Source organism: Haemophilus influenzae (genome assembly GCF_001457655.1).
Lineage (GTDB): Bacteria > Pseudomonadota > Gammaproteobacteria > Enterobacterales > Pasteurellaceae > Haemophilus > Haemophilus influenzae.
In genome coordinates, this window is the sequence record NZ_LN831035.1 from 1,727,402 (window position 1) to 1,890,645 (window position 163,244).

Below are 163,244 nucleotides of genomic sequence, written 5' to 3' on the forward strand. Positions count from 1 at the left end.
TGCAACAGAAGCAAAGGCAAATGCACCAACAATAACTGCTAATAAAGATTTTTTCATTGGATAACTCCTTTATTTATTGAATAAATTGGAAAAATATATCACAAAAATTATTCTTCATCATCGACAAAAACTAATTTTCCCTTACATTTTTTACACAAATATTCGATGTTTTCTTTCATTATTTTGTTATGCCGACGAATAGTTAGAAAATGGGTTTGGCAAGCACAACGATATTCAAAGGTTTTACCTTGCACGTTTTTTATATCAAATTGATGGCAAGTGTCTGCGGGAAGCTTAAAAATTTCATTCATTACAAGCTGCCACTCTTTCCCGTGTGGTTTTACGCGACCAAACATTTGATACACAATCAAATGCGCAAGCTCATGTGGCACGACTTGTCGAATAAATTCATCCGTATTTTCTTGCAATAAAGTGCGGTTAAATTTTATTTCATTTTTTTGTAGGTAAGCCACGCCTGCCTTTATACCTCGTAACTCATAATTTACCTCTGGCATTGTAAATTTTCGCTTAAAATAAGCCTCTGCAAGCAGCAAAGACTGATTCAATTTGCGTTGCACTTGCATTTTTAAATGACGGAATGGAATAAGTGATATTGATGTCATCGGTAAAAGCAAAAACCGCTAGATAAGCGGCTTTTATATGATAGAATAACCAGTGGTTGGTCAGGTACGTTATTGCCTGACTGGCGGGTCAGGCAGTAACTCAATCTCGATCAGCTTTGTTTAACAACTCTGAAAGGAGATAGCCTTATGATAAAAATCATCTTAATGATTATTATCGGGTTCTTGTTGCTGTCCTTTAGCTCCCCAGCTTGGTAGCAACCTAAACCAACTAAGGCAACAAGAAACCTTGTTGCCTTTTCAATATAAGCCTTTCAAACTAAAAATTCAAGCCTATTATTTTAAACCTGCCGCAATACGTAAATCTTCTGCGCGATCCACTTTTTCCCAAGGGAATTGCTCACGACCGAAATGGCCATAAGCCGCCGTTTCACGATAGATTGGTTGGATTAAATCTAACATTTTAATTAAGCCATAAGGACGTAAATCAAAAAACTCACGAACTAATGACACTAATAATTCATTTGCAACTTTTCCAGTTCCAAAGGTTTCGACCATGATAGATGTTGGATCAGCCACACCAATCGCATAAGAAAGTTGGATTTCACAACGATCTGCTAAACCTGCTGCCACAATATTTTTTGCGACATAACGTGCAGCATAAGCCGCTGAACGATCTACTTTAGATGGATCTTTTCCTGAGAATGCGCCACCACCGTGACGAGCAGCACCACCGTAAGTATCCACGATAATTTTACGACCAGTTAAACCACAATCCCCCATCGGTCCACCAATAACAAAACGACCAGTCGGGTTGATGAAGAATTTTGTTTCTTTAGAAAGCCATTCAGTTGGTAATACAGGTTTGATAATTTCTTCCATCACACCTTCGTGTAAATCTTTTTGGCTAACTTCTTCAGAATGTTGAGTAGAAAGTACAACCGCATCCACACCAACAATTTTATTATCTTCATATTTTAACGTGACTTGGCTTTTCGCATCTGGGCGTAACCATGCTAATTTACCGCTTTTACGCACTTCAGCTTGTTTTTCCATTAAACGATGTGCATAAGTAATAGCTGCAGGCATTAATACATCCGTTTCATTGGTGGCATAACCAAACATAATACCTTGGTCGCCTGCACCTTGATCTAATGGATTTTCACGATCAACGCCTTGATTAATATCTGCAGATTGTTTACCAATCGCATTAAGCACCGCACAAGAATGACCATCAAAACCCATTTCAGAATGTTCATAACCAATATCACAAATCACTTTACGGGTTAAATTCTCAATATCAACCCACGCAGAGGTTGTGATTTCCCCACCCACCAATGCCATACCGGTTTTTACGTAAGTTTCACAAGCTACTCGTGCTTTTGGATCTTGTTTTAGGATTTCATCAAGTACTGCATCAGAAATTTGATCGGCAATTTTATCTGGATGCCCTTCAGAGACAGATTCAGATGTAAATAAATAGCTAGACATATTTTCTCTCTTCTTCTTTTAAATTTGGATGTATTGACGTATAGACGGCTATAATACGCATTTTTGCTTAATAAGCAAGCGGTATTATGGGTTAGTTGAGGGAGGAATCGCCAACCAATTACGCAAAATTTTCTCGCCAAAGTCTGACATATAAGATTCTGGATGAAACTGGACACTATAAATTGGCAAAGATTTATGTTGCATTGCCATCACCACGCCTTCATCGCAAAGTGCGGTAACTTCTAGGCAATCAGGAAAATCTTCTTCCTGTACGCCCCAAGAATGATATAGCCCGATATTAAATTCAGTTGGAAGATCAAAAAACAATGGAGAATTTGACCGCACTTTTAATGTTCGTTTCTGCCCGTGACGAACATTCTCTAAGTTATACAATGTACCACCAAAAAATTCACATAAGGTTTGATGCCCTAAACACACACCTAAAATAGATTTTTGCTGATAATATTTTTCCAACATAGAAAAAAGTTGTGGATAAGCGCGTGGTATATCAGGCCCTGGCGAAATCAATATATGACTATATTTTTCCGCTGTACTTTCCTTTAAATCTTCCACGTTTAAAACATCATAAGGCACATTTAATTTTCGAATTAAATCCACCAAGTTAAAAGTAAAAGAATCGTGATTATTAATGATGAGTAATTTCATAACAGTTCGGTATTCGTTATAATCAGGTCATTTTACGCAAAATGGCACAAAGCACAATGCAACATTTTATTGAACAGGCTAATCATTATGGCAAACAACGCACGCCATTTTTCTTTCTTATTGATTTTGAAAAAGAAAAACCCTTGATTTGTCCTCTCGAAAATTCTGCACAACAAGGCATTTATTTTGATATTTTAGGCAAAAGAAATTGCACGATTTCTCCACAATCTCTCCCTCTTAATTTCACCAAACATCCAATGCCTTTCTCGCATTATCAACAAGGTTTTGAACTTGTTCAAAGTGAATTACAAAAAGGTAATTCTTATTTATTAAATCTCACCTACCCCACTGAAATTTCAGGTAATCTGTCACTTGAACAAATTTTTCATCAAACCAATGCACCTTATAAATTGTGGTTACAAGATCAATTCGTTTGCTTTTCGCCTGAATGTTTTGTCAATATTCATGACAACAATATTTTTACCTATCCCATGAAAGGGACAATTAATGCCACTCTGCCCGATGCAGAAAATCAGTTACTCACAAATGAAAAAGAACAACGCGAGCATTACACGATTGTTGATTTAATGCGTAATGATTTATCCATGGTGGCAGAACACATTCAAGTGAAAAAATTTCGTTATATCGATCGCATCAAAACACAAAAAGGCGAAATACTGCAAACCAGTTCTGAAATTTACGGAAAATTGAATGAAAACTGGCAAAATCAAATTGGTGATATTTTAGAGAAACTGTTGCCTGCTGGGTCTATTAGTGGTGCACCAAAAGAAAAAACCACACAAATTATTCAACAAGCAGAAAAACAAAAGCGCGGTTATTACACGGGAATTTTTGGCATATTTGATGGCAAAACACTACAAAGTGCGGTAGCAATTCGATTTATTTCTCAAGTAGATGAAAAATTTTATTTTCATAGTGGAGGCGGGATTACCATTCATAGCAATGCGCAAGATGAATATGAAGAATTATTAGAAAAAGTCTATTTACCGATTGAAGGTGCTGATTAATGTATCCTCTATTTGAAACCCTTTGTATTGAAAACGGGAAAATTCAAAATATCGATTTACACCAAGCGCGATATGAACGTAGTTTGCGTGAATATTATGGCAAAAGTGCGGTGAAAATTTTTAATCTTTTTTCCCTTATTCAACTGCCTGAAGATTTACAAAATCAATTAGTTCGCTGCCGCATTGATTACAATGCCGAAACCACACAAATTCAATATTTTGAATACCAACGAAAAATCTACCGCACTTTTCAACCTGTAATTTGTGATGACATTGAATATAGTTTGAAATATTTAGATCGCAGTTTAATTAATACATTATTTGCTCAACGTGGTGCTTGTGATGAAATTATGATTATCAAAAATGGAAAAGTGACAGATTGTTCCATCGGTAATTTAATTTTTCGCCAAGGAAAAAAATGGTACACGCCAGACACGCCATTGCTTTTAGGCACACAACGAGAAAAATTATTACAAGAAGGGAAAATTCAAGAACGCACAATATTCCAAGAAGATATTGTCAATTTTGATGAAATTAAAATCATTAACGCAATGAATAGCTTATAAAAAATAAGCCGACTGATTTAGTCGGCTCTAGTTATCCTATTATTTTTCAGCATTTTTCAATAATTCTGCGTGTGCTTTTTTCTGTTCTTTCATTTTCGTACTCGCTTCACGGCGTTGCTTAGAAAGTTCAGCATTGCGAATTGTATAATCATCCACACGGCTTTCATAATCATCACGCATACTTTCAATAATTCCGCGTACTTCTGCAATAGTCATATCATCACGAATATATTGATTTAAATTATCCAATAACAATATGCGTTTTTGGTTATCGCGAATCTTACGATTATTGTCTTCCATATCTCGTTTAATTCTATTTTTTAAACGATACATACGCACGTATTCCAACACTTCTTGAAAAGATTGTTTATTCACAATTTCCATAACAACTCCCTTTAAAATAAATAAAATGACTGTGCCGTAATTTAGCTTTTTTTTAATCAATCGTCAAAATTTACCCTCTATTTTATGAATGATAGAAAGAATTTTTTTGATTTCAGTAAAAAGCATTGATTATCGATTTTTGTAGTGATAAAAAAGACATCATTATTTTCATAAAAAGCAAGGAAATACAATGTCACAAGTCTTTAATTTTAGCGCAGGTCCTGCGATGATTTTCCCAGAAGTGTTGCAAAAAGCACAAAATGAACTTACAAACTGGCTCAATCAAGGTGTTTCTGTAATGGAAGTAAGCCATCGTGGAAAGTATTTTATGGAACTCGTTACCCAAGCGGAAAAAGATCTACGTGAGGTTTACAATATTCCTGATAACTATCGTGTACTTTTCTTACAAGGTGGCGCTCGCGGTCAATTTGCCGCAATTCCGATGAACTTAATCGGTAAAAAAGGCAAAGCCCTTTATTTAAATAGTGGGCATTGGTCAGCTACAGCGGCAAAAGAAGCAAGAAATTTTGCAGAAATTGATGAAATCACTATCGTAGAAAATGGCGAACAGACTCGAATTACCGATCTTGATTTTAGCCATATCGCTGATCAATATGACTACGTTCATTATTGCCCGAATGAAACTATTAGTGGTGTAGAGATTTTTGATGTGCCAAATGTGGGCAATGCCGTATTGGTCGCGGATATGTCTTCAAATATTCTTTCACGTCAAATCGATATCAGTAAATTTGGGATAATTTATGCAGGTGCGCAAAAAAATCTTGGCCCTGCGGGTATTACGTTAGTGATTATTCGCGATGATTTAATCGGTAATGCACGTAAAGAAACCCCCTCTATTTGGAATTATGCAACTCAACGTGATGCAGATTCAATGATCAACACGCCTCCAACTTTTGCGTGGTATTTATGTTCCCTCGTATTTAAACATCTTAAAGAAATAGGCGGCTTAGAAATAATCGAAAAACGTAATGCACTAAAAGCACAAACTCTTTATGATTATATTGATTCGAGCAAACTTTACCGCAATGTGGTAGCAAAAGAAAACCGTTCAACAATGAATGTCACTTTCATCACAGGTAATCCTGAATTAGATGCAAAATTTGTCGCAGAATCTACTGCTACGGGTTTGCAAGCCTTGAAAGGTCATAAGGTTTTAGGTGGAATGCGCGCATCTATTTATAATGCAATGTCGCAAAATGGTGTTGAGGCACTCATTTCATTTATGAAAAAATTTGAAGCTGAAAATCTTCCTCAATAGGAAAAATATTTCCAATGGGCGTATTTACTACGCCCAAATTTATTTAAAAATACATACTAACCCATATCAATATTTACAAATAACACTATGCAGTACATTAACATTGCCAATCGTGGCGTAAAATCCTTATCACCTTACCAAGCTGGTAAACCGATTGAAGAATTAGAACGAGAAATTGGTATTTCCAATATCGTTAAACTTGCCTCAAACGAAAACCCATTTGGTTTTCCAGAAAGTGCAAAAAAAGCAATTTTCGAACAATTAGATAAACTGACTCGTTATCCAGATGCGAATGGCTTTGAACTAAAACAAACTATCGCAAAAAAATTTGGCGTTCAACCAAATCAAATTACACTCGGTAATGGCTCAAATGATTTATTAGAACTTTTTGCTCACACTTTCGCAACGGAAGGCGATGAAATCATTTATTCACAATATGCTTTTATTGTTTATCCTTTAGTGACTAAAGCGATAAATGCAATTGCAAAAGAAATTCCAGCTAAAAATTGGGGACACGATTTACAAGGATTTTTAACCGCACTTTCTGATAAAACAAAGCTCATTTACATTGCTAATCCCAATAATCCAACGGGTAATTTTTTAACATCACAAGAAATTGAAGATTTTTTAGCAAAAGTCCCCGAAAATGTAATCGTGGTATTAGATGAAGCCTACACAGAATTTACTAGATCTGAAGAACGAGTGGACTCTTTCAGTTTATTAAAAAAATATTCAAATTTAATTATTTCACGCACTCTTTCTAAAGCCTATGGCTTGGCAGGCTTACGCATTGGTTATGCGGTATCTAATCCAGAAATCGCAGATTTATTAAATCGAGTTAGACAGCCATTTAACTGTAATTCTTTGGCATTAACCGCTGCAGTTGCCGTAATGAATGACGATGAATTTATTGAAAAAGTCGCTGAAAATAATCGAATAGAAATGCGACGTTATGAAGACTTTTGTCAAAAAAATCAATTGGATTATATTCCCTCTAAAGGAAATTTTATAACCATTGATTTCAAACAACCTGCCGCACCAATTTATGATGCGTTGTTACGAGAAGGCGTAATCGTTCGCCCAATTGCTGGTTATGGCATGCCAAATCATTTACGTATAAGTATTGGTTTACCTGAAGAAAACGATAAATTTTTCACCGCACTTTCTAAGGTATTAAAGTTTGCTTAATCTATTATTTAATAATGAAAGGGAAACTTATTATATAAAAAACCCGCTTATTGCGGGTTTTATTTTTCCACTGTGATTAAGCGTGCTTTGCTGCCACTTCAGCTAATAAAGTTTGCAATTCGCCTGCTTGATACATTTCTAAAATAATATCACAACCACCAATTAATTCTCCCTCAACCCATAATTGTGGGAAAGTTGGCCAATTTGCATATGTTGGTAATTCAGCGCGAATATCTGGATGTTGCAAAATATCCACATAACCAAAAGGCACTTTGCAGTGCATTAATGCCTCAGATGCACGAGCAGAAAAACCACAAGATGGTAATTTTGGCGAACCTTTCATATAAATAAGAATGGGATTTTCACTAATTTGCTTTTTGATTTTGTCTAAGGTTTCCATAATGTTCCCTATAAATAAACGAGGTAAGCATTTTATCACAAGTTAAAACTTGATTGAAATGCTTGGTTTTATATTCATTTAAAACAAAAGGCCTAAACCGAAGTTTAAGCCTTTTTCTGTATTTAATCTTTCGTTAAACAAATACTAAAATTATTTAGTACCGTTTACCGCGATTTCTACACGACGGTCTGGAGCAAGACAAGCGATAAGCGCTTTACGACCTTTAACTTGGTCACAAGTTGCACCAGTTACTGGGTTTGCTTTACCGTAGCCAGTTGCAGAGATTGCGTCTGCTGCAACACCTTTAGCAACAAAGTAGTTAGCTACTGAATCTGCACGTTCTTGAGAAAGTTTTACGTTGAACGCATCAGAACCAATACGGTCAGTGTAACCAGCAATAGCTACTTTTGCACTTTTAACTTGTGACATTTCGCCATAGATGCTGTCTAATGTTGCTTGTGCTTGAGGTTTTAAGTTTGCTTTACCAAATGCGAAAGTTACATCAGAGTTTAAGCTGAAAGTTTTGCTTACAACTTCAGGTGCTGCAACAACTGGCGCTTCGCCTTGACCAAAACGGTAAGAAATACCCGCATTGATAGAACCAATCCAAGGGTTGTAGTTAATTGCGGTATTTGGTTTATCTTGAGGGCGGTATTTACCTACGCGAGTTAGCCATTGGTATTCTAAACGAACTGCTAATTCTGGTAATACTGCGTATTCTGCACCTACTGCAAATAAACCAGAGGCACGTGCTCTGTGACTATCGATGAGTTTATTATCGTAGAATTTATAGTCAGAACGAACTAAAGCAACACCTGCTTTACCATAAACATCTAAACCTTCTAACACTTCATAGCTACCTTTTAAGCTTAAGTGAGTACCGTGGTTAGTGTGTTTAGCAACAGTTCTACCTTTTTCACGACCTTTGGCACGACCGAAATCGTCGTAACCTAATTCAACCGCTAAACCTAAGTTATTTTGATTTAAAATTTGATAACCACCGAATACACCATAAGTGAAAGAATTACGGTGATAACCTACTTTATGTTCACGAGCTAGAGCACGAAGTCCATCGTGAAAAGATGCTTGACCAGCTTTAACGCCAGCGTAGAAAGTGTTTTCTTGTGGAGCTGCTTGAGCTACTGAAGCTGCTGCTAAACCAGCAACTACTAATGCGATTGCAGTTTTTTTCATTTTGATGTCCTCTATTTAGTGATCGAATAGTAATAAAAAAGTGTCCTTGTTTATACTGAACTTTTAATTAAAGTTACATTCTAAACAGTCACTTAACTAGGGTTTTGAATTTGCCCTACTTTATTACCTTTTGACAAATTCAATTCCTTTGTTTACGCCAAAGGAACGTTCAAAAGTGCACTTATTATCCTATAAAAATTGAAAAGATCAAATTCTTTTGAATTTTTTGTTTATTTTTCATCCAAACAACACACTTTTCTTGACTCATTTACTCCATAAAACACTCCTTAAAAATGCTCAAAATCTAATTCGACATCATTAACGCCTTAAGATATTATCAATAACCTGCCATTTTTACCTTTAAATGAGTTAAATACTATGTTGCCAAGTCTAAATCGCATTCCTCAAATTGAACAATATGTACTTGATTATCTTGATGATCTTCAACACCAACATTTTGAGGGGGATATTGCGACAAATTATTCGGATAGATTAAGTCTGGCTACGGATAACAGCGTTTACCAACAGCTTCCACAGGCGATTCTTTTTCCGAAAACTATTGCTGATATAGTGCGTATAACCAAATTGGCAAATTTACCTGAATATCAATCAATCAGCTTTACGCCTCGCGGTGGAGGCACTGGCACTAATGGTCAATCCATCAATAACAATATAATAGTGGATCTTTCTCGTCATATGACTGCCATCTTAGAACTCAATGTAAAAGAACGTTGGGTTAAAGTACAAGCAGGTGTCGTAAAAGATCAACTTAATCAATTTTTAAAACCACATGGTTTATTCTTTGCCCCAGAGCTATCCACCAGCAATCGAGCGACTTTAGGCGGAATGATTAACACAGATGCCTCGGGGCAAGGTTCATTGCAATACGGTAAAACCTCTAATCATGTTTTGGCATTACGTGCCGTATTAATGAACGGTGAAATTTTAGATACAAGTGCGGTCAATTCTGTTGATGTTTTAGAAAACATTGATGCGCTTGAATTAAGTGAGAGCAGCAAAAGACTCCATCAAACAATCGCGCAACACTGTAAAGAAAAAAGAGCGGCAATCATTAAAGATTTACCACAACTTAACCGTTTTTTAACGGGATACGATCTCAAAAATGTATTCAATGAAGATGAAAGTGAATTTAATCTCACGAGAATTCTCACTGGTTCTGAAGGTTCTCTCGCATTTATTTGCGAAGCCAAACTCAATCTTCTGCCTATTCCGCAGTATCGCACGCTCATCAATATTAAATATCGTTCTTTTGACGCGGCATTACGCAATGCACCTTTTATGGTGAAAGCCAATGCGCTTTCTGTGGAAACCGTTGATTCCAAAGTCTTAAACCTCGCCAAACAAGATATTATTTGGCATTCTGTGAATGAACTTCTTACAGAAGATGAAAAAGATCCAATTCTCGGTTTAAATATTGTGGAATTTGCTGGTAATAATAAAGAAAAAATAGGCCGCCAAGTCACCGCACTTTGTCACTTACTTGATGAAAAAATCGAACATAACCAAGATCACATTATTGGCTATCAAGTTTGTTCTGATTTACCCTCTATCGAACGTATTTATGCAATGCGAAAAAAAGCAGTGGGCTTACTTGGTAATGCAAAAGGTGCAGCCAAACCGATTCCTTTCGTGGAAGATACTTGTGTCCCCCCAGAAAATCTTGCGGATTACATCAGTGAATTTCGCGCTTTATTAGACCAGCACCATTTACAATATGGCATGTTTGGTCACGTGGATGCTGGTGTGTTACACGTTCGCCCTGCACTTGATTTATGCGATAAAGAACAAGTGAAATTATTTAAACAAATTTCAGATGAAGTGGCAGAACTTACGATTAAATATGGTGGATTACTCTGGGGAGAACATGGAAAAGGCGTGCGATCCCATTACGGCGAAAAATTCTTTACCCCAGAACTCTGGTACGAACTTCGTTATATCAAAACCTTGTTTGATCCGAACAATCGCTTAAATCCCGGCAAAATCTGTACACCTTTGGATTCCCAAGAGGAACTTTATTCTATTCTTTCGCCAATGCGAGCTGATAAGGATCGCCAAATTCCTATCCAAGTGCGTGATGAATTTAAGGGTGCGATGAACTGCAATGGAAACGGATTATGTTTCAATTTTGATGAACACAGCATTATGTGCCCATCGATGAAAGTCAGTAAAAACCGTGTATTTTCGCCGAAAGGTCGCGCAGCAATGGTTCGAGAATGGCTTCGATTGATGGCGAATGAAAATGTTTCGCCCGCACAATTAGACTTCCGTAAAACAGAAATAAAACTAACCGCACTTGTGAAAAGACTAAGCAATACGGTTAAAAAATGGCGAGGCGATTATGATTTTTCTCACGAAGTAAAAGTCGCAATGGATACTTGCCTTGCTTGTAAAGCCTGTGCGAGCCAATGCCCGATTAAAATCGATGTACCAAGTTTCCGTGCGAAATTCTTTCATTTCTATCACAGCCGCTACTTACGCCCCGCAAAAGATCACATTGTGGCAAATTTAGAAATCGCTGCGCCTTATATGGCAAAACAGGCAAAATTCTTTAATTATTTTACCAAGCTAAAAGTCACGCAAACATTAGTGGAAAAAACGCTAGGCATGACCGATTTGCCCTTGCTTTCTGAACCCAATTTGCAACAACAGCTGGTAGAAATTCATTATCAAGGCAAATCCTTGGAAGAATTGGAAGGCCTAAGTGCGGTAGAAAAAAACGATATTTTATTTATTGTGCAAGATCCTTATACCTCTTACTATGATGCGAAAGTGGTACGAGATTTTGTTATGCTTACGCAGAAATTAGGCTTCACACCAATTCTGTTGCCATTTAAACCAAACGGCAAAGCAATGCACATTAAAGGTTTCTTAAAACGCTTTAGCAAAACAGCAGAAAACCAAGCCGAGTTTTTAAATCGAATGGCAAAATTAGGCATTCCTCTTGTGGGCGTTGATCCAGCCATCGTGCTGTCTTATCGAGATGAATACAAAGAAGCACTACAAGAAAAACGTGGCGATTTTCACGTTCTCACCGCACACGAATGGTTAAAACAAAGATTACAAAATGCGGATTTACAAGAGAAGTTAAAAAACATCGCCAAAACTGACCGCACTTTCGATTGGTATTTATTCCAGCATTGTACGGAATCTACCTTTATGCCAAACAGCCCAAAAGAATGGCAAGAAATTTTTGGAAGATTTGGACAACAACTTAATGTAGAAAAAGTAGGATGTTGCGGTATGGCTGGTGTATTTGGACATGAAGTGCAAAATCAAAAAATGAGCCGAGAAATCTACGATGTATCCTGGCACAAAAAACTGCATGAAAAAGATCCGCACTTTTGTTTAGCAACTGGTTATTCTTGCCGCAGTCAGGTAAAACGTTATGAACATGTGGTGTTAAAGCACCCTGTGCAGGCATTATTAGAAATTTTAGCGTAATGAAAGGAACATCATGATTTGGCAAAAAAACTTCACGCTCGAAAACTTAAATCAACTTTGCTCCAACAGTGCAGTTAGCCATCTTGGCATTGAAATTTCTGCTTTTGGCGAGGATTGGATTGAAGCGACAATGCCGGTGGATTATCGTACTATGCAGCCGTTTGGTGTATTGCATGGAGGGGTTTCTGTTGCTTTAGCTGAAACAATTGGTTCCCTTGCGGGTTCGCTTTGTTTAGAAGAAGGCAAAACTGCGGTGGGATTGGATATTAACGCCAATCATCTTCGCCCGGTTAGTTCAGGTAAAGTGACCGCGAGAGCCACGCCAATTAATTTGGGCAGAAATATCCAAGTTTGGCAAATTGACATCCGCACAGAAGAGAATAAACTTTGTTGTGTTTCTAGATTAACCCTTTCCGTAATCAATTTATGACAAAATCCGCAAAAATCGGCGTATTACTTGCCAATCTAGGCACGCCAGATAGCCCAACACCGAAGTCAATCAGCCGTTATTTATGGCAATTTTTAACGGATCCTCGCGTGGTAGATTTACCCCGTTGCAAATGGTATCCACTGCTTAAAGCCATTATTTTACCATTGCGTTCAAAACGTATCGCCAAAAATTATCAAGCAATCTGGACAGAACAAGGTTCGCCTTTACTTGCCATTTCACGACAACAAAAAGACGCATTACAAGCCTATTTAGATACGCAAAATATCAATGCTCAAGTAGAAATTGCCATGACGTACGGCAATCCATCAATACAAAGTACGGTAAAAAATTTGCTTAAAAATCAAGTTGAACGAATTATTGTTTTGCCACTTTATCCGCAATACTCTAGCTCAACCACGGGCGCAGTATTTGATGCTTTCGCTAATGCCCTTAAAGAAGAACGAGGATTAGTGCCTTTTGATTTCATCCATTCTTATCATATTGATGAAAATTACATTAACGCCTTAGCAAACTCCATAAAAGTGCGGTTAAAATCCGATGAATTTTTACTATTTTCTTATCACGGTATTCCTCTGCGTTATGAAAAAATGGGCGATTATTATCGTGAACATTGTAAACAAACGACTATTGCAGTTGTTAATAAGCTGGGCTTAACAGAAAACCAATGGGGAATGACGTTTCAATCGCGCTTTGGGCGTGAAGAATGGCTACAGCCTTACACCGATAAATTTTTAGAATCAGCTGCAACACAGAACATTCAAAAAATTGCCGTTATTTGCCCGGGTTTCTCCGTAGATTGTTTAGAAACCATTGAAGAAATTGATAAAGAAAATCGAGAAAATTTCTTAACCAATGGCGGGCAATCTTATCAATATATTCCCGCACTAAATGTAGAGCATACACATATTGAAATGATGGGAAAATTGATCCTAGAAAAACTTGCTTAATAATAGAAATGGTAAAACGTTTCTAAAATCTTCCGCACTTTGCTAAAATCAGCCATTATTTTTTCACAAGGATAAAACATGGCTGATTTTCCTTTTATCGTTGAGATCAACGAACAAAATCTTACTGAAATACTGCAACAATCCTTAGAAAAACCACTTGTCATCAATTTTTACGCGCCAACCCATAAAGAATCGGCGGATTTTTTGGTGCTACTTGAGCAAGTTGCAGAACAATATCAAGGACAATTTATTCTTGGAAAAGTAGATTGTGAAAAAGAGCAAATGATTGCCGCACAATTCCGCATCCAAGCATTGCCAACCACCTATTTGTTTAAAGAAGCACAGGCATTAGAGGCATTTCCAGGCATGCTTGATAAAGCATCATTAATCCAACGATTAAGCATTATTTTACCTAAAGAGGAAGATTTAAAATTCCAACAAGCATTAGATTTCTTGCAAGTAGAAAATTACGAAGCCGCATTGCCATTGTTGAAAGACGCATGGGAACTTTCCGATAAGAAAAACAGTGATGTTGCCCTGCTCTATGCGGAAACCTATATTGCAATGAAGAAAACGGAGCCAGCACAAGAAATTTTAAATCAAATTCCATTGCAAGATCGAGATAGCCGTTGGCACGGATTACAAGCACAAATTGAGCTACAAATTCAAGCAGCCGATACACCTGAAATCCAACAATTACAGGCTGATTATGCTAAAAACCCAACAGCTGAAATTGCAATAAAACTTGCCGTACAACTTCATCAAGCTGGACGAAATGAAGAAGCATTAACACTACTTTTCGGCATTTTAAAAACAGATTTAAGCGCGCAGAATGGCGAAGTTAAACAACAATTTTTATCTATTTTAAGCGCAATGGGCAATGCTGATCCGCTGACAAATAAATTTCGTCGATTGCTTTATTCGCTGCTTTATTAAGCAAAAAGTTTATAATCAGTAAAATGCAACTTATTGCATTATATTATTACTTAACTACAAACAAGGATTCTTTATGTCAGATATCAAACACGCAAAACTTTTAATTTTAGGCTCAGGCCCTGCTGGTTATACAGCAGCCATTTATGCGGCACGTGCAAACTTAAAACCCGTACTGGTGACTGGTTTACAACAAGGTGGGCAGCTGACTACCACAGATGAAATTGAGAACTGGCCGGGTGATTTTGAGATGACTACTGGTTCAGGTTTAATGCAACGTATGTTGCAACATGCAGAAAAATTTGAAACAGAAATCGTCTTCGATCATATCAATCGCGTAGATTTATCTTCTCGCCCATTCAAACTTTTTGGCGATGTGCAAAATTTCACTTGTGATGCATTAATTATCGCAACGGGTGCCTCTGCACGCTATATTGGCTTACCTTCAGAAGAAAACTACAAAGGTCGTGGGGTTTCTGCTTGTGCAACCTGTGATGGTTTCTTTTATCGTAATAAGCCTGTTGGTGTCATTGGTGGAGGAAATACAGCGGTGGAAGAAGCCCTTTACTTAGCCAATATTGCAAGTACAGTGCATTTAATCCACCGTCGCGATAGCTTCCGTGCGGAAAAAATCCTTATCGACCGTTTGTACAAAAAAGTGGAAGAAGGAAAAATCGTTCTTCATACTGACCGCACTTTAGATGAAGTGTTGGGTGACAACATGGGCGTAACCGGATTACGTTTAGCCAACACAAAAACTGGGGAGAAAGAAGAACTCAAATTAGATGGCTTATTCGTAGCGATTGGTCACTCGCCAAATACGAAAATTTTCCAAGGGCAACTAGAATTAAATAATGGCTATATCGTTGTAAAATCTGGTCTTGAAGGAAATGCAACCGCCACTTCTGTGGAAGGCGTGTTCGCAGCAGGCGATGTCATGGATCACAATTATCGCCAAGCCATCACCTCCGCGGGAACTGGTTGTATGGCAGCCTTGGATGCAGAACGCTATTTAGATGCTCAAGAAGCATAAATCTTCTAACCAATTCCCCTCTTTTAACTCTTTTAAAGAGGGGAACTTTTTCTATAATCACGACCAAAACAATGAATAAACTTCGCCAAAAATATTTACAAAAATGGCTTCGCGCACAACAAGAACCTATCAAAAAATTAATGCGTGCAAACATTGTCTTAGCTACGCTTTCTTCATTCATTTTAGTCGCACAAACTTATTTTCTTGCGACGTTGCTCGATAAACTGATTATGCAAAATGTGCCTCGTGATGAACTTATTCCTTATTTTCTCGGGCTAATTATCGGCTTCGGGATGCGTGCTATTATTTTATGGGCACGCGAAAAAATAGGTTTCCAAAGCGGACAATTATTACGCAACCATATTCGTCAAAAAATTCTGGATAAAATTCATCTTGTCGGCCCTGCGACAATCAATCAAAAACCAGCTGGAAGTTGGGCAAGCATTATGTTGGAACAAGTTGAAAACTTACATAATTTCTATGCCCGTTTTCTGCCTCAACAAAGTCTTTCAGCCATTGTTCCAGTGGTTATTTTCATTGCTGTATTTCCCTTGAACTGGGCTGCAGGCTTAATCTTAATGATTACCGCACCGCTTGTTCCTCTGTTTATGATCATTGTCGGTATTGCTGCGGCTGACAACAGCCAAAAAAATATGGATACCCTTTCTCGCCTCAGTGCCCAATTTTTAGATCGCTTACGCGGTTTGGAAACCTTGCGTCTTTTTAACCGCACTTCTGAACAAACTGAGCATATTGAAAATGCCACTGAAGATTTCCGTGAAACCACAATGGATGTGCTAAAACTCGCTTTTCTCTCTTCTGCAGTATTGGAATTTTTTACCTCTATTTCCATTGCACTGATGGCGGTCTATTTTGGTTTTAGCTACTTAGGTCAAATTGAATTTGGTACCTATAATGCACCGCTTACACTTTTCACAGGTTTCTTTTGTTTAATTCTTGCACCTGAATTTTATCAACCCTTACGCGATCTAGGCACCTATTACCACGACCGTGCAGCAGGTATTGGTGCAGCGGATGCCATTGTTGATTTTTTAGAATCTGATTATTTAACTGTACATCAAAATGAAAAAACAATTTCTTTAGAAAGTGCGGTTGAAATTTCTGCCGAAAATTTAGTGGTGCTTTCGACACAGGGTTCAGCATTAACCAAGCCGTTAAACTTCCAAATTCCAGCAAATCATAATGTTGCGCTTGTAGGACAAAGTGGCGCGGGAAAAACTTCATTAATAAATGCGATTCTGGGCTTTTTACCTTATGAGGGCTCGCTCAAAATTAATGGGCAAGAACTTCGCGAAAGTAATCTAGCTGACTGGCGCAAACATATTGCGTGGGTAGGACAAAATCCATTGTTATTACAAGGCACAATTAAAGAAAACTTACTACTTGGCAATATTCAAGCCAACGATGAAGAAATTAATCAAGCTTTAATGCGTTCTCAAGCGAAAGAATTTACCGATAAACTTGGACTTCATCACGAAATAAAAGATGGTGGATTAGGCATTTCTGTGGGACAAGCGCAACGCCTTGCCATTGCTCGGGCATTGTTACGCAAAGGCGATTTACTTCTGCTCGATGAGCCAACCGCAAGCCTAGATGCGCAATCAGAAAATCTTGTTTTACAAGCATTGAATGAAGCAAGTCAGCATCAAACTACACTGATGATTACACACCGAATTGAAGATTTGAAACAATGTGATCAAATTTTTGTGATGCAACGAGGAGAAATAGTACAGCAAGGTAAATTTACCGAATTACAACATCAAGGTTTCTTTGCTGAACTACTCGCTCAACGACAACAGGATATCCAATAATGCGCACATTACTTCCGTTTATACGTTTATTTAAATTCGCCAAATTCCCGCTTATTTTAGGCTTGGTGCTAATGATTCTAGGTTTGGGCTCTAGTATGGGCTTGCTTACCGTTTCAGGCTGGTTTTTAGCCGCTACAGCCATTGCAGGACTAGGCACGCTATTTAACTTTTTCTATCCTTCAGCCAGTGTGCGAGGTTTAGCTATCGGACGAACCGTCATGCGCTATTTTGAAAAAATAGTAACGCATGATGCAACATTCCGCATTTTGTCCAAATTACGCGTGCAAGTATTTGAAAAAATCATTCCTTTAAGCCCAGCGGTATTAAATCGTTATCGCAACAGCGATTTATTAAATCGTTTAGTTTCCGATGTGGATACCCTTGATAGCCTCTATTTACGTTTACTTGCGCCATTTTTCACTGCTGTATTTGTAATCATTGCCATAACGATTGGACTTAGCTTTATCAATATTCCACTCGCACTTGGTTTAGGCTTATTTTTGTTAATTTTATTAATAATTATCCCTACTGTTTTCTATCGACTAGGACAGCAATTTGGCGAACGCTTAATCCAAGCACGTGCGACCTATCGAACCCAGTTTTTAGAATTTATCCAAGCACAAGCCGAGCTTTTATTATTTAATGCGGAAGATAAATTAAAAGAAAAAATGTCAGTCACAGAAAAAACATGGCAGGAAGATCAAGCCAAAGAAGCAAAATTAAGCGGATTTTCTACCGCACTTGTTCTCTTTCTTAATGGTTTGTTGATTTCTGGAATGCTATGGTTTGCAAGTAACGCCAATTTTGGCACAGATGAATACCGCACGGCTTATATTGCACTTTTCACTTTTGCTGCACTTGCAGCCTTTGAGATCATCATGCCACTGGGTGCAGCATTTTTGCATATAGGTCAAGTGATTGCTGCAGCAGAACGTGTGACCGAAATCATTGAGCAAAAACCGCTTGTTGAGTTTAATGGTAACGAGGAATTTGAAACAAAAGTGCGGTTAATTTCTGCGAAGAATTTAAATTTTTCCTATCCCGAACAAGAAACACTCGTATTAAAAAATCTTACATTAGATTTAGAACAGGGCAAAAAAATTGCTATTTTAGGCAAAACTGGAAGTGGAAAATCTTCACTTCTTCAACTTTTAGTACGCAATTATGATGCGAATCAAGGTGAGCTTTTATTGGCAGAAAAACCCATTTCCACCTATTCAGAAGAGACATTACGCCGCCAAATTTGTTTTTTAACTCAACGTGTTCACGTATTCAGCGATACACTTCGTCAAAATTTACAATTTGCAAGTGCGGATAAAATTTCCGATGAAAAAATGATTGAAGTACTACATCAAGTTGGCTTAAGTAAATTACTTGAGCAAGAAGGAAAAGGTTTAAATCTTTGGCTTGGGGATGGCGGTCGTCCACTTTCTGGTGGGGAACAACGCCGTTTAGGTTTAGCGCGTATTTTACTCAATAATGCGCCAATTTTATTATTGGATGAACCAACAGAAGGCTTAGATCGCGAAACTGAACGTCAAATTTTACGTTTAATTCTGCAACATGCCGAAAATAAAACCCTAATTATAGTCACTCACCGTCTCAGTTCAATTGAACAATTCGATAAAATTTGTGTAATTGATAACGGAAGATTAATCGAAGAAGGCGATTACAATAGTTTAATCACCAAAGAAAATGGGTTCTTTAAAAGATTGATTGAGCGAGTATAAGAAAAAGAAAGTTGGGCGGAAACCTTCCCAGCTTCTTCTCGGCACACAGTAATTCCGACTTTGGCTGCTTCCTTCCGGACCTGACCGAGTAAACCAGACACCGTTGCGAGAGACCGAGAAAGTTTCCATTGATATCGCAAATGCGATTGCTCGCTATTATGCAGAATTTATTGCCCTATTGCAAAGACTAATTCAAAAGTGCGGTGAATTTGGCGAGAATTTAAGCCACATTTTCAGGATTGTTATGAAATGAACTACCTCCAATACTACCCGACCGATGTTATCAATGGCGAAGGTACAAGATGCACACTTTTCGTCAGTGGCTGTACGCACGCTTGCAAAGGTTGCTACAACCAAAAAAGTTGGTCATTTTCAGCGGGTGTATTATTTGATGACGTAATGGAACAACAAATCATCAATGATTTAAAAGACACACGCATTAAACGCCAAGGTCTGACGCTTTCAGGTGGTGATCCACTTCATCCCCGTAACGTAGAAACATTATTGCCCTTTGTGCAACGTGTAAAACGAGAATGCCCCGATAAAGACATCTGGGTTTGGACGGGTTATAAGCTAGATGAATTAGACAAACAACAACGTGCAATGTTGCCTTATATTGATGTGTTAATTGATGGGAAATTTATTCAAGAACAGGCAGACCCAAGTTTAGTTTGGCGAGGTTCCGCAAACCAAATTATTCATCGATTTAAGTTATAAAACACTGAAAAAAACCACCGCACTTTTTAGTCAAAAGTATTGAGCGATAAAAAATCTGCAACTGAATTCTCAACTGCAGATTTTTTTATTGATTTCCAGTTACTTATTTAGCAAGCGATCCGTAATCGTGCCTGCCACCATGGCACCGTTTACGTTAAGTGCGGTACGTCCCATATCGATGATCGGTTCGATGGAAATGAGTAAACCGACTAATTCCAGTGGTAAACCTAACGTAGATAGCACGACGATAGCGGCGAATGTGGCTCCGCCACCTACGCCTGCGATACCGAATGAAGAAATGGCGACCACGGAAATTAAGGTTAGAATGTAGCTGAAGCTAAAAGGGTCAATGCCGACCATTGGGGCGACCATCACAGCAAGCATCGCTGGATAAATGCCGCCACAGCCGTTTTGTCCGATAGTGGCACCGAATGTGGCAGCAAAGTTGGCGATGACATTGTTGTTACCTAATTTTGCGGTTTGCGTTTCAATATTTAACGGAATTGTCGCCGCACTTGAGCGAGATGTAAACGCAAAACTTAAGGTTGGCAACACTTTTTTGTAGTAATCCACAGGATTGACTTTAACGAAGAACAATAAAATGCCGTGAACCACAAACATTAAGGCAATAGCAGCGTAAGAAGCCACAATAAAATTGCCCAAATTGACAATATCCGCCCATTTTGAGGTGGCAGCCATTTTAATCATCAACGCAAACACGCCGTAAGGGGTTAAGCGAATCACAAAACGCACCAAACGCATCACTAATTTGTTTAAAGTTTCTACACCTTGTGCAATTCGTTCGCCAAGTGCTTGATCTTCTTTGCCTAAACTCAAAGCCGCCACGCCAAGTAATGCTGAGAAAATTACGACACTAATAATGGACGTTGGGTTGGCACCCGTGAGATCAGCAAAAGGATTTTTCGGAATAAAGGACACCAACATCGCAGGCACAGTTAAATTGGACACTTGCCCTGCTTTATCTAACACTTTGCCTTGAGCCGCTAATTCACGATCGCCCAAGATTAATCCTGCCGCCGACACATCAAATAAATGCACCATCGCAATCCCAATTGCAGCGGAAATGGCGGTGGTAATCAGCAAGGTGGATAACACGCCAACGCTGACTTTGCCCAATGATCTGGTTTGATTGATACGAGCGATAGCAGATAAAATCGACACGAACACCAACGGCATCACGATCATCTGCAATAAACGAACATAACCGTTACCGACCACATTGATCCAATCTAAAGTTTTGTCTAACAAAGGTTTTTCAAAAGCGGATTGCAATACCGCACCAAAAAGCAAACCGAGCAATAAACCGATAAATACCGTTTGCCCTAATTTTTCGGTTTTGCGATATAGCTGTGCTAACAGCAATAAAAAAGCAATAAATATCGCCAAATTGACTAATAACATAAAAAATCTCCAAAACTGATTAAAGTGTTTGGAGACTATCAACTTCAGCAAAAATAACAAGTTTTCTTTCGTTATATTTTATACGTTTTGGTAATTAAAATGCGGCTGCAGTGGCTAGCACGCCTGAATAAACTAAATAGCCGCCGAAAAATAAGAAAATTGCCCCTGCAAGATTATCAATATAACGGCTGTATTTGCTGTAAAAAGATTTAGCAAGTGATCGAAAAAATAACAATGAAATGAAATGAAATGAAATGAAATGAAATAATATAAAAAAGTTCGGCTAAAAATTCATTTAAAATTTCAACCGCACTTTTCAATAAAATCAAATTATTCTTCTAAAACAACTTTACCGATATAGCCTAAATTACGATGGCGTTGCGCGTAATCGATACCATACCCCACCACAAATTCATCAGGAATTTCAAAACCAACCCATTCAACAGGCACTTCCACTTCGCGGCGAGAAGGTTTATCAAGTAACGTACAAATTGTAAGGCTCGCAGGCTCACGTAAATTCAAAATATCACGCACTTTTTCCAAGGTATAACCCGTATCAATAATATCTTCCACAATTAAAACGTGTTTACCTTTTATATCGCCGTCCAAATCTTTGGTAATACGAACGTCGTGATTCGTGGTCATACCTGTGCCATAACTTGAAGTTGTCATAAATTCAATTTCCACAGGTAAATTTATCTGACGAACGATATCCGCCATAAACATAAAGGAACCACGTAAAAGCCCTACGACAACAAGGCTATCGATCTGTTTTTCTTGATAAAATTTTGTAATTTGAGCACCTAATTCAGCAATACGCGCATGAACATCATTCTCTGAGATTAAAACATCTACGTGGTGTTTTTTCATTGTGTTTCCTTATGAAATGATAGGGGATAAAATCGTTTGCTATTTTACAAAAAAAAGGCTGAAGTTTAAACCTTCAGCCTTTGTATTCCTGCCCTACATTAGCCCACGAGTTTGTTATATCCCGCGACACCACGTTTTTAATTAGTTGTAGGGTGGGCTAAAGCCCAGCCTATAAACTGAAAAACTTCCTTTGGCGAATAAAAAATCAAAAAATAAAAAAGACTGAAGTTTAAACCTTCAGCCTTTTTGAACCCTAACGAATTTACTTTCTACTCTACCTGTTGGAGCAACCTGCAATCGCTTAACAGATGTGTGTATAGTAACAGATATTTATTCATTGTCAATAAGAATTATTCTCAATTTCAAAAATATTCTTAATTTCCTGAAATTTTCATTTTATCTAACAAAATAGAACCCGTTTGAATGTTAGAACGATGCTCTATATCATCGGCTACAGCAACCATATTTTTCAGCATATCTTGTAGTTGCCCTGCAATGGTAATTTCAGCCACTGGATACTGAATTTCACCATTTTCCACCCAAAAACCTGATGCACCACGGGAATAATCGCCTGTAACGATATTGACACCTTGTCCCATCACATCTGTTACTAACAATCCCGTTCCCATTTGATGTAAAAGTGCGGTCAATCCTCCCGTTAAATTTGGCTTAACAAGCCAGTTGTGAATGCCTCCAGCATGCCCTGTACTTGGCATACCAAGTTTTTTACCACTGTAGCTTGTCACTAAATAAGTTTGTAATATCCCGCCTTCAACAATTTCACGATCTTGCGTACGAACACCTTCACTATCAAAAGGCGTTGAAGCCAAACGACGTAATAAATGTGGTCTCTCACTGATATTGAACCAATCTGGTAAGACCTGTTTGCCTAAATGATCGAGCAAGAAACTCGATTTTCTATATAAACTGCCACCACTTATTGCAGCGGCAAAGTGAGAAATAAGACCAGTTGCAACATCATTTAAGAAAATGACAGGCACTTCTCGTGTACTCAATTTTTGAGGATTTAAACGAGAAACGACTTTCTTTGCACAATTTTCTCCGACCCAAATTGGCGATTGGAGTTTGTCGAATTCACGAGAAATTGTATATTCGTAATCATTTTCTAAGGCAGCTTCTACGCCACCAATAACCGAACAAGATAAAGAATAACGGCTTGATAAATAACTTTGCAACATACCGTGACTATTACCATACACTTTCACGCCTGTATGTGAATTAAAACTTGCGCCATTACTATTTATAATACGTTCATCCGCCTCTAAAGCCGCCTTTTCAGCCTGAAGTGCAAGTTCTGTTGCTTTATCAACATCCACATCAGCAGCATGATAAAGCTCTAAATCAGGCGCATCAAAAGCCATTAGATCTTTATCAGCCAACCCTGTGCAATCATCAGGCGAGGTGTATTTTGCAATAGCAAGTGCGGCTTCCACTGCATTTTTAATTGCGCTTTCGCTTAAATCGGAAGTCGAGGCATTGCCTTTTTGTTGCCCCATATAAACAGAAATCCCCAATGCACCATCATTAGTAAATTCTACGTTTTCAATTTCTTGCAAACGAGCAGATACAGATAAACCGCTCACTTTAGTGACCGCGACTTCTGCACTCGCGCCAGCTTTCGTTGCTAACGCCACTGCAAAACTGACGGCTTGACGTAATTCTTGTTCTTGTGCTTTTAAAAGTGCGGTTGAATTTTCAGCTGTTTTCATTATTTTTTCCTATTAAAAATTTTCAACATTTTATCTTATTTTCAAAGTTTATGGTAAAATGTGCACCAATTTTTATAAAGGATAAAAAATGGCAAAACGTAAGAAAAAAGAAGTTTTCGATTGGGAAGATGAAGATCAAGAAGAAATTATTTGGGTGAGTAAAAGCGAAATCAAACGCGATGCGGAAGATTTAAAACAACTTGGCGAAAAGATTGTCAATTTAACCAAAGCTAATCTTGCCAAAATCCCACTTGATGAATCCTTACTTGATGCCATTGAACTTGCACAGCGTTTACAAAAAGAAGCTCGTCGCCGTCAATTACAGTATATCGGCAAATTATTTCGAGGAATTGATGTTGAACCCATTCGTGAAGCCTTAGATAAAATTGAAAATAAGCATAACCAACAACAAGCTATGCTACATAAAATCGAAAAAGTGCGCGATGAATTGGTGGAAAAAGGCGATGTGGCTTTAACAGATTTATTAAATGATTATCCTAATGGCGATCGTCAGCAACTACGCAATCTGATTCGTTCTGCACAAAAAGAACTGGAGCAAAATAAACCATCGAAAGCCTATCGAGAAATTTATCAAATGCTCAAGGTATTAATGTTGGAAGATTAAAAACATTGAAATTTTCATCCGCACTTTGTGGATAAGTGATTGAAATAAAAATGAATATTCGTTGGAATGTAATTTTGGGCGTTATCGCACTTTGTGCTTTGGCGTGGTTTTATTCCTTAAATCAGGAAACCGCAGATTTATCTGAACTGGTGAAAAAGCCAGATAGTCCTGATTATGTGGGTTATAAAATGGAAACTACGGTTTTTTTCCCTGATGGTAAAAAACAATATTTGGCTTTATCCGATAAAATTGAGCATTATACAGTCAATGAACAAACCCTTTTTACCGCGCCTTTAGTTTATTTATATCCCACAACATCAAATGAAAAGGAAGAGGAAAAAAATGCCAATCAAAATGTAGATTTTTTTAGCACACAAAGCTGGAAATTAAGTGCAAATCAAGCAAGATTGACAAAAGATCAAATATTGTATTTAGAGGGTAATGTCGTCGCGCAAAATTTAACATCAGATTCACGTTTGCAACGCATTGAAACAGAATCAGCGGTCGTCAATTTGAAAACACAGGATATGACTTCCGAAACACAGGTTAAAATTAAGGGTAAAAATTTTAGTTCTACAGGATTAAAATTAGTCGGAAATTTACGCCAACAAGTGGCGACATTAAAGGAACAGGTAAAAACATATTATGAAGTTAGTAAGCAATAAAATTCTTTTTCTTGCAACGATGGTATTAGCATCAAGTTCAGCTTTTGCATTGAAAGGTGATGTTAATCAGCCGATAAATATTGTTTCGGATAATCAATCCTTAGATATGGAAAAAAGTGTAGTGACATTCACAGATAATGTGGTAATTACACAGGGGTCTATTGTTATCAAAGCAAATAAAGTTGTCATCACTCGTCCTGCTGAAAAATCAGGGAAAAAAGAAACTGTAGAAGCATTCGGCACGCCAGTCACATTCCATCAACAGTTAGATAATGGTAAGCCAGTGGATGGAAAAGCAAATAAAGTTCATTATGATCTTGGTAACGAATTTTTAACATTAACTAACAATGCCGAATTAAAGCAGCTTGATAGTAAAATTAATGGCAGTGTTATTACCTATGATGTGAAAAAACAACAACTTAAAGCTAATGGTAATGGAAAATCACGGGTAACAACAGTTCTTATTCCATCTCAATTACAACAAGCTAAAGGGAAGTAATCTATGTCAATTTTGACTGCAGAGAATTTAGCTAAAAGCTACAAAAGTCGTAAAGTTGTTTCGGATGTCAGTTTAACTGTAAACTCTAATGAAATTGTTGGTTTACTCGGGCCAAACGGTGCAGGTAAAACAACAACTTTCTATATGGTCGTTGGGCTTGTTCGCCAAGATCAAGGTAAAATTGTTATTGATGGCGAAGATATTAGTTTGCTCCCAATGCATAATCGTGCGCAACGTGGCATTGGTTATTTACCGCAAGAAGCCTCGATTTTTCGCCGTTTGACTGTCTATGAAAATTTGATGGCGGTATTGGAAATTCGTAAAGATTTAACCCTACAACAACGTCGCGAAAAAGCAGATGAATTAATTGAAGAATTTAACATTAGTCATATTCGAGATAATTTAGGGCAAGCCTTATCAGGCGGAGAACGTCGCCGTGTAGAAATCGCACGAGCCTTAGCAGCAAATCCAAAATTTATTCTATTAGACGAACCTTTTGCTGGTGTAGATCCTATTTCTGTGAGCGATATTAAGAAAATTATTACTGATTTGCGCAATCGTGGATTAGGTGTATTAATTACTGACCATAATGTTCGTGAAACCCTTGATGTTTGCGAACGTGCTTATATTGTTGGCGCAGGTAAAATTATCGCAACAGGCACACCAGAACAAGTGATGAACGATGAACAGGTTAAACGCGTTTATCTTGGCGAACAATTCAAATTATAAAAATGAAAATAACTGAACTATTAAGCCCTGAAAATATTCGTCAGGGCGTTAGTTTTTCTAGCAAAAAACGATTATTTGAGTCTATTGCGCATTTTGTAGAAGAACAAATCCTTGCAGAACAAGGCGAACAAGCCTGTTTTGAATGCCTTTTTGAACGTGAAAAACTGGGGAATTCTGGTTTAGGAAATGGGATTGCAATGCCAAAAGCGAAAATCCCCGTAATAGTATCAGATAAAACAATTGCAGTGTTTATGCAACTCGATAATCCGATTGATTACGATGCTTTTGATGGTAAACCAGTGGATTTAATCTTTGCCTTGCTGATTCCAGAAAATCAATGTGAAACCTACATTCCAATTTTAGCATCATTAATAGAAAAACTGACTGATAAAAATGTGTTGAAACAATTACGATCAGCCAAAAGTGCGAATGAAATTTGGCAAGTTTTTGAAATTACCGATCAATCAGAAACGACACTTGAAGAAGTGAAAGAATAATTACAGTGGGGAAACTTATGGAAATTATCATTATTAGTGGACGTTCTGGCGCAGGAAAATCTGTAGCCTTACGAGCATTAGAAGATGCCGGATATTATTGTGTTGATAATATTCCTTTAGATTTGCTTCCTCAATTGACTGATATTCTATCTCAATCCCAATCATCTGTCGCCATCAGTCTTGATATTCGTAATATTCCAAACTCCGCTCATTCTCTTAAGCAAACCCTTTCAACATTACAAAAGCATCATCAGATTAAAATCATTTTCTTAGAGGCTGATCGTGCCACCCTGATTCGCCGATATAGCGATTCACGCCGTTTGCACCCGCTTTCATTAAAAGATTTATCTCTTGAAGCCGCAATTGATGAAGAATATTGCTATCTTGAACCATTGATTCAACACGCAAATCTTATTCTTGATACCACCCATCTTTCTACGCATAGTCTTGCAGAGCGATTACACGAATTTTTACGCGGTAATAGTGAAAAAGAATTAAAAATTATTGTTGAATCTTTTGGTTTTAAATATGGGATTCCTTTAGATGCGGATTATGTTTTCGATGTACGATTTTTACCTAACCCCCATTGGGATCCAACATTACGCCCAATGACTGGATTAGAAGCCCCTGTCGCAGAATTTCTAAATAGTCATACAGAAGTCAATGAATTTATTTATCTCACTCGTCATTACATTGATACTTGGTTGCCGATGTTAGAAAAAAATAACCGTAGCTATTTGACGATTGCCATCGGATGTACTGGGGGAAAACATCGCTCCGTTTATATTGCCCAGCAATTAGGCGAATATTTTCAAGCCAAAGGAAAAACGGTGAAAATTCAACATAAATCTTTAGAACGGAACAAAAAAATATAAAAAGTGAGGTCATAAAAACATTATTTTTATTGACCGCACTTTTTTATACACTCACAGGCTTTACAATCTCACTAGGATAACAGCCTAAAATCTTTAAGTAATTACTATAATTTTTTAGTTCTTCCAAAGCCTGTTTTGTATCTGGATGATGAATATTTGCTTCAATTTCTAGATAAAACATTTCTTCCCAAGGCTTACCATAAATCGGTCGAGATTCCAGTTTTGTCATATTGATTTGATGCTTTTTAAACACCAATAAAGCATCCACTAACGCACCAGCTTGCTGTGAAGTTGTCATTAATAATAAGGTCTTTGTGGGAATCTGTGATGAAACTTCGCGAGGCTCTTTAGCCACCACAATAAAACGCGTAATATTGTTCTCTTGATTAGCAATATTAGTTTTTAATACACTAAGTCCATACAATTTTCCACCGTCTTCATTGCCCAATGCTGCAATATTAGGTTTATTCAAACTTGCGACTAATTGCATTGCGTGTGAACTACTTTCGCAATATTCAATATGCACGCGATCAAGGCTATGAATAAATTGACTACATTGTTGAATCACTTGAGGATGACTATACAACGTATCAATTTGGTTCAAATCTGTCTTATCATTGACAAGTACGCAATGTTTGATTGGATATGCCAACTCTCCCACTAATGATAAATCAGTATGCTGAAGTAAATCATAAACTTCATTAATTGCACCCGATGTTGTATTTTCTAAAGGTAACACACCAAAGTCAGCTTCTTCAGTCTGAACTTTTTCAAATACTTGCTCAAAAGACTGACATCCTAGTTCTACAAATTGTTTTTGATAACGAGCAGCATAACTACGTGCAGCTAAATTAGAATAAGAACCTCGTTTACCTAAAAAAGCGATATGTAAATTTTGATTACGTTGTTCATTAAGTTTATTCTGCAAATAGACTTGCTGGGTCAATACCGAGTCTTCAATGATTTTTTGGAAAATTGAAGTGATATATTGTGCTTCAAGCTGATAATTTTCATTTTCTGCAAATTGCACTAGTTCTTGTAAAAGTTGCTGTTCTCGCTCTACATCACGTAAAGATTTTTGCGAGATCTCTTTACTTCTCACTACATCGAAAGCTAAACGATGACGCTCAGAAAGTAATTTTAATAAACTACGATCTATTTGCGTAATTTGTTGGCGAATGTCAGATAATTCTAATGCCATAATGCTTCCTTATAAAAAATCCCACGAAATTGACCGCACTTTTAGTACATTCGATATTTAAGCACGAGATGAAATAAAAAAGCTATACTTCCCACCAGAAATATAGCTTTTTCAACAATAAAACAATTAAATAAGCACTTGCACTGGAGCTACATACCCTTGTGGCACTTGCTCTTTATCTTCAAAGGTTACAAATTCCCACGCTTCTTGATTTGCTAAAACAGCACGAAGTAACTTGTTATTTAAACCGTGACCTGATTTATAGGCTTTAAAATCACCGATAATGTTATAACCAGCCATATAAAGATCACCAATTGCGTCTAACATTTTATGACGAACAAGTTCATCTTTAAAACGTAAACCATCTTCATTTAAAATTCTATAATCATCAAGAACAATCGCATTATCAAGGCTACCACCTAATACTAAACCTTGAGATTGAAGATATTCAATATCTTTCATAAAGCCAAAAGTTCTTGCTCGGCTAATTTGATGAACAAATGCTTGGGCAGAAAAATTCATTTCATAGTTACGTACATCTTTGCCAATCGCAGGATGGTCAAAATCAATAGTAAAATCTAAACGAAAACCATTGTAAGGCTTAAATTCAGCCCATTTATCGCCATCTTCAACTCGAACATATTCCTTAATACGAACAAATTTTTTCGCTGCATTTTGTTCTTCAATTCCCGCATCTAACAACAAATAGATAAACGGACTAGCACTACCATCCATAATTGGAATTTCAGGAGCATCAACTTCAATAATAATATTATCAATACCAAGCCCTGCCAAAGCTGCATTTAAATGCTCGACGGTAGAAATACGCACACCTTGTTCATTAATTAGTGCGGTACAAAGCATTGTATCACGCACTGAATTAGGATCAGCAGGGAATGCCACCGCAGGGTTTAAATCTGTACGATAATAAACAACACCAGTGTTTGGCATAGCTGGGCGCAAAGTTAATGTCACTTTTTCACCGCTATGCAAGCCAACGCCTGTAACTTTAATACTTTGTTTTAATGTTCTTTGTTTAATCATTCTACTACCTTCATTTACTAGGTATTTTCCGAAACTTATTAATTTTCTTCACGCTGTGCAGGATTAAAGAAATTATTTTTCTTAAATGCTTCCAAGCGATCTGTAATCGGTTTATCTAACGGCCGTTGATATTCTTCTGATGCAGCTCTTGACACTTCAACAGATTCACGACGATGAAGTTCAGGAACAATGTTTACACGTCCTTCACCTTCAATATTCTGCGTAGAAAGCCCTTGACGAACAACCTGAATTGGTTCATTTCCTGCAATTTCACCGAGACCAGTTGCCACAATAGTTACACGAATTTCATCGCTCATCTCAGGCACTAAACTCGTACCAACAACAACTGTAGCTTCTTCAGAAGCAAAACTACCTATTGTCTCACCTATAATGTTAAACTCTTCAAAAACTAAATCCATTCCAGCAGTAATATTAACTAAAATTCCTTGAGCGTTAGAAAGATCGATTTTTTCTAGAAGATCATTGCGTACTGCAAGACGAGCTGCCTCTTCTGCTCTACCTGCACCGGGTTCTCCCACAGCTGAACCAAAACCAATCATAGCTTGCCCTTGAACTGACATTACCGTTCTTACATCAGCGAAGTCCACGTTAATTAAACCAGGAGAGGTAATCATATCTGAAATTCCCATTACAGAATTACGCAATACGTCGTTTGCAGCAGCAAAAGCATCAATTAATTTAGCATTTTTAGGGAGAACTTTTTGGATTTGTTGATTCGGAATAATAATCATTGAATCAACATATTGGGATAAATCTTTAATACCAAGCTCTGCAAATTGCATACGTTTTTTGCCTTCAAAGGCAAAAGGTTTAGTCACTACAGCAACAGTCAAAATACCCAGTTCTTTAGCAATTTTAGCAACAACAGGTGCCGCACCCGTACCTGTGCCGCCGCCCATACCTGCTGCAATAAAGACCATATCGGCACCTTCAAGCATTTTGCGGATTTCATCCTGATCATCTTCAGCTGCCTTACGACCAATATTCGGATTTGCCCCAGCACCTAAACCTTTGGTTGTTTCTCCACCAATTTGTACGGTCTGTTGAACTTGACTTTTACGCAATGCTTGAGCATCAGTATTGACGGCATAAAATACTATGCGACCGTGTTCCTCTGATGTTAATGAACTTTCGCCAACAAAGGTTCCGCCCATTTCTTGTTTTACCATATTCATTACCATATGGTTTACGGCATTGCCACCGCCACCGCCTACACCTACGACTTTGATCAGTGCGCCGGATTCGTTAAAATTATCGTACTCAGGGTACTCTGGGTATAGCATTGATGTTCTCCGTTACTGCCAGATAAGCTGACTAAATATATAAAATATAAATTCCCTTTATTGTAGATGAAAAATTAAAATAATCAAAATTCTGACCGCACTTTATTGACAATTTTTTTTACTCCTTGCCAAATAGATTCAAAGAAAGTTCCTTCAGAATCATCACTTCCTGAAATTAAATCATCATCACTATTACTGTGATTATATTGCAATAATCCCACCACCGTTGAATATTGTGGACGATTCACGTAATCAGTCAAACCAGTAATATTTAATGGACTCGCAATACGCACCTGACAATGGAAAACATTTGAAGCACATTCTTTAAGATCTTCAATCTGCGCTCCACCACCAGTTATTACCACACCTGCAATTAATTCAAATTTAATATGTTTTGCTTCTAATTCAGCTTTTAACTTATCTAATTCATCTTTTACCACGCCTAAAAGCTCCGTATAACGAGCTGATGTAATTAAAGATAAATCACTTTTTGTTAATGAACGAGGCGCACGACCGCCAATACTTGCCACCTCAATTTTTTTATCTCCGTGCAAACGAGCTGGGTAAAATGCACTAGCATAGTTCACTTTGATCCGTTCTGCTTCTGCTCGCGAAATTGTACAAGCGTGCGCAATATCATTTGTCACAATATTTCCTGCGTAAGGAATTACCTTGCTAAAACGTAATGCGCCATTCGTATAAACCATCACGTTCATTGTGCCAGCACCAAAATCAATTAAACACACGCCGAGATCTTTTTCATCCTCAGTTAGCACAGAATGTGTTGCTGCAAAACCAGAGAAAACCACTTTATCCACTTGCAATCCACAACGTTCAACGGCTTTTTTTAAGTTATTTTGCCAATCTTGATGACAAGCGATCAAATGTACTTGTGCTTTTAAACGCACGCCTTGTAATCCCAATGGATTTTTAATGTTCATCTGACGATCAACAGCGTATTCTTGTGGAATAACATGCAATAAAGATAAGCCTTCTGGCAATTTTATTGAGCTTGCTGTATGAAGTGCGGAATCGATTTCCTCTTGTGTTACTTCACTTTCTGCTATCGGCACAAAACCACTTTCATTGAGGCTTTGAATATGCTCTCCAGTAATAGCTAAAGTCACACTCATAATCTGACAATCAGCCATAGATTCTGCCGCTTCAATAGCACGTTGAATCGAACCCACTACGGCATCAAGATCAGTGATGCTGCCACGATCAATCCCTTTTGAAGGACAACTGCCTACACCAAGCACATTCACTACACCATCAGGAAATACTTCGCCAACTACAGCGACCACTTTTGACGTGCCAACCTCTAAACCTACTATTGTTTTTGTTTCCACACCTTTAACCATTTTCGCACCCAGTTATTTTTATCTATCAACCATACCTACAGCTGCACCTGCCGTATATCTTAAATCTATATAATCTATTTTTTTGTTTTCTGGCACATCAATTTGCGGATAAATTGTGACAAATCGCTCAAGTTTTGATTTCCAATCGCCACGACCTAATTTTAGCACAATATCATTATCAAGCTGGATCTGCCACGCACCGCGATCATCAATATTAATTCCCTTTGCCATTATATTATTTGATTTTAAATTAATATAAATTTGGTTCCACGTCTCAATTACTTTCAAACTCTGATAATCGGGCCCGCCCAAATAGGGCAAATTTTTTGCAGTTAAACGTACAGAGGGAAGCTGAAAAACGATACCATCAAGGGTAACAAATTGATTTTGATTCCAAAACGCAACAGGTTGATATTCTGATACCCAAATACTTAAACGATTTGGCCACATTTTTCTTACGATTGCACCTTTAACCCAAGGTAAAGCCTCAATTTGCTCTTGAATCGGTGCCACATCTTGCCCCCAAAATCCTTTTAATTCGCCCATTTTTAATAGGCTTTCTTTAATATCATCAGCAGTAGTAAAGGTATTTTGTCCAACAAGTGCAAATGCACTAATCGGCTTATCATCCATTTTTTCTAAAATGCTTTGCCAATTAAAATAAACACCAAGTAAAAAAAAGACACCAAGCAATACCGCAAAAGCCCGAATATGAAAATAATATTTAGGCTTTTGTTCTCCAAAACGAATATTCTGTGGCGTTTTTCTTTTCAGAATGTTCATTACAGGCTCAACTCCAAAATTTTCACGACGAGTTGCTCAAAAGAAATACCTACTGTCGCTGCAGATTTTGGGAATAAACTATGGCTCGTCATTCCAGGATTAGTATTAACCTCAACCAAACGGAAATTACCTTTTGCATCACACATTACATCAATACGACTCCAACCACGACATCCCAGTGCATCATAAGCACGTTTTACTAATATTGCTAACTCTTGCTCGCGTTCAGGCGTTAAACCTGCTGGGCAGAAATATTGCGTATTATCAGAAATATACTTCGCTTCATAATCATAAAATTCGCCCTCTGGAACAATACGAATTGCGGGTAATACTTGATTGTCAAGCACAGGCACAGTTAATTCATCGCCAGCTAACCACTCTTCAATTAGAATGGTATTATCAAATTTAAGCGCATATTCCACCGCACTTTTTAACTCTTCTACCGCTTTTACTTTCGTTAAGCCAACGCTAGAGCCTTCTAAAGAGGGTTTAACCATTAATGGTAAGCCTAATTTTGCCACAACAGCCTGAGGATCTAATTCAGAAAAAGTTTCTCGGGTAACCACTTTCATATCTGCAACAGGTAAACCAAAAGCTTTCCACAACATTTTTGTACGCATTTTGTCCATCGTTAATGCAGAAGCCATCACGCCACACCCCGTATAAGGCAAACCAATTTGCTCTAATAAACCTTGCATTGTGCCATCTTCTCCACCACGACCGTGCAAAATATTAAATGCTCGATTAAAGCCATCCTTTTTAAGATTTGCAACATTATATTCTTTAGGATCAATAGGATGTGCATTATAACCTTGCTTTAATAATGCTTCTAATACCGCTTTGCCTGAATTGAAAGAAACTTCACGTTCAGCAGATGTGCCGCCTAATAACACCGCGATTTTTTCTTGTTTTAAGTTCATTTTCTATCCTGTTTTTCTTCTTACTGATGATACTTTTCTAATACTAAGATTTTCAATCAATCCATCTGGCATTAATTCTTCCAAGATTCAGCCAAGCCACGAGAAATTTTACTTACGCTACCAGCACCTTGTGCCAAAATCAAATCGCCATCTTGAATAATTTGATCGAGAACATCGCCTAGTTGCGAAGTATCTGATACCAAAATAGGATCAACTTTACCAAGATTACGAATGGAACGGCAAAGAGATTTACTGTCAGCGCCAACAATAGGGGCTTCTCCCGCTGCGTACACATCAAGCATAATCAAAGCGTCTACTAGCGAAAGCACTTGTACAAAATCATCAAACAAATCACGAGTGCGCGAATAACGATGCGGTTGGAAAATCATTACAATACGTTTATCTCCCCAGCCTTCTCGCGCTGCTTTAATGGTTACGTCTACTTCTGTTGGATGATGACCATAATCATCAACTAAACGCACTTTACCATTTGGACGAATAAATTCGCCTAGCTGATCAAAACGACGACCAGCCCCCTGAAAATCAGCCAGAGCCTCTAAAATTGCCTCGTTAGCAATACCCTCTTCTTTTGCTACAGCAAGTGCAGCCGTTGCATTTAATGCATTATGTTTTCCAGGAACATTGAGCAACACATTAATACGTTCATTATTTGGGCAAATCACTGTGTAATGACCTTGAAAACCTGTTTGTTCATAATCTTCAATGCGATAATCTGCCTGCTCACTAAAACCATATGTAATCACTTGGCGACCAACTTTTGGCACAAGTTCCATTAAAACAGGATCATCAGCGCACATCACGGCTAAACCATAGAATGGTAAATTATGCAGGAATTTCACATAAGTGGCTTTCATTTTTTCAAAATCGCCTTCGTAAGTATCCATATGGTCTGGCTCCATATTAGTTACAACAGATACCATTGGCTGTAAATGCAAAAACGACGCATCACTTTCATCGGCTTCGGCAATTAAATAACGACTTGCCCCTAAATGTGCATTCTTACCCGCCGATTTCACTAAACCACCATTTACAAAAGTCGGATCAAGTTTAGCTTGGGTGTAAATCATTGAAATCATTGCTGTTGTTGTCGTTTTCCCGTGTGTTCCTGCAACAGCAATACCGTGACGAAAACGCATAATCTCCGCCAACATTTGTGCGCGTTGAATCACTGGAATGCGTTTTTGTTTCGATGCAACTAATTCAGGGTTATCATCTTTTATCGCACTAGACACAACAACAACACTGGCACCTTTAATATGTTCTTCTGCATGACCAATGTAGATTTTTGCCCCAGCTTGAGCTAAACGTTGAGTGACTACGCCATCGGCAATATCTGAACCTGAAATTTGATAACCTTCATTTAATAAAATTTCTGCAATGCCGCTCATTCCCGCACCACCAATGCCAATGAAATGAATTTGCTGTACACGGCGCATTTCAGGGATAATTTTTCTAATTTCTTCGTGGGAATGTTTCATTTATTTTTCCTTTTCTCCCAATGACAAAACTCAACTAAAAGTGCGGTTAAAATTCGCAACGTTTTTATTTCTAATATTAGCACTTTTGGATATAAAAAATACTTATGACTGAGGCTATTTATAAAACGCCACAACCCCTAGTTTGAATATTGTTTAATTACTTCAGCTACACGTTGTGCCGCATTAGGCATCGACATTGTTTTCGCTTTCAATGCCATCTGCAATAAATTTTCACGAGTTAAATTTTTTAAATAATTCACTAGCATTTCAGGCGTTAAATCTGCCTGTTCTATAATTTTCGCCGCGTCAACATCTGATAAATATTTCGCATTTAAATATTGTTGGCGATCTTTATGTTGGAATGGTACAAAAATTGCTGCGACTCCCACTGCTGCAATTTCACATACGGTTAATGCGCCAGAACGGCAAATAACCACATCAGCCCAAGCATAAGCCTCTGCCATATTATCAATAAATTCTGTTATTTTAACTTGTTCTAAATTCTCGCCATAAAGTTGGCTGACTTCTTCTACCGCACCTTTACCTACTTGATGACGAAGCTCTAATTTATCTGCAAGCTGGGCGACTACTTTAGGTAAAGTATGATTAAGCACTCTCGCTCCTTGACTACCACCAACCACTAAGACACGTAATTTTTCCTCACGATCCGAAAAACGAATATCAGGATTTGGCATCTCAAATAAATCTTCTCGAACTGGGTTTCCTACTACTTCAGCATGAGGAAAAGCAGTTGGAAATGCCTGTAATACACAGGTTGCAATTTTACCTAATAACTTATTCGTTAAACCCGCTATCGCATTTTGTTCATGTAAAATGATTGGTACACCACAAAGTTTTGCCGCAACGCCAGCGGGGCCAGAAACATAGCCTCCCATACCAAGTACAGCGTCAGGCTTTTCTTCTTGAATAATTTTTTTTGCCTGCAACACGGCACGAAAAATGGCAAAAGGCGCATTTAACAAAGCTTTTATACCTTTACCACGCAAACCAGAAATTTGAATAAATCGAATAGGAATACCATATTTTGGTACAAGTTGAGCCTCCATTCTATCTTTCGTACCTAACCAGCAAATATCCCATTCTTGTTTTTGTAAAGTTTGAGCAACTGCAATGGCAGGAAAAACATGACCGCCAGTGCCACCCGCCATCACTAATAATTTTTTATTTTTCATCTTTTTTATCTCTAATCATCACGCAAGCGTGCTTGACCTATACGAAATAAACGATTTTCGTGATCAATTCGCAATAAAATACCAATAGTGGCGGACATAATGATAATACTCGAACCACCATAACTCACGAGTGGAAAGGTTAAACCTTTAGTTGGTAGCATTCCAAGAGCCATACCTAAATTCACAAAGCCTTGAAAGAAAATCCAAAAACCAATACCTAATGCAAAAAAACCTCGAAAACGTTGTTCTAACATTAAGGATTCTCGTCCAATTTTCATTGCACGAAAAATTAATAAACCTAATAAAAGAATAACAATCAATATACCGATAAATCCAAATTCTTCGCCGATAATCGCCATAATGAAATCGGTATGTGCTTCAGGCAGATAATCTAATTTTTGAATTGAATTACCTAATCCTTCGCCAGTAATTTCTCCCCGCCCAAATGCTATAAGAGAGTTTGTTAATTGGAAACCAGTGCCATAAGGATCTTTAAAGGGTTCTAAAAATCCTATAAATCGCTTTAACCGATAAGAGGCGGTCAATACTAGCCAAACGAATAAGATTCCACCTAATGCTATCAATCCTACAAACTGTAAAATTTTCGCCCCTACGATAAAAAGCATCCCAGACATAATAATAAATAGCACGACTGTACTACCTAAATCAGGTTGCAATAAAAGAAAACAACCCAATACAAGCATAACAATAAACGGTTTAAAAATACTAACATGTCGCGACCGCACTTCATCATAACGACGAGTGAAATAACTTGCTAAAAAACAAGTCAAAGCCAATTTTGCAAATTCTGCAGGTTGAAAGTTTAAGATCCCCAATGAAATCCAACGTTTTGCGCCATTAACCGATGTACCGATAAAAGGGACAAGCAATAATAATATGACAGAAAATAAAAAAATTTTAGCGTGCCATTTTTCCCATTGCGAAGAAGAAATTTGTAATGAAATATAACAAGTGAGCAAAGAAAGTAGCACATAAATAGCGTCGCGTTTTGCAAAGTAAAAAGGATCATTAAATAAACGAGAGCTATAAGGAATAGAAGCAGATGTTACTGCCACTAAACCAATTAAAAGCAAAATAACAAATAACCAAAATAGTGCGCGATCATACAACAAACCTTGAGGTGTGATGCGTGTCCATTCATCGTAATTTTTTTTGATGTTCTGTAAAAATTCCATCTTATTTTTATTAATGACTAAATTAGGCTGAATATTGCGCTAAATGCGTAAATTCTTCGCCGCGCTTTTCAAAAGAAGCAAACTGATCGAGACTTGCACAAGCAGGCGACAATAATACCATATCTCCGCTTTGCAATGTTGGGCGTAAAAATTCTATCGCTTGTTCCATTGTTTCAAACAAATAGCTTTGTGATGAAAATTTTGCAAGCTGCACACCATCTCGACCAAAACAATAACAAATAATGTGTGGTTGATTAATTAATTCAGCTAATTCTGAAAAATCAGCCCCTTTTCCGTCTCCGCCTAGCAACAAATGCAATTTACCCTCAATATAAAGCCCAGCTAATGCAGCAACTGTACTCCCCACATTTGTTGCTTTAGAGTCATTAATCCAACGAATACCATTAGCTTGATGCACTAATTGAAAACGATGATCTAACCCTTTGAAATGACGAAGTGCGGTACGAATTGAATCTAAATTAATACCGACAGCTTGTGCCAATGCTGTTGCTGCCAAAATGTTCATATAATTATGGCGACCGACTAATGTTACTTCTTCACAAGGCAAAATTACTTCATCTTTTACCATTAAGTATTGCTTGCCATTTTCAGTTTTTAGCCAATAATCCGCACTATTTTCCGCAAAAGAAACGGTTTGTCTCGCTTGATTTTCACCTTCACCAAAAGTCAGCTTATCCTCATTATTCAAAACTCCGACCTCAGCATTATGATAAATGCGTAATTTTGCTTGGCGATAATCTTCTAAATCCATATAGCGATCCATATGATCTTCAGTCACGTTCAAAACAGTCGCAGCCGCAGCTTTTAAGCTATAAGTTGTCTCAAGCTGAAAACTAGAAAGCTCTAGTACATAAAGTTCACAATCTTCATTCAACAATGACAAAGCGGGAATCCCAATATTTCCGCCCATACCAACTTTCACGCCAGCAGCTTTCGCCATTTCATAAACTAAAGTAGTAACAGTACTTTTTCCATTTGAACCTGTAATCCCCACAATTGGCTTTGTCGCTGCGCGGCAGAATAATTCAATATCGCCGATTACTTCCACTCCCGCTTTAAGTGCGGTTTGAATTTCTGGTGTTTTTACCGCAAGCCCTGGGCTAATAACAATCATATCGCTTTCAAGTAACCATTCCTGATTTAAACTACCAGTATGAAGAGGGATATTTTGAGGAAGTTTATCAATACCAGTAGGCTTTTTTCGGGTATCAATCACACGAATATTAGCCTGTTGGGATAAGAGATAATCCACACAAGAAAGACCTGTTTTGCCAAGCCCAATGATCGTAATATTTTTGTTTTGATAGGCATTCATTTTATTTCTTCTTAATTACTATAAGTTTTAAATTTTGCTGATGGGAATATCAATTTATAACGTAAAAGCTCGCTCTTTCAAAAACTGAAAGAGCGAACCTCACAACATTTATTAACGCAACTTCAAGGTGACTAATCCCATCAACACTAACATTAAGGAAATAATCCAAAACCGAATAATCACTCTTGGCTCAGGCCATCCCTTCAATTCAAAATGGTGGTGAATCGGTGCCATTCTAAAAATGCGTTGTTTGCGTAACTTATAAGACCCTACTTGCAAAATAACAGAGAGTGCTTCAACAACAAATACACCACCCATTATCACAAGCAAAAATTCCTGACGAACAAGAATTGCTACGACACCCAGCGCACCACCTAATGCTAGAGAACCCACGTCCCCCATAAATACTTGAGCTGGATAAGTATTAAACCATAAAAATCCTAAACTCGCGCCAACAATAGCTGTACAGAACACCACTACTTCAGAACTGTATTTAATATACGGAATGTGCAAATATTCTGCGAAATTCACGTTACCTGTAGCCCAAGCAATTAAAGCAAACGCACCTGCAACAAGCGCAGTAGGCATAATCGCTAATCCATCTAAACCGTCGGTTAAATTCACTGCATTACCGGTTCCAACAATCACAAAGTAAGATAACACAATATAGAACAAACCTAACTGAGGCATAATGTCTTTAAAGAATGGAATCACTAAACGGGTGGCATCAGTGTCGTGACCAAGCCAATAAAGCCAAAGGATTGCCACTAATGCCACCACAGACATCCAGAAATATTTCCAACGCGCAATCAATCCATCAGTATTTTTACGGGTAATTTTACGGAAATCATCCACAAAACCAATTGCGCCGTATCCAAATAAAACAAATAAACAAACCCAAATATAAGAATTAGCAAGATTTGCCCATAATAACGTACTTACGCCAATAGAGAATAAAATCATCACACCGCCCATAGTGGGTGTGCCTTTTTTTGCAAAGTGACTTTCAGGGCCATCATTTCGCACTTCTTGACCAAATTTTAAGATCTGTAAACGTTTGATCACTTTAGGGCCAATCCAAAGTGAGATAAAAAGTGCGGTTAATAATGCAAGAATTGCGCGGACGGTAATATAAGAAATCGCATTAAAGGCGGTTTCGTAACGAACAAGATATTCAGCAAGCCAGACTAACATTTAATTTTATCCTTTAATGAATAGATCACATCTTCCATTTTCATTGAGCGTGAGCCTTTTCCCAGCACCACAACTTTTTTATTTTGTTGTAATTGGTTTTCAATAAGTGGAACTAAGAAATCCACCATTTCAGTTTTATCCGTAAAATGCTTACCCAAAACAGCCTCAGAAATAACCGCACTTTCATTGCCATAAGAACACACCAAATCTAAATTTACCAAATTAACATATTGTCCAACTTCACGATGAATAGCGAGAGAATTTTCGCCCAATTCTTTCATATCTGCGACACATAGAATAAGGAAAGCATCATAACTTTTTAGGACATCAATAGCCGCACAGAGAGAATCTTTATTTGCGTTATAAGTATCATCTAATAACAATAAATTAGGCGTTACTTGAATAGGAAATAAACGCCCTTTCACTTGTGAACGTTGTTCTAATCCAGCTTTGACATCGGCAAGCGTAGCACCAACATTCATCGCTAGTGCGGTAGCAGCTAAAGCATTTTTTACATTATGCTCTCCAAGATAAGGTAAACTAATATCAATTTCGCCTTGCGGAGAAACTAACGTAAAGGTTGAACCTTGTTCGTTACCTTGAACATTTTTGACGGAATAGTCCTTGCCGTTGAAATATTGAATGGCGTGATTACTAATTTCTTTTTGCCAAATATCTAAGTGATTATGTTCAGCATTGATAATCGCCACACCATTTTTTGTTAAACCTCGATAAATCTCGCCTTTTGCTTGAACAACTCCCGCTAAAGAACCAAACCCCTCTAAATGTGCGGGCGCAATATTATTAATCAATGCGGCATTAGGTTGAACTAATTTTGTGGTGTAATTGATTTCATTTTGATGATTTGCACCAAGTTCAATCACAGCAAAACGATGTTTTTCTGTTAAGCGAAGCAGAGTTAAAGGCACACCTATATCGTTATTGAAGTTACCATTGGTAAAAAGTACCGCTTCTGAATCTGCTGCGGTATGCTGCAAAATACTTGCTGTCATTTCTTTTACTGTGGTTTTTCCAGAAGAGCCGGTCATCGCCACAGTACGCGGATTAATTTTCTCGCGTAACCATTTTGCAAGCTCGCCCAAAGCAATACGAGTGTCTTTAACCACAAGTTGAGGAACTAAAATAGACGAGTTTTCTTGCTGAACAACAAGCGCAAGCGCACCCTGTGACACCGCTTGATCAAGATATTGATGAGCATCAAATTTTTCGCCTTTTAAAGCAAAAAATAAGCTATTTGATACGCTTTTTCGAGTATCCGTATTAATTTCTTCAACTTGCACATTTTCATCGCCAATTAATTTAGCTTGAAGAATCTGTGCAAGTTGTACAGTAGAGAGTTTAATCATAATTGAGTGATTATTATTTTAAGAAATCAAGTGCAATTTCTTGGTCGGAAAAATGCACAACTTCCGAACCAATAATTTGATAATGCTCGTGACCCTTTCCAGCAATTAAAATCACGTCATTTTCTACCGCACTTTCAATCGCAAACTGGATCGCCTGTGCGCGATCAGGAATAATCCCCACTTTTTCCATATTTTTAAAGCCAGCGACAATATCTGCTTCAATTTGGCTTTGTGGTTCTGTTCGTGGATTATCTTTTGTCACAATAATCTTTTCAGCAAACTGCTCTGCAACCTGTGCCATTAACGGACGTTTGCCTCTATCACGGTCTCCGCCACAACCAAAGATGCACCATAATTCGCCTTGGCAATGTTCACGCGCAGCAATCAACGCTTTTTCCAACGCATCTGGTGTATGCGCATAATCTACAATAACGATTGGTTTATTTGGATATTGAATCATTTCCATTCTTCCACATACTCCTTTTAAAGATTTCGCCGTAGCGAGTAAATTTTCCAATGGGTAACCAAACGATAACAACGTGGTCATTACTAATAATAAATTACTTACATTAAAAGCACCAATTAATGGGCTATGCAAAACACCATTACCCCAGCTAGATTCAAAAGTAATATCTGCACCTTTAAAATGATAATGGATATTTATTGCTTTCATCCATTGGTGTGAACCTACTTTAAAATCCGCATTCATACTTACGGCAATAGCATCAGGTAGTTCAGTTAGCCATTGGTATCCAATTTCATCATCAGCATTAATCACTTTAATTTGGGTATCTAATTCAGTGAACAAGCGTTTCTTCGCCGCAGCATAATTTTCCATAGATTGATGATAATCTAGATGATCACGGGTTAAATTCGTGAAAATTGCCGCTTTAAAATGCAAGGCTTCTACACGATGCTGCGCCAAACCGTGTGATGAAACTTCAATAGAGGTAAAATCTGCACCTGCGTGTTTGAAAGTTGAAAGAGATGACTGAATTTCTACTGCTGAACCTGTCGTATTTTTAGCTTCTACAATTTGCCCCAAAAGTCCATTACCAATGGTTCCCATCACAGCCGCACGATGCCCCAATAATTCCGCCCATTGCGCTAATAATTGAGAAATAGTGGTTTTGCCATTTGTTCCTGTAACGCCAACAAGGGTTAAATTTTTAGAGGGCGAATCATAAAAAACATCAGCTAAGGACGAAAGATGACGTGCAAGTTGATAATATTTAACTACCGGCACATTCCTGATAAACGCCACAGTTAAATGCTCGCTAGATAATTCTGTCTCAGAAACCACCGCACTCGCACCAGAATGAAGAGCAGAATCAATAAATTGATTTCCATCCACCTGATGACCTTTTATCGCCACAAAAAGATCGCCAGCTTTAACCTTACGGCTATCTAACACCATATTATGGAGTTCTATATCATTCTTTAATTCAGGCAAATTAAAAAGTGCGGTGAGTTTTTTCATAATTTTTCCTTAATTCACTTTTTGATTCTTGTGTTCGCCAATATAAACAATTCGTTTTGCACTTTTCGTTGTTGTGTTTTCAGCTGCTTCAGCATCTTGCGGAATAGCATTTGCACGTAACGCATAGCCCATAATGTTAGAGAATACAGGGGCAGAAACCGCACCACCATAATATTCTCCTGCTTTTGGATCATTGATCAAAACCACTAATGCATAACGAGGATCACTAATTGGTGCAATACCCGCAGTAAATGCCACATATTTATTTACATAATGTCCATTTTCAATCTTACGTGCCGTACCTGTTTTTACGCCGACACGGTAGCCTTCCACCATTGCGCGTTTATTTTTAATTGCTACTTTCTCTAAAATTCCCACAATATCTTTAGTTATTTTTTCAGAGAAAACCCGTTTCCCAATAACTGGCGGATCAACTTTAGTGATAGAAAGCGGGCGATAAACACCGAAACTACCAAGGGTTGCATAGGCACGAGCAATTTGTAAAGGTGTCGCAGTAATACCATAACCATAAGCGACTGTTGCACGCTCAATATCTGCCCAGCGTTTACGATTTGCATTCAAAATCCCAACTTGTTCTCCGATCAAGCCTAAATCTGTCGGTTTACTTAAACCTGCATTTTGATAAGTTTCCATTAATGCGCTAGGTGGCATACGTAATGCAAGACGACTTACACCACGGTTACTAGAGTTCATTAAAATCTCGTCTAAAGTTTGCTGAGCACGTGGTGCAACGTCCACAATTTCTTTACCGCTTAATTTAAAGGACGTAGTATCAATAATTTCATCTCGTTTAACTACACCTCGTTGAAGTGCGGTTAAAACAACGAAAGGTTTTACCGTAGAACCTGGCTCAAAAGTATCGGTAATTGCACGGTTACGCATTAACTCTGATTTCACGCCAACACGGTTGTTTGGATTATAAGAGGGCGCAGTCGCCATAGCTAACACTTCCCCAGTACGAACATCAACTAACACCGCAGTACCAGATTCTGCATTATTCTCAGACACCGCCTTTTTAATCTCACGATACACCATAGATTGCAATTTTTCATCGATACTTAAGGTAACATCTTGTGCATCATATTTTTTCTCATCGGAGATATGTTCAACAATATTTCCTCGTTTATCTTTACGAACAGTACGTGAACCGTCTTTACCAACAAGCAGGGAATTAAAACTTTTCTCAATGCCTTCAATACCATTTCCATCAATATCCGTATAACCCACCACGTGTGCAGCTTCTTCTACACGAGGATAAAAACGGCGATGCTCTGTTTCTAAAATAATACCCTTAATTTTTAATTTACGAATATAGTTAGCTTTACTTAATTCAACTTGACGTGCTAAATACAAATAACCAGATTTAGAATTTTTCTCAATTTTTTTCACTAAATCATTTTTAGTCATACCTAATTCTTCGGCTAAAGCTGCAATTCGTTCTTTATCCGCAAGCGAATTTTCCTTCAACATCGTTTTTGGATCTGCCACAATCGCGCTCATCGGCACGCTTACAGATAAAAGCTGACCATTACGATCTAAAATAGAACCACGCACCGATAATACTTCATCTTTACGCAAAGAACGCTTATCCGCTTCATTTGATAACGTATCGGCATTAATAGATTGAACATAAGCTGCTCGTGCGACTAAAGCACACAGACCGAGTAAAATAAGAACCGTAGAAAGCATATAACGTCCACGCATAAAGCATTTTTCAAACACCTTTTGAGACTTGTTTTGCTTTACAGTTTCAGGTGCGGTCAATTTTCTAATTGTTTTTTTTGACTTACCTGATTTACGCGAGGAATTAAATTTCACCATTTTTTTACCTATTATTCTCTAATTTCAACTTCTTGCTCTGAAGAAACAACTTTCATTTTTAATGTACTAATCGCAATAGATTCTACACGCGTGCTATCCCCTTCCGTAGCTTCCTGCACTTGTAAATTACGGTATTCATTCTCAAGTGCTTGACGCTGTAAAATTAACATTCCATTTTCAGAAATTAATTGGCGAGTTTTATGGGTTATCCAAATCGTTCCCATTGCAGAAACTAAAATCCCTATTAACAGCAACACCACTAACTTATTTGAAGAAAATAAATCTTCGACTAAAATCTGCTGTAACGGATAACGAGGCTTATTATTTTCAGACATCGCTAAATTCTCTCTGCCACACGTAATATGGCACTTCTTGAACGAGGATTTGCTTGAATTTCTGCATCACTTGGCTGAATGGCTTTACCAATAATTCTTAATTTTTGATTACGCTGAATTTGATCTTCTCGCAATGGTAAACCTTTGGGAATATCCTCGCCCTTACTTTGTTTTTTCATAAAATGTTTCACCATTCTATCTTCTAAAGAATGGAAACTAATAATTGATAAACGACCTTCTGGTGCTAACATATCTAACGCAGAATTAAGCAGACTTTCTAATTCATCTAATTCCGAATTAATAAAAATACGAATAGCTTGGAAACTACGCGTCGCAGGATGTTTATGTTTATCTTTAAAAGGAACTGCCTGTGAAATAAGTTCCGCCAATTGACTGGTACGCGATAAAAATTCTGTGCTATTTTTTACCGCACTTTTATTGAAATCAACAATAGCAGTGGCAATACGTTTAGCGAAACGCTCTTCGCCAAAAGTTTTCAACACCCAAGTTAAATCCTCAATGGACACTTGTTTTAACCATTCTTCAGCAGATAAACCTTGAGTTGTATCCATACGCATATCAAGCGGGCCATCTTTCATAAAACTAAAACCACGTTCTGCTTCATCAAGCTGAGGGGAAGACACACCAAGATCAAGCAAAATACCGTCAATTTTGCCCACTAAATTTAATTTGTCACAAATTTCAGGAATATGCGAAAAGCTGTTATGTTCAATCTGAAAACGCGAGTCTTGGATTTTGTGTGCTTCTGCAATAGCACGAGGATCGCGATCTACAGCTATCAAACGACCATTAGAAGAAAGTTGAGAAAGGATAAACCGAGAATGCCCCCCACGCCCAAAAGTACCATCAATATAAATGCCATTCTCCTTCAATGCCAAGCCATTCACGGCTTCGTGAAGTAAAACTGTAATATGTTCAGATGAAGAAAAGGAATTTTCGCTATTCATAAATTTAAGATAAAAGTACTACATTATTTTCTATAATGAGAAATCATTTAACGCATCAGCAGCAAAATCTGTGCTGGAGCCAATTTCTATATCCTCTGCAATTTGAGTATGCCATTCTACATCGCTCCAAATTTCAAATTTATTAAGTTGCCCTACCAACATTAAACCTTTTTCTAATTTTGCGTGTTGGCGTAATGGCCCACTAAGCAAAATACGACCCTGAGCATCCATCTCACATTCAGTGGCATGGCCAAGCATTACTCGCTGCAAACGGCGTTGGGTAGGATCAAAGTTAGAAAGTGCGAGAAGTTTTTGTTCGATTTTTTCCCATTCATCAAGGGGATAAAGTAAAAGACAGGGTTGGCGAATATCTACAGTACAAACCATTTTCCCTTGGTTCTTTTCAAGAATTTCAGCGCGATAGCGAGTTGGAATCGCTACACGTCCCTTAGAATCTAAATTAACCGCCGTTGCACCACGAAACATATTACGCCTTAAAAATTGAACTTATTTTTAGAAAATCTCTAAAAATCTCCACAAAACACCACTTTTCTCCACTTCTGGCAAGTTTATAATTTGTTCGCTCAACTTGCAAGTAATTCCACATTAAAGCAACTGATTTTTATCAAAATAAAAAAGCCGTTTGAATAAACAATTCAAACGGCTTTTTTCATCAAATTTTATTGACTAATTATTTATATAAGCTTCTTCATCTCGCGTACCTAATGGTTTAAGCATTGTGAAGAACAATACGATACAAACGATGGTTGTTGCTAAACCAAGATACACAGAAAGCTGATAATCTAAGCCGAAACCAATTTTGTTGTAGAACAAATAAGTTGCACATACTGTTGTGATAAACCACGCAGGAAGAGACGCAACCCAGTGGAATTTATGATAACGATATAAATATCCCGCTGCAGTCCATAACATTACCATTGCTGTCATTTGGTTTGCCCAAGTGAAATAACGCCATAATACGCTGAAATCAATGGTTGAAATAAAATAACCTAATACAAACAACGGCACAGCAATTAATAAACGTTTAGGTAATGAACGTTGATCAACATTAAAAATTTCGGCTATCTGTAAACGCGCAGCACGGAATGCAGTATCGCCAGAAGTAATAGGAAGAACAATCACGCCTAATATGGCAAAAATACCACCAATAAAACCTAAGAAATGTAACGAACTATCATACACAACTTTAGATGGAGAACCTGCTGAAATTGCATCTTGTAACGCTTGTGGATTTTCATAGAATGCAAGACCAACCATACACCATACTAATGCAATTACCCCCTCAGTAATCATTGCACCGTAGAAAATGAAGCGACCTTCACTTTCATTTTCTGTACAACGCGCCATTAATGGAGTTTGCGTTGCGTGGAAACCTGATAATGCGCCACAAGAGATAGTTAAGAATAAAAGTGGCCAAATTGGAACATCACCTTTCACTTGGAAATTTTGTGTAAATTTCGCCCAAGTTAAACCCTCGCCATCAGCATTGATTGTACGGAAAAACTCAATTGGATCTGTTGCACTAAAATGTGAAACAACTAATCCGTATACCATACCAACTGACATAAAGAGTAATAACGCACCAAAGAGTGGATAAATTCGACCAATAATCTTATCAACTGGAAGTAAGGTTGCAAGAATATAATAAGCAAAAATAATTGCTGTCCACAGAGCAACCACTGTTGCTTTATCCATTCCCCATACTTTAATCCCACCAGCTTCAACAGAATGATGAACTGCCTCTGCATCACCAAGCACTAACGCACTTTGCGAAGCACCAAATACATCCATTGTAATGGTACCCATTAATTGAGCTGGGCTTGCCACAAACACAACACCGACAAGTAAAAGCAACACAAGTGCTAATGTATTGATAAAGACTTTAACGGGACGACCTAAAAACTTACCCGCCAAATATGGCATTGTTGCGCCACCGTGACGAATACTTAACATACCACAGAAATAATCGTGTACTGCGCCCGCAAAAATACAACCAATAACAATCCAAAGCATTGCAACAGGTCCATATAATGCACCAAGAATAGGGCCAAAAATAGGGCCTGTTCCCGCAATATTTAACAATTGAATTAGCCAAATTTTCGTTTTAGACATTGGCATATAGTCCACACCATCATTTACTTGGTAAGCAGGTGTTTGACGTTTTGGATTAATCACAAAAATTTTTTCGATAATTTTTCCATAAATAAAGTAACCGATAATCAACACGGCTACACAAAAGAAAAACCATAACATAGGAAGGCTCCTCAAAAAATAAAGTAAAAGTATTTATATGCCCTAAACAAGCGGCTGTATTCTATTTCAAATTACGTCAAATCAAAATTGAATTTAAAGATTTTTATAAGATTTGTGACTTGTATCACATTTGTAAAATCTAAAACATCCATTAAAATGCTAATAAATAAGTAATTGAATAGGTATAAAAGCAAATATGTCCTTAACAAGATGCCCTGAATGCAGAAAAAAGATTAGTGAAAATGCAGAAAATTGCCCTAATTGCGGCTTCTCTTTCAAACAAAAAGATCTAGAGATGTACAAACAAAGATTAGAAGCTCGACGCTTACATAATGAAGAAGTCAATCGTAAAAGCACAAAACTCCACATAATTTGGTTTTGCATCTTTGCTATTTTTATCGCAGTCACAAGCTGGATGGTAAATTAATCTATCAATGATAAATTTATTAAGGAGTTACTATTAACTCAAAAAGCTGATAAAAATTATAATTCTATTTATAACTTACAATGGCTTGATGAAAATACATCGAAAAAAAGATGCTTCTCTTGAAGAATGGTAGATAAAAATGCAAAATCTAATATAACCTCTTTTTTCGACAACCATCTTTATACCTGATGTGAACTTATCTATTGGTAATTTTGATCAATTCTTTGAGGAAAGAAAAATTATCTTAATTAAGAAATTAAGTGATTTATTAAGCTAATTTATAATCATATATCAAATGGTAGTCATTCTGGAATGTATAAAATCTTAAGAGAACTACCACTTTTATCTGATTATCGCAAGTTAAAATTCTAACTACTAATTTAGTATAAATTAAAAATATAATTTATCTTTATTAAAATATTTTTATAATAAATTTCATCTATTTTGTTATGAAAATGTATTACTTAATAATATTTCTGTAACCATTATCTATTGCCGCTAGGAGTAAATAAACAAAAATACACCGAATTTTTACCGCACTTTTATATCTTAATAAATAAAAAATCTGCACTCAAATTAGTTAAATATTTTCTTTAACTAATTCAAGAGCAGATTGAAGTGCGGTTATTTTTTATATTGAATTATAGATTAAAGTTTTGCTGAAAGCATGGTTTCCAATTTTTCTTGGTCAATAGCAAATTTACGAATACCCTCTGCTAATTTTTCAACAGCCATAGCATCGCTGTTATGTTGCCAGTAGAACTCAGCTTCTGTTAATGGTTGTGGTTTCGCTTTTACTTCGCCTTTGTATTCTAGTTTGCGTATAAGTGCGGTTGAATTTTCTTGTAATTCTTTCAGTAATGCTGGTGCAATGGTTAAGCGATCGCAACCTGCAAGTTCAGTAATTTCGCCTACATTACGGAAACTTGCGCCCATCACAACTGTATTGTAGCCATATTCTTTGTAGTAATTGTAGATTTTGGTGACAGAAATAACGCCTGGATCTTCTGCTGGCGCATATTCTTTTTTGTCGGAGTTTGCTTTGTACCAGTCTAAAATACGACCTACAAATGGAGAAATTAAGTAAACGCCTGCTTCTGCACAAGCACGAGCTTGAGCTTCAGAGAATAATAAGGTTAAGTTACAGTTAATGCCTTCTTTTTCAAGGATTTCTGCAGCTCGGATACCTTGCCATGTGGAAGCGATTTTAATCAAAATACGATCATTTGAGATGCCTGCTGCATTATAAAGTGCGATTAATTTACGCGCTTTTTCAACCGTTGCTTGTGTGTTGTAAGAAAGACGCGCATCCACTTCAGTAGAAATACGCCCTGGAACGATTTTTAAAATTTCTAAACCAATATTTACCGCTAATTTATCTTCTGCATCAATAAGTTGCTGTGCTTTATCATTGCTTTGAGCTTTTGCATAAGCAACCGCTTCATCAATTAATGGGGCGTATTGTGGTAATGCTGAAGCACTTAAAATTAAAGATGGGTTTGTTGTTGCATCTTGTGGTTGGTATTTTTTGATTGCATCAATATCGCCAGTATCAGCTACGACGACGGTCATATTACGAAGTGAATCTAACTGTGTTGTCATTGTATTCTCCTTGAATGGACTTGTTTAAATCTAATCAGGTTACGATAGCACAATTAGCATTAAAAGGGTAATTTATGTAGGAAAATATTTACAATAGGAAAAATCAATACATCCTAGATTCCCCCCTCTCATATCATCACTTTTAGCAATTTTTTTAGCGATTTATTAGACACAACTCACAAAACTCAATTTTTCTTCAAATAATTTCCTGACAAATCTTTACAAAAATGAATTTTTGAGCTAATAAGTAGAAGACTTTTTATAAAAATATCGCCTAATAACAAGGAGGTTCAAATGCAACACAAACTACTCTTCTCTGCAATCGCTCTTGCTCTTTCCTATTCTGTGCAAGCAGTTATAGTGCCTGAAGGAACACAATTAGATGAAAAACAACATATCGTCATCAATAACGGGGCTGAACCGCAAAGTTTTGACCCACACAAAACCGAAGGTGTGCCAGAATCTAACGTTGCTTATCAATTACTTGAAGGCTTAGTCACCTCAGACTCTGAAGGTAAACTTCAACCGGGTGCGGCTGAAAGCTGGGAAAATACACCTGACTTCAAAACCTGGACATTCCATTTACGTAAAGATGCTAAATGGTCAAACGGAGATCCTGTTACTGCACACGATTTCGTGTTTGCGTGGCGTCGTTTAGTGGATCCTGCAACTGCTGCACCTTATGCGAGTTACTTAAGTTATTTACAAGTTGAAAATGCGCAAGACATTATTGACGGTAAGAAAAAACCGGCTGAATTAGGCGTGGAAGCAAAAGATGATTACACCTTTGTGGTTCATGCAACCAATCCTGTGCCTTATGCAGTCAGTTTAACGACTCACCAATCCTTATTGCCATTACCACAAAAAGTAGTCGAAAAATTGGGTGATGCATGGGTGAAAAAAGAAAACTACGTGGGTAACGGTGCGTATAAGCTGGCTAACCACATCATTAACGAAAAAATCGAATTTGAACGTAACCCACTTTATTGGAACGATAAAGAAACCGTAATCAATAGTGCGACATTCCTCGCCATTGAAAACCCAAGTACCGATGTAGCACGTTATCGTGCGGGCGATTTAGACATGACCAGTTATGGTTTACCGCCAGAACAATTCGCTAAATTAAAAAAAGAATTGCTAGGCGAAGTATACGTTACTCGTACCCTAGGAACTTATTCTTATGAATTAAACAATAAGAAAGCACCTTTTGATAACGTGAATATTCGTAAAGCCTTGAACTTATCCCTTGATCGTAATGTGATCACCGATAAAGTATTGGGCCAAGGTCAAACACCAACCTATGTGTTTACCCCAACTTACATCGAAGAAGGTCATCTCATTCAACAACCTGCTTATTCAAAAGAACCGATGGCACAACGTAATGAAGAAGCCATTAAACTCTTAGAAGAAGCTGGTTACAGTAAAGCGAATCCGTTGAAATTCAGCATTCTTTATAATACCAATGAAAACCACAAAAAAGTGGCTATTGCTGCAGCTTCTATGTGGAAAGCTAACACCAAAGGTTTGATTGATGTGAAATTAGAAAACCAAGAGTGGAAAACTTACATTGATAGCCGTCGTGCAGGTCGTTACGATGTGGCGCGTACTGGATGGCATGCGGATTACAACCAAGCAACAACATTCGGCAACTATTTCTTATCTAATTCTAGTAACAATACCGCGAAATATGCGAATCCAGAATATGATAAAGCGATGGCAGAATCTTACGCAGCAACTGATGCAGAAGGTCGTGCAAAAGCTTATGCGAAAGCCGAAGAAATTCTTGGAAAAGATTACGGTATCGTACCAATCTTTAACTATGTGAATCCACGCTTAGTGAAACCTTACGTAAAAGGTTATTCAGGCAAAGATCCACAAGATCATATTTACTTACGCAATCTTTATATTATTAAACATTAATTCGTTGCTCGTATTTAAGTGCGGTTAAAAATCGTCGTATTTTTTGACCGCACTTTTCGCCCATTTTGGTTGGAGTTGTTATGCTCAAGTTTATTTTTAAACGGCTGTTGGAAGCCTTACCGACGCTGTTTATTTTGATTACTTTTTCTTTCTTTTTGATGCGTCTTGCCCCTGGCAGCCCCTTCACTTCTGAACGCGCTTATCCGCCAGAAGTCATGGCTAATATCGAAGCGAAGTATCATTTAAATGAACCATTATATAAACAATATTTCCTTTATTTAGAAAATCTTTCCAAAGGAGATTTTGGTCCCTCTTTTAAATATAAAGACCAATCAGTCAATGATTTAATCGCGTCAGCTTTCCCTGTTTCCATAAAATTGGGAATGGTGGCCTTCGCCTTTGCAGTCGTGCTAGGAGTAACAGCAGGTACGCTCGCCGCTCTCAATCAAAATAGCCGTTGGGATTATATTTTGATGAGTTTCTCGATGCTTGGGGTCATTATGCCAAGCTTCGTATTTGCACCTGTTTTAGTGCTAATTTTCGCCATTTATCTAGGATGGCTGCCAGCTGGCGGTTGGAACGGCGGTACCGCCATGTACATGATCTTACCTGTAGCCTCCTTAACTATCGCTTATGTTGCAGGGATTGCGCGTATCATGCGTGGTTCGATGATTGAAGTGTTACATTCCAACTTTATTCGAACCGCCAAAGCTAAAGGACTTTCCATGTCGAGAATCATTTTAAAACATGCTTTGCGTCCCGCACTTTTACCCGTGATAACCTATTTAGGACCTGCTTTCGTAGGGATTATTACTGGCTCAATGGTCATCGAAAGCGTATTTGGTTTACCTGGCATGGGGTTATTATTTGTAAACGGCGCATTGAACCGCGATTACTCTTTAGTTTTGAGCCTCACCATTTTAGTGGGGGCATTAACCATTTTATTTAATGCGATTGTGGATATTTTATACGCCATCATCGATCCAAAAATTCGTTATTAAGGATAAGTTATGACAGATTATCGTACTCAGCCGATTAATCAGAAAAATGCGGATTTTGTGGAACAAGTGGCTGACCGTATTGAAGAAATGCAACTGGAAGGCCGCAGCCTATGGCAAGATGCGAAACGCCGTTTTTTCCGCAACAAAGCGGCCGTTGTCAGTCTGATTATTTTGGCGTTTATTATTATATTTATCACCGTAGCGCCTTGGTTCTTCCCATTTACCTATGAAGATACCGATTGGAATATGATGAGCGCCGCACCAACAATGGAAGGCTATCACTTCTTCGGTACCGATGCCTCAGGTCGAGACTTGTTGGTACGTACTGCTATCGGTGGACGTATTTCATTATTGGTCGGTATTGCTGGTGCTTTCATTTCCGTGACTATCGGCACAATTTATGGGGCTATTTCCGGTTATGTAGGCGGTAAAACAGATATGCTGATGATGCGCTTTTTGGAAATTCTTAGCTCATTTCCATTTATGTTTTTCGTGATTTTGTTGGTGACCCTTTTTGGCCAAAACATTTTCTTAATTTTTATCGCTATCGGGGCCATTGCCTGGCTTGGTCTTGCACGTATTGTACGCGGACAAACCCTCAGCCTAAAAAATAAAGAATTCGTCGAAGCCGCCATCGTTTGTGGCGTACCTCGTCGCCAAATCATTTTGAAACACATTATTCCGAATGTATTAGGCTTAGTGGCAGTTTATGCCTCGCTTGAAGTGCCTGGGCTCATTCTATTTGAATCATTCTTAAGCTTCTTAGGATTAGGTACACAAGAGCCGATGAGTAGTTGGGGCGCACTCTTAAGTGATGGTGCTGCACAAATGGAAGTGTCGCCTTGGTTATTAATTTTCCCGGCATTTTTCCTTTGCCTTACCCTATTTTGTTTTAACTTTATCGGTGACGGGTTGCGTGATGCGCTCGATCCGAAAGATAGATAGGAGCGAATAATGAATCCTTTATTAGATGTAAAAAATCTCTACGTTCGCTTCAAAACACCAGATGGCGTCGTTACAGCAGTGAATGACTTAAACTTCACGCTGAATGCAGGAAGCACGCTGGGCATTGTAGGCGAAAGTGGATCAGGCAAGTCACAAACAGCCTTTGCTTTAATGGGTTTATTGGCAGCCAACGGTGAAGTGGAAGGCTCTGCCATTTTTGAAGGGAAAGAATTAGTTAATTTACCGAATGCTGAATTGAATAAAATCCGCGCCGAGCAAATTTCCATGATTTTCCAAGATCCAATGACGTCACTCAACCCATACATGAAAATCGGTGAACAACTCATGGAAGTGCTGCAATTGCACAAGGGCTATGATAAACAAACTGCCTTTGCCGAATCCGTGAAAATGTTAGACGCAGTTAAAATGCCAGAAGCTAAAAAACGCATGGGCATGTATCCGCACGAGTTTTCTGGCGGTATGCGTCAACGGGTGATGATTGCGATGGCCCTATTATGCCGTCCCAAACTACTCATTGCAGATGAACCAACAACCGCTTTGGATGTGACCGTTCAAGCACAAATCATGACCTTGTTAAATGAGTTAAAACACGAATTTAATACTGCGATTATTATGATTACCCATGATCTTGGGGTAGTGGCTGGTATCTGCGATCAAGTCATGGTGATGTATGCTGGACGAACCATGGAATACGGCACAGCGGAACAAATTTTCTATCATCCAACCCATCCCTATTCCATAGGCTTAATGGATGCGATTCCTCGCTTAGACGGCAATGAAGAACACTTGGTCACCATTCCTGGCAATCCACCGAATTTATTGCATTTGCCAAAAGGTTGTCCATTCTCACCTCGTTGCCAATTTGCTACCGAACAATGCCAAATTGCGCCAAAACTGACTACATTTAATCACGGTCAATTACGTAATTGTTGGTTATCAGCGGAGAAATTTAACCTATGACAGTCTCAAACAACAAAGAATTACTCCTTGAAGTCAATCACTTAGGCGTCAGTTTTAAAATTAAAAATGATAAATCCCTTTTCTTCGCCAAACCGCAAACCTTAAAAGCGGTGAAGGATGTGTCTTTTAAACTTTACGCAGGTGAAACTCTCGGCGTAGTAGGTGAATCTGGTTGTGGTAAATCCACACTTGCACGCGCTATTATCGGTTTAGTCGAAGCGAGTGAAGGGGAAATCTTGTGGCTTGGTAAACATTTACGAAAACAATCAGCGAAACAATGGAAAGAAACGCGTAAAGATATTCAAATGATTTTCCAAGATCCGCTCGCCTCTCTCAATCCGCGAATGAATATTGGCGAAATCATTGCTGAGCCATTAAAGATCTACCAACCGCACTTAAGTGCCGCCGAAGTGAAAGAAAAAGTGCAAGCTATGATGTTGAAAGTTGGGCTTTTACCGAACTTGATTAACCGCTACCCACATGAATTTTCTGGTGGTCAATGTCAGCGTATCGGTATTGCTCGTGCGTTAATCATTGAGCCCAAAATGATCATTTGTGATGAGCCCGTTTCAGCGTTAGATGTGTCGATTCAGGCTCAAGTGGTGAATTTATTGAAATCCCTGCAAAAAGAAATGGGGCTTTCCTTAATTTTTATCGCCCATGATTTAGCGGTGGTAAAACATATTTCTGACCGCGTATTAGTGATGTATTTAGGCAATGCAATGGAATTAGGCAGCGATGTGGAAGTATATAACGATACCAAACATCCTTATACCAAAGCCTTAATGTCTGCTGTTCCGATCCCCGATCCAAAATTGGAACGCAATAAATCCATCGAATTACTTGAAGGTGATTTGCCTTCGCCAATTAATCCACCGTCTGGTTGCGTATTTCGTACTCGCTGTCTAAAGGCTGATGAGAATTGTGCGAAACAAAAACCACCTTTCACCAGCCAAAACAACAGCCATTTTGTGGCTTGCTTGAAAGTCTTATAAAACAAAAAGTGCGGTTAAAATTCACCGCACTTTTTACTTTTACAATCCTAACTTTTCTTCAATTACCTTAGCCAAATCATCTAGCATCGCATAACGTTTACGATACATGGAACGTTTTTTACTTGGAATATCATCCAGATTTCTATCCATTTCTAAAGGCAATTCCCAGTAATCTTTTAATTCTCCGCCTGATTCGCCAAAAATTGCATCATAGTCCACTGTGTATTGTTTACTTTGAATGAAGCGAGATTTATTTTGGTATTTTTGCGGAATGCCAAGCAATTTATCGTAGTCTAGTATTTTTGTGAGTGATTTCATGGTTTCAACCATTAAATAGGCAGGGCGTAAACCGTGGCATAATTTGGTTAGTTGTTTCACCATTTCCTTTGAGCCTTCAAAATTTGGCCCTTGTACAACAGCAATAAGCAACGCATCGCCTAATTTGGCAAAAGTAAGCAAATAAACTAATTCATTTCTTGGTTTATGCCATAGCTCCAATACCCAATACCCCTCCATCGGTTGATGGGTTGTCATGCTTAATGTCATTTCAAAATCAGGAATGACTTCGCCAAAACTTAGAGGTTTTTCCCATAACGGCGTAGAAAGTGCGGTAAGTTTTTCGGGTAAAAATAAAAGATTCTCACAAACGGCATGAAAACGTTGTGATGCGTTAAAACGCTTATCTAAAAAACGACAAGCAACAGGATAACTATAATCCAAGTGCGTATTAAAAATATCGACGAGAAAAGGATGTTGATTGATAAATTGTTCAAAGCGACGAATTGAACCACGATTTAAAAAGCTACGTAAGTTATAACGCCAATGTTTTGGTGCATCAAAACGCCCTGGTCGATATGGATAAATATCCTTAGATTGAGGCCATTGGTAAGTTGTTTTTGTTGTCATCTGGATTGCCATTAATTGATTATAATTTCAGAGAGAATTTTGACATAATTTCAGGAAATTTTCCATTTATGCTATTCTAAACACAATTTTTAAAAGGAATACTTATGTCTGAAATTAAACTTAATTACCACAAAACCCACTTTTTAACGAGCGCGCCGAATATTCGTTCCATTCCTGAAGATACGGGCATTGAAATTGCGTTTGCGGGTCGTTCAAATGCAGGAAAATCGACCGCACTTAATGCACTAACCAATCAAAAAAATTTAGCGCGCACCTCAAAAACACCGGGGCGCACGCAATTGATTAACTTATTTGAAGTGGAACCAAATTATAAATTGGTGGATTTACCAGGCTATGGTTATGCTGCCGTGCCAGAGCAAATGAAAATCCAATGGCAAAAATCCTTGGGCGAATATTTGCAAAAACGAGAATGTTTGTCGGGATTGGTTGTGTTGATGGATATTCGCCATCCGCTTAAGGATCTTGACCAACAAATGATTGAATGGGCGGTTTCAGCAGATTTACCGATACTTTTATTGCTTACTAAAGCCGATAAATTGAGCCAAAGTGCACGTAGTAAACAAGTAAAAATGGTGCGTGAAGCAATTCTTCCATTTCAAGGCGATATACAAGTTGAGGCTTTTTCTGCACAAAATAAAATTGGTATTGATAAATTGGCGGCGAAATTAGATTTTTGGTTTTCGCCACTTTTTGCGAAATAAAATATGAATTTTGCGATCTAGATCGCAAAAAAAGCACGGAATGAATGATTTCATTACGTGCTTTTTTTATAGTGCAAAAACTATCTTCATTTTTACCGCACTTTAAGGATTATCATGTCCCTTGCTATTGTTTACAGCCGTGCTTCTATGGGTGTGCAAGCACCGCTAGTCACCATTGAGGTGCATTTAAGCAACGGAAAACCAGGATTTACACTTGTTGGTTTGCCAGAAAAAACCGTGAAAGAGGCACAAGATCGGGTGCGTAGTGCGTTGATGAATGCACAATTTAAATACCCAGCCAAGCGTATCACAGTGAATCTCGCCCCTGCGGATTTACCGAAAGAAGGCGGAAGATTTGATTTGCCTATTGCTATCGGGATTTTAGCTGCATCAGATCAGCTTGATGCAAGCCGTTTAAAGCAATTTGAATTTGTGGCAGAGCTTGCGCTGACGGGCCAATTGCGTGGCGTACATGGTGTGATTCCCGCTATTCTTGCAGCGCAAAAGTCAAAGCGAGAGTTAATTATCGCGAAACAAAATGCTAATGAAGCCTCGCTCGTGTCTGATCAAAATACTTATTTTGCTCAAACGCTTTTAGATGTAGTGCAATTTCTCAATGGTCAGGAAAAATTACCCCTCGCCACTGAAATTGTGAAAGAAAGTGCGGTAAATTTTTCAGGTAAAAATACGTTAGATTTAACGGATATTATCGGACAACAGCACGCTAAACGAGCATTGACCATTGCCGCAGCGGGGCAGCATAATTTGCTCTTTCTTGGCCCACCGGGTACAGGGAAAACCATGTTAGCCAGCCGTTTGACAGGGCTTTTACCTGAAATGACAGATTTAGAAGCGATAGAAACAGCATCTGTAACGAGTTTAGTTCAAAACGAGTTAAATTTTCATAATTGGAAGCAACGTCCTTTTCGCGCACCACACCATAGTGCATCAATGCCGGCTTTAGTTGGTGGCGGAACGATCCCTAAACCTGGCGAAATATCCTTAGCAACAAATGGGGTGCTTTTTCTTGATGAACTTCCAGAATTTGAGCGAAAAGTGTTAGATGCACTACGCCAGCCTTTGGAAAGTGGTGAGATTATTATTTCTCGTGCCAATGCAAAAATTCAATTCCCAGCTCGTTTTCAATTAGTGGCAGCGATGAATCCAAGCCCTACAGGCCATTATACTGGGACACATAACCGCACTTCACCACAGCAAATTATGCGTTATTTGAATCGACTTTCAGGGCCATTTTTAGATCGTTTTGATTTATCTATTGAAGTGCCTTTACTGCCACAAGGTAGCTTGCAAAATACGGGCGATCGTGGCGAAACCAGCGTGCAAGTTCGTGAAAAAGTGTTAAAAGTACGTGAGATTCAAATGGAAAGAGCGGGGAAAATCAACGCTTATTTGAACAGTAAAGAGATTGAGCGTGATTGCAAGTTAAATGATAAAGATGCCTTTTTCCTTGAAAAAGCACTGAATAAACTTGGGCTTTCTGTACGGGCTTATCATCGTATTTTGAAAGTTTCTCGAACCATTGCCGATCTACAAGGAGAACAACAAATTTCTCAACCGCACTTGGCGGAGGCCTTGGGCTATCGAGCAATGGATCGTTTGCTGCAGAAATTGTCGAATATGTAAAAACGCGTGGAAAGAATACCACGCGTGAAAGGATTAGTAAGTGCTTTGAGTGTCTTGCGTACCGCTAATAATTGCAATGCCAGCGCTTGCACCAATGCGAGTCGCACCCGCCTTAATCATTGCAAGTGCAGTTTCAGTATCACGCACACCACCTGATGCTTTAACACCAATATTGCCGACCGTTTGTTTCATCAATGCAACATCTTCTACAGTTGCGCCGCCTTTATTGAAACCCGTTGATGTTTTAACAAAAGCTACACCGATTTCTTTACAAATTTCGCAGGCTTTCACTATTTCATCTTTAGTGAGCAAACAAGTTTCTAAAATTACTTTTAATGGCGTGCCATTACAAGCATTAAATACAGCTTGAATATCTTGTTTTACTGCATCCCATTTTTGCGATTTTATCCAACCTACATTAATTACCATATCAATCTCATTTGCACCCGCTTTAATAGCTTCTTGCGTTTCAAATGCTTTGACAGAGGTTAAATTCGCCCCCAAAGGGAAGCCAACTACGGTACAAATTTTTACATTTGAGCCAGCAAGTTTTTCTTTAGCGAGTGGAATATAACCAGAATTGATACATACAGAATAAAATCCATGTTCAATCGCTTCATTACAGAGTGTCGAAATATCTTGTTCATTTTTTTCTGCGGTAAGTGCGGTGTGGTCGATATATTGAGCAAGTTGATTTGATGTCATTATTTTCCTCCTTTTATTTATGTTTTACCTATTGTAGCAAAAATTCTTTATTTTTGACTATGGTTGTACGCTCAATTACAATCATCTCAACAAGATAAGGAATAAATAAAATGAAGATTAAAAAATTACTCAAGAATGGATTATCCCTCTTTTTAACTTTTATTGTGATAACTAGCATACTGGATTTTGTTCGTCGCCCTGTAGTGCCAAAGGAAATAAATAAAATCACGTTACAAGATCTTCAAGGGAGTACGTTCTCTCTTGATAGTCTTGATCAAAACAAACCCACATTACTTTATTTTTGGGGAACTTGGTGTGGTTATTGTCGTTATACTTCGCCAGCAATTAATTCTTTAGCAAACGAAGGCTATCAAGTTGTATCGGTGGCATTACGCTCAGGCAATGAGGCGGACGTAAATGATTATTTAAGTAAGCATGACTACCACTTCACTACGGTTAATGATCCTAAAGGGGAATTTGCAGAACGATGGCAAATTAATGTGACACCCACAATTGTGTTGTTGAGTAAAGGCAAAATGGATCTTGTTACGACAGGCCTTACGAGTTATTGGGGATTAAAAGTGCGGTTGTTTTTCGCAGAGTTTTTTGGCTAAGCGGTAGAAAATCTATTACAATACGCAAACTTATTTTAAAGAGGACAGAATTATGATTATTGTAACAGGCGGCGCTGGTTTTATTGGCAGTAATATTGTCAAAGCATTGAATGATTTAGGGCGCAAAGATATTTTAGTGGTGGATAACTTAAAAGATGGCACGAAATTTGCAAATTTAGTTGATTTAGACATCGCAGATTATTGCGATAAAGAAGATTTCATTGCTTCTATTATTGCGGGCGATGAATTTGGCGATATTGATGCGGTATTCCACGAGGGGGCATGTTCTGCGACTACGGAATGGGATGGTAAATACATTATGCACAACAACTACGAATATTCTAAAGAGTTGTTGCATTATTGCCTTGACCGTGAAATTCCTTTTTTCTATGCCTCAAGCGCAGCAACTTATGGAGACACCAAAGTATTCCGTGAAGAACGTGAATTTGAAGGCCCATTAAATGTGTATGGCTATTCTAAATTCTTGTTCGATCAATATGTGCGTAACATTTTGCCAGAAGCAAAATCGCCAGTATGTGGTTTCCGTTATTTCAATGTTTACGGGCCGCGTGAAAATCATAAAGGTTCAATGGCGAGTGTGGCATTCCACTTGAATAACCAAATCTTAAAAGGCGAAAATCCAAAATTATTTGCAGGCAGCGAAGGATTCCGCCGTGATTTTGTTTATGTAGGCGATGTGGCTGCAGTGAATATTTGGTGTTGGCAAAATGGTATTTCGGGTATTTACAACCTTGGTACAGGAAATGCAGAAAGTTTCCGTGCGGTGGCTGATGCGGTAGTGAAATTCCACGGAAAAGGCGAGATTGAAACCATTCCATTCCCAGAGCATTTGAAATCTCGTTATCAAGAATATACTCAAGCAGATTTAACTAAACTTCGCTCAACAGGCTACGATAAACCATTCAAAACAGTCGCGGAAGGCGTGACTGAATATATGGCGTGGTTGAATAGAAAATAAATTATTAATGTAGTAAATCCCCTATAGCTTATCGGCATAGGGGATTTTATTTAATATAATTGTGATAAATGTATTAAATAACGCTCATAAGCACTTTGATAATTTTTCACCTGTGATAAGTTGGGATAAGCTTTTGAGTTTTCATCTAAGTGAATGAAGGTTTCGCATAAAAATTCCAGTTCTCCTTCTCCATTTGCCCACATAGCTTGAATTGCTCCTCCTAATGCAGCAGCTTCTTCTTCCTGCAAACATACCACTTCAGAATTCATCACATCAGCAATCATTTGCCGCCAAAATGAGCTTTTCGCGCCACCTCCAATTAGGCGAATTTGTGAGGTTTCGAGGCCAGCTTGACGAAATAAATCTAAGCCATAGCGAAGCGTAAAAGTAGCACTTTCCATCATTGCTCGACAAAGATTTTCTCGTGTGAAATTACTTGAATCTAATCCTAAAATGCTCGCTTTTGCATTGGGTAAAGGTGGAACTCTTTCACCATTAAAGAATGGCAAAATAGTGATGCCATTCGCGCCAATAGGTGCTTGTTGAGCAAGTTGATTTAATTCTTCAATATCAATATTGAGCAAATTCATTAGCTGTTTATTTGAGGAGGTTATATTCATTACACAAACCAGTGGTAACCAGCCATTATTACTTGAACAAAAATTTGCGATCATTGGTGGTAAATTAAGCAATGGCTTTTGCGTATAAGCATACAAGGTACCAGAAGTACCGAGACTCATCGTAGCAATCCCTTCTCGAATATTTCCTGTACCAATTGCTCCCATCATATTATCGCCTCCACCTGTGGAGACGATGACATTCTCATTAAAACCAAATAAAGTCGCAATTTCAGGTTTAATCACACCGATTTTTTGTTCAGCAGAAAGTAATTTTGGTAACACTTCATCCATATTTAATTCTGGTGCAAGATATTTGAAGACTTCTCTTTTCCATTCTCTTTTCACAACATCGAAATAACCACTACCAGAAGCATCACCAAATTCAGTGCAGAATTTTCCTGTTAGCCAATAATTTAGATAATCGTGTGGCAGCATGATTTTGCGAATATTGGCAAATTTGTCAGGATAATTTTGACGAAACCAACTTAGTTTTGAAGCTGTGTAACCAGTTTGGCAAATGATGCCTAATTTTTCAAATACGGCTGTTTGTCCGCCTAATTTTTCGATCAGTATATCATTTTCCGTAGCGGTTTCTGTATCACACCAAAGCTTAGCCTTATATAGAGGACGATCGTTTTTATCTAACATTACCAGTCCATGTTGTTGTCCTGAAATGCCTATTCCCTTCACTAAATTAGGTGAAAAGTGCGGTGAATTTTTTGCTTGTTTCAATGCAATTTGTAATGCTTGTTGTAATGCCTCAATCCACCAATTTGGTTGTTGTTCACGTCTTCCATTGGATTGTGTAATTAATTCATGTTTTGCGTAACCAACTCCAATCACTTTTTTTTGGACAGAATCAAGCACTATTGCCTTTGTTCCTTGTGTGCCACAATCAATTCCTATATACATAATGTCTCCTAAAATAAAAAAGTGCGGTGAAATACAACCGCACTTTTGCTTCATTTTTAGCTATAAATAACTTGGTTTACCAAATTTTCCAAATATTCTTGCTGACCTGAAACTGGTTTTGGTGCTAAATCTTTTTGTTGGACAAGTTGCGCAAGTGTTTCAAGTGAAGTTTTACCTTGCAAAATATGCTGACCAAGTTCACTATTCCAACCTGCATAGCGTGCATTAACAATTTTTTGTAAGGTTTTCTCTTGTAACATTTTTGCTGCACGTTTTAAGGATAATGCCAATACATCAATTGCACCGATATGAGCGTAAAATAAATCATAAGGATCAATACTTTGTCGGCGAATTTTCGCATCAAAATTAAAGCCTCCAGTAGTAAAACCGCCATGTTTTAAAATTTCATACATAACTAACGTATTTTCTTCAACACTATTTGGGAATTGGTCGGTATCCCAGCCTAATTGTGGATCGCCACGATTAGCATCAATTGAGCCAAAAATATCTAATGCACAAGCTGTTGCAATTTCATGTTGAAAGGTATGGCCAGCAAGCGTCGCGTGGTTAGCTTCAATATTAACTTTAATTTCTTTTTCTAAACCAAATTGTTTTAGGAAACCATACACTGTTGCCACATCATAATCATATTGATGTTTAGTTGGTTCTTGCGGTTTTGGCTCAATTAATAATGTACCTTTAAACCCAATTTTATGCTTATGTTCTACCACCATTTGCATAAAACGACCAATTTGTTCACGTTCACGTTTCAAATCGGTATTCAATAAAGTTTCATACCCCTCACGTCCACCCCATAATACGTAATTTTCTCCACCTAAACGTTGAGTGGCATTCATCGCATTAAACACTTGTGTTGCAGCCCAAGCAAAAACCTCAGGATTAGGATTGGTTGCTGCACCAGACATATAACGAGGATTAGTAAAACAATTTGCAGTTCCCCATAAGAGTTTTACACCCGTTTCTACTTGTTTGCGTTCTAAAATATCAACAATATGATGAAAATTTTGTACATATTCCCGCACTGAATTACCTTCAGGTGCAATATCAACATCATGAAAACAATAATAAGGCACGCCTAACTTATTCAAAAACTCAAAAGCAATATCGGCTTTTTGTTCTGCGCCAGCAAGCACATTTGGATTTTTCTGCCAACTTCGCTCCAAAGAACCTAGCCCAAACATATCATTCCCATTCCAGCAAAAGGTATGCCAATAACACACCGCCAAGCGTAAATGTTCAGCCATAGTTTTACCTAAAATTACTTGATTAGCATCATAATGTTTGAAAGCAAAAGGATTTGTGGATTTTTCTCCCTCAAAGGAGATTTTTTCAATTTTATCGAAATAGGTTGTCATAACATTTTCCTCTCTAGGTGATGAAATTTTTCGCATTTTTGTGAAAAACTAACTTTTCATCAATTATGTTATTTAATTTTTCTATGTTGATTATTTGCAACTGTGGCGTGGATCACAGTTGTGAAAAAACGTAATAGATAAAGTAGTTTTAGTAATTTTAATTCTTTTCTTCTTTGACTAAAGTAAATTTGCCTTATACATCAGGAGGAATAATGAATAATTTTTATAATTTTGATGTGATTATTGATCGTCTAAATACATTTAGTGCTAAATGGAATGTAGATAATGATATTATTCCAATGTCTGTTGCGGATATGGATATTCCAGCCCCTCAGATAATGATAGATGAATTAGAAAAATTTAATCGTTTAGGAATTTATGGTTATACTGAATTACCAGCCGACTATTACAAGATAATCAGTGATTATATTTTCGAACAATATCATTATTCTGTTCTCTCTGAAAAAATTGTATTTTGCCCAAGAATAATCCAAGCCGTATCTATTTATATACGAGCATTTACAAAAGAAAATGATGGAATATGTATTCTATCACCTTCATATAGTCCAATATTAAACACGATAAAATTAAATGACAGAAAATTATATCAATGTCCTTTGGTTTATGAAAATAGAAAGTATCATATTGATTTTCATTTATTAGAGGAATGTTTTAAACATTCTAAAGTATTTGTTTTAATTTCTCCTCATAATCCAACTGGAACGATTTGGAATAAAGAAGTCCTTATTAAAATTATAAACTTAGCTAAAAAACATAATGTATTTATCATTTCCGATGATGTCCACGCAGACTTTACACTAACAAATGACTCCCACTATTTAATATCATCATTAGATGAATGGGTAGCAAATCACTCAATGATCTGTTTATCCCCAGCAAAAACTTTTAATATTCCTGGATTGGAAATAGCTAACCTAATTATTGAGAATAAAGAAATTCGAGAAAAATTTATAAAAGAAATGATGGCATTAGGTATACATAATCCAAATTATTTCTCTATACCAGCTATTATTTCGTTATATAAATATTGTACTGATTGGGTAATCTATCTAAAAGAATACATAAAGAATAATAAGAAGATAGTAAAAGAATTTTTCAATGAGTATATTCCATTATTAGATATTACTGAAAGTGATGGAACTTATTTACTTTGGATAAACTATAAAAAGCTAAGTATAAATGAAAATGAATTAGCTTATTGGATTAATAATTTATCAAGAGTAAAAGTATCTTTGGGGAGTGAATTTGGCAAAGAGGGAGATGGTTTCTTTCGTATGAATGTCGCTATGCCTAGAAAAAAATTATTAGAAGCATTGAATCGAATCAAAAATGGGTTTTGTTTATTAAACAATAGGGAGATTTAATATGAAAACCACTCATCGCACAAGAATGCCAACAACATTAGAAGCTTTTTCACCAATCATTGTGATGCTATTACTGTTAGGGCTTGGGTATGCTTTATTTGATTTGCCAGCAGAGCCATTAATGATTATTTCAACGGTATTTGCTGGTTTTTTAGTTATTAAATTAGGTCATTGCTATTTAGATATTTTAGACGCCATTTCAGAAAAAATAGCTAAAACAATGCCTGCGCTATTAATTTTAATTACTGTAGGATTATTAATTGGAACTTGGATTAGTGGAGGAACAATTCCTATGATGATCTACTACGGACTAAAAGCAATATCACCAGAATATCTTTATGTGACAGCCTTATTCCTTACTGCTATTGTTTCCATTTGTACTGGAACCTCTTGGGGGTCAGCAGGGACTGTCGGTGTGGCATTTATGGGAGTTGCGATTGGATTAGACGCCAATTTGGCTGCTACGGCAGGTGCTGTGGTCGCTGGTGCGTATTTTGGAGATAAATTATCGCCATTATCTGATACAACCAATATTGCATCCGCAGCTGCTGGCGTAGATTTATATGAGCATATAGTTCACTTACTTTATACAACATTACCATCTTTTATTCTTTCGGCTACTGTCTATGTGGTATATGGTTTAAACTACGATTTTTCTAATGTAGCGACTCCAGAAAAAGTAAATACAATGATTCATGAGTTAGAGCAAGTTTATCATTTTAACTTTCTATTACTTATTCCAGTCGCTATTGTATTATGGGGATCTATTACTAAGAAACCGACTATTCCAGTGATGTTATTATCAGCATTTATCGCAATTATTAATGCTATCTTAATTCAAAAATTCTCTCTATCTGATGTGATTAATAGCGCAGTTAATGGATTTGATACCTCAATGATTCACCATACTTCAGTTAGCTCTGATTTAAGTCGTTTGTTGAATCGTGGTGGAATGAACTCAATGATGGGAACACTATTAATTTGTTTCTGTGCATTATCATTTGCAGGTGTATTACAATTGAGCGGTGCATTAACCGTGATTATTCAAAAATTACTCACCTTTGTTCATTCAACTCTTTCTTTGATTATTACAACGATTCTTTGCGGTCTAACAATGATTGGGGTTACTTGTAATGGGCAAATTTCTATTCTAATTCCAGGAGAAATGCTTAAAAATGCGTATGTAGAAAAAGGATTACATCCAAAAAATCTAAGTCGAACAGCAGAAGACTCCGCAACAATTATTGAACCTATTTTGCCATGGACTGCCGCAGGTGCATATATGGCAGGCACATTAGGTGTTGCAACATTGTCTTATTTACCTTGGGCAATTTTATGTTGGAGCGGTATTATCTTTGCTATTATTTATGGTGCAAGTGGAATAGGTATTGCGAAGCTAAAAAAATAAATGTGGTATTGGATATAAAAATGGCCAGTTATTCTGGCTATTTTTATCTTGAAGCTAAATATCTTTTCTATTATAACTTAAATAGCAATTTCCCATAGATAAGGATATAAAATGACGGAACAATACTACAAAATTGCCCTCTTATTTAATGCAAACAAAGTATATGATCGGCAGGTGGTGGAGGGTATTGGACAATATATTCAGGCATCGCAATGTATGTGGGATATTTTTGTAGAAGATGAATTTATCTATCATACTGATACTATTAATCAACTTTCTATTGATGGCATTATTGCAGACTTTGATGATCCAAAAACTGTTGAATTATTGCAACACACTCTTATTCCTACTATAGCAGTTGGTGGATCTTATAAACAAGCTGATTTTTATCCGCACTTTCCTTATGTAGCAACAGATAATATGGCATTGGTTGAAATGGCTTTATCTCATTTACAGGAGAAAGGACTGTCACAGTTTGCATTTTATGGTTTGCAAGTAAATACTCATAAGCATTGGTCTATAGAACGAAGAGATGCTTTTGTAGAGTTGATGGAGAAAAATCATTACCCTATTTACCTATATGAGGGTGTGCAGGTTCATGCTCAAAATTGGTTGGAAGAGCAACAAAAGCTAATTGTCTGGTTAAAATCTCTTCCTTCTCATACTGGTATTATTGCTGTTACGGATGCGCGTGCTCGTCATTTATTGCAGGCTTGTGAATACAGTAAAATTGCTGTACCTGAAGAGCTTTGTGTGGTTGGTATTGATAATGAAGAATTGATCCAATATTTATCGCGTATGTCCCTTTCCTCCGTAGAACAAGGCACGAGAGAGATTGGTTATCAAGCTGCGAAATTATTACACAAATTACTCAATGGTCAAAAAGTTTCACATACCCCTATTTTAATTCCACCGATTACCGTTCACTCTCGAAATTCTACAGATTATCGATCATTAACAGATCCGCTTGTCATTCAAGCAATGCATTATATTCGTCATCGTGCCTGTCATCGAATTAAAGTAGAACAAGTTTTAGATCATCTTGAAACCTCACGTTCTAATCTTGAACAACGTTTTAAGAATGAAATGAATAAAACAATTCACCAAGTCATCCACGAAGAAAAAATTTCCCGAGCAAAGAATTTATTACAACAAACAGATATTTCTATTCAAGAAATTGCTGAGATTTGCGGCTATCCATCAATTCAATATTTTTACTCTGTTTTTAAGAAAGAATTTGAAATGACTCCTAAAGAGTTTCGACTAAATTGTTAAAGGAGCATATTTTTATTCAACTCTGTGCCATAATAACAAGTATTTTTGACCGCACTTTTATCTGAAAGACAGAAAATGAATATTCTAATTATTGGCCCATCTTGGGTTGGCGATATGATGATGTCGCACAGTTTGTACCAGCAACTGAAAATTCAATATCCAAACTGCAATATTGATGTGATGGCACCGAATTGGTGTAAGCCTTTGCTTGCGCGTATGCCAGAAGTGCGTAAGGCGATTGAAATGCCATTAGGGCACGGAGCCTTTGAATTGGGAACGCGTTATCGTTTAGGTAAGGCATTGCGCAATCAATATGATATGGCGATCGTATTACCAAACTCCTTGAAGTCAGCTTTTATTCCCGCTTTTGCAAAAATTGCGGTGCGTCGTGGCTGGAAAGGGGAAAGCCGTTATTTCTTGCTTAACGATTTACGCAATAATAAACGTGATTATCCTATGATGGTGCAACGTTATGTCGCGTTAGCTTTTGAGCAAAATGCGGTACCGAAAGCGGCTGATATTCCTGTTCTAAAACCTTATTTAACCGTTGATCCCACTCAACAAGCTGAAACCTTAAAAAACTTTAAAAAACAAACCGCACTTTTAGGCGAGCGTCCAATTATTGGTTTTTGTCCTGGTGCGGAATTTGGCCCGGCAAAACGTTGGCCACATTATCATTATGCAAAATTAGCAGAAATGTTAATTACCCAAGGCTATGCTGTGGCGCTATTTGGTTCAGCTAAAGATGAACCAGTGGGAGAAGAAATTCGTCAAGCACTGCCAGAAGCGTTGCGTGAGTTTTGTGTCAATTTAGCAGGAAAAACCAACTTAAATGAAGCAGTGGATTTAATTGCAAATTGTACGGCGGTCGTGACCAATGACAGTGGTTTAATGCATATTGCGGCAGCAGTAAATCGTCCATTGATTGCACTTTATGGACCAACTAGCCCACAATATACGCCGCCGCTTTCAGATAAAGCAACGATTATTCGTTTAATTGAAGGTGGATTGATTAAAGTCCGTAAAGGCGACAAAGAGGGGGGGTATCATCAAAGTTTGATTGATATTACGCCAGAAATGGCATTAGAAAAATTGAACGAACTGTTGGCAAAATAATGAAAGTTTGCTTAGTGAAAAGAAAACTTATAAAGATATTACTTATAAGATGACTTGTTTCATAAAAAATGCTCGCACTTGGCGAGCATTTTTATCTTTTATATTTTCTTAGTCTAAGGCTTTACCTTTTAATTCAGGGATTAAGAAAATTGTCGCTAACATATCAATTACGTAGATAATCGCAAGTAGAGCGATGGCCGTTTGGAAAGAGTAAGCAAGTACAACTGCGCCCACAACTACAGGTCCAAATCCCCCTACGGCACGACCAATATTGAAAAGTACGTTTTGTGCCGTTGCTCGAGCTTCTGTTGGGTAGGCTTCCGCCATCAATGCACCGTAACCGCCCAGCATTCCGTTCACAAACATACCTAAAAATGCCCCAGCAAGAAGCATGATGTCAGGATCGGTAAGTTGTGAGTAAACCACGATACTTATCACTGCGCCTAATTGGAAAAGTAAGAAACTTGGTTTGCGTCCGATTCGGTCGGCGAGTTGTCCGAAAATCCAAATGCCAGCCATCATGCCGCAGACGGTAACGGCGGTCCAAAGCCCAGATTTAGTTAAACTGAATCCAAGTTGTTTTGATAAGAAATTAGGTAACCAAATCATAATGCCGTAATAACCGAAGTTTTGTACAGAAGTGAGTACGACGATACCAAGACTAATTTTGCTCGTGGCTTTGTCTTTAATCAGAAGCTGGAATGAACGTAATTTATCAGTAAAGCTGGATTGCGTTGAAAGTGCGGTTTGTTTTTGAGTGAAAATTTCAGGTTCGTGCAGATGAGAACGTAAGAACCAAGCGACAAATGCAGGGAAGATACCCACTAAGAACATTCCACGCCAGCCAATATGCGGGAGCAATAATGGTGTAAGCAACGCAGCACCTAACACACCAACTTGCCAACCCAATGCAACATAAGATGCTGCTTTCGCTCGGTGGCGTGCAGGCCATGCTTCTGCTGCTAGAGCCATCCCAATTCCAAATTCACCGCCTAAGCCAATACCAGCAATTGTGCGATAAATCAGTAAATCCCAATAACCTTGTGCAATCGCACATAAACCAGTAAACACCGCAAAAAGAAGAATAGTCCAAGTCAGTACGCGTACACGACCGTATTTATCGCTTAATGCACCAAATAAAATGCCGCCAAATACGGCACCAATCAGAGTCCAAGTTACGAGAGATCCACCTTGGGCGGGTGTTAGATTTAAGTCTGCGGAAATTGCACTAAGCATGAAACCTAAAATGAGAAGATCGAAACCGTCCATTGCATAGCCGACGGCAGAGCCAATTAAGGCTTTCCAGCCATAACTGTTTACTTTGTTTGTCATGATGTGTCCTTTTGTTACTCGCGGGTAACATTTAAAGTGAAAAGAAAGATGATTAAAAATCGGTGGCTAGTTTACTGCATTAATAAAAAAATTCAATGAACAGAATATGAAAAGAAGAAAAAATTGATTTTGAATAAGAAGGAAAGGATAAAATAAGGGGATTAAACAATCTGATGTCATTCAGATTGAACTACTCTAGTCTTAATAAAAGTGCGGTAAAAATTCACCGCACTTTATTCTTTTTTGTTTATCCCTCAATCCCTTCAAACAGTGCTGTGCTTAAGTAGCGTTCAGAAGCTGAAGGCAAAATAACAACAATGAGTTTATCGGCAAATTCTGGTAATTTAGCTAAGCGATCTGCAGCCGCGACAGCTGCACCAGATGAAATACCTGCAAGAATGCCTTCTTCCGCCATTAAGCGACGAGCTGTGGCAAGTGCGGTATCACTATCAACAGTTTCTACGCGATCAATAATAGATAAATCTAAATTTTTGGGAATGAAACCCGCACCGATACCTTGAATTTTGTGTGGACCTGGTTTTACTTCTTCACCCGCTAAAGTTTGACTAATGACCGGAGATTCCACTGGCTCAACGGCAACAGAAGTGATTTGTTTACCAAAATCTAATTTAATCGCGCGAGAAATACCCGTAATCGAACCACCTGTTCCTACGCCAGCAACAACAACATCGACTTTGCCATCCGTATCTTTCCAAATTTCAGGCCCTGTTGTTTCTCGATGAATTTGTGGGTTGGCTGGATTTTCAAATTGTTTAAGCATGACATAGCGGCTTGGATCAGAAGCAACAATTTCTTCTGCTTTCGCAATAGCACCTTTCATTCCTTTTGCACCTTCGGTAAGCACTAAATTTACACCCAATCCGCACAATAAGCGTTTTCTTTCAAGACTCATTGTTTCTGGCATAGTGAGCGTGATTTTATAACCTCTAGCCGCCGCAACATAAGCCAAAGCAATGCCCGTGTTACCACTCGTTGCATCTACAATCTCTTTCCCTTTTGTGAGCGTGCCATCTTTTTCTGCTTGCCACACCATATTCGCCCCAATACGGCATTTTACGCTGTAGCTTGGGTTACGACCTTCAATTTTTACCACCACATTGCCGTTATGGCCAAAGTGTTTTAAACGCACAAGCGGCGTATTTCCGATAGAATAAGAATTGTCTGCATAAATTGTCATAATATTTCCCTTTCGTTGGACTTCGTTAATGTTGGTTTATTTATAGTACCGCACTTTTGATTAAAAAAATAGTTATTTGATCTATTTATAACTGTAGGCTATTTAACAATCCCTGTATTTTCTGAACGAACATCAAGCCCCGTTTGAGAGGAAAAAGATCTATTCATATTAAAACCTAAGTCATTACGATAATTTTCCACCCACATCAGCGTCGCACCACATACTGCAACAGGCATAATTAATAAATTAATCACTGGCACAAATGTGCAACAAGTAACCAATCCACCAAAAGTTAAACTTTGAGTTCGTTGATTGCCAAGTGCATTTTTCATGATATCAAAAGAGACTTTGTGATTATCAAAAGGATAATCACAATATTGAATTGCCATCATCCAACAAGTGAACAAGAAAGTAAGTACTGGCACGATGGTTTGCCCAACCAGAGGAATAAAACTCAGTAAAAATAAGGCGATAATTTTGGGTAGGCTATAACGTAATTTTTGCCACTCTCGAGCAAGCATACGAGGCACATCCCTCATTATATCCACGAGACTATCATCATTAATATTTTCCTCCGTCAGCATTTTTTCTACTTTTTCCGCCAACAAACCATTAAAGGGGGCTGCGATAAAGCCAGAAAACGTGGTAAAAGTAAAATAAAAGAGCAATAAAATCGTTAAAATCGAAAGTGTCAGTAAAATGACACTGAGAAAACTAAGCCAATCTGGAATAAAATTCATCACCCAATCAATAGCACTGCTGATTTGGCTAATAAAAAGCCAAAATAAACCACAAAGCAAAATGGTATTGAGCAAAATTGGAATAATAACAAACCGACGCAAACCTTTTTGTGTGATGAAATGCCAGCCCATCACAAAATAGTGGAAACCAGATTTTAATTCATTAAGATTTAACATTTTTCTTTCCTTTCAATAAAAATATGCTTAAAACAGACCGCACTTTTCCTTTAAAATTCCACACTTTGAAGTATTTTTTCACCTACTGAAATATGGTAGCATTAGCACCATTTATAGCACTCTCGCCGAACTATCGCGCGTAAGGAATAAAAATGGATTTAAATACAATTTTGATTATTGTGGGTATCGTAGCACTTGTCGCCTTAATCGTACACGGATTATGGTCAAATCGTCGTGAGAAATCAAAATATTTTGATAAAGCCAATAAATTTGACCGCACTTCTCCAACATCTAGATCCCATACGCAAGAAGAAATGGTACAGCCAAACAATATTTCGCCGAATACCTATGTGGAAAATGGGCATACACCAATTTCTCAACCGACCACAGAAAAATTACCATCAGAAGCTGAATTGATCGATTATCGCCAAAGCGATAAAAGTGTGGATGACATCAAAATTTCTATTCCTAACACGCAACCTATTTATGATATGGGGAATCATCGTTCCGAGCCAATACAACCAACGCAACCTCAATACGATATGCCAACCGCAAATAATGTCGCAAGTATGACCTTAGAACAACTTGAAGCACAAAGTCAAAATGTTGGTTTTAATGGCATTAATTCATCATCGCCAGAATTAAGAGTGCAGCTTGCAGAATTATCTCACGAAGAACATCAAGTAGACTACAACCTCTCGTTCAATGAACCAAAAGCAGAAACGACAGCTCAGCCAAAACAAACAACTGGCTATATTCAACTTTATCTTATTCCAAAATCTAGCGAAGAATTTAATGGTGCTAAATTGGTGCAGGCTCTTGAAAACTTGGGTTTTATCTTGGGTAAAGATGAAATGTATCATCGTCACTTAGATTTAAGTGTGGCAAGTCCCGTGCTTTTTAGTGTGGCAAATTTAGAACAACCCGGCACATTCAATGCTTATAACTTAGCGGAATTTAACACCATAGGAATTGTATTATTTATGCAATTGCCCTCTCCAGGTAATAATCTTGCTAATTTACGTATGATGATGCGTGCTGCCCATACATTAGCCGAAGATTTACAAGGTGTTATACTGACTGAAGAACAAGAAATTTTTGATGCAAATGCAGAGCAAGCCTATCTTGCTCGAGTGTAAATTCATACCTTAAATTTACCGCACTTTTATATTCATTTAGACAGGCTTTGTACCTGTCTATTTTCACGCTAAATACATAGAAAAGTGCGGTCATTTTTCTCCGAGAATTTTATGACAAATATTCAAACTCAACTAGACAATCTACGCAAAACCTTGCGCCAATATGAATACGAATACCACGTTTTAGATAATCCGAGCGTGCCTGATAGCGAATACGATCGTTTATTTCATCAGCTCAAAGCCCTAGAATTAGAGCATCCTGAATTTCTGACGTCAGATTCGCCCACTCAACGTGTTGGTGCAAAACCACTTTCTGGGTTTAGCCAAATTCGTCACGAAATTCCTATGCTCTCTTTGGATAATGCTTTTTCCGATGCAGAATTTAATGCTTTTGTAAAACGCATTGAAGATCGTTTAATCCTATTACCGAAACCACTTACTTTCTGTTGCGAACCTAAACTTGATGGCTTGGCTGTGAGTATTTTGTATGTTAATGGTGAACTTACACAAGCCGCCACTCGTGGTGATGGCACCACAGGCGAAGATATTACAGCCAATATCCGCACGATTCGTAATGTTCCATTACAACTTTTAACAGATAATCCTCCAGCACGTTTAGAAGTGCGGGGCGAAGTTTTTATGCCGCACGCAGGCTTTGAGCGTTTAAATAAATATGCGTTAGAACATAATGAAAAAACCTTTGCTAATCCTCGCAATGCAGCGGCAGGCTCTTTACGCCAGCTTGATCCTAATATTACCAGCAAACGTCCGCTGGTATTAAATGCTTATGGTATTGGAATTGCTGAGGGGATTGATCTGCCGACTACGCATTATGATCGTTTGCAATGGCTAAAATCTATCGGGATTCCAGTAAATCCTGAAATTCGTTTATGCAATGGTGCAGATGAAGTTTTAGGTTTTTATCGAGATATTCAAAACAAACGTAGCTCGTTAGGTTATGATATTGACGGAACGGTATTAAAAATCAATGATATAGCCTTACAAAATGAACTAGGATTTATTTCTAAAGCACCTCGCTGGGCGATTGCTTATAAATTCCCCGCCCAAGAAGAATTAACCCTGTTGAATGATGTTGAATTCCAAGTGGGTCGAACTGGCGCAATCACACCAGTTGCCAAATTAGAGCCAGTGTTTGTTGCAGGCGTTACAGTAAGTAATGCCACCTTACATAATGGCGATGAAATTGAACGTTTAAATATCGCTATTGGCGATACTGTTGTTATTCGTCGAGCAGGCGATGTAATTCCACAAATTATTGGCGTATTACACGAACGTCGCCCTGATAATGCTAAACCAATCATTTTCCCAACAAATTGCCCTGTGTGCGATTCTCAAATTATTCGTATTGAAGGCGAAGCAGTAGCACGTTGCACGGGAGGATTATTCTGTGCGGCACAGCGTAAAGAGGCGTTAAAACATTTCGTCTCTCGTAAAGCAATGGATATTGATGGTGTAGGCGGAAAATTAATAGAGCAATTAGTCGATCGAGAGCTAATTCATACACCTGCGGACTTATTTAAACTTGATTTAACCACGCTCACACGCTTAGAAAGAATGGGTGCAAAATCTGCAGAAAACGCACTCAATAGTCTTGAAAATGCAAAAAGCACGACGCTTGATCGCTTTATTTTTGCTTTAGGCATTCGTGAAGTGGGCGAAGCCACTGCATTAAATCTTGCTAATCATTTCAAAACTTTAGATGCGCTTAAAGACGCAAATCTTGAAGAACTTCAACAAGTGCCTGATGTAGGGGAAGTTGTAGCGAACCGAATTTTTATATTTTGGCGTGAAGCGCATAATGTTGCAGTCGTGGAGGATTTAATCGCACAAGGTGTGCATTGGGAAACTGTAGAAGTGAAAGAAGCGAGTGAAAACTTGTTCAAAGATAAAACTGTAGTACTGACAGGCACTCTTACACAAATGGGGCGTAATGAAGCAAAAGCCTTATTACAACAGCTTGGTGCAAAAGTAAGTGGTTCGGTATCCAGTAAAACAGATTTCGTTATCGCAGGTGATGGGGCAGGCTCTAAACTTGCAAAAGCTCAAGAACTAAATATTACAGTATTAACAGAAGAAGAATTTTTAGCACAGATAACAAGATAATTTTTTATCTAAAATAGTGATAATTATAATGATACCCGACGCTTGGTGTAACTGGAAGAACAGGCAATACACGTCTTGTTCTCGTTTTAACTTTATTGTCACTTTGGTTTAATTTTAAACTTGTATCAATTTGTTGCGTTATTTTATCCTTTTGAGTTTGTGTAACAGTATTACCACTAATAACTCGAGCATTATATTCTTGCACAGTTTTCATATCGTAAACACCGCCACCAATTTGTTCTGGTTGAGATGAACATGCTGCTAAACCTAAAATTACACAACTAACAAAAACTATTTTTCTCATTAAATACATCCTATTTACAAATTACGTCAGTTAATACAGCCCTACCTTCTGATACATAATTCGCTGCTTTTTCCTTTAATTTTTTATTTTCTTGTGCCTGAATACACTTAGACAAATCTTTGTCTGTAATTGAATAAACAGGCACATAACTTAAATTTTGAGGATCTTTTTGGTTATAAATAGTTGCACCAACCACACTGCCATAGAATTCTCCTCTATTGTCTGGATAAAGATAATGGTAAGTCGAATTTGTGTAATCTACACCTCTTGTAATCTTAAATCCCTGACAAATTCCAGCTGGAGATTCATAAATACTTTCTGATGAAGTGGTTTCATCTATTTTATAAACTTTAAATTCAATACTTTGAGCTAGTTTTTGAGCATCATTATTTGAAACATCGGAATTAAATGCTTTTTTATCTTCAGAATCAACTGCACTAGAATCATTTTCTGCAATCGAAAATTGTGAAGTAAATAAACTTCCAATAATGACGCAGAACAAAGAAAAAAGTGCAATTTTTATTATTCATTTCTCGTTCCTTTAGTACTTTATTAAATGCTAATCTGTTCGACTACGAATAATTTTTTCGCACTATATCAAAAAGTCTTATAACGTACTAGGTTATTTTTCGGGAGTGATACTTTTTGATTTTTCTTCATTTTGCGCTTCTAAAGCATCACGCGCGGTACGAATACTTTTTTCAATTAATGGAACTCGCTCATCATCTTTCGGCATTAAGCGTAGCATCATCGCCCAAGTCACTGCCGCCATTTTATAATCTTCTGTTTCAAAATAACGGAATGCGAGTAAACTCAATGCTTCAATGTTAGTGTGTTCTTGACGAATCACTTCACGCAATAAATTGCCACCTTTAAGTTTATCAGTCGCATCTTCAGAAAACATCAATATACGAGCATAGCCTAATTTATATTGCACATTATCTGGTTCAAGTTTATTAGCCTTTTGATAGCTATCGAATGCCAAACGTGCATCACCTAAATTCATCCCAATTTGACCGAGCATCCACCATTTTTTAGCATCAGTTGGATTTTTTTGCAAATCGATTCGAAGTGCGGTAGAAAATTGCTGCATTTCTGCATCAGAAAATGGATTTTTATCTTCATCTTTCATTCGGTCAAAGAAATAGGGCAATTTCGCATAAGTTTGCTCTAACATTGATTCGGCTTGCCAAGATCCCACCATAAAATAAGAAGAACCTGCGATAATTCCTAACGCTAATACACCAGAGACAAACCAAATTTTTCCATAAGATTTGCCAGAATAATCCACATTCTCTTGAACCTTGCTCGGTACATCATCAAGCAAGGTTTTCTGTAATTCTTGTTTGAGTTGCTCAACATTTTCAACTAAACCTTGGGAATTATCTTGCTCAATTTCTTCCAAGCGTGAGAAATATAACGCCTTATTTAAATCATCACGTTTTTGCCCATGTTTCGCTTTAAATTGACGTAATAAAGGATAAAAACAAATTAACGCCACAACTAAAGTGGTTAAGATAAAAATTAATGTAAAATTCATCTATTTATCCTTGTTTAATAATTCTGCCAAACGCGCATTATCTTCATCCGTTAAAACCTCTTGGGATTTCACCGCACTTTGGGTTTTAGGTTTGCGTCTTAATAAAAACACCACGCCTAACAACACAAGCAATAATGGCGCAATCCATAGCACTAATGTACTCGCTGTTATAGGAGGATCATAGGTTACAAAATTGCCGTAACGTGCCACCATATAATCCACTACGTCATTTTTCGATTTGCCTTCTTGTAAAAGCTCAAATACTTTGCCACGCATATCCACAGCGATAGTCGCATTGGAATCCGCAATATTGTTATTTTGACATTGAGGACAACGCAAAGATTGTGTTAATTGGTGGTAATCACTCTCTTGCTGTGGAGAACTAAAATTTAATGCGTCAATAGCTGAAAACGCCACTGAGCTAAACAAAAATGCGGTCAAAAATAACCATGTTTTTTTCATTATTGTTGCTCCGAAAGTTTGTCATAAATTGGTTTTAAAGTCTGAGTCCAAAATTTTTCGTTTACATCTCCAGCATAACGATAATGAATCACGCCTTTTCCATCTACAATGAACGTTTCTGGCGCACCATATACCCCTAAATCCAAACCGAAAGAACCTTTTTCATCTTTTAAAACAACTTGATAAGGATTGCCAAGATCTTTTAACCACTTCATTGCTTTAGGTGATTCATCTTTATAATCTAAACCGATAATTCTCACACCCTCTTTAGCAAGTTTGTTTAAATATTGATGTTCGGCATAACAAGTCGGACACCAAGTCGCCCATACGTTAAGCAAAACTGGCTTACCTTGTTGAAACAATTCGTTCGTGTAAGCTTTATTTTCAAACAACTCCGTCAAATTTTTTTCTGGCACAGGCTTTCCAACCAAAGCTGACTCTAATGCTTTAATATCTTCGCCTTGTGCATTACGTTTTAATTGCACTAAAAAGGCAATTGTTATCGATAAAAAGAGAATAAGAGGAACGAGTAATTTTTTTTTCATTTTTTACCGCACTTTAAAATTAGTGCCTAGGGTAAGTATACCCTAGGCTAGTAAAAGTATAGCCTCTTTGAGGCTAGTTGAAATTCCCCAAAGGGGAACCATTTCAATTAGCCATGGGTATACCTACCCATGGCAGTATAAACTATTTCTTCAACAACACATTAAACCGATAGCGTCGATCGAACATGCACAACAATCCACCTAACGCCATAAATAAGCCGCCAATCCAAATCCAGCGAATAAATGGCTTGTAATATAAGCGTAACGCCCAAGAATTGTCCTCAAGTTTTTCGCCAAGTGCCACATAAAGGTCACGAGTTAAACCACCAGCAATTGCGGCTTCTGTCATAGACATCCGACTTACTGTGTAAAAACGTTTTTCTGCGAATAAACTTGTCTCTGGTTGCCCATCTTTCGAAATATCAATTTGAGCTTTTCCACCAATATAGTTTGGACCATTTTCATCCGTCACACCAGCGAATTTAAAATCGTAACGACCAATTTGTGCGTTCTCGCCAACTTTCATTCTCACATCACGTTCTACGCTAAAGTTTTGGCTAAATGCGATCCCCCAAACAGTCATAGCTACGCCTAAGTGAGCTAACATCATTCCCCAATGAGAACGAGATAGTTTGCGTACGCCAACAAAGAATGATTCACGATGCGTCGCACGTTGTTGCAATTCATAAAGCACAAGTAACACAATAATCACAGTCATCATTGAACCAAGCACTGAACTCACGGTAATTTTATCTTGCAAGAAATAAGGTAACGCAAAACCTGCAATCAGCATAACAAATACGCTGATAACAACAGGCGTACGAATTGCAGAAAATTGGTCTCTACGCCATTTCACTAAAGGTCCAATACCAAGCAATAATGCAAATGGTGTCATAATAATTAAGAACATTTGATCAAAGAACGGCGCACCAATAGAAATAGAGCCTAAACCAAGTTGTTTGTGAACGAGTGGTAACAACGTTCCTAAGAATACAACGCAAAGTGCGGTCATTAATAAGATATTATTCAATAACAACATACTTTCACGTGAATAGCGTTCTGCATTATCACGAGAACGAATTTGACTGCCTTTATACGCATAGAGTGCAAGCGAACCGCCAATTACCACAACGAGGTAAGCCAAAATATACAAACCACGAGTTGGATCCGATGCAAATGCGTGAACTGAAACTAAGATACCAGAACGAACTAAGAAGGTGCCGAGCAGACAAAGTGAAAAGGCTAAAATCGCAAGTAATACCGTCCAAGCTTTGAAAGAACCTCGTTTTTCTGTCACAGAAAGAGAGTGAATCAATGCAGTACCAGCAAGCCACGGCATAAACGATGAGTTTTCTACTGGATCCCAGAACCACCAGCCCCCCCAGCCAAGCTCATAATAAGCCCACCAAGAACCGAGTACGATACCTAAAGTTAAAAACACCCAAGCAGCAAGCGTCCAAGGACGTGACCAACGCGCCCAAGCTGAATCTAATTTTCCAGTCATTAAGGATGCTATCGCAAACGCAAATGCCACCGAAAAACCCACATAGCCCATATAAAGTAATGGAGGGTGGAAAATCAAGCCTACATCTTGCAACATTGGATTAAGTTCTTTTCCATCTACTGGGAAATCAGGGAAAGTACGCGTGAAAGGATTTGAGGTAAACAAGACGAACAATACAAAACCGACGCTAATAATCCCCATAATACCAAGCACGCGAGCAACCGCTTCTTGGGGTAAATGTTTACTCAATAAAGCAACGGCAAATGACCAAACCGCCAGTAACCAAATCCACAGTAACAAAGAGCCTTCATGGGAACCCCATACCGCAGATAAACGATAATAAATGGGTAAAGTAGTATTAGAATTATTTACAATATATTGCACGCTAAAATCATTGACTGCGAATAAATAAAATAGCGCAGCAAAAGCAATGCTTAGGCTTGCAAATAAACCATAAGTCATTGGGCGAGCTAATGCCATTAATTGTACATTGCCCTTTTCCGCCCCCCACAAAGGGAAAATCGCCAACATAAGCGATACAGCTAAACTTAAAGCCAGCGCATAATTTCCTAATTCAGCAATCATTTTGCGCCTTCTTTTTCTTGACGATCACGCTCACTTTCGCCTTTTAAATCTGCTGCCTTAATCCCCATTGGTTTATGTACTTTTTGCATTTTTTCGCCTAATTCTGGCGGCACATAATTTTCATCGTGTTTAGCCAATACTTCTGTCGCGCTTAAAACCGCTGACTGAGTTAATACGCCTTGAGCCACAATCCCCTGCCCTTCACGGAAAAGATCTGGCAAAATGCCTTCATATTCAACAGTGATCGCAGGACCAATATCATTTAAATCGAACCGCACTTTTAAGCTTTTTGGATCACGCACTACCGTGCCTTCAACCACCATACCGCCAACACGAATACGCTGCCCCACTTCAGGTTTTTGATTCGGATTATTATCCTTACCTTGAATCACTTCAGATGGCGTATAAAACAAGTCGATATTTTGACGTAATGCATACAGCATCAATCCACTTGCAATAGCAATGCCGAGCACAACAAAAATGACTAATTTAAATCTGGATTTACGTCTTGGATTCATAGTGTGTTCCCCTTATTTGCTTGTTGTAAACGTTCTTCGCGTTGTTGCTCACGCAATACATTTTGTAACACTGTCTTGCGTTGTTTTACACTTTGAACAATTAAGGCAATAACTGCCACTAAACTTACTGCATAGGATAACCATACGTAAAAACCGTAGCCACCCATATTAAAAAAATCACTCCAAGTTTGGAAAAACATAAAATATTCCTTATAAAAAATCGCTAAAAAACTAACCGCACTTTATTTCAGTGTTTGAGCTAATGCTTTAACCCAAGGACGTTTTGCATCTTCTTTCAATAATTCCACGCGATAACGAACTAAAGTAAGCCAAATATACAAGGTCAAAAAACCGAAGATACATAAAATTAATGGAACCAACATTGGAATTGCAATGGATGGTTTTTCAAATTTGGTAATACTCGCCCCTTGATGTAATGTGTTCCACCACTCCACCGAAAAATGAATAATCGGTAAAATCACGACCGTTGTAATGCATAAAATCCCCGCCGCTTTTGCACCTATGTTACGATCTGAAAAAGCAGAATAAAGGGCTAAGATACCAAGATAAAGAAAGAATAAAATCAATTCTGCAGTTAAGCGAGCATCCCACACCCACCAAGTACCCCACATTGGTTTCCCCCAAATTGCCCCCGTAACAAGCGATAAGAAAGTAAACAATGCACCAATTGGCGCCATTGCAATCATTGCGAGATGAGCTTGCTTAATTTGCCACACTAGGGCAACCACAGCTGCAATCGCCATTGAACCGTACACACCCATTGACCAAATCGCTGTCGGCACATGTACATACATAATTCGGAAACTATTGCCCTGTTGGTAATCTGCTGGGGCGAATGCTAAGCCCCATACAATGCCAATACCGAGTAAGATAAGCGTTAAAAATGCAAATAACGGACTCAATTTACCGCAGATACGATATTGAGTTTCAGGTTTTGCATAAGGATGTAACCACTTCCACATAAAAAAGATCCTTAAAAATTAAAGAGAAAAACCACCGCACTTTTATACAATGAAATAAAATTAATTATCTAAACTAATTCGCAACGCTGCAGCAATGGCAAAAGGCGAAAGCGTTACTGCACCAACCATCATGGCACCTAAAATCGCCAGTTGTCCCCCATAAGGCACATTTAATCCTGCTGCTTCTAGTATTGATGAAGCAAAAATTAAAACAGGAATAAACAACGGAACAACAAGCAAACTCAACAACACGCCACCTTTTCGCAATCCCACCGTTAAAGCCACGCCAATAGCACCGATACAGCTCAATACAGGAGTGCCCAGTAACAATGTCAAAACCAATGCCCACCAAATATTGACCTCAAGAGAAAGCAACAAAGCGGCAATAGGTGATAGCAAAATAAGCGGCAAACCAGTGAGCAACCAATGTGCAACGACTTTAGCCAAAGCTGTCATTGGCAAAGGCTGTGCGGTTAGCATTAATTGTTCAAGAGAGCCATCAATAAAATCATCACGGAATAAACGTTCAAAAGAAAGCAATGCTGAAAGTAATGCAGCTACCCATGCGATACCCGGTGCGATACGGGAAAGTAATTTAGGCTCTGGCCCAATAACAAGCGGAAACAAAGTAATCACAAGCAAAAAGAACCATAGCGGATTTAAAATCTCCGCATTTTTGCGCATTGCAATTTGAAGTTCTCGTTTAATTATCTCTAAAAAAATCATTAAGTTATTCCGCTTTATAAGCCGCTAAATTCAATTTTTGCAGATGAGAACTTGGCACTTCTTGGTGGCTGGTCAATAACACAATACCTCCACGTTGAGCATGCTCATCAAAAAGTGCGGTTAGAATTTCCACGCCTTTTTTATCAATCGCAGTAAAGGGCTCATCTAAAATCCATAAGGGCGCTTGAGACAGCCATAAGCGACCTAACGCGATACGTTTTTGTTGTCCTGCAGAAAGTTGTGCGGCAGGCAAATCTTCACGCCCTAATAATCCCACTTTCTCAAGCAAATCCCACAACATATCGGTGTTTTGTTCAGCTTGACTAATTCGTTGATAAAACTGCAAATTTTCCCACGCCGTTAGCTCTGGTTTAACGCCTAAAAGATGTCCTAAATAAAGCAAATTCTGATGATACTGTTCACGTTGTTTAGAAATTGCTTCAGCATCCCACCGCACTTCGCCTTCTAAAGGTTGGGCTAAACCAGCAAGAATACGTAACAAGCTCGTTTTACCTATGCCGTTATGCCCTTCAATTTGTACAAAATCACCGCTATTAAAATCGCAAGTCAAAGCACGAAAAAGTACGCGCTCACCACGTTGGCAGGATAAATTTTGCAGAGATAACTTGTGTTGCTCAAACATAATTACAGAGGGAAAATAGAAAGTGGTGGTATTCTAATATTTGATGAAATTTTCGCAACTCAAACACATAACTCTTTAGAAGTAGATCGATAGGTTTATTGATTTAAAACAAAATTTAATAAATTCACTTTTTAAAAAAGGAAAAACATTTAATGATCTAAATCAATTTTTTTGCTATTATTTGCTCAATTTTGGTTATAGACCAAAACCTCAACGAAATCTGTTTTTAACAATAGAAGGAATACATTATGTCTTACACTCTCCCTGAATTAGGCTATGCCTACAATGCGTTAGAACCACATTTTGATGCGCAAACAATGGAAATCCATCATAGTAAACACCACCAAGCTTACGTAAACAATGCAAATGCTGCATTAGAAGGTTTACCTGCTGAATTAGTAGAAATGTATCCGGGTCATTTAATTTCTAACCTTGATAAAATTCCTGCAGAAAAACGTGGAGCATTACGTAATAATGCTGGAGGCCACACAAACCACAGTTTATTTTGGAAAAGTTTGAAAAAAGGCACTACTTTACAAGGCGCATTAAAAGATGCGATTGAACGCGATTTCGGTTCTGTAGATGCATTTAAAGCAGAGTTTGAAAAAGCAGCAGCAACTCGTTTCGGTTCAGGTTGGGCATGGTTAGTATTAACCGCTGAAGGTAAATTAGCCGTTGTATCAACAGCAAACCAAGATAACCCATTAATGGGTAAAGAAGTGGCAGGTTGTGAGGGTTTCCCACTTTTAGGTTTAGACGTTTGGGAACACGCTTACTACTTAAAATTCCAAAACCGCCGTCCAGACTACATTAAAGAATTCTGGAATGTGGTAAACTGGGATTTCGTTGCAGAACGTTTTGAACAAAAAACAGCACACTGTAACTGTGCAAAATAATAAACATAGGAAAACCTAGCAAAAGTTAGGTTTTTCTGCTTTCCTCTCTATAACTTTTCTTTTGCAATCTTTTTTATCAAATCTGTATCTTTTACAGGCTTATTATTTATAGGCATTTATCAATGTTTATTTTCCATAAACAAAGTATTATTAAAATTCAATAAATAATGAAGAAATGTAAAGCTTCTTTAGTGAGGTCAAAAAGAATGTTACTATGGCAAAATTTTAAGTTATTAAAAATAGAATTTATCACTATTTTTTATAACTATTTTTATGACCACATTAAAGTTAAGCCAAAAAAATGTGTTGCTATAAATAACAAAACTTAATCTTTAAATTAAACGAATCTAACTTTTTAAGGTCATATAAAACTGATTGAACTTTTTATTTATAAACGAGATTTTAATGAATCAAAATCTAATTGAAGTTAAGAATCTCACCTTTAAACGCGGTGATCGCGTGATTTACGATAACCTGAATTTGCAAGTAAAAAAGGGAAAAATCACTGCGATCATGGGGCCGTCGGGGATTGGTAAAACCACCTTACTTAAATTGATAGGTGGGCAACTAATGCCAGAGCAAGGTGAAATTTTGTTTGATGGACAAGATATTTGTCGTCTATCTAATCGTGAACTGTACGAAGTACGCAAGCGGATGGGGATGTTATTCCAATCAGGTGCGCTTTTTACGGATATTTCTACTTTTGATAATGTCGCCTTTCCAATTCGTGAACATACGCATTTGCCTGAAAGTTTAATTCGTCAAATCGTGTTGATGAAATTGGAGGCGGTTGGGTTGCGAGGTGCTGCCGCATTGATGCCTTCAGAACTTTCCGGTGGTATGGCTCGTCGAGCTGCATTAGCGCGCGCTATTGCGCTTGACCCTGATTTAATTATGTTTGATGAGCCATTTACGGGGCAAGATCCGATTAGTATGGGCGTAATTTTAAGCCTGATTAAACGATTAAATGAAGCGTTAAATTTGACTTCTATCGTAGTGTCACACGATGTGGAGGAAGTATTGAGTATTGCAGATTATGCCTATATTATTGCAGACCAAAAAGTCATCGCAGAAGGAACATCTGAGCAGCTTTTACAAAGCCAAGATCCGCGCGTGGTGCAATTCTTAAAAGGTGAATCTGATGGTCCTGTGCGCTTTAAGTACCCAGCGCAAGATTATATGAAGGAATTGTTTGAATGATCGTCAATTTTATTTCTGCTTTAGGAAAACAGGTGATCGACTTTTTCCGTGCATTGGGGCGAGCAGGCTTTATGTTATTTGGTGCATTGATCGGCAAGCCACAAATTCGTAAGCATTTTCCTTTGCTTGTGAAGCAAATGCATGTTTTAGGTGTCCAATCGTTACTCATTATTTTGTTGTCCGGTTTATTTATTGGAATGGTATTAGGACTACAAGGTTATGTCGTATTAGTTGATTTTTCTGCTGAAACAAGTTTAGGTCAGTTGGTGGCACTTTCTCTTTTGCGAGAATTAGGGCCTGTTGTTACCGCACTTTTATTTGCTGGTCGAGCAGGTTCTGCATTGACGGCTGAAATAGGCTTAATGAAAGCCACTGAACAACTTTCTAGTCTTGAAATGATGGCTGTTGATCCTTTACGTCGAGTGATTGCACCTCGTTTTTGGGCAGGGGTTATTTCCATGCCAATTTTGTCAATCTTGTTTATCGCGATTGGTATTTGGGGCAGTTCCTTAGTAGGTGTGGATTGGAAAGGTGTTGATTCAGGCAGCTTTTGGTCTGTTATGCAAAATTCCGTGAGTTGGAGCTATGATATTTTAAATGGCTTTATTAAAGCGGTTTTCTTTGCTGTAGCCGTAACTTGGATTGCACTTTTTAATGGTTATGATTGTATGCCAACATCAGAAGGTATCAGCCAAGCTACAACACGAACAGTTGTGCACGCTTCACTTGTTGTTCTAGGATTAGATTTTATTTTGACTGCTATTATGTTTGGCGCAAGTTAAGGATTTTTTATGAGACAAACAATTAAATATGAATTTTGGGTCGGGTTATTTTTATTACTTGGTATTGGTGCCTTAGTTTTTTTAGGTTTACGCGTAGCTAATGTACAAGGTTTTGCTGAGACGAAATCTTATACCGTGACGGCAATTTTTAATAATATTGGCGGACTTAAAGTGCGCGCACCACTAAAAATTGGAGGCGTAGTAATTGGGCGTGTGAGTGCTATTACGCTTGATGAAAAAAGCTATTTACCAAAAGTAAGTATTGCGATTAATCAAGAATATAATGAAATCCCAGAAAACAGTTCTTTATCAATTAAAACATCAGGTTTATTAGGTGAGCAATATATTGCCTTGACAATAGGTTTTGATGATGGAGATACAGCAATGCTTAAAAATGGTAGTCAAATTCAAGACACTACATCAGCTATAGTATTGGAAGATTTAATTGGGCAATTCTTATACGGAAGTAAAAAATCAGACGGCAATGAAAAATCAGAATCCGCAGAATAATAGGTTAAATTTTATAAATTAGGAGATTGACAATGTACCTTACTCAACTAAAAAAATGGTTTACTATTTTAACTTTCGTATTAACCGCACTTTTGGTTACACGAACAGCTATTGCAGAAACAAGTCCTTATGTTTTAATGCAGCAAGCGTCAGATAAACTATTTTCTGATATACAAGCTAATCAAAGTAAAATTAAACAAGATCCAAATTATTTACGTACTATTGTTCGTAATGATTTATTGCCTTACGTAAACTTAGAATATGCAGGTTCTAAAGTATTAGGTTCATACTACAAATCAACCTCTACAGAACAACGAGAAAAATTTTTCAAGACTTTTGGTGAGTTGATTGAGCAAAAGTACGCACAAACATTAACAAATTATTCTAATCAAAAAATTCAAATTGAATCAGAAAAAGAATTAGGCGATAACAATTTTGTAAATATTCGCGTAAGTATTATTCAAACTAATGGCGTTGCTCCGATCCTATTAGATTTTAAATGGCGTAAAGGCAATAAAAGTGGGGAATGGAAAGCCTACGATATGGCAGCAGCAGGCGTAAGTATGCTGGAAGATACGATAAAAAATTGGGTTGGTATTTTAAACAAACAAGGTATTGATACATTAATCACAAAGATGCAGCAATCTGCCTCACAACCTATAATTTTCAATCAATAAATGAATAACTATGCTAAATTGGGATTTGCAAAAAAATAATGATAAAATAACGCTCTTTTTGTTTGGGGAACTATCTCGCAGCACCTTGTTACCAATGTGGCAGCAACGTGGCGTTTTTTTGTCAGAAAGTACACTTGATAAAACTATTGTTGAATGGAATTTATCTGGTCTTCAGCATATTGATTCAGCTGGTTTTACAGCTCTTTGTGATTTTTTACGAGAGTGTCAAAAGATTAACAAAACAGTACGATTAGTTTATCCACCAAAACAATTATTAACCCTAGCAGATCTTGTTGGTTTATCTGATTGGATCGCAAATTTTACATAGCTTACTTAAACGGAAATCCAATGGAACTTCAAAAAATTGAACAAATTTTAAAAGACACGCTAAATATCGTAGAAGTCTATGCACAAGGTGAAAATGCACATTTTGGTGTAATTGTAGTGAGTGATGAAATTGCTGCACTATCTCGTGTAAAACAACAACAAACGATTTATGCCCCTTTAATGCCTTATTTTAGCACTGGTGAAATTCACGCTCTAACCATCAAAACTTATACCGTAGAAAAATGGAAACGCGATCGTGCATTAAACCAGTTTAATTAAGGATTTAAAAATGGATAAATTTCGTGTTTATGGGCAATCTCGTTTAAGTGGAAGTGTGAATATTTCAGGCGCAAAAAACGCCGCACTTCCAATTCTTTTTGCGGCTATTTTAGCTACAGAACCTGTTAAATTGACAAATGTTCCCGAACTTAAAGATATTGAAACAACTTTAAATATTTTGCGTCAATTAGGCGTAATTGCAAATCGTGATGAAACTGGTGCAGTTTTATTAGATGCCTCTAATATCAATCATTTCACTGCACCTTATGAATTGGTTAAAACTATGCGTGCTTCAATTTGGGCATTGGCACCTTTAGTCGCTCGTTTCCATCAAGCTCAAGTCTCATTACCTGGAGGTTGTTCTATCGGAGCTAGACCTGTTGATCTCCACATTAGCGGTTTAGAAAAATTAGGTGCGGACATCGTTCTTGAAGAAGGATATGTAAAAGCACAAGTATCAGATCGTCTTGTTGGAACTCGAATTGTAATAGAAAAAGTAAGTGTAGGCGCAACTTTATCTATTATGATGGCAGCAACCCTTGCGAAAGGTACGACTGTTATTGAAAACGCCGCTCGTGAACCTGAAATTGTAGATACTGCAGATTTCCTTAATAAAATGGGTGCGAAAATAACAGGTGCAGGTTCTGATCACATTACGATTGAAGGTGTTGAACGTTTAACTGGTTGTGAGCACAGTATTGTGCCAGATCGCATTGAAACGGGTACATTCTTAATTGCTGCAGCAATTTCGGGCGGTCGTGTTGTTTGTCAAAATACTAAAGCGGATACTTTAGATGCCGTAATTGATAAACTCCGTGAAGCTGGTGCGCAAGTTGATGTAACTGAAAATAGCATTACTTTAGATATGCTTGGTAATCGCCCTAAAGCAGTGAATATTCGTACTGCACCACATCCAGGGTTCCCAACTGATATGCAGGCTCAATTTACTTTATTAAATATGGTGGCAGAAGGTACAAGCATTATCACTGAAACGATTTTTGAAAATCGTTTTATGCATATTCCTGAATTAATTCGTATGGGTGGTAAAGCTGAAATTGAAGGGAATACAGCGGTATGTCACGGGGTTGAACAATTGTCTGGCACAGAGGTAATAGCGACAGATTTACGCGCTTCAATCAGTTTAGTGCTTGCAGGTTGTATCGCAACGGGTGAAACCATTGTAGATCGTATTTATCATATCGATCGTGGTTATGAACATATCGAAGATAAATTACGTGCTCTAGGTGCGAAAATTGAACGTTTTTCTAGAAGTGATGAAGCGTAATTAGGTACGCGACTTTTCTATAATAAATTACAAGTTTATTTATAATCTTAAATTTCTATTAATGCCTTTCTTTAGAAAGGCATTTTTTTACTGAAATTTTATAAGAGTAGATTGATTGCATTGTTTAGAAACGTATTTTTCTACAAGAAAGTGCGGTAGATTATTTTCTTATTTTGATAGTAATCACTTATATCAATTTTTTATAACTAAAATTTATAAACCATAAATAAATAATCTTTTTTTTTCATAAGTTTGGTTTTTATAATCACGCTTAGACAAACACAACACAAGGAAGAAAAAATGAAAAAATTACTTTTTACGACCGCACTTTTAACTGGAGCTATTGCTTTCTCAACGTTTTCTCACGCAGGCGAAATTGCCGATCGTGTTGAAAAAACGAAAACTTTATTAGTTGGAACAGAAGGGACTTATGCACCATTTACTTTCCATGATAAAAGTGGAAAATTAACAGGCTTTGATGTAGAGGTTATTCGTAAAGTTGCTGAAAAGCTCGGTTTGAAAGTGGAATTTAAAGAAACACAATGGGATGCAATGTATGCGGGGTTAAATGCAAAACGTTTTGATGTGATTGCAAACCAAACTAACCCAAGCCCAGAGCGTTTAAAAAAATACAGTTTCACAACGCCTTATAATTATTCTGGTGGGGTGATTGTAACAAAATCATCGGATAACAGTATTAAATCATTTGAAGATTTGAAAGGTCGTAAATCTGCGCAATCTGCAACAAGTAACTGGGGTAAAGATGCAAAAGCTGCAGGTGCGCAGATTCTTGTAGTGGATGGTTTAGCACAGAGCTTAGAGCTTATTAAACAAGGCCGTGCAGAAGCAACAATTAATGATAAATTGGCTGTATTAGATTATTTTAAAAAACACCCAAATTCTGGTTTAAAAATTGCTTATGATCGTGGGGATAAAACTCCGACTGCCTTTGCTTTTTTACAAGGTGAAGATGCATTGATTACAAAATTTAATCAAGTACTTGAAGCACTTCGCCAAGATGGTACATTAAAACAGATTTCAATTGAATGGTTTGGTTATGATATTACTCAATAATTGGTTGGCGAGTCTTCCATTTATGAGTGCAGAACGAGCTGATTATGTAATCAGCTCGTTTTGGCCTATGTTGGAAGCAGCAATTTTATACACATTGCCATTGGCAGTCATTTCCTTCTTCTGTGGTTTGCTTATTGCAGTGATTGTTGCAGTTATTCGTACTTTGCCTAGCCCTAATTTACCCTTAAAATTGTTACAGGCTTTATGTCGAGTGTATATCTCTATAATTAGAGGTACACCGATGTTAGTACAAATTTTTATTATTTTTTATGGGTTACCTGAAGTCGGTATTACTTTAGAGCCTTTTCCGACAGCGATTATTGCATTTTCTATTAATATAGGTGCTTATGCAGCAGAAACTGTTCGTGCTTCAATTATTGCTATACCTAAAGGGCAGTGGGAAGCCTCTTATGCGATAGGTATGAATTATCGACAAGCATTTATTCGTACAATTATGCCACAGGCTTTACGTATTTCAGTACCATCGCTTTCTAATACTTTTATTAGTACAGTGAAAGACACTTCATTGGCTTCTCTTGTTTTAGTGACAGAATTATTCCGTGTCGCACAGAATATTACGGCAGCAAACTATGAATTTATTTTAATTTATAGTGAGGCAGCTTTGATTTATTGGATTTTCTGTTTTGTTTTATCTTTCTTACAAGATCGTCTTGAAATTCGCTTATCTCGCCATTTATAAGGAATGTCTATGTTAAAAGTAAGTAATATTCAGAAAAACTTTAATGGCAATCATGTGTTAAAAGGCATTGATTTTGAAATTAATAAAGGTGAAGTGGTCGCAATTTTAGGCCCTTCTGGTTCTGGAAAAACCACCTTTTTACGTTGTTTAAACTTGCTTGAACGACCAGAGCAAGGCATTTTGGAATTTACTGATGGCAGTCTAAAAATTGATTTTAGCCAGAAAATTAGTAAAGCAGATGAATTGAAGTTACGCCGACGTTCATCAATGGTCTTTCAGCAATACAATTTATTCCCTCATCGTTCTGCCCTTGAAAATGTTATGGAGGGAATGGTTGTTGTGCAAAAACAAGATAAAGCTCAAGCTCGTGAAAAAGCACTTAGTTTGCTAGAAAAAGTAGGGCTTAAAAATAAAGCGGATTTATTTCCATCCCAACTTTCTGGCGGTCAGCAACAGCGAGTGGGGATTGCTCGAGCCCTTGCGGTAAAACCTGATATTATTTTATTAGATGAACCTACATCGGCATTAGATCCTGAATTGGTGGGCGAAGTGTTACAAACACTAAAAATGCTCGCCCAAGAAGGCTGGACAATGATTATTGTTACTCACGAAATGCAGTTTGCGCAAGATGTCGCGGATCGTGTGATTTTAATGGCGGATGGATATATTGTAGAACAAAATACAGCAGATAAATTCTTCACTTGCCCACAACACGAGCGCACTAAACAGTTCTTGTTACAAGCAAAAATACCACTTGAGCTTGATTATTATATTTAAAGTGCGGTCAATTTTTAGAGCGTTTTTTGAAACAAACTCAATAATGGATAATGTAGGCTTTAATTAAAACGTGATGGATTTCACAACTTTAGAATTAAATGCTTCTACACCTTTACATTACCAATTCACTATGCAAGAATGCTCACGTTAAAATTTAAGTCAATAGGAGTAAATAATGACTTTGGCAGCACGTTTAAAACAAGAATTTGTTTCTGGTTGGAAACCTTTTGAGGTGGTTTGGCTTGTGCTTTTTATCATTGCGCAAATTTGGGCTTATGTACAAACACCTGATTCTTGGTTAGCAATGATTTCTGGTATTTCGGGTATTTTGTGTGTGGTATTGGTAAGTAAAGGTAAAATTAGTAATTATTTCTTTGGATTGATTTTTGCCTATACTTATTTTTATGTTGCTTGGGGATCGAATTTCTTAGGCGAAATGAACACCGTACTTTACGTATATTTGCCCTCTCAATTTATTGGTTACTTTATGTGGAAAGCCAATATGCAAAATAGCGATGGTGGAGAAAGCGTGATTGCCAAAGCGTTAACTGTTAAAGGATGGATAACATTAATTGTTATGACTACGGTTGGTACTTTGCTTTTTGTTCAAGCATTACAAGCTGCTGGTGGTAGTTCAACAGGTTTAGATGGTCTAACTACAATTATTACGGTTGCGGCACAGATTTTAATGATTTTGCGTTATCGTGAACAATGGTTGTTATGGATTGGATTAAATATTCTTTCTATTTTCCTTTGGGCAGAGACACCTGCAATATACTTAATGTATTCAGCCTACTTACTTAACTCATTGTATGGTTATTATAACTGGACGAAATTAGTTAAGCGTACTAACTAAATATAAAAACAGTAAATAGTTTATAAAAAATCCCCGTTAAATGATAAATTTAACGGGGATTTTTTTACCGCACTTATTGCAGAACCAAGAATTACTTCACAGATTTTTTGTGATTTTCATAGGCTGCTTTTACAAAGCCTGCAAACAACGGATGACCATCACGAGGCGTAGAAGTAAATTCTGGATGGAATTGGCAAGCGACAAACCAAGGATGATTTGGCACTTCGATAATTTCTACCAATTTTTTATCTGCAGATAATCCAGTTACTTTCAATCCTGCTTTTTCAATTTGTGGAAGCAAGGTATTGTTCACTTCATAGCGATGACGATGACGCTCTTCAATGGTTTCTTTGCCATAAAGCTCGCGAGCACGGCTACCTGATACCAAATGACATTGTTGTGCACCTAAACGCATTGTTCCGCCAAGATCTGATTCATCGGTACGCACTTCAGTATTACCCTCCGCATCTTGCCATTCTGTGATTAATGCCACCACAGGTTGTTCACAATCTTTATCAAATTCAGATGAATTGGCTTTAGTTAAACCCGCTACATTACGTGCATATTCAATCAACGCTATCTGCATACCTAAGCAAATACCCAAGTAAGGAATTTTGTTTTCTCGTGCATATTGTGCGGTACGAATTTTACCCTCTACACCACGATAACCAAATCCCCCTGGAACAAGAATGCCATCAACGCCCTTTAATACTTCAACACCTTTGGTTTCAACATCTTGGGAATCAATATATTTAATGTTTACACTTAAACGGTTCGTTAAACCTGCGTGTTTTAAGGCTTCATTTACTGATTTATAGGCATCGGGTAACTCAGTGTATTTACCTACCATACCGATGGTTACTTCTCCCACTGGATTGGCTTGCTTGTAAAGCACTTGCTCCCATTCAGTAAGATCTGCTTCAGGGCAAGTTAAACGGAAACGATCACAGACGAAATCATCTAAACCTTGAGATTTTAACAATGCGGGGATTTGATAAATTGAATTCACATCTTTTAATGAAATGACTGCTCGTTCTGCAACATTACAAAATAAAGCAATTTTTGCGCGTTCATTTGGTGGAATCATACGATCTGAACGGCAAATCAACACATCAGGTTGAATACCAATAGAAAGCAATTCTTTTACCGAATGTTGGGTTGGTTTAGTTTTTACTTCGCCCGCCGTTGGAATGTAAGGCACCAAGGTTAAATGCATAAATAACGTATGTTCACGACCAACTTGAACGGCTAATTGACGTAATGCTTCTAAGAATGGAAGTGATTCAATATCCCCAACAGTGCCGCCCACTTCAACAATCACAACGTCGTGACCTTGAGCACCAGCAATGACGCGATCTTTAATTTCATTAGTGATATGTGGAATCACTTGAATTGTTGCACCAAGATAATCGCCACGACGCTCTTTACGTAATACTTCAGAATAAATTTTACCTGTAGTGAAGTTATTACGTTTGGTCATTTTCGTGCGGATGAAACGCTCATAATGACCTAAATCTAAATCTGTTTCTGCGCCATCTTGAGTAACGAAAACTTCCCCGTGTTGGGTTGGGCTCATCGTACCAGGATCCACATTAATATATGGATCTAACTTCATAATGGTTACGTTTAAACCACGTGCTTCTAAAATTGCCGCCAATGATGCTGCCGCAATGCCTTTACCTAACGATGAAACCACACCGCCAGTGACGAAAATATAATTTGTAGCCATAGGGAACCTAATCTGTATTGGGATATAAATGATTATAGCTAATCATCCTACAGACAAAATCAACCAAAAGTGCGGTCAAAAATCGAAGATAATTAGCTATCAAAGACGGGACGGTAGTTTACCTGATTTGTGCAATGAACTCAATGCTAGTTTTGTCTTAATCCTTTTTATCCTTGGAAAGGATCAACAATTACATTACAAATGTTGAATGATAAATTAAGTATTAAATGCCACTACATACTTATTCAAGCAGTTAAAAACATCAAGAGATGTGTTGGTTGAGACAAATATTAAAATATGCTCTTACACAATGAAATTAATCATCTTTAAAACAAAAATTATTGCAAAAATTTCAATTTGATCTAAGTCAATTAAATGAAATATAACAAATAAGCCCTATTTTTGTATTTATATCAAAAATGTGATCTATATAGCATCTTTTACTATTTTTTATCCTTATGTTTAGTAGTAGAATAGCCGCCAATTTGGATTATCTCTATAATAACTGGTGTTTTTTTAACCTTTAAAAATAATTATGTAGATAAGTCAATTTAAACTTAGCTGATTGGAGTTGAGTAATTAGGGATTATTTAAGGCATCGCCTTGTTAATCATTGTTGGAACTAATGTTGTTTATACAAAGGAGTTGAGAATGTTAGACGTTGTTGATCTTTCTCGCTTGCAGTTTGCTTTAACTGCGTTGTATCACTTCATTTTCGTGCCGCTAACATTAGGTTTATCCTTTATTCTTGTAATTATGGAAACTATTTATGTGGCGACAGGTAAAGAAGTTTATAAAGATATGACAAAATTTTGGGGAAAGTTATTTGGTATTAACTTTGCCCTTGGGGTGACCACCGGTATTATTATGGAATTCCAATTTGGTACTAACTGGTCTTATTATTCTCATTACGTAGGGGATATTTTTGGTGCGCCACTTGCTATTGAAGCGTTACTTGCCTTCTTCTTAGAATCCACTTTTGTGGGGTTATTTTTCTTCGGTTGGGATCGTTTATCAAAAGGAAAACACTTATTAGCAACTTATTGTGTGGCTTTCGGTTCTAATTTATCTGCTATGTGGATTTTGGTTGCAAATGGCTGGATGCAAGCACCAACAGGTTCAGAATTTAATTTTGAAACTGTACGTATGGAAATGACTAACTTCTTAGATCTTTGGTTAAACCCTGTTGCACAAAGTAAATTCTTACATACTCTTTCTGCAGGTTATGTGACAGGCGCATTTTTTGTTTTAGCCATTAGCTCATACTTTTTACTAAAAGGTCGTGATTTTGAATTTGCAAAACGTTCTTTCTCCGTAGCTGCTACTTTTGGATTTATCGCCTCTATTTCAGTGCTAATTCTTGGTGATGAATCTGGTTATGATATTGGTAAAGCACAACCAGTAAAATTAGCCGCAATGGAAGCTGAATTTGAAACTCACGCAGCACCTGCTCCATTCCTTCCAGTAGCAATTCCAAATACGGCTGAAATGAAAAATGATTTTGCGATTGAAATTCCTTATCTTGGCGGTGTAATAGCAACTCGTTCAATTGATAAAGAAATTATAGGTCTAAAAGATCTTCAAGCATTAAATGAAACTCGTGTACGTAGTGGTATCCGTGCTTATGAATTATTTACTCAACTACGCGCTGAGAAAAAAGCAAATGGTCAAGTAAATGAAGAAACCAAAGCACAATTTAATGAAGTTAAAAAAGATCTTGGTTTCGGTTTATTATTAAAACGCTATACAAACAATGTTGTTGATGCAACAGAAGAACAAATTAAACAAGCCGCTCGTGATACTATTCCAAATGTAGGCCCTAATTTTTGGGCATTTCGTGCAATGATTGCAGCTGGTGGTTTAATTGCTTTACTTACATTCGGCGCATTTGTTCAAAATTTACGTAATAAAGTCACTCAAATTCCATTATTGTTAAAAGTTCTTTTATGGGGATTGCCATTACCTTGGATTGCCATTGAGTGCGGTTGGTTCTTAGCAGAATATGGTCGTCAGCCTTGGGCTATTTACGAGATCTTACCTGTTGGCGTATCCGCTTCTAATTTAAGTACAGGCGATTTATGGTTCTCTATTGGTTTAATTTGTGCGCTTTATCTTGCGTTCATTATTGTTGAGATGTATTTGATGTTTAAATATGCGCGTTTGGGTCCAAGTGCGTTAAAAACCGGCAAATACTACTTTGAACAATCAGCTAAATAAGTAGGAGATAAATTATGATTGATTATGAATTTCTACGTTTTATTTGGTGGGTGTTAGTTATTGTATTATTGATTGGCTTCTCTGTAACTGATGGATTTGATATGGGCGTGACCGCACTTTTACCTGTAACAGGTAAAAAAGAAGTGGAACGCCGTATTATGATCAACACTATTGCTCCCCATTGGGATGGTAACCAAGTTTGGTTATTAACTGCAGGTGGTGCAATATTTGCAGCTTGGCCAATTGTATATGCAGTATCTTTCTCAGGTTTTTACATTGCATTAGTATTAGTCTTGGCAGCGTTATTCTTACGTCCATTGGGTTTTGAATATCGTGCAAAAATTGATAATCCAACTTGGCGTTCTGTTTGGGACTGGGGATTATTCGCAGGTGGTTTTGTACCAGCATTAGTATTTGGCGTGGCTTTTGGTAATTTATTACAAGGCGTTCCATTCCATTTTAACGAATTAACTCAAGTGACTTATACAGGTTCATTTTTTGAGCTATTAAATCCATTCGCATTATTATGTGGTGTTATTAGCTTATCAATGCTTGTCACTCACGGCGCAAACTGGTTACAAATGAAAACCACTGAAGTCTTACGTGATCGTGCTCGTTCAGTAAGTCAAATTGGTTCTATTGTGACTTTAATTACATTCGTATTAGCTGGCGTATGGTTATATTCTAAAGATGGTTATGTAGTTACTAGCACTATCGATCATTTCGCTCCATCGTCTCCAATGAATAAAGAAGTTGCTGTAGAAACTGGCGCGTGGTTTAGAAATTTCAATGAAATGCCAATTCTTTGGATTTTCCCTGCTTTAGCTGTAGTTGCTGCATTATTAAATGCTGCATTTTCTAAAGCGAATCGTTGTGGTTTTGCATTTTTCTTCTCTGCATTAACAATGGCTGGTGTGATTATTACTGCAGCAGTATCAATGTTCCCATTTGTGATGCCTTCAAGTTCACATCCTGAACAAAGTTTATTAATGTGGGATTCGACTTCAAGTGAATTAACATTAACATTAATGCTGATTTTTGCAGTTGTTTTTGTGGTCATTGCTTTAGCTTATACTATTTGGTCTTACTCAAAAATGTTTGGTCGTTTAGATGCTAATTTCATTGATAAAAATAAACACTCATTATACTAAGGAGAAATAGAATGTTATATGCGATTTGGGTAGTGGGTGTATTGTTTGCAATTTGGGCTAGTGCAAAATGCACCATCAATAAAGAAAAAAAAGGTAAATTTGAAGAATAAATGATTTAAGAATTTTACCGACTAAATAAAAGGGTTCATAATGAACCCTTTTTAACTTTTCTCATTTATCTTTTTCTCAACAACAATGGAAAATAATTTTACGAATTTCTATGCTAGAATATTTACCAAAATTTCCATTTTTTTAACCGCACTTTATGACATTACAACTCAATACCATTGCTCTATTACTAGTGATACTTCTTATTCTTGGCGTATTAAGCAACAACAGCGCAATTACCATTTCTGCTGCCGTATTACTTATCATGCAGCAAACTTTTTTATCTTCTCATATTCCTTTGCTCGAAAAATATGGCGTTAAAATTGGTATCATTATTTTAACCATTGGGGTTTTAAGCCCCTTAGTTTCAGGAAAAATTCAGTTGCCTGATTTATCAGGTTTTCTTAGTTGGAAAATGGCTCTTTCTATTGCAGTTGGAGTGCTTGTGGCATGGCTTGCAGGTAAAGGTGTGCCTTTAATGGGCGAACAACCGATTTTAGTCACTGGCTTGCTTATCGGCACAATTATTGGTGTAGCATTTTTAGGTGGAATTCCCGTTGGCCCACTTATTGCTGCAGGTATATTAGCTTTACTTTTAGGGAAAATTTAAATGAAAAACAAATACCTTACTATTGCCACTTTAAGCGGATTCTTCTGTGTCGCACTAGGCGCATTTGCAGCTCATGGCCTAAGCCATATATTAGAAGCCAAAGCATTATCATGGATTGATACGGGGTTAGAATATCAAATGTTCCATACCATTGCAGTACTTGCCGTTGCATTATCTGCTTTACGTGACAATAAATTCGCCCGATTATCTATGTCTTCTTGGTTAATTGGAATCTTATTATTTAGTGGAAGTTTATACGCACTTGCTTTCGAAGCAAGCAATGTAATTGTATGGATTACGCCTATTGGCGGCACTTTATTTTTAATCGGATGGATTAGCTTAGCTTACGGAAGTTTCAAAAGTAAATCGCTATGAAAAACAGCTCGGTAAAACACACATTAACTCCCTTACAACAATCTCTTTTTTCTCAATTAAATGACATCATGCGGGTGGATCAACGTCGCTTATCCGCCCGCATTCATGGTATTGGAAAAATTAAAAGCCAAGAGGCTCAACAAGCCGTTGCCGCTGAAATCCAACAGCAAATTGAACAAGCTAGATTACGTGTAGAACAACGGAAAAGTGCGGTACAAAATCCGATTGTTTTTCCAGAGAGTTTGCCCGTTAGCCAACGCAAAGTCGAAATTCAAAAACTGATTTCTGAACATCAGGTCATCGTGGTGGCAGGGGAAACTGGTTCAGGTAAAACCACCCAATTGCCGAAAATGTGTTTGGAATTAGGTTTCGGCAATTTAGGCATGATTGGTCATACTCAACCACGCCGTATTGCTGCTCGTTCGGTGGCGGCGCGTATTGCGGAAGAACTGGAAACGGAGCTTGGCGGTTTAGTTGGTTATAAGGTTCGTTTTAACGATCAAATCAGCGATAACACCCAAATCAAATTGATGACTGACGGGATTCTGCTAGCAGAAATTCAAAACGATCGTTTTCTCAATCAATATTCTTGTTTGATTATCGATGAAGCCCACGAACGTAGCCTAAATAACGATTTTATTCTCGGTTATCTGAAACAGTTGTTGCCACGTCGTCGTGATTTAAAACTTATTATCACTTCTGCAACCATTGATGTGGAACGCTTTTCTAAACATTTTAATAATGCACCGATCATTGAAGTCTCAGGCAGAACCTATCCTGTTGAAGTGCGTTATCGTCCCGTAGTGGAGGAAGACGATCAAGATCAGCTACAAGGTATTCTTAATGCGGTGGATGAATTGCAAGCAGAAAGTCGAGGCGATATCTTGATCTTTATGAATGGAGAGCGTGAAATTCGTGATACTGCCGAAGCCTTGCAAAAGCAAAATCTAAAACACACGGAAATTCTACCGCTCTTTGCACGCTTGTCTGCGCAAGAACAAAATAAAATTTTCCATCCAAGTGGCTTAAATCGCATTGTATTAGCGACCAACGTCGCAGAAACCTCATTGACCGTGCCGGGCATTAAATATGTGATTGACCCAGGTACTGCGCGCATTTCCCGTTATAGCTATCGCACCAAAGTACAACGTTTACCGATTGAACCTATTTCACAGGCATCTGCAAATCAGCGTAAAGGTCGATGTGGTCGTGTAAGTGAAGGGATTTGTATTCGTTTATATTCGGAAGAGGATTTTAATTCTCGTCCAGAGTTTACCGATCCTGAAATTCTACGCACCAATTTAGCCTCCGTTATTTTGCAAATGACGGCATTGGGTTTGGATGATATTGAAGCGTTCCCATTTGTTGATGCGCCAGATAAACGCCATATTCAAGATGGGATAAAACTGTTGGAAGAATTGGGCGCGTTTGAAATGGTTCGCACCAAAGCGGGTGAAAAACGCCTATTAACTAGAGTTGGTCGCCAACTCGCTCAACTTCCAGTCGATCCGCGCCTTGCCAAAATGATCCTAAGTGCGGTCAATTTTGGCTGCGTTTATGAAATGATGATCATCGTCTCTGCGTTATCCATTCAAGATCCGCGCGAACGACCACAAGAAAAACAGCAAGCTTCTGATGAAAAACATCGTCGTTTTGCCGATAAAAAATCAGATTTCTTGGCTTTCCTCAATCTTTGGTATTATCTACAAGAACAACAAAAAGCATTGAGTAAAAACCAATTCCGTCGTCAGTGCCAAAAGGATTTCTTAAATTATTTACGCATTCGTGAATGGCAGGATATTTATCATCAAATTCGTTTAACCGTGCGTGAAATGGGCTTACCGATTAATTCCGAAAAAGCAGAATATCAGCAAATTCATACCGCACTTTTAAGCGGTTTGCTTTCTCATATCGGTTTAAAAGAAGCGGAGAAACAACAATATCTTGGCGCACGTAATGCCCATTTTGCAATTTTCCCCAATTCTGTGCTTTTCAAAAAACAACCGAAATGGGTGATGGCGGCAGAGTTAGTGGAAACCTCCAAACTTTGGGGGCGCATGGTGGCAGAAATCGAGCCAGAATGGATTGAGCCACTTGCCGAGCATCTCATTAAAAAATCCTATTCAGAACCGCGTTGGTCGAAATCCCGTGGCGCTGTGATTGCAGATGAGAAAGTCACGCTTTACGGTGTGCCGATTGTGGCTGCGAGACCAGTGAATTACGGAGCTATTGATCCAACGGTAAGCCGTGAGATTTTTATTCAATCTGCCTTGGTGGAAGGGGGTTGGAATACCAAGCATAAATTCTTCAAAGAAAATCAAAGGCTCGTTCAAGAAGTAGAAGAATTGGAACACAAAAGCCGCCGCCGCGATATTTTGGTGGATGATCGCACATTGTTTGAATTTTACGATCAGCGTATTGGCACAGAAGTTGTCTCTCAAAAACATTTTGATACCTGGTGGAAAAAGGCACAGCAAAAAGATCCTGAATTGCTTAATTTTGAACGTTCATTTTTGATCAATGATGATGCGGAACAAGTGAGCAAGCTGGATTTCCCGAATTTCTGGCATCAAGGTAATTTAAAACTCAAATTGACTTATCAATTTGAACCAGGTACCGATGCGGACGGCGTGACAGTACATATTCCATTGCCATTGCTCAACCAAGTGGAAATGACAGGCTTTGACTGGCAGATTCCAGGCTTGCGTGAAGAATTGGTGATTGCGCTGATTAAATCTCTGCCGAAATCTTATCGCCGTAACTTCGTGCCTGCACCTAATTATGCTCAAGCTTTTTTAAGTCGTGCGGTGCCGTTGGAAAAGCCATTATTAGATACGCTGATTTATGAATTGCGTCGTATGACTGGCGTCACCGTAGAAGCGGAACATTGGAATTGGGAACAAATTCCAAGCCATCTGAAAATGACGTTCCGTGTGGTGGATGAAAACGGTAAGAAAATCGCAGAATCCATGAATTTGGATGAGCTGAAATTCAACTTAAAAGATCGTGTGCAGGAAAGTATTTCTGCTGTGGCAGATGATGGCATTGAGCAAAGCAGGCTGCATATTTGGAGCTTTGCAGATTTACCACAATGTTATGAACAAAAACAACGTGGTTTCAGCGTCAAAGCGTTCCCAGCTATTGTAGATGAAAAAGATGCGGTGGGTATCAAACTGTTTGAAACAGAGTTTGAGCAATCGGTGGCGATGCAACAAGGTTTACGTCGTTTGTTATTGCTCAATGTGCCATCACCAATTAAATATCTTCATGAAAAATTGCCGAATAAGGCTAAATTGGGTCTGTATTTTACTCCGTTCGGTCGCGTATTGGATTTGATCGATGACTGTATTGCTTGTGCCGTAGATAAGCTAATTGCCGATTTTGGCGGTTTTGTGTGGGATGAAGCAGGCTTTGAAAAATTGCGTGATTTCGTTCGAGAAAATCTTAACGAAGTGACCGTGGATATTGCGCAGAAAGTGGAGCAGATTCTTACTCTCACTTACCAACTTAACCAACGCCTTAAAGGCAAAATGGATTTCACGATGGCATTTGCATTATCCGACATCAAATCGCAACTTGCAAGTTTGGTGTATCAAGGTTTTGTGCAAAAGAGCGGTTATGATCGCCTACCAGATTTACAACGTTATCTGCAAGCCATTGATAAACGTATTGATAAGTTGGCTCAAGATGTAAACCGTGATCGTGCCGCGATGCTACGCGTGGAACAAGTGCAACAGGCTTACCAACAATTGCTCGCTAAACTGCCAAAATCTAAACCGATTTCGGATGAGGTGGCGGAGATTCGATATATGATCGAGGAATTGCGTGTGAGTTTGTTTGCCCAGCAGTTGGGGACGAAATATCAAATATCAGATAAAAGAATAGCAAATATTATTAGTCAATACTAATGATAATAATACTCAAAATTAAGGCGGTTTTATACCGCCTTAATTTATTTAAAACAACAATATACCTCTTTTTGAGTATTTTAAAAGATAAGCTTGATCAAGCTCAAACTTTAGCATTCTGCGAGTAGAAAAACTTTTTTCTTTTGGTATCTTACGCTTGAATGAAAATATATCTACGTTTTGTATGGATATTAATAATAATTCTCAACTTTCTACTTAACCTTTTTATTACAACAAATGGAGTAATTATCGTGAACGCATTCAAAAAAAGCCTTATTGTGGCAGCGTCTTTCGCGAGTTTAAGCTTATTTAACTCAGCTACTGCTGAGCTTGTATATAAGCCATTAGAACAACCTGTTGAACCCGCAAAACCTGATTTGAAAATTGAATCTGTAAATGAAAAATTTGCAGAAAAATATCCAAATCAATATAACAGCTGGCGTTCTACAGCAAACGGCGATGGCGAAAACATTATTTATGCTGATGAAGAAAATCCGCGCCTAATCGTACTTTGGGGTGGTTATGCATTTGCAAAAGAATATAACGCACCACGCGGTCACTTTTATGCGGTAACAGATGTGCGTAATATTTTACGTACAGGTGCGCCAAAAACTGCAAATGATGGCCCTCAAGCTATGGCATGTTGGACATGTAAAGGTCCTGATGTTCCACGTTTAATCGCGGAATGGGGTGAGAAAGATTATTTCAATGCGAAATGGGCAAAGGGAGGGCCTGAAATCGTGAACTCAATTGGCTGTGCTGACTGTCACGACACAACCTCTAAAGATTTTGCAGAAGGCAAACCTGCATTACGTATTGCTCGTCCACACGTATTACGCGCCCTTGATGCTTTAGAAAAAGCCACTGCTGAAAAAGATAAAGCAGAAGGTCGCCCACACAACAATTTAAGCTTCAACACGGCAGCGCGTACTGAAAAACGTGCAGAAATTTGCGCAAACTGCCACGTTGAATACTATTTTGCAGGGGACATCAAGCAAGTAACTTTCCCTTGGGATAATGGTCAAACCGTAGATGATATTGAAAAATATTATGATGATATTGGTTTCACTGACTGGACTCACTCACTTTCTAAAGCACCAATGTTAAAAGCACAACACCCTGACTTTGAAATTTGGTCTTTAGGTATGCACGGTAAAAATGGGGTAACTTGTGTAGATTGCCATATGCCAAAAGTACAAGGCGCAGACGGTAAAGTTTATACTGACCACCAAATCCAAAATCCATTCGATGCATTTGACCACACTTGTGCAAATTGTCACGATCAAAGCAAAGAAAAATTACGCGATATTGTTACTTCACGTAAAAAAGAAGTGAAAGATGTAATGGGTCGTTTAGAAGACCAAGTTGTTAAAGCTCACTTTGAAGCAAAAGCGGCTTGGGACGCAGGTGCAACTAAAGAAGAAATGGAAGCAGCATTAATGGATATTCGTCATGCTCAATGGCGTTGGGATTACACTGCTGCAAGCCATGGTGGTCATATGCATGCGCCTGAAGTAGTACTTCGTGTATTAGCTTCTGGCTTAGATAAAGTAGCAGACGCGCGCACTAAACTTGCTGTAATCTTAACTAAACACGGTGTGAAAACTCCAGTTCAAATCCCAGATATTTCAACAGCTGATAAAGCGTGGAAAGTAATGGGTATTGATATTGAAAAAGAACGTAAAGCGAAAGAAGAATTCTTAAAAACTGTGGTACCGCAATGGGAGCAACAAGCTAGAGAAAAAGGCTTATTAGTTGATCCACCAACACAAAAATAAATGAAAAATCTACCGCACTTTTAACTGCAACTAGAAAGTGCGGTAATTTTCAAGGTCAAATTTGAGGTAACCCAAATGAATTTAACTTCTTTAATCAACAAATCTGCAAAAGCGTTAGCGTTAAGTGTGGCATTTGTCGCATTGCCGTTTTTGGCTTATGCCGATGATGCACAAAAACCTGCGGATCATTTTACTTATGAACCGCAATTAGATAACCAACGCGATCCAAATCAATATTGTGCTAAATGCCATAAATTCGACAAGGTAGATAAGAACCAAACGCTAGAACAGTCTGGTGGCGAACTCCACTTTGGTAAATTTCACGGCGCACATTTAGATAAGAAAAATCCAAATAACGGTAAAGCAATTACTTGTGTAAGCTGTCACGGTAACATTTCTGAAAATCACCGTCGTGGTGCTAAAGATGTTATGCGTTTTGAAGGGGATATTTTCGGTAATAAAAAACCGATGTATTCAGTTCAAGAACAAAACCAAGTTTGCTTTGCTTGTCACCAACCTGACAAACTTCGTGAAAAACTATGGGCGCATGATGTTCACGCAATGAAATTGCCTTGTGCAAGTTGCCATACTCTTCATCCTAAAGAAGACGCAATGAAAGGTATTCAACCAAAACAACGCGTTAAACTTTGCGTAGATTGCCATGGTAAACAACAAAAACGTAAAGCTGAACAAGATAAACTAACCAAACAAAAGGATAAACAATGACAGTCTGCTCACGCCGAAACTTTGTTTCTGGCATGGGGGCAGTGATCCTTATGACGGGAACATCTTTACCTTCTTTTGCAAAAGAAGACAAGGCGGATAAACCTAAACGTTACGCAATGATACATGATGAAAATGCGTGTATCGGTTGTACAGCCTGTATGGACTCATGTCGTGATGTAAACCAAGTGCCAGAAGGCGTTTCTCGCTTAGAGATTCTACGTAGTGAACCTTATGGGGAATTTCCAAATCAAGAATACGAGTTCTTTCGTCAATCTTGCCAACATTGTACAAATGCACCTTGTGTAGCAGTTTGTCCAACTGGTGCATCTTTTATTGATAAAGAGACTGGCATTGTAGATGTACATAAAGATTTATGCGTAGGCTGCCAATACTGTATAGCAGTTTGCCCATATCGTGTACGTTTTATTCATCCAGTACATCGTACCGCAGATAAATGTAACTTCTGCCGCGATACAAATTTAGCCAATGGTAAACAACCTGCTTGCGTAGAGGCTTGCCCAACCAAAGCATTAACCTTTGGGGATATGAATGATCCAACAAGTGCAGTTTCACGTAAAGTGAAAGAAAAATCAGTTTATCGCACTAAAGTGGAATTAGGTACACAACCAAACTTATATCACATTCCATTCCAACATGGGGAGCCTAGAAGATGACGTTAGATTATCCAGTTCCATTTCATACGCCTAATCTAGTGTGGGATTATACCATTGCGATCTACTTGTTTTTATTGGGGATCTCATCTGGTGCAGTACAGTTAGCAATTGCCTATAAACGCAGTAATAAACTAGAAAATCTAAGCCAAAACTGGATTATTCGATCTGGGGTAATTTTAGGATCTGTGCCAACATTAATTGGTTTAACGCTATTAATTTTCCACTTGACTCGACCTTGGACATTCTGGAAATTGATGTTTAACTATCAATTCAACTCCGTAATGTCGATGGGGGTCATGCTATTCCAAATCTATATGTTATTTTTAGTAATTTGGGGTGTAGTGATTTTTAAAAAAGAAATCGAAGCATTAATTAATCGCTTTATACCAAAACTGCAATTTGTGATGAAACTCATCGGTATTGCAGAACGTATTGCAAGTCCAGTCGAAGTTATTCTTTTCATATTGGCTGCAGTGCTTGGTGCATACACAGGGTTCTTACTTTCTGCATTGATTAGCTATCCAATGTTGAATAACCCAGTATTACCCGCATTATTCTTAGCCTCTGGCACATCATCTGGTATTGCTGCAACCTTCTTAATTATCTTAATTGCAGGAAAACTAAAAGGTGATTCTCACGAATCGCACTTTATCCACAAATTTGAAGTGCCAATTATGGTGACAGAACTTGGTTTGCTTGTGTGTTTCTTCGTTGGCTTACATTTTGGTGGCGGACAAAAAACAGTTGCCTTACATAATGCCTTATCTGGTTTTTGGGGAGCGATATTCTGGGTTGGAGTATTGATTATCGGTATCTTGATCCCATTAATCGCCAATATGTTTGTTAATGACCGTTTAAAATACAATCGTAACTTTATTATCTTGGTGTCAATTTTTGACTTAATTGGGGTATTCTGTTTACGTTTCTTTGTTTTATATGCGGGACAACTCACTGTAGCCTAAACTGACTTTTTATAAAAAATTAATCTGCATTCTAAAAGTTTGATTAACTTTCTCACTTATTAGCGTGCAGATTTTTATATCTAAATAATCCAACTATGAAGACTAAACAGAATTTACGAAAACTTTCATTCCTGCCGTAATGCTTTATTTAAATTAAAAAGACTAAACTCAATGAATTAAAAGTTTAGTCCTTAATTTAATTATGTATTTTCTTTAATATTATTCTTTTCAACATTCACTAACAAATAGTGGTGCCTTCTTCAGTACCAGTCACTACTTGACGTAATGCCCCAGGTTTACCCATATTGAACACTCTAATCGGCATGCCATGATCGCGAGCTAAAGTAAACGCCGATAAGTCCATCACTTTTAATTCTTTATCGATCACTTCTGCATAAGTTAAATTTTTATAAAGTTTTGCATCAGGATTTTTCGCTGGATCACAATCATACACACCATCAACTTTAGTCGCTTTCAACACAACATCAGCTTCAATTTCAATACCACGCAAACAAGCGGTAGAATCAGTGGTAAAGAATGGATTTCCCGTTCCCGCAGAGAAAATGACTATGCGTTTTTCGCGTAACATTTTGATTGCTTCAGACCAGTTATAAGTATCGCAAATACCATTTAATTGGAAAGCGGACATTAATTTTGCGTTCACATCAGCACGGAATAAAGAATCACGCATTGCCAAACCATTCATCACCGTAGCAAGCATTCCCATATGATCGCCCACCACGCGATTCATCCCCGCTTTTGCTAGTTTTGCACCACGGAATAAGTTGCCGCCACCAAGAACGACGCCAACTTCCACACCCATCTCCACTAATTCTTTAATTTCAACAGCCATACGATCGAGAATCGCAGGATCGATACCAAAACCATCTTCTCCTTGTAATGCTTCACCGCTTAATTTCAATAAAATACGTTTATAAATTGGTTGGCTCATTGTTTTTTCCTTCTGGCTTAAAAAAATTGGCTTATTCTATAAAATAACCGCTCAAGAGTGAAGAAGTTAAATATGGAAATTCTGAGTGAAAGGTGGATAATAGCGATATTTTCTTTTCAGGGAAGACAATGATGAACACGAAAAAAACAAGCCAAATTTTGCCCGCACTTTTTGCGGTGATTTGTGCCGCATTCGCGGGTTATTTTATTTTAATCGGTTCTGGGATGTTTACAGAACCAACTGTAGATCTTATTCTGCTTGCGACAATAACTATTCTCTTATTAAGCAGCAGTAAAAAATCCTTCTATTTTATTTTGCTACCTCTTACGTTACTGCATGCTTTTTATACACCTACGGGGCTAAATTTTGGCCCTCCAAGCTATCAATATATCGCCTCGCTTTTCGCAACAGATATATTGGAAACGAAGGAATTTCTATTGCAAATTCCAGTGAGTAGTTACTTAATTGCTTTCGCCATTCCTATTTTGATTTTTCTTCAGTACAAAAGTGCGGTGAAATTTGGCATAAAATTTTATCGTAATAAAACATTTATTGCCTTGGCGACATTGCTTTTTGCTTACAACATGCCGCTTGCTGAACCGATTAAAGAAACGGTAAGTTCCACATTAAAAATTGTAGATGAAGTACAAAAACTAAAACAAATCTCTCAATCTGATAACTGGGGAAAATCAACATTAGAAAATTCACGCTATGATGATTATGTAATTGTACTCGGAGAAAGTGCGCGGAAAGATTACCACCATGCCTACGGTTATCCAATAGAAAACACCCCCTTTATGTCTAACGCTAAAGGCACGTTGATTGATGGTTTTCGTTCAGCAGGAACAAATACCGTCGCCTCACTTCGTCTAATGCTAACCCTTCCTAACAAAGAAAAATGGGAACCAAATTACAGCTTGAGTTTAGTGGATCTAATCAAATCTGCAGGCGTGAAAACTTATTGGCTTTCTAATCAAGGTATGCTCGGTAAATTCGATACGCCCGTTTCATCCCTCGCTTCAAAATCTGATGAAACCTTTTTCTTGAAAAAAGGCGGAAGCTTTAATTCGACTAACTTTAGTGACTTTGATTTATTACCCAAATTCGCCCAAGTATTAGAAAATTCTGTTCAAGGAAAACGTTTTATTGTGTTGCATATTTATGGTTCACACCCAATGGCTTGCGATCGTATCGAAGATTATCCAAAAATTTTTGATGATAAAGATCTTAATCCGAAATATGGTTATTTAAATTGCTATGTGTCGTCTATTAAGAAAACCGATGAATTTTTAAAACGTGTATATGATCAGCTTGAAGAAAATGCGAAGAAAAATCACCGCACTTTCTCAATGATTTATTTCTCAGATCACGGTTTGTGCCACCAACAAGATGAAAAAAACAATATACTTTTGTTCAATCAAAACTGTTTCAGCCGAGAGCACCATAATATTCCGCTATTCAAAATTTCATCAGATGATATGGAACGCAAAGAATATAAGGTGTTTAAATCAGGTTTAAATTTCTTAGAAGGGATTGCAAATTGGATAGGAATTCAAAATCCTCAATTAACGCAAACAGAAGATTTATTTTCTAACGAATCGGATAAAAATGACTTTGGATTGCAAAAACGAATTGATGAAAAATATCGTAAAGATGACGATCCAGCCATTGATATTCGTCCTAAACACGGAGCATATTGAGTACGTTTTATTTTTAGCTATAAATATCGTATAATCCGACAGATTTTATTTGTTTATTTTTTGTAAGGTATCAACGTGTCAGAACAACAACCAAGAGTGATCGAATCAAAAGAAATTATGACTTTATTGCCACATCGCTACCCATTTTTGTTAGTGGATCGCGTATTGGATTTTAAAGAAGGCGAATGGTTAAAAGCGATTAAAAATATCAGCGTGAATGAGCCTTGTTTCACAGGTCACTTCCCAGGCGAACCCATTTTACCGGGCGTTTTAATTTTAGAAGCTTTGGCACAAGCAATGGGCATTTTAGCCTTTAAAACTCTCGAATTAAAAGGCGGCGAACTATTCTACTTTGCAGGTATTGATGAAGCGCGCTTTAAACGCCCGGTGTTACCTGGAGATCAAATGGAATTAAACGTTCAAGTGATTAAAGAACGCCGTGGTATCACTTCATTTACTGGCGTTGCTACCGTAAATGGCGAAATCGCTTGTGAAGCAAAACTAATGTGTGCTCGTCGTTAATTAAGGGGTAAATATGATCCACCCAAGTGCAAAAATTCATCCAACTGCCCTCGTTGAAGAAGGGGCGGTAATTGGCGAAGACGTTTTTATTGGGCCTTTCTGTATTATTGAGGGCAGTGTTGAAATCAAAGCTCGCACTGTATTGAAATCTCACGTTGTGGTACGTGGCGATACCGTGATTGGCGAAGATAACGAAATCTATCAATTTGCGAGCATTGGCGAAGTAAACCAAGATTTGAAATATAAAGGCGAAGCTACAAAAACCATTATTGGTAATAGCAACCGAATTCGTGAACACGTGACAATTCATCGTGGCACGATTCAAGGCTGTGGCGTAACCTCTATTGGCAATAACAATTTATTAATGGTGAATGTTCACGTTGCACACGATTGCCAAATTAAAAATAACTGTATTCTGGCAAACAATGCAACGCTTGCAGGTCACGTAGAATTAGATGATTTCGTGATTGTTGGCGGTATGTCAGCGATTCATCAATTTGTGATTGTTGGTGCACACGTTATGTTAGGCGGTGGTTCTATGGTAAGCCAAGATGTACCACCTTATGTTATGGCGCAAGGCAACCACGCCCGTCCATTTGGCGTAAACTTAGAGGGTTTGAAACGTCGTGGTTTTGATAAACCAACCATGCACACAATCCGTAACATTTATAAAATGCTCTATCGTGGCGGTAAAACACTTGAAGAAGTGTTACCAGAAATTGAGCAAATTGCGGAAACCGATTCAGCGATCAGTTTTTTTGTTGAATTTTTCAAACGTTCAACTCGCGGAATTATTCGTTAATAAAACTTCTTCATTTTCAACCGCACTTTGCACACCAAAGTGCGGTTATTTTTTAGGATAAATTTGATGAACAAAACAAATCCAACCATTGCTCTTGTTGCAGGAGAAGTATCTGGTGATATTCTCGGTGCTGGTTTAATTCGCCAGCTCAAAGCACATTATCCTAATGCTCGCTTTATTGGTATTGCAGGCACAAGAATGTTGGCTGAAGGCTGTAAAACGCTCGTCGATATGGAAGAGCTTTCTGTTATGGGTTTGGCTGAAATCTTGAAACATCTTCCTCGTTTGCTGAAAATTCGTAAAAATGTCATTCAAACTATGTTGCAAGAAAAACCTGATGTTTACATCGGCATTGATGCGCCTGATTTTAATTTGGATGTAGAACTCAAGCTCAAAGCTAACGGAATTAAAACCATTCATTACGTGAGCCCCTCTGTATGGGCATGGCGTCAAAATCGTATCCATAAAATTGCCAAAGCGACCCATCAAGTTCTTGCCTTTTTGCCTTTTGAGAAAGCCTTTTACGATAAATTTAATGTCCCTTGCCGTTTTATTGGACACACAATGGCAGATGCTATTCCGCTCAAACCAAACCGTGCCGAAGCATGCCAAATGCTACAGATTGATCCCGCACAACGCTATTTAGCTATCCTAGTTGGAAGCCGTGGTTCAGAGGTGGAATTTCTGGCTGAGCCTTTCTTAAAAACAGCTTTATTGTTAAAAGAACAATTTCCTGATTTACAATTCCTTGTTCCTTTGGTGAACGAAAAACGACGAATTCAATTTGAAGCCATTAAAGCTAAAATTGCGCCAAATCTAGACCTGCATTTAATTGACGGCAATGCACGACAAGCAATGATTGCAGCTGATGCAACACTTCTTGCTTCAGGAACAGCAGCACTTGAAGCAATGCTTTGTAAATCCCCAATGGTGGTAGGCTATCGAATGAAACCACTGACCTATTTCTTAGCAAAACGTTTAGTGAAAACCGATTATATTTCTTTACCAAATTTGCTTGCGAATGAAATGCTCGTGCCTGAAATGATTCAAGAAGAATGCACGCCAGAATTGCTCGCTGAAAAATTATCTGCTTATCTTTCTGATGATGAAAGTGCGGTAAAAAATCGCCATATTTTAATTCAGCACTTCACGGATTTACACCAAAAGATTCAATGCAATGCCGATAAGCAAGCGGCTCAAGCAGTCATTGATTTATTAGAAGGAACAGAAAATGTTTGAATATCCACAAGGCTATGAATTGATCGCTGGTGTTGATGAAGTTGGGCGAGGCCCTTTAGTTGGGGCTGTTGTCACGGCTGCCGTTATTTTGGATCCGAATAATCCAATTGAAGGACTCGCTGATTCTAAAAAACTTTCTGAGAAAAAACGTTTAGCCCTTGCTGAAGAAATCAAAGAAAAAGCCCTTGCTTGGGCATTAGGTCGAGCTGAAGCTAACGAAATTGACGAGATAAATATCCTGCAAGCCTCCTTGCTGGCAATGACTCGAGCAGTAAAATCTTTAAAAATTCAACCGCACTTTGTGTTGGTTGATGGCAATAAGATCCCAAAAGATTTAGCTATTCCAGCGCAAGCCGTCGTCAAAGGCGATAACCTTGTGGCAGAAATCAGTGCAGCCTCTATTTTGGCGAAAGTGGCACGAGACCAAGAAATGGAAGAATTAGACAAGCAATATCCAGAATACGCTTTTGCCCAGCATAAAGGCTATCCGACCAAATTACATTTGGAAAAATTAGCTGAACTTGGTGCGTTACCGCAACATCGTCGTAGCTTTGCCCCAGTGAAAAAAGCACTAGAACAGTTTTAGAATGCTAATTTGGTTTAACAAAGGCTGTGTTTTAATACTGTGTTAATGCTTTCACTAAAATTTGATGCACATAAACAAAATTTTTTGACTTCTGTGAGTCAAAGAAAACAGGTTAAGAGAGTAATTAAACCTGTACGGTCGATAAATATACCTAAACACTCTGCTATTCCTTTGTAATAGCACATTAAAATAATGACTTATGAGGATTTATAACGATGAAGACAGACATTCAAACCGAATTAACCCAAGCCCTACTATCACACGAAAAAGTATGGGCGAACGAAGAAAAAACCATTTTAGCCAAAAACATTCTGTTGGATTTGGTAGAAAAAACCGACCCGACTATTATCGGGTTGTTATTGGGGAATGATGAGTTAAAACGCCATTTTTTTGTGGAAGTGAATGGTGTTTTGGTGTTTAAATTGCAGGATTTTCGTTTTTTCTTGGACAAACACAGAATCAATAATTCCTACACAAAATACGCCAATCGCATTGGCTTGACGGACGGCAACCGCTTTTTGAAAGACAGTTCGGATATTGTGTTGGATTTTCCGTTTAAAGATTGTGTGCTAAATGGCGGACAAAGCACCGAAGAAGGCGAAGAAATTTATTTTAAACGCAATAACAGCCAGCCAGCCAGCCAGCCAGCCAATTATACACTAAATTAACCCGAAAAAGACAAGAAATCTTTTTTAATCAAACCCTTGCTTTTGATGAAATTGACCGACTTTTTGACGCAAAAGCATTCTCAAAATTCTCTCGCTATACCGCAGATGGCAAGCAACCCGTTGGCGAAATCAAACGCCATTTTGACGGCACGCCAGCCGAAAATCTCATTATCAAAGGCAATAATCTGATAGCCCTGCATTCGCTTGCCAAGCAGTTTAAAGGCAAAATCAAGCTGATTTATATTGATCCGCCATATAACACGGGCAATGACGGTTTCAAATACAACGACAAATTTAATCATTCCACTTGGCTCACTTTTATGAAAAATCGGCTGGAAATTGCGAAAACATTGTTGGCTGATGATGGCGTGATTTTTGTTCAATGTGATGACAATGAACAAGCCTATTTGAAAATTTTAATGGACGAAGTTTTTGGTCGTGAAAATTTTGTTACAACCATTCATTGCCAAATGTCCACAACGCAAGGAATGAAAGTTAAAGCGGCACAAGATGGAAATATTGTTAAAAATGCTGAATATATTATAGTTTTTTCAAAAAATGGACATAAAAATATTGCAATAAATCCCTTGTATGATTTGCGTTCAGAATATGATGAACACTATTCGCTATATTTAAAAAACGATGGGGCTATTGGGCAACTTAAAGAATTATATGATTATAGATTTCCAAAAGATTTAAAAAATACAACCGCACTTTCTTTAAAAGAAGCATTTAAGAAAAGTAATGAATTTGCCGAGATTGTGAAAACACATCTTTCCAAGATTGTAAGAAGCGATAAAGTTACTGGATTTGATTTATCCGTTGAATTAGAAAATAGCAAATGGAAAGAAGTTGAGAGAAATGGAAGAAAATATATTCTTACATTAGATAAAAATGGCAAAGTTTGCCAATTATTAAGACTACAAGATTCTTGGGGAAAAACTGATAATTACAATAATGATGAGGGACTTCGTAAAATTCGTGGTAATTGGTGGGAAGGTTTTTACCTTGATATGGGAAATGTTGGAAAAGAAGGGAGCGTAGATTTTAAAAATGGCAAAAAAGGAGAGCGTTTAATTTCACAAATTATTAAAACAGCAACCAACGAAAACGACATCGTCCTAGACTACCATTTAGGCAGTGGCACAACCGCCGCCGTCGCTCATAAAATGAACCGCCAATACATCGGTATTGAACAAATGGATTATATTGAAACGCTTGCCGTTGAACGCTTGAAAAAAGTGATTGAAGGCGAGCAAGGCGGTATTTCCAAAGCCGTGAATTGGCAAGGCGGTGGCGAGTTTGTTTATGCCGAACTTGCTCCATTTAACGAAACAGCAAAACAACAAATTTTGGCGTGCGAAAATTCAAACGACATCAAAACGCTGTTTAATGAATTATGCGAACGCTATTTCTTGAAATACAATGTAAGCGTGAATGAATTTAGTCAAATCATTGAAGAACCTGAATTTCAAACCTTACCACTTGACGAACAAAAACAAATGATGCTTGAAATGTTGGATTTAAATCAAATGTATGTTTCATTATCCGAAATGGACGATGAACAATTTGCAGGTTGCTTAAACGATGACGATAAAGCGTTAAGCCGTGCGTTCTATCAATCAGTAAAAAATCAAGCGGAGAAAAAAGATGGCGAATAATAAAACGTTGTTTGATTGGGTGGAAGACCGCAAATCAATGCTGGAAGAAATGGAACAGACAGATTTTTTCGCACTGCCTGAATTTGTTTCAAATAATTTGAAATATCCGTTTTTTGAATGGCAGAAATCGGCTTTAGAAAACTTTGTAATTTTTGACCGCACTCCAAAATTAAAGGACTTCCCCGATATCAAAAACCGCCCTACCCATTTGCTATTTAATATGGCAACAGGTGCAGGCAAAACGATGATGATGGCAGCGTTGATTTTGTATTATTTTGAAAAAGGGTATCGGCATTTTCTGTTTTTTGTGAATCAAAACAATATCGTGGATAAAACGGAAAATAATTTTACCGATCCGACGCACGCAAAATTTTTATTTACCGAGAAGATTTTGCAGGGCGATACGGTAATTCCTATTCGCAAAGTGGAGACATTTAGCCCACATTCAGACGGCATTGAAATTAAATTTACCAGCATTCAAAAGCTGTATAACGATATTCGCACCCGGCGGGAAAATCAAACCACATTGGCGGATTTGCACAAATTGAACCTTGTGATGCTGGGTGATGAAGCGCACCATTTAAACGCGCAAACCAAAGGCAAAAAACAAGGCGAATTAGATTTAGAAAAGGAAATGAACGACCGCACCAGCAATGCCGAAATTGAACGTAAAGGCTGGGAGCATATGGTTTTGGAATTGTTACTCAATAAAAATGGCAATCATAGCCAAAATGTGCTGTTGGAATTTACCGCCACGCTGCCTGAAAATGCTGACGTGCAACAAAAGTACGCTGATAAAATCATCACAAAATTTGGCTTAAAAGAATTTTTGCAAAAAGGTTATACCAAAGAAATCAATTTGGTATCCAGTACGCTGGGTAAGAAAGAGCGAGTGTTACACGCTTTATTGTTTGCTTGGTATCGACATCGAATTGCGTTGAAATATGGCATTGCCAATTTCAAGCCTGTGATGTTGTTTAGAAGTAAGACGATTGATGAATCAAAAGCGGATTATCTGGCATTTTTAAATTGGGCAGAAAATGTGCAGGCGGTTGATTTTTCGTTTTTAACTACATTTTCAACAAGCTTGAACGATAGCGATAGCGATAGCGATAACGCCAACGAACAAGGCAAAACCCGCACTGAACAAGCCCTAAAATTTATGCAGGAAAAAGGCGTTGAGTTTGCACATTTGGCAGATTGGGTAAAACAAAATTATCAAAAACACAATGTGATTATTACCAACTCCGAGAGCAACAAAACCAAAACCGAAAAAACCGACAGCGAAACCGAAAAATTGCTAAATAATTTGGAAGCGGCCGATAATCCGATCCGTGCCATTTTTACGGTGGACAGATTAACCGAAGGTTGGGACGTTCTGAATTTGTTTGATATTGTGCGTTTATATGAAGGGCAAAACGGCGGCGGTTCAAATAAAAAATCAGGCAAAACGGCTGCCGCCACCGTATCGGAAAAGCAGTTGATTGGTCGTGGCGTGCGTTATTTTCCATTTGCGTTTGAAGATAAACAGCCGAATAAACGCAAATTTGACAATGACATGCAACACGAATTGCGTATTTTGGAAGAATTGTTTTATTACACGCACGATGAGCAATCTCGCTATATTTCAGAATTAAAAGCAGAACTTCGCAAAGATGGCTTTATTCCCGAAAACGATAAAGACAAGGTTTTAACCACCTTCAAACTAAAATCTGAATTTGCAGATGATGAAACTTTTAAAAACCTATTGATTTGGGCAAATCAAAAAGTAAAAAATCCCAATGCTAAAGCCAATAATGCAGACAGCCTAAAAGCCAATCCGCAAACGCTTTCATTCCAAATTCACGGCAATCAATTGTTGCAGGAAACGCAATTTACAGCCGATGAAAATGATGAAACCGCCCGACAAATCGGCACACAAAATAATTTTACTCAAACCATAAAAATGAGTGAAATGGAGCGGCACATTTTTAATAAAGCCTTGCATATCAAAGGAAAAAATAGTCAATCTTTATTTCATTTCGATCGCTTGCAAAGCAAACTCAACATTCAAAATCGCAATGAATTGCAAAATAACTTGTTAAAAGATTGGCAAATTGAATTTTTGGGATTAGGGCAAGATAAACAGATTAGCCCAGATGACAAACTTGCAGGCTGCCTAAAAATCTTGGAAATGGTTGAAAAACGTCTCAATGAAAGTGATATGCCATTTATCGGTACAAAAGAATTTACGCCTAAAAAATTGTGGGAAATTTTTGGCACACCAAAACAAAAATGGGTCAAAAAAGATGATGTAAAAACTGCTATTGCCATGCAAAATGATTGGTATGTGATGGATAATTTTGCTGGAACGAGTTTGGAAGAAGCGTTAATTCAATTTATTTCAGAGCGTTTGGGCGATTTGAAATCTAAATATGACGTTCATTTAATCCGCAATGAAGAAGTGTTTAAATTGAATAACTTTGCCGATGGTGAAGGATTTATGCCGGACTTTGTTTTATTGCTGAAAGATAAACAAAAATCTTCTTCCAATGGTGTGAACGACTTTTTGCATTACCAAATTTTCATTGAACCCAAAGGCGAACATTTAGTGGAAACTGATAGGTGGAAAGAAGCTTTTTTAAAATCAATCACAGTGGAATATGGGAAGGATAAGATCCTGCAAAAAGATACACCGCATTATCGTTTGATCGGTTTGCCGTTTTTTACTGATCATCAGAAAAATGGACAATTTACGGAGTTATTCCCTTTAGGAGAGACATAGCTTGAAAAATAGAGTGGTGTATTATTAAAACACAGCCTTAACAAAACAAGGGAGCATTAAAAAATGCTCCCTTTCTCTTAATCAACTTAACTTTATGGAATGACGAGTAATTAACCTTTCTGTACGCTATATGCTTCTAATGCACGTAAAGAATAAGTATAAGCTGCACCTGCATTTAATGCGATAGCTGTTGCTAATGCAGCAGCAACCTCAGCTTCACTTGCACCAGCTTTTACTGCTTCTTCTGCGTGTACGCTAATGCAGCTTTCACAACGAGTTGTTACAGCAACTGCTAATGCGATAAGTTCGCGAGTTTTAGCGTCAAGCACATTGCCCTCTTCCGCGGCTGAGCCTAATGCTTGGTAAGCTTGTAACATTTTAGGGTGTTGTTTACCCAATGCGCCAAATGATTTTTTAACGTGAGATGTGTGTTCTTTCCAATCTGCAAACATAATGTTCTCCTAAATATATTGAATTAATAACCAACTGGTGTGGCAAATTATAGGCGGATTAGATTATGATACTTGCTTATTTATCTCAATTTTTATCGCTAACATCTCATTATGGACTATTTAGATAAACTTACCCATTTAGCACAAGTGCGTGGAGAAATTAATATTCGCTGTGAATTTCAAGGCGAATGGCAAATATCTCATCAAGAAAAGGATGCAGGAAAAGGCATATTCCATCTTATTGAACAAGGCGAGTGCCAGCTTACACTAAATGAAAAACAATTTCATTTAAAAGAGGGAGATATTTTTTTTCTTCCTCAAAATCAACCGCACTTTATGCATTATTCAGTAAATAAAAGGGCAGATATTCCTACAAAAAAAAGTCATCAAGGATTATTTGAGTTACATCAGATTGGACGAGGTACACCAGATTTAAAAATGTTCTGCGGTAATTTTTATTATCAACAAGATGCACTTCTTACGGCATCAATGCCTGAATATTTACATATAAATTTATGCGACACGCCCATTCATCCTTTAGTGCAGCTTTTTTTGCAAGAAGCACAAAAAAATGATGCGGGTACGAAATCGGTCGTTGATGCACTTTCAAATGTACTTTTAATTTATATTTTACGTCACGCCATTCAACAAAATTTAATTGAACAAGGCATCTTATTCGCCTTACAAGATAAGCGATTAAATACTGCACTGATAGCAATATTACAACAACCTCAAAATGATTGGCATATTGAACAATTAGCTGAACTTGCAACAATGTCTCGTGCAAACTTTATTCGTGTTTTTCAACAACAACTTGGTATGTCGCCAGGACGTTTTCTCACGAAAGTGCGGTTACAATCTGCGGCGTTTTTATTAAAACAATCACAACAATCTGTGCTTGCCATTGCTTTAGAAGTGGGGTATCAATCAGAAGCGCATTTTTGTAAAGTTTTTAAAAATTACTACCAACTTTCTCCAAGCCAATACAGAAAATCTGTCAGCCTATAAATTGATTTGTTTTTGTGCTATAATAATATGCACTTCTAAAAGGCAACCCGCGTTGCCTTTTCTTTTTAAGGAAAAGATATGTTTAACAAAATTTTTTCGTGGTTTGAAAATCGTTTGAATCCCTATCCAGAAAGCAATCCAACAACACCTAAAAAAGGTTTGTTCCGTTTTATTTGGTCTAGTATTACAGGAATGAAAGGCTGGATTTTTTTGCTCGCAATTTTAACCGTAGGTACAGGTGTAATGGAAGCTGTATTATTCCAATTTATGGGAACGCTTGTAGATTGGTTAGGCACATTTACACCTGAAAGATTATGGCAAGAAAAAAGTCATTTATTAATTGGAATGGCTGCTCTATTACTTATTAGTATTGTGTGGGGATTTTTAGCTTCGGCCGTGCATTTACAAACCTTACAAGGCGTATTTCCAATGCGATTACGTTGGAATTTCCATCGTTTAATGCTTGGACAAAGTTTAAGTTTTTATCAAGACGAATTTGCAGGTAGAGTATCCGCAAAAGTAATGCAAACCGCCCTTGCAGTACGTGACACAGTACTTACACTTGCAGATATGTTCGTTTATGTATTGGTATATTTTATTACCTCTGGCGTAGTGCTAGTGGCATTAGATTCTTGGTTCTTATTACCATTTATTACTTGGATTATACTCTTCGGTTTGATCCTACGAACCCTAATTCCTAAACTATCAAAAACCGCACAACGACAAGCTGATGCTCGTTCTTTAATGACAGGACGCATTACAGATGCTTATTCTAATATTGCTACAGTAAAATTATTTTCTCACGGCTCACGCGAAGCTACTTATGCCAAGCGTTCTATGCAAGATTTTATGGTAACAGTACACGCCCAAATGCGCTTAGCAACATCACTAGATACACTCACTTACGCTACAAATATTCTACTTACGTTAAGTACTGCAATACTTGGTATTATTTTATGGAAAAATGGTCAAGTTGGCGTGGGTGCAATAGCAACGGCAACGGCCATGGCATTACGCGTAAATGGGCTTTCTCGCTGGATTATGTGGGAATCTGCCCGTTTGTTTGAGAATATCGGAACCGTAAACGACGGAATGAATACTTTAACTAAACCCCACACCATTGTGGACAAACCACAAGCGTCACCGTTACAAGTGAAACAAGGGGAAATTAAGTTTAACGATATTACCTTTGCTTACGATCCGACAAAACCATTACTCAATCATTTCAATCTCACTATCAAACCAGGGGAAAAGGTTGGGTTAATCGGTCGTTCTGGTGCAGGAAAATCTACGATTGTGAACTTATTACTTCGCTTTTATGAAGCACAACAAGGCGAAATTACCATTGATGGACAAAATGTACTCAATGTGCAACAAGAAAGCTTACGTCGCCAAATCGGTTTAGTCACTCAAGACACTTCGTTGCTACATCGCTCTGTACGTGACAATATTATTTATGGTCGCCCGAATGCTACTGATGAAGAAATGGTTTTAGCTGCTGAACGAGCGGAAGCCGCTGATTTCATCCCATTTCTCAGTGATTCTCAAGGTAGAAAAGGCTATGATGCCCATGTGGGAGAACGCGGGGTAAAACTTTCTGGTGGTCAGCGTCAGAGAATTGCCATTGCTCGTGTAATGTTAAAAGACGCACCAATTCTATTGTTAGATGAAGCCACAAGTGCATTGGATTCAGAAGTGGAAGTGGCAATACAAGAAAGTCTAGATAAGATGATGGAAAATAAAACTGTGATTGCCATTGCCCATCGTTTATCCACCATCGCAGCGATGGATCGCCTGATTGTGCTTGATAAAGGACAAATTGTCGAACAAGGTACGCACGCCGAATTACTAGAGCTCAATGGTCTGTACGCTAAACTTTGGAATCATCAAAGTGGCGGATTTTTAAGCGGAAGTGCTGAATAATATTGCGTTTATCATATTTAATTAATTGTACTGTAATCAAGCTAATTAAAAAATTAGTCTAATTTAATAGCTAAAGAAAAGTGCGGTGAATTTTCACCGCACTTTTTTGCTAGATATTTAGCGTTTAATTCACGACTTCAGCAGTATATTTCAGCTTGTGAATTGCATCGAATAATTGTTGGTTTGTGACTTTTGGATCTTCCACAACCGTCACTAAACCATCTTTAATAGATGCTTTTGTTGAAATAACGCCATCAATATTACGCAGTTCTTTATTGACTAAGTAAGCACAAAGCTGGCAATTCATTTCCTTTACTTTTAGCACAATTTGTTTGGTTTCATTCGCATGAGCGAAAGAAATTGCAAACAGCGAAAGCAAAAGTGCGGTACATAATTTCTTCATTTTTATTCCTAATTAGCTAATTCTAAAATCCAAGGTAAAATTGTTGGATAGGTTAAGAAAAAAATCATCACGATAAATACAATCCAATATAAAACGATAAGTTTTTTACGGGAAATATATTTGCTACAAATGATTTTTTTGGAAAACATCAACAGCCAAAATCCATAGGCAAAGGCACATAATGAAATGATAAGCATAGGAATACGCAAATAATCATATTCGCCTAAGCCAATCAACCAAGTGGACGACACACCAAATACTAAATAAATTAATGGTGCGATGCAGCACAAGGTTGATGCCACCGCAGCACTTAGTGCGGCGGCTATGGCAACCCAAAAGGATTTATTAGAGTTTTTTAGATACGTAGTCATATTTAAATTCTTTTGGGTCAAAGGAATTTAACGGATCGCCACCTACTTCTGCATATGGATAGCCGAAGTTATTGATTGGAGCCAGTTCTGGTTGTGGATATAAATCGAAGTCACGGGCATGATTAAATCCCACCCAGTTTGCTTCCCAGTTACCAAACAAATATTTTGCTACGGCTTGTGTATCTTTATCTTCAACAGATTTTTTCTCTGCTAAACGCATTTTGGCAACGTCTGCGGAATCAACTGGTACCCATCCAAATCCTGCAAGGTAGAATTCAGCGCGGCAGTGCTGACCGCCACTTACGTTTACGATGCCTTGTTCATTTGCACTACCGAAGGCACCTTTTGAATATTTGCCCATTTTCTCTGCCGTACCTAAGCGAATACCAAAAATTTCACGAGCAGGGATGCCTGCAGCACGAGCAAGTGCCACAAATACAGAGTTAATATCGGTACATTTACCTTTTAACACGCCAGTGGTAAGAATTTTTTCTACATCGCCGTCACCACAACCTAATACAGAATTATCACGTTCCATATTTTTTACGATCCAGTGGTGAATAAGTTCTGCTTTCTTCAATGGATTAGTTTCTTTACCTAGGATTTTGTCAGCAAATTCTTTCACAATGCCATCAGTTTTAATATGTGGAGTAGCTTTTAAGTATTCTTGTACATCCACGGAATACTGAATATCTTTTGGCGGAGTATAATTCTCTAAAGCACCTTTCACCATCGGTTCACGGTCTTTTGTTTCAATGACCATCGTGACTTTTAAATCACGTTTTTGTGCATCTTTATCCCAAGTGGCAAATAAGGTTTTCGCTCCGTATTTATTGTTTTCTGTTACATAGGCATTCATGTAATTACCTTCAAAGTGAATCGATTTCACTTGTTGGTATTCCCCATTAAATGGTAATGGAACCCATAAATTGGTTTGTCCTTGCGAGCCTTTTGGCACAACTAAATCATAGGTTTGCGTGAATTCGTAAAGATGGGCGTCTGTATTGTAGTTTGGAATAATGGTGTTTGCATGAGCTAACGAGCCACACGCAGAAAACACCGCAACCGCGATAAGTTTCTTCATGAAAAGATCCTCTAGTTAATAATAGTTAAACTTAACATATTAGATAAACTAATACGCCACTATGCTAACGGATTTTTAAATCTATAGTCAATTTGTTATTCCAAAATTTATAAAAACATCAACCTACTAAAATACCCTATAAATAATGTACCTATTAATAATTAGTTGATTTGGCTCAAGTAAAACTTCTATACAAAGATTATAATTAACTCGTTTTAGTTATTACTCGATCTTACTGTGGGGGACGATATTATGAGTAACTTTAATCAAATAAGTCGCCGAGATTTTGTCAAGGCGTCATCTGCGGGAGCTGCACTGGCAGTTTCAAATCTTACTTTACCTTTCAATGTAATGGCTAAAGAGACACAACACCTCAATGAAAATAGTCAGGAACGTATTGTTTGGAGTGCTTGTACAGTAAACTGTGGTAGCCGTTGTCCATTACGAATGCACGTAAAAGATAACCGAATCACTTATGTGGAAACCGATAATACGGGGACAGAAACATATAATCTTGATCATCAGGTTCGTGCTTGTCTACGTGGACGTTCTATGCGTCGTCGAGTGTATAACCCAGACCGTTTAAAATATCCAATGAAACGTATAGGTAAACGCGGAGAAGGTAAATTCAAACGAATCAGTTGGGATGAGGCTTTAACTGAAATTGCAGACGCATTGAAACGCAATATCAAAAAATATGGCAATGAATCAATTTATTTAAACTATGGTACGGGAACACTCGGTGGCACAATGGCTAAATCTTGGCCTCCTGCATCCACTATGATCGCTCGTTTTATGAATTGTATTGGTGGATATTTAAACCATTATGGTGATTACAGCACCGCACAAATTGCAGTCGGTTTAGATTATACCTATGGTGGTGGTTGGGCATTGGGAAATGGAATGGCTGACATTGAAAACACCAAATTAATAGTGTTATTCGGTAATAATCCTGCAGAAACTCGTATGAGTGGAGGTGGTTTAACTTATTGTATTGAACAAGCCAAAGCTCGTTCCAATGCCAAAATGATTATTATTGATCCTCGTTATAATGATACTGGTGCAGGGCGTGAAGATGAGTGGATCCCAATTCGTCCGGGTACTGATGCAGCCCTTGTTGCTGCCCTTGCTTATGTAATGATTAAAGAAAATCTCGTGGATCAACCTTTCTTAGATAAATATTGTGTTGGTTATGATGAAAAAACATTACCCGCTGACGCCCCTAAAAATGGTCATTATAAAGCCTATATTTTAGGTTATGGTGATGATGATGGTATCGCTAAAACCCCTGAATGGGCGGCTAAAATCACTGGTATTCCAGCGGAGAGAATTATTAAACTCGCACGTGAAATTGGTAGTACAAAACCTGCCTTTATTTCCCAAGGCTGGGGGCCTCAACGTCGTAGTAATGGAGAATTAATCTCTCGTGCCATCGCGATGTTACCAATCTTAACGGGTAATGTTGGAATTCACGGTGGTAACACTGGTGCTCGTGAAAGTGCGTACAGCATTCCATTTGTGCGGATGCCAACGCTGAAAAATCCCGTGAAAGCAAGCATTCCAATGTTTTTATGGACAGATGCAATTATTCGCGGCACAGAAATGACCGCACTTACAGATGGTATTCGTGGTGTTGATAAATTATCTTCCCCCATTAAAGTAATTTGGAATTACGCAAGTAACTGTTTGATTAATCAGCATGCACAAATCAATCGTACCCACGATATTTTACAAGATGATACCCAATGTGAAATGATCATTACTATTGATAATCATATGACATCTACTGCCAAATACAGTGATATTTTATTACCAGATTGTACAACTTCAGAACAAATGGATTTCGCTTTAGATGCCTTTGTATCCAATATGGCCTATGTCATTTTTGCAGATCAAGTGATCAAACCATCTTTTGAATGCAGACCTATTTACGATATGTTGAGTGATTTAGCTGAGAAAATGGGCGTAAAAGAAAAATTTACTGAAGGAAGAACACAAGAGGAATGGTTACGCCATATTTATGAGCAATCTCGAGAAAAATTACCTGAATTACCTACTTTTGAAGAATTTAGACAACAAGGTATTTTTAAAAAGGTTGATCCTAATGGCTTTAAAGTTGCATACAAAGATTTCCGTGATAATCCAGAAGCCCATCCACTTAAAACGCCATCTGGCAAAATTGAAATTTATTCTTCTCGTCTAGCTGAAATAGCAAAAACTTGGAAATTAGCAGAAGATGAAGTAATTCATCCTTTACCAATTCACGCCCAAAGTTTTGAGCATTACGGCGATCCATTAATGGAAAAATATCCGTTACAACTAAGTGGTTTTCACTACAAAGCAAGAACCCATTCAACTTATGGCAATGTGGATGTATTAAAAGCAGCTAATCCACAAGAAGTTTGGATGAATCCTATTGATGCAGAACCTCGTAATATTAAAAATGGCGATATGATTCGTATCTTTAATGATCGAGGCGAAGTACGTATTAATGTAAAAATTACCCCCCGTATTATTCCAGGGGTTGTGGCATTAAGCGAGGGGGCTTGGTATGCACCAGATAAAGATCGTATCGATCATTCAGGTTGCATTAATGTACTTACGACACAACGCCCATCACCGCTTGCGAAAGGTAATCCGCAACATTCTAATTTAGTTCAAGTGGAACGTTTGTAGGGGGATAATTATGGAACAATATGGTTTTTATTTTGATTCTGAACGCTGCACAGGCTGTAAAACTTGTGAATTAGCCTGTAAGGATTACAAAGATCTTGGCACAGAAGTCAATTTTCGTCGTATTTATGAATATACAGGTGGTCAGTGGAATCAACAAGCAGATGGATGCTGGCATCAAAATATATTTGCTTATTATATGTCTATTTCTTGTAATCATTGTGCAGATCCTGCTTGTACAAAAGTTTGCCCAACTGGTGCAATGCACAAAAATGCAGATGGTTTCGTGATCGTCAATGAAGAAATTTGTATCGGTTGTCGTTATTGCCATATGGCATGTCCTTATGATGCACCGCAATATGATGCACAAAAAGGTCATATGACAAAATGTGATGGATGTTATTCTCGCGTAAAATCAGGTCAAAAACCGATTTGTGTTGATGCCTGCCCACTACGCGCATTGGATTTCGCTCCTATTGATGAACTTCGAGCAAAATATGGCACACAAGCCTCCATCGCACCACTACCACCGGCTGATATCACTCAACCAAATTTAGTGGTAAAACCCAATAAACACGCTCGTTTAAGTGGCGATACAAGTGGGTTCTTAGGAAACCCAAGAGAGGTGTAAGATGAATACAGGATTATATGAACTGCCACTAGTATTTTTTACAGTTTTGGCACAAAGTGCGGTCGGTGCTTGGCTTGTTTTCACATTTGTACTATTAAATGAGAAAAATACAAAAAGTCGCACTTATATTCATAAAGTAATGTTTGTGATTTTGGCTTTGCTAGGTATTGGATTTATTGCTTCCATTATGCATCTTGGCTTACCTATACGTGCATTTAATTCACTTAATCGAGTCGGCTCATCAATGATGAGTAATGAAATTGCCGCTGGTGCAATATTTTTCGCATTAGCAGGTTTCTACTGGCTGATTGCAATTTTAGGTAAAATGCCAGTTTCACTTGGAAATGTATGGCGAATTGTGACCGCCCTTATCGGCATACTATTTATGTATGTAATGAATCAGGTTTACCATATTACAAGCATACCAACTTGGAATAATGCATTAACCTCTTGGTCATTCTATCTTACCGTTGTATTAGGTGGATTAACATTGAGCTATGCGTTATTAATCCCTAATAAACAACGTGAATATCAGCTTCAGCATCTGCCAAGTTTATTTGCCATTGGAGTATTATTGGTCGCAATAGTAGCCATATATCAAGGCTTCAATTTACACAATATTCACAGTGCTATTCAAAATGCCGCTGACCTCGTACCAAATTATGCCATAATGACCGTAACTCGCTTATGTTTACTTTCCATTGTAGCTTTCCTCTTATTCCGAGTGAAAAACATAGGACTATTAGGTATTTCCGTTCTATTAACGTTAGTAGCTGAAGGCATCGGTCGCGTATTATTTTATGGATTACATATGACTTACGGTATGGCGATTGGTGGTTAAATTATGTTGAGGCGTATAGCATACGCCTCAATTTTTAAAAACGTTAATTAGTAATATTTAACCAACCCTCATATCCCCATTCACTAATGACAAATTGTTTTCGGAGATACTATGCAAAATACTCTTCAACAAATTTCTATTTATGGACGTTTACTCGGTGCAGTATTTTACTATGAGCCTAATGATGCACGACTTACTGATATTTTGACATTCTTTCGCCAACCAAATTGGATGCAAGAATGGGAAATTTCATTTGATGTAAAAACACATAAAAAAATTACCGCACTTATTGAAAAAGGGCTGCAACAAAATATCAATGAACAATATCAGTATTTATTTATTGGTCCAAATGAATTACCTACGCCACCTTGGGGATCCGTATATCTTGATCCTGAATGTGTTATTTTTGGTAATTCTCTCTTAGCATTACGAGATTTCTTACAACAACATCAAATCGCATTTCAAACACAACAAGATGAACCAGAAGATCATATTGGCTTAATGCTAATGCTTGCTGCATATTTAGCAGAAAATCGACCGCACTTATTAATCGAATTTCTACGTGAACACTTCTTAACTTGGGCGTATCATTTCCTTGAACAACTAAGCAAAATAGAAAATTCTGATTTTTATCAAGCTCTTGCATTACTTACCCTAAAAACTTTACAACAATGGCAAGTAGATTTACATATTAATATACCGACAGTAAGATTTTATCGATAATGAAAAACGAAGCCTATTATCAGGCTTATTTAAGCCACCATCACATTTCTCGTAGAGGACTATTGCGTCATATATTTCCAGCTACAAAATCAACAATAGAAAAAACGCAGTTTCGTCCTCCCTTTTCAGCACGAGAAGATTTATTTTCCGCCGTCTGCAATGGTTGTGGGAAATGTGCTTCAGCTTGCCCTAATGGTTTAATTCAACTAAAACAGCAACAAGCCACCCTTGAAATTAACTACGCACCTTGTGATTTGTGTGGTAAATGCGCAGAAGTTTGTCCGACAAATGCATTGCACCTTAATTTCCCAGCAGATACATTACTTCGTCCACAATTTTCCTCAGCCTGTTTAATTCAAAAGAATCAAACTTGTCTAGACTGTCAAACCGCTTGCCCACAACAAGCAATCTCCAGCACTTTAGAGATTGATAATGAACGTTGCAATGGGTGCGGAGAATGTAAAATTACCTGTTTTGTCGCAGCCATTACACTTAAATAAAAAACCTTAATTTTCCACCGCACTTTCCTTCTAACATTTGACACCCCTAGCCCTTACACCTATTATTCCGTAGTTATTTATTTAAGATTTACGGAACAAAATAATTATGGTGAATAAAACCGCTCAACTTAAACAAGCTCTAGAAAATCGCATTCTCATTTTAGACGGTGCGATGGGGACGATGATCCAAAAATATAAACTGACCTAAGCCGATTTTAGAGGCGAGAAGTTTAAGAAAAGTGCGGTCGATTCTGTCGCAGAATGGTGCACTTGGCCAGTGGGAGAACTTTTAAAACACGCCCTTGTGAAAGGGATTACCACTTGCCAAACATTACCAAGCCCACTAGATGTGATTGAAGGCCCGTTGATGGCTGGCATGGACGTAGTCGGCGATTTATTCGGCGATGGTAAAATGTTCCTGCCGCAAGTGGTGAAATCCGCACGCGTGATGAAACAATCCGTGGCGTATTTAGAGCCGTTTATTAACGCCACCAAACAAAAAGGTTCCAGCAACGCTAAAGTGGTGATTGCAACCGTAAAAGGCGACGTGCACGATATCGGTAAAAACATCGTAAGCGTGGTAATGCAATGTAATAACTTTGAAGTCATTGACTTAGGCGTGATGGTGCCGGCGGACAAGATCATTCAAACTGCTATTGATGAAAAAGCGGATATCATCGCATTAAGTGGCTTTAGTGGTGAATGGGCAGATTACGTGCCACCAACGCCAAAACAAACGGGCATTGTGGAATTTAAAAACGTACCAATTGCCGAGTTGCGCAAATTTATCGACTGGTCGCCATTCTTCCGTATTTGGGGCTTGATGGGCGGCTATCCGGATGCCTTTGATTATCCTGAAGGTGGCAAAGAAGCACGTAAAGTATGGAATGATGCGCAAGTGGTTTTAGATGAATTAGAGCAAAACCACAAACTCAACCCAAGCGGTATTTTAGGCATTTTCCCTGCAGAACGTGTGGACGATGATGTTGTGCTATTCTCTGATGAAGAACGCACGAAAACAATTGGCACCGCTTACGGCTTACGCCAACAAACGGAACGTGGTAAAAACAGCAAGAGCCCATTTAACTTCTGCTTAAGCGACTTTATCGCCGATCGCGAAAGCGGTAAAAAAGACTGGTTCGGCATGTTCGCCGTCTGTGCGGGTGTTGAAGAAATGGATTTAGTAGAAGGCTATAAAGCTGCAGGCGATGACTACAATGCTATCTTACTACAAGCTGTGGGCGACCGCTTAGCTGAAGCAATGGCGGAATACCTACACTTTGAGCTTCGCACCCGCATTTGGGGCTACACGCAAGAAGAATTTGACAACCAAGGGTTAATTAATGAAAATTATGTTGGCATCCGACCTGCACCGGGTTATCCAAGCTGCCCGGAACACACGGAAAAAGCCCTGATTTGGGATTTATTAGAAGTCGAACAATGCATCGGCATGAAACTCACCGAAAGCTACGCCATGTGGCCGGCAGCTTCCGTCTGCGGTTGGTACTTCACCCACCCGGTAAGCAATTATTTCACCTTAGGTCGCATTGATGAAGACCAAGCTCAAGGTTATGCCAAACGTAAAGGTTGGGATGAGAGAGAGATGATGAAATGGTTGGGTGTGGCGATGAAGTAAAATTTATCTAAATGGAAATAATAAAAATGGATTCATCAAGCATTTTAGAATTAGAGCATCATGATGCCAAAGCGTTTTTCTTAAAACATGAAAGTTATTGTAATATTGATTTACCTAGATATTTTTCATTTACAAACTTATTACAAAAAATCTCAGAAGAATTATCAGATAAGAGCCTATTAAACTTTGATCGTAACACGCATAACAATGCTAACCAAAGACCTGATATTGCAAATAATGAGATGGTAAATCATCTCATATATGCCAATAAAGATGGAAAACTCTCTTGGAGACCACTACAAATTATCCATCCATTAGTTTACGTAGATTTAGTTCATAAAATCACAAAAAAAGATAACTGGGAGAAGTTAAAAAAGCGCTTCAAAGAATACCAAAACAATCCCCAAATTGAATGTCTTAGTATCCCTGTGAAGTCCAATAGTCAATTAAAGGATAAAGCTAAACAAATCCTGAAATGGTGGGAGTCAGTGGAACAAGAGTCTATTTGCCTTTCACTTGAATATGAATATGTTTTTGATACTGATGTGGCTGATTGTTACAGCTCTATATATACTCATTCCATAGCATGGGCTATAGAAGGTAAAGACATAGCAAAAAAGAATCATAGATTAACGCTATTAGGAAACTCTATAGATAAAAAAATTCAGAACTGCCAATATGGGCAAACTAATGGAATCCCACAGGGCTCTATCTTGATGGATTTTATTGCTGAAATGATATTAGGCTATATCGATATACTATTAAGTGAAGAGTTAAAAAATAAAGGGATTTCAGAATATAAAATATTACGCTATAGAGATGATTATAAAATTTTTGTTAAAAATCATAGCGATGGAGAAAATATATTAAAGTATCTATCAGAAATAATGATGTCTTTTGGATTAAAATTAAACTCTAGTAAAACTAAAGGTAGTCAAGATATAGTTACTCAATCAATAAAAAAAGATAAACTAGCTTGGTTAAAAATTGCTAATAATACAAAAAACTTACAAAAGAAAAGCTTAATTATTAGACAGCATAGTATTGAATACCCTAATTCAGGAAGTCTTAATTCAGCACTAAATGAATTTGATCAAGCTATAGAAAAAGAAAATAAGCAGAAAATTTATTTAAGTTTAGAAGAACTTATTAATTCATTAAACACTTCTAATAATAGTATAGAAAAACTATCATCAAATACAAAACAAGTAATAAGTATTATTGCTGATATTGCATATTGTAATCCTAAAGTAATACCTGTTTGTTGTTCTATTATTAGTAAATTATTTACTAAGTTGGAAGACTCAGAGCCTATAAAGAGGCTCGTTTATAATAAACTAATAAGAATGCCAAATTCTGGCTTTGCCCAAATATGGATGCAAAGAATGCTAAAATCTGATCTAAATAATTTTAATTTCTCAGAAAAAATGTGTAATCTGTATAAGGGAGAAATTTCTTTATGGAATAATGATTGGATAATTTGTTCAAATATGTTAAGTATCTTAAAAGACACTCCCGTATTTCAACAGGATGAATTTTCTCAATTAAGTAATACTATGTCTAATGACGAAGTCTATATTTTTGATTATTAATATTCTTCTATGATGGCACAAGCGTCCTCGCTTGTGCCTATCAACTGAAAGTGCGGTCAAAAAAGCTAAAGAATTTTGAATATTGGTTCTGCCTACGATTATGCGTAGAATTCACAATGTTTTTATTAAACAGCACCAGCGTGGATGCTGGCGCTATCTTTCTTTATTAGCACAATCTGTTGGTGCACGCTTCCTAGCGTGTGCCTAATTTCACTAAAAAACACCTGAAAAACTAACCGCACTTTATTTACTTTCTAGGGCACCGTTAGGAAACGCGTGCCAGCATAAACATTAATCACTAAAAGTGCGGTGAAAATTTTCAACGTTTTTAGACTTATTGCAACAACCAATCCACCACATAAATCACTTCAATCCCATCAATTTCTGTTTGTTCATAATATTTCCCCGTAATTAAAATCTTTTTATAGTTATCTTTAATATGCAAAAGATTATCTGTTTCGTGGGTATTTTCAGGGATTTCAAAGGCGACTTGTACATATAAAATTTCATCAGCTTTTCGGGCGATAAAATCAATTTCTTTGCTGTCGAGTTTACCCACATCAACGGTATAACCTCGTCTAAGCAATTCAATAAAGACAATATTTTCTAGGCGATTGGCATAATTCGCGCCTTTTTTGCCGATAGCGTGTCGTCTTAAACCGTTATCCACAATAAAATATTTCGCATTGGTTTTTAAATAGCCTTTTCCGCGAATATCGTATTGTTTTGCTTTATAAAAAAGAAAGGCATTTTCTAACAAATCAAGATATTTGCTTATGGTGTGATTTGAAGTGGGAACACGTTCGGACGTGAGCGTGTTGCTAATTTTGCTTGGATTCACCAACTGCCCTACGTTATCCGCTAAAAAGAGAATTACACTTTTAAGAATATGCGTGTCTTTCACTCCAGCTCGGTGGGCAATATCATTTAGCACGATGGAATCAAAAATACCCGATAAAATCGTTTCTTTTAAAGGCTCATCAGCCATCACAACGCTGGGGAAACCGCCATATTTTTCATATTCCGAATAGAGTTTATCGACCAATCTTGATTGGCTATCCACATTTTTGGCGTGCAAAAATTCTTTGAAAGAAAGCGGGTAAATTTTGATTTCTACATACCGACCGCTTAACAACGTCGCAAGCTCACCGGAAAGCAAGTTGGCATTGGAACCTGTAATCACTATATCGGTGTTAAAACTTACGCGAAGCGCATTGACGATTTTTTGCCAACCTTCCACAAACTGAATTTCATCAATCAGAAAATAGATTTTCTCTTGAGAAGACGGCATTTTTTCTTGAATAAGCTGTTGGAAGTCTTGAGCGTCTTTCACCCATTGATATTCAAAAGATTCAAAATTGAGGTAAAGAATATTTTCAGGGGAAATTCCTTGTTGTTGAAGGTAATCACGGTATTGCATGAGTAGCACTGATTTACCAGAACGACGAACACCAGAGATGACTTTGATAAAATCAGTATCTTTAAATTGAATCAGTTGCTGTAAATAATTTTCACGAGAGATCATAGTTTTACTCATTGGAAGTTAATTTCATATTTGTAAAAAGTGTACAAAAATTGGAAGTTAATTTCCATATTTTATTTTTTTGTGTGTGTTTGGAATTACATTTCCAGTTTTTATTGCATTTTTTAGTCTCATTCCAATCCCTTGCACAGTCCCCAATTTTCGCTATCATACGCGCTTTCTTATTTTTCGGAATTTTGTATTTATGAATAAATTAAAGATGGCATTGCTTGTTGTTTTCCTTGTGAGTTTATTTGCTTGTACTACAACACATCAGTCGAAGAAGACTGTTAAATCTCGATTTTTAAAGAATAATAGATTAAATAAGATTTCTATCATTAATATCTATACAACATAAAAATTCATTAAATCTCTCTTGATATTCTCCCTATAATGGTGTTAAATCGCTCACATATTGTGAGGTTATATCTAATTAAAGTTATGTGTCAATTACTCGGAATGAATTGCAATACGCCAACGGATATTGTTTTTTCTTTTGAAGGTTTCCGTCGTCGTGCAGGTTTAACAGATTGCCATTCAGATGGCTTTGGAATCGCGTTTTTTGAAGGACGTGGTGTACGTATTTTTCGTGATAATCAAGCAGCCAGTCTTTCCCCCATCGCAGATTGTATAAAACAATATAATATTAAATCTCTTAATGTTATTGCGCATATTCGTAAAGCAACACAAGGCGAAGTCAATATTGAAAACACCCATCCGTTCATTCGTGAAATTTGGGGACAAAACTGGGTTTTTGCGCATAATGGTAATTTAAAAAACTTACCAGATATGACAGATCATTTTTTACAGCCAATAGGTTCTACAGATTCTGAAGCTGCTTTCTGTTATATGGCTGAATATCTTAAAAATACTTTCCGCAAAAAACCAAGTGAAATGGAAATTTTTGAAGCAATTCAAAAAGTAACAAAAGAACTTGCTCAACACGGTACGTTTAATTTCATTCTTTCTAATGGCGAGTGGATGATTGCACATTGCTCAACAAACTTACATTATGTTATGCGAAAAGCACCTTTTGGCAAAGCTCACCGTATTGATGATGATGGAGTAATTGATTTTAGCTATTATGCAAAAGCAGGAGATAAGGTCAATATCATCACAACATTTCCTTTAACCAAAAATGAATCTTGGACAAAAATGGAAAATGGTGGATTTGTGTTTTTTAAAAATGGAGAGAAAATCGCCGAAGTTATTGGGACGCCAAAAGAAGCGATTGATGATGGTACTTTAGGTAATAGGACAATAAATTCTGCTATTTAAATGTCAATGTAAATAAACTTCCCCTTATTTTTATAAAAGAATTTTATATCTTTTATAAGAATTATAAAAATCAAAAACCTCTAAAAATGAAATAAAAAGGTAAGAATAGAAAATACTATTCTTACCAACTAAATCTTCAATATTTTTATAAAGCAATATTCAAATAAGGAATATGAATATCTAACCAGCGATAATCCAAAGTCCACCTAGAAGATCAAGCATAAAATTGTTTAAAAACAATAAGATAAACATAACGACCATCGGAGAAAAATCAATCATTCCTAATGTAGGTAATAATCGACGGATTGGTTTTAAAAGTGGTTCGGAGAGTTGATAAAAGGCATAACTTATAGAATTATTACCTCGATTAAACCAACTTAAAACAGCCCCAATAAAAAGCACATAGAAAATAGCTAAACCAATGCTTTTCAATACAGTTAATACGCCCAATACTAAGAGTACATTTACTGATAAGCCAAAATAAATAATACCTTTTAACATACCAATAATAAATACAAGCAGTAATGCGGAAGTATCGATATTTTTCACAGTAGGCGCAATTTTACGCAGAGGTTTTAATATTGGATCAGTCATTTTGACTGCAAATGTTGAAACAGGACTGTAATAATCCACACGAGCAAACTGCAACCAAGCTCGTAAGATTACTACAAGTGCGTAAAGATTAATAATTGATCCGATAAATAATGCGGTTTGGGATAATTCCATCATAACCATCCTTTTCTTCTAAAATAAATATATGGTGTCAGTGCGGCTGCGATCATTAATCCAATTGCCATTGGATAGCCATATTTAAAATGTAATTCAGGCATAAAATCAAAGTTCATACCATAAGTGGATGCAACTAATGTTGCAGGAAGGAACATCACAGAAACAACTGAGAAAAATTTCATAATTTTGTTCTGTTCAATATTGATGTAACCCATTGCAGCTTGCATTAAAAAGTTTACTTTTTGGAATAATGATTCATTATGCGGTTGCAAAGATTCAATATCTCGTAAGATTTCTCGTGCTTGTTCTAACTGATTAGTTGGTAAGCGAGTTTTGCGAACCAAGAAACCTAATGCACGTTGAGTATCCATCAAGCACAAACGAACTTTTGAGCTGGTGTCTTCTTGTTCCGTGAGTGTATTTAATGCTTCATCAAAGGCTTCATCTTGTTTTCCGTTTAAAATAACGCGACTTAACTCTTCCAAATCTGCATAAATATTTTCAATCACGTCCGCTAATTGCTCAATTTTCGTTTCAAATAAATCCAGTAAAACTTCATAGGAATTGCATTCTAACAAACGCTGGCTACGTGAACGCATACGGTATAAACGGAATGCGGGTAGCTCGCGATCACGCAACGTAAATAAACGACCATCACGAATAGTAAAAGCAACGCTCGCTAAATCAGCATAATTGTCTTCATCTTCGCAATAAAAAAATGAGTGAAGGTGTAAACCATCTTCATCTTCAAAGAAACGGGCGGAAGCTTCGATATCTTCCAGTTCTAGAAAAGATGCTAGGCTCTGACCTAAGCCTTCTTGTAGTATTTCACGTTCTTCGCCTGTCGGCTCAAGTAAATCAAGCCAAATGGCAGTATTGAGATCAGTTTGGTCTTCGTCAATACGAACCAAGCGGGAATCATTGATAGCAAACGCATTGATCATTTCATACTCCTTATAGGATTATGAACAGCTAACAGTGAACAAATTAAAGAAGAAACGAAAGTGCGGTAAAAAATCGCAAAGTTTTCGTTAAGAGATGCCGAAACAACGGTAAATTTACCGGCGAACGCACGCCGATAATAAAAGGCGAGCGTCTAGAGCGATATTCGGTATCGACTATGACTGTCCAAAGTGTGTGTCCTTCTCGTTAAAAAATCGGGCGAATGTTACGCTTGAAAGCGGTGTTCGTCAAGTTTTATCAAAAAACTATGGCAACATTTCGCCCTTATTTGAAAAACTAATCTCTAAAATTATTAAATTGGAATGGCTGACCTAATTCAGCACTTTTTACAAGTTGAATCACTGCTTGTAAGTCATCGCGTGACTTACCTGTCACACGCACTTGTTCGCCCTGAATTTGAGTTTGAACTTTGATTTTAGAATCTTTTACTAATTTAGTAATTTTCTTCGCCATCTCTGTTTCAATACCCTGTTTAAGCTTGATTTCTTTACTGTAAAGTTTACCGTGGTGTTCGCTTTCTGCTGGAATATCTAAAGAACTGTGCTCAATACCACGTTTAATGCAAGATCCAATTAAAATCTCAATTAATTGTTCAAGTTGGAAATCAGATTCTGTGGTGATTTTAATCGTTTCATTTTTTTCATTTAATTCAATTACCGCTTCGACACCACGAAAATCATAACGCGTGCTAAGCACACGGTTTGCATTTTCCACTGCATTACGAACTTCGTGTAAAGTAATTTCAGAAACAATATCAAAAGATGGCATAGTCTTCTCCCATTTTATTAAATTCGATCATTGGCACTTAGAAGGCATAAAAGTGCGGTTAAGTCGGCGAAGTTTACCACAATTTGCGCTTGTTGTTGCACTTTAGGTTTAGCATGGAACGCAACACCTAGTCCCGCCACATTCATCATTGCCAAGTCATTTGCACCGTCGCCGATAGCAATAGAATGTTGGGAATAAATACCGTATTCCTCTAACAAATGTTGCAATGTTTTAGCTTTATATTGGGCATCAACCACATCGCCTTTAACTAAGCCTGTGAGTTTTCCATCTTCAATATCAAATTGATTTGATGCAGCAAAATCAAGTTGCAATAAGGCTTTCAAATAATCCGCAAAATAAGTAAATCCGCCTGAAGCAATTGCAGTTTTCCAGCCATATTTTTGTAAGGTTTGGATCGTTTCAACTAATCCAGACATTAGCGGTAAATTCTCTCTAACTTGCTGCAAAATGCTTTCTGGCGCACCTTTTAATGTACCCACTCGACAACGCAAACTTTGCTCGAAATCTAATTCCCCCCTCATTGCACTTTCCGTAATCGCAGAAACAAGTTCGCCAACACCCGCTAGTTTCGCAATTTCATCAATACACTCAATTTGAATAGCGGTAGAATCCATATCCATCACCAACAACCCTGCTTGAGACAATTTAGGGCTGAAATCTAATTTAGCAATATCCACTTCAACATCGTGAGCAAATTTAATGAAATCAGAAAACCATTGACCTTTCAATAAGACGATAATATTTTTCGCTACCATCCAAACATCAAAAATCTGAAAATTTTGACCGCACTTTTGTTGAAATTTTTCTAGCTTAGTTATGTCCAACTTTGTGCCGTATAAGATAAAAGGCTCTCCGTTCTGTATAGGCTCCTCATTAGCCAAAAGTGCGGTAGGAAATTGTGGATATTTTTGTGTAATACTTTCGAAACATTGAATTTGCATAAAAATCCTGTAAGTTGTGGCGACTAAAAAGATTTTAACCGATGTGAATTGAAAAAGTGAAAATAATTAAAGAAAAACTACTCAATGATACTTGCAACGATTATTTCGCTAAGCCTAGCGATATTTGGCGTTATCTTATTTGGTGTAAAACAAGTATTTTTTAAGTCATTATCGCTGTTCTTATCATAAACTCAAAGAGAAAAAAGTGCGGTAAATTTGACAATAAAATCTAGTAGTATGCGTTTTCATCAATGTCGTCGTAGAATTTGATTATTGTCACAAACTATTAAATTGAGTGCGGATTTTTGCTAAATTTCCTTCAGAAATAAGGTAGAATGTGCAAGATTATTTTTCAAAACGAATTATCACAGGAGAACAAAATGGCAACTCGTAGACAATTAGCCAATGCAATTCGTGTCTTAGCAATGGATTCTGTACAAAAAGCGAAATCTGGTCACCCTGGTGCACCAATGGGGATGGCGGATATTGCTGAAGTATTATGGCGCGACTTTTTAAAACACAATCCAACCAATCCTAAATGGGCTGATCGTGACCGTTTTGTGCTTTCAAATGGACACGGTTCTATGTTGATTTATAGTCTTTTACATTTAACTGGCTATGATCTTTCTATCGAAGATTTAAAACAATTCCGTCAATTACATTCTAAAACCCCAGGTCACCCAGAATATGGTTATGCACCTGGTGTTGAAACCACGACTGGCCCGTTAGGTCAAGGTATCACTAATGCGGTGGGTATGGCAATTGCTGAGAAAACCTTAGCTGGACAATTTAACCGTGAAGGCCATGAAATTGTCGATCACCACACTTATGTGTTCTTAGGCGATGGCTGTTTAATGGAAGGGATTTCTCACGAGGCTTGCTCTTTAGCAGGAACATTAGGTCTGGGTAAACTAATCGCATTCTACGATGACAACAATATTTCCATTGATGGTCATGTTGATGGCTGGTTCAGTGATGACACCGCCGAGCGTTTTGAAGCTTATGGCTGGCAAGTAATCCGTAATGTAAATGGTCACAATGCAGAGCAAATTCGCGCTGCTGCCGTTCTTGCTCAAGCAGAAAAAGAAAAACCAACGTTAATTATTTGTAAAACCATCATTGGTTTTGGTTCTCCAAATAAATCAGGTTCTCATGATTGCCACGGTGCGCCATTAGGCGATGAAGAAATCGCTTTAACCCGCAAAGCACTTGGTTGGGAATATGCGCCATTTGAAATTCCAGCTGAATACTATGCTGAATGGTCGGCAAAAGAGAAAGGTGCTGCAGCAGAAAAATCTTGGGAAGAAAAATTTGCCGCTTATGCAAAAGCCTATCCTGAATTGGCAGCAGAATTTAAACGTCGTGTTTCTGGCGAATTACCAACAAACTGGGCGGCAGAATCTAAAGCGTTCATCGAAAAATTACAAGCAAATCCAGCGAGTATTGCAAGCCGTAAAGCATCACAAAATGCCATTGAAGCCTATGCACACCTATTGCCAGAATTTTTAGGTGGTTCTGCAGACTTAGCAAGCTCCAACTTAACCTTATGGAGTGGTTCAAAACCGATTCGTGCCCACGAAAACGTAAGTGGTAACTACATTAACTACGGTGTTCGTGAATTTGGTATGTCTGCCATTATGAACGGCATTGCCTTACACGGCGGTTTCATTCCTTACGGCGCAACCTTCTTAATGTTCTACGAGTATGCTCACAACGCAGTACGTATGGCAGCATTAATGAAACAACGCACATTATTCGTTTATACCCACGATTCCATCGGTTTAGGCGAAGATGGACCTACACACCAACCAGTAGAACAAACGGCTTCACTACGCTTAATTCCAAACCTTGAAACATGGCGTCCATGTGACCAAGTTGAATCAGCCATCGCATGGCAACAAGCGGTTGAACGTCAAGATGGCCCAAGTGCGTTAATTTTCACTCGTCAAAATCTTGCTCAAATGAACCGCACTTCTGCACAATTAGATGCGGTTAAACGTGGTGCTTATGTATTAAAAGACTGTGATGGCACACCTGAGTTAATTTTCATTGCGACAGGTTCTGAAGTGGAATTAGCAGTGCAAGCAGCCGAAGCATTAAGTGCTGAAGGTAAAAAAGTACGCGTTGTTTCTATGCCAAGTACTAACCGTTTCGATAAACAAGACGAAGCATACCGTGAAAGTGTATTACCTGCAGCGGTAACCAAACGTGTTGCGATTGAAGCGGGTATTGCTGACTTCTGGTATAAATACGTTGGATTCAATGGTCGTGTTGTCGGTATGAATAGCTTTGGCGAATCCGCACCAGCAGATCAATTATTTAAACTCTTTGGTTTCACTGTTGAAAACGTGGTAGCAAAAGCGAAAGAAATTCTTTAAGATTAAACTAAACTAGCTCCTTGATATTCAAGGAGCTTTTTTATTGGCTATTGAAAATTATTGTGAGATATGAAATAAAGAAAGGAATAGATTTATACTTAATTTCTCAGCTTTCTAACGCAAACTACAACTTTTTATTTTCTGCAGTTTCTGGCTCTAAATCTAATTTTGCCATCAATAACTGATCGCCATCTTCTTCTGGATTATCTGTAACAAGTAATTTATCGCCATAGAAAATCGAATTTGCCCCCGCCATAAAACACATCGCTTGCATTTCTTCAGTCATACCACTACGACCTGCAGAAAGGCGAACATAACTTTTTGGCATAGTAATACGTGCAACAGCAATCGTTCGCACAAACTCCGTCCAATCTAATTCTTCCGCATCGGCTAACGGTGTACCTTCAACCTTAACGAGTTGATTAATCGGCACTGACTCAGGTTGCGGATCAAGATTTGCAAGGCTCGCGATTAATCCAGCCCGTTCTTTACGGGTTTCATTCATCCCCACAATGCCACCACAACACACTTTTAATCCAGCTTTGCGCACTTTTCCTAAGGTACTAAGACGATCATCAAAACGGCGAGTACCAATCACTTCTGCATAATGTTCTGGTGCGGTATCAAGATTATGATTGTAATAATCTAATCCAGCTTCTTTTAAATCTTCCGCCATACCGTCTTGCAATAAACCAAAGGTACCGCAAGTTTCTAAACCAAGTGATTTCACGGCTTTAATAATTTCTGTGACTTTCTCAATATCTTTTGGCTTAGGGCCTCGCCAAGCAGCCCCCATACAGAAACGTCCCGCACCACGTGCTTTCGCAATTTTTGCTTTAGCGACGATCTCATCAACATCTAATAACTGCTGATTTTGTACGCCAGTATGATAACGGGCTGATTGAGGGCAATAACTACAATCTTCTGGGCATCCCCCCGTTTTGATAGACATTAACGTGGATAACTGAATCGCGCGAGGATTAAAATGCTTACGATGAACTTGCGTTGCTCGGTAAACTAATTCCAAAAATGGCGTTTCAAATAACGCCTCAACTTTGCAAACAGACCAATATTCTACACTTGGATGAGGTGTAATAGAGTTAATTTGTAATTTTTCCGCTAACATGTTTTTCCTTTGAAAGTGCGGTTAAAAACACCACGCTTTTTATACTTTCTTAATTGATGAATTAGTGTATATGGTAGAAACAATCAATTCAACGTTATGAATGAAACTAATTTTACACCCCTTTTTGCAATTGACTTATCTGACCATTTTCCACCACTAACACTTGATCTATCGAACCGATTAATTCCGATGGTTGGTGGGTAACAAGTAGCAATGTTAAATCTTTCTCGTCACAAAGTTTAGCGATTAAAGCCAGCATTTCTACCCGAAGTTTCTGATCTAATGCAGAAAAAGGCTCATCTAATAACAAAATTGGCTTATCTCGCAACAAACAACGCGCCAATGCCACTCGTTGTTTTTGCCCCCCCGAAAGAGAATTCGGTAAACGCTCTAAATAATCGCCCAATCCTACGGAGCAAGCGGCCTGTTCAATTTTTTCCTGCTCAAGTGCGGTTAATTTTAAAGAGGGTTTTATTCCTAAGGCAAGATTTTGTTGTACAGTCAAATGGGGAAATAAGTTATTTTCTTGAAATAGCATGGAAACAGGACGCTCGTAAGGCGCACTACGCGTATGATTTTTATCGTTTAACCAAATTTCTCCTTGAGCAGGAAATTCAAACCCAGCAATTAAATTCAATAAGGTACTTTTCCCCGCCCCACTTTCGCCAATAATTGCGACACGTTCGCCAGCCTTAACGTTCAAATTAAAGCACATTGGTAAGGTTTTATCATTCAAAATCACATTATTTAGATAAATCATCAGCATCCCTATATGTGTGAATAAAGGCAAACAATATGCCACAAAGCAATAATAAAATCCCTGCGGTTACAGCGGCATCTTGATTACGATAATTACCTAACTGCTGATATAACAAATGCGGTAAAGAAGTAAACTCTTGATTGCCAAATAACGCAATAGCCGTAAAATCGCCGAGAGATAACGCCAAACCTAAAGCAAAAGCATAACGCAACGGTGCGCGCAAGGTTTTCCACTCAATCAGATAAAAACGTTGCCAACCCACAATTCCCAAACTGTTACACAGATTTTCGTAATAACGCATATTATTATGAAAAGGTGCGCTCAAAATACGTAAAACAAAAGGCATTGCACTTAACGCATTGCAAAATACAACGATAATAAACAAATCAATATTCGAAAAATCACGCTCTTGTAATAATAAAAATAACCCCATTGCGAGTACTAAAATCGGGATTGCCAAAATTACCATTCCTGCATTAATAATAAATTGAGCGATTTTCTGATAATGTAACCATTCTAAACGGCGTGATAAAAGCAATAAGGCAATCGCCATCGTTAATGCAAGTAATGCGGACAAGGGTGCGATAGAAAGTGAATAACCTAACGCACGCCAAAGTTGAGAATTATGCCAAACCTTGAGTAAACTTGATGAACTCAATGCGCTAATAAGAATATTCAAAACTGGCGAAAAAAGGAAAAAGACAAAAACAATTAAAACAAAAACATAGAAAATTTTGACCGCACTTTTAGGTTTCACAAACCAAATATTACTATTGCTCAAGCCATTTTGATTAGAAGGCGAAAAACGAGATGTTAAACTAAATAAAAGCAAGCAAAATACAAATTGCAACATAGCAAAGAGTGCCGCTTTCGGCAGATCAAATTCAAATAAAATCGCTTGGTAAATTGCTGTTTCTAATGTTGTATATTGAGGCCCACCACCTAACGTAAGAACAACGGTAAAACTGGTAAAGCACAGCATAAAAATCAAGCTAAATGTGGGCAAACATTGCTGACGAAAAACAGGCCATTCCACCAATTTAACGAATTGCCAACCTTGCAAATTGAGCTGTGCTGCAAGCTGACGTTGCTGATAAGGGATACTTTGCAAACTTTGTAAGAAAAGCTGTGCTGCCAGTGGGATATTGAAAAAAAGATGGGCAATTAAAATACCCGACAGTCCGTAAATATGCCCCTGCCACGACATTCCAAAAAGATTAGCAAACCAAGCTAACCAACCGCTTGAACCATAAATACCGATCAAACCAAAAATTGCCACTAAAGCAGGTAAGACAAAAGTTAGCGACATTAATTTTAACAACCACTTTTTTCCAAAAAATGGCTTATAAAATAATGCCCGAGCGAGAAGTAAACCAAAGAAAATAGATAAAACGGTAGAAAGTAAAGCTTGCCCAAAACTGAAAAGAATCAGATGCTGTAGGTAATCATCAGTAAACCAAGCTCGCCATTGCAATTCATCGCCCAATGTAAAGATCGAACTTAAGGCACTACCATAAAAAAGAATAATGAAACTAATGACAACAACCCCGCCCGCATAATGACGAGGGCGAAGTTGTGGATGATGAAATAACGACAACATCAAATTATTTTGTTAATGTAGTTTGCCAAGTGCTGATCCAATTTTTTAACTGCTCAGCATTCACTGTTGGATTAATTGGCGTTTGAGTTTTTTGTTGAACTTTCAGTGCATCAAAGTGCGGTTCAATTTCGCCTTGAATAACTGGCAACATAATATTGGCTGTCACAATATGTTTTTGTGCTGTAGGCGAAATTAAAAATGCCATAAAATCATCCGCACATTGATTTGGATGGTTGGCAACTCGCGCCGCTAATTCCACTTGAGTAATATGCCCTTCCGCAAAATCTGTCGCCGCATAATTATCTTTTTTCTCAAAAAGTTGATGATAAAGTGGCGATGTGCTGTAACTTAATACTAAATCCGCTTCGCCTTTTAAGAATGCACCGTAAGTATCTGACCAGCCTTTACCCACTGTTACCGTATGCTTATCTAAATTTTTCCAAGCAGATTGAATTTTATCTTCAGGATAAATTACATTCATCCAAACCAATAAACCACGTCCCACACTGCTGGTGCGAGGATCTTGATAAATCACACGAAGATCTTGGCGTTCAACTAATTCTTTCAAACTTTTCGGCGGATTTTGTAATTTGGTTTTATCGTACACAAAAGCATAATTACCGAAATCGAAAGGTAAGAAGGTCTTATTTGTCCATTTTGTTGGTAAATCAAGCTGAGTTAAATCCACGTTATTTGGTGCAAAAATACCTGTTTTTTCAGCTTGTTCCAAAAAAAAGTTATCTAAACCTAGCACAATATCCGCTTTTGTTTTCTTTCCTTCCAAGCGAACACGGTTGAGCAACACTCCAACGCTTTCAAAAGGCGTAAAATTAATAGTGCATTGTGGGTGTGCTTTTTCAAAATCTTGTTTTACTTTTGGCCCAGCACCCCATTCAGAAGTGAAAGAATCGTAGCTATATACGTTCACACTTTGCTGTGATTGTGCTAATGCAGCAGTGGAAAAAAGTGCGGTAGAAATTAAGGTTAATTTAAGAAGTTTCATTATTACATCCTTATTTATGATTAAAAGGCAGCAATAATGACGAAAAGGAGATAAGGTTATATTCCTAGTTTCCTACGTCAGTATTAACTGTTTCAGGTTCACGGGTATGATCTCAGCGTATTGCACCCCGACTAGGCTTGCTAGTGTATTAAAATTTACTCAAGTTGCCAACGGCTTTTTAATGTATTCTGTGTGTAAAGAATAAAAAAGCCCTGTAAAACAGGGCATTCATTGGAGGTTAGAAAATTAAAAGATTATACGATCACGATTTTTCTCTAGTGTTGCTTTGCCAATTCCTTGTACTTCTAAAAGCTGTTCTACATTAGTAAAATTACCGTGTTTTTCACGATATTGCACAATAGCTTCCGCTTTTTTCGCACCAATGCCAGTTAGGGATTTTTGAATTTCACTGGCAGTTGCTATGTTAATATTCAATTTATCTCCCATCATAGCTGGTGCTACTTGTGAATCCGTTTGAGTGGTCACAACAGCTTGAGTTGTTTGCTCAACCACCTTGTCTTCAGCAAAAGTGGAACCAGCTGCAAGTGACCCACACAATACAAACGAAGTGAATAATGTTTTCATTAATTTCATAGAGGTTTCCTTATAATATGAACCGTTGATCAACAATCAACACACACATTTTTTCCTGCCTTGCAAAAAACCTCAAGAACCTGACCGCACTTTTGCGATCTCGATCTCAAAAATTCTTAATTTGAATGAAAAAAACAAAGGACTTATCATTGACGATAAGCCCTTAGTATTAATTAACTTCTTTTATTCTCAACTCTTTTGGCACTTCAAAGAACATATTTTCTTCTAAACCTTGCAGTTCTTCTATAGTATCCGCGCCAAACTCTTTTAAGCGAGAAATAATCGATTGGACTAATTCTTCTGGTGCAGAAGCACCAGCTGTAATCCCAATGGTTTTTACATCATTAAACCAATCATCTTGAATATCGGAAGGATCATCAAGAAGCTGTGATTTAATCCCCATTCGAGACGCCAATTCAGCTAAACGATTTGAATTTGATGAGTTTTTAGACCCCACAACCAACACTAAATCTGATAATTTAGCCAATTCTCGCACCGCTTCTTGACGATTGGTTGTCGCATAACAAATATCGTTTTTATGTGGCCCTTGAATAGCGGGATATTTTTCTTTTAATGCAGCAATAGTTTCTGCTGTATCATCTAGCGATAAAGTGGTTTGCGTCATAAAGGTTAAATCATCATTGTCTTGCATTGGCAAACGTGCAATATCTTCTACTTTTTCAATCAAGAAAATTCCGCCATCTTCATTACTATACTGCCCCATTGTGCCTTCAACTTCAGGGTGTCCTTTATGTCCAATCAAAATCGCTTTTGTTCCCTTTCGACTTGCACGAGCAACTTGCATATGTACTTTGGTCACCAAAGGACAGGTTGCATCAAATACTTTGAGATTGCGGTCTTTCGCTTCTTGTCGAACGGCTTGAGATACGCCGTGCGCAGAAAAAATCACGATCGCACCATCAGGTACCTCGCTTAATTCTTCCACGAAGATCGCACCACGATCACGCAATCCGTTCACAACAAATCGGTTATGCACCACTTCATGACGAACATAAATCGGTGCGCCATGAATTTCTAAGGCAAGTTCAACAATACTAATAGCACGGTCTACACCGGCACAGAATCCTCGTGGATTGGCTAAAATTATCTTCATTTCTGACCGCACTTTTCTACTTGTTTATCTTGTACTTTTTTCTTTTCGCTCTTAAACGCATCCAATGCTAACAACCCTGCGCCAATACAAATGGCAATATCAGCGATATTAAACACTGGATAATGATAAATATCCCAATAGAAATCAAAGAAATCCACGACGAAACCATTGTAAGCTCGATCTACCATATTCGCTAATGCACCACCAATAATCAGTGCATAAGCAGAATTTTGGATTTTTTGTTCAGCATTATTTTTTACTAAAAAATAAACCAACATGCCTGAAATAGCCAACGCTAACAAAATAAAGAAATATTGTTGCCAGCCACTATGATCCGCTAAGAAACTAAATGCCGCACCATAATTGCGGACATAGGTAAGATTGAAAACAGGCAGCACATTAACACTTTCATACAAATCAAATTTTTGTACCACAATGTATTTAGTGAGCAAATCAACCACGAAAGCGACCGTACTTAACCATAAAAACGAAAGCCCTGATTTTTTGGACATACTATTTCCCTTTTAAAAAAATTCCGCTCATTCTAGCACAAGCCGATAAATGATAAAGCACGATCTCATTTACTGAACGGTTTCTGGTAATTTTGCTGGATCATCAGCCAACTCTTTAACATTTACAACGTTATTCCAATCAAATACCTTAATTTCCTGTTTTTCAGGATGGAAGAAATCCACGCCTTGTAAATGTTTTTCCTTAATTCCCATCCAATCAGCAAAACCATAAACAAAATTAAATGCCGATTGTGGCGTTTTTATTTTTTCTACCTTTTGACTATCACTCGAAAACATGACGAAAGGAATTTCATAATCTTGTTTATAAAGATTATTTGGATGCAATGATAAACCTTCAGAATCCTCATAATGAGCAAGCCCATGATCAGAAAAGTAAATCACCGAATAGGGTTCATTTTGCGATACTAACTGCGAATTTAATTTTTCTAAAAACTGATCCGTATATTTAATCGATTCTAAATAACAAGACATAGATTGATTAATAAAATAATTTTTAACCTCGTACGGAAGACGCTCACAAAAGGCTGGATGTGAGCCCATTAAATGAATCACAATTAATTTTGGATTCGTAATATTTTCTTTTAAGGCTTTATCTAATACAGGCAACATTTCATCGTCATAAACTTTTTTAGAATTGTAACCTAACGGCTTCATAAAAATCGTTTCATCTGCACTTTGACCAATACGAGATGCTATCGTATCAAATTCCCCAATTTTGCCTTGATTAGAAATCCAATAGGTTTTCACACCCGCTTTTTTGGCTAAAGAAATAATATTATCCGTATAGACCGTTTCCCCTTTATCTGCTCGATATAGGGTGAGTTGTAAAGACGGTTGCGTATTCGGTGCCGCAGAATAATAATTTTCAAAAACTGTGCCTTTCACACGCTCTAAAAATGGTGTGGTTTTCAATGGAAAACCATATAACGACATATAATCTTTTCGCATGCTTTCACCGATAATCAAAATATAATTTTTATATTTTGGCATAAAAGATTGAATATCCCATTGAGAAGGCGCATTAGCGGATTGATTTAGAAAATCACGTTGTTCTAAATACAGATCATTCATTCGATCAAATTCAGAATAAAAAAGAACGGGATAAAAACGGAATTTATACGCATAGTTCCAATCAGAAAATTGATTATAAGAAAAAACTAATAATAGGCTAATAACAGCCGTATTTAGCCACTTAAATGCTTGCCGTTTAAAATAAAAACTTAATTTCATTAAAGCAACAAACAGGATGAAATAACTAGCTTGAAATAAAAATATCCAAAAAGGAATGGTTGTGTAATATTCTAAGGTTTCATTAATATTCGTTTCATAAACAGAAGCGATAATCCCCAAAGATGGAATTCCATAGAAAAAACCAGCAGAGCAATAAAATAACGCGCTGAGGAATAATACAGTGATTAATATTCGCCCAACCCAAGGGGTAAAATAAAAAGAAATCGCCGTGATAACAAATAAAATTGCGTAATCTGAAACAGGAATATTCTCACTTAATACATTGCCTAATCCCATATTGGTAAATATGGAAAAGAGAAACAATAAAAAATAAAACCATATTGTTTTAGAATGAATTATTTTTTTCCCGAACATCATTAACTTCCTTTCGCACAAAAGTAAAAAAGTGCGGTGAAATTTACCGCACTTTTGAGCAAAATTTATCTCAAATTATCATTTAACCTGTTATTGTTGCACTTCATCATCTTGATTGATGAAAGAGTCATTTACCTCAATTTTCGCTCTCTCACGTAATCCTTGTATTAACTGAACTTGTAATTCAGATTGATGACTACGCAATAATTGCATACCAAATTGCGACAATTCTTTTTCACTTAAACTGCCTTGTTCAACCTTATTCAAGGCAACAACAACCACATCGCCATTTGAATTATGCACCACTTGATAAAGAGCTTCATTTGATTTTGGTTTGGCAATTGAAAATATACCATTTGTTAAAATAGGATCTTTATTTTCACTTAACGTAAAAGTCTGCTCACTTGAGAAATTAATGCCATCTATTTTTGATTCAGGGTTTTCACTTAATTTTTTCACTGCTTGTTGTGCTTTTTCATTAAGCACATTCTCAGCTTTCTGACGTTTTAAGAAAGTTTCAATATCGATTTTAGCCTCTTCTAAACTTTTTACGCCCTCTGCTTTGCGATCCAACACACGTACAATAATTGTGTGATAATCGCCTACATTAATTGGTTCAGAATTCATACCAATATTCGTGCTATCTGATTCAAATATTGTGTAAATAACATTAGGGAAATTTAATCCAGCTGGCACATTTTGACGAGAAAAATATCCGCTCTCTTGAACCTTAACACCTGCTGCTTGTGCTGCAGTATTAAGAGACTTACTGTCTTCAAAAGCCTTATCACTCGCTTGTTTTTCTAAAGAAAAATAACGACTCTCCATCAAAGATTTACGAACTAAATCTGCAATTTGAGCTTTCACATTCTCTAAACTTTGCGCTTTACGTTCTTGCACTAACACAATATGGTAATTGCCGTCCACATTGATTGGTTGGCTATATTGCCCTACCTGCAATGCAGCTGCGGCATCTTCAAAGGCTTTTGGTAATTCATTCGCATTTACCCAGCCTAAATCCCCGCCATTCTCGCCAGAAATTTTATCCAAAGATTTCGTTTTAGCGACATCAGCGAAATTTGCCCCTTTCTGTAATTCCTCATAAACCACTTTCGCATCTTGTTCATTTGCAAATTGAATATGTGCTAAACGCTGAGTCATAAATTGTGCTTTATTATCTTGATAATATTGTGCAATTTCTATATCTGTAACTTGAAGATTTTTACTTATGTTATCTGCAGAAAGATCAATATACTGAACTTTAACCTGCTCTGGCTGAACAAAAGATTTTTGATTAGCTTCATAATAAGTTTTGATTTCATCATCAGATACTGATTGTTTTGCCATTTCATCTGCAAGAGATAAAGTTGCTAAACGAGCTAAACGCTTTTGAAAGAAAATTTCTGCACTATTTTTTACTTGAGCAGGAACAATAAATTCACTGTTAGCAACGCCATTTTGTATTTGTTCAAGAGGTAACGAAGCACGTAAAATTGAAGCGTAACCATCTGACGTTAAATGATTTTGTTGTAATATTCGTTGATAAACAGAATTATCAAATTTACCCTTTACTTGAAAATTAGGATCAGTCACGATTGCACGTTTAATCATTTCATCACTCACGCCTAATTTTAATTCTTTAACATATTGGCGAAGTAATTCTTGATCAATCATTAGATTAACGATGTTTTGACGAAGTGCGGTAACAAATTCAGGAGAATCTGACTGACCCATAAACGCCTCTCCCTCACGTTGTGCGCGTATTTCAAATTCTTGATTATAGCGATTTAAAAAATCTTGTTGAGAAATCACTTCGCCGTTCACTTTTGCCGCATAAGTATCATTTGAGCTAAAAAGATAGCCAGACATTCCACCAACTAAAAACGATACAGTAATCAAACCTAAGATAAATTTAGAAATCTTTGAGTTTGTTAAATTGTGCATTTTTTCAATTAACATTCTATAACCCTTGTTATAAATATAAAAATTTTCCCGATTATAATCTAAACGTAAAAAATTAGCATCTTAAAAAGTGAAAACACCTAGTTCGTAAAGCAAGCTAATACTAATTTCTGTCAACAAGACCCTACCAAATATTGCCGCTTTTGATTTGAATTTTTGCCCAAGAAAATGACCGCACTTTATCCTTCCTATTTTCCAATGCAGAAAGAACTAAAAATACTGCCGAGTAAATCATCGGATGTGAATTGACCCGTAATTTCACTTAAATAGCTTTGAACTAAGCGTAATTCTTCCGCTAAAAGTTCTCCTGCGTGAAATTCTGTAAGTTGAACCAAACCGATTTGTAAATGCTCTGCGGCTTTATCCAACGCATCTAAATGACGGCGGCGAGCTAAAAAGCCTCCTTCCATGCCTGTTTGGAAACCCATTGCTTGTTTCAAATGTTCACGTAAAAGTTTTACGCCATCATGCGTTTGAGCGGAAAGACTAATCATTTGATAACCGCCCTGTTCGCTTTCACTTGCTTGTTCGCCATTTAAATCAATTTTGTTTCGAACAATAGTAACTGGCAAGGTTGAGGGTAATTTTGCTAAAAATTCTGACCGCACTTTGCTTAAATCTACACTTTCAGGATCGCTACTATCTAACATTAAAATAATACGATCGGCTTGTTCAATCTCTGTCCAAGCACGAGAAATCCCAATACGCTCTACTTCATCGGTTGCATCTCGAAGACCTGCGGTATCAATAATATGCAATGGCATACCGTCAATATGAATATGCTCACGCAATACATCACGGGTTGTACCTGCAATATCCGTGACGATAGCCGCTTCGCGACCAGCAAGCGCATTAAGCAAGCTCGATTTACCTGCATTCGGACGACCAGCAATCACGACTTTCATCCCCTCACGTAAAATAGAACCTTGTTTAGCTTCAGCACGAACATCTTCCAACTGATTAATAATACCGCGTAAGTTTGCTTCAATTTTTCCATCTGCCAAGAAATCAATTTCCTCATCAGGAAAGTCAATGCTTGCTTCTACATAAGTACGTAAATAAATCACAGAATCAACCAATTCATTTACTTTTTTAGAAAACTCGCCTTGTAAGGATTTCAATGCTGAGCGTGCCGCTTGTTCTGATGTTGCATCAATTAAATCTGCAATGGCCTCTGCTTGAGCAAGATCCAATTTATCATTCAAAAAAGCTTGTTCAGAAAACTCGCCTGGTCTCGCCAAACGTATTCCGTCAATTTGTAAAATACGTTTGAGTAATAAATCTAATACAACCTGCCCACCGTGACCTTGCAATTCCAACACATCCTCACCAGTAAATGAATTTGGCGATTTGAAATAAAGCGCAATCCCTTGATCTAAAATAGTGCCATCAGCATCTTTAAAAGGAAGATAATCTGCCATTCTTGGCTTAGGGCATTTACCTAATATAGCTTGAGCAACTTTTGTTGCTAAAGGCCCTGAGACCCTTAAAATCCCAATACCACCACGACCTGGCGCAGTAGCTTGAGCAACGATTGTTTCTTTCATATAAAACCTATTATTGTCTGGGGAACTACTACCTAGGGTAGGTATACCCTAGGTTTATCCCAGTGCTACCCTTTGGGGTAGAGCTTGACGTTCCCCAAAGGGGAACTATTATTACTATAATCAACCGTGGGTATACTTACCCACGGTTGATTGCCTAGGGTAGGTATACTACTACCTAGGGTAAGTATACCCTAGGTTTATCCCAGTGCTACCCCTTTGGGGTAGAGCTTGACGTTCCCCAGAGGGGAACTATTATTACTATAATTAACCGTGGGTATACTTACCCACGGTTGATTGCCTAGGGTAGGTACACACTACCTAGGGTAGGTATACCCACGGCAGTAAAATAAAGAAAAGGCACATTCCGTGCCTTTCTTTTTGCCTGTTCGTGACTATTTCTTACGAGAATGCAACCCTTTTTTCTCTAATCCACGATAAATTAATTGCTGTTGGGCGATAGTGATCAAGTTAGATACTAACCAGTATAATACCAAGCCTGATGGGAACCACAAGAAAAAGAACATAAAAACTAATGGCATAAAATTCATTACTTTTTGTTGTGTTGGGTCAGTTACTGGTGTTGGAGACATTTTTTGCAACAAGAACATTGAGATACCCATTAAAATAGGGAGAATGTAATAAGGATCTTGTGCCGATAAGTCTTGGATCCAACCAAAGAATGGTGCATGACGTAATTCAACGGCTTCTAAGAACGTCCAGTATAATGCGATAAAAATTGGCATTTGAAGAAGAATTGGCAAACAACCACCAAGTGGATTTACTTTTTCCTCTTTATAAAGTTTCATCATTTCTTGGCTCATACGTTGGCGATCATCTCCAAAACGTTCACGCATTTCTTGCATTTTCGGTTGCAAAATACGCATTTTAGCCATTGAAGTATATTGTGCTTTTGTAAGAGGATATAAAATTGCTTTCACTACAATTGTTACACAGATAATCGCTAAACCCCAGTTAGACACAATCCCTTGAATAAAGGTTAATAACCAGAATAACGGTTTAGCAATAAACCAAGCCCAGCCATAATCAACGGTTAAATCTAAATTATTTGCGACAGTTGCCATTTGATTTTGAAGTTTCGGGCCAGTCCACAATGAACTTGTAATCGTCTCTTGGCTACCACTAGGAATAGTGACAACAGGACCACGATAACCAATTGATGCAACATTATTTTTACTATCTGTAATTGTGTAAAGTTGATTATTTACATCTTGATTTGGGATCCACGCAGAAACGAAATAATGTTGTAACACTGCAACCCAACCAGCTTTAGTATCAATAGAAAGATTATTATCTTGCATATCAGCAAAACTATATTTTTTATAGTTAGTTTCTGAAGAAGAATATGCACCGCCAGTATAAGTAGGCATTGCAACATTACCAGAGCTTTCAATAATAGAATGCTTCAATTGACCATAAGGCTCCACTTCAATGGCTTGACCACTTTGGTTATCAATCTTGTAATCTACGCCTAAATCGTAGCTACCACGTTTTAATACGAAGATTTTTTGATAAGTTACGCCATCTTTTTCAAAAAGAAGCGGTACAGAAAGAGATTCTTGACCCTCTGCTAATTTAAAATTATCGCCTTCAATTTGATATTGCGCACGACCAGAACGAGTATCAATACCGTTTTTACCAATTAAACCACTTTGCGCAATATAAATATGCTCTTTAGTATCTTTTAATAATTCAAACGGTGTTTTTGAATCCAATTCTGCATCATATTTTAATAATTCAGAGCTAATTACATCGCCACCCAATGTATCAATTTTCAAACGGAACACATCGTTTTCAAGAGTAATAATACGACCACGAGTTTGAGAATCAGCTATGGCTTGTGAATTAGAAGGGGAACTTGCCGGAACGTCAGAAGTGGCAGTTATTGAAGTTGTTTGTTCAGTTTGCACAGGTGGATTTTTATCCAACTGCCATTGCTGATAAACAAGGAAAGAAATAAAAATCAGTGCAAGCACTAATAGGCTACGTCTTGAGTCCATTATTTTTTCTCATCATTATTATTGGTTTTTGGTGGAACAGGATCGAATCCACCTGCGTTTAAAGGATGGCATTTTAATACACGTTTCAGCGTAAGCCAACCACCTTTTAATAATCCGTGTGTTTTTAATGCTTCAATACCATAGCAAGAACAAGTAGGCACAAACCGACAACGAGCCCCAATAAACGGACTAATCATAATTTGATAAAGACGGATAATCTTAATTAAGATTTTTGTGCCAAGCGAATGTGTCTCTGCCATAATTTTTCGAGTATTTGTGCAAATGCACTATTGTCGAGTTTTCCAATACCATTTTTAGCTACAAAAACAAAATCATAAGCAGGCAAGCGATGCTGTGATAAACGAAAACTTTCTCGTACTAAGCGTTTAATTCGATTACGCTCGTGGGCGCGTTTTAAATGTTTTTTAGCAACGGTCAAACCTAAACGCGGATGTTCAAGATTATTTTTTCTAGCAAGGATTGTAATTTCGGGAGTACTAGCTCTGAATGGCTGTTCGAAAACATTTTTGAATTGAATGGGAGTTAATAAACGTAACTCCCTTGAAAAGTTCAGCTTAACCACTAAGAATTGTGATTACGCAGATAAACTTTTACGACCTTTAGCACGGCGACGTGCTAAAACTTGACGGCCATTTTTAGTTGCCATACGAGCACGGAAACCGTGAGTACGACTACGTTTTAATACAGAAGGTTGAAATGTACGTTTCATTTTAATTTACCTAAATACAATTAAGAGTGAATAAAATAGGGTGCAATTCTAGTCATAAAATGCGCGTTCGTCAAATAAGAAACGGAAATTTTTTAAAAAATTTCAAACTAATATTAAAAATATAGTGTATGCACTTTGACAATGTTAGAGATAACTCAACAGTTAGTTTACAACCTTAAAATATTTTTCCAATTTCGAGATAAATTCTATTTTTATCATAACGATAAAAAGCATGATTACTAGTGGATTTTTGATAATCCCACGATAATTTAGGTGTTAGTCCCATAAAATGTATATTTCGATGCCATAAAGTAATTGTGGTTGTGTATTCACGATTTTTTTGCTGTATCCCAATCAAATCTTTCTCTCTATACACTCGATTGGCATAACTAAAAGTAAGACGTGATGAAATACCATAAGACCAATCCTGCCCCCAACCAAGTCTCAATGTCTTTTGTTGATAAGCATTATCTAATGCTTGTGTATTTTCTCGATGAAAATCCATTCCAACAAACCAAAATTGAGTACTTTTAGGCAAATAAAATAATGTTGATGAAATGAAATAATAATTACCATCTAAATGTTTTCGGATTTTATAACGAGATTCTCCATACTCAAGTGCGGTAGAAATTTGCCAAGTTTTACTTAGCCAATCTACGTTTTCTAAACGAATACCCAATTTATCCGCATATTGCTTCATTGTATTCGTTCCAGAGCTACCGCCTGCATACCAACGCTTTTCTTGAAAAGGAAACAACGAGACTTCAACTAAGGCAGTTTGATAACCTAAACCACCACCTATACGAAAAGTAGCCTCATTGTATTTTTTATTATCCCAATAATATTTTCCATTCCCATTAAACATAGTTTTACTAAAAAAATGATCTGCCCATGGCCATTTTTTTTCTACTGATAAAGAATACCCTACCCCCTTCCCACTTTCTTTTTCCCAAGCGGTCCAATTACCAATTTTTGTGCCACTTTTTGGAGCGTTATTCAAATTATCATCATTTAAAAAATTTAAGCCTACTTGCCATATCCATTGATTCCGCTGATTTAGTGTTAAAAGATACTGATCAATAACACCTAAAAATTTTTCATCATCTACCTCTGTACGTAATTTTTCAAATTGAATTTTGGCAGATTCATTTTCATAGTTAAAAAATAGGGCTTGAGCTAATTGATAACGCAAAGGTAGTAAAGATGCCTCTAGAGCGAATAATTCACGATAATAAGCAATAGATTGAGTTAAATCACCTTGTTCACGAGCTTCAATAGCCTTTGCCCAAGTGAGTAAGAAATTATCTTGCTGAGGAAATTGTTTATATAGTGGTAATAACAGTTGAACTGCCTGAGTGTTATTTTGATATAAAGCAAGAATTAACCCACGCAAAACAAGTCTTGGATGTTGTGCTAATTCGCTTTTGGAAAGAGAAATAATATGCCTATTTGGTATTTCTTTCTTAGGCATAGAGGAAAAAGAGGAGGTTTTTAATTCCGCACTTTGAATCGTATTTGTCAATGTATCATTTTTAGGACGTGCAACATCTGCCCAAGCTATATTCGTTAATGATAAGCCTATTAATGATAAGCCTATTAATGATAAGAAAGAAATTTGTTTTACGCCATTTTTCATATTTTATCCATATTCTTAAAAAACTCTAACTTGACATTATTACAAAAAAAGAACAATAATGCGAATTATTATCAATTTTGTATAAGTATTAATTCTATGAAATCTGTTTCTCTTATCACTGGTGGACTTTCCTTTTTACTAAGTGCTTGTAGCGGGGGAGGTGGCTCTTTTGATGTAGATGACGTCTCTAATCCCTCCTCTTCTAAACCGCGTTATCAAGACGATACTTCAAGTTCAAGAACAAAATCTAAATTGGAAAATTTGTCCATTCCTTCTTTAGGGGGAGGGATGAAGTTAGTTGCGCAAAATATACATCCTCACTCAAACAAAGAACCAAGCTTATTGAATGATTATAGTGTCTTAACTGACCTCTCTTTGATTATGAATGATGTTGAAAAGAACAATAAAAACGGGGGCCCCCCCCCTATTGGCTCAATTAAGGAACCTAATGCAAAATCAAAAGATCCTAATTCACAAAAATACGTTTATTCTGGTTTGTACTATATTGAGAATTGGAGATACTTTTCCAAACCCCAAGAAAAAGAAAAAAAAGCTTATTCTGGCTATTATGGTTATGCGTTTTATTATGGTAATAAAACTGCAACAAACTTGCCAGTAAGCGGGGTAGCTGAATACAAAGGAACTTGGGATTTCATCACTGCAACTAAAAATGGCCAAAAGTATTCTTTGTTCAGTAATTCTAGCGGTCTAGCTTATTCTAAACGTAGTGCTACTCGAGGAGATATTGATTTAGAAAACGGTGACGCGGGATTAACTAGTGAATTTACTGTCAATTTTGGTACGAAAGAGCTCACAGGTGGACTTTATTACCATTTACGTAAAACAAATGCTAATACATCACAAAATACAACACATAAACTCTACAATCTAAAAGCTAAAGTGTATAGCAACCGATTCAGGGGTAACGTTATTCCTGAAGAACCCACATCTACGGATCATCCCTTTACCAGCGAGGGAACATTAGAAGGTGGTTTTTATGGGCCTAACGGTGAAGAATTAGGAGGGAAGTTTTTAGCTGGCGATAACCGAGTTTTTGGGGTATTTAGTGCCAAAGAAACGGAAGAAACGTCAAAAAACCAAACATTATCCAGAGAAACCTTAATTGATGGCAAGCTAACCACTTTTAAAACAACCGATGCAACAACCAGTACAACAACCAATACAGCAGCCAGTACAATAACTGATGCAGAAAACTTTAAGACGGAAGATATATCAAGTTTTGGTGAAGCTGATTACCTTTTAATTGACAATCAGCCTATTCCTCTTTTACCTGAAAATACTGATGATTTCATAACTAGTAAGCACCATGAGGTAGGAGGTAAACACTATAAAGTGGAAGCATGTTGCAAGAATCTAAGCTATGTGAAATTTGGTATGTATTATGAGGATAAAGATAAGAACAACAACAATGAAACAGGACAATACCACCAATTTTTGTTAGGTCACCGTACTGCCAGTTCTCAAATTCCTACAATGGGAAACGTGAAATATCGCGGTAGTTGGTTTGGTTATCTGAGCGATGGCGAGACATCTTACTCCACTACAGGAAATAAACGACAAGATAAAAGTGGTGTTTCTGTTTTTGATGTTGATTTTAACAAGAAAACATTAACAGGCGAATTAAAACGAGACGATACTCAAAATACCGTATTTAGAATTAATGCAACCTTTCAAAGTGGTAAGAATGACTTCACTGGTACAGCAACCGCAAAAGATTTAGTAATAGATGGTAAAAATACACAAGACACATCTAAAGTCAATTTCACGGCAACAGTAAACGGGGCATTTTATGGACCTGATGCTTCTGAATTAGGCGGTTATTTCACCTATAACGGAAAAAATCCTGCAGATAAAAATTCTGAAAGTTCCTCAGCCGTATCTTCACCATCCAATTCACCAAATGCAAGAGCTGCAGTTGTCTTTGGAGCTAAAAGACAAGTAGAAACAAACAAAAAGTAAAAACAACCAAATAATGGAATACTAAAAATGACTAAAAAACCCTATTTTCGCCTAAGTATTATTTCTTGTCTTTTAATTTCATGCTATGTAAAAGCAGAAACTCAAAGTATAAAAGATACAAAAGAAGCTATATCATCTGAAGTGGACACTCAAAGTACAGAAGATTCAGAATTAGAAACTATCTCAGTCACTGCAGAAAAAGTAAGAGATCGTAAAGATAATGAAGTAACTGGACTTGGCAAAATTATCAAAACTAGTGAAAGTATCAGCCGAGAACAAGTATTAAATATTCGAGATCTAACACGCTATGATCCAGGGATTTCAGTTGTAGAACAAGGTCGCGGTGCAAGTTCTGGATATTCTATTCGTGGTATGGACAGAAATAGAGTTGCTTTATTAGTAGATGGTTTACCTCAAACGCAATCTTATGTAGTGCAAAGCCCTTTAGTTGCTCGTTCAGGATATTCTGGCACTGGTGCAATTAATGAAATTGAATATGAAAATGTAAAGGCCGTCGAAATAAGCAAGGGGGGGAGTTCTTCTGAGTATGGTAATGGAGCACTAGCTGGTTCTGTAACATTTCAAAGCAAATCCGCAGCCGATATCTTAGAAGGAGACAAATCATGGGGAATTCAAACTAAAAATGCTTATTCAAGCAAAAATAAAGGTTTTACCCATTCTTTAGCTGTAGCAGGAAAACAAGGTGGATTTGAAGGGCTAGCCATTTATACTCAACGAAATTCAATTGAAACCCAAGTCCATAAAGATGCATTAAAAGGCGTACAAAGTTATGATCGCTTAATCGCCACAACAGATGGATCTGCAGCACACTTTGTGATGCAAGATGAGTGTCCAAATGGTTATGACAAGTGTATACCTTCAGCCAAGCCACCTGCGAAGTTATCCTCCCAAAGCGAAACCGTAAGCGTTTCAGATTATACTGGGGCTAACCGTATCAAACCTAATCCAATGAAATATGAAAGCCAGTCTTGGTTTTTAAGAGGAGGGTATCATTTTTCTGAACAACATTATATTGGTGGTATTTTTGAATTCACACAACAAAAATTTGATATCCGTGATATGACATTTCCCGCTTATTTAAGCCCAACAGAAAAAGGGGATTTAGCAAATCGCCCTTTTTATCCAAAGCAAGATTATGGCGCATATCAACATATTGAGGATGGCCGAGGCGTTAAATATGCAAGTGGGCTTTATTTCGATGAACACCATAGAAAACAGCGTGTAGGTATTGAATATATTTACGAAAATAAGAACAAAGCGGGAATCATTGACAAAGCAGTGTTAAGTGCTAATCAACAAAACATCATACTTGACAGTTATATGCGACATACGCATTGCAGTCTTTATCCTAATCCAAGTAAGAATTGCCGCCCAACACTTGATAAACCTTATTCATTCTATCGTTCTGATAGAAATGTTTATAAAGAAAAACATAATATGTTGCAATTGAATTTAGAGAAAAAAATTCAACAAAATTGGCTTACTCATCAAATTGTCTTCAATCTTGGTTTTGATGACTTTACTTCCGCACTTCAGCATAAAGATTATTTAACTCGACGTGTTACCGCTACGGCAGATAGTATTCCAGGGAAAGTTAGTGAAACTGGTAAACTAAGAAATGGTTTACCCAAACAACCTTACTTCTACCCAAAACCAAAAGTAGGTTTTGCAGGACGAGATCATTGTAATTATCAAGGTAACTCCTCTAATTATAGTGACTGTAAAGTGCGGTTAATTAAAGGGAAAAATTATTATTTCGCAGCACGCAATAATATGGCATTAGGGAAATACGTTGATTTAGGTTTAGGTATTCGGTATGACGTATCTCGTACAAAAGCTAATGAATCAACTATTAGTGTTGGTAAATTTAAAAATTTCTCTTGGAATACTGGTATTGTCATAAAACCAACGGAATGGCTTGATCTTTCTTATCGCCTTTCTACTGGATTTAGAAATCCTAGTTTTGCTGAAATGTATGGTTGGCGGTATGGTGGCAAGAATGACGAGGTTTATGTAGGTAAATTTAAGCCTGAAACATCTCGTAACCAAGAGTTTGGTCTCGCTCTAAAAGGGGATTTTGGTAATATTGAGATCAGTCATTTTAGTAATGCTTATCGAAATCTTATCGCCTTTGCTGAAGAACTTAAAAATGGAAGGGGCAAGGGCAATTATGGATATCATAATGCACAAAATGCAAAATTAGTTGGCGTAAATATAACTGCGCAATTAGATTTTAATGGTTTATGGAAACGTATTCCCTACGGTTGGTATGCAACATTTGCTTATAACCGAGTAAAAGTTAAAGATCAAAAAATCAATGCTGGTTTGGCCTCCGTAAGCAGTTATTTATTTGATGCCATTCAGCCCAGCCGTTATATCATTGGTTTAGGCTATGATCATCCAAGTAATACTTGGGGAATTAATACAATGTTTACTCAATCAAAAGCAAAATCTCAAAATGAATTGCTAGGACAACGTGCATTGGGTAGCAATTCAAGGAATGTAAAATCAACAAGAAAACTTACTCGGGCATGGCATATCTTAGATGTATCGGGTTATTACATGGTGAATAGAAGTATTTTGTTCCGATTAGGAGTATATAATTTATTAAACTATCGCTATGTCACTTGGGAAGCGGTGCGTCAAACAGCACAAGGTGCGGTCAATCAACATCAAAATGTTGGTAACTATACTCGCTACGCAGCATCAGGACGAAACTATACCTTAACATTAGAAATGAAATTCTAAATTAAAATGCGCCAGATGGACTAGACATGCTATATCTATACCTTACTGGCGCATCTTTTTCTGTTCTATAATCTGCTTAAGTGAAAAACCAAACTTGGATTTTTTACAAGATCTTTCCACGCATTTATTGTAAAATCTCCGACAATTTTTACCGCACTTTTCTCTATTACAAAAATAACAAGGATCCTTTT

Annotated in this window: 149 protein-coding genes, 1 other RNA gene, 2 pseudogenes and 1 riboswitch (1 of these 153 cut by a window edge); of the genes and pseudogenes, 77 read left to right on the forward strand and 75 right to left on the reverse strand. The window is 37.5% G+C overall.

Going from position 1 to position 163,244, the window contains the following annotated elements:
- The 4 genes from AT683_RS08540 to AT683_RS08555 all read right to left on the reverse strand — a co-directional run.
- Positions 1-57: the 5' portion of an opacity family porin gene (locus AT683_RS08540; RefSeq protein WP_005647500.1), read on the reverse strand. 456 nt of this gene lie to the left of the window's left edge; 57 of the gene's 513 nt are visible here — the first part of the coding sequence; the start codon lies at positions 55-57; its stop codon lies off the left edge, out of view.
- 50 nt (positions 58-107) lie between these two features.
- Positions 108-623, reverse strand: a complete 516-nt coding sequence (locus tag AT683_RS08545) for a SprT family zinc-dependent metalloprotease (protein WP_005667437.1) — start codon at positions 621-623, stop codon at positions 108-110.
- 294 nt (positions 624-917) lie between these two features.
- Positions 918-2,072, reverse strand: coding sequence for a methionine adenosyltransferase (gene metK / locus AT683_RS08550; RefSeq protein WP_005660404.1), 1,155 nt, complete (start codon positions 2,070-2,072; stop codon positions 918-920).
- A gap of 84 nt (positions 2,073-2,156) precedes the next feature.
- Complete coding sequence (locus AT683_RS08555; protein WP_011272424.1) at positions 2,157-2,738, reverse strand: anthranilate synthase component II; 582 nt, start codon at positions 2,736-2,738, stop codon at positions 2,157-2,159.
- A 41-nt stretch (positions 2,739-2,779) separates the two neighbouring features.
- Here AT683_RS08555 and AT683_RS08560 point away from each other — a divergent pair, with 41 nt between their 5' ends.
- Positions 2,780-3,766, forward strand: a complete 987-nt coding sequence (locus AT683_RS08560; protein WP_038441346.1) for an aminodeoxychorismate synthase component I — start codon at positions 2,780-2,782, stop codon at positions 3,764-3,766.
- On the forward strand, positions 3,766-4,332 hold the full coding sequence (locus AT683_RS08565; protein WP_011272422.1) for an aminotransferase class IV family protein: 567 nt from the start codon (positions 3,766-3,768) through the stop codon (positions 4,330-4,332). Before AT683_RS08560 ends, AT683_RS08565 begins: the two co-directional genes overlap by 1 nt.
- A gap of 39 nt (positions 4,333-4,371) precedes the next feature.
- On the opposite strand, the gene AT683_RS08570 is transcribed toward AT683_RS08565, so the two are convergent.
- Complete coding sequence (locus AT683_RS08570; protein ID WP_005647511.1) at positions 4,372-4,716, reverse strand: DUF496 family protein; 345 nt, start codon at positions 4,714-4,716, stop codon at positions 4,372-4,374.
- Between the two features lie 190 nt (positions 4,717-4,906).
- Here AT683_RS08570 and serC point away from each other — a divergent pair, with 190 nt between their 5' ends.
- Both serC and hisC read left to right on the forward strand, forming a co-directional pair.
- The gene (gene serC / locus AT683_RS08575; RefSeq protein ID WP_011272421.1) at positions 4,907-5,995 is read left to right on the forward strand and encodes a 3-phosphoserine/phosphohydroxythreonine transaminase; all 1,089 of its coding nucleotides are present in this window, start codon (positions 4,907-4,909) and stop codon (positions 5,993-5,995) included.
- Between the two features lie 87 nt (positions 5,996-6,082).
- Entirely contained in the window at positions 6,083-7,183 is a 1,101-nt protein-coding gene (gene hisC, locus AT683_RS08580; protein ID WP_011272420.1) for a histidinol-phosphate transaminase, read from the forward strand.
- A gap of 76 nt (positions 7,184-7,259) precedes the next feature.
- Here hisC and grxD read toward each other — a convergent pair whose 3' ends face one another.
- Together grxD and ompA are read right to left on the reverse strand one after the other, a co-directional pair.
- The gene (gene grxD / locus AT683_RS08585; protein WP_005653629.1) at positions 7,260-7,583 is read right to left on the reverse strand and encodes a Grx4 family monothiol glutaredoxin; all 324 of its coding nucleotides are present in this window, start codon (positions 7,581-7,583) and stop codon (positions 7,260-7,262) included.
- Between the two features lie 150 nt (positions 7,584-7,733).
- Positions 7,734-8,777 carry a porin OmpA gene (gene ompA, locus AT683_RS08590; RefSeq protein ID WP_038441355.1) on the reverse strand — a complete coding sequence of 348 codons (1,044 nt, stop codon included), beginning with the start codon at positions 8,775-8,777 and terminating at the stop codon, positions 7,734-7,736.
- Positions 8,778-9,155: 378 nt separating this feature from the next.
- On the opposite strand from ompA, the gene ydiJ reads away from it, so the two are divergent.
- From ydiJ to cydC, 7 genes are all read left to right on the forward strand, one after another.
- Positions 9,156-12,239 (forward strand): D-2-hydroxyglutarate dehydrogenase YdiJ, encoded by a 3,084-nt coding sequence (gene ydiJ, locus AT683_RS08595; RefSeq protein WP_038441356.1) that lies wholly within the window; start codon positions 9,156-9,158, stop codon positions 12,237-12,239.
- A 13-nt stretch (positions 12,240-12,252) separates the two neighbouring features.
- A complete protein-coding gene (locus AT683_RS08600) occupies positions 12,253-12,669 on the forward strand; it encodes a hotdog fold thioesterase (protein WP_011272416.1) in 417 nt (138 codons plus the stop codon).
- The gene (hemH, locus tag AT683_RS08605; RefSeq protein ID WP_011272415.1) at positions 12,666-13,637 is read left to right on the forward strand and encodes a ferrochelatase; all 972 of its coding nucleotides are present in this window, start codon (positions 12,666-12,668) and stop codon (positions 13,635-13,637) included. Before AT683_RS08600 ends, hemH begins: the two co-directional genes overlap by 4 nt.
- A gap of 78 nt (positions 13,638-13,715) precedes the next feature.
- Entirely contained in the window at positions 13,716-14,573 is an 858-nt protein-coding gene (locus AT683_RS08610) for a co-chaperone YbbN (RefSeq protein WP_011272414.1), read from the forward strand.
- Between the two features lie 73 nt (positions 14,574-14,646).
- Positions 14,647-15,603 carry a thioredoxin-disulfide reductase gene (trxB, locus tag AT683_RS08615; protein ID WP_011272413.1) on the forward strand — a complete coding sequence of 319 codons (957 nt, stop codon included), beginning with the start codon at positions 14,647-14,649 and terminating at the stop codon, positions 15,601-15,603.
- A 71-nt stretch (positions 15,604-15,674) separates the two neighbouring features.
- Entirely contained in the window at positions 15,675-17,435 is a 1,761-nt protein-coding gene (gene cydD, locus AT683_RS08620; RefSeq protein ID WP_011272412.1) for a heme ABC transporter permease/ATP-binding protein CydD, read from the forward strand.
- Entirely contained in the window at positions 17,435-19,165 is a 1,731-nt protein-coding gene (cydC, locus tag AT683_RS08625) for a heme ABC transporter ATP-binding protein/permease CydC (protein WP_012054471.1), read from the forward strand. The genes cydD and cydC overlap by 1 nt, the downstream gene beginning before the upstream one ends.
- 21 nt (positions 19,166-19,186) lie before the next feature.
- On the opposite strand, the gene ffs is transcribed toward cydC, so the two are convergent.
- An RNA gene (ffs, locus tag AT683_RS09565) (signal recognition particle sRNA small type) lies at positions 19,187-19,285 on the reverse strand.
- Positions 19,286-19,414: 129 nt separating this feature from the next.
- Between ffs and nrdG the strand changes: the two genes are divergently transcribed.
- Positions 19,415-19,882 carry an anaerobic ribonucleoside-triphosphate reductase-activating protein gene (gene nrdG, locus AT683_RS08630; RefSeq protein WP_005667477.1) on the forward strand — a complete coding sequence of 156 codons (468 nt, stop codon included), beginning with the start codon at positions 19,415-19,417 and terminating at the stop codon, positions 19,880-19,882.
- 99 nt (positions 19,883-19,981) lie between these two features.
- Here the strand turns inward: nrdG and AT683_RS08635 are convergent, their stop codons facing one another.
- The 3 genes from AT683_RS08635 to pmbA all read right to left on the reverse strand — a co-directional run bounded on the left by AT683_RS08635 (position 19,982) and on the right by pmbA (position 23,904).
- Positions 19,982-21,304, reverse strand: a complete 1,323-nt coding sequence (locus AT683_RS08635; protein ID WP_005686463.1) for an L-cystine transporter — start codon at positions 21,302-21,304, stop codon at positions 19,982-19,984.
- Between the two features lie 330 nt (positions 21,305-21,634).
- Positions 21,635-22,174 (reverse strand): hypoxanthine phosphoribosyltransferase, encoded by a 540-nt coding sequence (hpt, locus tag AT683_RS08640; protein ID WP_005686459.1) that lies wholly within the window; start codon positions 22,172-22,174, stop codon positions 21,635-21,637.
- Between the two features lie 374 nt (positions 22,175-22,548).
- Positions 22,549-23,904, reverse strand: coding sequence for a metalloprotease PmbA (gene pmbA, locus AT683_RS08645; RefSeq protein WP_005686457.1), 1,356 nt, complete (start codon positions 23,902-23,904; stop codon positions 22,549-22,551).
- Positions 23,905-23,992: 88 nt separating this feature from the next.
- On the opposite strand from pmbA, the gene yjgA reads away from it, so the two are divergent.
- The 6 genes from yjgA to rapZ are packed head-to-tail and all read left to right on the forward strand — an operon-like array spanning position 23,993 to position 27,794.
- The gene (gene yjgA / locus AT683_RS08650; protein ID WP_005651852.1) at positions 23,993-24,529 is read left to right on the forward strand and encodes a ribosome biogenesis factor YjgA; all 537 of its coding nucleotides are present in this window, start codon (positions 23,993-23,995) and stop codon (positions 24,527-24,529) included.
- A gap of 50 nt (positions 24,530-24,579) precedes the next feature.
- Positions 24,580-25,194, forward strand: a complete 615-nt coding sequence (gene lptC / locus AT683_RS08655; protein ID WP_005647563.1) for an LPS export ABC transporter periplasmic protein LptC — start codon at positions 24,580-24,582, stop codon at positions 25,192-25,194.
- Positions 25,175-25,693, forward strand: coding sequence for a lipopolysaccharide transport periplasmic protein LptA (gene lptA / locus AT683_RS08660; RefSeq protein ID WP_005661318.1), 519 nt, complete (start codon positions 25,175-25,177; stop codon positions 25,691-25,693). The genes lptC and lptA overlap by 20 nt, the downstream gene beginning before the upstream one ends.
- A 3-nt stretch (positions 25,694-25,696) precedes the next feature.
- On the forward strand, positions 25,697-26,422 hold the full coding sequence (gene lptB, locus AT683_RS08665) for an LPS export ABC transporter ATP-binding protein (protein WP_005686454.1): 726 nt from the start codon (positions 25,697-25,699) through the stop codon (positions 26,420-26,422).
- A gap of 2 nt (positions 26,423-26,424) precedes the next feature.
- Positions 26,425-26,919 carry a PTS IIA-like nitrogen regulatory protein PtsN gene (gene ptsN / locus AT683_RS08670; protein ID WP_014550926.1) on the forward strand — a complete coding sequence of 165 codons (495 nt, stop codon included), beginning with the start codon at positions 26,425-26,427 and terminating at the stop codon, positions 26,917-26,919.
- A gap of 17 nt (positions 26,920-26,936) precedes the next feature.
- On the forward strand, positions 26,937-27,794 hold the full coding sequence (rapZ, locus tag AT683_RS08675; protein ID WP_005686449.1) for an RNase adapter RapZ: 858 nt from the start codon (positions 26,937-26,939) through the stop codon (positions 27,792-27,794).
- A gap of 43 nt (positions 27,795-27,837) precedes the next feature.
- Here the strand turns inward: rapZ and pheA are convergent, their stop codons facing one another.
- From pheA to AT683_RS08765, 18 genes are all read right to left on the reverse strand, one after another.
- A complete protein-coding gene (gene pheA, locus AT683_RS08680; RefSeq protein ID WP_014550927.1) occupies positions 27,838-28,995 on the reverse strand; it encodes a prephenate dehydratase in 1,158 nt (385 codons plus the stop codon).
- A gap of 126 nt (positions 28,996-29,121) precedes the next feature.
- Entirely contained in the window at positions 29,122-30,039 is a 918-nt protein-coding gene (gene lpxC / locus AT683_RS08685; RefSeq protein WP_014550928.1) for a UDP-3-O-acyl-N-acetylglucosamine deacetylase, read from the reverse strand.
- A 38-nt stretch (positions 30,040-30,077) separates the two neighbouring features.
- Positions 30,078-31,343, reverse strand: a complete 1,266-nt coding sequence (gene ftsZ / locus AT683_RS08690; protein ID WP_005686445.1) for a cell division protein FtsZ — start codon at positions 31,341-31,343, stop codon at positions 30,078-30,080.
- Positions 31,344-31,426: 83 nt separating this feature from the next.
- Positions 31,427-32,704 (reverse strand): cell division protein FtsA, encoded by a 1,278-nt coding sequence (gene ftsA, locus AT683_RS08695; protein WP_005667496.1) that lies wholly within the window; start codon positions 32,702-32,704, stop codon positions 31,427-31,429.
- Positions 32,705-32,722: 18 nt separating this feature from the next.
- The gene (locus AT683_RS08700) at positions 32,723-33,487 is read right to left on the reverse strand and encodes a cell division protein FtsQ/DivIB (RefSeq protein WP_005651833.1); all 765 of its coding nucleotides are present in this window, start codon (positions 33,485-33,487) and stop codon (positions 32,723-32,725) included.
- A complete protein-coding gene (locus AT683_RS08705; protein ID WP_005651831.1) occupies positions 33,487-34,407 on the reverse strand; it encodes a D-alanine--D-alanine ligase in 921 nt (306 codons plus the stop codon). Before AT683_RS08705 ends, AT683_RS08700 begins: the two co-directional genes overlap by 1 nt.
- A 71-nt stretch (positions 34,408-34,478) precedes the next feature.
- Entirely contained in the window at positions 34,479-35,906 is a 1,428-nt protein-coding gene (gene murC / locus AT683_RS08710; RefSeq protein WP_005690680.1) for a UDP-N-acetylmuramate--L-alanine ligase, read from the reverse strand.
- Positions 35,907-36,043: 137 nt separating this feature from the next.
- Complete coding sequence (murG, locus tag AT683_RS08715) at positions 36,044-37,099, reverse strand: undecaprenyldiphospho-muramoylpentapeptide beta-N-acetylglucosaminyltransferase (protein ID WP_005690682.1); 1,056 nt, start codon at positions 37,097-37,099, stop codon at positions 36,044-36,046.
- 11 nt (positions 37,100-37,110) lie between these two features.
- Complete coding sequence (gene ftsW, locus AT683_RS08720; RefSeq protein WP_005661306.1) at positions 37,111-38,295, reverse strand: putative lipid II flippase FtsW; 1,185 nt, start codon at positions 38,293-38,295, stop codon at positions 37,111-37,113.
- A gap of 22 nt (positions 38,296-38,317) precedes the next feature.
- Complete coding sequence (gene murD / locus AT683_RS08725; RefSeq protein WP_005690684.1) at positions 38,318-39,631, reverse strand: UDP-N-acetylmuramoyl-L-alanine--D-glutamate ligase; 1,314 nt, start codon at positions 39,629-39,631, stop codon at positions 38,318-38,320.
- A gap of 111 nt (positions 39,632-39,742) precedes the next feature.
- Entirely contained in the window at positions 39,743-40,825 is a 1,083-nt protein-coding gene (gene mraY, locus AT683_RS08730) for a phospho-N-acetylmuramoyl-pentapeptide-transferase (protein ID WP_005690686.1), read from the reverse strand.
- Complete coding sequence (gene murF / locus AT683_RS08735) at positions 40,819-42,192, reverse strand: UDP-N-acetylmuramoyl-tripeptide--D-alanyl-D-alanine ligase (protein WP_005686434.1); 1,374 nt, start codon at positions 42,190-42,192, stop codon at positions 40,819-40,821. The genes mraY and murF overlap by 7 nt, the downstream gene beginning before the upstream one ends.
- 13 nt (positions 42,193-42,205) lie before the next feature.
- The gene (gene murE / locus AT683_RS08740) at positions 42,206-43,672 is read right to left on the reverse strand and encodes a UDP-N-acetylmuramoyl-L-alanyl-D-glutamate--2,6-diaminopimelate ligase (RefSeq protein ID WP_011272398.1); all 1,467 of its coding nucleotides are present in this window, start codon (positions 43,670-43,672) and stop codon (positions 42,206-42,208) included.
- A gap of 9 nt (positions 43,673-43,681) precedes the next feature.
- Positions 43,682-45,514, reverse strand: a complete 1,833-nt coding sequence (locus tag AT683_RS08745; RefSeq protein ID WP_014550929.1) for a penicillin-binding transpeptidase domain-containing protein — start codon at positions 45,512-45,514, stop codon at positions 43,682-43,684.
- 11 nt (positions 45,515-45,525) lie between these two features.
- Positions 45,526-45,849, reverse strand: a complete 324-nt coding sequence (ftsL, locus tag AT683_RS08750) for a cell division protein FtsL (RefSeq protein WP_005647600.1) — start codon at positions 45,847-45,849, stop codon at positions 45,526-45,528.
- A 2-nt stretch (positions 45,850-45,851) separates the two neighbouring features.
- The gene (gene rsmH / locus AT683_RS08755) at positions 45,852-46,817 is read right to left on the reverse strand and encodes a 16S rRNA (cytosine(1402)-N(4))-methyltransferase RsmH (protein WP_014550930.1); all 966 of its coding nucleotides are present in this window, start codon (positions 46,815-46,817) and stop codon (positions 45,852-45,854) included.
- Between the two features lie 30 nt (positions 46,818-46,847).
- The gene (mraZ, locus tag AT683_RS08760) at positions 46,848-47,303 is read right to left on the reverse strand and encodes a division/cell wall cluster transcriptional repressor MraZ (protein ID WP_014550931.1); all 456 of its coding nucleotides are present in this window, start codon (positions 47,301-47,303) and stop codon (positions 46,848-46,850) included.
- A gap of 201 nt (positions 47,304-47,504) precedes the next feature.
- Positions 47,505-49,091 carry a carbon starvation CstA family protein gene (locus AT683_RS08765; protein ID WP_005690693.1) on the reverse strand — a complete coding sequence of 529 codons (1,587 nt, stop codon included), beginning with the start codon at positions 49,089-49,091 and terminating at the stop codon, positions 47,505-47,507.
- Positions 49,092-49,287: 196 nt separating this feature from the next.
- Between AT683_RS08765 and AT683_RS09575 the strand changes: the two genes are divergently transcribed.
- Entirely contained in the window at positions 49,288-49,518 is a 231-nt protein-coding gene (locus AT683_RS09575) for a zinc ribbon domain-containing protein (protein ID WP_005663910.1), read from the forward strand.
- A 648-nt stretch (positions 49,519-50,166) separates the two neighbouring features.
- Here AT683_RS09575 and tal read toward each other — a convergent pair.
- Positions 50,167-51,120 carry a transaldolase gene (gene tal / locus AT683_RS08770; RefSeq protein WP_011272395.1) on the reverse strand — a complete coding sequence of 318 codons (954 nt, stop codon included), beginning with the start codon at positions 51,118-51,120 and terminating at the stop codon, positions 50,167-50,169.
- A gap of 294 nt (positions 51,121-51,414) precedes the next feature.
- On the opposite strand from tal, the gene AT683_RS08775 reads away from it, so the two are divergent.
- From AT683_RS08775 to oppF, 5 genes are all read left to right on the forward strand, one after another.
- Positions 51,415-53,040 carry an ABC transporter substrate-binding protein gene (locus tag AT683_RS08775; protein ID WP_014550932.1) on the forward strand — a complete coding sequence of 542 codons (1,626 nt, stop codon included), beginning with the start codon at positions 51,415-51,417 and terminating at the stop codon, positions 53,038-53,040.
- 80 nt (positions 53,041-53,120) lie between these two features.
- A complete protein-coding gene (gene oppB, locus AT683_RS08780) occupies positions 53,121-54,041 on the forward strand; it encodes an oligopeptide ABC transporter permease OppB (protein ID WP_005690699.1) in 921 nt (306 codons plus the stop codon).
- Positions 54,042-54,050: 9 nt separating this feature from the next.
- Positions 54,051-54,986 (forward strand): oligopeptide ABC transporter permease OppC, encoded by a 936-nt coding sequence (oppC, locus tag AT683_RS08785; RefSeq protein ID WP_005661282.1) that lies wholly within the window; start codon positions 54,051-54,053, stop codon positions 54,984-54,986.
- A gap of 9 nt (positions 54,987-54,995) precedes the next feature.
- A complete protein-coding gene (gene oppD / locus AT683_RS08790) occupies positions 54,996-55,967 on the forward strand; it encodes an ABC transporter ATP-binding protein (protein ID WP_005647625.1) in 972 nt (323 codons plus the stop codon).
- Complete coding sequence (oppF, locus tag AT683_RS08795; protein WP_005657282.1) at positions 55,964-56,962, forward strand: murein tripeptide/oligopeptide ABC transporter ATP binding protein OppF; 999 nt, start codon at positions 55,964-55,966, stop codon at positions 56,960-56,962. Before oppD ends, oppF begins: the two co-directional genes overlap by 4 nt.
- Before the next feature lie 39 nt (positions 56,963-57,001).
- Here the strand turns inward: oppF and AT683_RS08800 are convergent, their stop codons facing one another.
- A complete protein-coding gene (locus AT683_RS08800; RefSeq protein WP_021034921.1) occupies positions 57,002-57,868 on the reverse strand; it encodes a VirK/YbjX family protein in 867 nt (288 codons plus the stop codon).
- 104 nt (positions 57,869-57,972) lie between these two features.
- Between AT683_RS08800 and yihA the strand changes: the two genes are divergently transcribed.
- Both yihA and AT683_RS08810 read left to right on the forward strand, forming a co-directional pair.
- Entirely contained in the window at positions 57,973-58,590 is a 618-nt protein-coding gene (yihA, locus tag AT683_RS08805) for a ribosome biogenesis GTP-binding protein YihA/YsxC (RefSeq protein ID WP_005690705.1), read from the forward strand.
- A 114-nt stretch (positions 58,591-58,704) separates the two neighbouring features.
- Positions 58,705-60,234, forward strand: a complete 1,530-nt coding sequence (locus AT683_RS08810; protein WP_005647634.1) for a YifB family Mg chelatase-like AAA ATPase — start codon at positions 58,705-58,707, stop codon at positions 60,232-60,234.
- 33 nt (positions 60,235-60,267) lie between these two features.
- On the opposite strand, the gene deoC is transcribed toward AT683_RS08810, so the two are convergent.
- Complete coding sequence (gene deoC, locus AT683_RS08815; protein WP_005690707.1) at positions 60,268-60,939, reverse strand: deoxyribose-phosphate aldolase; 672 nt, start codon at positions 60,937-60,939, stop codon at positions 60,268-60,270.
- A gap of 110 nt (positions 60,940-61,049) precedes the next feature.
- On the opposite strand from deoC, the gene AT683_RS08820 reads away from it, so the two are divergent.
- Together AT683_RS08820 and rfaD are read left to right on the forward strand one after the other, a co-directional pair.
- The gene (locus AT683_RS08820; RefSeq protein ID WP_005686413.1) at positions 61,050-61,553 is read left to right on the forward strand and encodes a protein disulfide oxidoreductase; all 504 of its coding nucleotides are present in this window, start codon (positions 61,050-61,052) and stop codon (positions 61,551-61,553) included.
- A gap of 52 nt (positions 61,554-61,605) precedes the next feature.
- Positions 61,606-62,532, forward strand: coding sequence for an ADP-glyceromanno-heptose 6-epimerase (gene rfaD / locus AT683_RS08825; protein ID WP_005690709.1), 927 nt, complete (start codon positions 61,606-61,608; stop codon positions 62,530-62,532).
- A gap of 50 nt (positions 62,533-62,582) precedes the next feature.
- Here the strand turns inward: rfaD and xylB are convergent, their stop codons facing one another.
- On the reverse strand, positions 62,583-64,064 hold the full coding sequence (gene xylB, locus AT683_RS08830) for a xylulokinase (RefSeq protein ID WP_032826718.1): 1,482 nt from the start codon (positions 64,062-64,064) through the stop codon (positions 62,583-62,585).
- 56 nt (positions 64,065-64,120) lie between these two features.
- A complete protein-coding gene (gene xylA, locus AT683_RS08835; RefSeq protein ID WP_005690713.1) occupies positions 64,121-65,440 on the reverse strand; it encodes a xylose isomerase in 1,320 nt (439 codons plus the stop codon).
- A 212-nt stretch (positions 65,441-65,652) separates the two neighbouring features.
- On the opposite strand from xylA, the gene AT683_RS08840 reads away from it, so the two are divergent.
- From AT683_RS08840 to waaF, 4 genes are all read left to right on the forward strand, one after another.
- A complete protein-coding gene (locus tag AT683_RS08840; RefSeq protein ID WP_011272389.1) occupies positions 65,653-66,825 on the forward strand; it encodes a MalY/PatB family protein in 1,173 nt (390 codons plus the stop codon).
- A gap of 1 nt (position 66,826) precedes the next feature.
- The gene (gene nhaC, locus AT683_RS08845) at positions 66,827-68,233 is read left to right on the forward strand and encodes a Na+/H+ antiporter NhaC (protein WP_005651758.1); all 1,407 of its coding nucleotides are present in this window, start codon (positions 66,827-66,829) and stop codon (positions 68,231-68,233) included.
- A gap of 111 nt (positions 68,234-68,344) precedes the next feature.
- On the forward strand, positions 68,345-69,508 hold the full coding sequence (locus AT683_RS08850; RefSeq protein WP_011272388.1) for a XylR family transcriptional regulator: 1,164 nt from the start codon (positions 68,345-68,347) through the stop codon (positions 69,506-69,508).
- A gap of 75 nt (positions 69,509-69,583) precedes the next feature.
- Entirely contained in the window at positions 69,584-70,624 is a 1,041-nt protein-coding gene (waaF, locus tag AT683_RS08855; protein WP_011272387.1) for a lipopolysaccharide heptosyltransferase II, read from the forward strand.
- 108 nt (positions 70,625-70,732) lie between these two features.
- Here the strand turns inward: waaF and AT683_RS08860 are convergent, their stop codons facing one another.
- The 3 genes from AT683_RS08860 to cysZ form a co-directional block, all read right to left on the reverse strand.
- Positions 70,733-71,956 carry an MFS transporter gene (locus AT683_RS08860; RefSeq protein WP_005632805.1) on the reverse strand — a complete coding sequence of 408 codons (1,224 nt, stop codon included), beginning with the start codon at positions 71,954-71,956 and terminating at the stop codon, positions 70,733-70,735.
- Positions 71,957-72,203: 247 nt separating this feature from the next.
- The gene (gene cysK / locus AT683_RS08865) at positions 72,204-73,154 is read right to left on the reverse strand and encodes a cysteine synthase A (RefSeq protein ID WP_005690723.1); all 951 of its coding nucleotides are present in this window, start codon (positions 73,152-73,154) and stop codon (positions 72,204-72,206) included.
- 98 nt (positions 73,155-73,252) lie between these two features.
- Positions 73,253-74,071 carry a sulfate transporter CysZ gene (gene cysZ / locus AT683_RS08870; RefSeq protein ID WP_005690724.1) on the reverse strand — a complete coding sequence of 273 codons (819 nt, stop codon included), beginning with the start codon at positions 74,069-74,071 and terminating at the stop codon, positions 73,253-73,255.
- A gap of 152 nt (positions 74,072-74,223) precedes the next feature.
- Between cysZ and zipA the strand changes: the two genes are divergently transcribed.
- Together zipA and ligA are read left to right on the forward strand one after the other, a co-directional pair.
- Positions 74,224-75,210: a cell division protein ZipA gene (gene zipA / locus AT683_RS08875; protein ID WP_005690727.1), complete on the forward strand. Its 987-nt coding sequence runs from the start codon at positions 74,224-74,226 to the stop codon at positions 75,208-75,210.
- Positions 75,211-75,321: 111 nt separating this feature from the next.
- Entirely contained in the window at positions 75,322-77,334 is a 2,013-nt protein-coding gene (gene ligA, locus AT683_RS08880; RefSeq protein WP_011272385.1) for an NAD-dependent DNA ligase LigA, read from the forward strand.
- A gap of 4 nt (positions 77,335-77,338) precedes the next feature.
- Here ligA and AT683_RS08885 read toward each other — a convergent pair whose 3' ends face one another.
- The 11 genes from AT683_RS08885 to ccmA form a co-directional block, all read right to left on the reverse strand.
- Positions 77,339-77,638: a hypothetical protein gene (locus AT683_RS08885; protein WP_005647674.1), complete on the reverse strand. Its 300-nt coding sequence runs from the start codon at positions 77,636-77,638 to the stop codon at positions 77,339-77,341.
- Positions 77,639-77,648: 10 nt separating this feature from the next.
- Positions 77,649-78,140, reverse strand: a complete 492-nt coding sequence (locus AT683_RS08890) for a DUF8095 domain-containing protein (RefSeq protein ID WP_011272384.1) — start codon at positions 78,138-78,140, stop codon at positions 77,649-77,651.
- A gap of 120 nt (positions 78,141-78,260) precedes the next feature.
- The gene (gene ccmI / locus AT683_RS08895; RefSeq protein WP_014550933.1) at positions 78,261-79,178 is read right to left on the reverse strand and encodes a c-type cytochrome biogenesis protein CcmI; all 918 of its coding nucleotides are present in this window, start codon (positions 79,176-79,178) and stop codon (positions 78,261-78,263) included.
- The gene (locus AT683_RS08900) at positions 79,179-79,640 is read right to left on the reverse strand and encodes a cytochrome c-type biogenesis protein (RefSeq protein ID WP_014550934.1); all 462 of its coding nucleotides are present in this window, start codon (positions 79,638-79,640) and stop codon (positions 79,179-79,181) included.
- Positions 79,640-80,185 carry a DsbE family thiol:disulfide interchange protein gene (locus tag AT683_RS08905; RefSeq protein ID WP_014550935.1) on the reverse strand — a complete coding sequence of 182 codons (546 nt, stop codon included), beginning with the start codon at positions 80,183-80,185 and terminating at the stop codon, positions 79,640-79,642. The genes AT683_RS08900 and AT683_RS08905 overlap by 1 nt, the downstream gene beginning before the upstream one ends.
- Positions 80,186-80,327: 142 nt before the next feature.
- On the reverse strand, positions 80,328-82,274 hold the full coding sequence (locus AT683_RS08910; protein ID WP_014550936.1) for a heme lyase CcmF/NrfE family subunit: 1,947 nt from the start codon (positions 82,272-82,274) through the stop codon (positions 80,328-80,330).
- Positions 82,271-82,792, reverse strand: a complete 522-nt coding sequence (gene ccmE, locus AT683_RS08915; RefSeq protein ID WP_005651737.1) for a cytochrome c maturation protein CcmE — start codon at positions 82,790-82,792, stop codon at positions 82,271-82,273. Before ccmE ends, AT683_RS08910 begins: the two co-directional genes overlap by 4 nt.
- On the reverse strand, positions 82,789-82,992 hold the full coding sequence (gene ccmD / locus AT683_RS08920) for a heme exporter protein CcmD (RefSeq protein WP_005634314.1): 204 nt from the start codon (positions 82,990-82,992) through the stop codon (positions 82,789-82,791). Before ccmD ends, ccmE begins: the two co-directional genes overlap by 4 nt.
- 42 nt (positions 82,993-83,034) lie before the next feature.
- On the reverse strand, positions 83,035-83,775 hold the full coding sequence (locus tag AT683_RS08925) for a heme ABC transporter permease (RefSeq protein ID WP_011272382.1): 741 nt from the start codon (positions 83,773-83,775) through the stop codon (positions 83,035-83,037).
- A gap of 60 nt (positions 83,776-83,835) precedes the next feature.
- A complete protein-coding gene (gene ccmB, locus AT683_RS08930) occupies positions 83,836-84,501 on the reverse strand; it encodes a heme exporter protein CcmB (protein WP_005651732.1) in 666 nt (221 codons plus the stop codon).
- A gap of 4 nt (positions 84,502-84,505) precedes the next feature.
- The gene (gene ccmA, locus AT683_RS08935; RefSeq protein WP_005656085.1) at positions 84,506-85,144 is read right to left on the reverse strand and encodes a cytochrome c biogenesis heme-transporting ATPase CcmA; all 639 of its coding nucleotides are present in this window, start codon (positions 85,142-85,144) and stop codon (positions 84,506-84,508) included.
- 248 nt (positions 85,145-85,392) lie between these two features.
- Here ccmA and sodA point away from each other — a divergent pair, with 248 nt between their 5' ends.
- The 12 genes from sodA (at position 85,393) to pnuC (ending at position 94,507) form a co-directional block, all read left to right on the forward strand.
- Complete coding sequence (gene sodA, locus AT683_RS08940) at positions 85,393-86,040, forward strand: superoxide dismutase [Mn] (RefSeq protein ID WP_011272381.1); 648 nt, start codon at positions 85,393-85,395, stop codon at positions 86,038-86,040.
- Between the two features lie 405 nt (positions 86,041-86,445).
- Positions 86,446-87,240, forward strand: a complete 795-nt coding sequence (mlaF, locus tag AT683_RS08945) for a phospholipid ABC transporter ATP-binding protein MlaF (protein WP_005651729.1) — start codon at positions 86,446-86,448, stop codon at positions 87,238-87,240.
- Positions 87,237-88,022, forward strand: coding sequence for a lipid asymmetry maintenance ABC transporter permease subunit MlaE (mlaE, locus tag AT683_RS08950; RefSeq protein ID WP_011272380.1), 786 nt, complete (start codon positions 87,237-87,239; stop codon positions 88,020-88,022). Before mlaF ends, mlaE begins: the two co-directional genes overlap by 4 nt.
- Positions 88,023-88,031: 9 nt before the next feature.
- Positions 88,032-88,532 carry an outer membrane lipid asymmetry maintenance protein MlaD gene (gene mlaD, locus AT683_RS08955; protein WP_005647699.1) on the forward strand — a complete coding sequence of 167 codons (501 nt, stop codon included), beginning with the start codon at positions 88,032-88,034 and terminating at the stop codon, positions 88,530-88,532.
- A gap of 32 nt (positions 88,533-88,564) precedes the next feature.
- Positions 88,565-89,209 (forward strand): phospholipid-binding protein MlaC, encoded by a 645-nt coding sequence (mlaC, locus tag AT683_RS08960; protein ID WP_011272379.1) that lies wholly within the window; start codon positions 88,565-88,567, stop codon positions 89,207-89,209.
- A 10-nt stretch (positions 89,210-89,219) separates the two neighbouring features.
- The gene (locus AT683_RS08965) at positions 89,220-89,537 is read left to right on the forward strand and encodes an STAS domain-containing protein (RefSeq protein WP_005651726.1); all 318 of its coding nucleotides are present in this window, start codon (positions 89,220-89,222) and stop codon (positions 89,535-89,537) included.
- 20 nt (positions 89,538-89,557) lie between these two features.
- On the forward strand, positions 89,558-89,815 hold the full coding sequence (locus AT683_RS08970; protein WP_005647705.1) for a BolA family protein: 258 nt from the start codon (positions 89,558-89,560) through the stop codon (positions 89,813-89,815).
- 10 nt (positions 89,816-89,825) lie between these two features.
- Complete coding sequence (gene murA / locus AT683_RS08975; RefSeq protein ID WP_014550937.1) at positions 89,826-91,100, forward strand: UDP-N-acetylglucosamine 1-carboxyvinyltransferase; 1,275 nt, start codon at positions 89,826-89,828, stop codon at positions 91,098-91,100.
- A 300-nt stretch (positions 91,101-91,400) separates the two neighbouring features.
- Complete coding sequence (locus AT683_RS08980; RefSeq protein ID WP_005651725.1) at positions 91,401-92,174, forward strand: amino acid ABC transporter substrate-binding protein; 774 nt, start codon at positions 91,401-91,403, stop codon at positions 92,172-92,174.
- On the forward strand, positions 92,158-92,874 hold the full coding sequence (locus AT683_RS08985) for an amino acid ABC transporter permease (RefSeq protein ID WP_005633396.1): 717 nt from the start codon (positions 92,158-92,160) through the stop codon (positions 92,872-92,874). The genes AT683_RS08980 and AT683_RS08985 overlap by 17 nt, the downstream gene beginning before the upstream one ends.
- Before the next feature lie 9 nt (positions 92,875-92,883).
- Entirely contained in the window at positions 92,884-93,651 is a 768-nt protein-coding gene (locus AT683_RS08990; RefSeq protein WP_032826723.1) for an amino acid ABC transporter ATP-binding protein, read from the forward strand.
- A gap of 175 nt (positions 93,652-93,826) precedes the next feature.
- Entirely contained in the window at positions 93,827-94,507 is a 681-nt protein-coding gene (pnuC, locus tag AT683_RS08995) for a nicotinamide riboside transporter PnuC (protein ID WP_005662815.1), read from the forward strand.
- A 91-nt stretch (positions 94,508-94,598) separates the two neighbouring features.
- On the opposite strand, the gene pyrG is transcribed toward pnuC, so the two are convergent.
- Complete coding sequence (pyrG, locus tag AT683_RS09000; protein WP_005662817.1) at positions 94,599-96,236, reverse strand: glutamine hydrolyzing CTP synthase; 1,638 nt, start codon at positions 96,234-96,236, stop codon at positions 94,599-94,601.
- Positions 96,237-96,887: 651 nt separating this feature from the next.
- Between pyrG and AT683_RS09010 the strand changes: the two genes are divergently transcribed.
- From AT683_RS09010 to nrfD, 9 genes are all read left to right on the forward strand, one after another.
- Positions 96,888-98,453: a cytochrome ubiquinol oxidase subunit I gene (locus AT683_RS09010; protein ID WP_005665906.1), complete on the forward strand. Its 1,566-nt coding sequence runs from the start codon at positions 96,888-96,890 to the stop codon at positions 98,451-98,453.
- Between the two features lie 14 nt (positions 98,454-98,467).
- Positions 98,468-99,604 carry a cytochrome d ubiquinol oxidase subunit II gene (gene cydB, locus AT683_RS09015; protein WP_014550938.1) on the forward strand — a complete coding sequence of 379 codons (1,137 nt, stop codon included), beginning with the start codon at positions 98,468-98,470 and terminating at the stop codon, positions 99,602-99,604.
- Between the two features lie 265 nt (positions 99,605-99,869).
- Complete coding sequence (locus tag AT683_RS09020) at positions 99,870-100,322, forward strand: DUF441 domain-containing protein (protein WP_005665908.1); 453 nt, start codon at positions 99,870-99,872, stop codon at positions 100,320-100,322.
- A complete protein-coding gene (locus AT683_RS09025) occupies positions 100,323-100,697 on the forward strand; it encodes a DUF423 domain-containing protein (RefSeq protein WP_005647722.1) in 375 nt (124 codons plus the stop codon).
- Positions 100,694-104,605 (forward strand): ATP-dependent RNA helicase HrpA, encoded by a 3,912-nt coding sequence (gene hrpA, locus AT683_RS09030; protein WP_042593756.1) that lies wholly within the window; start codon positions 100,694-100,696, stop codon positions 104,603-104,605. Before AT683_RS09025 ends, hrpA begins: the two co-directional genes overlap by 4 nt.
- A gap of 251 nt (positions 104,606-104,856) precedes the next feature.
- A complete protein-coding gene (gene nrfA / locus AT683_RS09035) occupies positions 104,857-106,383 on the forward strand; it encodes an ammonia-forming nitrite reductase cytochrome c552 subunit (RefSeq protein WP_038441381.1) in 1,527 nt (508 codons plus the stop codon).
- 75 nt (positions 106,384-106,458) lie between these two features.
- Positions 106,459-107,109, forward strand: coding sequence for a cytochrome c nitrite reductase pentaheme subunit (nrfB, locus tag AT683_RS09040; protein ID WP_038441383.1), 651 nt, complete (start codon positions 106,459-106,461; stop codon positions 107,107-107,109).
- Positions 107,106-107,783 (forward strand): cytochrome c nitrite reductase Fe-S protein, encoded by a 678-nt coding sequence (gene nrfC, locus AT683_RS09045; RefSeq protein WP_038441385.1) that lies wholly within the window; start codon positions 107,106-107,108, stop codon positions 107,781-107,783. The genes nrfB and nrfC overlap by 4 nt, the downstream gene beginning before the upstream one ends.
- Entirely contained in the window at positions 107,780-108,745 is a 966-nt protein-coding gene (gene nrfD / locus AT683_RS09050; protein ID WP_005669842.1) for a cytochrome c nitrite reductase subunit NrfD, read from the forward strand. Before nrfC ends, nrfD begins: the two co-directional genes overlap by 4 nt.
- Positions 108,746-108,983: 238 nt before the next feature.
- Here nrfD and pyrH read toward each other — a convergent pair whose 3' ends face one another.
- A complete protein-coding gene (gene pyrH / locus AT683_RS09055) occupies positions 108,984-109,697 on the reverse strand; it encodes a UMP kinase (RefSeq protein WP_005662848.1) in 714 nt (237 codons plus the stop codon).
- A 131-nt stretch (positions 109,698-109,828) separates the two neighbouring features.
- Here pyrH and AT683_RS09060 point away from each other — a divergent pair, with 131 nt between their 5' ends.
- The 6 genes from AT683_RS09060 to AT683_RS09085 all read left to right on the forward strand — a co-directional run bounded on the left by AT683_RS09060 (position 109,829) and on the right by AT683_RS09085 (position 115,214).
- On the forward strand, positions 109,829-111,397 hold the full coding sequence (locus AT683_RS09060; protein ID WP_038441387.1) for a phosphoethanolamine transferase: 1,569 nt from the start codon (positions 109,829-109,831) through the stop codon (positions 111,395-111,397).
- Between the two features lie 117 nt (positions 111,398-111,514).
- The gene (fabZ, locus tag AT683_RS09065) at positions 111,515-111,919 is read left to right on the forward strand and encodes a 3-hydroxyacyl-ACP dehydratase FabZ (protein WP_042599657.1); all 405 of its coding nucleotides are present in this window, start codon (positions 111,515-111,517) and stop codon (positions 111,917-111,919) included.
- A 13-nt stretch (positions 111,920-111,932) separates the two neighbouring features.
- Complete coding sequence (lpxA, locus tag AT683_RS09070; RefSeq protein ID WP_011272366.1) at positions 111,933-112,721, forward strand: acyl-ACP--UDP-N-acetylglucosamine O-acyltransferase; 789 nt, start codon at positions 111,933-111,935, stop codon at positions 112,719-112,721.
- A 66-nt stretch (positions 112,722-112,787) separates the two neighbouring features.
- Positions 112,788-113,960 (forward strand): lipid-A-disaccharide synthase, encoded by a 1,173-nt coding sequence (gene lpxB / locus AT683_RS09075; protein ID WP_011272365.1) that lies wholly within the window; start codon positions 112,788-112,790, stop codon positions 113,958-113,960.
- The gene (rnhB, locus tag AT683_RS09080; RefSeq protein WP_011272364.1) at positions 113,953-114,546 is read left to right on the forward strand and encodes a ribonuclease HII; all 594 of its coding nucleotides are present in this window, start codon (positions 113,953-113,955) and stop codon (positions 114,544-114,546) included. The genes lpxB and rnhB overlap by 8 nt, the downstream gene beginning before the upstream one ends.
- Positions 114,547-114,761: 215 nt before the next feature.
- Entirely contained in the window at positions 114,762-115,214 is a 453-nt protein-coding gene (locus AT683_RS09085) for a site-specific DNA-methyltransferase (protein ID WP_058222235.1), read from the forward strand.
- A gap of 80 nt (positions 115,215-115,294) precedes the next feature.
- Here AT683_RS09085 and AT683_RS10080 read toward each other — a convergent pair whose 3' ends face one another.
- Entirely contained in the window at positions 115,295-115,516 is a 222-nt protein-coding gene (locus AT683_RS10080; RefSeq protein WP_041174754.1) for a hypothetical protein, read from the reverse strand.
- Here AT683_RS10080 and AT683_RS09095 point away from each other — a divergent pair.
- A complete protein-coding gene (locus tag AT683_RS09095; RefSeq protein ID WP_079989942.1) occupies positions 115,457-116,875 on the forward strand; it encodes a site-specific DNA-methyltransferase in 1,419 nt (472 codons plus the stop codon). The genes AT683_RS10080 and AT683_RS09095 overlap by 60 nt on opposite strands.
- A complete protein-coding gene (locus AT683_RS09100) occupies positions 116,865-119,639 on the forward strand; it encodes a DEAD/DEAH box helicase family protein (protein WP_058222236.1) in 2,775 nt (924 codons plus the stop codon). The genes AT683_RS09095 and AT683_RS09100 overlap by 11 nt, the downstream gene beginning before the upstream one ends.
- 110 nt (positions 119,640-119,749) lie before the next feature.
- Here the strand turns inward: AT683_RS09100 and AT683_RS09105 are convergent, their stop codons facing one another.
- On the reverse strand, positions 119,750-120,091 hold the full coding sequence (locus AT683_RS09105) for a carboxymuconolactone decarboxylase family protein (RefSeq protein WP_011272361.1): 342 nt from the start codon (positions 120,089-120,091) through the stop codon (positions 119,750-119,752).
- 111 nt (positions 120,092-120,202) lie between these two features.
- Between AT683_RS09105 and AT683_RS09110 the strand changes: the two genes are divergently transcribed.
- Positions 120,203-121,099, forward strand: coding sequence for a cupin domain-containing protein (locus AT683_RS09110; protein WP_011272360.1), 897 nt, complete (start codon positions 120,203-120,205; stop codon positions 121,097-121,099).
- A 78-nt stretch (positions 121,100-121,177) separates the two neighbouring features.
- A complete protein-coding gene (locus AT683_RS09115; protein WP_011272359.1) occupies positions 121,178-123,022 on the forward strand; it encodes an ABC transporter ATP-binding protein in 1,845 nt (614 codons plus the stop codon).
- A 124-nt stretch (positions 123,023-123,146) separates the two neighbouring features.
- On the opposite strand, the gene AT683_RS09120 is transcribed toward AT683_RS09115, so the two are convergent.
- Genes AT683_RS09120 through AT683_RS09130 form a run of 3 tightly spaced genes read right to left on the reverse strand, consistent with a single transcriptional unit; the run spans position 123,147 to position 124,880 of the window.
- Positions 123,147-123,425, reverse strand: a complete 279-nt coding sequence (locus tag AT683_RS09120) for a heavy-metal-associated domain-containing protein (protein ID WP_005651690.1) — start codon at positions 123,423-123,425, stop codon at positions 123,147-123,149.
- 8 nt (positions 123,426-123,433) lie between these two features.
- On the reverse strand, positions 123,434-123,796 hold the full coding sequence (locus AT683_RS09125) for a mercuric transporter MerT family protein (protein ID WP_005656013.1): 363 nt from the start codon (positions 123,794-123,796) through the stop codon (positions 123,434-123,436).
- Complete coding sequence (locus AT683_RS09130) at positions 123,771-124,880, reverse strand: transglutaminase-like domain-containing protein (RefSeq protein WP_011272358.1); 1,110 nt, start codon at positions 124,878-124,880, stop codon at positions 123,771-123,773. Before AT683_RS09130 ends, AT683_RS09125 begins: the two co-directional genes overlap by 26 nt.
- Before the next feature lie 252 nt (positions 124,881-125,132).
- On the opposite strand from AT683_RS09130, the gene AT683_RS09135 reads away from it, so the two are divergent.
- The 7 genes and pseudogenes from AT683_RS09135 (at position 125,133) to AT683_RS09165 (ending at position 133,476) form a co-directional block, all read left to right on the forward strand.
- Positions 125,133-127,556 (forward strand): DMSO/selenate family reductase complex A subunit, encoded by a 2,424-nt coding sequence (locus AT683_RS09135; RefSeq protein WP_044364421.1) that lies wholly within the window; start codon positions 125,133-125,135, stop codon positions 127,554-127,556.
- 10 nt (positions 127,557-127,566) lie between these two features.
- Positions 127,567-128,184, forward strand: a complete 618-nt coding sequence (locus AT683_RS09140; protein ID WP_038441398.1) for a DMSO/selenate family reductase complex B subunit — start codon at positions 127,567-127,569, stop codon at positions 128,182-128,184.
- A 1-nt stretch (position 128,185) separates the two neighbouring features.
- Positions 128,186-129,025 (forward strand): dimethyl sulfoxide reductase anchor subunit family protein, encoded by an 840-nt coding sequence (locus tag AT683_RS09145; protein WP_038441400.1) that lies wholly within the window; start codon positions 128,186-128,188, stop codon positions 129,023-129,025.
- A 111-nt stretch (positions 129,026-129,136) separates the two neighbouring features.
- On the forward strand, positions 129,137-129,748 hold the full coding sequence (gene dmsD, locus AT683_RS09150) for a Tat proofreading chaperone DmsD (protein ID WP_011272354.1): 612 nt from the start codon (positions 129,137-129,139) through the stop codon (positions 129,746-129,748).
- A complete protein-coding gene (gene napF, locus AT683_RS09155; protein ID WP_058222237.1) occupies positions 129,748-130,248 on the forward strand; it encodes a ferredoxin-type protein NapF in 501 nt (166 codons plus the stop codon). The genes dmsD and napF overlap by 1 nt, the downstream gene beginning before the upstream one ends.
- A gap of 214 nt (positions 130,249-130,462) precedes the next feature.
- A pseudogene (locus AT683_RS09160) lies at positions 130,463-131,884 on the forward strand (vitamin B12 dependent-methionine synthase activation domain-containing protein); the annotation flags it as partial.
- A 26-nt stretch (positions 131,885-131,910) separates the two neighbouring features.
- Complete coding sequence (locus tag AT683_RS09165) at positions 131,911-133,476, forward strand: RNA-directed DNA polymerase (RefSeq protein ID WP_005659310.1); 1,566 nt, start codon at positions 131,911-131,913, stop codon at positions 133,474-133,476.
- Positions 133,477-133,810: 334 nt separating this feature from the next.
- Here AT683_RS09165 and AT683_RS09170 read toward each other — a convergent pair whose 3' ends face one another.
- Entirely contained in the window at positions 133,811-135,013 is a 1,203-nt protein-coding gene (locus AT683_RS09170; RefSeq protein ID WP_032824907.1) for an ATP-binding protein, read from the reverse strand.
- Between the two features lie 67 nt (positions 135,014-135,080).
- On the opposite strand from AT683_RS09170, the pseudogene AT683_RS10025 reads away from it, so the two are divergent.
- Positions 135,081-135,314: pseudogene (locus AT683_RS10025) on the forward strand (hypothetical protein); the annotation flags it as partial.
- A gap of 125 nt (positions 135,315-135,439) precedes the next feature.
- A complete protein-coding gene (locus AT683_RS09175) occupies positions 135,440-136,276 on the forward strand; it encodes a class II glutamine amidotransferase (RefSeq protein ID WP_005647819.1) in 837 nt (278 codons plus the stop codon).
- A 180-nt stretch (positions 136,277-136,456) separates the two neighbouring features.
- On the opposite strand, the gene AT683_RS09180 is transcribed toward AT683_RS09175, so the two are convergent.
- The 4 genes from AT683_RS09180 to serB form a co-directional block, all read right to left on the reverse strand.
- Complete coding sequence (locus AT683_RS09180; protein ID WP_005655992.1) at positions 136,457-137,002, reverse strand: YggT family protein; 546 nt, start codon at positions 137,000-137,002, stop codon at positions 136,457-136,459.
- On the reverse strand, positions 137,002-137,949 hold the full coding sequence (gene corA, locus AT683_RS09185) for a magnesium/cobalt transporter CorA (protein ID WP_005655990.1): 948 nt from the start codon (positions 137,947-137,949) through the stop codon (positions 137,002-137,004). The genes AT683_RS09180 and corA overlap by 1 nt, the downstream gene beginning before the upstream one ends.
- Positions 137,950-138,244: 295 nt before the next feature.
- Positions 138,245-138,736: a YajQ family cyclic di-GMP-binding protein gene (locus AT683_RS09190; RefSeq protein WP_005651674.1), complete on the reverse strand. Its 492-nt coding sequence runs from the start codon at positions 138,734-138,736 to the stop codon at positions 138,245-138,247.
- Positions 138,737-138,753: 17 nt separating this feature from the next.
- Entirely contained in the window at positions 138,754-139,698 is a 945-nt protein-coding gene (gene serB / locus AT683_RS09195; RefSeq protein ID WP_005655988.1) for a phosphoserine phosphatase, read from the reverse strand.
- Between the two features lie 380 nt (positions 139,699-140,078).
- On the opposite strand from serB, the gene tkt reads away from it, so the two are divergent.
- Positions 140,079-142,076, forward strand: coding sequence for a transketolase (tkt, locus tag AT683_RS09200; RefSeq protein WP_005688349.1), 1,998 nt, complete (start codon positions 140,079-140,081; stop codon positions 142,074-142,076).
- A gap of 124 nt (positions 142,077-142,200) precedes the next feature.
- Here tkt and bioB read toward each other — a convergent pair whose 3' ends face one another.
- The 15 genes from bioB to AT683_RS09275 all read right to left on the reverse strand — a co-directional run bounded on the left by bioB (position 142,201) and on the right by AT683_RS09275 (position 158,304).
- A complete protein-coding gene (bioB, locus tag AT683_RS09205) occupies positions 142,201-143,202 on the reverse strand; it encodes a biotin synthase BioB (RefSeq protein ID WP_005655985.1) in 1,002 nt (333 codons plus the stop codon).
- Between the two features lie 112 nt (positions 143,203-143,314).
- On the reverse strand, positions 143,315-143,962 hold the full coding sequence (gene thiQ / locus AT683_RS09210) for a thiamine ABC transporter ATP-binding protein (protein WP_038441405.1): 648 nt from the start codon (positions 143,960-143,962) through the stop codon (positions 143,315-143,317).
- Positions 143,946-145,562 (reverse strand): thiamine/thiamine pyrophosphate ABC transporter permease, encoded by a 1,617-nt coding sequence (gene thiP, locus AT683_RS09215; protein WP_011272346.1) that lies wholly within the window; start codon positions 145,560-145,562, stop codon positions 143,946-143,948. The genes thiQ and thiP overlap by 17 nt, the downstream gene beginning before the upstream one ends.
- 4 nt (positions 145,563-145,566) lie before the next feature.
- Positions 145,567-146,565, reverse strand: coding sequence for a thiamine ABC transporter substrate binding subunit (gene thiB / locus AT683_RS09220; protein WP_011272345.1), 999 nt, complete (start codon positions 146,563-146,565; stop codon positions 145,567-145,569).
- A 52-nt stretch (positions 146,566-146,617) separates the two neighbouring features.
- Positions 146,618-146,705: riboswitch (TPP riboswitch) on the reverse strand.
- A 106-nt stretch (positions 146,706-146,811) separates the two neighbouring features.
- On the reverse strand, positions 146,812-147,159 hold the full coding sequence (locus tag AT683_RS09225) for a helix-hairpin-helix domain-containing protein (RefSeq protein WP_005690826.1): 348 nt from the start codon (positions 147,157-147,159) through the stop codon (positions 146,812-146,814).
- A gap of 169 nt (positions 147,160-147,328) precedes the next feature.
- Positions 147,329-148,273, reverse strand: a complete 945-nt coding sequence (gene ispH / locus AT683_RS09230; RefSeq protein ID WP_005659294.1) for a 4-hydroxy-3-methylbut-2-enyl diphosphate reductase — start codon at positions 148,271-148,273, stop codon at positions 147,329-147,331.
- Positions 148,270-148,785, reverse strand: a complete 516-nt coding sequence (lspA, locus tag AT683_RS09235; RefSeq protein WP_038441408.1) for a signal peptidase II — start codon at positions 148,783-148,785, stop codon at positions 148,270-148,272. The genes ispH and lspA overlap by 4 nt, the downstream gene beginning before the upstream one ends.
- Positions 148,786-148,854: 69 nt before the next feature.
- Positions 148,855-150,414, reverse strand: coding sequence for a phosphoethanolamine transferase (locus tag AT683_RS09240; protein ID WP_038441409.1), 1,560 nt, complete (start codon positions 150,412-150,414; stop codon positions 148,855-148,857).
- 87 nt (positions 150,415-150,501) lie between these two features.
- Positions 150,502-152,370, reverse strand: a complete 1,869-nt coding sequence (locus AT683_RS09245; RefSeq protein ID WP_038441411.1) for a SurA N-terminal domain-containing protein — start codon at positions 152,368-152,370, stop codon at positions 150,502-150,504.
- Between the two features lie 191 nt (positions 152,371-152,561).
- Positions 152,562-153,920 (reverse strand): tRNA uridine-5-carboxymethylaminomethyl(34) synthesis GTPase MnmE, encoded by a 1,359-nt coding sequence (gene mnmE, locus AT683_RS09250; RefSeq protein ID WP_038441413.1) that lies wholly within the window; start codon positions 153,918-153,920, stop codon positions 152,562-152,564.
- Between the two features lie 392 nt (positions 153,921-154,312).
- Positions 154,313-155,938, reverse strand: coding sequence for a membrane protein insertase YidC (yidC, locus tag AT683_RS09255; RefSeq protein ID WP_038441415.1), 1,626 nt, complete (start codon positions 155,936-155,938; stop codon positions 154,313-154,315).
- Positions 155,938-156,198 carry a membrane protein insertion efficiency factor YidD gene (gene yidD / locus AT683_RS09260; RefSeq protein ID WP_005647910.1) on the reverse strand — a complete coding sequence of 87 codons (261 nt, stop codon included), beginning with the start codon at positions 156,196-156,198 and terminating at the stop codon, positions 155,938-155,940. Before yidD ends, yidC begins: the two co-directional genes overlap by 1 nt.
- A complete protein-coding gene (gene rnpA / locus AT683_RS09265) occupies positions 156,162-156,521 on the reverse strand; it encodes a ribonuclease P protein component (RefSeq protein WP_005651622.1) in 360 nt (119 codons plus the stop codon). The genes yidD and rnpA overlap by 37 nt, the downstream gene beginning before the upstream one ends.
- 12 nt (positions 156,522-156,533) lie before the next feature.
- On the reverse strand, positions 156,534-156,668 hold the full coding sequence (rpmH, locus tag AT683_RS09270) for a 50S ribosomal protein L34 (RefSeq protein WP_005539760.1): 135 nt from the start codon (positions 156,666-156,668) through the stop codon (positions 156,534-156,536).
- A gap of 175 nt (positions 156,669-156,843) precedes the next feature.
- Positions 156,844-158,304, reverse strand: coding sequence for a surface lipoprotein assembly modifier (locus tag AT683_RS09275; RefSeq protein ID WP_038441417.1), 1,461 nt, complete (start codon positions 158,302-158,304; stop codon positions 156,844-156,846).
- A 96-nt stretch (positions 158,305-158,400) separates the two neighbouring features.
- On the opposite strand from AT683_RS09275, the gene AT683_RS09280 reads away from it, so the two are divergent.
- Together AT683_RS09280 and tbp1 are read left to right on the forward strand one after the other, a co-directional pair.
- Complete coding sequence (locus AT683_RS09280) at positions 158,401-160,284, forward strand: transferrin-binding protein-like solute binding protein (protein WP_058222238.1); 1,884 nt, start codon at positions 158,401-158,403, stop codon at positions 160,282-160,284.
- 27 nt (positions 160,285-160,311) lie between these two features.
- Entirely contained in the window at positions 160,312-163,053 is a 2,742-nt protein-coding gene (gene tbp1 / locus AT683_RS09285; protein ID WP_038441421.1) for a transferrin-binding protein Tbp1, read from the forward strand.
- The last annotated feature ends 191 nt before the right edge of the window (positions 163,054-163,244 follow it).

Bases quoted from the DNA above. Each gene is read 5' to 3' on its own strand.
- corA (WP_005655990.1), bottom strand. From the start codon at position 137,949: ATGATCAATGCGTTTGCTATCAATGATTCCCGCTTGGTTCGTATTGAC.
- rfaD (WP_005690709.1), top strand. From the start codon at position 61,606: ATGATTATTGTAACAGGCGGCGCTGGTTTTATTGGCAGTAATATTGTC.
- hrpA (WP_042593756.1), top strand. From the start codon at position 100,694: ATGAAAAACAGCTCGGTAAAACACACATTAACTCCCTTACAACAATCT.
- hisC (WP_011272420.1), top strand. From the start codon at position 6,083: ATGCAGTACATTAACATTGCCAATCGTGGCGTAAAATCCTTATCACCT.
- tbp1 (WP_038441421.1), top strand. From the start codon at position 160,312: ATGACTAAAAAACCCTATTTTCGCCTAAGTATTATTTCTTGTCTTTTA.
- hpt (WP_005686459.1), bottom strand. From the start codon at position 22,174: ATGAAAAAACACCACGTAGATGTTTTAATCTCAGAGAATGATGTTCAT.
- AT683_RS08635 (WP_005686463.1), bottom strand. From the start codon at position 21,304: ATGTTATTAGTCAATTTGGCGATATTTATTGCTTTTTTATTGCTGTTA.
- AT683_RS08570 (WP_005647511.1), bottom strand. From the start codon at position 4,716: ATGGAAATTGTGAATAAACAATCTTTTCAAGAAGTGTTGGAATACGTG.
- AT683_RS08925 (WP_011272382.1), bottom strand. From the start codon at position 83,775: ATGTGGAAGTGGTTACATCCTTATGCAAAACCTGAAACTCAATATCGT.
- cysK (WP_005690723.1), bottom strand. From the start codon at position 73,154: ATGACAATTTATGCAGACAATTCTTATTCTATCGGAAATACGCCGCTT.
- AT683_RS08820 (WP_005686413.1), top strand. From the start codon at position 61,050: ATGAAGATTAAAAAATTACTCAAGAATGGATTATCCCTCTTTTTAACT.
- rpmH (WP_005539760.1), bottom strand. From the start codon at position 156,668: ATGAAACGTACATTTCAACCTTCTGTATTAAAACGTAGTCGTACTCAC.
- AT683_RS09085 (WP_058222235.1), top strand. From the start codon at position 114,762: ATGAAGACAGACATTCAAACCGAATTAACCCAAGCCCTACTATCACAC.
- AT683_RS08900 (WP_014550934.1), bottom strand. From the start codon at position 79,640: ATGAAAAAAACATGGTTATTTTTGACCGCATTTTTGTTTAGCTCAGTG.
- ligA (WP_011272385.1), top strand. From the start codon at position 75,322: ATGACAAATATTCAAACTCAACTAGACAATCTACGCAAAACCTTGCGC.
- AT683_RS08910 (WP_014550936.1), bottom strand. From the start codon at position 82,274: ATGATTGCTGAATTAGGAAATTATGCGCTGGCTTTAAGTTTAGCTGTA.
- AT683_RS09010 (WP_005665906.1), top strand. From the start codon at position 96,888: ATGTTAGACGTTGTTGATCTTTCTCGCTTGCAGTTTGCTTTAACTGCG.
- AT683_RS09110 (WP_011272360.1), top strand. From the start codon at position 120,203: ATGGACTATTTAGATAAACTTACCCATTTAGCACAAGTGCGTGGAGAA.
- lspA (WP_038441408.1), bottom strand. From the start codon at position 148,785: ATGTCCAAAAAATCAGGGCTTTCGTTTTTATGGTTAAGTACGGTCGCT.
- AT683_RS09240 (WP_038441409.1), bottom strand. From the start codon at position 150,414: ATGATGTTCGGGAAAAAAATAATTCATTCTAAAACAATATGGTTTTAT.
- AT683_RS08985 (WP_005633396.1), top strand. From the start codon at position 92,158: ATGATATTACTCAATAATTGGTTGGCGAGTCTTCCATTTATGAGTGCA.
- AT683_RS09130 (WP_011272358.1), bottom strand. From the start codon at position 124,880: ATGAAGAAACTTATCGCGGTTGCGGTGTTTTCTGCGTGTGGCTCGTTA.
- pyrG (WP_005662817.1), bottom strand. From the start codon at position 96,236: ATGGCTACAAATTATATTTTCGTCACTGGCGGTGTGGTTTCATCGTTA.
- lpxA (WP_011272366.1), top strand. From the start codon at position 111,933: ATGATCCACCCAAGTGCAAAAATTCATCCAACTGCCCTCGTTGAAGAA.
- rsmH (WP_014550930.1), bottom strand. From the start codon at position 46,817: ATGAATAGCGAAAATTCCTTTTCTTCATCTGAACATATTACAGTTTTA.
- AT683_RS09225 (WP_005690826.1), bottom strand. From the start codon at position 147,159: ATGAAATTAATGAAAACATTATTCACTTCGTTTGTATTGTGTGGGTCA.
- tkt (WP_005688349.1), top strand. From the start codon at position 140,079: ATGGCAACTCGTAGACAATTAGCCAATGCAATTCGTGTCTTAGCAATG.
- oppF (WP_005657282.1), top strand. From the start codon at position 55,964: ATGACAGTCTCAAACAACAAAGAATTACTCCTTGAAGTCAATCACTTA.
- AT683_RS09190 (WP_005651674.1), bottom strand. From the start codon at position 138,736: ATGCCATCTTTTGATATTGTTTCTGAAATTACTTTACACGAAGTTCGT.
- cysZ (WP_005690724.1), bottom strand. From the start codon at position 74,071: ATGTTAAATCTTAATGAATTAAAATCTGGTTTCCACTATTTTGTGATG.
- AT683_RS09105 (WP_011272361.1), bottom strand. From the start codon at position 120,091: ATGTTTGCAGATTGGAAAGAACACACATCTCACGTTAAAAAATCATTT.
- ftsW (WP_005661306.1), bottom strand. From the start codon at position 38,295: ATGGAATTTTTACAGAACATCAAAAAAAATTACGATGAATGGACACGC.
- AT683_RS09280 (WP_058222238.1), top strand. From the start codon at position 158,401: ATGAAATCTGTTTCTCTTATCACTGGTGGACTTTCCTTTTTACTAAGT.
- AT683_RS09140 (WP_038441398.1), top strand. From the start codon at position 127,567: ATGGAACAATATGGTTTTTATTTTGATTCTGAACGCTGCACAGGCTGT.
- AT683_RS08745 (WP_014550929.1), bottom strand. From the start codon at position 45,514: ATGGTGAAATTTAATTCCTCGCGTAAATCAGGTAAGTCAAAAAAAACA.
- murF (WP_005686434.1), bottom strand. From the start codon at position 42,192: ATGATTAAACTCTCTACTGTACAACTTGCACAGATTCTTCAAGCTAAA.
- thiQ (WP_038441405.1), bottom strand. From the start codon at position 143,962: ATGATTTATCTAAATAATGTGATTTTGAATGATAAAACCTTACCAATG.
- AT683_RS08980 (WP_005651725.1), top strand. From the start codon at position 91,401: ATGAAAAAATTACTTTTTACGACCGCACTTTTAACTGGAGCTATTGCT.
- oppC (WP_005661282.1), top strand. From the start codon at position 54,051: ATGACAGATTATCGTACTCAGCCGATTAATCAGAAAAATGCGGATTTT.
- pnuC (WP_005662815.1), top strand. From the start codon at position 93,827: ATGACTTTGGCAGCACGTTTAAAACAAGAATTTGTTTCTGGTTGGAAA.
- trxB (WP_011272413.1), top strand. From the start codon at position 14,647: ATGTCAGATATCAAACACGCAAAACTTTTAATTTTAGGCTCAGGCCCT.
- AT683_RS08560 (WP_038441346.1), top strand. From the start codon at position 2,780: ATGGCACAAAGCACAATGCAACATTTTATTGAACAGGCTAATCATTAT.
- mlaF (WP_005651729.1), top strand. From the start codon at position 86,446: ATGAATCAAAATCTAATTGAAGTTAAGAATCTCACCTTTAAACGCGGT.
- fabZ (WP_042599657.1), top strand. From the start codon at position 111,515: ATGACTTTATTGCCACATCGCTACCCATTTTTGTTAGTGGATCGCGTA.
- waaF (WP_011272387.1), top strand. From the start codon at position 69,584: ATGAATATTCTAATTATTGGCCCATCTTGGGTTGGCGATATGATGATG.
- mnmE (WP_038441413.1), bottom strand. From the start codon at position 153,920: ATGAAAGAAACAATCGTTGCTCAAGCTACTGCGCCAGGTCGTGGTGGT.
- nrdG (WP_005667477.1), top strand. From the start codon at position 19,415: ATGAACTACCTCCAATACTACCCGACCGATGTTATCAATGGCGAAGGT.
- AT683_RS08555 (WP_011272424.1), bottom strand. From the start codon at position 2,738: ATGAAATTACTCATCATTAATAATCACGATTCTTTTACTTTTAACTTG.
- ptsN (WP_014550926.1), top strand. From the start codon at position 26,425: ATGAAAATAACTGAACTATTAAGCCCTGAAAATATTCGTCAGGGCGTT.
- rapZ (WP_005686449.1), top strand. From the start codon at position 26,937: ATGGAAATTATCATTATTAGTGGACGTTCTGGCGCAGGAAAATCTGTA.
- AT683_RS08800 (WP_021034921.1), bottom strand. From the start codon at position 57,868: ATGACAACAAAAACAACTTACCAATGGCCTCAATCTAAGGATATTTAT.
- ccmD (WP_005634314.1), bottom strand. From the start codon at position 82,992: ATGTTTTTCCAAACTTGGAGTGATTTTTTTAATATGGGTGGCTACGGT.
- murD (WP_005690684.1), bottom strand. From the start codon at position 39,631: ATGAATGCCTATCAAAACAAAAATATTACGATCATTGGGCTTGGCAAA.
- ccmA (WP_005656085.1), bottom strand. From the start codon at position 85,144: ATGTTTGAGCAACACAAGTTATCTCTGCAAAATTTATCCTGCCAACGT.
- lpxB (WP_011272365.1), top strand. From the start codon at position 112,788: ATGAACAAAACAAATCCAACCATTGCTCTTGTTGCAGGAGAAGTATCT.
- AT683_RS08970 (WP_005647705.1), top strand. From the start codon at position 89,558: ATGGAACTTCAAAAAATTGAACAAATTTTAAAAGACACGCTAAATATC.
- mraY (WP_005690686.1), bottom strand. From the start codon at position 40,825: ATGTTAGTCTGGCTTGCTGAATATCTTGTTCGTTACGAAACCGCCTTT.
- AT683_RS09145 (WP_038441400.1), top strand. From the start codon at position 128,186: ATGAATACAGGATTATATGAACTGCCACTAGTATTTTTTACAGTTTTG.
- AT683_RS09175 (WP_005647819.1), top strand. From the start codon at position 135,440: ATGTGTCAATTACTCGGAATGAATTGCAATACGCCAACGGATATTGTT.
- oppD (WP_005647625.1), top strand. From the start codon at position 54,996: ATGAATCCTTTATTAGATGTAAAAAATCTCTACGTTCGCTTCAAAACA.
- AT683_RS08810 (WP_005647634.1), top strand. From the start codon at position 58,705: ATGTCCCTTGCTATTGTTTACAGCCGTGCTTCTATGGGTGTGCAAGCA.
- napF (WP_058222237.1), top strand. From the start codon at position 129,748: ATGAAAAACGAAGCCTATTATCAGGCTTATTTAAGCCACCATCACATT.
- AT683_RS08600 (WP_011272416.1), top strand. From the start codon at position 12,253: ATGATTTGGCAAAAAAACTTCACGCTCGAAAACTTAAATCAACTTTGC.
- AT683_RS09170 (WP_032824907.1), bottom strand. From the start codon at position 135,013: ATGAGTAAAACTATGATCTCTCGTGAAAATTATTTACAGCAACTGATT.
- AT683_RS09120 (WP_005651690.1), bottom strand. From the start codon at position 123,425: ATGAAGAAATTATGTACCGCACTTTTGCTTTCGCTGTTTGCAATTTCT.
- rnhB (WP_011272364.1), top strand. From the start codon at position 113,953: ATGTTTGAATATCCACAAGGCTATGAATTGATCGCTGGTGTTGATGAA.
- mlaD (WP_005647699.1), top strand. From the start codon at position 88,032: ATGAGACAAACAATTAAATATGAATTTTGGGTCGGGTTATTTTTATTA.
- tal (WP_011272395.1), bottom strand. From the start codon at position 51,120: ATGACAACACAGTTAGATTCACTTCGTAATATGACCGTCGTCGTAGCT.
- AT683_RS08840 (WP_011272389.1), top strand. From the start codon at position 65,653: ATGAATAATTTTTATAATTTTGATGTGATTATTGATCGTCTAAATACA.
- xylB (WP_032826718.1), bottom strand. From the start codon at position 64,064: ATGTATATAGGAATTGATTGTGGCACACAAGGAACAAAGGCAATAGTG.
- thiB (WP_011272345.1), bottom strand. From the start codon at position 146,565: ATGAAACTTCTTAAATTAACCTTAATTTCTACCGCACTTTTTTCCACT.
- ftsZ (WP_005686445.1), bottom strand. From the start codon at position 31,343: ATGCTATACCCAGAGTACCCTGAGTACGATAATTTTAACGAATCCGGC.
- lpxC (WP_014550928.1), bottom strand. From the start codon at position 30,039: ATGATTAAACAAAGAACATTAAAACAAAGTATTAAAGTTACAGGCGTT.
- AT683_RS09100 (WP_058222236.1), top strand. From the start codon at position 116,865: ATGGCGAATAATAAAACGTTGTTTGATTGGGTGGAAGACCGCAAATCA.
- murC (WP_005690680.1), bottom strand. From the start codon at position 35,906: ATGAAACATTCCCACGAAGAAATTAGAAAAATTATCCCTGAAATGCGC.
- pheA (WP_014550927.1), bottom strand. From the start codon at position 28,995: ATGGCATTAGAATTATCTGACATTCGCCAACAAATTACGCAAATAGAT.
- AT683_RS09025 (WP_005647722.1), top strand. From the start codon at position 100,323: ATGAAAAACAAATACCTTACTATTGCCACTTTAAGCGGATTCTTCTGT.
- yidD (WP_005647910.1), bottom strand. From the start codon at position 156,198: ATGGCAGAGACACATTCGCTTGGCACAAAAATCTTAATTAAGATTATC.
- AT683_RS08990 (WP_032826723.1), top strand. From the start codon at position 92,884: ATGTTAAAAGTAAGTAATATTCAGAAAAACTTTAATGGCAATCATGTG.
- AT683_RS08885 (WP_005647674.1), bottom strand. From the start codon at position 77,638: ATGAGAAAAATAGTTTTTGTTAGTTGTGTAATTTTAGGTTTAGCAGCA.
- AT683_RS08965 (WP_005651726.1), top strand. From the start codon at position 89,220: ATGCTAAATTGGGATTTGCAAAAAAATAATGATAAAATAACGCTCTTT.
- AT683_RS09165 (WP_005659310.1), top strand. From the start codon at position 131,911: ATGGATTCATCAAGCATTTTAGAATTAGAGCATCATGATGCCAAAGCG.
- AT683_RS08545 (WP_005667437.1), bottom strand. From the start codon at position 623: ATGACATCAATATCACTTATTCCATTCCGTCATTTAAAAATGCAAGTG.
- ompA (WP_038441355.1), bottom strand. From the start codon at position 8,777: ATGAAAAAAACTGCAATCGCATTAGTAGTTGCTGGTTTAGCAGCAGCT.
- mraZ (WP_014550931.1), bottom strand. From the start codon at position 47,303: ATGTTTCGTGGTGCAACGGCGGTTAATTTAGATTCTAAGGGACGTGTA.
- ydiJ (WP_038441356.1), top strand. From the start codon at position 9,156: ATGTTGCCAAGTCTAAATCGCATTCCTCAAATTGAACAATATGTACTT.
- AT683_RS09575 (WP_005663910.1), top strand. From the start codon at position 49,288: ATGTCCTTAACAAGATGCCCTGAATGCAGAAAAAAGATTAGTGAAAAT.
- thiP (WP_011272346.1), bottom strand. From the start codon at position 145,562: ATGTTGTCGTTATTTCATCATCCACAACTTCGCCCTCGTCATTATGCG.
- dmsD (WP_011272354.1), top strand. From the start codon at position 129,137: ATGCAAAATACTCTTCAACAAATTTCTATTTATGGACGTTTACTCGGT.
- AT683_RS08765 (WP_005690693.1), bottom strand. From the start codon at position 49,091: ATGTTATGGTTTTTCTTTTGTGTAGCCGTGTTGATTATCGGTTACTTT.
- deoC (WP_005690707.1), bottom strand. From the start codon at position 60,939: ATGACATCAAATCAACTTGCTCAATATATCGACCACACCGCACTTACC.
- bioB (WP_005655985.1), bottom strand. From the start codon at position 143,202: ATGTTAGCGGAAAAATTACAAATTAACTCTATTACACCTCATCCAAGT.
- AT683_RS08850 (WP_011272388.1), top strand. From the start codon at position 68,345: ATGACGGAACAATACTACAAAATTGCCCTCTTATTTAATGCAAACAAA.
- nhaC (WP_005651758.1), top strand. From the start codon at position 66,827: ATGAAAACCACTCATCGCACAAGAATGCCAACAACATTAGAAGCTTTT.
- ccmI (WP_014550933.1), bottom strand. From the start codon at position 79,178: ATGAATTTTACATTAATTTTTATCTTAACCACTTTAGTTGTGGCGTTA.
- AT683_RS09060 (WP_038441387.1), top strand. From the start codon at position 109,829: ATGAACACGAAAAAAACAAGCCAAATTTTGCCCGCACTTTTTGCGGTG.
- pyrH (WP_005662848.1), bottom strand. From the start codon at position 109,697: ATGAGCCAACCAATTTATAAACGTATTTTATTGAAATTAAGCGGTGAA.
- ccmB (WP_005651732.1), bottom strand. From the start codon at position 84,501: ATGATTTTTTTAGAGATAATTAAACGAGAACTTCAAATTGCAATGCGC.
- AT683_RS08905 (WP_014550935.1), bottom strand. From the start codon at position 80,185: ATGAAAAAAAAATTACTCGTTCCTCTTATTCTCTTTTTATCGATAACA.
- mlaC (WP_011272379.1), top strand. From the start codon at position 88,565: ATGTACCTTACTCAACTAAAAAAATGGTTTACTATTTTAACTTTCGTA.
- sodA (WP_011272381.1), top strand. From the start codon at position 85,393: ATGTCTTACACTCTCCCTGAATTAGGCTATGCCTACAATGCGTTAGAA.
- AT683_RS08775 (WP_014550932.1), top strand. From the start codon at position 51,415: ATGCAACACAAACTACTCTTCTCTGCAATCGCTCTTGCTCTTTCCTAT.
- oppB (WP_005690699.1), top strand. From the start codon at position 53,121: ATGCTCAAGTTTATTTTTAAACGGCTGTTGGAAGCCTTACCGACGCTG.
- nrfB (WP_038441383.1), top strand. From the start codon at position 106,459: ATGAATTTAACTTCTTTAATCAACAAATCTGCAAAAGCGTTAGCGTTA.
- murG (WP_005690682.1), bottom strand. From the start codon at position 37,099: ATGAAAAATAAAAAATTATTAGTGATGGCGGGTGGCACTGGCGGTCAT.
- AT683_RS09135 (WP_044364421.1), top strand. From the start codon at position 125,133: ATGAGTAACTTTAATCAAATAAGTCGCCGAGATTTTGTCAAGGCGTCA.
- ccmE (WP_005651737.1), bottom strand. From the start codon at position 82,792: ATGAATCCAAGACGTAAATCCAGATTTAAATTAGTCATTTTTGTTGTG.
- serC (WP_011272421.1), top strand. From the start codon at position 4,907: ATGTCACAAGTCTTTAATTTTAGCGCAGGTCCTGCGATGATTTTCCCA.
- AT683_RS09125 (WP_005656013.1), bottom strand. From the start codon at position 123,796: ATGACTACGTATCTAAAAAACTCTAATAAATCCTTTTGGGTTGCCATA.
- mlaE (WP_011272380.1), top strand. From the start codon at position 87,237: ATGATCGTCAATTTTATTTCTGCTTTAGGAAAACAGGTGATCGACTTT.
- cydD (WP_011272412.1), top strand. From the start codon at position 15,675: ATGAATAAACTTCGCCAAAAATATTTACAAAAATGGCTTCGCGCACAA.
- murA (WP_014550937.1), top strand. From the start codon at position 89,826: ATGGATAAATTTCGTGTTTATGGGCAATCTCGTTTAAGTGGAAGTGTG.
- AT683_RS09180 (WP_005655992.1), bottom strand. From the start codon at position 137,002: ATGGAATTATCCCAAACCGCATTATTTATCGGATCAATTATTAATCTT.
- AT683_RS08705 (WP_005651831.1), bottom strand. From the start codon at position 34,407: ATGAACTTAAAACAAGAAAAAATCGCGGTGTTATTAGGCGGCACATCT.
- ftsA (WP_005667496.1), bottom strand. From the start codon at position 32,704: ATGGTTAAAGGTGTGGAAACAAAAACAATAGTAGGTTTAGAGGTTGGC.
- nrfC (WP_038441385.1), top strand. From the start codon at position 107,106: ATGACAGTCTGCTCACGCCGAAACTTTGTTTCTGGCATGGGGGCAGTG.
- AT683_RS09020 (WP_005665908.1), top strand. From the start codon at position 99,870: ATGACATTACAACTCAATACCATTGCTCTATTACTAGTGATACTTCTT.
- serB (WP_005655988.1), bottom strand. From the start codon at position 139,698: ATGCAAATTCAATGTTTCGAAAGTATTACACAAAAATATCCACAATTT.
- cydC (WP_012054471.1), top strand. From the start codon at position 17,435: ATGCGCACATTACTTCCGTTTATACGTTTATTTAAATTCGCCAAATTC.
- murE (WP_011272398.1), bottom strand. From the start codon at position 43,672: ATGAAAAAACTCACCGCACTTTTTAATTTGCCTGAATTAAAGAATGAT.
- yidC (WP_038441415.1), bottom strand. From the start codon at position 155,938: ATGGACTCAAGACGTAGCCTATTAGTGCTTGCACTGATTTTTATTTCT.
- AT683_RS09115 (WP_011272359.1), top strand. From the start codon at position 121,178: ATGTTTAACAAAATTTTTTCGTGGTTTGAAAATCGTTTGAATCCCTAT.
- AT683_RS08860 (WP_005632805.1), bottom strand. From the start codon at position 71,956: ATGACAAACAAAGTAAACAGTTATGGCTGGAAAGCCTTAATTGGCTCT.
- yihA (WP_005690705.1), top strand. From the start codon at position 57,973: ATGTCTGAAATTAAACTTAATTACCACAAAACCCACTTTTTAACGAGC.
- AT683_RS08700 (WP_005651833.1), bottom strand. From the start codon at position 33,487: ATGAACATTCTGAAAAGAAAAACGCCACAGAATATTCGTTTTGGAGAA.
- nrfD (WP_005669842.1), top strand. From the start codon at position 107,780: ATGACGTTAGATTATCCAGTTCCATTTCATACGCCTAATCTAGTGTGG.
- cydB (WP_014550938.1), top strand. From the start codon at position 98,468: ATGATTGATTATGAATTTCTACGTTTTATTTGGTGGGTGTTAGTTATT.
- pmbA (WP_005686457.1), bottom strand. From the start codon at position 23,904: ATGAAAACAGCTGAAAATTCAACCGCACTTTTAAAAGCACAAGAACAA.
- metK (WP_005660404.1), bottom strand. From the start codon at position 2,072: ATGTCTAGCTATTTATTTACATCTGAATCTGTCTCTGAAGGGCATCCA.
- zipA (WP_005690727.1), top strand. From the start codon at position 74,224: ATGGATTTAAATACAATTTTGATTATTGTGGGTATCGTAGCACTTGTC.
- hemH (WP_011272415.1), top strand. From the start codon at position 12,666: ATGACAAAATCCGCAAAAATCGGCGTATTACTTGCCAATCTAGGCACG.
- AT683_RS09275 (WP_038441417.1), bottom strand. From the start codon at position 158,304: ATGAAAAATGGCGTAAAACAAATTTCTTTCTTATCATTAATAGGCTTA.
- AT683_RS09245 (WP_038441411.1), bottom strand. From the start codon at position 152,370: ATGTTAATTGAAAAAATGCACAATTTAACAAACTCAAAGATTTCTAAA.
- AT683_RS10080 (WP_041174754.1), bottom strand. From the start codon at position 115,516: ATGATTAAATTTGTCGTTGTATTTGAAACCGTCATTGCCCGTGTTATA.
- lptA (WP_005661318.1), top strand. From the start codon at position 25,175: ATGAAGTTAGTAAGCAATAAAATTCTTTTTCTTGCAACGATGGTATTA.
- lptB (WP_005686454.1), top strand. From the start codon at position 25,697: ATGTCAATTTTGACTGCAGAGAATTTAGCTAAAAGCTACAAAAGTCGT.
- AT683_RS08565 (WP_011272422.1), top strand. From the start codon at position 3,766: ATGTATCCTCTATTTGAAACCCTTTGTATTGAAAACGGGAAAATTCAA.
- ftsL (WP_005647600.1), bottom strand. From the start codon at position 45,849: ATGTCTGAAAATAATAAGCCTCGTTATCCGTTACAGCAGATTTTAGTC.
- grxD (WP_005653629.1), bottom strand. From the start codon at position 7,583: ATGGAAACCTTAGACAAAATCAAAAAGCAAATTAGTGAAAATCCCATT.
- xylA (WP_005690713.1), bottom strand. From the start codon at position 65,440: ATGACAACCTATTTCGATAAAATTGAAAAAATCTCCTTTGAGGGAGAA.
- yjgA (WP_005651852.1), top strand. From the start codon at position 23,993: ATGGCAAAACGTAAGAAAAAAGAAGTTTTCGATTGGGAAGATGAAGAT.
- lptC (WP_005647563.1), top strand. From the start codon at position 24,580: ATGAATATTCGTTGGAATGTAATTTTGGGCGTTATCGCACTTTGTGCT.
- AT683_RS08610 (WP_011272414.1), top strand. From the start codon at position 13,716: ATGGCTGATTTTCCTTTTATCGTTGAGATCAACGAACAAAATCTTACT.
- ispH (WP_005659294.1), bottom strand. From the start codon at position 148,273: ATGAAGATAATTTTAGCCAATCCACGAGGATTCTGTGCCGGTGTAGAC.